We start from the raw sequence: 225065 nt of genomic DNA on the forward strand, positions 1-225065 counted from the left end.
ATAGTCGCGCGGACGGCAAGGCTTGAAAATAAAGAGGAAACAACCATGCGCCTGAAGTTACTTTCGCCTGGCGAAATGAGCGAGGACCAGAAGCAGACCTACGACGAGTCGATTGCCGGAAAACGCGGCAAGCCGCCGGCGCCGATGATGGCCTGGCTCAACAGCCCCGAGATGGCCCGCCACGCCACGCGCCTCGGAGAGGTGCTGCGTTTCAACACGATGTTTCCGGCGAAGCTGTCGGAGATCGCGATCCTGGTGACGGCGCGGCACTGGACCGCGCATTACGAATGGTACGCGCACAAGCGCCTGGCGTTGCAGGGCGGTATGAAGCCGGAGATCATCGACGCGATCCGCGATCGCCGCACGCCCGACTTCGACGATCCCAAGGGCAGGATGATCTACGACGTCGCAAAATCGCTGCACGAGGGGCATGGTCTTGCGAAGGGACTCTATGATCAGGCGATCGAGCTGCTCGGCGAGCGCGGGGTCGTCGAGATCATCGGCCTCTGCGGCTACTACACGATGGTGTCGATGACGCTAAACACGTTCGAGTTCGAGCTGCCTGATGGGGAAGTGTCGGAGCTGGTGTAGCGGGGATCGTCGTACGGCCTGATGGCGTTTCGTCATGGGGCCCATCGCGATCGGCGCTGGGGTCTATCGTTGAGAACGGTCAGGTTCTGCGCTTCACCTCCGACTTGCCAAACTACTTCCTCACGATCTCGAAGCCCTTCGCAGCCAACTCCGATACGATCGTCTTGGCGACGTGCATGCATTGTTCGTGCGCGATCCACTCGCATTCCATGTCATCTTCCTGCGGATAGGCTACCAGCGCTCCTTGAAGCGCTTGAATGATGATATCTTCGGGGGTCTTAGTTGGCATTTTCGTTCCTGCATGCTCGCTCGGCGAATCTCGAGCCTCTCTGCCGCTGATCAGACTGCCTGCTCAAGCGCGCTTCCCGTTGGAAGAGTCAGTTGAATCCACTGCGGTCATGCAAGGACCTTACTGATAGCGGTCAGCAGCTGGCCCTCCGTGAACGGCTTCGTTATCCGGGCGGCGGCCTTGGCGTCTCGCATCGTCGCTTTGTCAGTTTCCATCGTTAGAAGAATGACCGGCACGCCAGCGCTCGACGGATGCGCGCGAAATTTGCGGATCAATTCGATGCCGTTCATCCCTGGCATGTTGACCGCGGTCACCACGGCGCGAATGGGGTTGACAATGGCCGTCGCATAGCCGTCCGCACCGTCGATCGCAATGAGCGTATTGTAGCCCGCGCCCGTCAGCGCCAACGTCGCCATCCGACGGGTCAACAAGGAATCGTCGACCACCAGGATGCTTCCGCTCGCAAGACGATCCCGTTCGGGACAGGCTTGCCGACCCAAGACCCGTCCATTCTCGCGATCACATGTTCGGACTGCTCCATTCGAAGGGCGGACCGTCGGATAGTCGATTGTCTCTGTCACTGGTTCTCACTCGCTATCTGCACGGTGCATTCGAGTCCGAATTCTCGCGAATGGTTCATGACGCATGCTTGATCTGCAGCTTCGGGATAGTAGTTGGCCTTGCGCGACGCGCGAGCCGCTGATTGTGCCTCGTCGAGCGCGCTCTCAGACCATTTGTCGTGGACTGAAACGCAACCACTGGACTCAAGCGAAGTCGAAAATGGAAAAGCAAAAATGTCTTGTCATCTCGATGCAGTTTGGCGTCGGTCGCAATCGTCGCCGCGCGCCACGGCGTCTCTCCCCGTTATGTTCAAATGCTGTTCGCCGACCAGGGGCTCAGCTTCTCGCAGGCGCTGTTGAATGAACGACTGAATGGCGCCTATGCGGCACTCAGCACGCAATCTGCAGGACTGATTATCAGCACGATCGCCTTCAACGCCGGCTTCAACGACCTGTCCAGATTTCATCGCGCCTTTCGCCGCCGCTTCGGAGCAACTCCGGGCGAAATTCGCAAGGCAGCCAGGGTTGGCAACCCGTAATCTCCCGAACGGCAAAAGGAGCGGCCAATTCGGCGGCCTCAGCCCTTCGATGTGCGATTCTGGATCGGCTGGGGAAATGGCGCGCCCGGAACGATTCGAACGTCCGACCCTCAGATTCGTAGTCTGATGCTCTATCCAGCTGAGCTACGGGCGCGTGTTTCGCGAACGGCGGTGGCGGGGCTCGCCCGCACGCATCTTCCGGACGCGGCCGGAAGGGTTCTCGAAAGAGCGCTTTGACTAACCGCTCTCGCCCCGGTTGGCAAGGTCCGGGATGGGGGTTTTTGGGGCCATTTTGGCGTCCCCACCGCCCGTAGGGCCAGGCCCGGAATCCATAACCCCAGCCGGTGGTTATGGATTCCGGGCTCGCGACGCTGTCGCGCCCCGGAATGACGGTGGGATGAGCCTTACGCCCGCGCCCGCTCGTTGCGGATGGTCAAAAGTTCCACGGGGCGGTCGGGGATGACGATCCGGAAGGTGGCGCCGATGGTGCCTTCGACAAGGTGGATGTCGCCGCCATGGGCGCGGATCAGCTCGGCCGCAATGGCGAGGCCCAGCCCGCTGCCGCCGGGGCGGCCGGAGGTCTGGAACGCCTCGAACAGGTGCTGGCGGGTCTTTTCGGGCACGCCGGGCCCGGTGTCGGAAACCTCCAGGATGGCGACCGCGCCCTCGCGCTTGCCGGTGATGCGTATCTGCTGCGGGCCGACCGCACCCGACGCCTGGCTCTCCAGCGCCTGCGCGGCGTTGCGCACGAGGTTGAGCAGCACCCGGAAAAGCTGGTCCGGATCGGCGTCGACCGACAGCCCGCGCTCGATCGCGGCGACCCAGGCGATCGAAGCGTCGGAGGCGAGGCCCGCGGTCTCGCGCACCTCCAGCACCACCGGCTCGATCGGGATCAGGCGACGGTCGGGGGCCGCCTCCTGGGCGCGGCCGTAGGACAGGGTCGACTGGCAGAAGGCGATGGCGCGCTCCAGCGAACGCACCAGTTTTGGCGCAAAGCGTTGCACACGCGGATCGGGCACGGTCGCAAGCTGGTCCGACAGGAGCTGCGCCGACGCCAGCAGGTTGCGCAGATCATGGTTGATCTTGGAGACGGCAAGGCCGAGCGCCGCGAGCCGGCTCTTCTGATGCAGCATCGACATCAGATCACGCTGCATGTCGGACAGCTCGCGTTCGGCGACGCCAATCTCGTCGCCGCGCTGGCTCGGCACGATGATTCGCGCCGAGCTCTCGGGGTTTTCGTGGAAGCCGACCAGGCTTGCGGTGAGTCGCCGCATCGGCCGCACGAACAGATAATGCAGTGCGAGGTAGACGAGGCCCGCAGTGAGGACCGCGATGATCAGCGCGACGACCACGACGTTGCGCGAGAAGCGGTACATCGCCTGCCGCAGCGGCAATTCGTCGGTGACGACCTCGATGAACTGCGCAGAGCCGACCGACGGGCCGACGATGCGGATCGCCTGGTTGCCGGTTTCCAGCATCATCTGGAACGAGCCGGTGATGGCCTGCCACGCGGTCATGTCGCGGAGATCGATGTCGTGGTCGATCGCGGCCGGCAGGTCGGCACTGGCAAGCAGGCGGCGCTGCTGGCCGAGCTTGATGGCGACCGCCCGTGCATTGATGCTTTTCAGGATCTGCCGTGCCAGCGACTCCGGGACCATGCCGGAGGGCGCGGCGTCGAGCACGAGGGCGGCGGTGTTCGCCGCGGCGACGCGGTCGTTCAGCCGGTTGACCCAGAAATTGGCGATCGCGGGCACGTAGAGCAGGATCGCCGCGATCATCACCAGGGGAATGGTGAGCAGCAGAAGCTTGCCGGACAGGCCGAGCCGTTGCGGCACCCGGGCGCGCGGCACCTCGGGGGTCGGCAGGTCCTGCGGAGGCTGAAGGTCCGTCGCTGCCACGAAATTCGCCTTCCCTCACCCAAGTCAATCAAGATGCGGTCTGCCCCGGAATCGGTCAAATTACGGATCGCTAATGTGGGGTTTTACCGATGTAGGCCCGTCACGGCCGAGTCGCCATCCTCAGGAAGTAAAAACCCCACGGAAACAGCGATATTCGCCGCATCCGGGGCATCAGGCGACGTTGACGAAAAGGGACCGCTCGCTTATAAGCCGCGCCGAATAGTCCGCGATGACCCGGCAGGCGCCGGGAGCGGCTCTTTTGGGCCGGAACGGGCCCGTTTTGGGCCGCATCTTCCGGACGTATCCTTCAATTCTACAGGCATATTGCCCGGTCAGCGGAGAACAACCCGTGAAGCGGACTTATCAACCCAGCAAACTGGTGCGCAAGCGCCGTCACGGTTTCCGTGCCCGTCTCGCCACTGCCGGCGGCCGCAAGGTCTTGGCCGCCCGTCGCGCCCGCGGCCGCAAGCGTCTGAGCGCCTGAGCCGGACTGGCCCCCTTTTTGGGATTTCATCATGGATCGGCTGAGGCAGCGGGCGGATTTCCTCGCCGTTGCCAATGGCGCGCGGGCGAACAGCTCTGCCTTCGTCCTGCAGGGACGCGCCCGCCAGGATGAAGGCCCGATCCGGATCGGCTTTACCGTTACCAGGAAGAACGGTACCGCCACCGAGCGCAACCGCATCAAGCGCAGGCTTCGCGAATTGGTGAAGCGCCTCGATCCGGTGTCGATGCATCCCCATCATGATTATGTGCTAGTGGGCCGCAGGGACGCGCTCACACGCGACTTCGCGACCATGGTCGATGACCTCCGCACGGCGCTCGGCCGCCTCACGCGGCAGGCCGCGAAGGGGCGCGAGAAAAATCCTGCGACCAGCCGCAAACCGGATTGATGACGAGACCCCAGAGATGACCGACAATCGCAACACCATCCTCGCCGTCATTCTGTCCGGCCTCGTGCTGATCGCCTGGCAGTATTTCTACAACGTGCCGCAGATGGAGCGGCAGCGCGCGCAGAGCCAGGTCCAGGCCGAGTTGCAGAAGAACGCGCCGCAGCCCAACGCGACCGCGACGCCGGGAGCCGCCCCGCAGGCCGGCGGCACCACGCCGCAGGCCGCGCCCGGCGCCAACCAGCAGGCCCAGCCGGTCGTCAGCCGCAGCGCTGCAATCGCCGCCTCGCCACGCGTGAAGATCGACACGCCCCGCCTCACCGGCTCGATCTCCCTGAAGGGCGCGCGCATCGACGATCTCGCGCTGGTGCAGTACCGCGACACGGTCGACCCGAAGTCGCCGGCCATCATCCTCTATTCGCCCTCCGGCACCGCAGAACCTTACTATGCCGAGTTCGGCTGGGTGGCCGCGGCGGGCTCGACGGTGCGGATGCCCGACGCCACCACCGTGTGGCAGCAGGAGGGTTCGGGCGAGCTGACGCCGACCTCGCCGGTGACGCTGAAATACGACAATGGCGAGGGCCTCACCTTCCGTCGCAAGATCTCGGTCGACGAGCGCTATCTCTTCACCATCAAGGACGAGGTGACCAATGTCGGCAACGCGCCGGTCACGCTCTATCCGTTCGCGCTGATCTCGCGCCACGGCACGCCGCAGGTCTCCGGCTATTACATCCTGCATGAAGGCCTGATCGGCTATCTCGGCGATCACGGCCTGCAGGAATACGGCTACAAGAAGATGGACGAGACCGGGCGGGTGCCCTTCAAGGCCACCAATGGCTGGCTCGGCATCACCGACAAGTACTGGGCCTCGGCATTGCTGCCCGACACCAGCGCGCAGTTGCAGGCGAGCTTCTCGTCGAACCTCAGCAACAATCTGCGCAAATACCAGACCGACTATCTGCTCGACCCGCAGACGATCGCGATCGGCGGCACCGGCAGCGCCAATGCGCGGCTGTTCGCGGGCGCCAAGGAAGCCGGCGTCGTCGGCATCAACTTCCCGTTCACCGGGCTCGGCGGCTACAACAAGGAGCTCGGCCTCAACCATTTCGATCTTCTGATCGACTGGGGCTGGTTCTACTTCATCACAAAGCCGATGTTCCTCGGCCTCGATTTCTTCTATCGCCTGTTCGGCAATTTCGGCGTCTCGATCCTGCTCGTCACCGTGATCGTGAAGCTTCTGTTCTTCCCGCTCGCCAATAAGTCCTACGCCTCGATGGCGAAGATGAAGTCGGTGCAGCCGCAGCTCCAGGCGCTGAAGGAACGCTTCCCCGACGACAAGGTGAAGCAGCAGCAGGAGATGATGGAGATCTACCGCAAGGAGAAGATCAACCCGGTCGCAGGCTGTCTGCCCGTGCTGATCCAGATCCCGGTGTTCTTCTCGCTCTACAAGGTGCTGTTCGTCACCATCGAGATGCGGCACGCGCCGTTCATTGGCTGGATCAAGGACCTCTCGGCGCCGGATCCGACCAATCTGTTCAACCTGTTCGGCGTGATCCCGTTCGATCCGACCACGATCCCGCTGTTCGGCCATTATCTCTGGCTCGGCATCTGGCCGATCGTCATGGGCATCACGATGTGGTTCCAGATGAAGCTGAACCCGACGCCGCCGGATCCGACGCAGAAGATCATCTTCGACTGGATGCCGCTGATCTTCACCTTCATGCTGGCGGGCTTCCCGGCCGGACTCGTGATCTACTGGGCCTGGAACAACCTGCTCTCGGTGATCCAGCAGAGCTTTATCATGCGCCGCAACGGCGTGAAGGTGGAGCTGTTCGACAACATTCGCAGCTCGTTCAAAAAAAAAGTGACGACTGAGGCGACGTAGACTCACTCTCGTCATTCCGGGGCGATGCGAAGCATCGAGCCCGGAATCTCGAGATTCCGGGTTCGCTTCGCGCCCCGGAATGACGGCGAAAACAATGGGCTTCGCATGACCGACGACATCGATGCGAAGCTGATCGAAGCCGGGCGAAAGCTGTTCGCCGGCGACTGGCAGTTCATCTGGGCCGCACCCGCGATCGAGCAGCTGCCGCCGATGGCGGGGCTCGAGATCGCCTTTGCAGGCCGCTCCAATGTCGGCAAGTCCAGCCTCATCAATGCGCTCACCGGCCGCAACAGCCTCGCGCGCACCTCGCACACGCCGGGCCGCACGCAGGAACTGATCTTCTTCGACGGACCTCCCAACTCCGGCCTGCGCCTCGTCGACATGCCCGGCTATGGCTATGCCAAGGCCCCCAAGACGCAAGTGGCATCCTGGACCGAGCTGATCCACAAGTTCCTGCAGGGACGCGCCTCGCTCGCCCGCGTCTATGTGCTGATCGACGCGCGGCACGGGCTGAAGGACGTCGATCTGGAAATCCTCAAGACGCTCGACCGCACCGCCGTCAGCTACCAGATCGTGCTGACCAAGACCGACCAGGTGAAGGCGTCCGAACTCGCCGCAACGATCGCCGAGACCGAGGCGGCGCTGGCAAAACATCCGGCGGCGTTCCCGCATGTGCTTTCGACCTCCTCGCGCTCCGGCACCGGCATGGCGGAACTGCGCGCGGCGATCGTGCGCCTGCTCGAAGAGCGCGGCGCGTGATGCCGTTGTCGTTTCGCCTGCTGATCGCGCTTGCCGGTTTGATGGGCGCCTCCGGCGTCGCGCTGGCGGCAGCCTCGGCGCACGGCGCCGATGCCAGCCGGCTTGCCTCCGCAAGCGCCATGTTGCTGTTTCATGCAACGGCTATACTCGGCACAGTCGCACTGCTCTCGCGGGGGATTCTGCATGGCGGAATTGGCCTCGCCGCCGCCTTCGGCTTCGTGATCGCGGCCGCGCTGTTCGCGGGCGACCTCACCTTGCGGCAATATGCCGGCCACGGACTGTTTCCCATGGCCGCACCGACCGGCGGCACGCTGTTGATCGCGAGCTGGCTCGCGGTGAGCGTGGCGGCGCTGTGGCCGAAGGGCAAATAGAGGTCGCACTGTGCTTACCCTCCCCTGGAGGGGGAGGGTCGACTCGCATTGAGCGCAGCGAAATGTGAGACGGGGTGGGGTGATCTCTCCACTCGGGCACCATCTCAATGGATAGACTTTCACCCCACCCCGCTACGCATTCCGCTTCGCTCCATGCGTAGCGACCCTCCCCCTCCAGGGGAGGGTGAAGAACACGACTTTGCACCTCGGCCGCCAATCGGATAGAAGCGGCCCGACAGTCCCGCCAGCGAGATCCGCCTCATGACCGACATTTCACCGCTCGATCAGGCCCGCATCCTGTCCGAAGCGCTGCCGCACATGCAGCAGTACGACGAAGAAACCATCGTCATCAAATATGGCGGCCACGCCATGGGCGACGAGGAGACCGCGAAGAATTTTGCGCGCGACATCGTGCTGCTCGAGCAGACCGCGATCAATCCGGTGGTCGTGCACGGCGGCGGGCCGCAGATCGCAACCATGCTCAAGCGGCTCGGCATCCAGTCGGAGTTCGCAGCCGGCCTGCGTATCACCGATGCCGCGACCATCGAGATCGTCGAGATGGTGCTGGCCGGCTCGGTCAACAAGCAGATCGTCGGCTACATCAATGAGGCCGGCGGCAAGGCCGTGGGGCTATCAGGCAAGGACGGCAACATGGTGAAGGCGTCGAAGACGACGCGTACCATGATCGATCCGGATTCGAACATCGAGAAGGCGATCGACCTCGGCTTCGTCGGCGACCCCGAGAAGGTCGACCTCACGCTGCTCAATCAGCTGATCGGCTACGAGCTGATCCCGGTGCTGGCGCCGCTCGCGACCTCGAAGGACGGCCAGACGCTGAACGTCAATGCCGACACTTTTGCCGGTGCGGTTGCCGGTGCGCTGAAGGCAAAACGTCTGCTGCTGCTCACCGACGTGCCAGGCGTGCTCGACAAGTCGAAAAAGCTGATCCCGCAGCTTTCGATCAAGGATGCGCGAAAACTGATCGCCGACGGCACGATTTCCGGCGGCATGATCCCGAAGGTCGAGACCTGCATCTACGCGCTGGAACAGGGCGTGCAGGGCGTCGTCATCATCGACGGCAAGATGCAGCACGCCGTGCTGCTCGAGCTCTTCACCAACCAGGGCACAGGCACGCTGATCCACAAGTGATGGGCGAGCGGCCGAGAAAAGAGGGTGTCATGCCCGGGCTTGTCCCGGGCATCCACGACCTTTCTTCTCGCGGCCAAGGCGTGGATGGCCGGGACTTGTCCGTTGAGACGCGCTCCGCGCGTTTGCTCGGCCATGACGAACGGAGAGAGAGGCGCCACCGTCGCTCACCTCTCACACGATTCCTCATGACGCTGCCCGCAGCGGTTATTTCTTTCTTTGCTTCCGCTGCACCCGCCTTCGCCGACCTGAAAATCTGCAATCGCATGAGCTACGTCGTCGAGGCCGCGATCGGCATCGACGACAAGGCGGCGACCGCGACGCGCGGCTGGTTCCGCATCGATCCCGCGACCTGCCGCGTCGTCGTGCAGGGCACGCTCGCCGCCGACCGCATCCTGCTCAACGCCCGCGCGCTCGGCGTCTACGGCGCCTCGCCGATCCCGCAGAACGGCAGCGACATGCTCTGCGTGGCGCAGGAGAATTTTGTCATCGCGGCCGCGCGGCAGTGCCGCAGCGGACAGACGCAGGCGCCCTTCACCCAGATCACGCCGACGCAGACCGACGACGGCAATCTCGTCGCCTATCTCGCCGAGGACAGCGAATATGACGACGAGCAGGCCCGTCTCGCCGGCATCCAGCGCCTGCTGGCGATCGCCGGCTACGACGCCGGCGCGATCGACGGCGTCGACGGACCGAAGACGCAAGGCGCCCTCTCCGCTTTCCTGAAAAGCCGCGGGCTCGCCCCCGACATCGTGCAGTCGCCAAACTTCTTCAAGACCATGGTGGATGCAGTGCAGACGCCGTCGGCGAGCGGGCTGACCTGGTGCAACGACACGCCGCACAAGGTGATGGCGGCGGTCGCGACCGACGACGGCAAGTCGGTGACGAGCCGCGGCTGGTATCGCATCGATCCCGGCAAATGCCTGCACCCCGACGTGACGGGCACGCCAAGACAGGTCTACAGCTTTGCGGAAGCGGTCGATGCCGACAACCGCGCGATCAAGCTGAAGGACAAGCCACTCAACTGGGGCGGCGAGAAGCAGCTCTGCACGCGCGAGACGAAGTTCGAGACCAACGAGCAGAATGATTGCCCGGCGCGCGGATTTGCGGCAACGGGATTTGGCGCGGTCGATATGAGCAGCGGTGGCAAGACGCTGCGGTTTGCGATGCCGTGATGGCTGTGTTGCGAACGCGGTGCCACACATTCCGTCGTCGTCGTGGCGAAAGCCAGGACCCACTACCCCGAATGCCAGTTGCTGCGGCAGGCTCGGGCCACGAGCCTTCGCCAAACTCGATCCTGTGGTAATGGGTCCTGGATCTGCGCTCCGCTCTGCACAACGCTGCGCGTTGCCAGGGCTGCGCTTGTCCAGGACGACGAACTGAGAATGTTGTGATGAAACAACCCCGCACCTTCACCCACATCGACACCTGGGTGTTCGACCTCGACAACACGCTCTATCCCCATCACGTGAACCTGTGGCAGCAGGTCGATTTGCGGATCACCGAGTTCGTGTGCAACTGGCTCAACGTGACGCCGGAGGACGCGCGAAAGATCCAGAAGGATTATTACCAGCGTTTTGGTACCACCATGCGCGGGATGATGACCCTGCATGGCGTGCACGCCGACGACTACCTTGCCTATGTGCACAGGATCGACCATTCGCCGCTGGAGCCGAACCCGGAGCTCGGCGCGGCGATCACGAAACTGCCGGGGCGAAAACTGATCCTGACCAACGGCTCGGTCGACCATGTCGACGCGGTGCTGGCAAGGCTCGGGCTTGGCGACCATTTCGATGCGGTGTTCGACATCATCGCGGCGAATTTCGAGCCAAAGCCGGCGCGGCAGACCTACGAAAAATTTCTCAGCAATCACGCGGTCGATCCGGCCCACGCCGCGATGTTCGAGGACCTCGCCCGCAACCTCGTCGTCCCCCACGACCTCGGCATGACCACGGTGCTGGTCGTGCCCGACGGCACGCAAGAGGTGGTCCGCGAGGACTGGGAACTGGAGGGGCGCGACGCCGCCCATGTCGACCATGTCACGGATGATCTGGCGGGGTTTTTGGCGGGGTTGTCGGGCCCGAAATGACCGTCATACCCCGCGAAGGCGGGGTATCCAGTAATCACTGCCATCTCGATTCATCACAACCGCCGCGGCCTACTGGATCACCCGCTTTCGCGGGTGATGACTGCGAACCAAGCTTGACTCTCTCCCTCCAAATCCCGAAAAAGCGCTCCAAATCACGCAAATCCCGCCTTTCGAAGAGGAAATCCCGATGTCCCTTGCAGTCCTCGAAACCACCATCAACGGCGCATTCGACGCGCGTGACGGCATCTCGACCTCGACCAAGGGCGAGGTCCGCGAGGCCGTGGACCACGCGCTGGAGATTCTGGACAAGGGCGAGGCGCGGGTCGCCGAGCGCGAGGCCGGCGGCAAGTGGAAGGTCAATCAGTGGCTGAAGAAGGCAGTGCTCTTGTCCTTCCGCCTCAACGACATGGCCGCCATTCCCGGCGGCCCCGGCAAGGCCTCGTGGTGGGACAAGGTGCCCTCGAAGTTCGATGGCTGGGGCGAGAACCGCTTTCGCGACGCCGGTTTTCGCGCGGTGCCGGGTGCGATCGTCCGCCGCTCGGCCTTCATCGCGCGCAACGTCGTCTTGATGCCCTCCTTCGTCAATCTCGGCGCCTATGTCGATGAAGCGACCATGATCGACACCTGGTCGACCGTCGGCTCCTGCGCGCAGATCGGCAAGCGCGTGCACATCTCCGGCGGCGTCGGCATCGGCGGCGTGCTCGAGCCGCTGCAGGCCGAGCCCGTGATCGTCGAGGACGATTGCTTCATCGGCGCGCGCAGCGAGGTCGCCGAAGGCGTCATCGTGCGCAAGGGCGCGGTGCTCTCGATGGGCGTGTTCCTGGGCGCCTCGACCAAGATCGTCGACCGCGAGACCGGCGAGGTCTTCATCGGCGAAGTGCCGGAATATTCCGTCGTCGTTCCCGGCGCGCTGCCCGGCAAGCCGATGAAGAACGGCCAGATGGGCCCGAGCACCGCCTGCGCCGTGATCGTCAAGCGCGTCGACGAGCGTACCCGCTCGAAGACCAGCATCAATGAGCTGCTGCGGGACTAAATCCCGGTCTCTCACCGTCACCCTAAGGCGGCCGCGAAGCGGCCCTCAAAGGGCGACGGCCCGGCCGGATCTCGGCCATTCATCCTTCGAGGCTCGCTACGCTCTCACCTCAGGATGACGGGGCGGGCAGCGGATCGAACCCGCCCTCCCTCCATTGCGACTTATTTCCGGGTGGCCCCTGCCGCCCGGAGGTTTTGTCATGGACTGGACCTGGTACCTCTTCAGCTTCAACGGCCGCATCAACCGCGCCAAATTTTGGCTGGCCGGGCTGATCATCGTCTGCTGGATGGCCTTCATGGCCGCAATCGTCGCGGCGTTCGGCGCGCGCAAGTTCGGCTTCTCGGTCGACGACATCTTCAAGGTCGTTGACCCCGCCACCTATCACGCACTGTCGCGCGCCGACTTTCCGCTTGCTCTGGTCAAGCTGGTCGGTACGCCGTTGTTCACGTGGGTGTTTGCCGCAGCCGCCATCAAGCGTCTGCATGACCGCGACAAGAGCGCCTGGTGGGTTGTTCCCTTCTTCGTCCTGCCCGGCCTGATCAACCAGTTCTTGGATCGGATCAACAACGACTATATCGGCTTCACGCTCGGACTGATCTCGTTCGTCCTCGCGACCTGGGGCGGCATCGAGCTGCTGTTCTTCCGCGGCTCGCGCAAGACCAACCGCTTTGGCGCCAATCCGCTCTTCGTCTCACCCGCAAGCGAGCTCGGCTGGGACCGGAGCCACGAGCAGGAAATGGCCGCGCAGAAGGCTGGCCCGCCGCCGCAATGGCGTGTTAAGCCGGGCGCATGACCGATGCCCTTTCCATTGCCCGCGACCTCATCCGCTGCCCCTCCGTAACCCCGACCGATGCCGGTGCGCTGGGGGTGCTTGAAAAGCTCCTCACTGAAGCAGGCTTCACCTGCCACCGCGTGACCTTCAGCGAAGCAGGCACCGCCGATGTCGACAATCTCTATGCGCGGATCGGCACTGACGGCCCGCACATCACCTTTGCCGGCCACACCGACGTGGTGCCGCCCGGCGATGAGAGCGCCTGGAGCGTCGGTGCGTTTTCCGGCGAGGTGAAGGACGGTTTTCTGCACGGCCGCGGCGCTGTCGACATGAAGGGCGGCATCGCCTGTAGCGTCGCCGCGGTGCTGGAGCATCTCGCCGCCAATGGCGGCAAGCCGCGCACGGACGGCCAAGAATCAGGCTCGGGCTCGATCTCCTTCCTGATCACGGGCGATGAGGAAGACGTTTCCATCAACGGTACCATCAAGCTGCTGCAATGGGCTGCCGAGCGCGGCGAAAAGTTCGATCATTGCGTGCTCGGCGAGCCGTCGAATGTCGAGACGCTCGGCGACACCATCAAGGTCGGCCGCCGCGGCTCACAATCCGGCACGCTGTATGTCGACGGCGTGCAGGGTCATGTCGCCTACCCGCATCGCGCCGCCAATCCGGTGCCGGACATTTCGCGATTGATCGTGGCGATATCAGACGAGCCGCTCGACCATGGCAGCGCGCAGTTCCAGGCCTCGAATCTCGAATTCACCTCGGTCGACGTTGGAAACACTGCCAACAACGTCATCCCCGGCCAGGCGCGCGCAAAATTCAACATCCGCTACAATGACAACCACACGCAGGCGAGCCTGCGTGCGCTGGTCGAGGAGCGCATGACAAAAGCCTGCGGCAACCGCATCCGCGCCCGCATCGTCTGGGAGCCGTCGAACTCCAACGTGTTCGTCACCAAGCCGGGCCCGTTCACCGACCTTGCGGTGTCAGCGATCGAGGAGGTGACGGGCCGCAAGCCGGAGCTGTCGACATCAGGCGGCACCTCGGACGCGCGCTTCATTTCCAGCTATTGCCCGGTGATCGAGTTCGGCCTCGTCGGCCAGACCATGCACCAGATCGACGAACGCACACCGGTGGCGGATCTGGAGAAGCTGACGAAGGTGTATGCGGGGATACTGCAAAGGTATTTTGGGTAAGGCTCAGCTCACGCCAATTTCTCCGCCGTCATGCCCGGGCTTGTCCCGGGCATCCACGTCTTTGCGGCACCGAAGCAAGATCGTGGATGGCCGGGACAAGCCCGGCCATGACGCCTGAGGCGGCATGGCGCTCTAATAATCCACCCGCACCAGATACAGCCCGTCCGGCGGGGCGACGATGCCGCAGGCGGCGCGGTTGCGGGCGGCTAATGCTGCGGCGAGATCGTCGGCGGTCCAGCGTCCCTCGCCGACCCAGACCAGCGAGCCCACCATCGAGCGCACCTGGCTGTGCAGGAAGGAGCGCGCCGAGGTGAGGATGGTGACGTCGCGGCCGTCGCGGAGCACGTCGAGCTGATCCAGCGTCTTTTCCGGCGATTTGGCCTGGCACTCGGTGTCGCGAAACGTCGTAAAGTCGTGCTTGCCGAGCAGACGCTGGGCGGCCACGTGCATCGCGTCGGTATCGAGCTTGCGCGACACGCGCCAGGCGTGGCCGACGTCGAGCGCGAGATTGGCGCGGGTGTTGACGATACGGTAGCGATAGTGCCGCTTGATTGCGGAGAACCTCGCCTCGAATGTCTCCGGTACGATCTCCGCGCTCAACACCGCGACCGGATGCGGGCGCAGATGCGCGTTCAAGCCGTCGCGCAGGCGATCCGGTGGAAACGGCTTTTGGATATCGACATGCGCGACCTGGCCGAGCGCGTGGACACCGGCATCGGTGCGCCCCGCGCCGTGCACGCGCACGTCAGCGCCGCACATCGCCTTGACAGCCGTCTCCAGCGCGCCCTGCACGGAAGGCAGCGTCTCCTGCACCTGCCAGCCGCAGAACGGCGCGCCGTCATATTCGATGGTGAGCTTGTAGCGCGGCATCAAGCGAGCCGCATCGGCGGCTTCAGCGGCACGCCGCGCAGGAAGTCACCGGCCTGCATCCGCGCCTTGCCCTCGCGCTGGAGCTCGAGGATTTTGATCGCGCCGTCGCCGCAGGCGACCGTGAGCTGATCATCGAGGACGTCACCGGGCGCGCCATGCCCCTTCGCCAGCTCGCATCGCAAAATCTTGACGCGTGCGTTCTCGGTCACTCCGGCAAGCTCGGCCCGGGCGCCGGGAAACGGCGACAGGCCGTGGATGTGGCGCAGCACCGCGCGCGCCGGCTTGCTCCAGTCGATCCGCGCCTCCGACTTGTCGATCTTGGCGGCGTAGGTGACGCCGTCCTCGGGCTGCTTCCTCAATTGCAGCCCACCGCGTTCGAGCGCAGCCATCGCCCGCACCATCAGGTCGGCGCCGAGCCGCGACAGACGATCATGCAGATCGGCCGCGGTCATGGTGTCCGATATCGCGAGGCGCTCGGCCATGGCGACGTCGCCGGTGTCGAGCCCGACATCCATCTTCATCACCATGACGCCGCTCTCGGCATCGTCTGCCATGATCGCACGATTGATGGGAGCAGCACCGCGCCAGCGCGGCAGGAGCGAGGCGTGAAGATTGTAGCAGCCGAGCTTTGGCGCATCGAGGATGGCCTGCGGCAGGATCATGCCATAGGCAACAACGACGGCGGCATCGGCGTCAAAGGCGCGAAACTCCTCAAGCGCCTCGGGCGTCTTCAATGTCTTCGGCGTCAGCACGGGGACACCGAGCTTTCGCGCGGCCTCCTCGACCGGGGTCGGCTGCAATTGCAGGCCGCGCCGCCCACCCGGCTTCGGCGCGCGCGTATAGACGGCGACAATCTCGTGGCCGTGGGCTGTGAGCTCCAGCAACGTCGGCACCGAGAAATCAGGCGTGCCCATGAAGATGAGACGGAGGGGCATGTGGCGGCGTTCTGTCCTGTTTCTCCGTCATGCCCGGCTTGTCCCGGGCATCCACGTTCTTCCGTGAGGCAGCAAGGCGTGGATGGCCGGGACAAGCCGGGCATGACGACCGAGTGCGCTTCTACTCCCCCGCGCGCTTGGCGGCTTTCTCGAACTTCTTCATCACGCGGTCGCGCTTCAGCTTCGACAGATAGTCGACGAACAGCACGCCGTTGAGATGGTCGATCTCGTGCTGGATGCAGGTGGCGTAGAGCCCTTCGGCATCCTCCTCATGCACCTTGCCGTCGAGATCGGTGAAGCGCACGCGCACCTTCGCCGGGCGCTCGACCTCCTCGTAATATTCGGGGATCGACAGGCAGCCCTCTTCGTAGACCGACAGCTCTTCCGAGGAGGCGATGATCTCCGGATTGATGAAGACGCGCGGGATCGGCTTGGTCTCGCCGTTCTCGTCGCGCTTGGCGAGATCCATGGTGATGAGACGCAGGGGTTGCGCGACCTGAATCGCCGCGAGCCCGATGCCGGGCGCGTCGTACATGGTCTCGAACATGTCGTCCGCGAGCTTGCGGATCTCCGCCGTGACCTTCTCGATCGGCTTGGAGACCAGACGCAACTGCTTGTCGGGCAGGATGATGATTTCTCTGAGGGCCATGGCCGCGATTTAAGCCGCAGGGGGGATGCGGTCAATGCGGGCGGCAACGCGTTAACCGTCCGCTAACCATAAAAATTAGGCTTCCGTTAACCATAAAAATTAACCGCGCATTCACCATAAATGTTCGCTATTCGTTCGCGCCGGATACCGAATCGGATAGAAGTGCTGCCATGAACGAGATCATTTTCATGGCTGGCGACTGGCCGGTGCGCACGATCGACGTGGCGGTCGGCTTCGGCGCACTTGTCCTCATCCTGCTTCTGGTCATTGCCGTCGTGATCGCAAAATCCTCGCGGCGGGGGGCGGAACTCGCGATCGCCCAGACCATCCGCGCCGACGAGCTCGAGGAGCGGCTGAGCGAAATGCTGCGCGCCCAGAGCGAGAACAATGGCCGGGTCGATGCCATGGCGCAGACGCTCGCGGGACGCCAGGCCGAGATGGCGCGCGCGGTCAACGAGCGGCTGGATTCGGTGACCCATCGCGTCGGCCAGTCCATGGAACACACCACCCGTAACACCATGGAGAGCCTGCGCGCGCTGCACGAGCGGCTCGGCATCATCGACAATGCGCACAAGAACCTCACCGACCTGACGACGCAGGTGACGACCCTGCGCGACGTGCTCGCCAACAAGCAGTCGCGTGGCGCCTTCGGCCAGGCGCGAATGGAGGCGATCGTCCAGGACGGATTGCCCAAAGGCTCCTACGAGTTCCAGTTCACGCTCTCGACCGGCAAGCGGCCGGACTGCGTGGTGTTCTTGCCCGACCAGCGGCCGCTCTGCATCGACGCAAAATTTCCGCTCGAGGCGATGACCGCGCTGCACGACGCGCGCAGCGACGAGGAACGGCGCACCGCCTCGCAACGTTTGCGTGGCGACGTGATGAAGCATGTCAGCGATATCGCCGAAAAGTACCTGATCATCGGCGAGACCCAGGAGATGGCGCTGATGTTCGTGCCGTCGGAATCGGTCTACGCCGAGATCCATGACGGTTTCGACGATGTGATCCAAAAGGCCTATCGCGCCCGCGTCGTGCTGGTGTCGCCTTCGCTCCTGATGCTCGCGATCCAGGTCATGCAGCAGATCATGAAGGACGCGCGCATGCGCGACGCTGCCGACCAGATCCGCACCGAGGTGATCAAGCTCGGCGACGATCTGGGGCGCCTGCGCGACCGCGTGCTGAAATTGCAGAAGCATTTTGCCGATGTGAACGAGGACGTCCGCCAGGTCCTGATCTCCGCCGACAAGATCGAGAAGCGCGCGGGCCGAATCGAGGAACTCGACTTCAGCAAGACCGACGCGCCGGCCGAGGGACCGCGGCTGGTGGCGACGACGCCGGAGCTGTTTCCACGGAAGCTGCAGGCGGGGGAGTGATTTTGAGCCACACTGTCATGCCCCGCGAAGGCGGGGCATCCAGTACGCCGCGGCGGTCGTGATTAAACCGAGACGCCGGTGGCTACTGGATCGTCCGCCTTCGCGGACGATGACACTGAGAGGGGACGGCGGCAGATGGGCGGACGCTGCTACTACGTGTACATCCTCGCCAGCAAGATCGGCGGCACGCTCTATATCGGCGTGACCAATGACCTCATCCGCCGGGTTGCCGAGCACAAGCTGAAATTGGTCGAGAGCTTCACGAAGGACTACGATGTCGTCAGGCTCGTGTACTTTGAGCAGTTCGACGACCCCGAAAACGCGATCAAGCGCGAGAAGCGCCTGAAAAAGTGGAATAGAGCCTGGAAGGTTCGGTTGATTGAGCAGCACAATCCAAACTAGGACGACCTATATCCCGGGATAGCCGGGCGACCATAACGGTGTCATGCCCCGCGAAGGCGAGGCATCCAGTACGCCGCAGCGGTCGTGATTGAACCGAAAGCGCCGGGGAGTACTGGATCATCCGCCTTCGCGGACGATGACACTGAGAGGAATTGAGAGGCCTTCCGCCTCACTGACATCGGCGGAAGGCTTTTCTGCCAGAATCTGCTAACACCCCCTCATGACCGCACCTGACGCGACCGCATCTGCGACCGAAAAGCCCTCCCCGTCCTGGCGCGAGAGCCTGGCCGTGTACACCCAGCCGCGGGTGCTGATCGTGCTGTTCCTCGGCTTCTCGTCCGGCCTGCCGCTGGCGCTGTCGGGATCGACGCTGCTGGTGTGGATGCGGGAGTCCGGGGTCGATCTCGGGACCATCGGCCTGTTCGCGCTGGTCGGCACGCCCTACACGCTGAAATTCCTGTGGGCGCCGCTGGTGGATGCGCTGCATGTGCCGCTATTCACCCGCGCGTTCGGGCGCCGCCGCGGCTGGCTGCTGTTCTCGCAACTGCTCCTCATCATCTCCATCCTGTTGCTGGCCCTGACCGACCCGGCGCGCTCGCCGTTCTATTGCGCGCTCGGCGCGCTTCTGGTGGCGACGATGTCCTCGACGCAGGACATCGTGGTCGACGCCTTCCGCGTCGAGAGCCTGCCCGAGAGCGAGCAGGCTGCCGGCATGGCGTCCTATGTCGCGGCCTATCGCATCGGCATGCTGGTCTCGACCGCGGGCGCGCTGTTCATCGTCTCCGGTTTTGAGGGCACCGGCATTCCGCGGTCGTCGGCGTGGATGTGGGGCTATGTGGTGATGGCGGCGCTGGTGCTGATCGGCACCATCACCGCGCTTGCCGCCACCGAGCCCGAGCAATCCGCGCGCGCCGAAGCGGCCACACAGGCGGACACCGCCTTTGCACGCGTCGTGCATGCTGCGGTCGGCGCCTTCTCGGAATTCCTGTCGCGCAAGGATGCGCTCGCGGCGCTCGCCTTCGTCGTGCTGTTCAAGTTCACCGATGCGTTTTCGGGCACCATGACCGCGCCGTTCGTGATCGACCTCGGCTTCACCCGCAACGACTATGCGGCGATCGTCAAAGGAGTTGGCCTTGCCGCAACGCTGATCGGCGGCTTTGCCGGCGGCTTCGTCGCGCGGCGCTATCCGCTCGCAGCATCCTTGTGGATCGGCGGCGTGGTGCAGGCACTGGCCAATCTCACCTTCTCCTGGCTCGCGGTGGTCGGCACCAATCAATGGGCGCTGGCGCTCGCCATCTGCGCCGAGAATTTTACAAGCGCGATCGGCACCGTGATCTTCGTCGCCTATCTCTCGGCGCTGTGCCAGAACCCGCTGCACACGGCGACGCAATATGCGCTGCTCACCGCGCTCGCCGCGGTCGGGCGGACCTATCTGTCGTCAGGCGCGGGCTTTGTCGCGAAGAGTGTGGGCTGGCCGATGTTCTTCGTGATCTGCGTGCTAGTCGCGATTCCCAGCCTGATGCTGCTCACCTGGCTTCAGAAGCGCGGGCATTTTGAGCAGTTGGGGCCGGTGCGGGTTTAGCTACTTCCCCACTATCGCCCATTCGGGCACTGCAACATCGCCGATGTGCCAGGCGGTCTGCGAGCAGAACAGCGCGGTCGCCTGCACCGAGACGGTCTTCCCGAGTAGCGGCTTGAGCTGCTTGTGCGCCGCATCACTCATCGTGAAGAGGTGGAAGGTGGTGACGCCCTTGCCGGCCTCGCAAAAGTCGTCGTCCGCCGGCATCAGCCGCGGCGCACTGACGATCTGGTAGGCCTCGATCCTGGTGCCGTTGGGGTGGCGGGTGCGCACCATGCGCAAGGTGCCGGTCAGCGTGTCGCCGTTCTTGATCGGCGCCTGCGCCTCGGCCGCGCTACCCGGCGCAAGCAAGGCAAGCGCGATACAGGCGAGGCGCGACAGCGGCGACATGGAAAACTCCTATTGCTTCTTCACCAAGCTCCACTTGGTGATCACGGCTTCACTCATCTGGCCGGGATCGCTGGCGCAGGCGACCTCGTCGACCTTCACCGAAATCTCCTTGCCGACGAACGACTTCAGTTGCGCGGCCTGGGCGTCGCTGGAGGTGACGAGCTGGAACGTTTCGGGGCCGGTTTCCAGATTGCAGAGCCCGCTCGGCGCCGGCAGGCGGCGCGGCTCAGACGTGATCTGGTAGGTCGCGACGTGTTTGCCGTTCTTGCCGCCGCGGACCTTCATCGCGTTGAGCTCGCCGGAGAGCACGTCGCCGGTGTTGATCGGCTTGCCAGGTTTGGACGGCGGCACGTCGCCCTGCTGCGCGGATACGGCAGGCGTCACCAGCGTCATCATCGTGGCAACCACAGCGAGCCGCTTGCCGAATCGTCGTTTCGTCATGTCGTCCGTTTCCGTCGTTGGGATGGCTAGAACAGAGTCCGCTGCCGCATCGCAGCCGATAGCGTACCTTCGTCGAGATAATCAAGTTCGCCGCCGACAGGCACGCCGTGCGCGAGCCGGGTGACCTTCACATTGGCGTCCTGCAAGAGGTCGGTGATGTAATGCGCCGTGGTCTGACCGTCCACCGTCGCGTTCAGCGCCAGGATGATCTCGTGGACTTCGGCGTTATGTGCCCGGGCAACCAGCGCATCGATCGTGAGATCCTGCGGGCCGACGCCGTCGAGCGGCGACAATGTCGCGCCAAGCACATGGTAGCGGCCTTGCGTCGCGTTGGCCCGTTCCAGCGCCCAGAGATCGGCGACGTCGGCAACGACGACGATGATGGCTGGATCGCGCCGCGGATCGGTGCAGACCGTGCAGGGATTTTGGGTGTCGATGTTGCCGCAGGTCTTGCAGACCTGGACCTTGTCGAGCGCGACCTGAAGCGCTGCAGATAGCGGCATCATCAGCGCCTCGCGCTTCTTGATCAGATGCAGCGCGGCGCGCCGCGCCGAGCGCGGGCCCAAACCGGGCAAGCGCGCCAGAAGCTGGATCAGGCGCTCGATTTCGGGTCCGGCAACGGCGGGCATGATGTCAGCCGAGCAATCCCGGCGGCAGGCCGAGGCCGCCGGTGAGCGACTGCATCTTCTCCTGCATCGCAAGCTCCGCCTTGCGCCGCGCGTCGGCGAGCGCGGTGACCAGAAGATCCTCCAGCACCTCGCGCTCCTCCGCCTTCATCAGCGACGGATCGATCTTGATGCCCTTCACGTCCATCTTCGCGGTCATGCGCACCGCGACCAGGCCGCCGCCGGAGATGCCCTCGACCTCGAGATTGCCGAGCTCTTCCTGCATCGCCTGCATCTTGGATTGAAGCTGCTGGGCCTGCTTCATCATGCCGAGAAAATCAGCCATCGGTCCTGTCCTTAGCTTGTTGTTTGAGCATGATCTTGGCGGAAAACCGCTTCACACTTTGCGCTGACGCGGTCCTTCGGATCCGGATCATGCTCTAGATTCTTGTTTTGACGCGTTTTCTTTACGCGAACCGGTGTCCACTTCGCTTGAAAACGCTCTAGAGATCATCGCCGTCGGAACCGTCGGGCGGATCGTCACTGCCGTAGTCGGCGTTAATATTGGTTTCAGGCGCCTCGGGGGCAAGCCTGCGGACCTCGACGACCTTGGCGCCGGGGAAGCGCGACAGCACCTCCTGTACGCGCGGATCGGCCTCGGCGCTCCGGGCATGCTCCTGCTTGGCGGCCTGGTTCACCGAGCGCAGCGTCGGCTGGCCCTGCTCGTTGGACACCACGACGGTCCAGCGGCGGCCGGTCCAGAGCTCGAGCTTGCGCGGCAGTTCCGTGATCAGCGACTTCGGCGCATTGGGCTCGAGCGCAACTTCCAGCCGCCCATCCTCGAACCGCACCAGGCGCATGTCGCCTTCGAGCGCGGCCTTGGTCATGACGTCGCGCTTCTGGCCGGCGAGCGCGACGAGCTGCGTAAAGCTCGTGATGCGCAGCGCGGGTGCAGAAGCAGCCTGCGGCGCCGGCGGCGCAGCCATTTGCGGACGCGCACCGCCGCCGAACGATGGCGGCGACGAGGTCGGCGCGCGGACGGGTGCCGCCGAAGCGACAGGCGCGGTCGGCGCGCTGCGCGCTGCGTTGGCGCCGCTCACCACCGGCGAGGCGCCGCCATTCTGCTCCAGCATCTTGATCGCTTCGTCCGGCGTCGGCAGGTCCGCGACATAGGCGATGCGGACCAGAACCATCTCGGCCGCGGCCGCCGGCCGCGTTGCAGCCTGCACCTCGGTGATGCCCTTGAGCAGCATCTGCCACATCCGCGACAGCACGCGCATCGAGATCTTTGACGCAAAGTCGCGCGCGCGCAGCCGCTCGGTCTCGCCATAGGCGACGTTGTCGGCGGTCGCAGGCACGATCTTGACGCGGGTGACGAAGTTGACGAATTCGGCGAGGTCAGAGAGCACGACGATCGGATCGGCGCCGGTGTCGTACTGGTCGCGGAACTCCCTAAAGGCGGAGGCGATGTCGCCACGTACGAGCGAATCGAAGAGGTCGATGACGCGGGTGCGGTCGGCGAGGCCCAGCATCTGCCTGACGGCGTCGGCCTTTACGCTGCCCGCCGCATGCGCGATCGCCTGGTCGAGCAGCGACAGCGAGTCGCGCACAGAACCTTCCGCGGCGCGCGCGATGATCCCGAGCGCCTCCGGCTCGATCTCGACGCTTTCCCTGGTCGCGATATTGGCGAGGTGCTTCATCAGCACGTCGGCCTCGACGCGGCGCAGGTCGAAGCGCTGGCAGCGCGACAGCACCGTGACCGGAACCTTCCGGATCTCGGTCGTCGCGAACACGAATTTGGCGTGCTCCGGCGGTTCCTCCAGCGTCTTCAGGAAGGCGTTGAACGCCGCTGTCGACAGCATGTGGACTTCGTCGATGATGTAGACCTTGTAGCGGGCACTCGCCGGTGCGTAGCGCACGCTGTCATTGATCTGGCGGACGTCGTCGACGCCGGTGTGGGACGCCGCGTCCATCTCCAGCACGTCCATGTGCCGGCTTTCCATGATCGCCTGGCAATGCACGCCCAGCGTCGGCATGTGGATGGTCGGACCCTTCACCGAACCGTCCGGCATCTCGTAGTTGAGCGCGCGCGCCAGAATGCGCGCAGTGGTGGTCTTGCCGACGCCGCGGACGCCGGTGAGGATCCAGGCCTGCGGAATGCGGCCGGTTTCGAACGCGTTGGAGACGGTGCGGACCACGGCCTCCTGGCCGATCAGATCGTCGAAGGAGGACGGGCGGTACTTTCGCGCCAGCACCCGATACGGGGTGCCCGGCTGGGCGCCGCTGGGGTCATCAGGATTCGTGGGGCCGCCAGCGTCGGTCATCGATCGATCCGCAATGAAATGTCTCTCGGCCGGCTTTTGCGGAAAGGAGCGTGCGCTGGCGGTTGTCCCGCCGGCGCTATCCGCTCGAAAAACAGGTAGGAGACTGACGAGCGACCCGATCCGGACCTCGTTAGGGCTGCTTCCTTCCGGACCTGACCCGGTTGGCGAGTGGCTCGTCCACCGCCAATCTCCCGGTCCCTATTTGGGGCCAAAAGGGCCGGAAAGCAAGCGGGTATCGGCCCGGATATGCTTGCCCAGCATCCGGGCAAACCCCGGCGCAAGATCTAGTCCTTGGCGCCAAGAGGCTGTGCTTTCACTGATGGGGCCGCCTTGGTAATAACCCTCCTGGAACTCCACCCAACCAGAAAAGCGATCATTCAAATGGTTACACGTCGTGATGTTGCATCGATTGTCGGGCTGGGCGCACTCGGCGCCGCGGTCACGACAGGCGCGCTCGTTTCCCCGGCTGCGGCTCAGACGGCGGCCGATCCCAACGAAACGACCTTTGCCCGCATCCGCCGCACCAAGAAGATGCGGATCGGCGCGGTCGGCGGCGGCGCCCCCTACTACATGAAGGATCTTTCGACCGGGCAGTGGAAGGGCTTTTACATCGACATCGCCAAGGCGCTGGCCGACGACATGGAAGCCGAGCTCGAGATCACCGAGACCACCTGGGGCAATTCGGTGCTGGACCTGCAGTCCAACAAGATCGACATCTTCTTCGGCCTCAACCCGACCCCGAAGCGCGCGCTGGTGATCGATTTCTCGGTGCCGGTCTTCAACAACGCCTTCGGCATTCTCTGCAAGAAGGATTTCAAGCCGAAGAGCTGGGCGGAGCTGAACTCGCCCGACATCAAGATCGCCGTGGACCAGGGGTCCTCGCACGACCAGGTGGTCAGCCGCCTGACGCCGAAGGCCCAGATCACGCGGCTGAAGACCGCCGACGATGCCACCGCCGCGCTGCAGACCGGCCGCGTCGATGCGCAGTGTCTCATCACCATGCTGTCGCTGACCGTGCTGAAGAAGAATCCCTCGCTCGGCCAGTTCGTGCTGCCGACGCCGATCTTCGCAACCACCTCGAACGCCGGCTTCCGGCGCGAGACCGACAAGACCTGGCGCGACTACGTCAACACCTGGATCGACTTCAACAAAGGCCTCGGCTTCATCCGCAACGCAATCATCACGAACATGGAGCTGGTGGGCGTGACCGAGGCGGACATCCCGCCGGGCGTTTCGCTGTAGGCCTTCCACCGTCATTCCGGAGCGCCCGAAGGGCGAACCCGGAATCTCGCGCCACAACTTCTGGATTCCGGGTTCGCGACTTCGTCGCGCCCCGGAATGACGGTGTAAGCCGCCAGGACGCACGACGAGTAACGCACGCATGTATCAGTGGGACTTTGGCATCCTCTGGAGCTATCGCTGGCTCTTCCTGAACGGGCTCGGGGTCACCGTCGGCTTCACCGTGGTCATCGTGGTGTGCGGGCTCGTCTGCGGCCTCATTGCCGCCTTCGGCAGCCTCTCCCGCTTCACCGCGGTGCGCACGCTCGCGCTTGTCTTCATCGAGGCGTTCCGCTGCACGCCGATCCTGGTGCAGCTCATCTGGTTCTACTACGCACTGCCGATCCTGGCGGGCGTCGAGATGACGCCGATCACGGCCTCGGCTTTGGCGTTGTCGCTATATGGCGGCTCGTTCTATTCGGAAATCATCCGCGGCGGCATCGTCTCGATCGACAAGGGTCAGTCCGAGGCCGGCGCCGCGCTCGGCATGACGCCGGGCCAGAGCATGCGGCGCATCGTGCTGCCGCAGGCGATCAAGCGCATGATCCCGGCGCTGATGAACCAGTCGATCATCCAGTTCAAGAACACCTCGCTGGTCTCGGTGCTCGCGGTGCCTGATCTGGTCTATCAGAGCCAAGTCGCGGCCCATGACAGCTACCGTCCCCTGGAAACCTACACCGCCGTGGCGGTCGCCTATGCGGCGATCCTCATTCCCCTGACCATCCTCGTCCGCCGCGGCGAGAAGCGCATGGCGGTCAGCGAATGAGCGACACGCCGAAGATCGAGGTTTTGTCGCTGCGCAAGAGCTTTGGCAGCAACGAGGTTTTGAAGAACATCAGCCTCGACGTCGCCAAGGGCGGCGTGGTGGCGCTGATCGGGCCGTCGGGCTCGGGCAAATCGACGCTGCTCCGCTGCATCAACCTGCTCGTCGTTCCCGACGGCGGCAGCGTCCGCGTCGGCGACACCAAGTTCGAGTTCGGCACTGGGGCAAGACTGCCGGACGTGAAGACGCTCGCGCGCTTTCGCGCCACCACAGGCATGGTGTTCCAGCACTTCAACCTGTTTCCGCACATGACGACGCTCGGCAATGTGATGGAGGGGCCGGTCACGGTGCGCCGCATGCCGAAGGCTGATGCCGAAAAACTGGCGCGGGAGCAGCTTGCAAAAGTCGGGCTCGCCGAGAAGGCGGATCAATATCCGGCGACGCTCTCGGGCGGCCAGAAGCAGCGCGTCGCGATCGCGCGCGCGCTCGCCATGGAGCCCGACGTGATGCTGTTCGACGAGGCGACGTCGGCACTCGATCCCGAGCTTGTCGGCGAAGTCTTGAACGTGATCCAGCAGCTTGCCGCCGAAGGCATGACCATGGTGATCGTCACCCACGAGATCGCCTTTGCCCGCGAAGTCGCCGACCGCGTTGTCTTCATGCGCGACGGCGTCGTGGTCGAGGAAGGTCCGGCGCGTCAGGTGATCGACAATCCGCGCGAGGCGGCGACGCAAGCCTTCCTCAGCCATTTCCACCGCACCGGCGCCCTGCCGCCCGCCACCGCGACACCGTGATGCCCAAGATCGATCGCGCCTATCTCGTCACCGGTGCCGCCAGTGGCATCGGCTCCGCAACGGCAAGGTTGCTTGCCGCACCGGGCACGGCGCTGCTGCTGCACACGCGTGCGAATGCGGCCGGCCTCGCCAAGACCGCAAACGACGCCAGCGCAAAGGGGGCCGCGGTCGCCATGAGTCTGGGCGACCTCGCCGAAGCTTCGGTCGCAACGGAAGCCGTCGCGGCAGTACAGCGTGCGTTCGGCCGGCTCGATGCGCTGATCTCGATCGGGGGATCGGCACGGCGTGGCAGCACGATCGGCGTTCCCGCCGATCAATTCCGACGGGCGATGGACGAATCCGCGCTTGCCTTTACACGACTGGCTGACGCTGCACTTCCATTGCTGCGAGCCGCAAAAGATCCGCGGATCGTCGCCGTATCCTCCTTCGTCGCGCACATCTTCCGTCCCGATTTCGCACCGTTCGCCGCGACCGCGGCAAGCCGCGCGGCACTGGAAGCGATGGTGCGGTCGATGTCCGTCGAGCTCGCGAAGGACGGCATCACCGTCAATGCGGTGACGCCGGGGCTGATCGCAAAAGACAAGCCGGCCGAGAGCAAGCTCTCGCCGGAGCAGATTGCCGCGACCGAGGCGTCGATCCCGATGGGGCGCCGCGGACGGCCCGACGAGGTCGCCGCGGTCATCGCCTTCCTGGCATCGCCGGCCGCGTCCTACGTCACGGGCCAGATCTGGCACGTCAATGGAGGCCTGACATGACTGAAGCGACCGTCGAACGTATCAGGCTGTTCCTGATCGAAAGCCCGATCAAGATGGCCCGCCTGCAGGGCGTCGGCAACGTCAAGGGCACCGTCAAGCGCGTGCTGATCGAGCTCACCTCGAGCGACGGCGTGGTCGGCTGGGGCGAAGCAGCACCGTGGGAAGTCTTCACGGGCACGCCCGAGGCTGCGTTCTCGGCACTCGACATCTATCTGCGGCCGATCGTGCTGAAGAAACCGGTCAAGCGCGTGCGCGCGCTGATGGCCGAACTTGACCGCGCGCTGGTCGGGCACGCCGAGGCCAAGGTCGGAATCGAGATGGCGCTGCTCGACATCATCGGCAAATCCGCGAACCTGTCGATTGCCGATCTCCTCGGCGGCCGCGTGCGCGACACCATCCCGCTCTCCTTCTCGATTGCGGACCCCGATTTTGCCGCCGACCTCGAGCGCATGCGCAAGATGGTTCCGGACGGCAACGTCATCTACAAGGTCAAGACCGGCGTAAAACCGCATCGCGAGGATCTCGATCATCTCGCGGCGATCCGGAAAGAATTTGGCGACAAGGTCGATCTGCGCGTCGACTACAACCAGGCGCTGGCGCCGTTCGGCGCGATCAAGATTCTGCGCGATGTCGAAGAGTTTGCGCCGACCTTCATCGAGCAGCCGGTGCCGCGCAAATTTCTCGACGTGATGGCGCAGCTGACCGCTGCGCTTGAGACGCCGGTGCTTGCCGATGAGAGCTGTTTCGATCGCCGCGACATCATGGAGGTGGTGCGCCGCGAGGCGGCCGATGCCGTCTCGATCAAGCTGATGAAGGCAGGCGGCCTGTTCGAGGCGCAGGCCATCATGGCGATCGCCGATATCGCCGGCCTGCCCGGCTATGGCGGCACGCTGTGGGAGGGCGGCATTGGGCTCGCCGCCGGCACGCAGCTCATCGCCGCAACGCCGGGCATCTCGCTGGGCTGCGAATTCTACATGCCGCATCACGTGCTGACCGAGGACGTGCTGGAGGAACGCGTTGCCAACCGCGCCGGCCATGTCGTGGTGCCCGACGGCCCCGGCCTCGGCATTCGCGTCAGCGAAGCTTCCGTGCGCGCCAATGCGCGCGTGCTCGCCGAAGCCTGACCTGTCTCATGAGCCTGCATGTCGCCGTCATCGGAGCAGGTATCGTCGGCGCGGCGACCGCGCTCGAATTGCTGCGCGACGGCCATCGCGTCACCATCATCGAGCCGGGCGAGCCCGGCGGCGAGCAGGCGGCAAGTTTTGGCAATGGCGCCTGGCTCAGTCCCGCCTCCGTCGTGCCGATGTCGATGCCGGGCATGTGGAAGAAGGTGCCGGGATATCTCGCGGACCCGCTGGGGCCGCTGACCATACGCATCACGGCGCTACCGCGCCTCTTGCCCTGGCTGACGCGCTTCCTCCTGGCGGGCTCCACGGTGCCGCGCGTGGAAGCGACCGCGCGTGCATTGTCGCCGTTGCTCAACGACGCTCCCGTGCGCCATGCACGGCTTGCGGTTGAAGCAGGCGTGCCGGAGCTGATCCGCCAAAATGGTCTGCTCTACGCCTATCCCGACCGCCAGGCCTTTGAGGCCGAAGCACTGGCATGGCGGCTGCGGAGTGATAATGGCGTGCAATGGCGCGAGCTGTCCGGCGAGGAATTGCAGACGCGTGAGCCCACGCTCGATCCGCGCTATCGTTTTGGCGTGCTCGTCGAAGCGGGTGCGCATTGCGTCGATCCCGGCGCCTATGTCGCGGCGCTCGTCCGTCATGCCGTCGCGCAAGGCGCGACACTTGCGCGAGCGCGGGCCACCGGCTTCGACATTACCGACGGCAAGCTGCACGCGGTCCTGACCGCCACAGGCAGGATCGCGTGCGATCGCGCGGTGATCGCGGCAGGCGTCTGGTCGAAGCGGCTGGCGCTTGCGGCCGGCGACCGCGTCAGCCTTACGAGCGAGCGCGGCTATCACGTCGTCGTCGCCGATCCCGAAGCCGCGCCGCACACACCCGTGATGCCGAGCGACGGCAAGATGGGGAACACGGTAACGTCAAAAGGCCTGCGCGCATCGGGCCAGGTCGAGCTCGCCGCGATCGATGCGCCGCCGAACTGGAAGCGCGCGCAGGTGCTGCTCGATCATCTGCGCCGGACCTATCCGGCACTGCCCAAAGATATTTTGCCGACGCGACTGAGCCGCTGGATGGGCCACCGCCCGTCGACGCCGGATGGGCTGCCGGTGATCGGGCCGGCCTCCGCCTGTCACCACATCGTGCATGCGTTCGGCCACGGTCATGTCGGCCTCGCCGCTGGACCGGCCACGGCTGCGGTTGTCGCTGATGTGATCGCGGGGCGCTCGCCCTCGATTCCACTTCGGCCCTATTCTGCTGCGCGATTTCGGATGTGGTGATCTGAGCCTGCAATCCTTCCCCTCGGGGAATCGGTATCGTATGGTCTGATCCAAACAAGCAGAGGCCTGCCCCACCAAGCCCGAATCCATCGGGCGATCCGGAAACCTTCATGCCCGAACCCGCCTGGTCGCTGAATTCCCGATTGAAAGAGGACACGATCGACATCGGCGATCTGCCTTTGTCAAAAGTCCTCGTCATCAAGGACGCCCACTACCCCTGGCTCCTGCTGGTGCCGCGCCGCGCAAATGCGGTCGAGATCATCGATCTCGACGAGGTCGAGCAGGCGCAGTTGATGACGGAGATTTCGCGCGTCTCGCGCGCTCTGAAAGAGATCACCAAATGCGACAAGCTCAACGTCGCAGCGCTCGGCAATCTCGTGCCGCAGCTTCACGTGCACATCATCGCGCGGCGGACCAGCGATGCGGCCTGGCCGCGTCCGGTCTGGGGCGTGATGCCGCCGCTGGCGCATGACGCCACGGAAGTTCAAAATTTCATCAGCGCGCTTCGCCGCAAGATCTGGTTGGGTTGAAAGAGCAATAATGTCAGCATTCGACGCATTTCCCCTGGGACAGCCGGCCTTCGTCACCAGCATCCTCGACCGCGCCGCGCATCTGCGTCGCGATGACGAAAAGCTGTTCGCGCTGGAGCACAAATCCACCTCGCGCGCCTATGTCATCTACCGCGACTCGCTGCTGGTGAAGCGCGAGGGCGACAGCGTGCGTGCGCTGCTGTCGATCGACGAGGCGACCAAATGCGGCGCCAATCCCGGCACCATCTTCTTGGGGCTGCGCGACGGCGCGGCGGTGTTCGGCATGGGCATGCCGCAGGCCGCGGCCGAGAAGCTGATGGGCCGCGACGACTATGCCGTCACCGAATTGCGCGGCATGGCAATGCAGGGCGCGATCCCGCCCGATCAGCTTTCCGCGATCGCGATGGCAAAGTCGATGGTGAGCTGGCATCAGCGCCACGGCTATTGCGCCAACTGCGGTCAGCGCAGCGCGATGAAGGAAGGCGGCTGGAAGCGCGATTGCCCTGCCTGCAAGGCCGAGCACTTTCCGCGCACCGATCCTGTCGTCATCATGCTGGTGGCGTCCGGCGACAAATGCCTGCTCGGACGCCAGAAGCAGTTTCCGCCGGGCATGTATTCCTGCCTCGCCGGCTTCGTCGAAGCGGCCGAGACGATCGAGGACGCGGTGCGCCGCGAGATTTTTGAGGAGAGCGGTATCCGCTGCACTGATGTCGCCTATTACATGACGCAGCCCTGGCCCTATCCGTCGTCGCTGATGATCGGCTGTAGCGCGCGGGCGCTGAACGAGGACATCGTCGTCGACCGCACCGAACTGGAAGAGGCGCGCTGGTTCACCCGCGACGAGGCGGCCCTGATGCTGTCCCGGACCCATCCCGACGGGCTCGCCGGTCCGCATCCCTTTGCCATCGCCCATCACCTGCTCGGACGCTGGGTGCGCGGGAAAGACGGCGTCTAGCGGAGAACGAATTTGTCCGCATCAGGCACGGCGCCGCGCATCCTTTGCATCGGCATTCCCGTGCGCGACCTGACGTTTCGCGTCGAGAGCGTGCCCGCGCGCGGCAGCAAGGCCAACGCCACCCATCTCTCCGAGATTTGCGGCGGCAACGCGCTCAACGCCGCCATCGCAATCGCGCGACTGGGTGGCCGCGCATCGCTGGCAGGTCCCATGGGCGATGCCGGCGAGGCATCGAGCGGATTCATTCTGGACCAGATGGCCCGCGAGGGCATCGAGACCGGGCATGTCGTACGCATGGCGGGCGTAATGACGCCCGTGTCGGCCATCGCGATCGACGCGACCGGCGAGCGCACCCTCACCATCTACCGCGATCCCGGCCTGTGGCGCGTGACGCTGCCGGACGCCGACGAACTGCTTGCCGACTGCCAGGCGATCCTCGTCGAAAGCCGCTGTGCGGCGTTTTGCATCGAGCTCTGTGACGCGGCGCGCCGGCGCGGCATTCCCGTCATCGTCGGCGTTGATCGCGCGATGCTGTTGAACGACACCCTGCTCACGGCGGCCTCGCACATCCTGTTCGCGAGCGAACAGGTGCAGGAGACCGCGGGCATTGCCGATGACGGCGAAGCCCTGAAATACCTCGCCGGGGTGACACCGGCCTTCCTGGCCGCCACCCGAGGCCCGCATGGGACGATCTGGTTGAACGAGAGGGGCGAGTTGGAGGAAACGGCCGCCTTTCCGGTTCAGGCGGTGGACACGCTCGGAGCCGGCGATGTCTTCCATGGCGCCTTCGCGCTTCGGCTCGCCGAAGGCCGGGATGCGCGGGAAGCGCTGCGATTCGCCTCTGCGGCGGCAGCGCTGAAATGCACCCGCTTCGGTGGCGGCTCGTCCGCCCCACAACGTATTGAAGTTGAAGAGCTTTTGTGATCCGCCCCGGACGGGGGTGCGACAGTGGCGCCGAGATTATAGGCTTGCGATAGAAGAATTTTCTCTATATCAGGGAAACTAGCCCTCATAATGGAACAAAGTTCTCTGAAATGACCGACCTCGCCGTCCAACTCCCCGAGACCAACCGCCGCCTCGACGCCATCGATCGCAAGATCCTGATGGTGCTCCAGGACGATGCCTCATTGTCCGTCGCCGAGATCGGCGACCGGGTCGGCCTGTCCTCCACCCCCTGCTGGAAGCGCATCCAGCGCCTCGAGGCCGACGGCGTGATCCTGAAGCGGGTCGCCCTGGTCGACCAGAACAAGATCGGGCTCGGCATCTCGGTGTTCGTGTCGGTGGAGAGCTCAGACCATTCCGACGCCTGGCTGAAGAAGTTCGCCGAGGCCGTCAGCGCCATGCCCGAGGTGATGGAGTTCTACCGCATGGCCGGCGACGTCGATTACATGCTGCGCGTCGTGGTCGCGGACATGCAGAGCTATGACGTGTTCTACAAGAAGCTGATCAGCGCGGTGCCGCTGAAGAACGTCACCTCGCGCTTTGCGATGGAGAAGATCAAGTCGGTCACCGCGCTGCCGATCCCGGCGGTGGTGGCGGCGTAAGGCTGTTCAACGGAGGGCGACGCTCCTTCGGCAATCGTCATGGCCGGGCTCGTCCCGACCATCCACGTCTTTGCATTCGCGCATGAGGAGAGGCGTGGATGCCCGGGACAGGCCGGGCATGACGGCGGAGATAGGGGCGCCCAGCATCTTTGAAACTGCTCAGATCTTCTGATTGTACTCGCCGACCTCGGGATGGATGCCCAGCACGCTGTTCACCATCTCGAACATATCGTGCATGCGCTGCGCGGAGACGGGGCTCTCGACCACCACCACGAGCTCCGGCTTGTTGGAGGAGGCGCGCACCAGACCCCAGCTTCCGTCCTCCACCGTGACGCGGACGCCGTTGACGGTGACGAGGTCGCGGATCGACTGCCCGCCGATCTTCACGCCATTCTTGTGCAAGCCTTCGAAGTGCTTCACCACCGCGTCGATGACGCCGTATTTGACCTCGTCGGCGCAATGCGGCGACATGGTCGGCGACGACCAGGTTTTTGGCAACGCGTCCTTCAGATCGGCCATCGACTTGCCGGGCGCACGGTCGAGCATGTCGCAGATCGCGATCGCCGAAACCAGGCCATCGTCATAGCCGCGGCCAAACGGCTTGTTGAAGAAGAAGTGGCCGGATTTCTCGAAGCCGGCGAGCGCGCCCATCTCGTTGGTGCGGCGCTTCATGTAGGAATGGCCGGTCTTCCAATAGGCGGTCTTGGCGCCCTGCTTCTGCAGCACGGGATCGGTGACGAACAGACCGGTCGACTTCACGTCGACGACGAACTGCGCGTCCTTGTGGATCGCCGACATGTCGCGCGCCAGCATCACGCCGACCTTGTCGGCAAAGATCTCCTCGCCGGTGTTGTCGACCACGCCGCAACGATCGCCGTCGCCGTCAAAGCCGAGGCCAACATCGGCCTTGTGATGCAGCACCGCGTCGCGGATCGCGTGCAGCATCTCCATGTCTTCCGGATTCGGATTGTATTTCGGAAAGGTGTGGTCGAGCTCGGTGTCCAGCGGGATCACTTCGCAGCCGATCGCCTCCAGCACCTGCGGCGCGAACGCGCCGGCGGTGCCGTTGCCGCAGGCCGCGACCACCTTGAGCCTGCGCTTCAGCTTCGGGCGGCTGGTGAGGTCGGCGATGTAGCGCGCCGGATAATTCTCGTGGAACTGGTAGGAGCCGCCGGCCTTGTTCTTGAACTCGGCGTTGAGCACGATCTGCTTGAGCCGCGTCATCTCATCGGGGCCGAAGGTGAGCGGCCGGTCGGCGCCCATCTTCACGCCGGTCCAGCCATTGTCGTTATGCGAGGCCGTGACCATGGCGACGCAGGGCACGTCGAGATCGAACTGCGCGAAATAGGCCATCGGCGTCACCGCAAGCCCGATGTCGTGCACCTTGCAGCCGGCCGCCATCAGGCCGGAGATCAGCGCATATTTGATCGAGGCCGAATAGCCGCGGAAGTCGTGCCCTGTGACGATCTCTTGGCTGACGCCGAGCTCGGCGATCAGCGCGCCCAGCCCCATGCCGAGCGCCTGCACGCCCATCAGGTTGATTTCCTTCTGGAACAGCCAGCGGGCGTCGTATTCGCGAAAACCCGTGGCCTTCACCATCGGCTCGGATTCGAAGGCATAGGTGTTGGGCAGCAGCACGGATTTCGGCTTGGGGAACATTGAAGACCGGTCTCGTTAATGGACAGAGGAATGACCGCAGCCATAGCGAATGCCTTGGCGTAGCGGAAGGCGGGATTAGCGGCTTATGGCTGACAATTGCGGCAGATTGGTAACGGAGAAACCTTAACTGCCTTCGAGGCGGGCAAATAACTGCAATGTCGCGAAATATTCGGCGGAGCTTACTGCTCCAGAACCATCTGGCCGTTGGCGTATTCAAAGCGCTTGAGCCGGGAGAGGAAGGAGAGGCCGAGTAGATTCTCCGACAGCGCCTCGTCCGGCAGCACCATGGCATCGACGTCGCGCACGATGATCCCGCCAACCTCGAGCATGGCAAGACGGGTGCGCGCGGCCTTGATGGTGCCATTGGCGGTGGTGACGGTCGCGTTGTAGTCGCCGCGTGCGGGACGCAGGCCGAAGCGAGCCGCGGACGTCTCGTTTAGCGCCACGACCGATGCACCGGTGTCGACCATGAAGCCGATGCGCTGGCCGTCGATGCGGCCGTCGGTCTGGAAGTGGCCGCGGGAATCGCGGGGGATGCGCAGGCTGCGATAGCCGGTCTGCGTGGGCGTCGCGACGGCGATGGTCCGCTGCGGCGAGGTGGTCGCCGAGGCCGCGCTCATCTTGTCCGCCATCTGGGCCATGAAGACGCCAGCGCCGGCAATCGCAGCCGCGGCAAACAGGATGTTACGCATCACGCCACTCACGCGGATTCAAAGGACCGCCAATATCACCACGCCGTCAGCCAAACCACGACTAACCCGCGACGTCGAAGGCTGCCATTTTGACGAAAAGGATGAGAGAAGCGTTAACAGATTGTATTCAAGTGCCGCGCGGCTTGACCCGGCGCGTTGGCAACGCGGTGGCCGGATCTTCCGGCCAAGGGTGACGCGGATAGCGGCCGCGCAAATCGGAACGTACCGCGCTGTAGCTGCCGCGCCAGAAGCCGGGCAGATCGCGCGTCACCTGCACCGGACGTTGCGCCGGCGACAGCAATTCCAGCACCAGCGGCACCTTGCCGGCTGCAATCGAGGGATGCGTGTTGAGCCCGAACAATTCCTGAAGCCGCACCGCAATCGTCGGCCCCTGCTCGGCCTCATAGTCGATCGCGAGCATCGTGCCGGTCGGCGCCTCGAAATGCGTCGGCGCCTCGCGATCCAGCCGCGCGCGCAACTCCCATGGCAGCAGCGCCATCAGAGCATCCGACAGACCGCCGGCCGAGACGTCCTTCAGCGCGGTCTTGTCGTAGAGCGCGGGCACCAGCCAGTCCTCGCGCCGCGCAATCAAGGCCGCATCGGACAGATCGGGCCAGCTCTCGCCTTCGGCCTTGCGCAGGAACATCACGCGGTCGCGCCATTGAACGGCCTGCTTCGACCAGGGCAGCCGGTCGAGCCCTGCTGCGATCAAGCCGTCGGCGAGAACGCGTGCGGTCTCGGCGGACGGCGTGAGCGTGAGCGGTGCTTCGGCGAGCGTGATCGCATGCAGGATGCGTTTGCGCCGCGCACGCAACGCCATCGCACCGCGGTCGAAGAAAATCTCGTCTGAGGTTTCGATGTGCTCGCGAAAATGCTGCTCGATCTCGGCCTCGCGGATCGGCGCGGCGAGCAGGATGCGACCGCTCGCCGCCGTTCCCGTCATCTCGGCGACCGCGATGTAGGGAGCGCGCGCGAGCGACGAGGTCTGCTCGACCGCGGCGCCGCGGCCATTGGCGAGCACAAAACTGCCATTGCCGCGGTTGCGCGCGACGCGGTCGGGAAAGGCATAGGCAAGCATCACGCCGGTGCTCAGCTCGCCCTGCCCTGATGCAGGTTTCTCCATTGAGGCAACCTGCGCGGCCCAGCGCCGCGCCAGATCGCGAGCGCTCCCGGCGCGGGGCGAACGGTCGCGGCGGAACTGATCGAGCCTGTGGTCGAGATCGGCGCCGTCACCGCCAAGCCCGCGCTCGGTCAGGATTGCGGCGATTTCGGCGGCGGCTTCACCCTCGCCCGCGTGGTGCGAATCCACGATCATGCGCGCGAGCCGCGGCGGCAGCGCCAGCGCCCGCAAACTCTTGCCTTCCGCCGTGATGCGGCCATCGGCATCGATCGCGTTGAGCTCAGCGAGCAGGCTCTTGGCCTCCTTCCACGCAGGGCCTGGCGGCGGATCGAGGAACGACAGCGCTGCGGGATCGGCGACGCCCCATTGCGCGAGATCGAGCACCAGCGACGACAGATCCGCGCTGAGGATCTCCGGCTGCGTGTAGGGCGCGAGCGACGCCGTCTGCGGCTCATCCCACAGGCGATAGCAGATGCCGGACTCGGTTCGGCCGGCGCGGCCCCGACGCTGGTCGACCGCAGCGCGCGCGGCGCGCACGGTCTCGAGCCGCGTCAGGCCGATATCCGGCTCGTAGCGCGGCACGCGGGCGAGGCCGGAATCGACCACGATGCGCACGCCTTCGATGGTCAGCGAGGTCTCGGCGATCGAGGTCGCCAGCACGACCTTGCGAGTGCCCTTCGGCGCAGGCGCAATCGCGCGATCCTGCACGGCCGCATCGAGCGCGCCGAACAACGGCACGATCTCGGTGCTCGCATCCTGGATGCGCTCGGCGAGAAAGGTTTGCGTGCGGCGGATTTCGGCGGCACCCGGAAGGAACGCCAGCACCGAACCGGTATCCGTGCGCAGCGCAGACGCAATCGCATCCGCCATCTGCCGCTCCAACGGCACGTCCGGCTTGCGGCCGAGATGGCGGGTCTCGACCGGAAAGGCGCGGCCTTCGCTCTCGACCACGGGCGCTTCACCCAAGAGCTTTGCGACCCGCGCGCCATCAAGCGTTGCCGACATCACGAGGATGCGCAGGTCTTCGCGCAAGCCGGTTTGCGCATCGCGCGCCAGCGCCAGGCCGAGATCGGCGTCCAGCGAGCGCTCGTGGAATTCGTCGAACAGCACGGCGGCAATGCCTGACAGCTCGGGATCGTCGAGTATTTGGCGGGTAAAGATGCCCTCGGTCACCACCTCGATACGCGTCGCGCGCGATATCTTCGAGCCGAAACGAACGCGATAGCCGACCGTTTCGCCGGCGCGCTGGCCAAGCGATTTTGCCATGCGATCGGCGCTGGCGCGGGCCGCGATGCGGCGCGGCTCCAGCACGATGATCTTCTTGCCCTTCACCCAGGGCGCGTCCAGCAGCGCCAGCGGCACGCGCGTGGTCTTGCCGGCGCCCGGCGGCGCCACCAGTACGGCGGCGTTGTTTTGATCGAGCGTGCGCGTGAGCTCGTCGAGCACCGCGTCGATCGGAAGGGGTGTGTCGAAGCTACGGGGCAAAGTCTCGCATCCGTCATCACCCGCGCCTGCGGGTGATCCAGTAAACTTAGACCTCAGTCATCACGGAGATCGGGAGTACTGGATACCCCGCCTTCGCGGGGTATGACAACAATATGTGGGCTCAGCCCTGCGCCGGCGGTCGTCCGACGCTCTCATAGACGAATCCGGCGGCGGCCATGTCCTCGGGGCGATAGATGTTGCGGAGGTCGACGATGATGGGCTGCGCCATGGTCGCCTTCAGCCGATCGAGATCGAGTGCGCGGAATTGTACCCATTCGGTGACGATGACGAGCGCATCGGCGCCTTGCGCGCAGGCATAGGCGTCATCGCAATAGGTGATGTTCGGCAACTCGTGCTTGGCCTGCTCCATGCCGACGGGATCGAAAGCCTTCACCGTCGCGCCCATGTCAAGCAGACCGGTGACAAGCGGGATCGACGGCGCATCGCGCATGTCGTCGGTGTCGGGCTTGAAGGTAAGGCCGAGCACGGCGACGGTCTTGCCGCGCAGCGCGCCGCCGACCGCCTGGCTGACCTTGCGGGCCATCGCGCGCTTGCGGTTCTCGTTGACGGCGAGCACGGCCTCGACGATGCGCAGGCTGACGTCATAATCCTGCGCGATCTTGATCAGCGCGCGGGTGTCCTTCGGAAAGCACGAGCCGCCGAAGCCGGGACCTGCATGCAAGAATTTTGTGCCGATGCGGTTGTCGAGGCCAATGCCGCGCGCGACTTCCTGCACATTGGCGCCGACCTTTTCGGAAAGGTCGGCGATCTCGTTGATGAAGGTGATCTTGGTCGCGAGGAAGGCGTTCGCGGCATATTTGATCATCTCGGCGGTGCGGCGCGCGGTGAACATGACCGGCGCCTGGTTCAGCGACAGCGGACGATAGATATCGCCCATCACCTTGCGGCCGCGCTCGTCCTCGGTGCCGACCACGATACGGTCGGGGAACTTGAAATCGCGGATCGCCGCCCCCTCGCGCAGGAACTCGGGGTTGGAGGCGACCACGACGTCGGCCGCAGGGTTCGTCTCGCGGATGATGCGCTCGACCTCGTCGCCGGTACCGACTGGCACGGTCGACTTCGTCACCACCACGGTGAAGCCGGACAGCGACTGCGCGATCTCGCGCGCGGCGGCGTAGACATAGGTGAGATCGGCATGACCATCGCCGCGGCGCGACGGCGTGCCGACCGCGATGAACACGGCATCGGCGTCCGCCACCGGCTTCTTGAGGTCGGTGGTGAAGTCGAGCCGCTTGGCCTTCACATTGGTCGCAACCAGTGCATCCAGCCCCGGCTCGTAGATCGGGATCTCGCCGCGATGGAGCGCTGCGATCTTGCTTTCATCCTTGTCGACGCAGGTGACGTCGTGACCGAAATCCGCAAAACAGGCGCCGGACACCAGCCCCACATAACCCGTGCCGATCATGGCAATGCGCATCTGAAACCCTGTCAGTCGTGGTTAACAAAATCTAATTCGAATTCGACCCGGTCTTAGGCATTTTCCGCTCCTGAGGGAAGGCCCGGATTTCGAAAACCGGCATGCGATTTGAACGAGTAAAGATAGCGTAAACCGCGAGGCCTCACACTGCCCCACAATCGGGCGGCGCCCGCCTCGAAAAGGGACATCATGACACCAATCGGCACAATGCCCGCCCACGGAGGTTTCAGGACCTCGGCGGCCGCGCGCGTCGACTGGGTCGACTATGCCAAGGGCATCTGCATCGTCATGGTCGTGATGATGCATTCGGTGCTGGGGGTTGAGCTCGCCGCTGATAAGACCGGCTTCATGCATGGGCTGGTGGCGTTCGCAAAACCGTTCCGGATGCCGGACTTTTTCCTGATTTCGGGCCTGTTCCTGCCCCTGGTGATCGACCGCGAATGGCGAACCTATCTCGACCGCAAGGTCGTGCATTTCGCTTATTTCTATGTCGTTTGGGTGACAATCCAGTTCGGCTTCAAGGCGCACGGTCTTGCGGCGGAGACCGGCTGGCGCGAAGTCGGCTGGCTTTACCTCGAATCCTTCATCGAGCCGTTCGGCACGCTCTGGTTCATCTATCTGCTGCCTGTGTTCTTCGTCGTCACAAAACTGACACGCAGATTCCCGCCGCTCGCGATCTGGCTCATCGCAGCAGCGCTGGAGACCGCGCGCATCACGACGGGCTGGACCGCGATCGACGAGTTCTGTGCCCGCTTCGTCTATTTCTATTCGGGCTATCTGTTCGCCGATTATGTCTTCGCGCTGTCCGATCGTGCGCGCAGCCATCCTCGGCTGGCGCTCGCAGGGCTCGCGGCGTGGGCGATCGTCAACGGCAGCCTCATCGCGCTCGGGCTCAGCGAATGGAAGTTCGTCTCGCTGCTGCTCGGCTTTGCCGGCGCCTGCGCGATCATCACGACGGGCACGCTGCTGGCCCGCGCGCACTGGATGAATGTCCTGCGCTTCTGCGGCGAGCATTCCATCGTGATCTATCTCGCCTTCTTCCTGCCGATGGCCTCGACCCGCACCTTCCTGCTGCGCACCGAAATCGTTCCCGACATCGGCATGGTCTCGCTGATCGTCACCATCGCCGGCATCATCGGATCGCTGGTGATCTGGCAGGCCGCGCTGCGCCTGCGTGCCAATTTCCTGTTCGAACGTCCCAGCGCCTTCTGGATCGTGCCGAAGAAGGTGGTGGGCGCGTTGCAGGCGGCGGAGTAACGCTCCGTCGTCCCAGCGTAGGCCGGGACCCATACCCCCAGGGAGAGGTCGTGGCGGGAGCTGGCAACCACGAGCCTTCGTCAAACTAGGCTCAGTGGCTATGGGTCCCCTTCGCCGGGACGACGATTTGAGTGTGGGAATCGGCCGGAAATTTCCCCTCCCAAGGCTGTCAAACCCCGCAAAAATTCATACATTGCGGCCATGCCAAAAACCTCCCCGAAGACCCCCGCCAAAGCTGACATCAAGGCTGCCGCACCCAAGGCCGCCGCCGACAACAAACCTGCTGCCAAGACAACTGCCAAGACAACTGCCAACGCAGCGCCAGTCGCGGCCAAGGTGGCCGGCAAGGGCGACCACGTCTTCCTGGTCGATGGTTCCTCCTACATTTTCCGCGCCTATCACGCGCTGCCGCCGCTCAACCGCAAGTCCGACGGCTTGCAGGTCAATGCGGTGCTCGGCTTCTGCAACATGCTATGGAAGCTGCTCCGCGACATGCCCGCGGACAACCGGCCGACCCATCTCGCGATCATCTTCGACAAGTCGGAAGTCACCTTCCGCAACAAGATCTATCCCGAGTATAAGGCGCACCGGCCGCCGGCGCCGGATGATCTGATCCCGCAATTCGCGCTGATCCGCGAAGCCGTGCGCGCCTTCGACCTGCCCTGCCTGGAACAGGGCGGCTTCGAGGCCGACGATCTGATCGCGACTTATGCGCGGCAGGCCAGCGAGCGCGGCGCCGTCGCGACCATCGTGTCCTCCGACAAGGACCTGATGCAGCTCGTCAACGACAAGATCACGATGTACGACACCATGAAGGACCGCCGCATCGGCATACCAGAGGTGATCGAAAAGTTCGGCGTGCCGCCGGAGAAGGTGGTCGAGGTACAGGCGCTGGCCGGCGACTCCACCGACAACGTGCCGGGCGTGCCCGGCATCGGCATCAAGACCGCCGCGCAACTGATCGTCGAATATGGTGACCTCGAACAACTCCTGTTCCGCGCCGGCGAGATCAAGCAGCCGAAGCGGCGCGAGGCGCTGATCGAGAACGCGGAAAAGGCCCGCATCTCGCGACAGCTCGTGCTGCTCGATGACAAAGTGAATCTGGACGTGCCGCTGGACGACCTCGCGGTCCACGAGCCCGATGCGCGCAAGCTGATCGCCTTCCTGAAGGCGATGGAGTTCACGACGCTGACCCGCCGCGTCGCCGACTATTCGCAGATCGATCCCGCGAATGTGGATGCTGATCCCGGCTATGCGAGGGGCGCCAGCGTATTCTCGCCGCTGCCGCCCTCGGACGTCGTTCCCGCGCCAGGAACCGGCGCACCGGCGCAAGCTGCGCCGGGCGAGCGCAACAAGTCGGCCGGCAAGGAGGACAAGGCCGCAAGCCCAAAGGGCGCGCCAATCTCGCTCGCCGCCGCACGCGAGGAGTCACTGCGCACGCTTCCGGTCGACCGCAGCAAATACCAGACCATCAAGACGCTCAAAGAGCTCAACGCGTTCATCGCGCGCATCCATGATGCCGGCCATGTCGCGATCGAGATCAAAGCTGATACCATCGATCCGATGCAGGCCGATCTCTGCGGTATCGCGCTGGCGCTGGCGCCGAACGAGGCCTGTTACGTGCCGCTGGCGCACAAGCAGTCCGGCGGCGGCGCCGGCCTGTTCGATGCCGGCCTTGCGCTCGACCAGATCAAGCATGCCGATGCGATCGAGGCGCTGCGGCCGGTGCTTGAGTCGGCCGGCATTCTCAAGATCGGTTTCGACGTCAAATTCACCGCCGTGATGCTGGCACAGCACGGCATCACCTTGCGCAACACGGACGACGCGCAGTTGATCTCCTACGTGCTCGATGCCGGTCGCGGCTCGCATGCGATCGAATCGCTCGCGGAGCGCTGGTTTGGCCACGCCATGCTGAAGGAGAGTGAGCTGCTCGGCAGCGGCAAGGGCAAGATCACATTCGACCAGGTGCCGATCGACAAGGCCGCGCCGCTGTCGGCGGAAGGCGCCGACATGGCCTTGCGCGTCTGGCGGGTGCTGAAGCCGCGCCTCGTCGCCGAGCACATGACCACCGTCTACGAGACGCTGGAACGGCCGCTGGCGTCGGTGCTCGCGCGCATGGAGCGGCGCGGCATCTCGATCGACCGGCAGGTGCTGTCGCGGCTGTCGGGCGAATTTGCCCAGACCGCGGCGCGGGTCGAGGCCGAGATCCAGGAGATCGCGGGCGAGCCGGTCAATGTCGGCAGCCCAAAACAGATCGGCGACATCCTGTTCGGCAAGATGGGCCTATCAGGCGGCACCAAGACCAAGACCGGCGCATGGTCGACCACCGCGCAGGTGCTCGATGATCTCGCCGAGCAGGGCTACGACTTCCCGAAGAAGATTTTGGAGTGGCGCCAGGTCTCCAAGCTGAAGTCGACCTATACCGACGCCCTGCCGACCTACGTCAATCCGCAGACCCATCGCGTCCACACGACCTATGCGCTGGCCGCGACCACCACGGGCCGGCTGTCCTCGAACGAGCCGAATCTGCAGAACATCCCTGTTCGCACCGAGGACGGCCGAAAGATCCGCCGCGCCTTCATCGCGACGCCCGGCCACAAGCTGGTATCGGCCGACTATTCACAGATCGAGCTGCGGCTGCTCGCCGAGATCGCCGACATTCCCGTGCTGAAGCAGGCGTTCAAGGACGGGCTCGACATTCACGCCATGACGGCGTCGGAGATGTTCGGCGTGCCGATCAAGGGCATGCCGAGCGAAATCCGTCGCCGCGCCAAGGCGATCAACTTTGGCATCATCTACGGCATCTCGGCCTTCGGCCTTGCCAACCAGCTCGGCATCGCCCGGGAGGAAGCCTCGGCCTACATCAAGAAGTACTTTGAGCGCTTCCCAGGCATCCGCGCCTACATGGACGAGACGCGGGATTTCTGCCGGAGCCACGGCTACGTCACCACGCTGTTCGGCCGCAAGTGCCACTACCCCGACATCAAGGCGTCCAACGCCTCAGTGCGCGCCTTCAACGAACGAGCCGCGATCAATGCGCGATTGCAGGGCACCGCGGCCGACATCATCCGCCGCGCCATGACCCGCGTCGAGGGCGCACTCGCCGCGAAAAAACTCTCGGCGCAGATGTTGCTGCAGGTGCACGACGAATTGATCTTTGAGGTGCCCGACGCGGAGGTCGAGGCGACGTTGCCGGTCGTCCAGCACGTGATGCAGGACGCGCCCTTCCCGGCCGTGCTGCTCTCGGTGCCGCTACATGTCGACGCGCGCGCGGCGAAGAACTGGGACGAGGCGCACTGACAGCCAAGGGCTTCCCGATGAAGATCGCCGCGATCTCCGGCAGCTTGCGAGCCGGCTCGAGCAACACGGCTGCGCTCCGTGCGGCAGCTCATCTCGCGCCCGCCGGGGTCGAGGTCTTCTCGTTCGATGGAATTGCGGCTTTGCCCTTCTTCAATCCGGACCTCGACGGCGACGTCGTGCCAGAGCCGGTGGAGGCAATGCGCAAAACCATCGGAAACGCCGACGGGATTTTGATCTCAAGCCCCGAATATGCCCGCGGCGTCGCCGGCGTCCTGAAGAACGCGCTCGACTGGCTCGTCGGCAGCCATGAATTTCCGGGCAAGCCGATCGCCCTGATCAATACGTCGCCGCGCGCGACACATGCACTGGCGGCGCTGACGCTGACGCTGGAGACTATGTCGGCCCGGATCGCCAAGGACGGCTGCGCGACGCTGCCTCTGCTCGGCGGCGCCCATGACGAGCATAGCATCGTCGCCGATCCGGCCCTTGCCGAGCCCCTGCGTGCGGCGATGGAGAGATTTGCAGCATTCATCAGGAACGTGCAGGCCGAGGCCTCCTAGCGACCGCGCATGCGACTGAATTGTCCTCCGTGCAATTGCGCGATGGCGGCGCAACGCTGCGCATACTAGAACCGTGGGCATCTCCCGCACGGATCCACCGATGCCCCACGCGACCGCGCTTCTCGGCTTTGCTCTCGTCTGTCTCGGTCTGGTGCTGACGCCCGGGCCCAACATGATCTATTTGATCTCGCGCTCGATCACGCAAGGGCCGGCGGCCGGCATCGTCTCGCTCGGCGGTGTCGCGCTCGGCTTCGTGTTCTACATGCTGTGCGCAGCCTTCGGCATCACCGCGCTGCTGCTCGCCATTCCCTTTGCCTATGACGCGCTGCGTCTTGCCGGTGCCGGTTATCTGCTGTGGCTGGCATGGCAGGCGGTGAAGCCCGGCGGCCGCTCGCCGTTCGAGGTCAGGCCGCTCGCCATCGACAGCCCGCGAAAACTGTTTGCGATGGGTTTTGTCACCAACTTGCTCAATCCGAAGATCGCGATGCTGTATCTGGCGCTGCTGCCGCAGTTCATCGATCCCACCGCCGGCAGCGTGCTGACGCAGTCGCTGGTGCTGGGCGCGATCCAGATCGCGATCAGCGTCAGCGTCAACGCCGTGATCGCGCTGGCCGCCGGATCGATCGCGCTGGCTCTCGCGGCGCGGCCGAGCTGGATGCTGGTGCAGCGCTGGCTGATGGGCACCGTGCTGGCCGGGCTTGCGGTGCGGATGGCGGTCGAGGCGAAGAGGGTGTGAATGCTTCACCCTCCCCTGGAGGGGAAGGGTCGATCGCGCGTAGCGCGAGCGGGGTGGGGTGATCTCTCCACTCGGGCAGTGTTCGACGCGGAGGGACTGTCACCCCACCCCGTCTCACATTTCGCTACGCTCATGTGAGCCGACCCTCCCCGTCCAGGGGAGGGTAAGAAATCAATCCAGCTTCGCGTCCATGCCGCGCTTCACGGCCGGGCGGGCCATCAGGGCCTCGTACCAGCGCTTGACGTTGGGGAAGTCCGACAGCTCCACCTTGTGGCGCGGGTGGCGCCAGGCCCACCCCAGAATGGCGAAGTCGGCGACTGAGAGGTCGCCTGCGACAAAGTCACGCCCCTCGAGCCGCCGGTCGAGCACGCCATAGAGCCGGCGCGTCTCGGCCATGAAGCGTTTCAGGCCATAGGCGCGGTCCTGCTCGTTCTCCAGCGCAATGAAATGGTGCACCTGGCCGGGCATCGGGCCGAACCCGCCCATCTGCCACATCAGCCATTCATAGACGGGAATGCGCGCTTGAAGCGATTTCGGCAGAAATTTACCGGTCTTTTCGCCCAGATAGAGCAGGATCGCGCCGGATTCGAAGATGCTGACCGGCTTGCCGTCCGGTCCCTCGGGGTCGACGATGGCGGGGATCTTGTTGTTCGGGCTGAGCTTGAGGAACTCCGGCGCCATCTGCTCGCCCTTGCTGATGTTCACCGGCACGACCTTGTAGGGCAGCCCCATTTCCTCGAGCGCGACCGAGATTTTGCGGCCGTTCGGCGTGTTCCAGGTGTGGAGCGCGATGGTCATGTCTGTCTTCCTCCCCAATTGACGCACCCAACTACCCCAGGAAGTTGCGGCCTTACAACCGGCGGACCGGTATGGCCGATCGTCGTCCCCCGCGCGGCCGATGCCTTGTTGACGGGCATCCTCCCCTCTGGAATGTCGCCGCAACGACGGATAAATTCCGCCTCCTCCAGCAAAGCCCCCGAGGGACCACCGTGTCGAAATCTGCCTCTCGCGCCCGCCTCTTCGAAATCATCCGCCGCCGCTCCTTCGGCCGCGGCGAGGTGACGCTCGCGTCGGGCCGCAAGAGCGATTTCTACTTCAACCTCAAGCCGACCATGCTCGACCCCGAAGGGGCGACGCTGCTCGCCGAGCTCACCTATGAGGCGCTGAAGGACGACCAACTCGATTTCATCGGCGGCCTCGAGATGGGCGCGGTGCCGCTTGCCGGTGCGCTGGCACAGATCTCCTGGATCAAGGGGCACCCGATCGCAGCGTTCTTCGTGCGCAAGAAGCCGAAGGAGCACGGTGCGCGGCTCGCGATCGAGGGGCTCGCCAAGGGTGAGACGCTCGAAGGCAAGCGCGTCGTGATCGTCGAAGACGTCACCACCACCGGCGGCTCGGCGTTGAAGGCGGTGGAGTCCGTGCGCGAGGCCGGCGCCGAAGTGGTGCTGGTGCTGACCATGGTCGACCGTGAGGAAGGCGCCAACGACACATTTGGCGCGGCCGGCCTGCCGTTCCGCTCGCTCTACAAGGCGTCCGAGTTTTTGAAGGGGTAGAAACTCCTCTCCTCCTCCTCGCAAGCGGGGCGAGGCGAAAGCCTCTCTGGTGACCGCTCATTTACCATCGCGTCTTATTGTGACCTTGAAGCTGAGACATGCTGGTCTCGGCTGGGTGCGTTGCGTCGGGTGGAGTGAGCTTTGCGTACACAGTTTGTGCCTGCGCGCCGGCGGCGCCGCGCGATGTTCGTTGCCGCCTCCCTTCTTGTCGGCCCGCTCCTGCTCGTGCCGGCGCCTGTCTCGGCCGAGGGCCTGTTCGACTTCTTCTTCGGTGGCATGCAGCAGCAGCGCCCGCAACGCGAGGTGCCGCAGGCGAGCGCTTACACCGATCCCAATGCCTTCGTCGGCCAGCCGGTCGGATCATCCTACATTCCGCCGACGCGGACCGCCGGCGGCTCAGGACCGGCATTTTGCGTGCGCACCTGCGACGGAAAATATTTTCCGCTGACGCGCGGCATGGCGTCGCCGGCCCAGATGTGTCAGGCGTTCTGCCCTGCCAGCGCGACAAAGATCTATTTCGGCTCCAGCATCGACGGCGCCTACGCACAGAACGGCGAGCGCTATGCCGACAGCGAGAACGCCTTCGCATTCCGCAAAGCGCTGCGCGCGGACTGCACCTGCAACGGCCGCGAGCCCGTGGGCCTCGCCCCGGTCGACCTCGCGCTGGACAGTTCGCTGAAGGCCGGCGACGTAATCGCGACCACCGACGGCCTCGTCGCCTATACCGGCATCCGCGTCGGCAACGACCAGGCCGCTGATTTCACCCCGGTCGCCTCCTATCCCGGCCTCACGGCACAAGTGCGCGCCCGGCTCGGCGAGATGAAGGTCGCGCCGGTGCGTGCGGAGACGCTTGCGGCCGATGCGCCGACCGAGATCGTTCGCGAGCCGCTGCCCGATGTGACCGTGCCGAAGACGCCGGCGCCGAAATCGGCGAAGCGGGCGGGGTTGGATTGAGTTCGTCATTCCGGGACATCGCGCAGCGATGAACCCGGAATCTCGAGATTCCGGGTTCGATGCTGACGCATCGCCCCGGAATGACGATTCGCATCATCGCCCGATGATCACGCCGATCACGTTCGGCGCCGCCAGATATTTCTCCTCGATCGCCGCGCGCGCCGCGGCGCGGTTGTCCGGCGTCAGCAGCCCGCGCTTCTCGGCGAGGATCATCCAGCAAAAGCCCCACCAATCGGTGAGCATGCCCTGGTCGTCGACGAGGTCATAACCCTGCTCGGCCGCGAAGATGCGCGCCTGCGCTTCATCCAGCGTGTCCAGGAACAGATGGTCCTCCGCCGGGAACAGATCGTCGCTGACGTCGTCGATGGTGTAGCCCCAGATCGACTGGCACACCGCGTTGAACTCGCGGTCGAACTGGTCATCGTCGATCGCGTAGCGGCGCGCCGCCTGATGCAGCCGCGACAGCGACCGCGCAAAGTCGGCGATCCGGGTGAGCGCAAATTGATCAAAGGCGATGGTGGACATGTAGTCCTCGCAGAATCAGGCAGACGCTAGATATTGTGTCGACAACGCGCCGAATCACAATGATATATCAAAGACTTGCTAAAGTGTTCTTAATTTGTTCCGATGATGCTATCGATTGTTGAGAACGTCGTCCTGGCGAAAGCCTGGCGAAAGCCAGGACCCATTACCCCGGTCAGCGTCGTCCTTGCGAGCTTGAGCCATGAGCGCAGGCAGCTACGACGTCTACATCCTCGCAAGCCGTCACCACGGCACGATCTACATTGGCGTAACCAATGACATTCGTGCGCGGCTTGACCTACATCGTTCGGGCAGAGGTTCGAAGTTCGTGCAGAAGTACAAGGTTTTTCGCCTCGTCCACGTCGAGGCATTCACGACGCCTCGGGAAGCCATTGCGCGTGAGAAGCAACTCAAGTTCTGGAAGCGCGACTGGAAGATCGAGCTGATCGAGAAGGAAAATCCCGATTGGGAAGACCGGTCTTCCCTCATCTGACAGTTGGGGTAATGGGTCCTGGCTTTCGCCAGGACGACCGCGTGGTGAGAGGTTCGCCAAACCTCAATTCACCGCCGACAGCATCCGGTCGCCGCAATAGTTCGCGTAAAACTTCCCGCCGCACTGCCGCTTGATCGCAGCGCAACGTGCGGCCGGGCTGGCGTTTTGCGGGACGGAGAAGGAGCAGCTCAGGCCGTCGGCGCTGCGGCCAGCCTTGCCGGCGGCGAAGGCGGCGCTAGATGCGCTGATGCAGACGACGAGCAGGGTGGCGGCTGCGATTTCGATCATCAGTCTCATAAGGCCCGTCCTCCACGATGATGGTTGGAACAAGAGCCAATCTAGCATCAAATGGCATTTGTCCGGGGGACGCCCGGGTTCCCAATCGGCCCATTCCTTGCATAAAATTCCATCAACGCAGTGCACAGCCGCGCCTGCGATGGTTCCGCTCCCAGAGCAAGGCGCGTAAGAGTTGAGTATGACCTCCCAGGACCAGGATGTGACGGCTTTGCAAGATTCAACCTTCGAGCACACCTTTCCCGCGCCCGGCCAGCCGATCGACGAGCTGGCGCTGGCGGAGATCAAGGGCGCGATCCTGGCGAAGCTGCGCCTCACCATCGGCAAGGACGCCGGCATGGCGACCCGGCACGACTGGTACCAGGCGGCTGCACTCGCGCTGCGCGACCGCATCGTGCATCGCTGGCTCTCCGCGGAGAAACGCAGCTACGACGCCGGCCGCAAGCGGGTCTATTACCTCTCGCTCGAATTTCTGATCGGCCGCCTGTTCACGGACGCGCTGAACAATATGGGGCTGCTCAAGATTTTTGAGGTCGCGCTCGGCGATCTCGGCGTCTCGCTACCCGAGCTGCGCAAATGCGAGCCCGATGCCGCGCTCGGCAATGGCGGCCTGGGGCGCCTCGCCGCCTGCTTTATGGAAAGCATGGCAACGCTGTCGATTCCCGCGATCGGCTACGGCATCCGCTACGATTACGGCCTGTTCCGGCAGATCATCAATCAGGGCTGGCAGCAGGAATATCCGGACGAATGGCTCGGCTTCGGCAACCCCTGGGAATTGCAGCGGCCGGAAGTGGTCTATCACATCCATTTCGGTGGCGGCGTCGAACATGTCGACGACAAGGGCCGCGACCGCGCGATCTGGCACCCGGCGGAGACAGTGCAGGCGATTGCCTATGACACGCCGATCGTCGGCTGGCGCGGCCAGCACGTCAACGCGCTGCGGCTGTGGTCGGCGCGCTCACCCGATCCGCTCAAGCTCGACGCCTTCAACACCGGCGACTATGTCAGCGCCAGCGCCGAGCAGGCGCGCGCGGAGGCGATCTGCAAATTCCTCTATCCGAACGACGAGAGCCCCGCCGGCCGCGAGCTGCGGCTGCGCCAGGAATATTTCTTCGTCTCCGCCTCGCTCCAGGATCTGGTCAAGCGGCACCTCACCTCCGACGGGCAGCTCCGCAGCCTGTCGATGAAGGTCGCGGTGCAGCTCAACGACACCCATCCCTCGCTCGCCGTCACCGAGCTGATGCGGATCCTCGTCGATCTCCACAATTTCCGCTGGGACGAGGCCTGGAAGATCACGGTCGCCACCCTGTCCTACACCAACCACACGCTGCTGCCCGAGGCGCTGGAGACCTGGCCGGTCGAGCTGTTCGAGCGGCTGTTGCCGCGGCATCTCGAGATCATCTACCGCATCAACGTCCAGCATCTGGCGCTGGCCGAGGCGCGCTGCCCCGGCGACATCGATTTCCGCGCCTCGGTCTCGCTGATCGACGAGAAGAGCGGCCGGCGCGTGCGCATGGGCCAGCTCGCCTTCGTCGGCTCGCACCGCATCAACGGCGTCTCGGCAATGCATTCGGACCTGATGCGCGAGACCGTTTTCCACGATCTCAACCATCTCTATCCCGGCCGCATCACCAACAAGACCAACGGCATCACCTTCCGCCGCTGGCTGATGCTGGCGAATCCGAAGCTGACCGACCTGTTGCGCGAAACCTGCGGCGACGCCGTGCTCGACGACCCGACGCAGTTGACGCTGCTTGAAGCGCGCGCCAGCGACAACGCGTTCCAGCAGAAATTCCGCAGCGTCAAGCTGCACAACAAGGCCGCGCTGGCGCGCTTGATCGGCGAGCGGCTCGGCATCAAGGTCGATCCGAATGCGCTGTTCGACGTGCAGATCAAGCGCATCCACGAATACAAGCGGCAGCTCCTCAACATCATCGAGACCGTCGCGCTCTACCAGGCGATGAAGGACGAGCCTACCCGGGACTGGGTGCCGCGCGTCAAGATCTTCGCCGGCAAGGCGGCGGCGAGCTACAAATACGCCAAGCTGATCATCAAGCTGATCAACGACGTCGCAGAGGTCGTCAACAACGATCCGGCGATCGGCAGCAAGCTGAAGGTCGCGTTCATCCCCGACTACAATGTCAGCCTCGCCGAAGTGATCATTCCCGCGGCCGACCTTTCCGAGCAGATCTCGACCGCCGGCATGGAAGCCTCCGGCACCGGCAACATGAAGCTGGCGCTCAACGGCGCCATCACCATCGGCACGCTCGACGGCGCCAATATCGAGATCCGCGACCATGTCGGCGCGGAGAACATCGCGATCTTCGGCATGGAGGCCGGCGACGTGATGATCCGCCGCAAGCAGGGCCTCGATGCCGCCGATGTGATCCGCAGATCGCCGCACCTTTCGCGCGCCATCAACGCGATCGGCGGTGGCGAGTTCTCGCCCGGCGACCCCGGCCGCTTCGAATCGATCGCGCATGCGCTGCGCTATCTCGACCATTACATGGTCAGCGCCGACTTCGATTCCTATTACGAGGCGCAGCGCGGCATCGACGCGCGCTGGCAGGTGGTGCCGGCCTGGACGCGGGCCAGCATCCTCAACGTCGCGCGCATGGCGTGGTTCTCCTCCGACCGCACCATCCGCGAGTATGCCGAAGAGATCTGGAACGTGCCGGTGCACCCGATCACATCAGCACAACGCGACGTGCGCGGCGCGACCGGCTGATTTTCCACGGCGCGAAATCCGTACGTTACCTGCGAGGTCATTGCATAATTCGCCGGCGGCTGTGATATGACGATCGTCATTCCGGGGCGGCTCGCAGAGCCGAACCCGGAATGACGGCAACCCGGATGAAGCAATGCACGCAAAACTCCCCCACCCCTTTGACGAAGCCACCCGCGTCACCGCCGGTGATAGCCGCTGGCAGGGCCACACCAGCGACGACTACTGGGCGTTTGTCGGCCCGTTCGGCGGCGCCACTGCCGCGACGATTCTGCGCGCGCTGATCGATCATCCGCAGCGCGCCGGCGATCCCTTGTCGCTCACCGTCAACTACTGTGCGCCGATCGCAAAGGGCGCGTTCGATCTCGACGTGCGGCTGGTGAAGGCCAACCGCTCCAGCCAGCATTGGTGTGTCGAGTTGTCACAAGACGGCGGCGACGTCGCGACGCTGGCGACCGCCGTGTTTGCCGAGCGCCGCCCGTCCTGGTCGCACCAGGTGGCAAAATTTCCGGACGCAAAACCGTTCGAGCAGACACTGCCGTTTCCCAAGATCGCGGCGAGCTGGGCCAACCAGTATGAATTCCGCTTCGTCGAGGGCGAGATGCGCACCGGCGGCATGAAGGCCGAGCCCGACAGCGCCTACTCAAAAGTCTGGATCAGCGATCGCTCGCCGCGCACGCTCGACATGCTGTCGCTGATGTCGATGTCGGATGCGTTCTTCGGTCGCATCTTCCAGGCGCGGCGCGAGCTGGTGCCGTTTGGCACGGTATCGCTGACCACCTATTTCCACACCGATGCCGACGAGCTTGCGACTGAGGACATCACCCGCGTGCTCGCCACCGCCGACGCAAAAATCTTTCATCGGAGCTATGGCGATCAGACCGGCGAGCTGTGGTCGCCCAACGGCCGCCTGCTCGCGACCACGACGCAGATCGCCTATTTCAAGGCGTGACAGTTGTCGTCACCTCAACCACTGTCGTCACCTCAACCACAGTAAGCGACGAATCTAGCGAACTCTCCTCGACGTCGTCCCGGCGAAGGCCGGGACCCGTAACCACAGGGTCGAGTTTGGCGAAGATTCGTCGTCCGGTACTACTATCTACATTCAAGGATAAATCACGCGGTATGGGTCCCGGCCTTCGCCGGGACGACGTCGAGTGTGTGGCTCGCGCTCGTGCCCACGAACAAAAAGGGCGGCCTCTCGGCCGCCCTTTTGTAATTCAAACAAAGCGACGCCTACTCCGCCGCCAGCTTCACGTCCGGAGCCGCCGCACGCACCTCGGCGTCGACCTGGGCTTCGAACTTGGCAAAGTTCTTCTGGAACATGCCGACCAGGGCACGCGCGGTCTTGTCGAACTCGTCCTTGTCCTTCCAGGTGTTGACCGGATTGAGGATCTCGCTCGGCACGCCCGGCAGCGCGGTCGGCACCGCGAAGCCGAAATATTTGTCGGTGCGGAATTCGACGTTGCGCAAGCTGCCGTCGAGCGCGGCGGTGAGCAGCGCGCGCGTCACCTTGATCGGCATGCGGGTGCCGACGCCATACTTGCCGCCGGTCCAGCCGGTGTTGACCAGCCAGCAGTCGACATTGTGCTGGGCAATGAGGTCGCGCAGCATGTTGCCGTAGACGGATGGATCGAGCGGCAGGAAGGGCGAGCCGAAGCAGGTCGAGAACTCTGGCTGCGGCTCGTTGCCGAGACCGCGCTCGGTGCCGGCGACCTTTGCGGTGTAGCCGGACAGGAAGTGATACATCGCTTGCGCGGGCGAAAGCTTTGCGATCGGCGGCAGTACGCCAAAGGCGTCGGCGGCGAGCATCACCACGTTCTTGGGCTGCGGCGCGCGCCCGGTTCGCGAGGCATTCGGAATGAAATCGAGCGGATAGGCCGAGCGGGTGTTCTCGGTCTTGGAGCCGTCATCGAAGTCGACGACGCGGGTGTCCTCGCCGAGCACGCAGTTCTCGAGCACGGCACCGAAGCGCGTCGAGGCAGCGTAGATCTCGGGCTCGGCTTCCTGCGACAGCTTGATGCACTTGGCGTAGCAGCCGCCTTCGAAGTTGAACACGCCGTTCGGGCCCCAGCCGTGCTCGTCATCGCCGATCAGCGTGCGATTCGGATCGGCCGACAGCGTGGTCTTGCCGGTGCCGGAGAGGCCGAAGAAGATCGCGGTGTCGCCCTTGGCGCCGACATTGGCCGAGCAGTGCATCGGCATCACGCCGCGCTCGGGCAGATAGAAGTTGAGCGTGGTGAAGACCGACTTCTTCATCTCGCCCGCATAATAGGAGCCGCCGATCAGGACGATCTTGCGGGCGAAATCGATCGCGACGACGTTCTGCGACTTGCAGCCGTGACGTTTCGGATCGGCCCGGAAGCTCGGCATGTCGATGATGGTGAGCTCCGGCGCGAAGGTCGCCAGCTCGATCGCCTCGGGGCGGATCAGGAGCGTGCGGATGAACAGCGAGTGCCAGGCGAGTTCGGTAAAGACGCGCGTCTTGATCCGGTAGGCCGGATCGGCGCCGCCATAGAGATCCTGCGCGAATAGCGTCTTGCCTTCGGCGTGCTTGAGGAAATCCTGATAGAGCGCTTCGAACTGCTCCGACGTGATCGACTGGTTGCCGGCCCACCACATCTTCTTGTCAGTGGTGGCGTCGCGTACCGTGAACTTGTCCTTCGGACTGCGGCCGGTGAATTCACCGGTGTCAGCGCACAGCGCGCCGTCGGCCGAGAGCACCGCTTCGCCAGCGGTGAGCGAGTATTGATAGAGCTGTGGTGCGCCCAGGTTCCAGTGAACCTGCTTGAGATTCTTTAAGCCGAATTTGTCGGCGCCAAAGGCACCGTTGCGCACGCCCGTCTCTTGCACGAAAAATCCTCCTAGAACCCGCTTCCCTCGGCGCAGTTTGAGTATCACGCCTTCATCGCGGCGACCGTGAATATAGCCGTCCGGCCTCGGCTGGACGATCTATTACTTGATGAACGCCGACCTTGCCAAGCTGATCCAACAGGATTTGGTTTATTCTGGAACTGCGCCAATGGTCGCGGATTCGCCTTCGCAAAGATGCGCCGCAAATCGTCGATGATCGCGCAACCAAATCGACTAAAGCGACGTTATTGCGTCGCACAAGCGCATCATCCTACCGCACGGCGCCTTCGCCGATCAGCGCGAAGGGCGCCCAGATCGCAGGATAGGCATTGCGCGGCGACGAGGTGTCGTCGAGATAGGTTAACATCGCGCGCCGCAGAGCTTCGGCTCGACCGAGTTTTGCTTCGCTTTTGAGCAGGTCGAAAGTCGAGGTGGTCAAACGCGTGGCAGCTTCCGAATCAACAGCCCAATGCGAGACCAGCAGCGCGCGTGCGCCGGCATAAAAGAATGAGCGCGCGAGACCCGAGAGCGCCTCGGCGCCGGGCTTGTCGCCGGCAATCGTGTTGCAGGCCGACAGCACCACCCAATCGGCATTGAGCTTGAGCTGCGCGACTTCGCTCGCGGTGAGCAGACCGTCGTCGAACTCGGACGGCTGGTCGGGAATCGACAAGGCGAGCGACGGTTCGCCGACGCCTTTCACGTCACCCGCGACGAGACCATGGGTCGCGAAGTAGATGATGCTGTACTGCGCGAGCGGCGCACGCTTCAACACGGTTTCGTTGGCGTCGCGGCCGAGATGAATGTCGGCATCGGCGGCACCGACATCCTTCGCGACGGAGGTCAACTCGTCAGCGGTGTCGGGCAGTTGCGGCAGGGCCTGCGCGAGCCGCGCACGATCGACGCCCGCACCGCGCCAGAAATCGGTGTAGGCGATGGTCGCCACGCCGCGCGCCGCGACCTTGCCGGTGGCGCGCCGGTCGGCCGGTGCCTCCTGCGCGGGATTGAACAGAGGATCGCCAAAACCGGTCATCGGCTTGACGCTCTGATCCCTGCGCGCAAAGGCGCGCAGCGATTTCAGGCTGACGACCGAGGGCAGCACGGAGACCGCCTGACGCCGCAACAGCCATGCAGCCTTGCGATAGCCGTCGAGCGTATCAGGCACGGCCGCTTGCGGTTTCTCGGTGACCAGAAGGTGGAACGGCAACGCCGTCAGCGCACCGGAGGGCACGACGAGCAGGCTGCGCTTGTCCTTGGTCAGCGTCTCCACGGGGCCGAGCAGACTGACGTAGAGATCGTTGGCGACCGCGAGGTCGAACAGACCTGACTTGCCGGACGCATCGCGCGCCTTGCCGACGTCGAGACCTTTTCGGAAGGTCGCAACCTTCTGCGCGAGCGCGTCGGCACCGATCGGAATCTTCTTCCAATCGACGCCCTCACGCGTGATCGCGACGACATGGCTTTCCTTGTCGACAACAGAGTAGATCGCCATCGCCTCATCGGCCGACAGCAGCGCCTGGATCTCCTTGACTTGCAGCGGCAGCGGATTTGAGAGCAGCGCATAGTCCGGAAATTCGACCGCAAGGGCCTTTTGCAGGCCGGCGCGTTCGCCCGCGATGGCAGCGATGCGCTGCCGGCTGCGCTGCTCTTTGGCCGCGTCGCGCTGCGCCGACGGCTTTGAGACCGCTGCGATGATCGACTTGTCCAGCGCCTCAGCCTCAGCCGAAAGATCCTGGTCCTTGCGCACGAGTTCGGCGAGCCGGTCGCTGCCGGCGGCAAGACGCACGGCGAGCTTGTTCACGGCTGATGCGGCGGAGGATTGCGTGCCGCGCTGGATCGCGGCGAGCGCATCGTCCAGCGCCTTGTCCTCGGTCAGCAATTGCTGCTGCCGCGCTGCGAACAGCACCGGCAGGACGACGCGGAGTTGCGCGCGGTTATTGGCGAGCGTCCTCTGCACCAACGGCAGCGCATCCGACGTGCGCCCCGAGACCTGCAGGAAATTGGCAAGATTGCTGGTCGATGTCGCGACGTCCGGATGGTCGGGGCCGAGCGCGCGCTCGCGGATCGACAGCCCGCGGCGATAGAGCGGCTCGGCATCGGCATAGCGCTGCTCATGCTCGTAGAGGCCGGCAAGATTGTTCAGCGAGCGCGCGACGTCGGGATGATCTGTTCCCAGCACCTTCTCGCGGATCGCAAGCGAGCGCTTGATCGGCGCTTCGGCATCCGCATCGCGATTGAGGTCGCGATAGAGCTGGCCGAGATTGTTGAGAAGCGTCGCGACCGCCGGATGCTCGGGACCGCCGACCTTCTGGTAGATCGTGAGCGCCCGCTGGAACAAGGGCTCGGCCTCCGCATAGCGCTCCTGCTTCACGAAGTTCGTGGCCAGATTGTTGAGGGATTGGCCGACATCGGGATGCTCGCGCGACAGCCCTTTCTCGCGGACGGCGAGCGCGCGCTTGAACAGCGGCTCGGCGTCGGTCAGGCGACCCTGGCGCTGATAGAGCGCGGCGAGATTGGTCAGCTCGGCTCCCATCAGGGCATTGTCGGGGCCAAGGGCTTTTTCCATCAGCGCGATGGCGCGCTTCAAGAGCGGCTCGACCTGGTCTTCCTGGCCGAGATCGGCATAGACTTTGGCGAGATTGTTCAGTGCACCCGAGAGGTCGCGGGCATTGTTGGTCTTCTCGAGATTCGCGACCATCGCCTGCGCCAGCGGAAGCGCTTCCGAATATTTTCCGGCGCGGCTGAGCTCGTCGATCTTCGCGCTCTGCGCGGACAGGCCCTGAGTAAGGCCGGGCGCGGAAAAGGAGGCCGTGACGGCGAGCGCCAGACCTGCGACCAGCGCCAATCGATTACGTTGTGTCATGAAACCTCTCGGCTAGCGACCTCTGGGCATAGGTCGCAGCGATCGTCGCCGCCGTTCAACTTGTGGCGAGGCCATGGCGTCTTGATCGTCAGGCCTTGGTCATCAGGTCTTCGTCATCAGTTCTTGGCGCGGGCCTCGCCCGCCAGTCTGACCAGCATTTTGCGCAGCTCGGTTCCACTCGTGACCCGCTCCGGAAACTCCAATCGCAGCACGGTCTGGTCCCGCTGCATATCGATCCCCTCGGGGTCGCAGCCGGTGCAGCGCCAGTCGCCCTCGGCCGCGCCGAGCAGCTTTGTGGCGTAGAGGTTCATGGTGTCGCGGTGGTCGGCGTTCATGTGCTCGACCGCGCCCGCCTCGGCCTCGAGCAGGTCGCCGGCCCCCGCCAGATCGGTCAAAAACCGCTCCGGCTTGAGGTCGACGATCCGGCCAAAGCCGGCGACCAGATGGGTTCCCGTCGGGTTGATTCGGAAGAACGCGAAATCCTTAAATGAAACAAAGCCTTCGGCCGACGGATGGGCGGCGAGGTAGCGCCGGCGCACGATCTCCAGTTCCCCCTCCTCCGCCATTTCGGCGCGGCCGGACAGCATGATCCGCGCGCCCTCCAGCGGATCGCCCGGCGCCCGCTCGTCGAGCATCAGGGAGACCCGGCTATCGGCCAAAATATTCTTGGTGTGAATGGCGAGCCGCGAGATCAGGAGAATCGGCGAGCCGTCCGGGTGCCCCGCGAGATTGACCAGGGAACAATAGGGATCGCCGCTGCCGGCCATCAAGGTTGCCAGCGCGCCCTGCCGGGAGCGCCTGAGCAGCGATTTGGCGAGCTTTCCGGGGTCGAAATCGGGGGTCGGTTGCATCGGGTATTCCTAGGTATATGGTTGCGCTGCGGGCCTTTTGTCCGTAAACGGGGACCTTGATGTAGGTCGAAACGCGGCCGGTTTGTCGCGCTTCGTGGAACTTTGGTCACACTTCAGCCCAGCTTGCATTGCTCGGTGACACAAGTTCGAACCCTAGATGTATGCGGCGCACCACTGGATTGCTCGCCGTTTTAGCCACGCCACCAAACGGAAAGCAGGCTCATGCCCACAATCGCTTTGGTCGACGACGACCGCAATATTCTCACATCCGTATCGATCGCGCTGGAAGCCGAAGGCTACCGCATCATGACTTATACCGATGGCGCCTCGGCCCTCGACGGTTTTCGCACCACCCAGCCCGACCTTGCCATCCTCGACATCAAGATGCCGCGCATGGACGGCATGGAGACGCTGCGCCGGCTGCGGCAAAAATCCGACCTGCCGGTGATCTTCCTCACCTCCAAGGATGAAGAGATCGACGAGTTGTTCGGCCTCAAGATGGGCGCCGACGATTTCATCCGCAAACCGTTCTCGCAGCGCCTGCTGGTCGAGCGCGTCAAGGCGGTGCTGCGCCGCTCGGCGCCGAAGGATCCGACCGCCGCGCCGAAGGAGAACGACGCCAAGGCGCTCGACCGCGGCCTGCTGCGCATGGATCCGGAGCGTCACACCTGCACCTGGAAGAACGAGCCGGTCACGCTGACGGTGACCGAATTCCTGATCCTCCAGGCGCTCGCGACCCGACCCGGCGTGGTGAAGAGCCGCAACGCGCTGATGGACGCCGCCTATGACGACCAGGTCTATGTCGACGACCGCACCATCGACAGCCACATCAAGCGGCTGCGCAAGAAGTTCAAGGTCGTCGACAACGAGTTCGAGATGATCGAGACGCTGTACGGCGTCGGCTATCGCTTCAAGGAAGCCTGACGCGAGACGCCTCGGCCAAGGGGCCTTCCAAGGGACTTTGCGGACTGACGTCGCCGTCGGTCTCGGCTAATATGCCGGGGAATAACCGCACGACCAGTCCTAACGCGGGCATAAGCATTGCTTGACCGGACGCAGCCTGATGCAAACCTGAACGCCGCGGACACAGCGTCCGCGGGCGTTCTGGATCATTCAGCTGACGTAGCGCCGCAGGCAAAGGGCTGGCGTCCCCTGAGCTGGTTGAGCCGCGCCGGGCAATTCTTTTTTGCGCTCTCGTTTTCGAGCCTCACCCGCCGCATCGTCTCGCTCAATCTTGCCGGCCTCGTCGCGCTGGTCGCGAGCATCCTTTACCTTTCGCAGTTCCGCGCCGGCCTGATCGACGCACGGGCGCAGAGCCTCCTGGTGCAGGGCGAAATCATCGCCGGCGCGATCGCGGCCTCCGCGACCGTGCAGACCAACACCATCACCATCGACCCCGACCGGCTGCTCGATCTCAAGCCCGGCGAGAGCTATGGCGGCTCGGATGACTATTCGCCGCTGGATTTCCCGATCAATCCGGAGCGCGTCGCCCCGGTGCTGCGTACGCTGATCTCGCCGACCAAGACGCGCGCCCGCATCTACGATCCCAATGGCGGGCTCCTGCTCGACAGCCGCAACCTCGAGAATGTGCTGCGCTACGACCTGCCAGCGCCGGCCGCCGCGCCCGGCTTTCTCGAGCGCGGCACGATCGCGGTGCGCACCTGGCTCAACCGCGGCGACCTGCCGCTCTATCGCGAGCTCGGACCCGAGAACGGCAACGGCTATCAGGAGGTCGCCGACGCGCTCCAGGGCCAGAAGCGCAGCATGGTGCGCGTCAATGCGCGCGGCGAGGTGATCGTCTCGGTCGCCGTCCCCGTGCTGCGCTCGCGCGCGATCCACGGCGCGCTGATGCTGTCCACGCAAGGCGACGACATCGACCAGATGGTCACCGCCGAGCGCCTGGCGATCTTGAAGGTCGGCGGCGTCGCGGCCGCGGTCATGATCATGCTGTCGCTGCTGCTCGCGAGCACGATCGCGGGGCCGGTGCGCCGGCTCGCCGACAGCGCCGAGCGGGTCCGCCGCCGCATCAAGAGCCGCGTCGAGATTCCCGACTTCACCCGCCGCCGCGACGAGATCGGCCATCTGTCCGGCGCGCTGCGCGACATGACCAACGCGCTCTACAGCCGCATCGAGGCGATCGAGATGTTCGCCGCCGACGTCGCGCATGAGTTGAAGAACCCGCTGACCTCGTTGCGGTCGGCGGTCGAGACCCTGCCGCTGGCGCGCAACGAAACCAGCCGCGCGCGGCTGCTCGAAGTGATCGAGCACGACGTCAAGCGGCTCGACCGGCTGATCTCCGATATTTCCGATGCGAGCCGGCTGGATGCCGAATTGCAGCGCCAGGACGCGATTCCGGTCGATCTGCGCCGCTTGCTGACGACGCTGACCTCTGTCGCCAACGAGACAAAACTCGGCTACGACGTCGCGGTCGAAGCACGTTTCGAAGGCCGGGGCGCCACCGACGGCCTGTCCGTCACCGGCCATGATTCGCGCCTCGGACAGGTGATCTCCAACCTGCTCTCCAACGCGCAGTCGTTCTCCGAGCCCGGCAACAAGGTGCGCCTGACCTGCCGCCGCGTGCGCTCCGAGATCGAGATCGTGGTCGACGACGACGGCCCCGGCATCCGCGAGGACGCGCTCGAGCGCATCTTCGAGCGCTTCTACACCGACCGCCCGCATCAGGGCTTTGGCCAGAATTCCGGCCTCGGTCTCTCGATCTCCAAGCAGATCGTCGATGCGCATGGCGGGCGCATCTGGGCCGAGAACCGGCCGGGCCCGCTGGACGCCGATGGCGCGCCGACGGTTGCCGGCGCGCGCTTCGTGGTCAGGCTGCCGGCGCTATGAGCGGGGACGGCGCCAGCGTTCACGCCTCCGCAGTCAAGATCGGCAGTCGGGCAGTCCTGATCCGCGGGCCGTCCGGAGCCGGCAAGTCGCGACTCGCCTTCGACCTGATCGTGGCCGGGCGCACCGGGGCGATCGAAAGGGCCGTTCTGGTCGGTGATGACCGTGTCCATCTGGCGACAGTCGGCGGAGAAATTGTCGTCCGCCCGGCCCCCAATCTGGCCGGCCTGATCGAGGTCCGGGGCCTCGGAATCCGCCGCTGCGACTTTGTGGAGCATGCGACGGTCGACCTCGTGGTCGACCTGGCCGCTGACGACGCGGAACGGCTTCCCCCGCCCGAAGCCCTCCTTGTCAGCATTTTTGGTGTCAAAATACCGCGAATCCCGGTCGGAGCGGGTTACCAGCCCCTCCCGCTGGTTGTTGCGGCCTTGACCACTACCAAGAGTTCATCTTCCCTTAACCCTTCCGGCGATTGTTTGAAGGGAAATTGTAACCATATGAACCCCACACTCGCGACCGAATAGACCGGCGCGGAGCCCTCATCCATTCCGCCAGATTCCGGGAGATGCGCAACATCCCCTCTTGCGCGGGGGCTCCGGATGGTCAAAGTGGCGCGTTCGTGCGGCGCACCAAGAGCGCCCGCGAGGAGTTTTTCCGATGATTGGTCTAGTACTTGTGACCCACGGGCGCCTTGCCGACGAATTCAAGGCGGCGCTTGAACATGTCATGGGTCCGCAAAAGCAAATCGAAGCGATCACGATCGGTGCCGAAGATGATTCCGATCTTTGTCGAAGCGACATCCTCGAAGCGGTCAGCCGGGTCGATTCCGGCGACGGCGTTGCGATCCTCACCGACATGTTCGGCGGCACCCCGTCCAACCTTGCAATATCCTGCATGAGCCGGCCGAAGGTCGAAGTGCTCGCGGGTATCAACCTTCCCATGCTGGTGAAGCTCGCAAAGGTGCGCGAGGAGCGTTCGCTCCCCGACGCGATCGCGATGGCCCAGGAAGCGGGCCGCAAATACGTCACCATCGCCAGCCGCGTGCTCGCCGGCAAATGAGCGACGACGGCGCGCCACTCGCAAATCCGTCCGGGACGGGCGTGCCCAGCGGTGCCCTTTCAAAAGAGCTCCTGATCACCAACAAGCGCGGCCTGCATGCGCGCGCCTCGGCGAAATTCGTGCAGGCGGTCGAGCGCTTCAACGCGCAGGTGTGGGTGACGCGCGGCGGCGAGACTGTCGGCGGAACCTCGATCATGGGCCTGATGATGCTGGCCGCCGGCCCCGGCACCACCATCACCGTCGCCGCTGCCGGCGCGGACGCCGAAGCCGCGCTCGCGGCCATCACCGAGCTCGTCGAGAGCAAGTTCAACGAAGAAGGCGTTTAGCCGGTCACTTAGTCGGCGGCGCGATGTAGACGTTCCACGTCATCGACGGGCCGGCCTTGCCACCCGTGAAGCGGCGCGTGGTCATCACCATGCGCTCGGCATTGGGCGCGGTTTCCGAAACCCATTTCTCGAACGCAGGCAGGCGGCCGTCGGTCGGATCGAATACGCCGATGAAGCCGAGCCGTTTGACATCCTCGGGCGCGATCAGGCCGGAGTTCCAGGCTTCGTTCGGCGTGAAGGGTTTTGGATGATCCGGGCTGTAGAACGCCATCGGCTGGATCGTTTCCATCGTGCCGGCGACGACCGGCCAGGCTGAAGCAAAGCGCGTGCGCCAGGCCTGCGTCAGCTCGCGCGCCAGCTCCGAGCGCGCGCCATAGGTCGCCGTGTTCCCGGTGTTCGCCGCCATCTCGCGCGCCGCGATCCAGGGCGAAGCCGCGAGCGTCGCAAGCGACAGCACGAGCCAGATCGCAGCGATGTTGAACAGGCTCGCGCGCTGCACGCGCAGCGTCGGAATCGCGATCAGCGCCAAGGGCACCAGGAAGAACAGCGAGATGCCCCAGTCGGTCTTCATATAGATCGAGAAGACGAGCGCGCCGAGCGGCGGCCCGACCGCGACGATGATCTGGATGATCCAGACGTTCAGCGCCTGCGAGACATTGACGCCGGGATTTGCGCCGCGCGCCCAGGCCCGTGTGACGATGCTCAGGGGATTTTGCAACAGCAGCCGCCACCACGGCGGCACCAGCGCCATCGCGAGTGCCGCGAGCGCCACCGGCAATGCCAGCAGCGCAAAGTTGTGCAAGGCATAGCCGAGCACGAGCTGGATGACGAAATTGCGGTCGTCGAGGCTGTAGGTGTCGCCGGCATAGGTCAGCGGCACGAAATGCGCCTCGGCAAGCCAATAGAGATGCGGGGTCATCGCGACGGCGAGCGTTGCGATCGCAACCCACGGTGCCGGCGAGCGCAGGAACTTCAGCCGCTCTGGATGAATCAGGGCGGCAAGCCCAATGGCGCCGATCATGGTCAGCACCCAGTACTTTGTCATCAGCGCGAGCGCACCGGCGAGACCGAGCCAGATGCCCGACTGCCAGCTCCGTTTCTCGAACGCGTTGAGATAGGCCAGCACCACGAGCGGCAGCGTGACGAGCTGGAGCAGGTCCGGGTTGTACTTAAAGCCCTTGAAATTGAAGATCGGGTAGAGCGCGACCATCACCACGACGAGGAATGCGCGCTTGCGGTCGACGACGCGCAAGGCGACGAACCAGCAGATCACCATGCCGACGCCGACGGTCGCCATCGCGAGCGCATAGGTCGCCCAGTCCGTGGCCGGGAACAGCTTGAACCAGAGGCCCGCGACCCAGCCGGACAATGGCGGATGCTTGCCGTAGCCGAGCTGAAACTTCTGGCCCCAGGCGTAGGCTTCCGCGACGTCCATGTGGACGTCCTGTGCTGCCTTCAGATTGATCAGGACGAGGGTCCAGATCACCGCATGCAGCAGCGCGATCTGGATCACCAGCCACAGGCCGGTCTCTGGCCGCGTGGCACGGGCGACCAGCCAGGCCATCAGCCGGCCATAGCCGAGGGGGCTTTTGGCGCGCGTCGCGGTGGGCAGGATTTGGGTCGTCGACATCGGCCGTTGCTAGCGCGTTTTCGCACCCGGTGGAATCAGCTTGGCGTGAAGAAAGCCCCTGAAAATACAGTAATATGGTTGCCGCACGGGGATGTGAGTGGTATCCCGCGCCCCATGACGACCGCCCCCATTTCCAACATCCGCAATTTCTCCATCGTCGCCCATATCGACCATGGCAAATCGACGCTGGCCGACCGCCTGATCCAGATGACGGGTGGGCTCTCCGACCGCGAGATGGCCGGCAAGGAGCAGGTACTCGATTCCATGGATATCGAGCGCGAGCGCGGCATCACCATCAAGGCGCAGACGGTACGGCTGAAATACCGCGCCAAGGACAGCAAGGATTACATCTTCAACCTGATGGACACGCCCGGCCATGTCGACTTCGCCTATGAAGTCTCGCGGTCGCTGGCGGCCTGCGAAGGTTCCCTGCTGGTGGTCGACGCCAGCCAGGGCGTCGAGGCGCAGACCCTCGCCAATGTCTACCAGGCGCTCGACAACAATCACGAGATCGTGCCGGTCCTGAACAAGGTCGACCTGCCCGCCGCCGAGCCCGACAAGGTCAAGCAGCAGATCGAGGACGTGATCGGCATCGACGCCTCGGATGCGGTGATGATCTCGGCCAAGACCGGCGTCGGCGTCCCCGATGTGCTGGAAGCCATCGTCACCCGCCTGCCGCCGCCGAAGGGCGATCGCGATGCCACCTTGAAGGCGCTGCTGGTCGACAGCTGGTACGACGTCTATCTCGGCGTCGTCGTGCTCATTCGTGTCGTCGACGGCACCATGAAGAAGGGCAGCCGCATCCGCATGATGGGCACGGGCGCGGCCTACGACGTCGAGCGCGTCGGCTTCTTCACGCCGAAGATGGAGCAGGTCGACGAGCTCGGCCCCGGCGAGATCGGCTTCATCACCGCGGCGATCAAGGAAGTCGCCGACACCCGCGTCGGCGACACCATCACCGACGACAAGAAGCCGGTGTCCGAAATGCTGCCGGGCTTCAAGCCGGCAATCCCGGTGGTGTTCTGCGGCCTGTTCCCGGCCGATGCCAACGACTTCGAGACGCTGCGCGCCGCGATGGGCAAGCTCCGGCTCAACGACGCCAGCTTCTCCTACGAGATGGAAACCTCTGCCGCGCTCGGCTTCGGCTTCCGCTGCGGCTTCCTCGGATTGCTGCATCTGGAGATCATCCAGGAGCGGCTGTCGCGCGAGTTCGATCTCAACCTGATCGCGACCGCGCCGAGCGTGATCTACAAGATGCACCTGACCGACGGCACCGAGCTTTCGATCCACAATCCCGTCGACATGCCCGACGTCGTGAAGATCGCCGATATCGAGGAGCCCTGGATCGAGGCCACCATCCTCACGCCGGATGAATATCTCGGCAGTGTGCTGAAGCTGTGCCAGGACCGCCGCGGCGCGCAGAAGGAGCTCACTTACGTCGGCTCGCGCGCGATGGTGAAGTACGATCTGCCGCTCAACGAAGTCGTGTTCGACTTCTACGACCGCCTCAAGTCGGTCTCCAAGGGCTACGCCTCGTTCGACTATCATCTGACCGACTACAAGGTCGCCGATCTCGTCAAGATGCAGATCCTGGTCAACGCCGAGCCTGTGGACGCGCTGTCGATGCTGGTGCACCGGACCCGCGCCGAAGGCCGCGGCCGCGCCATGGTCGAGAAGATGAAGGAGCTGATCCCGCCGCACATGTTCCAGATCCCGATCCAGGCGGCGATCGGCGGCAAGGTGATCGCCCGCGAGACCGTGCGCGCGCTGCGCAAGGACGTCACCGCAAAGTGCTACGGCGGCGACATCACGCGTAAGCGCAAACTTCTGGAGAAGCAGAAGGAAGGCAAGAAGAAGATGCGGCAGTTCGGCAAGGTCGACATCCCGCAGGAAGCTTTCATTGCCGCGCTGAAGGTGGATAGCTGAGGCGGACTCAACCTCTCCCGCTTGCGGGCCCCTGGAGAGCTTGCGCGCAAAAGTCTCTACACCGTCATGGCCGGGCTTGTCCCGGCCATCCACGACCTTTCGTCTAGCACCAAGAACGTGGATGCCCGGGACATCTAGCGCGAAGACGCGCTTCTGCCCGGGCGTGACGAGTTTGTGGCGCGGACATGCCCCAACGTGATTCGCGTATTCGTCAGTAGGTTCACGGCCGCCAAACAAGAAGCATCGAAACAACCCCATGCACAGTAGCCGGTGACGGCAGGCGCGACGCATTGCTGATTTTACGAAATTCGCTTGACACGTCGGGCAAATCGGTGGCATAGTGCCATCATTGCAGCGCGTTGGCCGGTGGAGTCCTGCTGGAGGACGAAGATGCATCGCTCGATCAACGTGATCGCGGCCGTAGGCCTTGCACTTGGTGGCGCCCTGGGAATGGCCGGGGCCATGGTGACGCAACCAAACGTGCAGGGAATCCTGTGGGCGATCGACGGTTCGGGACTTGTGATGGCCGCAGCACTGCTCGCCACAAAATACTTTCGCGCAGGACATGACGTTGTCGCCGGCGGCTTTCTGGTGTTTGCGATCGGCGAGGGTGTCATCATGCTTTCGGGCCCGGCCGCAGGTGTTGCGGGCAGCATAGGGGCATTTGCCACCGGCAGTGCTCTTTGGGCGACGGCGCTTCTCCTCATCAGCGTTCCAAAGGTGTTCGCCATGCCAATCCGAATCCTTGGTATCGTGAGCGCGGCCTTGTTCATCGTCACCGCGGCGAGAATCTTCTGGGGCGATCCGCTGCAGCCAACAGCCACACCGTTGCCGACCCTCGCCTATCCGGTGCTGGTCGCGACCTTCGTCGGTTGGATCTGGACCCTCTGGCGGGAAGCCGACGGCAAATAGCGTTCGTGCGCGCTGCCTGTTCACACCCAGCGTCGCACCCGAGTGACATAGTCGTCATAGGCCGCGCCGAACTGCCGGCGCATCTTGGCTTCCTCGAAGGGAATGTGCACCCAGTTGGCCGTCGCGAAGACTGCGACGGGCGCGATCAGCATCGGCCATGCGCCGACCCACACCGCGATGCCCAGAGCGAGAAGCACGAGGCCCAGATACATCGGATTGCGGGTGAACCGGTAGGGACCGCTGGTGACCAGTTTGCGATTGGTCGGTGACGTCGGTTCGATCTCGGTGTCCTCACGCCGGAAAAGGATGAAAGCCCACACCGGCGAAACGAATGCAATGGCCACCAAGGCGATTCCGAGCGGCGGAAGCGGCAGGCCCGGGAGCTTCGGCCAGCCAAGCCACCAGCTCAGTGCGGCACTGAGCAGGATATAGATCAACGTCCAGATCGGTGGAGGGAGCTTGAGCATGGCCGAAGTCCAACCGGATGAAACGCTCATCGTCTCACTTGCTGTCGCTGCGTCTCGCTACCGCAAGAATTTGTTCGCTTTGGGTCTATTGTCCCGGCGCGGATTCGACGCGTCCTGAGGTAGCGAAGACAACCGCCGTCTGCGCTCTGCAACTCACAATCAACTGATCCGGGCATGAGAGGGATGCTGCCCGTCATATTGCCGCCGCGCGGCGGATAGGCCACCATCCCGTCGCGCACCATCAACACAACAAAAAGCGCGAGGAAACGCATGAGCAAGCCTGATAGCTTCGACTATGGCTGGGTGATCGTCGGCGCGGGTGCGCTGATGACTTGCGTCGGCTTCGGTACGATGCTGTCGCTTGCGGTGTTTTTGCAGCCGATCTCGGAAGCGATGGGCTGGTCGCGCGCTGGTGTGTCGGCCGCCGCCACGCTGGATTTCCTCTGCATGGGCGTTGCCGCGTTTCTCTGGGGCACGCTGTCGGACCGGTTTGGCACCCGCATCGTGGTGCTTGCAGGAAGCGTTCTGCTCGGGCTCGGCCTCGTCACCGCGAGCCAGGCCGCACATTTGTGGCAGTTCCAGCTTTTCTTCGGCGTGCTGATCGGCATCGCCGCCGGCAGTTTTTACGCGCCCATGATGGCGCTCGCGAGCGCGTGGATCGAGAAGAACCGCAGCTTGGCTGTGGCACTGGTCTCCGCCGGCATGGGCGTGTCGCCGGTGACGATCGCACCGACCGCAAGCTGGCTGATCTCGACCTATGACTGGCGCACCGCGATGCTCGTCATCGGTATCGCAGCATGGGTTCTGCTGATCCCCGCCTGCTTCCTGGTGCGCCCAGCCCCGCAAGCGGTCGATACGGCAACCGCCGACGCAGCACCCGAGACGGAGCTGACCGCGGCGCAGGCGCTGCGCACGCCGCAATTCATCGCGCTCGCCGCCGCCCATTTCGCCTGCTGCGCGGCGCATTCCGGACCGATCTTCCACATGGTGTCCTATGCGATGATCTGCGGCATCGCGCCGCTCACGGCGGTGACGGTCTACAGCGTCGCCGGCGTCTCCGGGCTCGGCGGGCGCCTGCTGCTCGGCGCGCTGGCCGACCGCATCGGCGCAAAGCCCGTGCTGGTCGGCGGCCTGTTCGTGCAGGCGATGTGCATCGCGACCTATCTCGCGGTGGCGAAGCTCGGCGAATTCTACGCGCTCTCGGTCGTGTTCGGCCTCGCCTATGGCGGGGTGATGCCGCTCTATGCGGTGCTGGTGCGCGAGTTTTTTGGCGCGCGCATCATGGGCACGGTGTTCGGCGCGGTGTCGGCGTTCGCAAGCCTCGGCATGGCGCTAGGTCCCTGGGCCGGCGGCCTCGTGTTCGACAATTTCCAGCGCTACACATGGCTGCACGCCGGCTCCTTCGCGATCGGGCTTGCCGCCGTCGCGGTGGCGCTGAGCTTTCCGTCCAAACGCGGGCAATCGCACGACCTCGGCCGCGCCGCGGCCTGACGATCACGACACAGCGGAGCCTGTAACCGCTGCGGCCGGTGCGGTTTCGCGTGGCGCGCGGCGGCCATTCAGCACCACGCCGACAATGGTGAAGCGCACCAACAGGTGATAGCTCGCCAGCATCAGCGGAAGCGCGACGACGAGAATGGTTGCGAACTTGATCGGCCCGGGCCAGTCGAGTTGCGACACCGCGACCTGGAGCGCCATCACGATCGGCAGATGGATCAGATAGAGCCAGTAGGACGCGTCGGCGAGATAGCGCCGCATCCGACTGAAGCCGGACATGAACCGCAGCGCGAGGCCGACGAATGCAAAAGTCGAAATCCAGATCCCCAATGCGTAGAGAACGATAGAGACCAGTCTGAGCGTGGCGAAGGAGACGGGCAGTTTGGGCGCACCCGGCGCTGAAATCATCACGCCTGACAGCACAAAACTGATCAGGATCAGGGCGAGTGCCGCCACGAGATTCCATAGCCAGCGTCGCTCGAAAAACCGCAGCAGATCGACCTGCCGGTGCAGCAGCCAGCCGACGCCAAATGCGGTGCCAAAGCCGATCCAGGCTTGCGCGTTGGTGACGAGGGATCGATCCGGCGTTCGCACACCCACACTGCTGGTCCATGTCGGGTCGAGGCTGAAGGCGATGCCGATCGGGATCGCCAGGAGCAGCGGCGCCAGCGGATTGCGCATGATCGCTGCGAACAGGCGGTCGAGGAATGCGCGCAGAGCGCCTGACGCATCGAGCCAGACGATGGCGCTGCGCAGCAGGAGCATGGCGACATAGATCTCCAGCAACACATAGAGAAACCAGAGATGCGTGAGGGGGAAGTTGGGCAACGCCGGCAGCCAGGCCGGGGCGCGCGAGATCGGAACGCCATTCGGAAGGTCAGACGCCCAGATCAAGACCAGGCCAATCAGCGTGAACAGGATGGGCCAGCCGATCACGAGCGGCAGCCCGATCCGCTGTAGCCGGTCCCTGACAAAGCCCCAGATGCCCCGGCGGTGAAAGCTCATGCGGGCGAAGAAGCCCGCGATCAGGAAGAAGGTCGTCATCCGGAAGACATGGATGGCGAAGGACAGCAGGCCCAGGGCCAGGCTCGGATGGGTGTCATGAATGGGCCAGAGTCCGGAAACCGGCACGAACGACATGATTGCGTGCAGGACGATGCCGAGCAGCAGGGCGTAGGCCCGGACCGCATCGAGGGCGTGCAGGCGTTCCGACGGGGAGATGGTCAGGCGGGTCATGAGCGGGCTCGCTGGCGCATTGCTTCTGCCAGGCAATCTGCCCGATCCTGGCGGGGCGCTCTTGCCCGATCCAAAAATCGGCTAGCCGATTTCTCGTCGCGGCTGGCCGATTTCCGGCGGCGCTTGCGAGGTCAGAGCCTCGCGCCGGAATTCGCTCGGCGTCATGCCAGTTTCGGCCTTGAAGGCCCGATTGAACGGTCCGATCGACTGAAAACCCGCATCCATGGCGATGGTCAGCACCGGGACCTCCCGTTGCGCCATGTCAGATAGCGCGACCCTGGCATCATCGATGCGGTAGCGGTTGAGGAAGGCGTTGAAATTGCGATAGCCGAGCCCCTCGTTGATTGCCTGGCGGAGCCGGTACTCGGGAACGTCGAGCCGTGCCGCGAGCATCCCGATCGCGAGGCCTTCCTGACGGTAGATTCGCTCCACCTTCATCAGATGGTCGAGGCGCCGCAGCAGGAGGGGATCGACCGTAATCCCTTCCGTGATGGCACGGTCGGTCACCCCCGTTTGCCGGCTGGTGTCGCCGGATGCGATCGCGGCGGTGGCGTCGTTGACAGCCACAGCCGCCTGGGTGCCGAAAACACCGACGCCGGCAAGCATCGCGGCCACGAACAGGCCAATGGCGGCCGGAAGGCTGTCGGACCCGCCGGGGATCGCGACGGGATGTTCTGCAAGGCTCGCTCCCGCGACGAGCGCGATGAACATGATGTTGATCGCAAAAATCGCCAGCCGCAGCCGGCGCCGCCGCTCGACCAGGTCGACCCGCCAGGTCTTGACCGTCTGCACCGCAGCCGCGAGCGCCAGCACCACGGCCACCAACGACAGCACCTTGCCTCCGGCCTTGGAGAAGGCGGGCCAGCGCGTCCAGGCCAGCGAGATCGTGAAACCGAAAGCGACGATGCCGCCGCACACCGCGCCGTGCCATCGCCTGAGTACGAAATCGTCGTCGAACGCCACGCGCGCCCACAGCCAGACGATGGCGGGCAGCGAGGACAGTAGCGGCATGGTCCACCACCAGGACGATTTTGGAAAGAACGGCGCGCTCGTGATCGCATAGAAGATGCCGCCGGCGGACATGGCCATGCCCAGCAAGGCATATTGATTGGTCGCGCGCCGCTGCAGCGTCACGAGGATGATCAGGAGGAAGACGCCGCTCGTCGCGCCGCGCAGCCCGAGATCGATGGCCGTGAGCCCCATCGCATTCACAATCCGCATTCCCCTGTTCGAGATCCAAGTCTCGCATCGACCCCGTGCGGGGACAACCCAAACTTGCAGGCCGGCCCGGCGCCAAAGCGCGATGAGTTCAGGTTGAAGCCGCCTTGATCGTGCCGGACGGATAGGCCAGCAGCGCCCTGGCGCCCGATCCGACAAGGAGGTGCGAGGGAACGCATGAACAAGCCGCAAGGGTTCGATGCAGCAGCTCGGCAAAGTCGACGTCCCGCGGGAAGCTTTTATTCCCGCGTGGAAGGTGGATAGCTGATCCCACAGTCGTTCCGGTACATCGCGAAGCGATGCCCCGGAGGACTTGTGAACCGCACAAGCTCTCTTGCTCCAACCCTCATCGACGCTGCACGGAGGCAGCCAAGACTTCGCTCCGCACACAAATGACCTTGACGCGCTCGTCGGGCTCGAGCTCCCGACCAATGGAGGTCCCAGCCAAGTAAGCCTGTCCATGCAGGAAGCATGTAGCCGGGCTTCCGAACTCGGCCGGGACGCGAAAGACAGCCGTCGCATTGTGCCGGGTGCAATCCTGAGGATCGGGTACCGCGGCAACCGAGCAAATGAGAACCAGCGCCGTCAGCACCCGGACGCTCCAATCTACCTGGCCGAAAGACCAACCGTCTTTGACGTTACCGCGGTCCCCTCCGCCACCCGTGGCCGCGGCGTCAAGACTGCCACTTGATGAGGAGAAGCGGGCATGCCGCGCCAAGTCAGAGCAGGACTGGCCGCCTGCTCCTCAACGTTCGCTGATCCAAGCACCGCCACCTGATGCCGGGAAACCGGAAAGCCCAACACTTCGAACGTCGGAAGCTCTCCTGCTGCTGCATTTGCTCCTTGTAAGGCGACCGCGAGTCCTGCGCTCAATAGCAACCTCTGCATGGCACTCTCCCTTAGCAAACAGAGATATTCGCACCACGACTTCCAACTTGACCCTGCTTCAATTCGCCGACGCTCCATGGGGCCGCGAGCCCAGCATCTGACACACCGTGATGCAGGGAAACAGCGAACTCCCTGCGAGGTCCTGGGAAATTTGCCTGACGTCGCACCAAGCCGTATCGAGCGGCGGCTGAATGTTGTAGTCTCAACAGGCCATCACGGGTCCCTCGCCATGCGGGAGACAAAGGTTCTTCGGCGCCTGCCGGTCTTCGATCTCAAATGGTCGCTGTTGAGACAAGTGGCGGCCGTCGCGCTACTCTGTTTTCTTGGTGGAGCGGCAATCTCCGTGTTCCAGGCAGAACAGGAAACGTCGAAGGCCAATCGGGCCGTCGGAGATGCTGTTGGCAGGTTTCTGGAAAGGCCGCTTCTGTTCGCTGTGGACGTGCCTCCCGGCGTCGCGCCGGGAGGCAGAAATCGCTTTGATCTCCGAGCGCGCTTTCGCGAGATGGATCCCTTTCTCGACCAGGTGATAAGCCCGGGTCAGTGTGTGCAGCTCGACGAAGCCGGGAAGGTTGTCGTCTCCAGCTGCCTGGGCTTCCGCAGTCCGCAGGGCGAGGCACCGGCATGGTTTTCGGCTTTCTATCGGTGGGCGGTCGGCAGTCGGATGACCTACGAGCGTCCCGTCACGCACCAGGGTCTCGTACTTGGCAAGGTCATCGTCAGCTCGAACCCATCAGCCGTGACGGCGCGCGCCTGGTCTGATATCTCGCGGATGCTCGGCCTCTCCGCTGCGACGATCGGCGCTCTTGGCGTCCTGGTGTATTTTGTCGTCGAGCGTGCGCTGCGGCCGACGAGAGATGTCGTGAGCGGCCTCAACCGGTTAGCTGCGGGCGATCTGAAGTGCCGCCTCCCGCCGTTCCGGCTTGCCGAGTTGCAACGCATAAGCAACGTCTTCAATGATCTGGCAACCACCCTGGAAGTCGCGACCTCCGAGCGTGCCGACATGGCCCGACGTCTGGTGGAAGCCCGGGAGCAGGAGAGGCGTCACCTCGCACGAGTGCTTCATGACGAGCTGGCCCAGAGTCTCAGTGCCATGAGTGCGACGGCAGCTTCGATCAAGGTCACCGCCTCGACTGATTGTCCATCCCTGGTTCCCGAAGCTCAGGCCATCACGGAAACTGCGGGCAATATCATGAAGGGGCTTCGCAGGACCGTGCAGGAGTTGAGACTGCAGGAGATCGACGATGTCGGTCTGCTCACGAGCCTTGAGGAACTCATCGCCGGTCATAATCGCCGCAGTTGCGGGAAGACCCGATTCTTTCTTGAGACGCACGGCGACCTGAACGCACTACCCCCGGCAATTACCGGTCACATCTTTCATATCGTCCAGGAGGGCCTGACAAACGCTGTGAAGCATGCGCAGGCCGCCAACGTGCATGCCATGGTGCGTATCGACCTTACTCAAGACGGTGCGCCAGGGTCTGCCGCCGGCCTGGTCGAGGTGACCGTTGAGGACGATGGTGCGGGACTGACGCAAGAGATCAGGAGGGAGGCTGGTTTTGGCCTCGGCCTGATCGGGATTCGCGAGAGAACGCTTGCGCTGGGTGGCCAGATGAACGTTGTGTCGAGGTCAGAGAAGGGCCTCATCCTCAGTGTCGCCATTCCTGTTTTGAATGCCCCGGGTTCAGCATCATGAGGTCGCGAAATATCAGCGTCATGCTTGTCGATGACCACGCGGTTGTGCGTGAGGGATACCGTCGGCTTCTTGAAAAACATGAAGGCATTACAGTCGTCGCAGAGGCCGCCGATGCGGCAGGTGCCTATCAGGCCTACAAGAGTCAAAGGCCCGATGTTGTCGTCATGGACGTCTCATTGCCAGGTCGCGGCGGCATTGATGCCATTCGCCAGATACGTCAGTGGGATCCAGCGGCGCGCCTGCTGGTTTTCACCATGCATTTGAGCGCGACATTCGCTCTCCAGGCCTTCAGGGCCGGTGCAAAGGGCTTCGTCACAAAAAGCAGCTCGCCCGAGTTTCTAGTCAGCGCGGTGTGTGACGTGGCTAGCGGCCGTGTCGCAATTTGCCCCGAGATTAGTGAAGCCCTTGCAAGGAGCCGCTTGCAGGAGGATGCAAGCGTCATTGATACTCTCTCTCCACGTGAATTCGAGATTTTGCGCATGGTACTTGATGGTCGGTCGGGCGAGGGAATAGCCGCCGCACTCAATCTCAGTCCGAAGACTGTCTCGAACTACCACTACGCCATCAAATCGAAGCTCGGCGTTTCGTCCGATGTTGAGCTTGTGCTCTTTGGGCTGCGAAGCGGGTTGATAACGCTAGCGGAGGAGCGCGAGCGCTAAAGCGCGATGGTGTTAGGCCGAATCACCATCGCGCTTTAGGTTTTTGTTTAAGCATGATCTTTCCGGAAAAACCGCTGCGCACTTTTCCGGATCATGCTTTAGACAATTTCGGATCTGACCAACACGAGTCCCTCACCATCTTGATCCTCTCCATCAAATAGACCACCATCGCATTTCACGGCTCACAACAGAATGGGCGAGGAAACGCGGGATGCGCGCAACTGTCGGATTGGATCTCGTCGAACGTGCCCGCGCGCTGGCGCCGCTGATCGCCGGCGAGGCCGATGCGATCGAGCGGCAGCGACGCCTGACCGAGCAGGTCGTGTCAGCGCTGATCGACAACGGGCTGTACCGCGCGCTGTTGCCGCAAAACCTTGGCGGCGCAGAAGCCGCCCCTGAAATCTTCATGCAGATGCTGGAGGAGATCGCGAAAGCGGATGCGTCGGTGGCATGGTGCCTCGGGCAAAACAGCGTCTGCGCGATGATTGCGGCGTGGCTCGACCCCGACACCGCGCACGAGATCTTCAACACATCACCGGGCATTCTCGCCTGGGGCGCGATCGCGCATGAGGCGCGGGCCGTGGACGGCGGCTATCGCGTCACCGCGCGCTGGGATTTTGCCTCGGGCTCGCGTCAGGCGAGCTGGCTCGGGGCCCATGTCCGCATCATCGAGGCCGACGGTACGCCGCGCAAGAGTGCCGACGGCTCGCCGGAGGTTCGCACCATCCTGTTTCCGGCCACGAGCGCCACGCTGCACGATGTCTGGGAGGCCATCGGGCTCGCCGGCACCGGCACCGATTCCTATTCGGTCGAAAACCTCTTCGTCCCCGAACGGTTTTCGGCCTTTCGCGACGTGACGTCGGCGCTGCGCGAAAAGGGCCCGCTGTACAAGCTCGGCACCAGCGCGAGCTACAGCCTCGGCTTTGCCGCCGTCTCGCTCGGCGTGGCACGGGCGACGCTGGACGCCGCGATCGCGCTCGCGCGCGGCAAACATCAATCGCTGCAGGTAAAGGCGATGCGCGACAACAATGCCGTGCAAGGTCTGATCGGTCGCACCGAAGGCAATTGGCGGGCGGCGCGTGTCTATCTCTATGCAACGGCTGATACGATGTGGCGCGACCTCACCGCAACGGGCGAGTTCAGTGACGCGCATCGGACTGCGGTGCGGCTTGCGTCAACCTGGACCATCCATCAATCCGCCGCCGTGGTCGACGCCGCCTATCACATGGCGGGCGCCACGGCCGTGTTCCGCAGCAATCCGTTCGAGCGGCGGTTTCGCGACATGCACGCCATCGCCCAGCAACTCCAGGCGCGCGATACGCATTTTGAGGACGTGGGAAGGACGATTCTGTTCTCCTAGAGGAGGGAAGGTCGCCGCCCCAACACTCCGCTGTCATGCCCCGGCTTGACCGGGGCATCTAGTACGCCGCAGCCGATCCGCTCAATCACAACCGCCTCTGGAATACTGGGTCGCCCGGTCAAGCCGGGCGACGACAGCGGTGGGTGGGAGAGAGCCGCCCTATCCATCCATCGTAACGCCATTCCCCTCCAGATCCTCCGCCACGACACGCAACAGCACCTCTTTCGACGCGCGACGCTCGCGCACCAGCTTGCCCTTGATCAGCGGCATGGTCATGCGGACCATCGCCTGTGCCAGCGGGTTGGCGCTCTCCGGCCGCGCGCAGCGGATCGACAGATGCGTGCCACCGCTCTCGAGCGGAGTGAACTCCGCCGTCTCGCGCACGACCGTGCCGAACGGCGTGTGGATGTGATAGGTCACGTAGTCGAAGGGACGCCAGTCGACGATGTCGTGCACGATCTGGTCCTTGCCGTGAGCGCAATGCTGAGTCGAACCGAGCGCGACGCGGCCGGCGGAAAGACCCGTCATGCGCATGGCGTCGATGCCCTGCTGCCAGCGCACCTTCTTGGCGACGTCGGTCACATAGGTCCAGGCCACGGCCGGCGGCACCGGCAGGTCGCATTCGATCGGTTCGAAGGCCTGCGGCTCGCTCTTCTCGACCACAATGCGGCGCGCCGCGCGCCAGCGCGCAAACACCGGCGCGAGATCGTAGACGAAGCAGGCGGTGTCGCCGAACTCCTCGCTCGGCTCGACATGGGGAATCGTCTTCGCAAAAAACTCCGGCAGCGCCATCGCGTCCGCGGCCTGCGCGGTGATCAGTGCATAGGCCTTGATGCCGGTCGCCTTGATCACCGAATTCTTCATCAGCCGGTGCAGGCGGATGACCTCGGGCCCCTGCAGCTCGTTGCGCCCAGCCAGCGTCTGCATGACATAGGCACCGTGATGCAGGAAGAATTTCAGGTCGAGCTTGTCCATGTTGCGGCAGGCGTTGCAGGTGCAGGTGGTGTTGAGCCGCATCGCCGCGAGCGTGTTGGCAAAGCTGCAATAGATGCGCTCGATGGCATCGAGCGGGAATTGCGGCTGCGGCAACCGGGCGTCGGGCAAGTAAGCCAGCGCCGCATCGCCCTGAAAGTTCGACAGCACGATCGGCGCCTGGATCTCGGCCAAGATGCTCTTGAACAGCGCATCCAGCACGCCCTGCGCGTGCTCCAGCTCCGAGCTGGTCAGGAACATGGTGTAGCCGGTGATGTCGGCTACCAGGAGAAAGCCCTTCTCTGCCATAGCCGTCGCCCTCCTGTCGTGACGACCCGAGATACGGGGAGACTAGCAGAAAGTTGCAAGCCTTGACGAGGGCAGATCGAGGCTAGGCCGCCGCCTCCGGCTGCACCCGGCGCGCGCCGAACAGCCGGCCGCGCCAGCCGAGGCCAATGACGACGGCGAGCATCACGAGAAGGACCACGGCCGCAGCGATGCTGATGACGCGTTCGGCGGGCGAGCAGAAATAATTGCGATCGAGGCAGTCGTTCGACAACACGCCGGCCTGCAAGCCGGCCTGCAAGACGGCATCGAGCGTCACGACATAGAGGATGATGCCAACAGCGAGCCAGGCCAGCGTCACCAGCGTGCGCCGCAGCCGCGACGGCATCGCCGCATCGTTGATCTCTTGCCGCTCGGCGATAAACTGCCCCGCCCTGGCCTTGGCCGCGTCGCGCATCTGCACGGTGGAGCGCGTCAGGAGATCGTGGACGGTCTGGTTGCGCCGCGTCGCGGCCATGATCACGAAGGAATACCAGCCGAGCAGGCTCTTGATGACGAAGCGGGCGAGCGCCTTGGCAAAGCTGACATTGCCGCCGCGGTCGTCGACCACGCGCAGATTGGTCCAGATATGCCCGAGCGTACCGCCAAAGCGCGAGACCAGGAGCGGCTCGTAGAGCAGGAGGAGCGCAACCGCTGCGACGCCCAGGGCGCGCGCCGCGGTGTCGCTCCTGATGTTGCTGGCCAGCGCCACGGCGCCGAACAGCACGGCCATCGCGATCATCCAGTCGAGCAGCATCCCGCGCAGACGCCGCGAGAAGCGCGCATAGCGCGGCGCGGCTGAGGCCGCCGGATCAAGAGGGTTCATGGGGGCACCTGTCGCGTTCATCCCATGATCAGACGCGGCAAGCCGGCTTCAGGTTCGATGTTCAGGCGGGAGATATCACAGTCAGGCGACCATCGCGTCGGTTTCGCCGCCGTCCACACCGCGCTGCGCCCTGAGCAAGCTGACGATCTCGGTATTCGGGCGCGCCTTGCTGAACAGAAAGCCCTGGCCTTCGTCGCAGCCCTCGGCGCGAAGGCAGCTCAGCTCGGCCTCGGTCTCGACGCCTTCGGCGGTGATGGTGACGCCGAGACCCTTGCCGAGGCTGATGATGGAGCGGATGATCGCCTGCGCCTCGCGGTTGGCGCCGAGATCGCGCACGAAGGACTGGTCGACCTTGATCTTGTCGAAGGGGAAGCTGCGCAGATAGCTCAGGGACGAATAGCCGGTGCCAAAATCATCCATCGAGATCCGGACGCCGAGGGCGCGCAGCGCATGCAGCGTCGCCAGCACCTGCGCGCTCTTCTCCAGCAGCAGCGTCTCGGTGATCTCGAGCTCGAGCCGGCGCGGCGGCAGGCCGGACTGTTTGAGCGTATCGGTCACGACCGACAGCAGATTGCCGCTGTGCACTTGCAGCGGCGACAGGTTCACGGCAACGCGAACGTCGTCCGGCCATTGCGCGGCATCGCGGCAGGCGCTGCGCAGCATCAGTCCGCCGATCGCGTTGATCAGCCCGGTCTCTTCGGCCACGGGTATGAACTCGCCCGGCGAGATCATGCCGCGTTCGGGGTGCGGCCAGCGCACCAGGGCCTCGAAACCGGTGATGCGTCCGCTCGAAAGGTCGATCAGCGGCTGGTAATACGGGCGCAGCAAATCGTTCTGGATCGCATCGCGCAGCTCGACCTCGATCTTGCGCCGGGTCTGCGCACGGGCGTCAAGCGCGGCCTCGAAGAACGAGAAGGTGCCGCGCGAATCGATTTTTGCGCGTGACAGCGCCATGTCGGCGCTCTTCAGGAGTTTTTCCGAATCGTCGCCGTCGGAGGGCGCCATCGCGATGCCGATGGAGGCGCCGATCACGACGGAATGACCGTCGAGCAGATAGGGATCGGCGATCGCCTCCAGGATCCGTTTGGCCAGGCCCACGGCGTCTTCCGGCCGCGTCAACCCGCTCTGGACGATCGCAAACTCGTCGGAGTTGAGCCGCGCCAGCGCATCTTCCTCGCGCAAGGTCGAGCGCAGGCGCTTGGCGACGCCGCGGAGCAGCTTGTCGCCGATCGTGTGACCGAGCGTGTCGTTGACCGCCTTGAAATTGTCCAGCCCGAGCATCAGCACCGCGACCTTCTCGGCGCTGCGCCGCGTGTGCAGCAGCATCTCCTCCATGGTCTGGCGCAAGAGATTGCGGTTCGGCAGCCCGGTGAGGCCGTCATGCTGGGCCATGAAGGCGAGCCGCGCGTCGGCGCGCTTGCGTTCGGTGATGTCCATCAGCGCGACCAGCATGGCCGGCCGCTCCGCATAGACGAGCTCGCGGGAATAGATCGCGAGGTCGATCAGCGCGCCGTCGGCCTTGACATGCTTCCAGGTGCGCGCGGCCTGCTCCTCGACGGTCGGATCGGTGGTCCAGGGCGGCTCGCTCTCGAAAGCCTGCAAGGACCGGATGGTGAGCTTTTCGAAATCGGCGCGGCTGTAGCCGTAATGCACGACCGCGGCGTCGTTGACGGCGAGGATGCGCTCGTCGTCCAGCGCGCAGACGATCATGGGCACGGGATTGCCGTCGAACAGCAGGCGGAACGACGCCTCGCGCTGCTTCAGTTCGGTGATGTCGACGCGCAGTCCGACGACGCCGCCGTCATCGGTCAGCCGCTCCTCGATCAAGATGACGCGACCGTCGGACAGTTTTTGCTCGTGCCGCTCGCCGGGCTGATAGAGTTTTTGCAGCCGCTCGGCGATCCATTCGGCTTCGTGGCCGGCGGCCTCGGGGTAGTCGCCGCGCGCAACGCCGATGCGCAGCGTGTCTTCCAGGCGCGCGCCGTGTGCGAACAGATCGGCGGTCTTGCTGTAGATCTCGGCATACTTCTTGTTCCAGAGAACGTAGCGGCCCTCGGGATCGAGAAACACGATGCCCTGCGGCAAGAGATCGATCGCCTGGCGTATCCGCTCATGCGACTTGCGCGCCTCCGCGATTGCGGCTTCCGCTTCGGCGCGGCTCTGGAGAAGCGCATCGATCTCGACCGGCGCACCGTTGGGGCTTGCGGCCGTCTGCGCAGTCTTGCGCAGCCGTCCGGCTGCCCAGGCCAGCGACCTGCGCTTTCCTTTCTTTGTTTTTCTCGCACCCAAACTCAACTTCAGCCGCCTCACTCGCGCCCAGCGGCGCAAGTTGTCCGACAAGTCTCTGAAAAAACAGTAATCTCGGGCACGCCGAGGCTTGCGTCATTGCGGAATACGGACACCGAGTGCGCTTTCGTGCCTGTTTGCCGGGCGCGGCGGACGGAGCTGGCGTTTCAGGCCCATTCGACGCGTCGCTTTACGAGAGGACGTGCCGTAAAATTGCGCGCGGCCATGACTGATTTCCGGCGCCGCGGTTCATTGCATGCAGATACGGATATTCCCGGCCCGAACGCACGAATTTTAGTCAGTGCGAGGACAGGGTTATCGCAGCGTTAAGAACAGTCGCGCAGGAGATCGCGCGCCTACGACCTTCGACTCAGTTCGTGATCTGAATAGTCGTGTTGCGCGGCCCTTCGCGGCTGACCAGTGCGAACAGGGTCGCGGCGTGCGCGGGGTGCAACCGGACGCAACCATGCGAGGCCGGACCGCCGAGGCGCGAAATATCTGATGTGCCGTGGATGGCAAAGCCGTAATAGAAGAAGATCGCGTGCGGCATCGGCGAATTGTAGTACTTGCGCGAGAAGTAGCGCCGCATCATCGACTGCGGATGAAAGGTGCCGTTCGGCGTGCCGTAGCCGCTGCGTCCCGTGGACACCGGCCAGTTGTAACGCGGCGAGCCATCGACGCTGACCGCCATGCGTTGTGACGATTTGTCGATCTGCACCCTGACGTCGGCCCTGACGGGCGTCGCCGCTGGCACGGCCAGGACGCATGCGCCCAAGATCGCGCGCAAGGCGACCCGGCTCCCGAGCCGTGTTGAAAGCCCTGCCATTCCAAAAGCCCCGCAGCTCTTCCTCAGCCCCATGATTCGCTGCGACGCGGGCGCTGTAAAGACGCTGTGAGGTCCTGCGCGTTCGAAAGCCTAATTCTTAACCCTGAGGGCGGGTTGGGTTATAAGGTGATCAGCATGAGTCCCCGCCGCATCACCCCTCTCCTGCTTCTGTTCGCGCTCCTCAATGCCGGCGTCGCGCTGGCGCAGGACAAGGGCAGCGTGCATCCAAAGCCGTTGCCGCCGCTCGCCCACCCCAACGACCCCAAACTCGGCGCCAAGGAACTGTTCGCGCGAAAGCTGCTGCCCTCGACGGGAGGAGCGCATGTGATCGGCTCCTACGTCAAGGGCTGCCTCGGCGGTGCGGAGCAGATGCCGCTCAACGGCGACAACTGGCAGGTGATGCGTCTGTCGCGCAATCGCAACTGGGGCCACCCGGACATGATCGCGCTGATCAAGCGGCTCGCGGCCAAGGCGAAAAAGGATGCCGGCTGGCCCGGCATTCTGGTCGGCGACATCGCCCAGCCGCGCGGCGGGCCGGCGCTGTCAGGCCATGCCAGCCATCAGATCGGGTTAGACGCCGACATCTGGCTGACGCCGATGCCGGACCGGCGGCTGTCGCGCGAGGAGCGCGAGGAGACCTCGGCCGTGATGATGGTGCGTGAGGACCGGCTCGACATCGATCCAAAAGTGTTCACGGCCGGCCATGTGCTGGTGCTGCGTGATGCCGCGCAGGAGCCCGCGGTGCAGCGCATCTTCGTCAATGCCGCGATCAAGAAGGCGCTGTGCCGCGAGGCCAAGGGCGACCGGAGCTGGCTGTCGAAGATACGGCCGTGGTGGGGGCACGACTATCATTTTCACATCCGCATGCGCTGTCCGGCCGGGGCTGCCGAATGCGAGGGCCAGCCGTCGCAGGCCGAGGATGAGGGCTGCAAGCCGGCCGACCTCGACTATTGGTTCAAGGACTCGGTGCTGCACCCAAAACCCCCGCCGACGCCGCCAAAACCCAAGCCGCCGATGACGCTGGCGCAGATGCCGGCCGCCTGCAAAGCCGTCCTGCACGCAGCGGACGCCAAGCCTTAAGACGACAAGCCGTGAGGCGGATCAGGGCTTTGACCTGATTGTCCGGCCTGTTATTGTCGGTTCCGCGATACCCCGCTCGACCGTAAGTCGTTCGGGCACACCGGAACAGCGCTTCCGCCGGTCGCATCCTGTCTTCAACCAACGCCGTCTCGCGCGCGTCATAGATCGCGCCTGCACGCGCGCATGGAGCGCTCCGATGTCCCGCCTGTCTGCATGTTTTGCTGCTTTCGTCGTTCTGCTCGCCGCCTGGTCGCCGGCGTCCGCAGAGGACAAGACGATCACCGTCTTCGCCGCCGCCTCGATGAAGAACGCGCTCGACGATATCAACGCCGCCTACACCGCGAAGACCGGCGTCAAGTTCACCGTCAGCTATGCAGCGAGCTCGGCACTCGCCAAGCAGATCGAGCAGGGCGCGCCGGCCGACATGTTCATCTCCGCCGACACCGACTGGATGGATTACGCCATCGGCAAAAAGACCATCAACGAGCCGAGCCGCGTCAACCTGCTCGGCAACAGCATCGTGCTGATCGCGCCGAAGGACTCCAAGATTGACAACGTCGCTATCGGCCCCGGCTTCGATCTCGCAAAGCTCGCCGGCGACGGCAAGATCGCGACCGGCGACGTGAAGTCGGTGCCGGTCGGCAAATACGCCAAGGCCGCGCTGGAGAAGCTCGGCGCATGGCAGGCCGCGGAGCCAAAATTCGCCATGGCCGAGAGCGTGCGCGCGGCGCTGACGCTAGTGGCGCGCGGCGAAGCCCCGCTTGGCATCGTCTATGCGACCGATGCCAAGGTCGAGCCAGGCGTCAAGATCGTCGGCACCTTTCCGGCGGAGTCGCATCCCGCGATCATCTATCCGGTCGCCGCGACCACGACGGCGAAGGCGGAGACGAATGGTTATCTCGCCTTCCTGCGCTCGACCGCGGCCAAGACCATTTTGGAAAAATACGGCTTTAAGTTCCTGGTCAGTCCGACGACCTGATGTTTGCGACGTGATGTTTGCGACTTGATGCCTGCGATTTGATGTCCGAGATCACACCTGCCGAATGGACGGCGATCCTGCTCTCGCTCAGGGTCGCCGTGATCGCAACGCTGGTGGCGACGCCGTTCGGCATCGCGCTCGCGTGGCTGCTCGCGCGGCGTGACTTTTGGGGCAAGTCGGTGGTCGACGCGCTGGTGCACCTGCCCTTGGTGCTGCCGCCGGTCGTCACCGGCTATCTGCTGCTGCTCACCTTCGGCCGCCGCGGGCTGGTCGGCGGGTTTTTGGCCGATTATCTCGGTATCGTGTTCGCGTTCCGCTGGACCGGTGCGGCGCTCGCCTGCGGCATCATGTCGTTTCCGCTGCTGGTGCGCCCGATGCGCCTGTCGATCGAGGCGATCGATCGCCGGCTGGAGCAGGCCGCCGAGACGCTCGGAGCCGCGCCCTGGAAAGTGTTCGCCACCGTGACGCTTCCTCTTGCCCTACCAGGTGTCCTTGCCGGCATGGTGCTCGGCTTCGCCAAGGCGATCGGCGAGTTCGGCGCGACCATCACCTTCGTCTCCAACATTCCCGGCGAGACCCAGACGATTTCCTCCGCCATCTATTCGCTGATCCAGACGCCGGACGGCGATGCGGCCGCGGGTCGTCTCGTGATCATCTCGATCGTGCTGGCGCTCGGCGCGCTGATCGCTGCCGAGTGGTTTGCCCGCCGCGCCACCGCGCGATTGCACGGGAATTGACCATGCTGCGCGTCGACGTCGAAAAACAGCTTGGCGAATTCTCGCTTGAGGCAACCTTCACCAGCGAGGGACGCGTCACCGGCCTGTTCGGCGCCTCCGGTGCGGGCAAGACGTCGCTGGTCAACATGATCGCAGGCCTGCTGCGGCCCGATCGCGGCACCATCGCGATCGACGGCGAAATCGTCGACGACACCGTGGCGGGCATCCACGTGCCGACCTTTCGTCGCCGCATCGGCTATGTGTTCCAGGACGCGCGGCTGTTTCCGCATCTCAACGTCGCGCAGAACCTCGACTATGGCAGGCGGATGAACGGCCTTGCCGCCGATCCCGCACAACAGACGCGCATCGTCGACCTCCTCGACATCGGCGCGCTGCTCGATCGCCGGCCCGGAAAACTCTCCGGCGGCGAGCGCCAGCGCGTCGCGCTCGGCCGCGCGCTCCTGGCAAAGCCGCGCCTGCTATTGCTCGACGAGCCGCTCGGCGCGCTCGACGAGGCGCGCAAGCTCGAGATCCTGCCCTATCTGGTGCGGCTGCGGGACGAGGCCAACGTGCCGATGGTCTATGTCAGCCACGACGTCGCCGAATTGCGCCAGCTCGCGACGCAGATCGTGATGCTGAAGCAGGGCAAGGTGACGTCGTTCGGTGGCGTGAAGGTGCTGACGTAAAGCACGCCTGCGCAGAAACCACCGCCGTCGTCCTGGCGAAGCCAGGACCCATACCGCGTGATTTATCGGTGGTCGGCAGTCTGAGTACCGGTGAACGAAGGACAACCGCGAGTCTTCGTCAAACTACTCCCTGGGGTAATGGGTCCTGGCTTTCGCCAGGACGACGTTGGGGAGAGAGCGCGCCTCACAACTTCCGTCGTTGCGCGGCGGAATCAGACCCCCGCGACCGATGTCCACAAATCCGCGAGCTTGCGCCGCAGGGCCTGGGTGCGCGTTACCGGCGCCGGCGTTTCCTCGTCCTCGGGCAGGCGTAGGCCGACGACGTTGACGCGGCCGCCGGAAATGCTGCGCGCCACCAACACGATTGAGTCGAGTACAAGCTCCGCGCCTTCCTTCGGGGCGCGGTCGAGATGGATGTCAAAGTAGTCGGCGAGCGTCAGCTTGGCGGCGTCCTCACTGACATTCACGCCGTAGATTCCGGCGAGCTCGGCCAGCGTATGCTCGCCCGAGACCATGAAGTCGCCGAGCAGATGCGGGTCCGGCGCCGTGCTCGGCTGCATGTCGACGAAGAAACGGTCGAGCGACTCGGCCTTCTCCGGCGGCGCCAGCAGATAGATGTAGTCGCCGGGCGCAATCGGATCGGCCTCCGCCGGGGTCAAGATGCTCTGGTTGCGGATGACGAGCGTCGGCTTGGACCAGGACGGGATCAGGCCGCGGCGGAAATACAGGCTCTTTGGCCGCACCGAATAGCCGACGAGCTGCTGCTCGAGCTGACCGGGCAGATCGAGCTCGACGCGGCGCGGACCGCGCTCGGTGCGCGGCAGCGCGACATGCAGCTTGCGTGCGGCCGGCGCCAGCGTCCAGCCCTGCAGCAGCAGCGAGATGATGACGACGACGAAGGCGACGTCGAAATAAAGATAGGCCTTCGACAGCCCAACCAGCATCGGGATCGATGCAAGAAAGATCGCGACCGCCCCGCGCAGACCGGTCCAGGCGATGAAGATCTTTTCGCGCCAGTTGAAGCGGAAAGGGGCGAGGCACACGAACACGGCCAGCGGCCTTGCGATCAGCATCAGCACAAAGGCGACCTCGATGGCGGGCAAGGCACTGGCGCCAAGCCGCTGCGGTGAGACCAGCAGGCCAAGGAGCACGAACATCACGATCTGCGCGAGCCAGGTCGCAGCGTCAAGGAAGGTCACCACCGAATTATGTGCGCGCGTCGGACGATTGCCGATGATGATGCCGGCGAGATAGACCGCGAGGAAGCCGGAGGCATGCATGATCTGCGAGCCGCCGAAGATCACGAGCGCGGCCGTGGTGACGAACGGCGCATGCAGGCCCTGCGGCAGCGCCACCTTGTTGAGCGCCACGACGACCAGACGTCCGCCGATCACGCCGACGACCGCGCCCAGCACGGCCTCCTGGATGAATTCGAACAGCACGCGGCTGGCCGTACCCGACCCCAGCGAGATGTATTCGACCAGCATGAGCGTGAGGAAGATCGCGAACGGATCGTTGGTGCCGGACTCCGCTTCCAGCGTCGCACCGACGCGCGGGCGCAGGCGCAGGCCCTGGGTGTGCACCAGCAGGAACACCGCGGCAGCGTCGGTCGAGGCGACCACCGCGCCGACCAGCAGCGACTCGGACCAGTTCAGATCGAGCGCATATCTGGCGAAGGGGGCGGTGACCAGCGCGGTCAGCAGCACCCCGACGGTCGCGAGCACCACGGATGGCGCGAGCACCGTGCGGATGCTCTGGAAGCGGGTGCGCAGGCCGCCGTCGAACAGGATCAGCGCCAGCGCCACCGAGCCGACCAGATAGGTCGTGCGCACGTCGTCGAACTGCAGCTGGCCGGGGCCGGAATCGCCCGCCAGCATGCCGATGGCCAGGAAGACGAGCAGCAAAGGCGCGCCGAAGCGCAGTGCGAGCAGGCTCGACAGGATACCGGCCATCACCAGGACGGCGCCGAGCAGGATAGCGATGCTGACCGAGTCGAGAGAGGCCATCCACCTTCACGTACAAATCATTGGTAGGGCATCCATATCGTCGCCACACTTCCGCGCCAACCCATTTCTGACCCGCGCGGCAATGTGGCTTGTTTTACGGCCTTACCGCGCATCACGAGCCGGTGTAACGGTGGTCCGCCCGCGCCGTTTGTGGGATTCTGCCGCAGGCCCTCGAATCAGATCCGCGTCCTCCAAGCCCCGCCCGACGAGAACCTTCCCATGGATACGACCACGCATGACGTCATGGAGTTTCTGCAGACGACCGCGCGGAGCGTCGGGGCGGAGATCGCCTCGCCCTGGTTCTATCTTCAGTTTGGTCTGATCCTGGCCGCAGCCGGGATCGCCTCGGCCACGCAGGCTGCGGTGCGGTCCAGGGTGGACCTGACCTCGCTCGGCATGGGCTGGCCGGCGCCGCTGCGGCACTTCATCCGCGTCATGGTCGGCAGCGCGCAGACCGCTGTCTTCACGCTGCTGGTGATCGTTTCGCGCGTGGTGATGTCCCATTCGACCTGGCCGAGCCGCAGCTACCTGTTGATGGTCGCGGCAAAGCTCGGCCTCGCCTGGCTCGTGATCCGGCTCGTGACGTCGGTGCTGCGCAACGCCTTCATCGTCAGGCTGGTGTCGATCACCGCGTGGTTCGTCGCCGCGCTCTCGATCATCGGTCAGCTCGACGGCACGCTTGAGGCGCTCGACTCGGTCGCGATCGTGCTCGGCGGCCTGCGGCTGACACCGCTCCTGGTGATCAAGGCCGCCCTGCTGCTGCTGATCGCGCTCTGGCTCACCAACATCGCCAGCAATTTCGCCGAGAGCCGGATCAACGCGACGACCGACCTGACGCCGTCGGTGCAGGTGCTGCTGGTCAAGATCATCCGCATCGGGCTGCTGTTCGTCGCGATCGTGATCGCGCTCGGCGCCGTCGGCATCGACCTGTCGGCGCTCGCGGTGTTCTCCGGCGCGGTCGGCGTCGGTATCGGTATCGGCCTGCAGAAGATCGTCGCCAATTTCATCTCGGGCATCATCCTGCTCGCCGACAAATCGGTGAAGCCCGGCGATCTCGTCACCATCGGCGACAACACCGGGCGGATCAGCGCGATGAAGACGCGCTACATCTCGGTCGCCGCAGGCGACGGCCGCGAATTCCTGGTGCCGAACGAGGATCTGGTGACGCAGAAGGTCGTCAACTGGACCTATACCGACAAGAACACGCTGGTGAAGATCGCCTTCGGCACCAATTACGACGCCGATCCGCGGCTGGTCTGCAAGCTCGCCGCCGCCACCGCCGCGGCACATCCGCGCGCCCAGAAGGGCAAGCCGCCGAACTGCATTTTGACCGAGTTCGCCGAGGCCGGCATGAAGTTCTCGCTGACCCTCTGGCTCGCGGACCCCGACGGCATGGACAACGTCAAGAGCGACGTGATGCTGGCGCTGTGGGAGGCCTTCAAGCAGGAGGGCATCCGGGTTCCCTACCCCGTCCGCGAAATCCGCATCCGCGGCGGCGCACTGCCGGTCGAAACTACCGTAGAAGTCCCGAGTTGAGGCGGTTTTTTGCCGCAAGGCCGCCACGCTCAGCTTGCATGAAGGCCCGCGATCATTAAATTAGGGCTGGAAATCAAGCGCTTGCGCCGCCAGAAGACCGAGACCTCATGAGCTACGTCGAAGCCACCGATACCTCCCTACGCAAGACCGGGCAGATCAAGCTGCACGGGCCGGGCGCCTTTGTCGGCATGCGCAAGGCGGGCGCCTTGGTCGCAAAGTGCCTCGACGCGCTCACCGACATCGTCAAGCCGGGCGTGCCGACCTCTGACATCGACGAGTTCGTGCGCGAGTTCGCCTTCAGCCACGGCGCCTATCCGGCGACGCTGATGTATCGCGGCTATCGCTATTCGACCTGCACCTCGCTCAACCATGTGGTCTGCCACGGCATGCCCGGCGACCGGCCGCTGAAGGAAGGCGACATCGTCAACATCGACGTCACTTTCATCGTCGAGGGCTGGTACGGCGATTCCAGCCGGATGTATGCGGTGGGCCCGATCGCCCGCAAGGCGGAGCGCCTGATCGAAGTCACCTATGAAGCGATGATGCGCGGCATTGCGGCGGTCAAACCCGGCGCCACCACCGGCGACATCGGCCACGCCATCCAGAGCTTTGTCGAACCGCAGGGCATGAGCGTGGTGCGCGATTTCTGTGGCCATGGCCTGGGGCGCATGTTCCACGACGAGCCGAACATCATCCATATCGGCCGGCCCGGCGAAGGCGTCCCGCTCAAGCCCGGCATGTTCTTCACCATCGAGCCGATGATCAATCTCGGCAAGCCGCATGTGAAGATCCTGTCCGACGGGTGGACCGCCGTGACGCGCGACCGCTCGCTGTCGGCGCAGTTCGAGCATTCGGTCGGTGTCACCGCGACCGGTGTGGAAATCTTCACGTTGTCGGAACGACACGGCGAGAAACAGATCGGGTGATCTCGCTACCGCTTCCGTCGCAGCGCCTATCGCCGGCGGCGGAATGACGATGGTGGTCGCTTGTAGGTCGCCGCAAAGGCGTCGTTGAATCGCCGAACGCTCCCGAACCCCGCGGCGAAGGCAATCTCCGCCAGCGTCATTCCCGTCTGATCGATCAAGCGCTTTGCTTCCTGCACGCGCCGCGTCGCCGCGATCTCGCTCGGGCTTGCGCCGGCATGGCGCATGAACAGGCGCAGGAGATGGCGCGGCCCAACGCCGAGGGCTTCTGCAAGCTCTGCCATCGACGCCCGATCCAGAAAGCCGTCATTGATTAGGCGCATCCCCCGCGCAACGGTGGTGGCCGTGCCCATCCAGGCCGGCGAGCCCGGGGCAGTTTCCGGCCGGCAGCGCAGGCAAGGGCGAAAGCCCGCACGCTCGGCGGCGGCAGCGGTCGCATAGAAGGTGACGTTCTCTGAGCGCGCCGGGCGAACCGGACAGACCGGCCGACAGTAGATGCGCGTCGAGCGAACGCCGGAGAAAAACATGCCATCGAATGCGCGGGCGCGCGCCAGCCGTGCCCGATCGCAAGTCTCCCGATCGAGATGCGGTGGCAGCGCTTGCCGGTACGTCAAAGCCTTCGCCATGACGAAATCATAGTTTCAAGGCGACCCACCGAGTAGCTGAAATCCGACTCGATCGGACGATGAGGTCCGAATTCAGCCAGCGTGCATCGCCGCGCCGGATCATGGTGCCGACAGATCCCGGAGCAAATCATGAGCACACAGGCGCAACAGCCAACGTCAGGGCAAACCTCTCTCGCATTCGAGATCGGGCTCTTGCTGCTTCTCTCACTGATTTGGGGCAGCGCGTTCACGCTGATCAAGGTCGCGATCCCAACGATTCCACCATTCACGATGGTGGCCGCGCGCGTGACGATTGCAGCAATCCTCCTGATCCTGGCCGCACGCGCACAGGGACACGCCCTTCCGCGCCAGGGACGGATTTGGGCTGCTTTCCTGGTGCAAGGGCTGCTGCAAAGCGCAGTGCCCTTCACCCTGATCAGTTGGGGCGAGATGCATATCGCAAGTGGCCTTGCCGGCGTGCTCAATGCGACCCCGCCGATGTTCGTGCTCATAATCGCGTTCATGACCGGGCGCGGACGATGGGCGATCAGCGGCCGGAAAATCATCGGCGTCGGTCTCGGCCTTGCGGGCGTCACCGTGACGATGGGCATCGATACACTGTCCGGGATCGGCGCGGCGACGCCGTTGGCGCAGATGGCGGTGCTCGGCGCGAGCCTCTGCTACGCACTCGCGCCACTATGGGGCCAGCGGTTCTCGAGCCTCCCCGCGATCGTTACCGCAGCCGGGGCCATGAGCTGCGCCGCGATCCTGATGCTTCCCATCGCCGCCGCCCTTGAACGACCCTGGGCGCTGGCACCACCGCCGGCGCAGGCGGTCGCGGCGGTGATCGCGCTCGCAGTGGTCTGCACGGCCTTCGCGATGGTAATCTATTTCCGGCTGATCCACACAATCGGCCCGCTCGGCACGACCAGCGGGAGCTATCTGCGCGCGGGCTTCGCGGTGGCGCTCGGCATAGCACTGCTCGGCGAGCGCTTTACCTGGTCAATCGTTGCCGGAATGGCGCTCATTCTCGCCGGCGTGATTGCGGTCACGGTGTCACTGCCGGCGCGAAATACCGGGAAACAGCCGGGCTGATTGTCGCCATCTTCAAAGCCTGATCTTGCCATTCCGTCTGGCGATGACGATTTGTGGTCAAGGAGACGGGAGAATTGAAGTGAGCACGTCAACACGCCGTGGCTTTCTCGGATTTGTATCCGCCAGCGCGGCCGGCCTGCTCGGCACCCGCGCGCAGGCCGCGCCTGCGGCTGCCGATGACGAACCCGCCTGCATCCTGACACCGCAGGCCGAGGAAGGGCCGTTCTACGTCGACCCAAAACTGGTTCGCCAGGACATCACCGAAGGCAGGCCGGGCGTGCCGCTGACGCTGCGGCTGCGCGTGATCGAGGCCGGGCCCTGCACGGCGATCAAGGGCGCGCGGATCGACATCTGGCATTGCGATGCCAAGGGACTCTATTCGGCCTTTCCCGGCCAGGGCGACCGGCACACGATCGATGCATCCGGCAAGACTTTTTTGCGCGGCACGCAAGTTACCGACGATGCAGGCTGGGCCAGTTTCAACACCATCTATCCCGGCTGGTATGACGGCCGCACGGCGCACATCCATTTCAAGGTCTTTCTCGACGACAAGAGCGTGCTGACGGGACAGACCTACTTTCCGGATGCGCTGAACGAGTTCATCTACACCAACGTGCCCGATTACGGCGACCGCGCCCGGCAGCGCGCGATCCTCAACGCCAATGACGGCGTCATCGCGCGTTCCGATCCCGAGCATCGCGCGTTCTGCGCGGTGAAGGAGGAGCGCGACCGCTACGTCGCGACCCTGACGATCGGTGTCGACCGCCGCGCCGACGGCACGGTGGGGCGTGCGGGGCCGCCGCCCGGTCCACCGCCTGCAGGCCAGCAGCCGCCGAGGTTCGGCCGCGTCATCAAGGACAGGCTCGCCGCGCTGGTGCCGGGGCTCAAGTCCGGTCGCTGATCAGCACGGCTAAGCGCCTCAGCGCTTGATCGAGATGAACGAGGCCGTGACGCCGGCGGCGCCGCCGTCGTGCGGCTTGGCCCTGATCACGGTGCCGACCAGCGTTGGAATCTGGTTGACGCCGTTTTGCCATTTCGGCGCGGTCGTGGCTCTGTAGTCGTATTCCCAGTTCGCGGTTGGCGTGTTGTCGCGGCCGTTGCCGACGAGATCCACGGAGATGTCGCCCGAGGCCTGTGTCTGCATCGTGCCCTTGAGATCGAGCACGAGGCCGCCTCCCATGTCGAGTGTGCCGGTGACATTGTTTCCCGACGGCGGGTCGAACGTCATGACGCCCTCGCCGAAGACGAGGCTCAGCGCCTTCGCAGCATTGGGGGCCGTCGATCCCTGCCCGAACAGCGCGGCGAGATTTCGCACCGCCGGATCGGTGGGATCGTCCCACACGATGACGTCGGCGCGATTGACGTAGCTGCGATAGGTCCATTTGCCCGGCAACGACGGATCCCAGGCCGGGGACGCCGTAGCCGCGGACGCCATCGGCGCAACGGTCGACGGTGATCTGGTTTGCGCCAGTGCGACATCAGGGAAAGCGACCAGGCACGCGACCAGGAGTTCGAGAGCCCTTCGTGTCAAAGCCCTTGTCATCGGCATCTCCCACCTTGCGGTCAATTTCCTTCACCAGCTATCGAAGGGTGTATAATATCAAAAATGTATACTTATGATAGTGAGCCGCTTCACGTGTGAAATGTCGTTATCGCGATCCGCAGACACCGATCTCCCATCCTCGCCGCTCGCGGCGTGAGGACGGCCGCGCGGCCGATTCCAGCGGCAATTGGCGGTTGCAAAAGGCAATCGCCGCGGCGATGCTGGCCGCGATGCCCGCCAGATCCAGCGCCCCGCCCGACAAGCCCGAGCCGTCTGAGCCGCACTATCACGGCCATCGCGAGCGGCTGCGCGAGCGCTTTTACACGGCAGGTCCCGACGCGCTCAGCGACTACGAGCTTTTGGAGATGGCGCTGTTTCCCGCGCTGCCGCGGCGCGACACAAAACCGCTCGCCAAAACCCTGATCAAGATTTTTGGCTCGTTTGCCGAAGTCGTTCATGCGCCCGTCGCGCGGCTGCGCGAGATCGACGGCATTGGCGACGCCGTGATCAACCAGCTCAAGCTAATCGCGGCGGCCACACACCGCGTCGCCAAGGGCGAGGTGAAGAGCCGCAACGCGCTGTCGTCCTGGACCGAGGTGATCGACTATTGCCGCTCCAGCATGGCGTTCGCCGACAAGGAGCAGTTTCGCCTGCTGTTCCTCGACAAGCGCAACCAGCTCATCGCCGACGAGGTGCAGCAGACCGGCACGGTCGACCATACGCCGGTCTATCCGCGCGAGGTCATCAAGCGCGCGCTGGAATTGTCCGCGACCGCGCTGATCCTGGTGCACAACCACCCCTCCGGCGATCCGACGCCGTCACAGGCCGACATCCAGATGACCAAGGCGATCATCGACATCGCAAAGCCGCTCGGCATTGCCGTGCACGACCACATCATCGTCGGCAAGAGCGGGCACGCGAGCCTGCGCGGGATGCGGCTGATCTAAGCGAGCGATGTCTCCGCTTCCGGGCGGCCGCGTTCGGTGGTGGCACCGACCGTATCAGAACTTGTACGAGAATCCGCCACCGACCTCGACGACCGTCAGGTGGTCGCTTGTGAGCGTGCGCCCGCGGGAGCGCCGTTTGACAATGGACAGTGCTTCGATTTGACCCGCGGTTTCGGTTGTTGTCCGGCCGCGCCATGTGTTAAAATTCTAAAACTTGGGTGTGCCAACGGGCGGCCCGGGAGCAGTTTCCGATAGCCGCCTCGGTTCGGATCGCGCCCTCACCAAAGGAGCGCGGCATGACATGCTGGCCCAGAGGGATTGCAGCCGCTGCGATTCTGGGGTTAGGCGCGATCTCGCTCATAGACGTCGCGGCTCGCGCCGAGCCAGGCGTGTACGACGACCGGATCTTGTTCGGACAATCGGCGGCCTTTGAGGGGCCCGCGGCGGCGTTGGGTCTTGGCATGCGGGAAGGTATTCTCGCATCCTTCAACGAAGCCAATGCCACCGGCGGAGTTAACGGTCGGAGGCTTGAGCTTGTCTCCTATGACGACGGCTACGAACCGGAAAAGGCAATTGCCAACACCAAGCGCCTGATCGATGAGAACGGGGTGTTCGCGCTCGTCGGCGAAGTGGGCACGCCGACCTCGAACGCGGCGCAGCCGATCACCACGGAAGCGGGGGTGCCGTTTATCGGACCGTTTACGGGCGCCGCTTTCTTGCGCAACCCGTCGCTCCGCAACGTGATCAACATTCGCGGCTCCTATGATCAGGAGACTGAGGCCTGGATCGAGCATCTCACCGCTGACCTCGGCGTTTCGCGGATCGCCATCCTGTACCAGGACGACACCTTCGGTCGCGCCGGGCTCTCGGGCGTCTCGAAGGCGATGGAAAAGCGTGGCATGAAGCTGGTGGCCGAAGGCACGTTCGAACGCAACACGATCGCGGTGAAGACGGCGCTGCTGGCAATTCGCAAGGCGGGCCCCGAGGCCGTCGTGATGGTCGGTCCCTACAAACCGTGCGCGGAGTTCATCAAGCTGGCGCATCGGCTCAAGCTGGACGCCGTCTTCGTCAACATCTCATTCGTCGGAGCCAACGCCCTCGCCAAGGAACTCGGCGAGGACGGCAAGGGAGTGGTGGTGACTCAGGTCGTACCATTCCCCGGGGATACCAGCATCCCGCTTGTGGCCCGGTACCAAAAGGCGCTCAAGATAGCCAATCCTGACGCCCAGATCGGCTTCGTCTCGCTCGAGGGATACATGGTCGGCCGATTGGTCATCGAAGCCTTGGGAAAGGTGAAAGGTCCAGTTACGCGGGCGGAGCTGCTTTCGACCATCAAAGAAGTCGGCACGTTCGATCTGGGCGGCATCACGCTGTCCTATGGCCCAGACGACAATCAGGGAATGGACCAGGTCTTCCTCACCGTGATCCGGGCGGATGGCAGCTTCAAGCCAGTCGACCGCCTGGAACGTTGAAGCGGCGGGCAGGCGCGTCATCGCCGGGCAACGCGGACCCGCTTCAGTCGATGGCATGCCGTCATGGATCAAGCGAATCGAGAATATCTTGGACCGACCTCCGTCGAAGCCGACACTTCGAAGTCAGCCGGCGCGGGTCGCAAGCATGACGGCAAGGCGGCCCTAGGCATCAAGGCCAAACTGTTCCTGGCGTTCGGCGGGATGGCCATGTTGACCGTCGGCGCCAGCATGGTCGCGTGGTATGCATTCACCGACATTGACAGATCGGTGACGCGGATCACCGCTGAGAGCATCGGCGGCATGGCGGCCTCGCTCCGGCTGGCCGAAAAGAGCGCGGAGATCACGGCGACGGCTCCCGCTCTCATTGCGAGCCGCAGCGAAGAGGAGCGATCCAAGGAACAGGAGAAACTCGTTCGTAGGTTGAATGAAATCTCCGCCGTGACCGAGAGTCTGAGGGTCACGGGCACGGCCGAAGCAAGATTCGCCAATCTGACCGAGATCGAAGGCAAGATCGCAACCGAGCTAAAAGCGCTGGACGGCGCTGTCGCGCAGCGCCTGCGACTGAGCGCGCAAAGGCAGGCCGCGGTCGCGGATCTTGCCGTCGTCGAGACCAAGTTCCAGAACGCCTTGGAGCCTTTGGTGGACGACGCCGGCTTCAACCTCGTCACCACCAGCGAGGAGGTGACGGCCAAGAGCAAGGAGGCGATCATAGGCCTGATCGAGGGCGGGGTGAATGCCTTGCAGGCGCTGCTGACGCTGCGCGCCGATGGCAATCTGGCGGCGAGCCTGTTGCGCGAAGCGGCGCACGTCGACGATCCGGCCTTGATTCAGCCCATCCGCGAGCGGTTCTCGGCTGCAGCGGCCGCGATCGAGAAGGGTCTCGCGGCGCTACCTCAGTCGAACGAGAACAAGCGGCTGCACGAGGTGAGCAAGTCATTGATTGCGCTCGGCCGCGGCGTGGACAACGTTTTCCAAGTCCGGTCGCAGGAACTCCGAGCCCCCGTCGAGACGCGGCACTCGTTCCAGATCAAGCGCGAAGACATGACGGCGGCGGTGGAGTTGGCGTACCGCAAACTGTCCGAGACGCTTACGCCGATGGTGGACGACGCCGGCTTCGACCTCGTCACCACCAGCGAGGAGGTGACGGCCAAGAGCACGAAGTCGATCACCGGCTTGGTCGAGGGTGGGGCGAACACCTTGCAGGTGCTACTGACGCTGCGCGCCGAGGGCAACCTGGCAGCGGGCCTGCTGAATGCGGCCGCCGGCGTCCCTGATCCCACTTCACTCAAGCCGCTCCAGGAACGCTTCGTCGCGGCCGCGAGCCGCGCAGAGAAGCTGCTCGCACGGCTTCCGGCCGCGGCTTACGGCGATACGCTCAAGGGCCTCACGGAAAAGCTGATCGCGTTTGGCACCTCCACAGAAAATATCTTCAACTTGCGACGCGAGGAGTTGCGCCAGATCGCGGTTGCTCAGGCGTCGTTGCAGACCAGCAACGCGCTCGTCCTGCGTCTCGGCAAGGAGGTGGCGGAACTCGTCCTGACTGCCCAGAACAGCAGCGATGCCGCAGCGGTCCGCACCGCCCAGGCCATCCGCGATGGCCGGCTCCTGCTTCTCCTCATCACTGCTCTGAGCGTGTTGGGCGCAATCGTGATCGCGGTGTTGTATGTGGTGCCCCGAGTCGTGAGCCCTATTGAGAACATTACAGCGGCGATGAGCGGCCTTGCTGCGGGCGACACGTCGATCGATGTGCCGGAGCGCGACCGCAGCGACGAGATCGGCCGAATGGCAGACGCGCTCGGCGTCTTCCGGGACACGGCTATCGAGGTGCAGCGATCGAACCTAAGGGAGATTCGGGAAGGCCGCCGGCGGTTGTCAGTCGCGATCGAGAGCATCTCCGAGGCCTTCTCGCTCTACGATGGCGAGGATCGCCTTGTCATTAGCAACAACAAGTATCGAACGCTCCTCTACCCAGGCGACGGCTCCGTAGAGATATCGCCCGGCATGACGTTCGAAAGCATCATTCGACGCGCCGCTGAGCGCGGCTACATCAGGGACGCCGACGGCCGGGTCGATGAGTGGGTTCGCGAACGCATGGCGCTTCACCAGGAACCGAGTGGCCCGCAGGTCCAGCACCGAGGCGACGGCCGCTGGATCCTGGTCAGCGAGCGCAAGACCGACGACGGTAGCACGGTGGCCGTATACTCGGACGTCACAGAGTTGAAACAGCGCGAGACTCAGTTGGCAGACAAATCTCGGGCGCTAGAGCAGCTCTCAAACCAGCTCGCGAAATACCTATCGCCCCAAGTATACGAGTCTATCTTCACCGGAAAACAGGAAGTCAAAATCGCGAGTCGCCGGAAAGAGCTGACCGTCTTCTTTTCGGACATCGCGGGCTTCACCGAGACGACGGATCGGCTGGAGTCCGAGGACCTGACCCGGCTGCTGAACCACTATCTGACCGAGATGTCGCAGATCGCCCTTTCCTATGGAGCGACTATCGACAAATACGTCGGCGACGCCATCGTCATCTTCTTCGGCGATCCGGAGACACGCGGCGTCAAAGAGGACGCCCTCGCCTGCGTCGAGATGGCCATCGCCATGCGGAAGAGGATGCTCGAGCTGCAGGACGTATGGCGGACGTCTGGAATCGAAAAGCCCCTCCGATGCCGGATTGGAATCAACACGGGGTACTGCACCGTCGGAAACTTCGGCAGTGAGGATCGGATGGACTACACCATCATCGGCGGCGGCGTAAATCTCGCCTCTCGGCTTGAGGCTGCCGCCACCCCAGGCGAGATCCTCATATCCTTTGAAACCTACGCGAATGTTCGCGACCAGATCCATTGTGAGGAGCGTGGGCACATTTCTGTCAAGGGCATCGCCTACCCCGTCGCGACCTATCAGGTCGTCGACGCCTATGAGAACCTCGGCACCGAGCGCCTGTTCATGCACGAGGAACGCCCCAACCTGAGACTCGACCTCAATCTCGACGCGATGTCTGCCAGTGATCGAGACCATGCGGCCATCGTGTTACGCGAGGCCTTGAATCGATTGTCTGCGCTCGACCAAGCTTCCACGCCGGGACCACAGGAGACGAAGCAAGTCGCGTCCGCTCAGAACGACCCGCCAAAGGTGGAATAACGGCGCGCTTAGCGCAGAGCACGAACCGACACCACTTGCCGCCCCCGATCAGAACACTTAGTTCTTGCTGGTTTTCAGGTGTTCTTCCGCTGCGGCGAAACCGCTCTTGGCCTTGAGTGTCAAAGCCGTCGGGTGCGGCTTCCATTCGGAAACCAGTTTTTCTGCATTCTCGAGCTCCGGCTTGGACAGCATTGAGCCAAACTCGTCCACATTCTTCTTGGGAGCAATTTTCGAGAGTTTGAAATAGGCATACGACAAGGACCGATCTTTTGGCACGCCTTTTCCAGCGGAATACACGCGGGACAGACTAAAGAGGGCGTTGGGATATCCCTGATCGCCCGCCATCTTCCACCATTTCAGCGCCTCTTCTGAATTTCCCTGTTTGTCATACAGATTGGCGACATCGTGCTGGGCCAGCGCATAACCGGCTTTGGCGGACACAAGCTTGTATTTCAAGGCTTGACCCGAATCCAATGCGACAATGCCCGCGCCTTGCCCGTCATAGTAACAACCCAGCTTATAGGCTCCGAGCGGGTCGCCGGCCGCAGTCGATTTTTGAAACCACTCGAATGCCTGCCTGGGATCCTGTTCCGTGCCGATGCCATTATTGTACATCATGCCCACATGGTATTGCGCCTCGGCATCTCCTTTATTGGCCAACGCCACCATCGCCTTAAGGGTGTCCGCGTCATTCGCATGGGCGGGCATTGAGAAGAGCAAGAGGCACGAAAAAGCCAGGGCAACAAGCTTCATGTCAAATTCCCAATGGGGTTTGAACCGTTGTATCTTGGTCATTCAGAACGGAAATAGGTTCGCTGCGGGAGGGGAAATGGGGCTGCGGCATTTTCGCGAATACGCGCTTGCGACCGCGACTGATCTCGTGATGTCGAACCGGATACTCCCGCAATGAGCGATTGGCTGCACAATCTGCCGGTGCCGTGGATGGCGCTGGTGATTTTTGGCTTCACTTATCTGCTGGCCGCTTCGATCTACGCCGTGGTTGCGAGGCTTGCGACGGAGAAGCGCGCGGCATCGTTCAAGGCGATTTCGCCGGGCATGCTGCCGGTGCTCGGCATCATCTTCGGCCTGTTCGTCGCGTTCACGGCCGCGCAGGTCTGGGGCGACAGCGACCGCGCCAGCGCGGCCGTAAGCCGCGAGGCCAGCGCTCTGCGCAGCGCCGTGCTGCTCGGCGCCGGACTGCCGGCAGAGACGGAGGCCAGGCTGCAAGGCTACGTGCGCGCCTATGTCGAACAGGCCGCAACCGTGGAATGGCCGATGATGGCCCGGCATGCGGCATCGCTCAAGGCGGCGCCGCCCGCGCTCGCCGACGCCTTGCAGCTCGTCATCACCATGACGCCGCGGGGCGCGGGCCAGCAGACCGCGCAACGCGAGATCGTCACCGCCCTCGAACAGGCGCTCGATGCGCGCCGGCAGCGGATCATCATCAGCATGGCCGCTGTCAATCCGGTGAAGTGGTGGTGCCTATATCTGCAGGCCGCGTGCGCCTTGCTGGTGATCGGCCTCGTCCATTGCGACAATCGCCTCGCGGCGTCGATTGCGATGGGCCTGTTCGCAACCGGTGTCGCCGCCTCAGTACTGCTGATCGCCGCACATGACCGTCCCTTCACGGGCGAGATCTCGATCACCCCGGAGCCGCTGCTTCAGATCATGCCGGATGCGCCGCCGAAGCGGGGCTGATCGCGCAGTCGAGCATCCATTGCACGCCAAAACGGTCGGTCAGCTTGCCGTAGTAATCGCCCCAGGGCTGGATGCCGAGCGGCGTGGTGATCGTACCGCCTTCGGCTAGCCTCTGGAACAGCTCCGTCGTCGCTTGCGCGTCGTCCATCATGAGGATGTGGGCGGAGCCGCGCATCGGCTCGGCATCGTCATTGTCGGATGCGTAGAAGCAGATGCCGGGGCCTTCGAATTTGGCGTGCATGATCTTGCCGCGCATCGCGGGGTTTTTGAGCGGCATTCCCCCCTCGCCATGACGCATCATGTGCGTCACTTGGCCGAGGCCGCAGGCGGTGTAGAAGGCGAGCGCCGGCTCGCATTGGGTGGTGAAGAAGAGATAGTTCGACAGTTGCATGTACCGCGCTCCCGTTTGTGTTGATCAGGCCTCAGCACAGGCGTTCAGCGCCGCCACGCGGCAGGCCGACGCAATCGCCGCGCTGACCTCCTTGTCGGCAACCGCGCGCGCCATGGTGACGCCGCCGGACAGAATCGAGAGCAGCGCCCAGGCGCGGGCGCGTTTCTCTTTGCGCGAGCGGCCCAAGAGTCCGTCGGCGACCGCGTTCACGACGCCCTCAATCGCGGCCTCGAACACCGTCTTGATCTCTGCATCGGCACGCTGCACCTCGGAAGTCAGGCTCTGAAGTGCGCAGCTCGAACCGAGCTCGCAGACCCGCTTTTGTCCGAGATAGAAGTCGACGAACACCTCGACCCATTTGGCGCCGTGCTCATCGCGCAAATTCTCCACCGCAACGCGCAGCTCCTCGAGGCCGGCGACGAGCGCCGCCTTGAAGGCCTCGCCCTTGGACGAAAAGTGCCCGTAGAACGCGCCGGATGTCACCTCGGCCTCCTTGGCGAGGCCATCGACGCCGATGCCGCCATAGCCCTGGCGGCGGAAGCCGCGGCCGGCAGCAGCAAGCATTCGCGCACGGGCCTCTTCCTTGTGCCCAGCCTTGTAGCGCATGATCGGGTCCCTTTACATAACGATCGTGATTTTATGCTTGACAGCATGCGCCCCACGTGCGATTGCCATCACGATCGTTATATAACGATCGCAATCTTATCGCAAGCGATCGCGCAAGCGTTCGCGTGCTGACATCAAGGGAGCATCAGTCATGCCGATCAACGTCCTTGCCACCGATGGCATTCTCAGCGCGGCCGCACAGCAACAGGTGTTTGCTGAATTGACGGACTCGTTTCTCAGGCATCATGACCTCACGGGAAATCCGTTCATCACGCCGAATGTGATTGGCGAGATCAACACCATCCCGAAGGGCCGGTCGTTCGCCGGCGGCGCAGCAAACGACATCGTCGTGGTGGAGCTGAAGGTGCCGTCCTTCGCGCTGGCAACGCCGGCGCAGAAGGCGGGCTTCATCGCTGATGCCACCGAGATCGTATTCAAGGCGGCCGGCGGCAAACATCCGCGTGAGCGCATCTTCGTCAACATGGTCTATGCGGTGGACGGCCTCTGGGGCATCGGCGGCAAAGCCTACACCAATGCCGAGCTCGGCGAAGCGGTGAGCCTGGCGAGCGTCGCGTAGAGATCGGCCAACATGGAAATGCCGGCGTCGTCCGCGCGGCGCCGGCGCCGATTTGCGCTCAGCCTGACAAGGCTGCTCACGGCACCGATTGCCAGCCCTTGGGGGTCCAGCGCAGCAACCGGTCGGAGAGCGGTTTAGGCGAGCGGGACATGACGTTCCTGGTCAACGCGCGCAGGGCATCGACCGCGGCACTGGAGTCCTCGCTGGAATAGAGCAGGACGTCGGCCGCCGGCACCGCGACAAGCAACACGCCGCCCTGGGCCTTTGCCAGCGGCGCCCAGGAATCGACCAGCGCCAGCCGGCTGGTTTGATAATAGTCGCCGGTCAGGCTGCCGAACTGACCGTGCGGGATCGCCTTCGCAACCTCTGTCAGAGGCCTCACACCGCGGCGGACATTGGCAATCCCGATGTCGAACGACTGGGTCAGGGTGAGGCCCAACGCGTCGCGATCCCTATCGTTGAGCAGTCGCACCGTGCGCGGCGAATCGAGCACCGGCACCAAGACCAGCCCTTCGACAAGAGGCCTCGACGGAACCACGGCTTTCAGCCCAAGCTGTTCCTGGCTTTGCCGGATGTATTCGGCTGATCGAACGACGACGCGAAGGGCCTCTTTGGTCGGCCGATCGCCCTGATTGCGCGTCGCCTCGACGACACCCCGAATAAAAATGCGAAGCTCCGTAGCGCAGCCGTTCGCATTGGCTTTGCAGAACGCATAGATGCGATCGAGATTGGCTTGAGCGGACCCGATCGACAGCGTCAGAGGCGCCTTGATGACGACCTGAACGTCGCGCATCTCCTTGCGCAGCTGTTCGGCGACGAAGGCCGTAAAGCCAGGTTCGTCCGTGGGCATTTGTGCACTTGCGGGCGCGGCAGCAAACAGGTGAATGGCGGCACACGCAACAGCCAGCCACCGCCACATCCTGTTCATGTGAGGAAAACCCTGCGGCCACACAGCTGGCGTGACGGGCGTCCATCGCCGGTCATGAGCGCTCATCCAGCGCCGACGTCATTGCTGTGACACCGGCGAACACTCGCCGATCGCTCAGTAGCAATAGCGCGGATCGACCTGGACGTAGTAGCCGTCGGGACGCTGCATATAGCAACCACGCTGATAGGCGTAATAGCCGGAGCGGCGGCGCTCGCCTTCAGAGGCAATCGCCGCACCCGTGCCCGCGCCGACGACGGCGCCGATCGCAGCGCCGCGGCCGCCGCCCATGGCACCGCCGAGGATTGCGCCGCCGACGCCGCCGATGATCGCGCCGCCAATGGCGTCCTGTGCCGTGGCTTCATGCACCGGCATCGCCATCGCCATCGCAACCGTCAGACACGCCGCAATTCCAAGACCTCGAAGCATCTGCCATCCTCCATTGTGAAGCGGCCAGTCATAGCCTCCGCCGCGATTCCAGGCCAGCATATTTGCTCGGCTCGCAGGGACGACCGGCTCATGGCGCGCCGGCCCCTCCCGCTGTCGTCCCCCGCATTTTACTTCCCGAGCCTGAACGACAGCAGCATGGCATCAGGCGCCTGCTTGAATTCCCTGGTCACGGCGTCGCGCACGATTGCGGAAAGCTCGGCCAGCGGCTTGGCGTCGTAGACCCGGGGAAATTGCACCGTCACCGAGGTCAGCCGGCCATTGTGCCAGTTGAATCCGACCTGCGGCTTGGTGCCGGTCGACTGCTCGAGATCGCTCTCCACCGCCTTGGCCTCCGCAAAGCCTTCCCTGATCGTGCTCACGACATCGCAGGCGGACAGTGTCAGAGCACAGACGAGAAGCAAGGCGGTTCTAAACATCAGGCCTCCATGGCGATGCCGGCAGTCAACTACTGCGTGCATGATGGGCCAACTGCTGCTGAGTTGACAAGGCCGTGCGATCGGCGCCTACGGCTTGAGCCAGCGCTGCACGGCCTCGGCCGTGTCAGCCGGCGTCGTGTTGAAGCAGATGGCGGCGTCCGGGGCCAGGCGGTGGATGAGGTTGAGCACCTTCTCGAACAGCAGCAGGCGCGTCTTCGGCTCGCGCAATCCGGCGCCGATCAGGATGCAATCGAAGCGCTCGTCGCGCAGCACCGCCGTGACTACGACTTCCGCAGTTTCGTCGAGGTCGATCAGGCAGCTCGTCACCTCATAGCCGAGATCGCGCAGGCGCAGGAGCTGCGCCTCGATGTAGGAGCGAACGAGCTCGGGCGTGAGCTGCGGAAAGGTGCTGTAATCCGCACTTCCAGGCTCAATGCCGATCGCAAGCACGCGCTTGGCCATGCAGCGCTCCAGGTGACATTGTGCGACCGCTGCGCGTGCAGCAGCCTGACTGCCAACGGCGATACGGGCTCCCGGGTTCCCTGTTCCCTGCGCGCGGTCTCACGCCGCCGTCGAGCGAATGGCCGCCGCGATCGTCCTCAGCGACTGCCGCGCCGCAGGATCGGCAAGGCTCGCATAGAGCACGAGATCGCGCGATGGCAGCGCCGGCAGGCCGAGCTCGGGGCCGACATCGACCGAGCCTGGCGGCGCGACGCGGCGACCGAGCACGGCAATCGCAAGCCCGGCGGACACCGCAGCGGCGATGGTGCCAACCCCACCACCGACAAAAACTTCGGTCCACGGAATTTTGGCCGCGTCGAGCGCCGCGATGCCCATGCCGCGCATGGCGCAGGATTGCGAATGCGCGGCGAGCGGCAGCGGATCGCCGGGACGATGCGCGAAATCGCGCGCGGCCATCCAGCCGAACGCTTCGGAGAGCAACACCTCGCCGCCGCGACGTCCGCCGTCATGTCCGATCACGACGACTGCGTCGAGCGCGCCAGCGTCAAAGGATTCGAGCAGGTCGCGCGAGCTGCCGACATGCATCTCGAGCAGGAGACTGGGTTCGGCGCGCTTCACACGCTGAAGCAGCAGCGGCAGCTCGGCGCCGACGGCGTGGTCGCTGATTCCGACCACGAGCCGCCGCCGTTCGCTCGCAAACGCATCGAGCGCGTTGCCATGGGCTGCGATCAGCATGCGCGCGCGGTCGAGGAAGAGCTGGCCTGCGGCGGTGAGGCGAACCCGCCGCGGCGTCCGCTCGAACAGGCGCCGGCCGAGCCCGTCCTCGAGCCGCTTGATCTTCAGGCTCACCGCCGACTGCGTCGACTCCATCGCCTCGGCGGCGCGGGTGAAGCTGGCGAGATCGGCGACCAGGACGAAAGCCTGGACGGATTCGACATCGAGCGCCTTCATGGCCATTCATGACAAACTCAAATCATTGAAATATGTTTCCATACGATTTTCGAATGGTCAAGACAGCCCTATCCTCCTGACCGTCAATGCTCGATCAGGAGACCGCCCCATGCCGCTCACCCGTGTTTCCCTGCGCCGCGGAAAGCCCGCCGCCTACCGGCAGGCCATTCTCGATGGCCTCTACGAGGCGATGCGCGAAACCTTTGACGTGCCCGCCGACGACTTCTTCATGCTGGTCACGGAGCACGAGACGGCCGACTTCCACTGCAGCCCGAACTATCTCGGCGTGGCGCGGAGCGACGACCTCGTCGTCATTCAGTTGACCGTCAGCAACACGCGCAACGTGGCGCAGAAGAAGGCGCTCTATCGCCGGATCGTCGAAAAGCTCACCGCCAATCCCGGCCTGCGCGCGGAGGACGTCCTGATCAGCCTGGTCGAGACGCTGCCCGAGAACTGGTCGCTCGGCTACGGCCTGGCCCAATACGCCAAGGACGCGGCGGCCTGAGAGGCGCTGAAGTATGCACCGCCATCGCGAGAATCGGCTTGGCGAGAATCAGCTTGTGTTGCCAGGCACCGCAACGGCGGTGCCGGGCAACGCGACGGCGCTCGCGCGGCGCTTCATCAGCGCGCGTTCCCGCTCATTGGTCGCGAGCTGTGCGGCGGCTTCGAACGCGAGATGCGCCTCCGCGTAGTGGCCGAGCTTCTCCAACAAATCGCCGCGAACCGCAGGCAGATGGTGATAGGCCCTCAGCGCCCGCTCGTCAGCGATGGCGTTCACGACGTCGAGCCCTGCTTGCGGGCCTTCGGCCATGCCGACGGCAACCGCACGGTTGAGCTCGATGACCGGCGAGCGCACCAGCCGCGCCAGCTCGGTGTAGAGCGCGGCGATGCGCCGCCAATCGGTGGCGGCGGCGTTATCAGCGGTGGCGTGACAGGCGACGATGGCGGCCTGTAGCGCGTAAAACCCGCCTGAGCCGCCGAGTTCACAGGCACGGTCAAGCGAGCGCAGGCCGCGACGGATCTGCAACTGGTCCCAGAGCGAACGATCCTGGTCCATCAGCAGAATGGGATCTCCGTTCGCATCGGTTCGTGAACTCATTCGCGAGGCGTTCAGCTCCATCAGGGAGATGAGGCCATGAACCTCCGGTTCCTGCGGCGCCAGGCCGACGAGTACGCGGCCCATGCGCAGCGCCTCCTCGCAGAGTTGAGGCCGTAGCCATTCCTCGCCGCGTGCGGCCAGGTAGCCTTCGTTGAAGATGAGATAGACAACTTCCAGCACCGAGGCGAGACGCTCGGACAGCGCCTCGCCGCTCGGCGTCTCATAGGCGAGACCGGACTCGGACAGCGTCCGCTTGGCGCGCAGGACGCGCTGGGCGATGGTTGCTTCCGGCACGAGACAGGCACGTGCAATCTCAGGGGTGGTCAGGCCGCAGATCATGCGCAACGCCAACGCAGCGCGCGCCTCGCGCGACAGGATCGGATGACAGGCCGTGAAGATGAGCCGCAGCAGCTCATCTCCGATGTCGTCGTCGAGCGCGGCATCGTAATCCGGCACGGCGTCCTGCTCCTGCAACATGTCCCGCGCCAGCATGTCGTGCTTGTGTGCGAGCATCTTGCCGCGACGCAGATGATCCAGCGCGCGGCGCTTGGCCGTGGTCACGAGCCAGGCGCCGGGGTTGTCGGGCACGCCGCTGATCGGCCAGGCCTCGAGCGCCGCAACCAGCGCGTCCTGGGTCAGCTCCTCCGCCAGCGGCACGTCACGCAGCATCCGCGACAGCGTCGCGATCAGCCGCGGCTGCACGATGCGCCAGGTCGCGTGGATCGTGGCGCGGATGACGCGATCGGTGTCGGCGGCGGTCATCGCCGCCGACCGTGGCGAGCATTGGTAACCATCAGGCGTGTGCAGCTATCTTTGATCGCGCATCGACCTCGCAGGCCCCGTCCACGCCCGGTGTCGCGAACGCGCGCAATTCGCAGGTGCCTTCCCAGCCCGGCATGTGGTCGAGGTGCAGCTGCATGAATTCCTTGGCCATGGCCAGGGCCTCCTCCTTGTCGCGCAGCTCGAAGATGGCGTAGCCGCCGATCACCTCCTTGGCCTCGACGAAGGGGCCATCGATGACGCTGAGCTGGCCGTCGGTGATGCTCACCCGGGCGCCGGTCGCAAGCGGCATCAAGCCGCCATTGTCGATCATCCGGCCAGCCTTGATCTCCCGCTCGGAAATCTTCAGCATTGCCTCCATCAAGGCCGGGGACGGCCCTGCGGAAGGCTTTGGCGAGGTGACGATGTACATGAAGCGCATGCGAAACTCCTCTTGAGGCGAGAAGCGGCCAAATCGGCCGCCAAATCCGCTCGCTTAAGGAGTTGACGATCCAGCCGGCCCCGGATCGACATGGGCGGTGAAAAAATTTCGCAGCCGGCCGGCGTCTACTGCCGCAGCATGATCAGGGGGTCGGCCGTATCGGGAACACGCCGCCATTGCGCGTTGTCGTCGGCCTCGAACTGCCAGGTTGCGCCCGCCTTCGACATCAGGATGATCTGGCCGCGCTCGAGCCGCCATTGCGTCGGGTTGAACTGCGCAATCGCCGGATCGCATTTCGGCTTGACGAAGACCTGGAAGTTATCCGGGCCGGATTCGGTATTGGTAAGCACGAGCGAACAGATCGGCTGGCCGTTGCCGCGCACCATCGCCCAGTCGCCGATCATCTGATCCATCGACTTCGCCATTGAGCGGGCGGCCGCAAGGTTTTGCAGAATGTAGACCCCCTCGCCCTGCCGCAGGCCTTCAAAAATGCCCGCTTCGACCTCGGTGAAGTCGATCACGGCCTCGCCGGTCGCGTCCTGCAGGCGCACGATGTCGAGGCCTTTCACGCTCCAGGCCGCGATGTCCTTGGTGAAGGGCAGCGCGGTCTTGCAGGCAGGCTCGAGCTCGAGCTTCGAGCCCTGCCCGGCAGCGTCTCCTTTGAGCGTGACGACGCAGGTCTTGCTGCGCTCGGTGGTCGAGAGCTCCCACTGCCCGATCATGTCCTTCTTCAGGGCATCCTGCGCATGCGCAAGACCTGTCGCGGCGACAAGCGCCACGACGGATAGCGCTGCAACCCTGAAAAACGACATCAGCGGGCCTTCACCGGGGTTTCCGGAACCGGCGTCAGCGGCGGCTTGCCGGAGAACCAGGTCTTGAGATTGTCGACCACGAGCTGGTCCATCGCGTTGCGGGTGACCACTGAGGCCGAACCGATATGCGGCAGCAGGAGGACGTTCTGCATCGCCTTCAACTCGTCGGGCACGTTCGGCTCGGCGGCGAACACGTCGAGGCCGGCTGCGAGAATGGTGCCTGACTTCAGCGCCTGGATCAGCGCGGGCTCGTCGACGACAGAACCGCGCGCGACGTTGATCAGCACGCCACGGGGCCCGAGCGCCTTCAACACCTCGGCATTGATCATCTTGTTGGTGCCGGCACCGCCGGGCACGATGACGACGAGCGTATCGACTTCCTTCGCCATCTGGATCAGGTCGGGATAGTGCTTGTAGGAGACGTCCTTCGACGGATTGCGCGAGTGATAGACGACGGGCACGTTCGACGCCTCGATCCGGCGCGCGATGGCCTGGCCGATGCGGCCCATGCCGACGATGCCGACCTTGCGGTCGCGCAGCGAGCCCACGCTCAGCGGATAGTTCTGGGTCTGCCACAGGCCGGACCGCACATAACGGTCGGCCTTGATGAACTCGCGCAAGGTCGCCAGCAGGAGCCCCATCGCAACGTCGGCGACCTCTTCGGTCAGCACGTCGGGGGTATTGGTGACGATGATGTTGTGCTCGCGCGCATAGGCCGTATCGACGTGATCGTAGCCGACGCCGAAATTCGAGACGATCTCGAGCTTCGGAAGCTGCGACAGCGAATTCTTGTCGGCGCGCACGGTGTGATAGGTCACCGCCACGCCGCGAATCTTTTCGCGGACCGCCGGCGTCAGCCGCTCGAGGTCGCCGTGGGTCTCGGCCTTATGCACGACGAAATGATCGGAAAACCCGTTCTCCAGGATCGGCCGCACCGGCCCATAGATCAGAAGGTCGATCTTTTCGGACGAAATCGGACCGGTAGACATCAGGTATCCTTTCCAAGCGCGCTTTCATGCCAGCGCCGCAAAACGAGGTGGGAAATTAGCGCCAGCAGCCCATAGATGACAATCCCGGCAAGCGACAACAACAGCAGCGCTGCGAACATGCGGGGTATGTTGAGACGATAGCCTGACTCGGCGATCCGATAGGCGAGCCCCGAGCCGGCGCCGGCCGTACCGGCCGCGATCTCGGCCACGACGGCGCCGATCAGCGACAATCCGCCGGCAATGCGCAGGCCGCCCAGGATGTAAGGCAGGGCCGATGGCAATTTCAGGAAACGCAGGGTTTGCTGGCTTGACGCGCCATAAAGCTGGAACAGGCCGGCGAGATTGCGGTCGACCGAGCTCAACCCGAGCGTGGTGTTCGACAGCACCGGAAAGAATGCGACGATGAAGGCGCAGACGACGACGGCGGTCTGCTGGTCCAGATAGATCAGCAGCAGCGGCGCGATCGCGATGACAGGCGTCACCTGGAGGATGACGGCATAGGGGAACAGCGAATACTCCACCCATTTCGACTGGTTGAAGAGCAGCGCCAGCGCGATGCCGCCGACGGCGGCCGCGATGAACCCTTCGAGCGTGGTGAGAAGCGTGGTCGCGAGGGATTGCGACAGCACCCCCCAGTCGTTGATCAGCGTAAGAATGATGGCCGAGGGCGCCGGCAGCACGTAAGGCGGGATCTGCTTGATACGGACCACGAGTTCCCAGGCGAGAAGGCCGGCCGCGAACACGACGACGGGCAGGACGAAGCGCACCGCCTGCAACGCGCCATTGCCGGACGGTTTGGCTGGCTGCGCGCTCATAGCACCGCCTGCCCGGAATAGGATGGCGCGAGGGCGGCTGACACGCGGCGGCAATAATCGGCATAGGCCGCGGAGGTACGAAACGCCTCGCCGCGCGGCTCGACCGTCTCGACGCGGATGTCGGCCTGGATTCGCCCCGGCCGCGCCGTCATCACCACGACGCGCTGCGACAGATAGACTGACTCGAACACCGAATGGGTGACGAAGATGACGGTCTTGCGCAGGCCGCGCCACAGCGTCAGCAGATCATTGTTGAGGCGAAAGCGCGTGATCTCGTCGAGCGCGGCGAACGGCTCGTCCATCAGGAGAATGTCGGGATCGGTGACCAATGCGCGCGCCAACGAAACCCGCATCTTCATGCCGCCCGAGAGCTCGCGCGGGAACGCCTCGGCGAAGTCGGTGAGCCCAACGCTGGCGAGCGCATCGTCGACCCGGGCGTTCGCATCGTGCTTCATCACGCCCGCAAGCTTCAGCGGCAGTCGCACGTTTTCGCGCACGCTGGTCCAAGGCATCAAGGTCGGCTCCTGGAACACGAAACCGATACCGTGCCCGGGCTGCGGGACGCCTTCGTGGCGCGCGACCCGCACCGTGCCGGAACTGGGCGCGGCGAGGCCCGCGATCAGGCGCAGCGCGGTGGACTTGCCGCAGCCGGACGGCCCAAGCAGCGAGATGAACTCGCCCTTGGGCACCGCGAGATCGAGCGGCCCCAGCGCCATGACGCCATTGTCATAGGCCTTGGTCACGGCGCGCAAGCTCACGCTGAGCGCCGTCAGGCCGCCATTGGCCCCGGACGATGCCGTGACATCGGACATCGGCGGCTTACTTGCCGGGACGCAGCTCGACGCCGACACCCTTGTTGACGAAGCGCAGCGTGTAGGATTTGCGGTAGTCGAGGTCGCGCTTGATGACGCCGGCCTTCACCATCTTGTCGAAGAAGGAGGTGTAGCGTTCGTCGCTCATCGCGCCGATGCCGTCCTTCATCGAGTCGCCGGAATCGACGATGCCGAATTCCTTCATCTTGGCAACGGAATAGGCCAGCAGCTCGTCCGTCATCTCCGGATTGAGCTTCTTGATCATGGCGTTGCCGGCCGAATTGTCGCGATAGAGATAATTGTACCAGCCGACCACGGAGGCATCGACGAAGCGCTGCACGAGGTCCGGCTTCTTGTCGACGATCTCCTTGCGGGTCTCGATCAGCGTCGAATAGGTGTTGAAGCCGGAATTGGCGAGCAGGATCACGTTCGGCTTGAAGCCCGCAGCCTTCTCCACCGCAAACGGCTCGGAGGTCACGTAGCCCTGCATCGCGCTCTTGGGGTTGGCGATGAACGGCTGCGGATTGAAATTATAGGGCCGGACGTTCTTCTCGTTAAAACCGTATTCGGACTTCAGCCACTGGAAGTAGCTGGTCATGCCTTCCTTGGAGACGAATAGCGTCAGCGGCTTCAGATCGTCGATCTTGCCGAGTTTCACGTCCGGATGGGTCAGCATCACCTGCGGATCCTTCTGGAACATCGCGGCGACCGTGATCACGGGCACGTTGTTGGCGACTGCATCGAACGACATCAGCGTGTTCGCGGCCATGAAGAAGTCGATCTTGCCGGCGATCAGCAGCATCCGGTTGTTGTCGTTGGGACCGCCGGGAACGATGGTGACGTCGAGGCCGTACTTCTTGTAGGTGCCGTCGGCGGCCGCCTGGAAGAAGCCGCCATGCTCGGCCTCGGCGACCCAGTTGGTGCCGAAGGACACCTTGTCCAGGGTTTCGGCCCGCGCGGGCAGCATCGCGAGCAGAGCCGCAGCGAGCGCACCCGTTAACGCTCGGCCGAGATGAATGGGGCGCATGATTGGACTCCGTCGATCGTTCTGGCCCATGATAGGGACAACCTTATAGGGACAACTTTGGAGATTTTGGGGGACGCGGCGCTAGCGAGCGGCGCCCCCTTGGGAAGAGACCGACAAACTACCGTGCAAATTCGCGCAAAGAAACCTCGATGACACCGCCCCGCGACTGGACCGAGATCCGCTGGCCCGACACGGCGCCTGGCGACCGGGCGCGATGGATCGCGGTGCTGCCGCTGGCGGCGACCGAGCAGCATGGCCCGCATCTGCCGCTCGAGACCGACGTGATGATCGCGGATGCCTATCTCGCGCGCGTCGGCGAGTTACTGCCGGACACTGTCCCGGCCACGTTCCTGCCCGTTCAACCCGTCGGGATTTCCACCGAACATATCGACTATCCGGGCACGCTGACGCTGCCGACCGAGGCTGCGCTGAAGAGCTGGACCGCGATCGGCGAGGACGTCGCCCAGGCCGGCCTGCGCAAGCTCGTCATCGTCACCAGCCATGGCGGCAATAGTGCTGCGATGATGCTGGTCGCCCAGGATCTGCGCGCCCACCACAAGCTTTTCGTGGTGACGACGTCATGGTCGCGACTCTGCGGCGCGGACAAGCTGTTCACCGCCGATGAGGTGCGCCACGGCATTCATGGCGGCGCGGTCGAGACGTCGATCATGCTCGCAAAATATCCGGCGCATGTGCGCATGGAGGCGATCGCCGATTTCCAGCCGAGCAGCGTTGCGATGGAAAAGCAGTATCGCTGGCTGTCGACGCAACGACCCGCGCCCTTCGCCTGGCAGGCGCAGGATCTGCACGAAAGCGGTGCCGTCGGCAACGCGACGCTGGCCTCGCCCGAGAAGGGCGAAGCGCTCATCGATCACGGCGCGCGCGCCTTCTGCGAGCTGCTCGCCGAGGTCGATAACTTCGACGTGAACAGGCTCAAAGCCGGACCCCTCGCCTAGCTCCCATCCTGCTGAGATTCCTCGGAAATCGGCCTGCGTTGCAGGCCGACTTTTCGCACTTCGAACCGGAATTGGGGAGCCTCCGTCCAATTGGCACGCGGGCCACAACGGGCCGCCTCAACCGGATGGAGTTTGAAAATGTCGATCAAGACCAAGATTGCCGCCGCTGCCCTTGCAGCCCTGACCATCACCGCCAGCGTTGCGACCACCACCTCGACCGCCCAGGCCAAGCCGCTCGGCTGGGGCTGGGGCGTCGGAGCCGGCATCGCCACCGCCGCCATCGTCGGCACCGCGGTCGCCGCCAGCAACCCTTATCCCTATGGCTACGGCTACACCCGCTGCGGCTGGGTCGCCCAGTATGACGCCTTCGGCCGTTACATGGGCCGCGTCCGCACCTGCTACTGATTTCCTGCTGAGGCCGATTCCTTAGTGGATCCTGCGTCCGACACGGGCGCCTCATCCACCCCGTGTCGTGCCCCCGACCCGCCCGGTTGTCCCCCCGGGCGGGTCATCATTTTGGGGCGCTGGAAGACGCTTTGGGTTGTTGCACCCCCGTCACACTCGGATGCGAACCCATCTCTGCGGTGAATCGCGCTAGTTGCTATTGCGAATTACTCGCAATAAGGTTCTGAGACATTACCGGGACTTGGGAAGAAACCGCGTCGGTCGGCGATCATCTGGTCGAACTGGCGACATCCAACCCCGCTGATGACAGGATCGCCCCGAATCTGCAGGGATACCGGGGCCGGTGGGGACAATTCGCGCTTGGGGGCGGCGGGGTGAGAGTAAAGCGTCTACGATTATTGCGAGCTTCCGCCGCGAGCGCCTTCGTGACCACCTTGGGCATGCTGGCCGTCAATGAGGCGGCGCCGGCGGCCGATCTGCCGCTGAAGACGCCGGCGTGGAAGGCCGTCTACGACTGGACCGGATTTTATATCGGCGCGCATGCAGGCTATGGCCGCGGCTCCTCGAATTTCGTCCTGAGTGACCCCGCGGCGATCACCGGCAACGGCGTCTTCAGCGGCATGATCGGGGGCGTGCAGGCCGGCTACAACTATCGGCTCAACTCTGGCCTGCTCGTCGGCGTCGAAGGCGATTTCTCGTTTCCCAACTACATCATCTCGAACTCGATCGTCTCGGCGCTGGCGTCGGGCGCCAACGACGTCACCCAGCAATGGGACTACACCGCAAGCCTGCGCGGCCGCGTCGGCTACACCAGCGGTCCGTGGCTGCTCTACGCAACCGGCGGCTTCGCATGGATGGGCGAGCGCTATTTCAACACGCCTGCCGTCGGCGTCGATCCAAAAATCCTGAACACGAGGCCGGGCTGGATCGCGGGCGGCGGCGTCGAATACGCCTTCGCGCCGCATTGGAGCGCGCGGCTCGAATATCTCTACAGCCGCTTCGATGCGGCCAACGTCACCTTCGCATCGGGCGCGCAGTACACCTCCTCGGCGCTCGACTTCCAGTCGATCAGGCTCGGCCTCAACCGCAAGGTCGATTGGCCGGGCATGCCGAGCTACAATCCAAAATCGTCGCTGATCGACACCGAGTCGGATCGCTGGGAGATCCACGGCCAGAGCACCTATCTGCCGCAGGGCTACGGATCCTTCCGCGCGCTCTACACTGGACCGAACTCGCTCTCTCCGTCGGCGCAGGCCAAGGCGACCTGGAGCAACAGCCTGTTCCTGAACGCGCGGCTGTGGGAGGGCGGCGAGGTCTATTACAACCCCGAACTGCTCCAGGGTTTTGGGTTGAACGACACGGTCGGCGCCGCGGGCTTCCCGAATGGCGAGGCGCAGAAATCGAACTTCCCCTACCCGCACTACAACACCTCGCGCCTGTTCCTGCGCCAGACCTTTGGTTTTGGTGGCGAGCAGGAGGAGCTCGCGAGCGGCCAGTTGCAGCTCGGGCAAAAGGTCGACGTCTCGCGCCTGACCATTCAGGCCGGCAAATTCCCCGTGATCGACGTGTTCGACGGCAACGCCTACGCCAAGGACACCCGCAAGGATTTCATGAACTGGTCGCTATGGGCGCCGGGCGCCTTCGACTATTCGGCCGACAAGGTCGGCCTCACCTATGGCGTCACCGCCGAGCTCAACCAGAAGAACTGGGCGCTGCGCGGCGGCTATTTCCTGATGGTGGCGGAGTCCAACTCGAACCATTTCGACACCAGGGTCCCCGAGCGCGGCCAGTATCTGATCGAGCTGGAGACGCGTTTCTCATTGTTCTCGCAGCCCGGCAAGCTCAGGACCATCGGCTGGGTCGACAGCGCCAACATGGGCAGTTTTCGCGAGACGCTGGACAATCCCGCGCTCAATCTCGACATCTCGCAGACGCGCCGCGGCCGGCTGAAATACGGCTATGTGCTCAATCTCGAACAGGCGATCACAGACGATGTCGGCCTGTTCAGCCGCTGGAGCTGGAACGATGGCCACACCGAAACGCTGGCCTTCACCGACATCCATCGCAGCCTGTCGGCCGGATTGTCGATCAAGGGAACCAAATGGGGCCGGCCCGACGACGTAATCGGCATCGGCGGCGCCGTCAACGCCATCTCGCAGGACTATCGCGATTTCCTCGCCGCCGGTGGGCTCGGCGTGCTCGTCGGCGACGGCGCGCTCAACTACCGCAAGGAGCGCATCCTCGAGGCGTACTATGCCTATGCGCTGAACAAGAGCTTCACCTTCACAGCCGACTACCAGCTCATCACCAACCCCGCCTATAACGCCGATCGCGGCCCGGTCTCGATCTTCTCGGGGCGGCTGCACGGGGAGTTCTGAGGGATAGAGCGTTTTTCGAGCGAAGTGGACACCGGTTCGCGTCAAGAAAACGCGTCAAAACGAGAATCGAGAGCCCCGATCCGATTCCATCGGAACGGAAAAGGCTCTATTTCCGCCTGCGGCAATTTGGGCGGAACCCGGCAATGTCAGCGTCGAATGCCTATATAGTGGGTTTGGTCCGGCGACCGCCTGACCAGGTGCCTCCAATCATTCGCGTGCAATGCTCTCCCTCGAACTCGCTATCGTCGTCGTCCTGATTGTCGTCAACGGCCTGCTCTCCATGTCGGAGCTCGCCGTCGTCTCGTCGCGCCCGGCGCGCCTGGCCATCCTCGCCAACAGGGGCGTACGCGGCGCCCAGCGCGCACTGGCCCTGGCGTCGGATCCCGGACGGTTCCTGTCGACGGTTCAGATCGGCATCACGCTGGTGGGCGTACTCTCCGGCGCGTTCTCCGGCGCGACGCTCGGACAACGGCTGGCGCAATGGCTGGTCGAGCTCGGGCTGTCGTCGGGGGCGGCCGACATCGTCGGCGTCGGCATCGTCGTCACCGTGATCACCTATGCGACCCTGATCGTCGGCGAGCTCGTGCCGAAACAGGTGGCGCTGCGCGATCCCGAAAGCATCGCCGTGAAGGTCGCACCGGCGATGGAGCTGCTTGCAAAAATCTCGCTGCCGCTGGTGCTGCTGCTCGACCTCTCCGGCAAGGTCATCCTCACGCTGCTCGGCCGCGGCGGCAAGGCGGAGGAGACGGTTTCCGAGGACGAGATCCATCACATCGTCCACGAAGCCGAGAGCGCCGGCGTGCTGGAGCCCGGCGAGAAGGAGATGATCGCGGGCGTGATGCGGCTCGGCGACCGGCCGGTCGGCGCCGTCATGACGCCGCGCACCGAGGTCGACGAGATCGATCTCAGCGACGATCCGGCTGATATCCGCGAGATCATCGCAAAAAGCCCGCATTCGCGCTTTCCCGCCTCCGACGGCGACCGCGAAAGGCCGATCGGCGTGCTCCAGGCCAAGGATCTGCTGGTCGCCTACATGAACGAACGCTCGCCGGATCTGCGCGCGCTGGTGCGCGAGGCTCCGGGCATTCCGGCCTCGGCGGACGCGCGCGACGTGCTCGCGATCCTAAGGGCGGCACCGGTTCATGTCGGTCTCGTCTATGACGAATATGGCGGCTTCGAAGGCGTGGTCACCGCGGCCGACATATTGGAATCGATCGTCGGCGCCTTCCACTCCGAGGAAGGACCGCCGGAGCCGGCCTACGTCAAGCGATCAGATGATTCGCTGCTGATCGAGGGCTGGATGCCGGTCGACGAATTCGGCGAGTTGCTCGGCATCGAGCTGCCGCGGCATCACCGCTTCCATACCGTGGCGGGGCTCGTGCTGCAGCAGTTCAACGTGCTGCCCAACGTCGGCGACGCCTTCGATCTCGGCGGCTGGCATATCGAGGTGATCGACCTCGACGGCCGACGAATCGACAAGATTTTGGCGACACGCAGGGAGCAGGCGGCGGCGTAGCACGACGGCGCCGCCTTGTCCGGGGCGCGCATGCGGACGCGCTGCCTCACATCACCGGCTGGAACGTGTCCGCCCGCGCCATCTGCCAGGCGTCGCGGAAGCGCTGGTCCTCGGTGCCGTCGAGCAATTCACCCGGACGCAGCGCGGGATAGAGTTTTGCAAAGGAGCGGACCTCGGTGGTCGAGGTGCGCTGGCTGAAGTGGATCGGACGCAGCTCCTGCGGATGTTCGAGGCCGGCGGCCGCGATCAGCTCGGACAGCGAGTGCAGCGTGGCGTGGTGGTAATTGTAGACGCGGTCGATCTTCAGCGGCACGTAGAGCGCGCGCGCACGCGTCGGGTCCTGCGTGGCCACGCCGGTCGGGCAACGGTCGGTGTGGCAGCTCAGGGACTGGATGCAGCCGAGCGAGAACATGAAGCCGCGCGCCGAATTGCACCAGTCCGCGCCGATCGACATCGCGCGCGCCATGTCGAAGGCGGTCGCGATCTTGCCGGACGCGCCGATCCTGATGCGGTCGCGCGCGTTGATGCCGACCAGCGCATTGTGGACGAAGCTGACGCCCTCGCGCATCGGCATGCCGAGATGGTCCATGAACTCGAGCGGCGCCGCACCCGTGCCGCCTTCATTGCCGTCGACGACGATGAAGTCCGGATAGATGCCGGTCTCAAGCATCGCCTTGCAGATCGCGAGAAACTCCCAGGGATGACCGATGCACAGCTTGAAGCCGGCCGGCTTGCCGCCGGAAAGACGCCGCATCTCGGCGATGAACTCCATCATCCCAACCGGCGTCGAGAAGGCGCGATGCGAGGCCGGCGAGATGCAGTCCTCGCCCATCGACACGCCGCGAATCTTCGAAATCTCCTCCGAGACTTTTGCCGCCGGCAATACGCCGCCATGGCCGGGCTTGGCGCCCTGGCTGATCTTCAGCTCGACCATCCTGATCTGCTCTTCGCCGGCAATGCGCGCGAACTCGTCCGGATTGAAGCTGCCGTCCTTGTTGCGGCAGCCGAAATAGCCGGAGCCGATTTCCCAGATGATGTCGCCGCCCATCTCGCGATGATAGGGGCTGACGCCGCCCTCGCCGGTGTCATGCGCGAAGGCGCCCTTCTTCGCACCCGCATTGAGCGCGCGCACCGCGTTGGGGCTGAGCGCGCCAAAGCTCATCGCGGAAATATTGAACACCGAGGCCGAATACGGCTTTTTGCAATCCGGCCCGCCGATGGTGACGCGAAACTTCTCCTCGACGCGAGTCTTCGGCGACACCGAGTGGTGCATCCACTCGTAACCCTCGCGGTAGACGTCCTCCTGGGTGCCGAACGGCCGCTTGTCGAGTTGCATCTTGGCGCGCTGATAGACGACCGCGCGGATGTCGCGCGAGAACGGCATGCCGTCCTTCTCGCTCTCGAAGAAATACTGCCGCATCTCCGGGCGTATCTCTTCGAGAAGGAAGCGGATATGCGCCGAGATGGGGTAGTTGCGCAGGACCGCGTGGCCCTTCTGGAGGAGATCGCGCACGCCGAGCAGGGTCAGGGCGCCGAAAATCAGGATCGGGACCAGCAGGATGTCGAAGATCTTGCGATCGACGATGCCGATGCCGATGAGAAGCGCGGTGATGACGGCGCAGATCGTCAGGATGATGAAGCGTGGCGAGAAGGGAAGCAGGAGGGTCTCCATGATCCCCTCCTCGAGAGGTCCCCTGGGCTGGTTGTGCGATTTGTTGACGTTGGACACGATCCATCCCTCTCGTCGAGATACGCCGGCGCCTCGTCTACGGATATGACGGGGGCTCGAGTTTCAAGCTACCGAATTTGCAACGCTCAAATCAATCCATCCCGATGGGCAGGCGATGAGTAAGACTATTGCACCGCAATAGATCGCACCGAAATGACACGTCAGTGACCATGCGGGCGCGCCTCGTGCGGAATCCGCCCCTGTTGCGCAAGGCCGTCCTGCGCCAGCCAGGCGTCGGCGCTCTTCACCGCGCGTTCGATATGGTCGTCGGTCCGCGAAAAGTCATAGGGCGAGCCGACCAGCGGACAGAGCGGCGGCACCACAAAGTACTCGATCTCCGGATCGAGCTCTTCGAGTTCCTCGACCAATTGCCGCGCGATCAGCAGCGTCAGCGCGTGCAACGCATTGGCCACCGCGCCGACCGGCGGATCGGTCGTGGAGCAGGCATGTCCGGTCGGCAGCACGATCAGGCGCTTTGCGCCCTTGCTCACGGCGACCCGCACCGGCGTGTTGGAGGAGATCGCGCCGTCGGCGAGATAGCGGTCCTGGTAGGGAACCGGCGAAAAGGCGCCGGGGATTGCGGTGGAGGCAACGACGGCGTCCGCGACCGAGCCTTCCGAGATCACGACGCTATCGCCCGAGATGATGTCGGTCGTGACGATATGCACCGGCAGTTTTGCATCCTCGAGATTGCGATAGGGCAGATGATCGTCGATCAGCTTGCGGATGCCGTCATGCGGGATTAGGAAGTCGCGCCGCCACAAAAAGCCGAGCATCGTGCGCCAGGTGACGGGGAAGACGTCGTGACGCCTGAGGCCGCGCCAGATCGCTTCAAGCCCGAGCACGCCCCTCAGCGTGGGATCGCCGGCATAGTAGGCGCCGTTGATCGCGCCGACGCTGGAGCCGACCACGAGGTCGGCGACGATGCCGTGCTTGGCCAGCGAATGCATCATGCCGACCTGGATAGCACCAAAGCTGCCGCCGCCCGCCAGCACGAAGGCCGTCGGCTTTGGCGAGCGAACATGATCGATCACGGACAAGACGTACGCCGCCCCCCCCTGCTCTCGCGTTGCAATAGAGCCGCGAGGTTTTGGGAGGAGGTTATAGCAGCGCGCGTGGAAGACGAGCCAATAACAAAATGGAGTGGGGCGAGATGCCGGCCATGCTCTCAACTGTCGTCCTGGCGAAAGCCAGGACCCATAACCCCAAGGAGGAGTCGTTGCGCGAGCGGGCAACCCCGAGTCTTCGCCAAACCACGTCCTGTGGTTATGGGTCCTGGATCAGCGCTCGCTCCGCTCGCTTGTCCAGGACGACGATTGTGCGTGAGGCTAGGGCATCCCTCAAAGCCCGGGACGACAGAACCTTACCGCTCCACAAACGCCTTTTCGATCACGAAGTGGCCGGGCGTGTTGCCGCTGCCTTCGGCAAAGCCCTTGCCCTCGAACATCACCTTGAGCTCTTCGAGCATCGCGGGGCTGCCGCACATCATGATGCGGTCGGTTTCGATATCGAGCGGGCCCTGGCCGATGTCCTCGAACAACTGGTTGGAGTTGATGAGGTCGGTGATGCGGCCGCGATTGCGGAACGGCTCGCGGGTCACGGTCGGATAGTAGACCAGCTTCTCCGACAGCAGCGGTCCGAACAGTTCGTCGTTCTGCATGTTGGCGACGAGCTGCTCGCCATAGGCGAGCTCGGAGACCTGGCGGCAGCCATGCACGAGCACGATGCTCTCGAACCGGTCATAGACGTCGGGGTCCTTGATCAGGCTCGCGAACGGCGCAAGGCCGGTGCCGGTGGACAGCAGCAACAGCCGCTTGCCGGCGATGAGGTTGTCGGTGATCAGCGTGCCGGTCGCCTTGCGGCCGACCAGAATGGTGTCGCCTTCCTTGATCTTCTGGAGGCGCGAGGTGAGCGGGCCGTCCTGAACCTTGATCGAGAAGAACTCCAGCTCTTCCTCGTGATTGGCGCTGGCCATGCTGTAGGCCCGCAGCAGCGGTCGGCCGTCGACCTCGAGGCCGATCATCGCGAACTGGCCGTTCTGGAAACGGAAACCGGAGTCGCGGGTGGCACGGAAGCTGAACAGGGTGTCGGTCCAGTGCTGGACGGAAAGAACCTTCTCTCGATAGAACGCGCTCATGTGTCTCGATATTCCGAATTGATGCGGGTCTTGAACAAAAGGGTGGCTCTTGAACAAAGGTGCCCTGGCCCCGAAACGAGGTCGTACACCACTGCCATGGCGGATGATTTCGCGTGTGTGATCTACGCCATTGAGACAGATAATCAACCTCGTCCCGGGCGCATTGACGCCGGTCAAACCGGCATTTCGGGCCTGATTTGCAGCATGTTTAACGAATTTTCTGCAAGCACCGCGCGGCGGGCAATTTCTTTTCCCTGCGGGGCTCGCCCACAGCACTTAATTTCCATCCCGCTCGCGCAAAATTCATTAAGAATAGCTCTGATTTCTGCCATGGCAGGTCGCTGATTTCCGCATGACGGCGGTTTTCGCGGATGGGACGGTTCAAAACATGTCCGAGCGGATCTTCGCAGAGGCCATCAGGCACTATTGCGCGCGCCACGCTGTCGATATCGACGTGCGGGCCGACGGCTGGCTGATCGCGATGCGTCGCGGCGAACGGCGCCATTTCGCCTTCGGCTACGACATCGGCCTCAACAGCGCGATCGCGCACCGGCTTGCCAACGACAAGTCGGCGGCCGCGGAGGTGCTGGCCTTGTCGGGTGTGCCCTGCATTCCCCATCGTCTCTTCATTGATCCAAAGCTCGTCCCCGCGCCCGGGGCGGAGGCGGCGATGGGCGCGCTGCTCGCCGACAACCCGCAAGGCCTCGTGCTGAAGCCCAATGAAGGAACGGCCGGCCGGCTGGTGACCAGGGTGACGAACGCGCAGGAGCTCCGGCTCGCCGTCGAAAAAATCTTCACGGCCAGCCAGGCGCTGGTGATCTCACCTTTCGTCGACATTGAGGAGGAGGTCCGCGTCATCCTGCTCGATGAGACGCCGATGGTCGTCTACCGCAAGGAGCGTCCGTCGGTCACAGGCGACGGCGCGCACACCTTGCGCGAGCTGGCACGCGCCGCCGCGCTCGAAGCACGGCTCGGCGATATCGCGACCGATGCGCTCGACGCCGTGGTGCCGACCGGGGAACGCCGCATCCTGAACTGGCGCCACAATCTCGACGCCGGCGCAAAACCCGTGCTGATCGAGGATGGGGACGTCCGCACCGCCTGCGTCGCGATCGCCGCCGCTGCCGCCCGCGCCATCGGCATCCGCTTCGCCTCGATCGACATCGTCCGCACCGGCGGCGCCTGGAAGGTGCTGGAGATCAACTCCGGCGTGATGATGGAGGCGCTCGGACGACTCTATCCGGAGCTCGCGCATGCGACGTACGCCGCGGCGCTGGATAGGGTGTTTGAGCGGTGAAGCGTCGCGGTGACCTTACCCTCCCCTGGAGGGGGAGGGTCGATCGCGCGCAGCGCGAGCGGGGTGGGGTGACGGTCGCTCCACACCGAACACTGCCCGAGTGGAGAGATCACCCCACCCCGGCTCACATTTCGCTGCGCTCAAAGTGAGCCGACCCTCCCCCTCCAGAGGAGGGTAAGAGCCGGCCACTCAGCGCATCAACGATGCAGCGTCACTAATTATTCGCGCTCGCTGAATCGTCCATTGCCTTGAAGGCCTCCTCGAGTTGCAGCGAGATCGGCACGTTCAGGCGTTCGCCGGTGGGGAGGCGCGCGGTGAACCATTTGTTGTAGAGCGGGACGAGGTCGCGGTTGGAGCCGAGCTTGCGGAAGGTGCGCTCGACCACGGCGGACAATTGCGGCTCGCCCTTTCTGAACATGATGCCGTAGGGATCGTAGGACAGATAGTCGCCGACGACGCGGAACTTGTCCTGCGCCTTGTGGCGCGCGATCAGGCCGAACAGCAGGATGTCGTCGGTCGCAAAGGCATCCGCCTTGCCGTCGGCGAGCATCTGAAACGACTGCTCGTGGTCCGGCGAGGTCACGATGTTCAGGCCGAGCGAGAACTTCTTGTCGACCGCGTGCATCGCCTGCTCGTTGGTGGTGCCCTTGGTCACCACGACCGTCTTGCCCTTGAGATCCTTGACATCTGCGACGGTGGCGCCCTTCGGCACCATCAGCTTGGTGCCGGCGACGAACATCAGCGGCGAGAACGCGACGCGCTTGCCGCGCTCGGCATTCGCCGTGGTCGAGCCGCATTCGAGGTCGATCTTGTTCTGCAGGACCGCATCGATGCGGTCGTCCGAGGTGACCTTGACGTATTCGATCCTCAGATTGGGATCGTCGACCTCGACGCCGATCTCCTCCACGATGGCCTCGCAGAGTTCGAGGCTGTAGCCGATCGGGCGGCCCGCCTGATCGAGGAAGGAGAACGGCGGCGAGCTCTCGCGATAGCCGAGCCGCACGACGTGCGCGCTCTTGATGGCTGACAGCGTCGGGCTCAGCCCTTCGCTGGCGGTTTGCGCCGAAGCTGCGCTCGCGAGCAAGCATGCCGCGAGCCACAGGCTGCCGGAGGTCAGAGACCTCGCCAGTGTCTGGCCCATGTTGCGCTCCTAACCATGGCCGGCCATGGCGGGCACCTCGCCAGGAACCATGTCCGGCGTCACCGTTTCGCCCGGTCCGAGCTCATGCTCGGGCCCGAGCTCGCCTTCCCATTTCGCGACCACGGCGGTCGCGAGCGAGTTGCCGATCACATTGGTGGCGCTGCGTCCCATGTCGAGGAAGGTGTCGATGCCCATGATCATCAACAGGCCGGCCTCGGGGATGCCGAACTGCGCCAGCGTCGAGGCGATCACCACCAGCGAGGCGCGCGGCACGCCGGCAACGCCCTTGGAGGTGATCATCAAGGTCGCGAGCATCGCGAGCTGCGTCGCGAGCGACATCTCGATGTGATAGGTCTGCGCGATGAAGATGCTCGCGAAGGTGCAGTACATCATCGTGCCGTCGAGGTTGAAGGAGTAACCGAGCGGCAGCACGAAGCTCGAGATGCGCGAGGAGGCGCCGAACTTGGTCAACCCCTCCAGCGTCTTCGGATAGGCAGCCTCCGAGCTCGCGGTGGAGAACGCGATCATCAGCGGCTCGCGGATCAGCTTCAGGAGATGGCTGTATCGCGGCCCGATCACGACGAAGCCGACGACCACCAGGATGACCCACAGGATCGCAAGCGCGAGATAGAAACCGCCCATGAAGACGACGAGCTTCCAGAGCACCCCTAAGCCGTTCTTGGCGACAGTTGCCGTGATGGCGGCCCAGACCGCGAGCGGCGCGAACAGCATCACATAGCTCGTCACCTTGAGCATGATGTGGGCGACGTCGTCGATCATCGCCAAAATCGGCTTCGAGCGCTCGGGCATCGAGCCCATCGCCACCGAGAAGAACACGGCGAAGATCACGATCTGCAGGATCTCGTTCTGCGCCATCGCGTCCGCGATCGAGGTCGGGATCAGATGGGTCAGGAACTTTTCGATCGAGAAGGCCGAGACCGGCAATCCGGTCGATTGCCCCGCCTGGGGCAGCGTGCCGGGGAAGTTGGCGCCCGGCTGCAGCAGGTTGACCATGATGAGGCCGAGCAGCAGCGAAATGAAGGAGGCGCTGATGAACCAGCCCATCGTCTTGGCGAAGATGCGCCCGAGCCGCGCGCCGCTTCCCATATGCGCGATGCCGCCGACCAGGGTCGCGAACACCAGCGGCGCGATGATCATCTTGATCAGGCGCAGGAACATCATGGCGATCAGGTTGATGGACGAGGCCCATTCGGCGCGCGTATCGGGCAGGAAGTTGAAGATCGCTGCGCCCATGACGATGCCCAGCACCATCGCGGCAAGGATGTATTGCGTGAACCTGTTCGACATTGCGTACCCCCACAGACACCGACGCTTCATAGTGTCGCAGTTTTTCGCGGTCGGCAACACGCTTGGCGTGCCGCGCGACCAACGGGATGTTTCCGTTGCGAAACGGGAACAAGCGATCTAGCCTTCATGCAGCGCACAACAAGTGCGGCTTGCTCGTTTTCTGCGCGCGAGCTGCACCAATAATCGCCAGAACAATCACCAAGCAATCAGAGAGGAAAGCCATGAGCGGGACCGTCAATCGCCAGATTCTTCTGGTGGAAAAGCCGAGCGGCAAGCTCGGACCCGAGCACTTCAAGATGGTGGAAGGCGCGATGCCGGAACCGAAGGATGGCGAGGCTTTGCTGCGCGTGCGTTACATCTCGCTCGATGCCGCCAACCGCGCCTGGATGCACGGCGCGACCTATCGATCTGCCGTGGAAGCCAACAGCGTGATGGCGGGAGGTGGCATCGCTGAAGTCGTCTCCTCGAAGGCGCCGGGGTTAGCTGCCGGCGACATCGTGTTCGGCGACACCGGCTGGCAGGACTATGCCGCCGTACCCGCAAAACATCTGAACAAGATGCCAAAGCTCGAACCGCTCACGCATCTGCTCAGCGTGTTCGGCATCGCCGGCCTCACCGCCTATTTCGGCCTCCTGGAGATCGGCAAGCCCAAGGAGGGCGAGACCGTCGTCGTCTCCGCGGCCGCGGGCTCGGTCGGCTCGATCGTCGGCCAGATCGCCAAGATCAAGGGGTGCCGCGTAGTCGGCATCGCCGGTGGTGCCGACAAGTGCAACTGGCTGATGTCGGAACTCGGCTTCGATGCCGCCGTCGACTACAAGGACGGTGCCACGTTCAAGGCGCTGCGCGCGGCTGCGCCAAAGGGCATCGACGTCTATTTCGACAATGTCGGCGGTGACATCCTGGAAGCCTGCATTCCGCAAATGAACAATTTTGGCCGCATCGCCTGCTGCGGCGCTGTCTCGCAATATGACGGCGCACCGTCCCCGCACGGCCCGCGCGGCGTGCCCGGCCTCATCGTGGTGAAGCGGCTGATCATGCAGGGCTTCATCGTGATGGATTTCGCCAAGCAATACGATCGCGCGCTCGCCGATCTGCAAGGCTGGGTCAAGTCGGGCAAGCTGAAGGTGCAGGAGGACGTGATCGACGGACTTGCGAACACGCCCAAGGCGCTGATCGGATTGCTCGCCGGCGAGAACCGCGGCAAGCGCATGGTCAAGCTCTGACGACATCGTCACGACATCTGCGTGAAACACTAATCTACTTGCGGTAGCGGCCAAAGCGGCAAATGATGCGCGTCGCGAAACTTCACTCGCGACGATTGCGTACGCATCATTTTTCGGAAGCCTGCAGGAATCGCAGGCGTCACCGATAGGGCAGGAATTCACCCAGATGTTCAATACGTTGAAATGTGTCGCAACGCGCAAGGCGTTGCTGGCGGCAACATTCTTCGCAGTTGCAGCACCCGCTTTGGCGCAGGCGCCGACCGACGCGCAGAAGAGCGCGATCCGCTCCGCCTGCCGGTCCGACTACCAGTCGCATTGCGCGAGCGTCCCGCCGGGCGGCGCGGAAGCGTTGCAGTGCCTGCAGAAGAACATGTCGAGCCTGTCGTCGTCGTGCCAGAGCGCGGTACGCGCGATCGAGCCTGCGGCAGCGCCGAAGACCGAAGCCGCACCGGCTGCGCCAAAGACCGAGACGACGGCGCCGGCCGCCGAGCCCGCGGCCAAACCTGCTGCCACCACCGCCGCGCCCAAATCGTCTGCCGAAAAACCCGCAGCCGCCAAGCAGCCGACGAGCGCGGAGATCTCGGCGGTGAAGAGCGCATGCCGCTCCGATTATCCCAAGGTCTGCGCCGGCGTGCCGCCGGGCGGCGCGCCGGCCTTGCAGTGTCTGGAGAAGAACAAGGCAAAACTGTCGCCGGCCTGCGAAAAAGCCGTGACCGCTGCGGCCGGAGGCGGCGGTGCAGCAGCGACGGCAGCGCCCGCGGGTGCAGCGCCGGCTGCGGCGCCTGCCGCAGCTCCGGCGGCGGCGCCGACCGTGATCGTGCTGCGTCCCTTGCTGCCGCGCGAAGAGCTGTTCATCGTTCGCTCGGCCTGCAGCGCCGACATACGCACGCTGTGCGCCGGGGTCGCGCCCGGCGGCGGCCGGATCGTGCAATGCGTTGCAAACCAGGCCGCGAAGCTGTCGCCCGCGTGCAAGGACGTGCTGGCGCCCTTCGCCGCACGATAAGACCAACGCCGCGCCGGCAGGGCCGGCGCGCGTCGACTTCCTGGCGGGCGCGTGAAATGATCGCATGCGCACGCTTTGTCCGATCCACAGCATGTTCCAGAAGCTCGATTTCGAGCACGACAAGACCGGGAGGAAACCATGCGTTCGTTCCTGCTTATCGCGTCAGCAATCCTTGCCTTCGGTGCTACCATGCTCGTCGAAGCAACCGATGCCAATGCTGTGGTGTGCGCCCGCGGGGTCTATCGCGCCGGCTGTGCCGGACCGAACGCTGCCGTCGTCGTGCGCAAGCCGGTGCCCGCGGTCAGGTGCGCGAGGGTGCTGGTGAACGGCGTCTACGTCAAACGCTGCGTTTGAGTTTGGCGGATTTGCCAATATTTCCTCTGGCGCCCGGCGCCGGAGCAGACTAGTCTAGCCCAGATAGTAAGTATACTGTCAATTAGGGAGGCAGACGTTGCGGATCGCCGTGATTGGCGGAGGGCCTGGCGGGCTCTACTTCGCCTATCTCTGGAAGAGGCGCCACCCCGAGGATCAGGTCGACCTGTTCGAACAGAACCCGGCCGACGCGACCTGGGGTTTTGGCGTCGTGTTCTCCGACCAGGCGCTGGAATTCCTGCGCGCCGACGACCCCGAGACGGTCGACGCGATCGCGCCGCATATGGAGAGCTGGGAGAACATCACGCTGAACCTCGGCGGCGACAGCGTCGCCATCGACGGCGTTGGCTTCTCCTCGATCGGGCGCCTCGAGCTACTCAGATTCCTGCAACGACGCGCGCTCGGTACCGGCGTCACGCCGCGCTTCGACACCCAGATCCAATCGGTTGACGAACTGAACGGCTACGACCTGATCGTCGCCGCCGACGGATTGAATTCGCCGGTCAGGCGCGCGTTCGAAGGCGATTTCGGCACCTCGCTGTCCTACTCCTCGAACAAATTCGTCTGGTACGGCACCTCAAAGCGTTTCGACACGCTGTCGCAGACTTTTGTGAAGACCGATCGCGGCACCTTCAACGCCCACCACTACCGCTACTCGCCGAGCATGAGCACGTTCCTGGTCGAATGCGACCACGCCACCTGGCAGGCCTATGGTTTTGCCTACAAGGACGTCGAGCAGTCCAAGGGCGTGTGCGAGGAGGTCTTTGCCGACACCCTCGGTGGCCACTGCCTGGTCTCCAACAAATCGGTCTGGCGCAATTTTCCGTGGGTGTGGAACGAGCACTGGTCGTTCAAGAACATGGTGCTGATCGGCGACGCCCTGCACTCGGCGCATTTCTCGATCGGCTCGGGCACGCGGCTCGCGATCGAGGATGCGATCGCGCTGGTGAAGGCGCTGGAATCGGACGCGCATCTGGCGACCGCGCTGCAGCGCTACCAGGCCGAGCGTAAGCCGATCGTGCAAAAGCTGGTCAATGCCGCGCGCACCTCGGCCTCCTGGTACGAACACTTTGCCGACCACATGAAGCTCGACCTGATGGATTTTGCCTACAGCTACATCACTCGCTCCGGGCGGATCGACGATGCGCGCCTGCGCGCAATGTCGCCCGCCTTCATGGCGCGCTACGAGGGCGTGAAGAACGGCGGGAGCGCAGCATGAGCGCCGAGATTCGCGACCAGGTGCCCGCGGACAGCCCGGGCGCGCGCGAGATCGGCTTTGCCGTTCCGCAAATCTACAATGCCAGCCGCGTGCTGTTCGACAACCTCACCAGCGGCCGCGGCGACAAGCTTGCGCTGATCGGCCCGGCCGGCACACGCACCTACGCCGAGCTCTGCGCCGACGCCTGCCGCTGGGGCAACGGTCTTGCGTCGCTGGGCCTGCAACGCGGCGAGCGCGTGCTGCTGTTCCTCGACGACACGCCGGCCTATCCGGCCGCGTTCTTCGGCGCGGTGCGCGCCGGTTTTGTGCCACTGCTCATCAATACGCTGACGCCGCCGGATCTCTTGCAATTCTATCTCGCCGATTCCGGCGCGGCCGTGGCGGTCACTGATGCCGAGTTCTGCGCGCGCTTCAACGCGGAGGCCTGCAAGGACACGGCCCTGCGCACGCTGATCGTAGTCAATGGCGAGGCAGGCGGCCACGCCGTGCCGCAGGCTCTTGCCGCGGCAAGCTGGCTGGAAAAATTTCCGGCCGAGCTCACTGAGGCCGACACCCATCGCAACGAGATGGCGTTCTGGATGTACTCGTCCGGTTCGACCGGCCGGCCCAAGGGCATCGTGCATCTCCAGCACGACATGGCCTATAGCGAGATGGCCTTCGCACAGAACGTTTTGAAGCTCGGGCCGGACGACATCTGCTTCTCGGTGCCAAAAATCTTCTTCGCCTATGGCTTTGGCAATTCGGTCACCTTCCCGTTCTCGGCCGGCGCTGCGACGCTGCTCCTGCCGGGCCAGCCCAGGCCAGCGACGATTTTCGAGGCGATCGAACGCTTCAAGCCCACCGTCTTCTTCGGCCTGCCGACGCTCTATACGTCGCTGACCAAGGCTGATGGTGCCGACAAGACCGATTTCTCCTCGCTCCGCATGGCGCTCTCCGCCGCCGAAGTGCTCTCGGCCGAAGTCTTCAACGGCTGGAAGAAGCTCACCGGCCTCGAGATCGTCGAAGGCCTCGGTTCGACCGAGGTCCTGCACATCTATCTCAGCAACAGCCCGGACAAGAAGAAGCTCGGCGCCGCGGGCCTGCGCGTCCCCGGCTACGAGGTCGCGCTGCGTGACAAGGAGGGCCGCGAGGTCGGCGACAACGAAGAGGGCATTTTGTGGGTGCGCGGCGATTCCAACACGCCGCTGTACTGGAATCGCCCGGACAAATCGGCCGAGACGATCCGCGAGGGCGGCTGGATTTACACCGGCGACCGCTTCGTCCGCGACTCCGACGGCTTTCACTTCTTCCGCGGCCGGGCCGATGATCTCGTCAAAATCTCGGGCCAGTGGGTCTACCCGCTCGAGGTCGAGCTGTGCCTCGCCGATCACCCCGAGATCCGCGAATGCGCCGTGTTCGCCGCCGAGCTGCCCGACCGCCGCATGACGCTGAAGGCGGTGGTCGTCATGAACGACCGCAGCGTCGATCAGGGCACGACGACGCGGAGATTGCAGGACTACGTCAAGGGCAAGCTGCTGCCCTACAAATATCCGCGCGAGGTGATCTTTATCGACGAGCTGCCGAAGACAGGAACGGGGAAGATCGACCGGCAGGCGTTGTTGAGGATGTGAGGGACGTGCAGCGCTCTCGGTGTCATCGCCCGCGAAGGCGGGCGATCCAGTATTCCAGAGGCAGTGACGAATACGGAAAAGCCGCGGCGTACTGGATTCCCCGCTTTCGCGGGGAATGACATCGTTATTGTTGTAACAGCGCAGCCACATCTTCGCGGTCGTGCCGGCGAATGCCGGGACGACGGCGGAGAACAAGGCGACGGGCGCCGCCTCCCTCACACCGCCCTCACCCCGCCTTCCCCAGATGCTCCAGCGCGTCCTCGGCGCGCAGCGGCACGCGGGAGGCTTCGTTGTTGAGGTCGACGAGCTGGACGAGCAGCGCCATCAGTGTCTTGCGATCGGCGGGTTTTAGCGGCTCCAGCATGCGCGCCTGGGCGCGCTCGACGGCGGGGATGATCTCCTTGAGCAGCGCGGCCCCCGACTTCGTCAAATAGAGCAGCTTGATCCGCTTGTCCTCCGGCGAGGGTTTTCGCTCGATATATTGCTTGGCCTGCAGCCGCTCGATGACGCTGCCGAGCGTCGAGCGGTCGAAGGCGATCACGGCCGACAGTCGCGTCGCGTCGATGCCGGGATGGGTGTGGATCGCAACCAGGGCTGCGTATTGCACCGGCGTCAGGTCAAAATCCCGGCACTCCTCCATGAAGATCGACACCGCGATCTGCTGCATGCGCCGGAACAGATAGCCCGGCGCGGCGTAGACCGCGTCCATCGTGATCGGAGGCGGCGGCTTACTCGGCATCGGGCTGCCGCTCCGGTGCAGCGTTGACGAAGGCGGGCAGCGCCTTGGCCGCCGCCTCGGCCTCGAGCAGGCGCGGATAGGCTGACACGTCGACGCCGAAGCGACGCGCATTGCCGAGCTGCGGGACGAGGCAGAGATCGGCCAAGGTCGGCGCGTCGCCGAAGCAGAACGGGCCGGCTTCGTCCTTGATCAGGGTCTCGCAGGCCGACAGCCCCTCGCGATTGACCCAGGCGGCCCACTCCGTGACCTTCTCCTCCGCCAGGCCTAGCTCGCGCAGGCGCGACAGCACTTTCAAATTCTGCACCGGATGGGTGTCGCAGGCGATCGCCTGCGCAAAGGCCCGCACCTTTGCGCGGCGCAGCGGATCTTTCGGCAGCAGCGCGGGCGCGGGATGGGTCTCGTCCAGCCATTCGATGATGGCGAGCGACTGGGTCAGGATCGCGCCGGCATCGTTCTCCAGCGCCGGCACCAGCCCTTGCGGATTGATGGCGAGATAGGCGGGCGCACTCTGCTCGCCCTTGCGAAGATGATGCGGCAGATGCTCCGCACTCAGCCCCTTCAGGTTCAGGGCGATCCGCACCCGGTAGGCCGCGCTGGAGCGGAAATAGCCGTGCAGCTTCATCGGAACCCTCCCTCGGATATTGCTGTTTCGCTCCCGTCATTCCGGGGCGATGCGTCAGCATCGAACCCGGAATCTCGAGATTCCGGGTTCGCGCTCCGGAATGACGCCAACTAACGGCAATCGTCAAGTTGACGCTACCTAGATTGTCAGTATACTGTCAATCTCGAAGCTACGGGAGGCTCGCCATGGAAGCCGTGACCAAGACGCCGGAACGCGAGGCGTTCTACAAGAAGATCGACGGCGAAAACCTCACCGCGCTGTGGACGGTCATGAGCGACCTGATCACGCCGGAGCCGAAGAGCGCCTGCCGGCCTCACCTTTGGAAGTTCGAAATCATCCGCGACTACATGACCGAGGCAGGCAAGCTGATCACCGCCAAGGAAGCCGAGCGGCGCGTTCTGGTGCTTGAGAACCCCGGCCTGCGCGGACAGTCAAAAATCACGACCTCGCTCTATGCCGGCGTCCAGATGGTCGTCCCCGGCGATGTCGCCCCGGCACACCGGCACAGCCAGTCGGCGCTGCGCTTCGTGCTGGAGGGCAAGGGCGCGCACACCGCCGTCGACGGCGAGCGTACCGCGATGGAGCCCGGCGATTTCATCATCACGCCGTCGATGACCTGGCACGATCATTCCAACGAAACCGACGAGCCGATGTTCTGGCTCGACGGGCTCGACATTCCCCTGGTGCAGTTCTTCGACTGCTCGTTTGCGGAAGGCTCCAAGGAAGACCAACAGAAGATCACAAAACCCGCCGGCGACAGCTTTGCGCGCTACGGTCACAATCTGCTGCCGGTCGATACGAAGCGATCGTCGAAGACGTCGCCGATCTTCAGCTATCCCTACGCCCACACCCGCGAGGCGCTGGAGCGGGCAAAACTGCGCGAGGAATGGGACGCCTGTCACGGACTGAAGCTCAAATTCAGCAACCCCGAGACCGGCGATTATGCGATGCCGACGATCGGCACCTTCATCCAGCTTTTGCCGAAGGGCTTCAAGACCGCGCGCTACCGCTCGACCGACGCCACCGTGTTCTGCGCCATCGAAGGCAAGGGCCGCAGCCGCATCGGCGACCAGACATTTGAATGGGGCCCGCGCGATCTCTTCGTCGCCCCGAGCTGGCATTGGGTGACGCACGAGGCCGATGCCGACGCCGTGCTGTTCAGCTTCTCCGATCGCCCGGTGCAGCAGAAGCTGGATCTGTTCCGGGAAGATCGCGGGAATGCGTGAGGCGCGGGTCTCGTAGGTGGATTGGCCGAAGGCGTAATCCACCATCCATTCCTCCGCGTCGAAAATATAAGGTGGTGGGTTACGCTTCGCTAACCCACCCTACGGCAGCGCGGATTGCGGCTACCGCCAGTGCAACAACCGCGTCTCCAGCCAGTTGATCACCTTGCCAACCGCGAGCCCGAACACCGACAAAATCACCACGCCCGCCAAAAGCTGATCCGTCTGCATGAGATTGCCGGCCTGCAGCACGAAGGCGCCGATGCCGTATTGCGCGCCGATCATCTCGGCGCTGACGACGAGCAGCAGCGCGACTGACGCCGTGATGCGGAAGCCGGCGAGGATCGAGGGCAGCGCGCCGGGCCAGATCACCTTCCGCACGATGGTCGCAAACGGCACGTTGAAACTCTGCGCCATGCGGATGAGATTGCGCGGCACCGCATCGACACCGCTATAGACCGAGATCGCGGTAGAGAAGAACACGCCGAGCGCGATGGTCGCGACCTTCGGCTCTTCGCCGATGCCGAGCCAGAGAATGAGCAGCGGCAGCAGCGCGATTTTCGGAATCGGGAACAGCGCCGAGATGAAGGTGATGCCGACGCTGCGCGCGACGCGCGACAAGCCAATGGCAAATCCGACCGCGACCCCGGCCGCGGTCCCGAGCAGCCAGCCGGCGCCGATGCGCAGCAGCGATACCGACACGTGCTGCCAGAGCGCGCCGGAGATCGCGAGCTCGTAGATCGCCTTCGCAATCGCCGAGGGCGCCGGCAGGAACAGCGGATTGACCCAGCGCAGGCTGCCCGCGAGCTGCCAGACCGCGATGACAAGCGCGAGCCCGATCCAGCCGCCAAAGCGGCTCGACGCCGGCACGAAACCCGCGCCGCGGAAACGGACGCGCCGTGTCGCAGCGTCTTTCGGCGTCCCGGTCTGTGCCGCGCGGTCAAGCATGCTGGACCTCGCGCTCGGCATCGATCGCCTCGGTGCGGATCAACGACCACAGCTGGTTCTGCAGGTCGAGCATTTTGCCGCGTGCGGCAGCCTCGCCGCGCTCGGCCCGCGTCATGGAGATCGAGACCACTTCGCGAATGCGACCGGGCCGGCGCGACAGCACGACGATGCGGTCGGCAAGCCGCACGGCTTCTTCCAGATTATGCGTGACATAGGCCGCGCCCATCGCGCCATCGGCGAGCAGGCGGACGAAGTCTTCCATCAGCAGTTCGCGGGTCTGCGAGTCCAGCGCCGACAGCGGTTCGTCCATCAGGAGGATCGCAGGCTTGACCGCGAGCGCCCGCGAAATCCCGACGCGTTGTCGCATGCCGCCGGAGAGCTGTTTTGGATGCGCTTTGCGAAAATCGGTGAGCCCGGTGCGGCGCAGGGCATCATCGACCTGCGCGCGGCGCGCCGCGGCCGAGAGCTGCGTATGCAGCAGCGGGAATTCGACGTTCTCTTCCACGTTCGCCCAAGGCAGCAGCGCAAAATCCTGGAACACAAAAGTAAGCGGATTGAGGCTGTCGGCCGGCGGCGCGCCGCGCAGCTCGGCCGCGCCCGACGTCGGCTGCAACAGCCCGCCGAGGATCGACAGCAGCGTGCTCTTGCCGCAGCCCGACGGCCCGACGATCGCCACCACCTCGCCGCTGCCCACCGTGAACGACACGTCGTCGAGCACGGCGAGTTCGCCGAAGCGATGGCTGATATGGTCGGCGATCAGGTCCATTGGTACGTCGTCTTGCTCCGAACTTCGTTTGGTCGTCATGCCCGGGCTTGTCCCGGGCATCCACGTCTTTCCTCGCTTGTGGCGGCGCGTGGATGGCCGGGACAAGCCCGGCTATGACGAGCAGCATCAATCCGCCTTCACATATTCCTTCGCGATGATCGCATCCGCGTCAAAGCCCTTGTCGGCAAAGCCCTGCTCCTGCAGCCATTTGATCTGGTTGTCGACGTTCTTCACGTCCAGCTTGCCGTCGGGGTCGATATAGGCGCAATTGCCGACCACCTGCTCGACCGGCAGGTTGGTGTATTTTGCGATGATCTCGAGCAGCGGTTTTGTCTTGTCGTTGATCGAGGCGACACCGTCCTTCATCGACGCAAGGATGACGTCGTGATATTCGCGATCCGCCTTGGCGAGCGCGCCGAGCAGCTTTGTCACCAGCGCCTTGTTGGTGAGCGTCTTTGGCGAGGCGAACACCGCGCCGAGCTGCCAGGGCGTCTCGTCACCGACCCAGCCCAAAAACTTCGCGCCGCCCTCGCCCATCAGCTTTCGCGCGGTGGAGATCGGCAGAAGCGCGGCATCGACCGTCTCGCCCTTGAGCGCGGCTGATGCGTTCGACAGTGATTGCAGCGGCACGATCTTCACGTCGGCGAGCTTGAAACCGTATTTGTCGGCGAGCAGTCCCAGCGAATAATGGAAGCTGGAGCCGACCTGCGTCATCGCCACCCGCTTTCCGGCAAGATCTTTTGGCGTCTTCAAGCCTGCGGCATAGGCGTTGTTGCTGGCAAAATAGCCGATCAGGGGATAGCCGGCCTTCTCGCGGCTCATGCCGCCGATCACTTTTAGCGTGCCCTTGCCGGCAAGATTATAAAGGCCGGCAGTGAAGGCGGTGATGCCGAAATCGACGTCGCCGGAGGTGACGGCGACCGCGATCGGCTGCGCCGCGTCGAAGAACTTCAGCTCGATGTCGAGGCCGGCGTCGCGAAAATACCCCTTGTCCTGTGCGATGAAGACCGGCGCCGACGATGATAGCCGCAGCACGCCGATCTTGGCCTTTAGTGCGTCCTCGGCTTTCGCTGCACCAATCGTGAGCGCCATCAGGCCCGCAAGCGCGAACCGCGCAACCCAACCCATCCGCTATCCTCCGTCTGTCGTCTCTTACAGCCTGTCGTCTTTTAGAGCCCCTGGGGCACGGCCTGGCCCCGCCCGATGAAGGCACCCTGTTGTCTCAATGCTTCCTGCAACTTTTCGACCGCGATGTCACGCGGCATCCGGTTGCCGGCCAGCGCCAATGAAGCGGCGGAACCGGCCGCCTCCCCCATCACGAAGCAGGCGCCCGACACCCGCGCCGCCGACTGGCCCTCATGGGTCATGGAGGCGCAGCGTCCGGCGACCAGGAGATTGTCTATGCCCTCCGGCACCAGCATGCGATACGGCAATTCGTTGTAGCCGCGCGATTCCGGGATCGGCGGGAAGGTGAAGACGACGTCGCCCGGTACGTGGGCCTCGATCGGCCAGCCGTTGACGCCGATGGAATCGTCGAACGAGGCGCAGCCGAGCACGTCCTCGCCGCTGAGCTGGTAGCCGCCCTTGATGCGCCGCGTTTCGCGAATGCCAAGCTGCGGCGGCAGATCGACGATGTACGACTTTTCAAAGCCAGGCACGGTACGCAAAAATTCGAAGGCGGCGAGCGCCTGCTTGCGGCCCTCGATCTCGCCGCGGGTGAGATCATCGGGCTCGATGCCGTTGATGGCGTGGCCGTCCTCGCGCGCGACTTGCGTGAAATTCACCCGCCACTCGATGCCCGAGCGCTGCGGCCGCACGATCGCGCTCTTGCGAGGAAAGCGATGCGTCCCGGCAGCGGTCGCCTGCTCCATCAATTGCGGAATGGTCCGCCAGGCGTCGCCCGCCCTCACGGGGTCGATGCCGTTGAGGCGCAGCATCATCGAGGGGTACAGCGGATGACCGTCTTCATCGCCGACCTCGAAGGGCACGCCGGCCCAGGCGGCGAGATCGCCGTCGCCGGAGCAATCGATGAAAATTCCGGCGCTCACGGCGCGGCGGCCCGCCTTGGTCTCGACCATGAGCGCGTCGATCCGGCGTTCGTCGGTCATGACGACGCCGGCGCCGAGCGCATGGAAGAGGATGTCGACCTTGTGGGTCGCGAGCAGATCGTCGGCCGCGATCTTGTAGGCCGCGGTGTCATAGGCCTGCGCAAAGACCTTGCCGAGGATGAGATGCGGCTTGTTCAAGCCGTCGAGCCGGTCGATCCGGGCCAGAAGCTCGGAGGCGATACCCTGCACCAGCCGGTGATGTTCGCCGTGGACGTTGCCATGCAGCCCGCAAAAGTTGGTGACGCCGGCGGCCGTGCCCATGCCGCCGAGGAAACCGTAACGCTCGATCAGCAGCGTGCGCTTGCCTGCCCGCGCCGCGGTCGCCGCGGCCGCGATACCGGCCGGCCCGCCGCCGAGCACGGCCACTTCATATTCGCCGTAGAGCGGCACCTCGCGGGCGGGTTCCTGGATTGATTTTTGCGGCACGACGACATCCCCGGCGATTGGGTTTTCGCTATCTCGTCAAAGGCATCGGCAATGTAAAGCCCCTGGCGGGCGCATCTGCTCCATAACATGGCTGTTGCTCGGGATATGCGGACCTGCGAGAACGGGGGCCGGATCAGGCGACACGGATTGACGCTCTTGAAATACGCTCTGCACACATTCGTTGCCCTGATGATCTCCGTCGCCCCCGCCGCGGCGATCGAGCAGAATTGCCGCTTCATCCAGGCCAAGGGCGATCGCGAAGCCTGCTACAAGCGGCAGGAGGACGAGCTCGCGGCCAAGCGCAAGCCGCAGCCGACCCGCGAGAGCAAGACGATCGAACAGCTGCAGCAGATGCGCCGCGACGACGAGATTGTCTATCGCAGCATCAACGGCATCTGCCGCGGCTGCTGAACCTACGAGAATGCGCGAGCGAGGACGCGGGCAGGCGCTCCATCGCAACCTTCAATCGACAGTGGGCAAAACAGAAATTCCACGCGTCGCCCCGCTAATTTCTGAAGATTGGCGATCTGCTCCGAGATCAGGACGCCGTCCCTGAGGAGCATACAGTGGACCGGAAATTGAAAATCCTCTGGGCGCAGATCATGCGGAAGATCCGGCGTGGCGGTGTCGACCGCAACCAGCTTGACCTTCTGATCGACCAGCCATTGGGCGGCGTCGAGTGAAAGATATGGATGCCTGTTCCACTCGGGCGTTCCCCAGCGTCCACTCCAGCCTGTGTCGATGGCGACGATATCGCCGGGTTCGATTCCCGGTTTCGCAGCCGCAAGATCGTCGACATCGATCGCTTCGTTGACTGCTTTTTCGAGGCGAATGACGACCCCTTCGCCCGTCATGCGCTCAAGTGGAATTTCGTCCATTCCTGGACCATCGACATAGAAGTGCCTTGGGGCATCAACGTGAGTACCCATGTGGACGATGGTTTCCATATGGGTGACATTGAGAGGTCGTTCCGGCATTTGCGCAAAATATGAAAATTTCGGCGGGGGAAACATTGCGGAACGCGGCACCGACGTTGAAAACGGATGGGTGAGATCGATCCATTTCTGATCAGTCTTTTGAATTGTCCTCGACGGGACCTCCAACCAGCCGCGCCAACCAGTGCGACCTTTAGCAGTTGGGCTTTCGCACATCTTCGTTCCCCCCATCAGTGGACTTCCGGCCACGGGCCAACACTGCGGCAATTGGAATTGCAAGATGACCGTTACGACGGAAGCGTTCGGCCTGACCAGCGATGTGGTTTATGATCGCCGGCAGCGCTGCTGGCTCTTGCGCCGCTATCAGCGCCGCCATCCGCACCGTACCGGCCGAAAGCGCTGCAACGAGCCCTTTGGCGCTCGGCAGGAGCCATTCAGCCCGAACCAGCTCGGCGGAGCAGTCCGTAAATTCGGCTGCCTCGAGGACGCGCAGGCAAAGCTCGGGCCGGTTAAGTGCTCCCGACGGTGGCGCATCCGTGGCCGAGCGATTGCCGTGCCGTGCTACCGCGTCGAACACGAGCGACCAGGCAATGTTCTCATCGGGTGTAGCCCATACCGTGAAAGCGACCCGCGCACCGGGCTTCAGCACGCGTCTGCATTCGGCAAGCGCGACTTGCGGCCGAGGTACGTGGTGGATACCAAAACCTGATATGGCAGCATGAAACATATTGTCGGGATACGGCAGATCTTCTGCGTCACCTTCAGTCACGACGATTTCAGGATGCGTGTTTCGTGCGACGTCGACCATCGCTGCGGAAAAGTCCAATCCATGCGCGATCGCACCCCGTGCTGCAGCGGCCGCCGCGAGCTGGCCCGGGCCACACGCGACATCAAGCACTTGCTCGCCAAGGAAGAATTCAGCAGCGTCGAGCAACGGCCGGATGAAAGGCGCCGTCGCATGCGCGAAGCTATCGCCATAGCCCGCAGCAGAACGTTGCCAGCCGGCATGCTCGAAGGCACGGATTGCTTCGGGTTCAAAGCTCATCAGAAGCTCTTTCCTGGGAGCAGCGGCCACTGCGGCATTCAAGCATGTCTGCCGGTTCGCTTCCAGACGAGGACAGAGGCTGCAACAAGACAGCCCTCAGGCCTTGCCGCCACCCCATTTCGCCGCGCGTTTCTCGGCGAAGGACGCCAGCCCCTCCGCCGCTTCCGCGCTCTGGCGTTTCAGCGAATGCAGGCGGACGAGCCGCGCGTAGGCGGCATCATCGACGCCCATGCCGCCGAACGAACTTTCCCGCGCAAGGCGCTTGGTTTCGGCCAGCGCCTCCGGCCCGTTGGCCAGCAACAGCTCGACGGTTCTCGCACCGGCTGCCTCGAGCTCGGCCAGCGGCACGACGTCATGCACGAGGCCGATGCGGCGCGCATCCTCGGCGCCAAAGCGCTCGCCGGTCAGCGCGTAGCGGCGGACCTGGCGGATGCCGATGGCATCGACGAGCTGCGGGATGATGATCGCGGCCGTCAGGCCCCAGCGCACCTCGGTAATCGAGAACAGCGCGTTGTCGGCCGCGATCACGATGTCGCAGGCCGAGATCACGCCGGTGCCGCCGCCAAAGCAGCCGCCCTGCACCAGCGCCACGGTCGGGAGGGGCAGCGTGTTGAGCCGCTGCACGGCCTCAAAGGTGGCGCGCGAGGCCGCCTCGTTCTCCTCCGCCGATTGCGGCCGCACCGAATTGATCCATTTGAGATCGGCGCCAGCCTGAAAATGCTTGCCGTTGCCCCGGAGCACGACGACCCGCAAGTTCGGCTTGGTCCCCAATTCGTCCATCGCCGCGAGCACACCGGCAACCAACGCACCGTCATAGGCGTTGTTGACCTCCGGGCGGTTCAACGTGACGGTCGCGACCCCGCGCTCGTCAAGGCTCCACAGGACGGGGTTTTCCGACATGGCGTTCCTCTCGATGGCTCGTTCGTTGTGGGCCGCACTATGACCGAGACCGCGGAGCCTTGATCCATATCTTTCCGGTGGGGACGGTCGCGCCCATCGCATGGCGGCTTGTGCCATGCTGGCGCCGGGCGAAGGCAGGGATTTTTCCTCGGACGGGACGTCACACCATGCGCATTTGCATTTTCGGCGCGGGCGCCGTCGGCAGCCATCTTGCGGTGCGGCTGGCGCGCGCCGGCCATGACGTATCCTGCGTGATGCGCGGGGCGCATCTGGAGGCGGTCCAGGCCAACGGGCTCAAGCTGCGCGTCGGCGACGCCGAGTGCTCCGCCAAGGTGCGCGCATCCGGGGATCCCGCCAAGCTCGGCCCTCAGGACGTCGTGATCTCTACGCTGAAGGCAACCGGTCTTCAGGGTCTCGTCAGCGGCATCGCGCCGCTGCTGGGTGAGAACACCGGCATCGTGTTCGCACAGAACGGCATTCCCTGGTGGTACAATATCGGCCTGCCGCAGCGGCATCCGGCGCCGCCCGACCTTGCCTTCCTCGATCCAGGCGGACGCCTGCGCGCCGCGATCCCGCGCGGGCGGATCATCGGCGGGGTGATCTTCTCCTCCAACGAGATCGTCGAACCCGGTGTGGTGCAGAACCTGACGCCGGATCGCAACCGGCTGGTGATCGGCGAATGCGACGACCGCGCCAGCGAGCGCATTGCCGAGCTGCGCGCCGCGCTCAGCGACGCCAGGCTCGAATCCCCGCCGATCTCCGATATTCGCGAGGCGATCTGGTCAAAGCTGCTGACCAACATGTCGCTGTCGGTGCTGTGCCTGCTGACCGGACTGACCGCGCGCGCCGTGCGCGACGATGCCACCTTCGGCAACGTCATCCCGCGTTTGCTGGATGAAGCGAACGAGATCGCGCAGCACTACATCCCCGAGGTCAAGCGCGTCACGCGCAGCGGTCCCGCACCGAACCACAAGCCGTCGCTGCTCCAGGACTTTGAGCTTGGCCGCGCCATGGAGATCGACGTGCTGGTGAAGGCGCCGGCCGCCTTTGCCCGCGCCGCGCGCCTGTCGACACCGACGCTCGATTTGATGGCCGCGCTTGCGATCCAGAAGGCACGCGACAAGGGGCTTTACGCGGGCTGAGCGGCTCAGGCGAGCTTGTCGATCCATGCCGCGAGAGTATCCAGCACCTCTGTCAGCGCCTCGTCATTGCTGCGCCCTGATTTCCGCAAAACCGCGAAGGAGTGATCGCCGCCGGCGATCACATGTAGCCTTGCTTTCGCTGCGAGACCAGCGATCACCGGCTTGAGGTGGTCGAGATCGGCGAGCTTGTCGCGATCGCCCTGGATGAACAGCATGGGGATGCCGACCTCAGCCAAATGATCGGCGCGCTCGATCGACGGCTTGTCAGCCGCATGCAGGGGGAAGCCGAGGAAGGCGAGCCCCTTCACGCCGGCTAGCTGCGCCTTGGCCTGTGCCTGCGAGGTCATGCGTCCACCAAAGGATTTTCCGCCGGCGATGAGCTTCAGCCCCGCGCATTGCCGCGCCGCCTCCGCCACCGCCGCGCGGACGGCGGCGTGGGCGACGGCCGGCGTATCCGGCCGCCCCCGCTTCTTCTCCATGTAGGGAAAGTTGTAGCGCAGCGTCGCGATGCCGCGCGCCGCGAGGCCGGCCGCCGCCTTCTCCACGAAGGAATGCCTCATGTTGGCGCCGGCGCCATGCGCGAGCACGTAGCAGGCGCGCGCATTGGCCGGCTCCATCAGGATGGCGGAGACCGTGCCGATGCGCTCGATGTCGATCTTGAGCTCTGTCGTCATGGCGGTCAAAATCACTCACCCTGAGCCTTGCAAATCCGGTTGCTTTGGTAGCCTTACCGGCGCAGCCTGAAAACACAATAATTGCCGGCTTAAGCTGGCTTACCAACGCAAATTGCAGCAACGACCGGGGTTTCCATGTCCTACCGCTCCTCCTGGATGACCGAAGAGCTCGACGTCTTCCGCGACCAGTTCCGAAAGTATCTCGCCAAGGACCTGGCGCCCCATGCGGAGAAATGGCGCGAGCAGAAGATGGTCGATCGCTTCGCCTGGCGCGGGCTCGGCGAGATGGGCGCGCTGCTGGCGAGCGTGCCGGAGGAATATGGCGGCCTGGGCGCAACCTTCGCCTACGACGCCGCGGTGCTGGAAGACCTCGAAAGCACGGTGCCGGAGCTCACCACCGGCGTCTCCGTGCACAGCGCCATCGTCGCCCACTACATCCTCAACTACGGCTCGGAGGAACAGAAGAAGCGCTGGCTGCCAAAAATGGTGTCGGGCGAGATGGTCGGCGCCATCGCCATGACCGAGCCCGGCACCGGCTCGGACCTGCAAAGCGTCAAGACCACAGCCAGGAAGCAGGGCAATTCCTACGTCATCAACGGCCAGAAGACGTTTATCACCAACGGCCAGGCCGCGGACCTCGTCATCGTCGTCGCCCGCACTGGCGATGCCGGCGCAAAAGGCATCTCGCTGATCGTGGTCGAGACTGCAGGCGCCGATGGTTACAAGCGCGGGCGCAACCTCGACAAGATCGGCCTGCACGCCTCAGACACGTCGGAATTGTTTTTCGACAATGTCACCGTGCCGCCGGAAAACCTGCTCGGCACGGAAGAGGGCCAGGGCTTTGTGCAGTTGATGCAGCAACTGCCGCAGGAGCGCCTGGCGCTTGCGGTCGGCGCCGTCGCCTCGATGGAGCGCGCGGTCAAGCTCACGGCCGACTACACCAAGGAGCGCAAAGCCTTCGGCAAGCCGCTGATGGATTTTCAGAACACCGCCTTCAAGCTCGCCGAGCGCAAGACCGAAGCGACGATCGCACGCGTCTTCGTCGACTGGTGCATCGAACGCCTGATCGAAAAGGACCTCGACACCGTCACCGCGTCGATGGCGAAATACTGGTGCTCGGAAAAGCAGGTCGAGACCGCCGACGAATGCCTCCAGCTCTTCGGCGGCTACGGCTACATGCAGGAATACCCGATCTCGCGCATGTTCATCGATTCCCGTATCCAGAAGATCTATGGCGGGACGAACGAGATCATGAAGCTGCTGATCGCAAGGTCGCTGTGAGCCGCTATCTCATCCGCTTGTCGGCGACGATGAAGTCGATGAACGTCCTGACCTTGGCGGAGAGATATTTGCGGCTGGGATAGACCGCAAACAAGCGTCCTTCGAAGACGACTTGATCAGACAGAACGTGGACGAGCCGGCCAGCAGCGATGTCGTCGGCGATCAGCCATTTCGGCAGAAAGGCGAGGCCCATGCCTTCCAGCGCCGCCATGTGAAGCAGCGTTTCATTGGCGCTGCGCAACACTGGATTCAACTTGATGGTCTCGACACCGCGCTCGCCCGCGAAGGAGAAGCTCTCGCCCGGATACAGCGCATAGTGCAGCAAGGCGTGGTTGGAGAGATCGGCAAGTTTCGCCGGCCGACCGGCGTGATCGAGATAAGCGGGCGCGGCGACCATGTGGAACGCGACCGTGGTGATGGGACGCGCGATCAACGATTCATCGGGCGAACCCGTCGCGCGCAGGGCGAGGTCAAATCCTTCCTCGACCAGATTGACCAGCCGCCCGCTGAGATCGATGTCCAGTGTCACCTCCGGATATCGAGCCTGATAGTCCGCCAGGATCCGCGCGAACATCGGATTCGCCATCCACACCGGCGCGGTGAGGCGCAACATGCCGCGCGGAACGACGGTCGCCCTGCTGACGGCGGCTTCGACTTCATCGAGCGACTCGAGCATCTGGCGCGCCTGCTCGAAATAGAGGGTACCGCTTTCGCTGAGGCTGACGCGCCGGCTGGTCCGGTTCAGCAGCCGCGTGCCCAGCCGCTTCTCGAGCTGCATCACGTGCTTGCTCGCCATGGCGGGCGAGATGCGCAGGCGCTCCGCCGCGGCCGCAAAGCTTCTGAGCTCGGCGACCAGACAAAACACCCTCATGCTGACCAGCGAGTCCATCAGATCATCAACATCCAAGAAAGGAACCCATCCCGAAACGCATAATGATCAAATATGATGAAACTATCAAATGGCGGTAACCCTCAATGTTTGGAGAACCGCCATGTCGATCGCCGCCATCGAAAACCCCACCCCGGGCCGCGCCCTCCGCATCGGCCTGTGGATCGCGCAGGCCCTGATCTTTTTCGTCTTCACCTCGGCCGGGCTGGTCAAGCTGACCACGCCGATTCCGCAGCTTGCCGCCATGATGCCGTGGGCGGGGCAGTATTCCGAAGCCTTCGTGCGAGTCATCGGGCTGATCGATCTCGCCGGCGGGATCGGCATTCTGCTGCCGGCGCTGACGCGGATCCTGCCGCGGCTGACGGTGCTGGCTGCGCTCGGCTGCGCGACGTTGCAGGTCATCGCGCTCGTCTTCCATCTCTCGCGCGGCGAGGCCCCGGTCACGCCGCTCAACCTCGTCCTGCTCGTCCTCGCCGTCTTCGTGTTTTGGGGACGCAGCCGGAAGGCGCCGATTGCTGCGCGGCAGTTCTGACGTGAATCGGCGCCAGCGACGATGATCCCCTCCAACAGATTGTCCCGCCGAGGATTGGTCGCGGGCGCCTCGATTTTCACCGCAGCCGCCTCCGGCGCCGCGGCGAAGGAAGATCGTCTCGTCGATGGTGTCGTGATCCTCATCGACAGCAACGAGCCCTACGTCATGGGACATGCGATCAGCTATTCGGCCAATCTCGCAAAGCACTTTGCCGAGAAGGGCGCGAAGCTCCAGATCGAGGTCGTCGCCAACGGTAAGGGCATCGAAGTGTTCCGGGCGGACAAGACTCCGCTCGCAGAACCGCTCGCGACGTTGCGGCAAGCCGTGCCGAACCTCGCCTACAGCATGTGCGCATCGTCGAAGACGATTGCGGAAGCCAAGGAGCACATCTCAATTCCGCTGATATCAGGCGCCAACCTCGTCCCCTTCGGCATCGGACGTGTGGTCGATCTCCAACTCAAGGGCTGGGCCTATATCCATGCGTGAGGAGTCCCGCCACGATGGGCGAACGCCTTCCAGGCGGTCGATCCTGCTGGCAGCGCCCGCACTTCTTGTGTCGTTCCGCGCAAGCCGTGCGCAGGGCGGCGATCCGTCCTGGCCACCGGTATTCGAGACCGGCCGCAGCCAGTTCACGATCGTGCGGCCGCGCACACCGATGCCACCGCTTCGGCTACAGGACCTGCATGGCAAAGACGTTATGCTGACGGCGAAGCCGGGACGCGTGACCGTCATCAATTTCTGGGCGACATGGTGCGCGGCCTGCCGGCTGGATTTGCCGGTCATCGCAAGCCTCGCGCGATCGCAGCCCGAGGGGCTCGACGTTCTTGCGATCTGCACGGACATAAAGGACGTCCGAAAAATCCGCGCGTATCTCGGCGGCGTGACCGCGCCCAACTTGAGCTGTTACATCGACGCTTACGGAATTGCGGCCGATCCGAACAGATCGCCCGAGGCGGTCTTCAAGCTGACCGGCATGCCCATCACTTATCTCATCGGAACGAGCAGTCGCATCGAGGGCTACATCACCGGCGCGGCCGACTGGCTATCGCCCTCAGGGGCACGGTTGCTGCAATTCTATCGCGAGCAGGCCGGGTGACTGCGAGGCCCCGTAAGAAACGGGGCGAGGGAGCGCGGCCAGTTCGCCTCACCGCCCTCGCCAGTCCCTGGGCCGGCAGCCAAAACGCTGCTTGAAGCGCCGGGTGAAATGCGAGAGGTCGGAAAAGCCCCAATCGAAGGCGATGGCGCCGATGGCGCGGTCGGTCTTGGCGGGGTCGTTGAGGTCGCGTGCCGCACCGTCAAGGCGACGACCCATGACATAGTCGGAGAACGTCGTGCCGGCGCGCTCGAACAGCTTGTGGACGTAGCGCTCGCTGATGCCGACCGCGGCTGCGACGGCCGAGACCGTCAGCCCCTGTTCGGAGAGCCGCTCATGCACGGCGCGGCGCAGCGCCAGCGCAGTGGCATCGGCAAAACCGGCGGCCTCCGCCGTTTGCGCGCGGCTGCGGCGGGACAGGCTGAGCGCGACGAGGTCGAGCAGCACGCCGAACAGGCCGACGGCCTCCTCCTCCGTCATTCGCAGCGCGCCGGCGTTGAGCGCGCGTGCCGTCTCGACGATGAGGTGGCCGACAAAGGGATCGTCGGAGACGCGCTCGACCCCGAAATCAAATGACGGCGGCAGCCGGTCGCGCAGCGCGCGTGACGGCACCCAGAACGAGGCGACCTCCAGCGTCGGCCCGCGATCGTGCAGCAGCGTCACCTCGCGATCGCTATCGCAGATGCCGACCTGGCCGCGCGACAGGCTGACGTCGCGGCCGCCCTGCACCATGCGGCAGCGCCCCGCGAGCTTGAAGTTGAGATAGAAGCAGCTCTCGGTCGAGGCCGAGATATCGGCACGCGAGCGGTTGACCGTATGCTCGGGAAACACCACGCGGTTGATCGCGCCCGCGCCCAGCCTGATGGTTTCGACCTTGGCCGGGAAGCGCGAGGTCGTCGCCGATTCCGGCGTCAGGTTCATGAACGCCTGGCAGATCGCCTCGCGATAATAGGAGAACTGCTCGGCAGGCTTCGTTTCCCCGGTATCCCAGATGAAGTGGCGCGGCCGGCTTCCAACATTGACCTGCTCCATCAGTTCGCTCCGAGACCAATCCGGTTCAGCGCCAGACAAGCGCCCGGACCGCCGATGGGTTCAATATGGCTGCAACAAAGACAATGACCGACGTCCAGTCGGCAAGCCCGGCAAGGCCCTTGCGGGCCTTATCTAACCATGCCGATCTAAGCATTCCTCGGAGGGAGCCACAATATGTCGACCTACGTCCTCGTCCACGGCGCCTGGCATACGGGTGCGGAGCTCGAGCCCGTCGCCGCGCCGATTCGCGCCGCCGGCCATCAGGTTTACCTGCCGACCATCAGGGGCAACCGGCCCGGTGATGCCAAGACGACCGGCCTGAAGGAGGCGATCCAGTCGATCGCCGACTATCTCGCCGAGAACGATCTGAAGGACGTAATCCTGCTCGGCCATTCCTATGGCGGCATGGTGATCACGGGCGTCGCCGATCTCGTGCCCGAGCGCATCCGGCGTCTGGTCTACTGGAACGCCTTCGTGCCCAACAATGGCGAGTGCCTCAACGACATGGTGCCGCCGCAATATGTCGGGCTGTTCGACATGATCGCCGCCGAGCGCGGCGACGGCTCGGTGGTGCTGCCCTTCCCGATCTGGCGCGAGGCCTTCATCAACGACGCCGATCTCGAACTGGCGCAAAAGGCCTACGACATCCTCAACCCGCATCCGCTCAAGACCTTCAGCGACAAGATTGCGCTGAAGACCAATCCGGCCGAGATGCAGATCGCAAAATCCTACATCAACTGCACCGAGGATACCGCACTGCCGCACGGCTATCCCTGGCATCCCCGGCTGTCGGAGAAGCTCGGCCTGTTCCGCCTGGTGCAGGTGAGCGGCAGCCACGAGCTGTGCTTCTCGGATCCCGTACGGCTCGCCAAGGCGATCATGGAGGCGGGGCGCGACTGAGGGACTTAAGGACGACGGCCCGAAGAGTGTTGAGGGGCGCTCGCTGGATTTGAAAAAAAGCGACGCAACCTGACGCAACAAGACGCATGTTTGATCCGATGCGCGACGCGGCACAGCGCTTGCTTGCGACAACGAAATCGGCCTGGCGGAGCAACGCTTGTATTGCAGCTTGTTGCACCGGGCCGTACGCTGTGGCCGATCATCGGTCACCGTCTGGTCCCGTTCGCGTCAAGTCAGGAGCCTTGCGAATGCATCACGTTTCACGCCGGAAACTTCTCAAGCTTGCTGCCGTTGCGCCGTCGGCCGTCGCTCTCTCCCGGATGGGGCCCGCGTTCGCCGCAAGCGGTGGCAAGACCCTCAATGTCGTGATGCAGTCGGACCTTCGCATCACCGATCCCGGCTTCACGACGGCGATCATCACCCGCCATCATGCCTATATGGTCTACGATACGCTGCTCGGCATCGATTCCAACTTCAAGGTGCGGCCGCAGATGGCCGACTGGAAGATCTCCGACGACAAGCTGACCTACAGCTTCATCCTGCGCGACGGCTTGAAGTGGCATGACGGCGCGCCGGTGACGGCAGAGGATTGCGTTGCCTCGCTCAAGCGCTGGGGCTCGAGCGTCGACGGCATGGCCCGCAAGCTGATGGATTTCACAGCGAGCATCGAAGCCCCTGACGCCAAAACGATCGTGCTCAAGCTGAAGGAGCCCTATGGACTGGTGCTGGAGACGATCGCAAAGCCGTCGTCGATCTGCGCCTTCATGATGCCCAAGCGCATCGCCGAGACCCCGATCAACAAGCAGATTCCGGAGCAGATCGGCTCCGGCCCGTTCAAGTTCATGCAGGCGGAATTCCAGCCCGGCGTCAAGGCCGTCTACGTCAAGAACACCGACTATGTGCCGCGCAAGGAGCCCGCCGAGTGGACATCCGGCGGCAAGGTGGTCAAGGTCGACCGTGTCGAGTGGATTACGATGCCGGACGCGCAGACCGCGCTCAACGCGCTGCAGTCCGGCGACGTCGATTTCGTCGAGACGCCGCCGTTCGACCTGCTGCCAATGCTGGAGTCCAATCCCGAGATCAACGTCGCCATCCTGAACAAGTTCGGCTTCCAATCGTTCGGCCGGATGAACTTTTTGCATCCGCCGTTCGACAACGTGAAGATTCGCCGCGCCGCGCTGCTCGCCATCAACCAGAAGGACGTGCTCGACGCGCAGATCGGCAATCCCAAATATTACAAGCTCTGCGGCGCATTCTTCATCTGCGACACGCCGCTCGCCAGCGACGAGGGCGGCGAGACCCTGGTCAAGGGCAATGGCATGGCGCAGGCCAAGAAGGCACTGGCCGAGTCCGGCTATGACGGCACGCCCGTCGTGATCCTGGCACCGAGCGACCAGATTTTGCTCAAAGCGCAGCCAGTCGTGGTCGCGCAGCTCCTGCGAGAGGCCGGCTTCAAGGTCGATCTTCAGGCCATGGACTGGCAGACCGTGGTCAGCCGCAGGGCGATTCAGAAGCCGCCAAAGGAAGGCGGCTGGAACATGTTCTTCACCTACCAGGGCGCCGCCGATTCGATGAACCCGCTGGTCAACGGCGCGATGGTCGGCAAGGGCACGAATGGCGGCTGGTTCGGCTGGTCCGAGGACCCCAAGCTCGAGGAGCTGCGCGACGCCTTTGCCCGCGCCACCTCACCGGAAGAGCAGAAGAAGATCGCCCTCGAGGTGCAGAAGGAAGCCTACGACCAGGTCATCTACGTCCCGCTCGGCCAGTTCCAGGCACCGAGCGCATGGCGCAAGTCGATCACCGCCGTGATCGACGGCCCCGCGGCGCCGATGTTCTGGAATGTGGAGAAGAAGGATTGAGCCTGCATTCCCTCTCCCCGCTTGCGGGGAGCGGTTAACCACACATTCGGTGTCATCCCGGACAAGCGAGCGCAGTGAGCGCCGATCCGGGACCCATATCCCCAGGGAGGAGTCGTGGCGCGGGATTGGAGTTGCCAATCTTCGTCAAACACAATCCTGTGGTTATGGGTCCCGGATCTGCGCTCCGCTGCGCTCGCTTGTCCGGGACGACGGTGAACTTTTCGAGCGGGGCGAGGTGATCCTACTTCGGATGCCACCAGCGCCCAGCGATCACCACGCCTTCGGAGGCGATCTTTTGATTGCCGATCAGGTGCTCGCCAACGACGTCGACATAATCGAACCGGCCCTCCCTGATCGAGATCAGAGTGGCGTCGCCGACGCTGCCCGGCTTGAGGCTACCGAGCTCCGGCCGCCGCAGCGCCATCGCCGCATTGACGGTCGAGGCCGCGATCACGTCGGACAGCGGCATGCCCATGCAGAGGAATTTCGACATGGTGGTCACCTGGTCGAAGGCGGGGCCGTCGATGCAGAGCAGATGGATGTCGGACGAGATGGTGTCGGGATAAAAACCGTTGGCCAGCATCGCGCGCGCGGTCTTGAACGCGAACGAGCCCTTGCCGTGCCCGATGTCGAAGATAACACCGCGTTCGCGCGCCTCCAGCACCACCTTCTTCACCGTGCCTTGCGCTGTCGCGGGCGTGTTGGGGAACGGCCGGAACGCGTGCGTCAGCACGTCGCCCGGGCGCAGGCGCTCGAGCACCTCCTCATAGCTCGGCGGCGGATGATCGATATGCGCCATCAGCGGCATGCCGACCTGTTCGGCGACCTCGAGCGCGATATCGAGCGGCACGATGCCCGACGTGCCCGAGGCGTGCAGACCGACCCGCACCTTGATGCCGACGATGAGGTCGCGGTTGGCGTCCGCCACCTCAGCGGCATCGACCGGATTCATCAGCCGCAATTCTTCGCTCTCGCCGACCATGATGCGGTTCGAGAAGCCAAAAATGCCGGCATGCGAGACGTGCAGATAGGCGAGGATGCGCACCTGGCTCGGCTCGATCACATGCTTGCGAAAGCCTGCGAAATTGCCGGGGCCGGCGCTGCCGGTGTCCACCGCCGTAGTGACGCCGGATTTGCGGCAAAACTCCTCGGCATCGATGCCGAGCGAGGTGCCGCCCCAATAGACATGGGTGTGCAGGTCGATCAGCCCGGGCGTCACGATGAATTGCGAAACATCGCGCACCTCCGTGCCCGGATCCGCCTTGAGCCCGCTGCCGACCGCGGCCACCTTGCCGGCGGCAAAGGCGACGTCCGTCACCGCGTCGAGCTTTTGCGAGGGGTCCACGACGCGTCCCCCGCGCAGGATCAAATCGAAAGGCATAGGGATCTCCGGGTGTGACGATGGGCCAGGACGACGGCGGGCGAACGGCCGTCAGGCGAGGATGAGCCTTGGCTTTAGCAAGTTTTAAGCCGGGAGCAAGTTTTGCGCCAGCAAACCGCAGGCACTGCCTGTCGGAGTCGAACCATCGACGACATGGCGACGGAGCGCATCACACGATCTAGAATTGTGCGGACCGCGGGCTCCTGCGCGTTCGGTATTCCTGTGGCGTCAAAGCGGTCAGTTTTCGGAACGCCTTTCGAAAGCTGCTCTCGTCTTCATAGCCTACCGAATGCGCGATCGTCTTGATGGATTGCGCGGTCGTCGTGAGAAGCGTGCGGGCGCGTTCGACACGACGACGCAGAATGAAGTCTTGAGGCGGCGCCCCCGTGAGTTCCACGAAACGCCTGAGCAACGTGCGCTCGCTCAGCCTCAATTCGACGGCGAGACGACTGACCGTCATCGGTCGTTTGCGTGCGCGACGAACCAACACGTCGGCCTTCACCAGCAGCGGATCTCTACTCTGGAGATAGGCCAGCGGGATGTAAGCGGCCTGCGTCCTGTCCGCCGTGTCGATGACGGCATAGTCGGCACATATGCGCGCGACTTCCGGTCCCTCGACCATTTCGATCAGCCTCAGCAGGAGATCGACCCACGACATCGGTCCGGCAGAGCAGATGATACGTTCGTCGGTCGTCAACACCGCATCCGGAGCAAGGTCGATGTCGGGGAAATCGTGCCGAAGGCTATCCTGCAGCCACCAGGTCGTGGTGGCTCGACGTCTGCCGAGCAAGCCCGCCTGAGCGAGCAGGAAGACGCCGCTACAGAAGGCGCCGATCAACGCACCGCGGACGTGCTGCTTCTTCAGCCAGGCCGAGGCCGCCGCCAGTTCCTGCTCTTTGAATCTCGTAGGCATCGCCTGAGAGAGATGGCCGGGCACCACGATGGCATCGAAGGTCGACGCGCCCTCCAGTCCGCCATCGACGGCGAAGCGAGTGCCTCTGCTCGTGCGCACCGCCTTCCCATCGATTGACAGTTTTTTGAGGTGAAAGCGCGTTTCTCGTCCCAGCCTCCTCATGACGAAATTGGCGAGCCCGAGGAGATCTTCGACCCCGGTCACGGCCGATTCCATGCATCCTTCCAGCAGGAGCACCGCAAGCTTCATGTGATGGCTCTCCAAATACGTGGCGGAAATTACCCGCACTTTGTCGTATACGCCACTGCGAAGATGTTCGCCGCCGTGTGACCTTGCATGGGATGGTTCGCCAGTTCGGCGCACCGACGATCATCTGATATCTGAGGAGCGATCATGCCCTACGTTTCGATCTCGACTATCAAAGGCATTCTGAATCCCGAGCAGAAGCTGGCCCTTCACCAGCGAATTGCCGACCTGATGGTCGAGATCGAAGGACGCGGCAATCCCGAATTCCGCAGGGTGGTCTGGGTCAAGATCGATGAACAGGAGCCGGCCCAGTGGTCCATGGGAGGCCATGTCTATTCGGCGGAACAGATTGCCAGGCTGCGCGGCCCGGACGGTGCCGATGGATGGCGGCCGGCGCAAGGCGAGAGCTGACCGCGCGCAATCGCGACCGTCCCACCCATCGCGGCGATCGATTCCGGCACGACAGACATGAGCGATATGATCAAGGCATTCGTCATCGATAGCATCGATGGCAAGGTGGAAAGTCGTCTGAAGGAGATCAGTCGGGCCGACTTGCCCGATGAGCCCATCCTGGTGCAGGTCGCGTATTCGACCGTCAACTTCAAGGATGGGCTCGCGCTCACCGGTGTCGCGCCGATTGCCCAGAAGACGCCGATGGTCGGCGGCATCGATCTCGCCGGAACGATCGTCGAATCGGCGTCGCCGGAGTGGAAGCCGGGAGAGCGGGTCGTCATCAACGGCTGGGGCCTGTCTCAACAACATTGGGGCGGCTACGCGCAATTCCAGCGCGTCCGGCCGGAATGGCTGGTGCGCTTGCCGGATACCTTCTCGTTGACGCAGGCGATGGCCATCGGCACGGCCGGATACACCGCGATGCTTTGCGTTCTCGCGCTGGAGCGGATGGGGGTGAAGCCGGGTCGCGACGTGCTGGTCACCGGGGCTGCGGGCGGCGTCGGTTCGGTTGCGGTCGCGCTTCTCGCCAAGCTCGGATACAAGGTGGCCGCTTCCACCGGACGTCCCGAGACGCACGATTACCTCCGGGGGCTCGGAGCGTCGGCCGTTATCGATCGTTCCTCTCTCAGCTCTCCCGGAGCGCCCGTTCAGGATGAACGTTGGGCCGGCGCGATCGATACCATCGGTGGGCATGCGCTCGCCAACGTCCTCGCACAGACGGCCTATGGCGGTGCCATCGCCGCTTGCGGCCTGGCATCGAGTCGCGATCTTCCTGCCTCTATCTTGCCGTTCGTGCTTCGCGGAATAGCCCTGCAGGGGATTGATTCCGTGATGGCGCCGAAGGCAGCGAGAGAGGAGGCCTGGTTGCGCCTTGCCGCCGATCTCGATCCCAGGAAACTTGATGCAATGACCAGTATCGCGCCGATGTCAGAACTGACCGAGCTGGCCACAAGAATTCTTGCCGGCGACATTCGGGGCCGAACCGTCATCGATGTAAATGCTTGAGGCATGGACGATTGGGACCCGAGCGGCGAACTCTGCGCGGGCAGCTCCCGGGATGGCGGGGCAAAGGCGCGAGCAAGATTGGCGATCCCGGGAAGACTCGAACTTCCGACCTACGGTTTAGGAAACCGTCGCTCTATCCGGCTGAGCTACGGGACCGCGGAACCCGCGAAACAGGTTCGGCTCCCTCATAGCAGAGCGGAATTGGGATCGCCAGTCGCAAGACCGGCCGCGATCTGCCGGCCGGCTGATCGTCAAACCGCGCTTGACGATCGTACAATGGGCTCGGTCCCGAACTCAGCTCAGGAGCCGCCATCATGATCGAGGGCATCAGCGCCATCACATTCGCTACCCATGACATGCGCCGTGCCGTGCACTTCTACCGCTCGCTGGGATTCGAGATTCTGCATGGCGGCGAAGCCTCGCCCTTCACGAGCTTTCGCGCCGGCACGGGCTATCTCAATCTGACGGTGCAGCCGGACAAGCGCTGGTCCTGGTGGGGGCGCGTCATCTTCTATGTCGCCGACGTCGATGCGCTCTACGAGCGCGCGCTGGCGGCCGGATGGCAGCCGGGCACGACGCCGCGCGACGCCGAATGGGGCGAGCGCTACTTCCACCTCACCGATCTCGATGGCCACGAGCTCAGCTTCGCGCGACCGTTGCGGCCTTGAAGCGATCGGCTTTTGCCACGCGTCCTCCTGATCGTTGCTGCACGGCAGGATAAGTCACGCCCGCTGACCTTCGTCGCGATTCCGTGGCTCGGCCGCAGCAATTGTGGCAAGCTCGCCACGATTTCCTCTTGCCGGTTTGCAAGGTCCAACCAAGGGAGGATGACCATGGTAGCGTATGTCGTACTGGCGAACTTCACCGACCAGGGAGTCCGCAACGTCAAGGACTCGCCGAAGCGCGCCGATGCCTTCAGGGAAATGGCAAAGACATTTGGCGCAACGGTAAAAGAGATCGTCTGGACACAGGGGCGATATGACGTTGTCACCTTCATCGAGGCTCCGGATGAGGCATCCATCATGTCGCTCAGCCTCAGTCTCGGCGCGCTCGGCAATGTTCGCACCGAAACGCTGCGCGCCTTTTCGGCGCCGGAGATGACGAAGATCGTCGGCCAGATGCTCTGAACGACACGTCGACGCGGCCGATCCCGTTGCCGGTCAGCGGCCGTGTGACGACGCCTGAGCACGAAACATGGAGTCGAGCTGGCGGCTTGCGTCGGCTACGCCCTGATATTGTTCTCGCGCACGACCTGGCCCCAATAGGCGACCTGCTTGTCGAAGAAGGTCTTGAACGGGGCTGCGTCCTCGAGCAGCAGCGTCATCTGCTGGGTCTCCTTGAGCTGGGCGGCGATGGCGGGTTCACTCAAAATCTCCTTCACCGATTTCGCCATGGCCGAGGTGATGTCGGCCGGCGTGCCGGCGGGCGCAAAAATACCCCACCACGCCAGCGTCTCGAAATCGGGGAAGCCGGCTTCGATCGCGGTCTGCGTGTCCGGCAGGTTCGGCAGCCGCTCGCGGCCCAATTGCAGGATCGGGCGCAGCATGCCGGTGCCGAGCTGGGCTGCGACCAGCGCCGCCGAGCCGGCGATGAGATCGACGTGGCCGCCGAGCACGTCGTTCATGGCCGGGCCGCCGCCGCGATAGGGCACGTGCTGGATCTCGACGCCGGCCTTCTTGCCGAGCACGGTCATCGCGAGATGGCCGAGCGTGCCGATGCCGACGGAGGCATATTTCACCGCGCCCGGGCTCTGCTTGCAGGCCGCGACCACGTCGGCAAAAGTCTTGTAGGGTCGGCCGGCATTCGCAGCGATCACGTAAGGCGCGGTGCCGACGAGGAAGACCGGCATCAGCTCGCGCTCGACGTCGACCGGCGGCTTGTCGAGAATGGTCGGGATCACCGCATGGGAATCGAAGGTCACGAGGAATGACGTGCCGTCCGCCGGACTCTTGGCGACCTGCGCCGCGCCGAGCGCGCCGGCGGCCCCGGCCTTGTTCTCGACGATCACGACACGGCCGAGCTTGTTCTGCAGATTGGTCTGCAACAGCCGCGCCAGCGCGTCGGTCGAGCCGCCCGGCGGGAACGGCACCACCAGCGTGATTTTTGGCGCTTGCGCTAAAGCCGGCCCCATCGCCAGCACGGCCGGCGCGGCCAGCAGCGTTCGTCGCGTGATCTTCATGTCGTCCTTCCCCTAGCGTTGCTGCCTTTTGTTTGCAGCGTTACGTCGTACCAAAGCCTGAGCCCGCTTTCTTGTACTCCGGCCTTGGCGGACTGAAAATGTCAAGCACGCGCGCGCCGTCGGGGCCCGCGCGCATCGTGTGCGGCACGTTGCCGGGCGTGCGCCAGAAGTCGCCCTTCTTCACCGGAATCTCCTCATTGCCCTGGACGCGGATCGCCGAGCCCTCGAGCAGCACGCCCCATTGCTCCTCGGGATGATGATGCAGCGTGCCTGCCGCATGCGGCGCCAGCGTCACCACCGAGAGCATCGCCTGCTCGCCGGAGAAGATGCGCGTCGTGAGGCCCGGCGCGAGGTCGCGGAACAGGCCGTCCGAGGGGTTATCGAGATTGTGGAATTCGTCCTTCTGGCTCAACGTGTCCTCCCCTCCTGATCAGGATTTTCCATAAGAGCCCTGGTAGCGGCCCTCGCGGATCGCCTTCAGGGTCTCCTCCTCGCGCGCGACCTGCGCGCGGACCGACTCCAACAGGCTTGCGGCGATGCTTTGCGGAAACGATACCACGCCGTCCTCGTCGCCGACGATGATATCGCCGGGCGCGATCACGCAGCCACCGACCGAGACCGGCACGTTGATCTCGCCGGGGCCGCTCTTGTAGGGCCCGCGATGGATCGCCGCGCGCGCATAGACGGGGAAGTCGGACGCCGCGAGCGCGCCAGCGTCGCGGATCGCGCCGTCGATGACATAGCCCGCCGCGCCCCGATGGAGAGCGATGTTGGTCATGATCTCGCCGACCAGCGCGCGGGATTCGTCGCCGCCGCCATCGACGACGATGACGTCGTCGGGCCCGACCATCTCCAGCGCCTTATGGATCGCGAGATTATCGCCGGGGCGCGTGCGGACGGTGAAGGCAACCCCGAGCAGCGGCCCGCCGCGATGGAACGGGCGCAGCCCGACACAGCCGGGCAGCCGCGCCAGATTGTCCGAGATGACCGAAGTCGGCGCGTTCCTGAACGCCTCGAGCAGATCTTTCGGCGGTTTTGCGACGCTCGTGGCGGCAATGGTGATGGTCATGCAGGCTATTTCCTCGGGTTCAACAATTCAGTCCGCGTGCGCAGGTATCTTCGACGGCAGGATGCGATCTACTCTCACCGATCCGCGGTGCAGCCCGGCAGATCGAACAGGGCGGCGAGCCCGCACTTCGAGGTCAGCATCTTGTCGCCGTCATGCCCGACGCCGGCGACGTCCCAGACTTTATGGTTGGGCGTACCCTTGTCGCGCTTGGCCATCGCTTCCGCATAGGCGTGGCCGCGCGCATAGCGAAACGGGCCCTGCGCCTTCGCCATGCAGCTCTTGTCGAGCGCGGAATGCTCCGGGTTGGTGTCGAGCGTGCCGAGCAGATAGATCACCTCCCGCTCGACATAGCGCGCTTCGAGCGCGGCCGGCGTTGCGTCCGCAAGATAAGGCGGCCGCTCGTCCATGCCGTATTTCCAGTTGTTGTAGCCGGGACAGGATGCGGCGATCGCGCGCTCCGGCCGCTCCTTGCTGAAATAGGCGTAAGACGACGGGTTGGCGACGACATAGCGGATCTCGATATGCTGGCGCGACAGCGTCGCCTCGCCCTTGCCCGCGATCGCGTAGCGCTGCGCGACCTGACCGCCGCCGGAATGGCCGGCGACCACGACCTGCTTGAGGTTTGGGAAGATGCGCCGGTCGGATAGTCTTGCCAGGATCGCGTCGAGCGCCTCGAACGACGACACTGGGCTAGGCGCGAGCGCGGCATCGCCGCCTTCCCAACCCTCCAGCGACCAGCGCAAGGTGTCGGCCGGCAGCTTGTGCGCCTCGATATCGATCTCCGCCAGAAACTGCGGCACGATCATGAGCGTGGACTTGCCTTCATCGCCCGCGGCGAATTGCGCGGTCGTGGCCGACTGGTAGTAGACGTCGGCGTTGCGCAAGCGCCCGTGCAAGACGATCACCGCGCGCGAGATCGCAGGCAGCGGCAGCGCCCAGTCGCTGGAGAGATAGAGCGGCAGAATGCCCTGATTGCCGACGGCGAGCCGGGCATCAGCGATCGCCTTCACGGGCTGGCGATTGGGTGCATCCTCATCGGCGCCCTGAGCATGACTGGCAAACAGCACCAGCGCGATCGATGCGAGATATGTCGGCCACCTCATTCCCAAGAATCCCCGCCGCTTTGAGCTATTCCAAACTCTATGCGCATGACCACGGTTGCGGCTGTGACTTGGCGGCCACGTCAAGCAAAAAATGTCAGCACTACAGTCCTGAAAAAGACCGGTTCCATGGGTGACAAATCGCCGGGAAACAGGCAAAAATTTGCCCAATTCAGTTCGGGTTGAGTTCCATATCATTTGCATCTGGTGAATGGCGTCCGTGATCGCATCGCGTAGCACCGCGTTAGCTGTTGGCCTGGTTGCGGGATTCGTCCTGCTGCCTGTGCATGCCCATGCCCAATGGTGGAAGCGCGCGCCGGTTGATTTCGAGGACTGCGCCGATCGCGCCGAAAAATCTCCGACCAAGGCCGAGAAGACGGCGGCGCTCGCCGAATGCAATGCGAAATATGCCGGCCGCCGCAAGGTGGGTGGCGGTTACACCTACTACGACTTCCTCCAGGATCGCACGTTTGACATCGCCGGCCCCAACCCGACGCCGGAAGAGCAGAAGAAGATCGACGAATCCTACACCAGCTATCTCGGCAATCAGCGCCGCAGCAATCTGGCAGCGGAAGCCGCCGCGAAGCAGCAGCAACAGCAGGAGCAGATCCAGCAGGTTGCGCTGCGCAGCGTCGAGACCGAGCGCGTGCCGGTCCCGGTCCAGCGTCCGAAGCAGCTGCAACAGCCCGCAAGCAGCGATGCGCGCCCGCGGCCGAAGAATTGCACCAAGGATTCGTTCAGCTGCGAATGGCCGCGGCTGTCCGAGGGGTTGAACGAACTGAAGAAACTGTTCACCACGCCTTCAGGCAACACGCCGTCAGGCAAGAAGAAGGGCTGATCCAACAGGGCCACAAGCTCTTGTCATCCCGGACAAGCGAAGCGCAGATCCAGGACGACAGTCGGGATTCAGTTCGCGGGCTTCTTCTTCGTGGACTTGCGGTGCGTAACCGACGGATTCACCGTCGCGGGCGTGCTGGTCGTTGCCGAGCGGCTCTCCTGTAATCGCCTGTCGTAACCGGGCGACGGCGTGACCGTGGGCGGCGCGGCCAGCGCGGGCGTGCTCGCCAGCGTCATGACCAGTATCGACGCGATCAGATAGGGCTTCATCGCACGTCTCCTCGTGACCTAACCGCCCCGGATCTGTTGTGGCGTCAGCCTCGGCGGGCCCTGGCCCGCCTCCTCCGCCTGCCTGATCAGCGCAACAATACGGCGTGACAGCGGCACGTCGACGCCGTGCCGCTCGGCGAGCGCAATGATCGCGCCCTGGAGATAGTCGATCTCGGTCTTGCGGCCATGTTTCAGGTCCTGCCACATCGAGGAGCGCGCCTCGGGGTCGATCTTCATCGTGCGTCCCAGGATCGCGTTGAAGATGGGATCGGGCAGCTTGAGCAGGAACGGCGTCCAGCCCGGCGGGATCGGCGTCGACGACACCGGCTTGATGCCGGCCGCTGTCAACACGGCCAGGCCTTCCGCCATCTGGTCGGCGAACAATCTTCGCCATTCGCGGCTCGCGAGCTGCGCCCGGAGCGGCATGTCGGACAGCGCGGTCATCGCGTTGTTCAGGTTGATGAGCAGCTTGCCATACTGCACGCCGACCATGTCTTGGCTCGCGCGCATCGCGAGGCCCGGCACAGAGAGCTGCGCCGCCGTCCCTGCCTTATCCGCCTCGATATGGATGTCGCCGGAGGTCGAGCGGTGGAAGCGGCCCTCGCCCATCGCGATGACGTTGAACGGCACCATGCCGGCCAGCACGGTCCGGCCCGGCAGGTGCTCGCGCAGCACGCCGACATTACCGATGCCGTTTTGCAAGGAGACGGTGACGGCATCCTGCGGCGCGTGCTTCGCGATCAGGTCGGCGACCTCTGCCGTGTCGGCACTCTTCACGGTGACCAGCACCGCGCCAACGCTGTGAAAAATTGAAGCATCTTCCGACAGCGCGAGCTGGCCGGCGGAAAGTCGCTGCTCGGATCCGTCGAAATCGGTCAGCCTGAGCCCGAACCGCTCGATCTCGGTCTTCACCCGCGGCCGCACCAGGAGCGACACGCGATGCCCGCGCGCGGCCAGCATGCCGCCGACAAAACAGCCGATGGCGCCCGCGCCGGCCACCGCGATCGGTCGATCCGTAACCACCTGTCCTGCTCCTCATGGCTCCTGCTGCCTTCGATAGCAAAGGGCGTGCCCACTGCCCATCGTTCGGTTGCGCCGCGCCCGCCTTGTAACCGTCATGAGGGCCCCATATGTTTTCGCCCCAGGGGCATGTTCAGCGGCAGGAGAGCACCATGGGTCTACTCGACGTCCTCAACGGCATGCAGAACGGCCCGCGCGGGCCGAGCACACCGAGCCCGCAGGGCTCAACCGAATCCTCCGGCGGCATGTCACCGATGACCATGGCGCTGCTCGGCCTGCTCGCCTGGAAAGCGTTCAAGCATCTGACAGCAGGCCAGCCCGATGCCGCGCCGCAGCCGCGCTCCCCGCTGCCACCACCGACGCAGGCGAATGCCGGCGGCGGCATTGACACCGCTGGTAATACTAGTGGTGGTCTTAGCGATATCCTCAAGGGCGGCCTCGGCGGCCTGCTCGCGGGCGGCGCGGCCGGCAGCGTGCTCTCCGGCGGTCTCGGCGATCTCCTCAACCAGTTGCAGCAGAGCGGCCATGGCGACACGGCCAGCACCTGGGTCGGTAAGGGTGAGAACAAGGCAATCGCGCCGGGAGATCTCGCCAATGCGCTCGGCGCCGATCAGATTCAGAGCCTGTCCGCGCAGAGCGGCTTGTCGCGCGACGAGCTGCTCTCCGGTCTCAGCCAATATCTGCCGCAGGTGGTCGATCACCTGACGCCGGACGGACGGCTGCCGACCGAGAACGAGCTGTCGGGCAGACTCTGATTGAGATCCGATCTGATCAGAGCAAGGGGAGCACGGACATGGGCGGGATTATCTGGATCATCGTTGTCGGCTTCATCGCCGGCCTCATCGCACGCTGGCTGGCGCCGGGACCGAACAACCCGTCGGGCTTCATCCTCACCACCATCCTCGGCATCGCCGGCGCATTTCTCGCGACCTGGGTCGGCCAGGCCATCGGCCATTACAGCGTGGACCAGGGCGCCGGCTTCATCACCGCCACCATCGGCGCGGTGGTGGTGCTGTTCATCTGGCACCGGCTGGTGGCGAGCGGGGTGATCAAGGGGTAGCCGCGCAATTACAGGGAAGCGGCAAGCTGCTTCCCCAACGTCATGCCCGGGCAGAAGCGCGAAGCGCGTCTTCGCGCTAGATGTCCCGGGCATCCACGTTCTTCGTCCCGCGCGGAAGCGCGTGGATGGCCGGGTCAAGCCCGGCCATGACGACGGTGAGAGTTCAATCACGTCACCAGATGCAGTCCCGCATCCATGCGCACGATCTCGCCTGTCATGTTGCCGGACGCTGGCGTCGCCAGGAAGCAGACGAGCTGTGCGATGTCGTCAGCGCTTGACGCAACCCTGAGCGGCACCTTCGCAATCACCCTGTCGCGCACCTGTCTTGCCTCTTCCTCGCCGCGGCCCTTGGTGAACCAGGGCGTGTCGATATAGCCGGGGCACACCGTGTTGACGCGGATCAGCGGCGCGAGCGCGCGCGCCAGCGATAGCGTGATGGTGTTGAGCGCGCCCTTGCTCGCCGCATAAGCGATCGACGAGCCGACGCCGCTGATGCCGGCAACCGACGACACGTTCACGACCGCCGACGGACGCCCCGAGGCATTTGCGCCCGCTTCCAAAAGGCTGCGCGCGGCGCGCACCATCTGGAACGGGCCGATGGTGTTGACGCCGTACAGCCGCTGGAAGTCCTCCGACGAGAGGCCGTCGAGATTGGCATGCGCCACATGCTTGGTGGTGCCGGCATTGTTGACGAGGACGTCGAGCCGGCCCCACGCTTCCGCAGCCGCCACGATGCTGCGGCAGTCCTCGTCGCGCGAGACGTCGCCCTGCGCGATCAGAACCTCTGCCGCGCCCGCGTTGCGACAGGCTTCCGCGGTCGCCTCGGCTTCCTTCTGGCTCGACGAATAGTTGATGACCAGCCGCGCTCCGCCCCGCGCGAGAATCTCCGCGGTGGCTGCCCCAAGACCGGATGCGGACCCCGTCACGATTGCGCACAAGCCGTCCTTAGCCATCCGGATATCCCTTCTTGTTCTGTTGGCGGCGCCTTGTTTAGCGAGTTTGGCGTGCCCTGCAAATCGACCATACTCCGCTAAGCGGAATTCTTCCCATGCCGCCTCCGCAGATGGGCTTGCGAACAGCGCTTGTCAGAACCATGGCTTTTTCCGATCATCGGGCGCAAGAAGAGACCGCGCCTCTGTCCGCAAGACGGACGCGCCAATGGTAAAACACGGGGAACGCTGTGGCGGAGAGTGACAACATCATCGTCGAGACCGCGGAGAAAATCTTCGCCGATCTCGCCGATCCGCAAACCATCAATCACGACAAGAAGGACGCCTGGAAGGCGCCGCTCTGGCAGGCGCTGAGCGATGCCGGCCTGCCCCTGTCGTGGGTGCCGGAGGACTGCGGCGGCTCGGGCGCGGACCTTGCCGACGGTTTTGCGCTGCTCAACGCCGCCGGCCGTTTTGCGGTCGCGGTTCCCCTCGCCGAGACCATGCTCGCGGGCTGGCTGCTCGCGCAAGCCAAGATTTCCTCGCCCGGCGGCGAGATGACGGTGCTGCCGGCAAGCCCCAGGGACAAGATCACGCTGAACGCGGACGGCTCGCTGTCCGGCCGCGCGCGTGGCGTACCCTTCGGCAAGGCCGCAAAACATTTTGCGGTGCTGGCGAACGGCAATGGCGGCGTGTCGATCGCGCTGGTCGATGCCGGCCAAGCGCGCATCGAGGCCGGCCTCAATGTCGGTTACGACAACAGCGATATCGTCACGCTGGACAAGGCGCAGCCGATCACGATCAAGCCGGCGCCAAAGGGCTTTGACCAGACAAGGCTGATGCTGATGGGCGGTGTCGCCCGCAGCCTCCAGATTGCAGGTGCGCTGGAATCGATGCTCGACATCTCCGTGCGCTACTCCAACGAGCGCGTCGCCTTCGAGAAGAAGATCTCAAAATTCCAGGCGGTGCAGCACAATCTCGCGCGCCTCGCCGGCGAATCCGCCGCGGCGCTTGCTGCCGCGACATCGGCAGCCGACGCGATCGCGAACACCGCCGCCTTCAACGACGAGGTGTTCCTTGAAGCGACCGCGGCAAAAATCCGCTGCGCCGAGGCCGCCGAAAAGGGAGGCGCCATCGCGCATCAGGTGCACGGCGCGATCGGCTTCACCAACGAGCACATTTTGCATCGCTATTCGCTGCGCGCACTCGCCTGGCGCGACGATTTTGGCTCCGAGAGCCATTGGGCGGTCGAGCTCGGCAAGCTGGTCGCAAACCGCGGCGCCGATGAGTTGTGGCCGCTGGTGGCTTCGCGCTGATTGGGGGATGAGACAACAATGACCGCGGCCCTCCGTTTCGATCCGATCCGCCTGCCGGAAAAATGCGAGCAACTGCGCAAGGAAGTGCGCGCCTTCCTCGCGGAAGAAATCGCCGCCGGCACTTTCGATCCGCACAAGCCCAACCGTGAAGACACCGACGTACCGGAATTTTCCCGCAAGGTCGGCGCCAAGGGCTGGCTCGGGATGACCTGGCCGAAGAAATATGGCGGCCAGGAGCGCTCCTTCCTCGAACGTTACGTGGTCACCGAGGAGATGCGGGTTGCGAATGCGCCGACGCGGCGCTTCTTCGTCGCCGACCGCCAGAGCGGCCCGGTGCTTTTGAAATACGCGCCCGAGCACATCAAGATGGACATCCTGCCGCGCATCTGCCGCGGCGAGATCTGCTTTGCCATCGGCATGAGCGAGCCGAACTCCGGCTCCGACCTGTTCGCAGCCAAGACCCGCGCGACCAAGACCGACGGCGGCTATCTCATCAACGGCACAAAGATCTGGACCTCGTCGGCGCACATTGCCGACTATATGATCGCGATCTTCCGGACCTCGCCGCCGACCAAGGAAAACCGCCGCCACGGCCTGACGCAATTTCTGGTCAAGATGAAGCAGCCGGGCATAAAGGTGAATCCGATCGGCCAGATCACCGGCCAGTACGAGTTCAACGAGGTCGTGTTCACCGACTTCTTCGTGCCCGACGATCACGTGCTCGGCGAGGTCGACGGCGCCTGGAAGCAGGCGACATCGGAGCTCGCCTATGAGCGAAGCGGCCCGGAGCGCTTCCTCGAGACCTATTACGTGCTGACCGAGCTCGTGCGCGCGGTCGGCAAGAATCCGGATACGCGTAGTGCCGAGGGCATCGGCCGCCTCGTCGCGCAAGTCCACACCATGCGGCGCATGTCGGTCTCGGTGGCCGGCATGCTGCAAGCCGGCAAGGAGCCGGTGGTCGAGGCCTCCATCGTCAAGGACATCGGCACGGTGTGGGAGCAGCAGCTGCCGCATCGCGTGCGCGATCTCGCCGCCTTTGTCGAGGAGACCGCAACCAATCGCGAGACGCTGGAGCGGCAGCTCGATTTCGCCATCAAGACCGCGCCGAAACTCACCATCCAGGGCGGCACCACCGAAGTTCTCCGCGGCATCATCGCCCGCGGATTGGGCCTGCGCTAATCAGTTAGGGATCATCATGAGCACGTATAAAGATATCGGCGTCGAGAAGGTCGGGCATGTCGGCACCATCGAAATCCGCAGGCCCCCGCTCAACTTCTTCGACATTTCCCTGATCAACCAGATCGCGGATGCGCTCGACGAGTTCGACCGCGACATCGAGATCCGCGCATCGGTGCTGTCGGCGCAAGGCAAGGCGTTCTGCGCCGGCGCCAATTTTGGCGATCCGGCGCGTCAGGCGCAGGAAGCGCGCGAGGCTGAAAGGACTGCGAAGGGCGATCCGGCCGACAGCCTCGGCCCGATCAACCATCTCTACATCCAGGCCGTGCGCATTTTTCGCGCCAAGAAGCCGATCGTTGCGGCCGTGCAGGGTGCCGCTATCGGCGGCGGGCTCGGGCTTGCGGTGTCGGCCGACTTCCGCGTCACCTGCCCCGAGGCACGCTTCTCCGCCAACTTCACAAAACTCGGCTTTCATCCGGGCTTTGGTTTGACGACCACCCTGCCCGAGCTGATCGGCAAGAACAATGCGGAGCTGATGTTCTACACCAGCCGCCGCGTCACCGGCGAAGAGGCCTATAAATGGGGCCTCGCCAACGAGCTGGTGCCACAGGACCAGGTGAAGGCAGCCGCGATGAAGCTCGCCGGCGAGATCGCCGAATGCTCCCCGCTCGGCCTGCTCTCCACCCGCGCCACGATGCGCGCCGGCCTCGCCGACCGCGTGATGGCCGCGACCAATCACGAGCTCGCCGAACAGACCCGCCTGCGCGCCACGGAAGATTTCAAGGAAGGCGTGAAGGCGACCGAAGAGCGCCGGGTGGCGAATTTTAGGGGGCGGTGACGTAGCGCCGCGGCGCGGCCTCACACTCAATGGTCGTCCTGGCGAAAGCCAGGACCCATTACCCCAGGGAAAGGTTGTGGCGCGAAGCTCGTTACCACGAGTCTTCGCCAAACTACTCCCTGGGGTAATGGGTCCTGGATCAGCGCTCGCTACGCTCGCTTGTCCAGGATGACGGTAGTGATTGCGGCGCGCTACTTCCGCCCCACCACCAGAGCATCCACGATCGTCACGCCCTGCCCCTCACCGTGCACCAGCACCGGGTTGAGCTCGATCTCCGCGATCTCCTTTGCGTGCCGTGCTGCAAGCACGGAAAGATCTGCGATCAACTGCGCCAACGCCGCAACGTCCGCCTTTGCCGCCCCGCGAAAACCATTGAGCAGCGGCGCGGCCTTCAGTCCCGCCAGCATCGCGCCGGCTTCGTCCGCGCTCACCGGCGCCGGGCGGTAGACGACGTCGCGGAACAGTTCTGTGGTGATGCCGCCGAGCCCAACCATCACCATCGGACCGAATGTCTGATCCGTCATCGTGCCGACGATGATTTCGACACCCTTCTTCGCCATCGGCGCGAGCAGCACGCCCTGCAGAGCGGCATCCGGCCGATGCTTGCGCGCATTGTTGAGGAGCGCCTCGAACGCAAGAAACACTTCGCCCTTGGTCGTGACGTTGACGCGCACGCCGCCGACCTCACTCTTGTGTGCGATGTCCGGCGACTGGATCTTCATCGCCAGCGGGAAGCCGACACGGCCGATCGCTGCATCGAGGCCGCTCTTCTCCGCCACCAACACCTCGTCCGGCAACACAACGCCGGCGGTGCGGAGCAATGCCTTGCTGTCGGCCTCGGAGAGAATCGGCGATCTCAGATGTGCCGAGAGATCGCGCGCCGGCAGCCGCGTATCATCGACCGCCCTCGGCAGCTCGAACTTCGCGTAGTCGACGAGCTGACGCATGGCGACGCCGACATGAGTGAGGCCGGAGAGCACGACGACGCCCGACCTGGCGAGCTCGCGGCGCGCAAAGTCCGATGGCAGCGTGTAGGAATAGAACACCACGGGCTTGCGCCGTGCTGACAGCACCGGCTTCAGCTCAGCCTCCTTGAAGGGCATCCGCACCTCGCTCGACAGCGACAGCACGACCAGGACCGCGTCGACCTCGTCCGAGGCCGTGAGCAGATCGACGCTCTTCTGAAGCCCACCCGAGGTCACGCCTTGCGCGGTGACGTCGATCGGGTTGCGCGCGGAACCATAGGATGGCATCAACGTCTTGATCCCGGCCTGGATCGGCTCGGACAGTTCAGGCACTTGCAGGCCGCGCAACGCCACCGCATCCGCGCCCCAGATGCCGGCACCGCCGGACACCGTGACGACGGCGACGCGGTCACCCCTCGGCAGCGGATTGCTCGCAAGCACTGCGGTGATCGTCAACGCCTCATCGAGATCGTTGGAGACGATAAAACCGTATTTTGCGAACACCGCATCATAGGCCGCCGACCAGCCGGCCATGCTCGCGGTGTGTGAGGCGGCCGCACGCTCGCCCGCATCGGAGCGGCCGACTTTTGTGACGATGACGGGCTTCTTCAGCTCGGCGGCACGGCGCGCGGCGGCGAGAAATTTTTCGACGTCGCGGATGCCCTCGATGAATAGCATGATCACGTCGGTCGAGGCGTCCTGCACCATGTAGTCCAGGAACTCACCGGCGCCGAGATCGGATTCATTGCCGGCACTGACGACGTAGCTCACGGCGACGCCGAGCGCCTTGGCGCGGTGATAATAGGCAAAGCCGATGCCGCCGCTCTGCGCGACGATGCCGATCCGCCGCGCGGTCGCGACCAGCGGCACAACGCCCGGCTTGACGTCGACCGCCGGACTGAATGTTGCCGCCACCCGCTGCACCTGGCTGAAAAAACCTTCGGCGTTGGGGCCGGAGATCCGCATCCCCGTACGCTCGGCGAGATCGGCAATCGCATCCTGCATCGCCGCGCTGTCGCCGCCCTCTTCGGCAAAGCCCGAGGAGATGATGACGGCGTTCCTGACGCCGGCCGCGGCGCATTGCTCGAGCGCGCTGAGCACCGCGCGCGCCGGGATGATGATGACGGCGAGATCGATCGGCGCGCCGATCTCTGCGACCGACTTGTAGCAACTGAGACCGTCGATATCGGGATAGTTCGGGTTCACCGGATAGATGTGCCCGGGATACTCGTTCTTCCGCAGCATCGACAGCAACCGCCCCGGAATCTTCTCGTGATCGCGCGAAGCGCCGATCAGCGCGATGCTTGCGGGCGCGAAGAAGCTGTCGAGCGGATGCGGCATGCCGGACGTTTCCTACTTATCTTTCTTCAGCCGTTCCGCGCCTAGTCTGTCTACCCCGTCATCCTGAGGTGCGAGGCCAGCGGTGCATAGCACCGCTGGAAGAGCCTCGAAGGATGAAAGGGCCAAGATGCCGCAGCCCGGCCGTCGCCCTTCGAGGCCTCCGCTACACTGCGGCACCTCAGGGTGACGGATTACGGTTGAGGGATCAACTGATTCGGAACGTCACCCCACCCAGTAGAAACTCATTCCCCGCCACCGCATGCCCCTTCGCCTTCGCGGCGTGGAGCACGCGTGCCGCATCGGCCACGCGAAACTCCAGCCCGCTCATGATCTCGCTTGTGCCTTTGACGAAGCGGAAGGTGGCGTTCGGCAGCGTCAGCTCCGCGCCGTCGCCTGCCTTCGTTGCGGCAATGCCGACGATCTTGCCCCAGTGCTCGGCCAGCCCTTGCGGATCCGGGCTCCGCATCTCGACCGCCGTCAGCGCCTGCGTCGTGTCCTTGGTGATGAACTTTTGCCAGTCCGGCCCCGCGGGCGGATAGGTCCCCAAAATGTCGTCGCTGCCGTCGGTGTGGTTGAATTCGATGAAGGCGGCGCGGCAGTCGCGCGGATGAAGCTGCACGCCGTGATAGGGCGCGTGATCGATCACATTCGCGGTGCGCACGCCCAGCGCATTGGCGTTGCGGCCGCGCTCGTCGGGATCGTCGCAGCAGAAGATCGCCATGTAGCCGCCGCGGCCGCCGGTCTTCTCGATGAAACGGCCGGCCGTGGTGCCGCCCTTGAAGGGCGCGACCACCTCCAGCAGGATCGTGTCGACCGGCAGCAGCGCATTCTCCAGGCCGTATTTTGCGACATTACCGTCGCGGTAACAGACGGCGAGCCCCATGATCTCGGCGATATCAGAGATCACGGGCTCGAGATGGGGCGCAACCAGGCAGATCTGCCGCAAGCGCATATAGGGAGTCATCGTCATTCGCCCTTGAAGGCGGGCTTGCGCTTCTCGACAAACGCCTTCGCGGCTTCCTTGTGGTCCGCGGTGTCGCCGCAGCGGGTGTGATGGATCGCCTCGCCGTCAAAACAATCTTCGAGCGCGAGATGCTCGGCATTGTTGATGTTGCGCTTGATGAAGCCGAGCGCGATCGACGGGCCCTGCGCCAGCGACATCGCAACCTCGTGCGCGGCGGCATCGATCTCTGCGTCGGGCACGACTTTGGTCACCATGCCGATGGCGTGCGCTTCCTTCGCCGTCAGCACCGGCGACATCAGATAGAGCTCGCGCGCCCGCGCGCTGCCGAGAAGCTGGGTGAGGAAATAAGTGCCGCCATAATCGCCGGAGAAGCCGACCTTGGCGAAGGCCGTGGTGATCTTGCAGGACTCGCTGGCAATGCGGAGATCGCAGGACAGCGCCATCGAGAGGCCGGCACCGGCCGCCGCGCCGTCGAGCTGCGCCACCACGGGTTTTGGCATCTGGTGCAGGATGCGCGACACCTCCATGCCGCGGCGCAAATTCGCGAGCTTTTGCTCGAACGGCAGCGGCGCGCGGCCCTCAGCCATCGACTTGACGTCGCCGCCGACGCAGAAGGAGCCGCCCGCGCCCTTGAACAGCACCGCGCGGACGTCGGCGTCGTCAGCCGCGCGCCGCGCCGCCTCGACCAGCCCGCGCACCATGTCCGGGTTCAGCGCATTTTTGCGCTCGGGCCGATTCATGGTGATGGTGAGCAGCCCGCCTTCGAGCTTTTGCAGGACCATTTCGTTGTTCATGGAACGCCTTCCTTGTTGTTGCTTTACTCTGTCATTCCGGGGCGCGCCTCTTGGCGCGAACCCGGAATCCAGAGGTTGTGGATCGAGATCCCACAATGCGCAATTGCGCATTGGGGTTCTCGCTACGCGAGCCCCGGGATGACGCTTCGCTTCGCGTCATTTCTTCACAAGCGGGCAACGCGACTGCTCCAGCGACTGGAACGCCTCGTTGCCGGACACGGTCGCCAGCAGCTTGTAGTCGTCCCAGCGGCCCTTGGACTCCGACGGCTTCTTCACCTCGAACAGATACATGTCGTGCACCATGCGGCCATCCTCGCGGATCCTGCCGCCCTTGGCGAAGAAGTCGTTGATCGGCGTCTCCTTCATCACCTTCATCACGGCGGCGGAATCGGTCGTGCCGGCCGCCTTCACAGCCTTCAGATAGTGCGTGACGGAGGAGTAGACGCCGGCCTGCGCCGAGGTCGGCGGCCGCTTCACACGCTCCTGGAAGCGCTTTGCGAAGGCGCGCGTATCGTCGTTGAGGTCCCAGTAGAAGGCCTCCGCGAGCAGCAACCCTTGCGCGGTCTCGAGCCCGATCGAATCGATGTCGGTGACGAAGGCGAGCAGCGGCGAGATTTTCTGGCCGCCCTTCATGATGCCGAACTCGGCCGACTGCTTGATGGCGTTGACGGTGTCGCCGCCGGCATTCGCGAGCCCGATCACCTTAGCCTTGGAGGCCTGGGCCTGGAGCAGGAAGGAGGAGAAGTCCGACGAGTTGAGGGGATGGCGGACGTTGCCGAGCACCTTGCCGCCGGTCTTGGTCACAACATTGCTGGTGTCCTTCTCCAGATCCTGGCCGAAGGCGTAGTCGGCGGTGAGGAAGAACCAGGTGTCGAGGCCGGATTTCACGGCCGCAAGCCCCGTCACATTGGCCTGCGCAAACGTGTCGAACACATAGTGCACGGTGTAAGGGCCGCAGGCCTCGTTGGTGAGGCGGATCGAGCCGGGGCCGTTCAAGATGACGATCTTGTTGCGCGCCTTGGCGATCTCGCCGGCGGCAAGTGCGGTCGCGGAAGCGGCGACGTCGAACAGCATCTCGACGCCCTGATTGTCGAGCATGTCGCGGGCGATGTTGGCGGCGAGGTCCGCCTTGTTGAGATGGTCGGCCGCGATGATCTGGATCTTGCGTCCCAGCACCTCGCCGCCGAAATCTTCCGCCGCCATTTTTGCTGCGGTCTCGCTGCCCGGGCCGGTGATGTCGGCGTAGAGGCTCGACATGTCCAAGATGCCGCCGAGCTTCAGCGGCGGCTTGTCCTGCGCCTGCGCGGCGCTCGCACCGAGCGCAAATACTGCGGCGACCATGCCGGACAAAATTCTCTTCATGGAAGACCTCCCTTATCGTGCCGTGCTCTGGTGGCGGCTTGGTTATTGCTCTTGGTAATTAGCCTGCGATCATGCCGCATGCGCGAGAGCGCAGCAAGCGCGAGCGCGGGAAACGATCGTGGGATCGGCGTGCGATTTCCGCAAAGCGGAATGATGCGACGCGCCGAACTATCTCCACGCCGTCATTGCGAGCGCAGCGAAGCAATCCAGAATCTTTCCGCAGAGACAGTCTGGATTGCTTCGCTGCGCTCGCAATGACGGTGTGTGGGGCCGCAGCTACGCCAGCAGCCCCTTGCCCGGCACGTGATTGAGCTCGAGCCGGATGCCGTCGGGGTCTTCGAACAGCAGCGAGTAATAGCCCGGCGCCCATTTGTCCTCGCGCGGCGCGCGAATGACCTTGGCGCCGAGCGTTGTCACGAAGCGATGCAGTTCGTCGACATCGGCGCGCTCGCGTGCGCGGAAGCAGAGGTGATGCAACCCGACGCGCTTTTGCTCGAACGCAGCACCCGCATGCTCCGGCGCCGGCGCCGAGATGCCGACCGCAGTACGGCCGCCGACACAGTAATACGTCGTCTCGGTGTCGATGACCGGCGTCAGCCCGAGGAAGGGCAGCAGCTTGCGGTAGAAGTCGCGCGAGCGCTCGAAATTGGACGCGGTCAGGAAAATATGCGCGATGCCGTTGATCTCCATCCCCATCTCGATCCCCTTGCCCGATCCCCTTGCCCTTTGCTCGTGAACCCGGTTTCTTCTTGGGGTTGACCATAGCGCAACTTTTGCCGGGAACGTGAAACAGCCGATTACCCTCCTCGTCGCAGCATCGCTCCACCTCGCTTGTCACGGCGCGGCGCGCGCGGCTGCGTGCCAGTTCGAGCCGCAGGGCGAAGGCCGCGTCGCTGCCGTCGTCGATGCGCGAACCCTGCGTCTCGACGACGGGCGCGAGGTCCGGTTGACGGGAATCGAGCCGGTGACGAGCACGAAGCAGGCGCTCGCCACAGCGCTGGTCGGCCGCGACGTAATCTTGCGCGCCGCCGACGACACGCCGGACCGCTACGGCCGGCAGCCGGCGCTCGTCTTCGCCGCCGGCAGCGACGCGCCGGTGCAAAGCCTGCTGCTTGCCCAGGGCGATGCGCTGGTCTCGGCCGAAATTGCCGACAAGGACTGCGCCGCCGCACTGTTCGCCGCCGAGGCCGAGGCCCGGCGCATAAAAAAGGGAAATTGGGCTGACCCATCGGCCATAAAAAACGCGGAAAGTCAGGACGATATTTTGGCCGGGATCGGGCGCTTTGTGGTGGTTGAGGGAAAAGTCCTGTCCGTCCGGCAGGCCGGGGCAACGACCTATCTCAACTTCTCCCGAAACTGGACACGGGGCTTCGCTGTGACTATTTCAAGGCGCATGGTTGCGGCGTTCGAGGGCGCCGGGATCAGCCTTAAGTCACTGGAGAATCGACGGATTCGAGTGCGAGGTTGGGTCGAAGGGAATACCGGATCGCGGATCGACGTGCTCCGGGTGGGACAAGTTGAGTTACTGGGCGCGAATTAGCCGGCAGAAGAGCCAAGGCTAGACACGACGAGTAAGCGACGTGAATGGGGAACTAGGACGGCAGACGGGTCAGGCCCGCAGCCTTCGGGCTGCGCCGGCCGTGCTTTGCCTGTTGCTGGGCACCACGCTCGCCGGCTGCGGCGACATGGGCCGGTTCCAGACCTCGGCGCCCGCGGTCATCATGCCGAAGCCGAAGCCGGCGGTGGCGCAGACGCCGGCCACCGAACGCGAGCACGAGCGGATTCTCGCCAATTATGGCGGCGCCTATGACGACCCCCGCCTCGAGGCGCTGGTCTCGAAGACCGTCGAGCGGCTGGTCGCGGCGTCAGATCGTCCGGACCAGGGCTACAAGGTCACCATCCTCAATTCCGGCGCGGTGAACGCCTTCGCATTGCCGAACGGCCAGCTCTACGTGACGCGTGGACTGCTGGCGCTTGCCAGCGACACCTCCGAATTGTCCTCCGTGCTCAGCCACGAGATGGCGCATGTGCTCTCCAAGCACGCCGCCGAGCGCGAGGGGCAGGCGAAGCAAACGGCCATCGCCACCCGCGTTCTCACCGACATGGGCGGCAACGATCCCGAACTCACCGCGCTTGCGCTCGCCAAGACCAAACTGACCATGGCGAGCTTCTCGCGCAAGCAGGAGTTCGAGGCCGACGGCATCGGCGTCGGCATTGCCGCGCGCGCGCATTTCGACCCCTACGGCGCGGCGCGTTTCCTCTCGGCGATGGAACGCAACGCTGCGCTCAAGGCCGGCAAGAGCTCGCTCGATCCCCGCGCACAGGACTTCACCTCCTCGCACCCGGCGACACCCGAGCGCGTGCAGAACGCGCAGTCGATCGCGCGGCAATATGCGGCGCCCGAAGGCGCCGAGCGCGACCGCGAGAGCTATCTCTCGGCGGTCGACAACATCGTCTATGGCGAGGACCCCAGCGAAGGCTTTGTCCGCGGCCGCAGATTCCTGCATCCAAAACTCGGCTTCACCTTCCAGGCCCCGGACAACTTCACGCTCGACAACACCGCGCAGGCGGTGATCGGCGTGCGCGAGGGCGGCTCGCAGGCGATGCGCTTCGACGTGGTGCGCGTGCCGGCGGAGCAGTCGCTCGGCGACTACCTCAATTCCGGCTGGATGGAAGGCGTCGACAAGGCCTCGACCGAGGACATCACCATCAACGGTTTTCCGACGGCCTCGGTCACGGCCAAGGGCGACCAGTGGCAGTTCAAGGTCTACGCGCTGCGCTTCGGCAGCGACGTCTACCGCTTCATCTTCGCGAGCCGCCAGAAATCAACCGAGAGCGAGCGCAACGCCCGCGAGACGGTCGCCTCATTCCGCCGCCTGACGCTCGAAGAGATCCAGGCCGCACGCCCGTTGCGCATCAAGGTGATCACCGTGCAACCTGGCGACACCGTCGAATCGCTCGCCCACCGCATGGCCGGCGTCGATCATCCGGCCGAACGCTTTCGTGTGCTGAACGGCCTCGATGCCAAGGGCCAGGTAAAGGTCCGCGACCGCGTGAAGATCGTGGTCGACTGACGCTCTCGTAGGGTGGGCAAAGCGAAGCGTGCCCACCACTTTACTTCACAACCCGGACAGATGGTGGGCACGGCGCAAGTGCGCCTTTGCCCACCCGACCAGAGCGGAGTGCGTTGCTATTCCACACTCTCCCGCAATCCGCTCAGCCACAGCGCAAAGATCGTCCACATCGCGCCCGAGAGCAGATACGCGCCCGAGGCGATGACGCCGAGATTGGTGGCGAGCAGGAGGGCTGCGAGCGGAGCGAAACCGGCACCGAACAGCCAGGCCATGTCAGAGGTCAGCGCCGAGGCGGTGTAGCGGTAGACCTGTTTGAAGTTGGAGGCGATCGCGCCGGACGACTGGCCGAACGACAGGCCGAGCAGGATGAAGCCGATCACCATGTAGATGGTTTCGCCGAACTCGCCGGCGTCGAGCAGTTGCGGCGCAAAGCCGCTGTAGATCGCGATCGCAATCGCCGAACCCATCAGTAGCGATTTTCGCCCGACGCGGTCGGCGATCATGCCGGACGCGACGATCGCAGCGACACCGAAGACGGCACCGACCATCTCGATGATCAGAAACTTCACCGGGCTCTCGCGGGTGAACAGGAACACCCAGGACAAGGGGAACACCGTGACCATGTGGAACAGCGCAAAGCTCGCCAGCGGCGCAAATGCGCCGATCATGATGTTGTGGCCTTCATGCGCAACGGTGTCGGAGATGCGCGCCGGCTGCAGATCGCGGCTTTCGAACAGCGATGCATATTCCGGCGTCGCCACCATGCGCAGCCGCGCGAACAGCGCCACGACGTTGATGGCGAAGGCGACGAAGAACGGATAGCGCCAGCCCCAGTCGAAGAAGTCTTCCGCGGACAGATTGCCGGCAAAGTAGGCGAACAGTGCGCTCGCCACGATCAGCCCGAGCGGCGCGCCGAGTTGCGGCACCATCGCGTACCAGCCGCGCTTCTCCGGCGGCGCGTTGAGCGCGAGCAGCGAGGCAAGGCCGTCCCAGGCACCGCCCCACGCCAGACCCTGCGCTGCGCGCGCTAGCGCCAGCAGCCAGATCGCCGCCGCGCCGATCTCGGCGTAACCGGGCAGGAAGGCGAGCGCGACGGTCGCGGTGCCCAGCAGGAACAGCGCCAAAATCAGTTTAGCACTCTTGCCGTAGCGGCGGTCGATGGTCATGAACAGGACGGTGCCGACGGGACGCGCGATGAAGGCGAGCGCGAAGATCGCAAAGGAATAGAGCGTGCCGGTCAGTTCGCTCGCGAACGGGAAGACCAAACGCGGGAAGACGATCACGGACGCGATTGCGTAGACGAAGAAATCGAAGAATTCCGACGTGCGCCCGATGATGACGCCGATGGCGATGTCGCCCGGATTGGCCTGCTCGTGACCAAGCTGGCCTGAATTCATGCCCACTGTCGGGGTCTGTGCCATCGCCATTTTGCGCTCTTCAAGTCCCTGAAATTCCATCACGACTGCCCGGACGGTGCCCCGGCAGCCTGCCTTCTCTGACCCACGATGCCGCACTGCAACATTGGACAAATTGTCCAATGTCCGGATTGTTGCGCCGCAGCTAGGCCTTGGTCCTGCAATAGAAACTCAGATGCAAAGAGCCTGCCCTTGTCCCGTCTCAAGATCCTGGCGCTGCTACCTTTGGCCGTTTCCTTAAGCGGCTGCAACTTCGTGGTGCTGGCGCCGGCCGGCGATATCGCGGCCCAACAACGCGACCTCGTCATCATCTCGACCGTCCTGATGCTGCTGATCGTGGTGCCGGTCATGGTGCTCACGGCCGTGTTCGCCTGGCGCTACCGCCAGTCCAACACGTCGGCGCGTTACGAGCCGGAATGGGATCACTCGACCAAGCTCGAACTGGTGATCTGGTCGGCCCCGCTGCTGATCATCGTGTGCCTGGGCGCGCTGACCTGGATGGGCACGCATCTGCTCGATCCCTACCGCTCGCTCGGCCGCATCGCCGCCGAACGTCCCGTGGACAAGGGGCGCGCCCCGCTCGAGGTCGACGTCGTCGCGCTCGATTGGAAGTGGCTCTTCATCTATCCCGACTACGGCATCGCCACCGTCAACGAGCTCGCAGCTCCCGTCGATCGCCCGATCAACTTCCGCATCACGGCCTCCACCGTGATGAACTCGTTCTACATCCCTGCGCTCGCCGGCCAGATCTATGCGATGCCGGGCATGGAGACCAAGCTGCACGCCGTGGTCAACCACGCCGGCACCTACAAGGGTTTTTCGGCGAATTACAGCGGCGCCGGCTTCTCCGGCATGCACTTCGCCTTCCACGGTTTTGACGACAAGAATTTTGACGATTGGATCGCGCGCGCCAAGTCCGCCGGTGGCTCGCTCGGTCGCAGCGAATATCTCCAGCTCGAAAAGCCGAGCCAGAACGAGCCGGTGCGCCGCTACGGTAACGTCGACGGCGATCTCTACCGCGCCATCCTCAACATGTGCGTCGAAGCCGGCAAGATGTGCATGAGCGAGATGATGGCGATCGACGCCAAGGGCGGCCTCGGCCACGAAGGCCTCAACAACACCCTGCCGCTCGCCTACGACAAGTACGCCCGCCGCGGCACCGCGCTCGGCCCCGAGCCCGCTTTCGTCGCCGGCACCTGCACCCCCGACGCGCCGCAGGGCCAGACGTCAGCCGCCATCAAGGCACCGACCGACACTGCGCCGCTCGCCGGCGCCGGGCTGAAGCGGCCGGCTTTTGCGCCGCTTCGCTCCTCCGATTCCCTCTTCCTCGGACAGCGTCCGAAGTCAGACTCCTAAAGAGAGCTCGCAAGAGAACACACATGTCCAGTCCTGATCTCATCAAGCTCATCTTCGGCCGGCTCACGCTGGAATCGCTGCCGCTGCACGAGCCGATCGTCGTCGGCACCTTTGCCGTGGTCGCAACCGGCGGCCTCGCGCTGTTCGGCGCGCTGACCTATTTCCGCCTCTGGGGCTATCTGTGGCGCGAGTGGTTCACCACCGTCGACCACAAGCGCATCGGCATCATGTACATGATCCTCGGCATCGTCATGCTGCTGCGCGGCTTTGCCGACGCCATCATGATGCGGCTGCAGCAGGCGATCGCCTTCGGTGGCTCGGAGGGCTATCTCAACGCCCATCACTACGACCAGATCTTCACCGCCCACGGCGTGATCATGATCTTCTTCGTGGCGATGCCGCTGGTCACCGGCCTGATGAACTACGTCGTGCCGCTGCAGATCGGCGCCCGCGACGTGTCGTTCCCCTTCCTCAACAATTTCAGCTTCTGGATGACGGTCGGCGGCGCGGTGCTGGTGATGGCCTCGCTGTTCATCGGCGAGTTCGCCCGCACCGGCTGGCTCGCTTATCCGCCGCTCTCCAACATCGGCTACAGCCCCGATGTCGGCGTCGACTATTACATCTGGGGCCTGCAGGTCGCTGGCGTCGGCACCACGCTGTCCGGCATCAACCTGATCTGCACCATCGTCAAGCTGCGTGCGCCCGGCATGACCATGATGCGGATGCCGGTGTTCACCTGGACCTCGCTCTGCACGAACGTGCTGATCGTCGCCTCGTTCCCGGTGCTGACGGTCGTGCTCGCGCTGCTGTCGCTCGACCGTTACGTCGGCACCAACTTCTTCACGAACGATTTTGGCGGCAGCCCGATGATGTACGTGAACCTGATCTGGATCTGGGGCCATCCCGAGGTCTACATCCTGGTGCTGCCGGCCTTCGGCATCTTCTCGGAGGTGACCTCGACCTTCTCCGGCAAGCGCCTGTTCGGCTACACCTCGATGGTCTACGCCACGGTCGTCATCACCATCCTGTCGTACCTGGTCTGGCTGCATCACTTCTTCACGATGGGCTCGGGCGCCAGCGTCAATTCCTTCTTCGGCATCACGACGATGATCATCTCGATCCCGACGGGCGCGAAGATGTTCAACTGGTTGTTCACGATGTATCGCGGCCGCATCCGCTTCGAATTGCCGATGATGTGGACGATCGCCTTCATGCTGACCTTCGTGGTCGGCGGTATGACCGGCGTGCTGCTCGCAGTGCCGCCGGCCGACTTCGTGCTGCATAACAGCCTGTTCCTGGTCGCCCACTTCCACAACGTCATCATCGGCGGCGTACTGTTCGGGCTGTTCGCCGGCATGGGCTACTGGTTCCCCAAGGCGTTCGGCTTCAGGCTCGAGCCGTTCTGGGGCAAGGTGTCGTTCTGGTGCTGGGTCTCCGGCTTCTTCTTCGCCTTCATGCCGCTCTATGTGCTGGGCCTGATGGGTGTCACCCGCCGCCTGCGCGTGTTCGACGATGCGTCGCTGCAGATCTGGTTCGTCATTGCCGGTTTTGGCGCCTTCCTGATCCTGCTCGGCATCGGCGCCTTCCTGGTGCAGATCGCGGTCAGCATCCTCCGCCGCGAGCAACTCCGCGACGTCACCGGCGATCCCTGGAACGCCCGGACGCTGGAATGGGCAACATCCTCGCCGCCGCCGGACTACAACTTCGCCTTCACCCCCGTCGTGCATGACAACGACGCCTGGTGGGACATGAAGCGCCGCGGCTATCAGCGTCCCCTGGCCGGCTTCAAGCCGATCCACATGCCAGCGAATACCGGCACCGGCATCATCCTCGCCGGGCTCTCGACCGCAATGGCGTTCGGCCTGATCTGGTACATGTGGTTGCTGGCCGCTGTCTCCTTCATCGCCCTGCTGGTCGTCGCGATCGGCCACACCTTCAACTACCACCGCGACTTCGACATCCCGGCCGACCATGTGGTCCGGACCGAGGACGCGCGCACAAACCTGCTCGCCGGAGCCAAGTGATGACCATCTCAGTCAAACCCCAACAGACCGGCGAGCCGCTGTTCTACCTCGCTGACGAGCATCCGCATCCCGAGGGCTGGAGCACATCGCTCGGCTTCTGGATCTATCTGATGAGCGACTGCCTCATCTTCGCGATCCTGTTTGCGACCTATGGCGTGCTCGGCGCCAACTACGCCGCCGGCCCCGCGCCAAAGGATCTGTTCGACCTCAACCTGGTCGCGATCAACACCTCGATGCTGCTGCTGTCGTCGATCACCTACGGCTTTGCGATGCTGACCATGCAGCAGGGCCGCATCAAGGCGACGCAAGCCTGGCTCGCGATCACCGGCCTGTTCGGGCTTGCCTTCATCGGCATCGAGCTCACCGAGTTCGCCCACATGATCCATGAGGGCGCCACGCCCCAGCGCAGCGCCTTCCTGTCGTCGTTCTTCACCCTCGTCGGCACCCACGGCCTGCACGTCTCCTTCGGCCTGATCTGGCTGGTGACGCTCATGATTCAGGTCTGGCGTTTCGGACTGATCGAGGCCAACCAGCGCCGCCTGATGTGCCTGTCGATGTTCTGGCACTTCCTCGACGTGGTCTGGATCGGCGTCTTCACCTTTGTCTATCTGATGGGAATGCTGCGATGAAATCAGACACCCACGCCGCCGCCGCGGCTCATCATCACCCCGACCAGCACGCCCACGGTTCGCTGTCGACCTATCTGCTCGGCTTCGTCCTGTCGGTCGTGCTCACGGCCGTGCCATTCTGGCTCGTGATGAGCGGCGAGCTCGGCAACAAGCAGGTCACGGCGCTGGTCATCATGGGCTTTGCGGTCGTGCAGATCGTCGTCCACATGATCTACTTCCTGCACATGAACACGTCCTCCGAGAACGGCTGGACCATGATGGCGCTGATCTTCACCATCGTCATGGTGGTGATCGCGCTGTCCGGTTCGCTGTGGGTCATGCATCACCTCACGGCCAACATGATGCCCGTCCACGAGATGAGCGGAATGAAGTGAGCGATAGTCTTGCGATATCTGGGGACAGCGGAACGCGCGGCCGGATAGCGGCTGCGCGATCGCCCTCTCCTTGGCTCATCGCCGTTGCGCTAACCGCCATCGCCGTCCTGATCGCGCTCGGCATCTGGCAGGTCGAGCGCCGGGCCTGGAAGCTCGCGCTGATCGATCGCGTCGAGCAGCGTGTCCATGCGAAAGCTATCCCATTGCCCGCGGCTTCGTTTTGGCCCGCGATATCGGCGGCCGGCGAAGAATACAGGCACGTCGCAATGCGCGGCCGATTCCTGCATGACCGGGAGACGCTGGTCAAAGCCGTCACGGAGGAAGGCGGCGGCTACTGGGTTCTCACGCCGCTGCTGCGCGACGACGGCACCACGGTCCTGGTCAATCGCGGCTTCGTGCCGCCTGAGCGGCGCGACGCTTCCACGCGGCAGGACGGCAATCCCGATGGCGAAGTCGCGGTCACCGGCTTGCTGCGCATCACCGAACCGAAGGGCGGCTTCCTGAGGACCAACGAGCCAGCGCATGAGCGCTGGTACTCGCGCGACGTCGCCGCAATCGCGGCAGCGCGCGGCTTGCACGATGTCGCCCCCTTCTTCATCGACGCGGACGCTGCGGCGAACGCGCGCAATGCTCCGGTCGGCGGCCTGACCGTGATCCGCTTTCCCAACAACCACCTGATTTATGCGCTGACATGGTTTGCCCTGGCCTTTATGCTGGCGGGGAAACTTTTGGTCACATTTGGCGGCGGGCTGTTCCGTCGCCCACGCTTCGCCCGCGCGGCTCGCGCCGCCCCCGGGACGGGATCAGATGCTGGAACGATCGTCAAGCCGACCTGACGACGCGGGACGCCCGTCCCACGACGAGGAGATGACCGCAGCCCCGGGCGTGCGAACGGAGCTCGCCGGCTTCCCGCCGCAATCGTCGAGCGACGACGACACCAACCGCAAGAACATGGCGCTGCTGATCCAGTTGCGCTGGATCGCCGTGGTCGGCCAGATCGCGACCATCGGCGCCGTGTATCTGTGGCTCGGCATCGCGCTGCCGCTGGTTCCGATGGGCGCGGTGATCGCAGCGCTGGTCGCGCTCAACATCGCAAGCCTGGCCTGGATGTGGCGGCACGCCGAGATCACCAATCACGAGTTGCTGGTCGCGCTGATGCTGGATGTGGCCGCGCTGACCGTGCAGCTCTATCTCAGCGGCGGCGCTACCAATCCCTTCACCTCGCTGTTCCTGCTCCAGGTGACGCTCGGTGCCGTGCTGCTCGACGCGCGCTCGACCTGGTCGCTGGTCGCGTTGACCTGCGCGAGCTTTGTCTGGCTGACGCTTGCTTATCGGCCGCTGGACCTCCCGCAAAATCCGCTGAGCGACACCTACAGCCTCACGGTCGTCGGCATGCTCGTCGGCTTCGCACTCAATGCCGTGCTGCTGGTGGTGTTCGTAACCCGCATCAATCGCAACCTCAGGGAACGCGACGCGCATCTGGCCGCCCTGCGCCAGCATGCGGCCGAGCAGGACCACATCGTCCGCATGGGCCTGCTCGCCTCGGGCGCGGCGCATGAGCTCGGCACGCCGCTCGCCTCTCTCTCGGTCATTTTGAGCGACTGGCGACGCATGCCCGATCTCGCAGCGGATCATGAACTCGCCGAGGACCTCTCCGAGATGGAAACCTCGCTGCAACGCTGCAAATCGATCGTGACGGGCATTCTGGTCTCCGCCGGCGAAGCGCGCGGCGAAGGCTCCTCGCCGACCACGGTCACGGCCTTCCTCACCGCGCTGGTCGAGGAATGGCGCAACGCCCGCTCGGCGCGCACGCTCTACTTCACCAACGCGTTTGGCGAAGACGTCGCGATCGTCTCTGATATCGCGCTGAAGCAGGTCATCTTCAACGTGCTCGACAATGGCTATGAAGTCTCGCGCGAATGGGTGGAGCTCATAGCCGAGCGCGAAGGCGACAATCTCGTGCTGTCGATCAGCGACCGCGGCCCCGGCTTTGCGCCGGAGATGCTGGCGCAGTTAGGCAAGCCCTACCAGTCGAGCAAGGGGCGTGCCGGCGGTGGGCTCGGCCTGTTCCTGGTGGTCAACGTCGTGCGCAAACTGGGCGGCACCGTCACGGCGGAGAACCACCGCAAGCGCGGCGCCACGGTGCGGCTGGTGCTGCCGCTGTCGACGCTCGCGATCGGAGGCGGCTTTGACGCCTGACCGTTCGCTGATCGTCGTCGAGGACGATGCGGGCTTCGCCCGCACGCTGAAACGCTCCTTCGAGCGCCGCGGCTACGAGGTCGTGCTCGCCGCCTCGATCGAAGAGGTGAAGACGATTTTGGAGGAGAAATCCTTCGGCTATGCCGTCGTCGACCTCAAGCTCGGCGGCGCCTCCGGCCTTGCCTGCGTCGAGCTGCTGCACGCTCACGATCCGGAAACCCTGATCGTGGTGCTCACCGGCTTTGCCAGCATCGCCACCGCCGTCGAAGCGATCAAGCTGGGGGCCTGCCACTATCTCGCAAAGCCGTCCAACACCGACGACATCGAAGCCGCGTTCCAGAAGGCGGAAGGCAACGCCGACGTTGCGCTCGACGCCCGCCCGACCTCGATCAAGACGCTGGAATGGGAACGCATCCACCAGACCCTGATCGAGACGGATTTCAACATCTCGGAAGCGGCAAGACGGCTCGGTATGCACCGGCGCACTCTGGCGAGGAAGCTGGAGAAGCGGCCGGTGAAGTAACGATCTCTCCCAGAGCCCAGACTCCTGGGGTGGTTTGGCCCCGCGGCTGCGCGAAGCGCAGTCCGCTCGGCGTAACCCACCATGCCACGGGTGAGAGAAGCGGTGGGTTACGCCGAGCGGTTTGCGCTTCGCGCAATCCGCGGGGCTAGCTGTGGAATCTCAACAGGTCGTCCTTCGGAAGGCCGAGGCGGCTGATCGGTGGTTTGGCTTGCAGACTACCGTGCGGGCGATGCCAGTTGTAGTGATGAAGCCAGATTGGCAGGTTGTTGGCGCGCTGGTCTGAGGTGTCGTAGGCGCGAGCGTAAGCCCACTCACGCAGCACGGTCTGGATGAAGCGTTCGGCCTTGCCGTTTGTTTGCGGTCTGTAGGGTCTGGTGAAGATGTGCTTGAGACCGAGCTTGCTGCATGCTCTGGCGAAGGCCTTGGCGCGGTAGCAGGAGCCGTTGTCGGTCATGATGCCGGTGACCTTGATGCCGAGGCTGCGGTAGTAAGTGACGGCACCCTTGAGGAAGGCGATGGCGCTCTCCTTTTTCTGATCACGCCGGATCTGGGAGAAGGCCAGGCGCGATGCATCGTCGATGGCCACGTGGACGAACTCGTGGCCGGCGCCGCGGCTTTCGCCCTTCTGGCGATCGTGCGTGATGCGGTGGCCTGGTCTGATGAATCTGCCGAGTTTCTTGATGTCGATATGGATGAGCTCGCCGGGCTGCTCGCGCTCGTACCGGCGCACCGGCTCGGCGGGCTCCAGATCGCGTATCCGGCTTAATCCCAAGCGGCGAAGGATGCGGCTGACGGTGGCCCGTGACACCCTGACCTCGGCTGCGATCTGCTTGCCGGTGTGGCGCTGCCGGCGCAACGTCTCGACGGCGGCGCACGTGGCGACAGGGGTTTGGCTTGGCGATGAATGAGGTCGCGACGAGCGGTCGCGCAAACCATCAACACCCTCTGCGCGGAACCGCTTGACCCATTTGGCCACCGTTTTCGGTGTCGTGTTGAACCGATCTGCCACGGCGGCCTGGCTCAGCCCGCCATCGATCACGCCTCGCACCATCGCCTCTCGACCTTTGGGCGTCAAAGGCGCATTCTTGTGGACGTTCATCTGGTCTCTCCTTGGAACACTGAAGCTTCGCAACCTCAGCTTCCTCGGTTCAGACCAGATGGACAACCTCCTGAGAGACCAAAGCTAACCCACCCAAACGAAGCCTGCTACATTCCGAGGCCGACCGTAGAGCGAACACACGCAGATGGGGCGAAATCGGCGCGAATGATCCGTTGCCGTCATTCCCCGGAGTGCGTGGTCATGCGCCCGAGCCATGCGGTGAGCCTTGATCTTTCTCGGACCAAGCCATCCTGATCGAAGTGGTGAACACAAAAATGCGCCCATGAATCTTCGAACGCCATCTCCATATCTCCAGTGACGGAGGTCGTACCTAGTCCGATCTCTGCGTAGGTAAACTCGAAACTGCCACTGGGACGCGCCAGCGCAATGTGGAATGGCTGACCGGTAAACTCATTGATCATCGGCCTGCCGCTGCTCCGCATGAGACCGGGTATCTCTACCCTGGCATTCCTGAGTTCCAGGTCCGCTTCGAGATGAATCGGCAGGAACAATGTCTCGCAAGAGACTGAACATGTAGACGCGAATACGGAGAAGAGATTGCTCAATGGTTCGCATGCCTTGTCCGAAATGATCGTCTCAAGCGCAATCCGTTGAGTTTCATCCGCACGCTCGTCGATGACGATCTGGCGCCGGCCGTTTCCGTCCTTGATTTCGCCGGGCCACTTGTAGAGTCCCGCCCAGTTCAGGCCTGCGATCGGCGTGTCGTCGAAATGGCCTTCAACGATGGTGCCGACGAAGGCCGACTGACAATAGCCGTGGGTGCTCGGCAAGTTGAACTGGCAACCACAATTCATCGCGCAATTGCAGTTATCGTAAGTCTCGCTCTTGAATAGCCATTGATGAGCCATCCCTACGATCCTTCCCTAACTCGTGACGCTACTCTCAGAGAGCGCAGCTCCTCACGATGGGCACTTCCATGTCGCCATTGCGGTTGCTTCATCCGCACGCATGAGCCGGCTCCAACCGGCCACGTCTGCGACCGAAATGGCGGCAGATCAATGCTTCACGCCCGCTTCGCTCACGGGGCGCACTCACTTCGTATGTGCAAGGATTGAAGCCTAGCAGCGTAGACATGTGACTTCAATCGGGACGCTCCGACGTCCGGTCATCGTCCTTTCCCGACCTGAAGCTACTGCTGTGACAACGCTCTGCGGACCGCCACTGCGAGCTTTTGGAACGTTGTCAGACAATCCGCTAGCCACTACCTTCAGGTCGTCAGCAGCCGCATCGAAACGGCGAATGGCAACTCAATCGATCGCGCGTTATTGCCCGCCTTTTCGAAGGACAGGAGCAATGGCAGAAGTCCCCTCGACCCGCTATGTCAAAAGCGATGACGTATATATCGCCTATCAGGTCGTGGGCGAGGGGCCGCTCGATCTGATGTTCGTGCCGGGCTTTGTGTCGAACGTCGAGGCCATCTGGCAATCGCCTTATCGAAGCCGATTTTTTCACCGTCTTGCATCCTTCTGCCGGGTCATCCTGTTCGACAAGCGCGGCACCGGAATGTCGGATCGTGGCTCGCAGATCTTTACCCTCGAACAGCGCATGCACGATGTGCAGGCGGTGTTGAACGAGGTCGGCTCCGAGCGCGCAGCCTTGTTCGGCGTTTCTGAGGGCGGGCCGATGTCCTTGCTGTACGCCGCCACCTACCCCGAACGAACCTCGGCACTGGTTCTGTACGGCTGCTACGCCAAGCGCTCCTGGTCACCCGATTATCCGTTCGGCTGGACGGACGAGCGGTGGACGCGCGTTCTGGACAACTTCAAGCACCATTGGGGGACTCCGCAAGGAGTGAGCGCCACGATGTGGGCACCCAGCATCGCCGGTGACCCCCGTGCCGCGGAGGACCTCGCTGCATATTTCAGGGCATCGGCAAGTCCGGGCGCCGCCGTCTCCATCATGAGCATGAATCGCGAGATCGACGTGCGCCACATCCTGCCCGCGACCCGCGTACCGACGCTCATCCTGCACCGTACCGCCGAGCACGTTATCGACGTCGAGCATGCACGCTACATGGCCCGGCACATCCCCGGCGCCAGACTCGTCGAGCTTGCAGGCGAGGACCATATGGCCTGGTTCGGCGACCAAGATTCGATTCTTGACGAGGTCGAGCAATTTCTGACCGGAGGGCGCCACGCCCACGAGCCGGAGCGGGTGCTCGCGACCGTGTTGTTTGCGGATATCGCAGGTTCGACCGCACGGGCGGCGACGCTTGGGGACCAATCCTGGCGGGAGTTGCTGGAGACGTTTTATGCCAGGGTGCGTGAGATCCTGCGTCAATACCGCGGCCGTGAAATCAGCACGACGGGTGACGGCTTCCTCGCGACGTTCGACGGGCCGGCGCGGGCGGTGCGCTGCGCCCGCGCCATCAGCGACAGCGTACGGACGCTCGACATTGAGGTCCGGTGCGGTCTTCATACCGGCGAATGTGAGCTCGTCGGCAACGACATTGCCGGAATCGCCGTGCATACCGGCGCGCGCGTCGCGGCCATCGCCGCGCCGGGTGAAGTGCTGGTCTCGCAGACGGTACGCGATCTCGTGGCCGGCTCCGGCCTCGTCCTGGAAGAATACGGCACCTACACGCTCAAGGGAGTGCCAAATGAGTGGCGCCTGTTCCGGGCAGCGACCTGAATAGCTACGTCACAACACGCGATGGTGGAAAGCCTAAACCGACCACGCCGCATGCGAGAGACGTAGAGGTTTTTTTGACCGCGAGCGGAACTGACCGAGTGATCGGCGCTTTCGCCGCAGCAATGCGAAGCTGTTCACATTCAACGCGGCTCGTCTCATGCTATGATCGACCCTGCAGGCAAAAGGGGCAAGCAGGTGCTGCACCGCGAGCCAAAGCTGCATCTCGCCCCGCATCATTGCCGGAGGTAGATCATGCGTGCCGCTTCAGCTGGTTGGCAGCCCGCCTCGACAGCTCCGTCTGACGGGGATCTCGAAATCTGTACATTGGACTTCGATGGCATCGTCCATGCGGTTCCGTTTCCTTGCCACAAGGATGGGGCCAGTTGGGTCGACAGTCGCGGTGAGGCGCACGCCGACATTCAGCCGACGCATTGGCGCAAATGGACCGACGCGCGCTGAGTCCAGCGGCAGAGATCGCAGGGTGGGTTAGCCCCGCGGCTGCGCAAAGTGCAGTCCGCTCGGCGTAACTCACCCTACGAAATCCCTCAACCGTGCTGATGACCTCGCAGCCATGCATCACTAGACTGATTGTCGGTTGCGGCGGCTGACAGCCGCCGCTGTGCTGCAACGGCCCAAGCGAGGAGACCGCCCCCCGTGACAATGCTCGTCGAGCGCCTCGACTTGCCTGCCGCGCCTTCGCGCGCGCGCAGCCAGCGCGAGACCGAAACCGTAGAGTTCGCGCAGGCTGCGCTCGCGACCGCCAAGCAGGAGGGCCTGCAACTGGCCGTACGGGCGCGCTATGTCGCGCTTGCCGTCATCGCCTGCCTGCTGCCGGCCATCAACCCGGCATGGGAGCAGCTCTACTACGTGGTGCTGCTCGGCCTGTTCGCGCTGATCGGCTGGGCCCAGGTCAGGGTTGGACGCGTCGGCGTGTCGCGGCCGGAACTTGCGCTTTTGTTCTGCGACCTGGCGCTGCTCACATTCGTCCTCGTCGTCCCGAATCCCTTCGGCACCGCGCACTGGCCGGTGGCGATGCAGTACCATTTCGGCAACTTCATCTACTTCTTCGTGCTGCTCTCGGGCGCCACACTGGCCTATTCCTGGCGCACCGTGGTTGCGATGGGAATATGGACCGCCGCGCTCTGGGCGATCGGCCTGGCCTGGGTGTGGTGGCAACCCGATCGCGATCCCGCGCTGACCGCCCGTATCGCAGAAGCGGTGGGCAGCGATCACAGGCTGCTCGCGCTGATCTCGCCCAGTGCGATCGGATTCGGCCTCCGCATCCAGGAAATCGTCGTCTTCATGATCGTGGCCGTGACGTTGGCGCTCGCGGTCCGCCGCAGCAACGATCTCTTGATCCGACATGCCGCGGTGGAGCGCGAACGCGGCAATCTTGCGCGCTATTTCTCACCCAACGTCGTGACGGAATTGTCGAAGCACGACGAGCCGCTGAAGCAGGTGCGTACGCAAGACGTCGCGGTGCTGTTCGTGGACATCGTCGGCTTCACGGCCTTTGCCGATGCGCGCACGCCGGAGGAGGTGGTGCGGACGTTGCGCGAATTCCACGGATTGATGGAGCAGGAGGTTTTCCGTCACGACGGGACGCTGGACAAGTATCTCGGCGACGGATTGATGGCGACGTTCGGCACGCCCTTCGCCGGCGCGCGCGATGCCAGCAATGCGCTGCGCTGTGCCCAGGCCATGATCGCGGCGGCGGACGGATGGAACCAGCAGCGAAGCGCGTCCGGTGAGCCACCGATGCGCGTCAGCTTTGGCTTGCATTACGGACCGGTGGTGCTCGGCGACATCGGGCACACCTGTCTGGAATTTGCCGTGATCGGCGCGACCGTCAATGCCGCAAGCCGTCTCGAGGCGTTGACGCGCACGCTCGACTGCGCGCTGGTGGCAAGCAACGATCTCGTCAGCCGCGCCAAGGCCGAGCTTGGCAGCACCGCCGAAACATTTCATCCGCTGATCGCCCTGGATCCGCAGGCCATCCGTGGGCTCGAGCGGCCGATCGCGATCTGGACCCAGGCGCGCGGGGCGTAGATGTCGGGCTGCGTAGGGTAGGTTAGCGTAGCGAACCCACCTCTTTTCTTTCAACGTCAACGGAAGTGGTGGGTTACGCCTAGCGGACTGCGCTTTGCGCAATCCGCGGGGCTAACCCACCCTACAATGCCGAGCAAGATCAGCAGCCGCTCCAAAACAAAAAGCCCGGCCGATCGGCCGGGCTTTTGATCTGTTGCTTGGACGAGGCGCTTACGCGGCTTCGTCCGCGACCGTGGTGTCGTCGCCATCCGTATCGTCGGCATCACCCTCGGCGTCCGCATCGGCTTCACCTTCGGCGGCTTCGGCCTTGGCGTTGCGGCGCGGGCTCTTGGCGAGCTGGGCTTCGATCTCCTTGACCGCTTCGGTCTCGGTCGAGTGCTGCACGACCGCGATCTCGCGGGACAGGCGATCGAGCGCCGCTTCGTAGAGCTGGCGTTCAGAATAGGACTGCTCGGGCTGCGATTCGGAGCGATAGAGGTCGCGCACGACTTCCGCGATCGCGACGATGTCGCCCGAGTTGATCTTTGCTTCGTACTCCTGGGCGCGGCGCGACCACATTGTGCGCTTGACGCGGGCGCGGCCCTTCAGGGTCTCCAGCGCCTTCTTGACCAGGGCCGGCTCGGACAGCTTGCGCATGCCGACATTGGCGACCTTGGCGGTCGGAACGCGCAGCGTCATCTTGTCCTTGATGAAGTTGATGACGAAGAGTTCCAGCTTGGCGCCGGCGATCTCCTGCTCCTCGATGGCCAGGATCTGGCCGACGCCGTGAGCGGGATAGACCACGAATTCATTGGCCTTGAACCCCTGACGCTGGGTCACGACCTTCTTCTCTTCCACCTTCGGCGCGGCGGCGGCCGGCTTCACGGCGGGCTTGGCAGCGGCAACGGGCGCCTTGGCGGCCGGAGCCTTGGCCACCGGGGCCTTGGCGGCGGGCGCAGCAACGGGGGCTTTCGGGGCAGGCTTCACAGCAGCCTTCGCAGCAGCAGGCTTAGAAACGGTCGCCTTCGCGGCCGGTTTGGCAGTCTTGTTAGGCATTGCGCTTCTTTTGTTCTTTGAGGACTTTGCGGCCGCAGCCTTCGTGGCGGCACGGCCCTTGGATGCGCTACGGCTCACCGCGGCGGCTTTTTTGGCTTCCTTATGGGAAGCCTTAGCAGAAGTACTCTTTTTACGCGTTTTCTGTGACACAGCCTGCGCGCGGAAACTGCCACGCCCCTGTTCGACATTTGGTTTCACGGGAACCCAGAGGGGCCAACGGGGCTGACGGGGTTCGACTTAATGTGCCCAATATAGCACATTTCCCGCAAAAATCAATGATTTAGGGGTCTTCTGGCCTGGTTTTCGGCGCTTTCGGCGCTATTAGGGTTAAGTTTGGACGCGGATCAGTCGCCAGAGCCGGGGTTCGGAGAAAAATATTTCTCGAACTTGCCCTCCATTCCGTCGAATTCCTTCGCGTCGGCGGGTGATTCTTTCTTCTGGGTGATGTTCGGCCAGCTCTTGGCGTATTCGGAGTTCACTTCCAGCCATTTTTCGAGCCCCGGCTCGGTGTCCGGCTTGATGGCGTCCGCCGGGCATTCCGGTTCGCACACGCCGCAGTCGATGCATTCGTCAGGATGGATGACCAGCATGTTGTCACCCTCGTAGAAGCAGTCGACCGGGCAGACCTCGACGCAGTCGGTGTACTTGCACTTGATGCAGTTTTCAGTGACGACGTAAGTCATCCAACGCTCCGAAAAGCTCTTTTAGAAGTCGCGGCTTGCGTAGCGCGGATAGACCAGCGCCGCAAGCTCGGGAACGCACCATCATGGCTGGTTTCCGCGTTTGAGCAGCCAAGAAATGAATGCAAGGCGCAATTAATTACGAATTGCGCGCCTGCAACTCCTCATACAGCACACGCGCCGCGCTTGCGTCGCCGCGCCGCTCGGAAAACGCGATCACCTTCATCACGCGCACGGCGCGGTCGAGCGCGATGGTCAGGACATCACCGATCTTGATCGCATGTCCCGGCGAGGTCTCGCGCACGCCGTTGACGCGCACATGGCCTTTCTCGACCAGCTCGGCAGCCGACGTGCGCGCCTTCACCACCCGCGCATGCCACAGCCATTTATCGAGACGCTGGCGCTCGGTCGTCGTCGTGGGAGGTTACTCCTTCCGACCCGCGAGCTGTTCCTTCAGCGCGGCGAGCTTTGCGAAGGGCGAGTTCGGATCGATCGGACGATCGCGCTCGCGTGGCGACGCGCTCGAGGCGTAGGGACGATGCGCGGGCCCCTGCTCGCGGTCGCGCCGGTCGCGGCCCTTGTCGCGGTCGCGGCCACGATTGTCGCGGCCCTTGTCGCGCTCGCCACCGCCACCGAACTTGCCCTTGTTGCGATCGCGATCCTGGTTGCGATCCTTGCCCTCGAAGCGGCGGCTCTTGTCGTCGCGCTGCTCGCGACGCTCGCCGCCGCCTTCGCCCTGCTGACGGTCCTTGCGGAAATCCTTGCCAGAATCCCTGCGATGCCCGCCATGGCGGTGGCGCTCACCGCGCTTCTCGCCATCGGCGGCCTGCGCAGCTTCGCCTTCCGCAGGCGCGGCAGTAGCCTCAGTACCCGCCTGCGGACGCGGCTGATGGCGATTGCGCTGGTGGCGCTGCCGTTCGTGGCGCGGCTTGCGATCCTCGTGACGGCCGCCGGGACGCCAGACTTCGACGAGCTCAGGCTCGGCGGGCGCTGCTTCCGCGGTGGCCTCAACGGGCGCAGCCGCCTCCGGCGACGCGGCGGCTTCCGTGGCCGCGGTGACCGCGGGCGCATCTTCAGTGGAGGCTTCAGCGGGCGCGGCCTCCTCAGTCGGCGGCGCAATGCCGGGGGCATCCTCGGGCGTGACGGGGGCCTCTGGCGAGGCCTCGAGCGCGGGCTCCTCGTGAGGCTCCGCGTCCTGCTCCATGCCCGGCGCGTCCTCGACGGTCACAGGCTCGACTGCGGCCTCAACGGCGGAAACCGTCTCCTCCGAAACCGGCAATCCAGCCACGGCTTCGGCGGCGGCCTTGGTCGAGGTCTCAGTCGAGGTCTCCGCGCTGCCTTCGACCGGCGGCGTCTCGACAGAGACGGTCTCCGTCACCACAGGCTTCGGCGGCAGCGGCGCGCGCTTCTCCATGCGATAGCCGAGCGCGCGCAGCACCGAGGCAAAATCTTCGCCGGCGGAACCCGTGAGCGAGGTCATCGCCTGCGTCACCACAAAACCGCGGCCGTCGAACGCGCCTAGCGGCTTTTCGCCGGGCGAGGTCTCGCGCCAGGCGAGCGCCGGACGGATCAGGTCAGCAAGGCGCTCCAAAATGTCGACGCGCACCGCGCGCTCGCCGGCCTGCTTGTAGCCGAGCACGCGATAGGCATCGCGCGGCAGCGTCTTGTCGACCGGGAACGAGGTGCGGCCCGAGCTTGCAAGATGCTGCGCGCCGGACAGCGACGAGAGATCGACATTGTCCTGCTTCAGCGCCCAGAGCAGTGCTGCGAGCGCACGCGCGGCGGGCTTCAAGAGCTGCGGGAAATAGAGGTGATAGGCGCCGAAGCGCACGCCGTATTTGCGCAGCGTCGCGCGCGAGGCCTGATCCAGATCCTTCAGCTCGCTCGCGATCTTCTGCCGCTCCAAAACGCCGAGCGCCTCGACGAGCTGATAGGCGATGCCGCGCGCAATGCCGGTGACGTCTTCGGCCTTGCTGAGCTCGAACATCGGCCCGAGCAGCTTTTCGATATGCGTCTTGAGCCAGAGATCCAGCCGCGCCTGCACTTTCTCGCGCGGGGCGCCGGTGAGGCGCTCGTCGGAGATGATGCGGATGCGCGGATGCAGCGCCTCCTCTGCGGCAGTCAGCCGCGCCACGGCATCGCCGGTCCAGCGGATGGTGCCCTCGGAGGTGAGCACGAACTGCTCGTCGGGAGCTGCGCCCAGTTTTTCGGCACGCGTATTGATCTCGCCGGCGAGCACCGCCTGCGCGGCGGCCTGCAGCGCTTTCGCATCCGAGCCGGCTTCGGCGGCATCAGGCGCAAAGGTAAATCCATCAAGACGGCCGATGACGTGGCCTTCGACGATGACTTCGCCGGTCTTGCCGATTTCAGTATTCAAGCTCGTGTTCTCCCGCAGGCGGCGCATCAATACACTGGTACGACGATCAACGAAACGCTCTGTAAGCCGTTCATGGAGCGCATCCGATAATTTATTTTCCAGCTCCCGCGTAATCCCCTGCCAGTGTTCGGGGTCGGCGAGCCAGTCCGGCCGGTTGGCCACGAAGGTCCAGGTGCGGATCTGCGCGATCCGGCCCGACAGCGTGTCGATGTCGCCATCGGTGCGGTCGGCCTGGTCGACCTGGGCGGCGAACCAGGCATCGGGAATGCGGCCCTTTTGCATCAAAAAGCCGTACAGCGTGGTGACGAGCTCGGCATGGGCCGCTGGCGACAGCTTTCGGTAATCGGGGACCTGGCAGGCCTCCCAGAGACGTTCCACCGCAACCTTGCCATGCGCCATATCGCGCACCTCGCCGTCGCGGGCGGCGTGATCGAGCACGCGCATGTCCTCGGCGATCGGCGCGCGCGTCAGCGCCTCGTGCCCCGGCGCCAGATTCAGCGACACCTGGAGCGCGCCGAGCGAGGCGAAATCGAGCTTTGAATTGCGCCACTGCAGCACCTTCACGGTATCGAAGGTGTGGTTCTGGAGCGCGTTGACGAGCTCGGGCTCGAACGGCGCGCAGCGGCCCGTGGTGCCGAACGTTCCATTCCGCGTCGCGCGCCCTGCGCGTCCCGCGATCTGCGCGAACTCGGCCGGCGTGAGCCTACGGAACTGATAGCCGTCGAACTTGCGGTCGGAGGCGAAGGCAACATGGTCGACGTCGAGATTGAGGCCCATGCCGACGGCATCGGTGGCGACGAGGTAATCGACGTCGCCGTTCTGGAACATCGCCACTTGCGCATTGCGTGTGCGCGGCGAGAGCGAGCCCAGCACCACGGCCGCGCCGCCATGCTGGCGGCGGATCAATTCGGCAATGGCATAGACTTCATCGGCCGAGAACGCGACGATCGCAGTGCGCCGCGGCTGCCGCGTGATTTTCCGGTCGCCGGCAAATTCAAGGCTCGACAGCCGCGGCCGCGTGATGATGGAGGCGCCCGGCAACAGCCGCTCGACGATCGGACGCATCGTGGCCGCGCCAAGCAGCAGCGTCTCGTCGCGGCCACGGCGATTGAGGATACGATCGGTGAAGACGTGCCCGCGCTCGAGGTCGGCTGCGATCTGCACCTCGTCCACCGCAAGGAATGACAAATCGAGATCGCGCGGCATGGCCTCCACGGTCGAGACCCAGTAGCGCGGGTTTTTCGGCTTGATCTTCTCTTCGCCGGTGACGAGCGCAACGGCCTCGCTGCCGACGCGATCGACGATCTTGTTGTAGACCTCGCGCGCGAGCAGGCGCAGCGGCAGGCCGATCATGCCCGACGAATGCGCCAGCATGCGCTCGATCGCGAGATGAGTCTTGCCGGTGTTGGTCGGCCCGAGCACCGCAGTGACGCCGGCGCCAGCCACTCGATCGGAAAGCGCGCGCTCGGAAGCGAAGGGAGAGGAAGAAAAGGGCATTTGACTGGGTAGCTAATTCTTCTTGGGGCGGTTTGTCAGTGCTGTTTTTTGCGGGTGGCGACCCGTCATCCTGAGGTGCGAGCCTTGCGGCGCTACTGCGCCGCTGGGCGAGCCTCGAAGGATGCACGGCCGAGCGGCCAAAGCGGGGCCCGTCGCCCTTCGAGGCCTCCGCTACGCTCCGGCACCTCAGGGTGACGGGGATGACCACCCCAACTCCCGCGCAACTGTCTCAATTTGCGACGCTTTCTTCGCTGACCTTAAACTTCGGAACGACTCTAGAACGAATCGCGGCCGAATCGCTGACTCCCCTCCGCTTCCTGTTACGTTCACGCAACATGTCGCGGGACTCGTATTTGGTGCGCACTAGATGGAGTTTTGCCCCAACGCACAAGCGGTGATTTCAGGGCGAAAACCTTAAAGTTGGGGAGGGCGCGGAGTCGAATCAGAATCGGGGCGGAGTCAAATGGATTCCATCTTCGAAGGGGCACTTGGTTCGATGCATCGAAACAACCCCATGCACAGTAGAAGGGGTGTTGAATCGATTGGGGTTTTTGTAACCGGGCGAACCTGATCCGTCATCCTGAGGCGCGAGCCATGCGGCGCAGCGCGCGGCATGGGGAGCCTCGAAGGATGAAACGGCCCGGACATGCCGGCGCGAGCGGGGCCGTCGCCCTTCGAGGCTCGCCGAAGAGGCGAGCACCTCAGGGTGACGGTGATGGAGTGGGACTGCGACAGCTACTGCGTCTTCGCCACCCGTGGCGGCTGCGGTGCCGTGATGAAGCTTGTCGCTTCCAGCATGGCCGGGCCGAGGGGGGTCGGGATCTTCACCCAGAACGGCACCAACACCCGCGTGCCCGCGACCGGCGCAAAGGCGATCTCGATGTTGCGCTGGGTGGCGAGGTATTTGATCACGGGGCGATCGGGGATGTAGCCGGCGATCGGCGAGAAATAGAGCGCGCAGACCACGACCGGGCCGTGATAGCCCTTTTCGGCCTTCACGGCTTCCATGCGCTTGAAATCGAGCTTGAGGTCGTAGCGCATGCGGCCGTCGAACACGGCAGCGCCGGTGCGGCAGGCCTCCGGGCTAAGCACCTCGCCGGTGCCGGGCACGCGCAGCAGCGAGGCCGTCATCGGATCCCAGACGCCGCGGCGATGGGCGTCCGTCACCGGAATGCGGTCGGCATCGACCGGCGGCTCCGGCACGATGCCAAACTCCTTCACATTGCCCTTGTCCAGGGTGATGTGGATCTCTTCGGTCTTCTTCGAGGTGGTGGTGGAGGCCTGGTAGCCGGTCGCGACCAGCGCGCCGTTGACGACGCGCCCCTGCGAAGCGCCGCTGCCGGACCCGCCGGCAAAGGATTTTAGCAGCCCGGTCGTCCCGCCGGAGGCCGCGGCCGAAAACACGTCGTCGCTGATATCGATATTCCAGGCGCCGCGGCCGACCGGGATGCCCGACAGCGTCGCCTCATACTGCGCCTCGAGCTTGCCCTGGGCCGACGCCGGCGCAATCCCGCAAGCGAGCCCAAAGCCAGCTCCAAGCCCGCACAGGGCCAAAAGGGCCAGCCGGCGCAAAGAGCGCCGCCGGGGCAATTGGGGTTGAGGCAGGGTCACGTTCAGTCGCAATCCAAAGGTAGCGCTAGCTGATTGGTACTTAAGCCAAAAATTGCGGCAAACAATGTGCCGGAACGCTATTGCACAAGGCAAAAGGGAACCGGCGATGTCTTCCCTCCGGAATACGCCGTTTATGTGATGGAAGGGGCCCTGCCGGCCCCCTCCGCCGTCATCACCCGGCCTGCCCTCTTCTCCGCTGTCATGCCCCGGCTTGACCGGGGCATCCAGTACGCCGCGGCCCCTCCATTGAAGCCGAGACGCCTCTGGGATACTGGATCGCCCGGTCAAGCCGGGCGATGACACCGAGGGTGGGGCGATGGCACACCGCCAACCCCCCCGAATTTGCGGCACAAGATTCCGGGTTCGGGCTGTCGCCCGCCCCGGAACTACGGGCCGAAACCGGCCCTTCGCCTTGACTACCCGCCCCTTCCCCCCTATACGTCCGCCGCTCCCACAAGGACACAGATTTAGCACCCCCGTGGCGCCCCGATGGCCGCCGCAATGAGTTTGGGGGAAGGACAAGGATTTTCGAGATGTCTCGCCGCTGCGAACTGACGGCCAAGGGCCCCCAGGTCGGCCACAAGGTCAGCCACTCCAACATCAAGACCAAGCGCCGCTTCCTGCCGAACCTCGTCAACGTGACGTTCATCAGCGAAGCGCTGGGCCGCAACGTGCGCCTGCGCGTCTCCACCAACGCGGTGAAGAGCGTCGATCACAATGGCGGCCTCGACGCCTTCCTGCTCAAGGCCAAGGCCGACGCGCTGTCGCCGCGCGTGCTGGAATTGAAGCGCGCGATCCAGAAGAAGGTCGGCGAGACCGCGCCGGCTGCGAAGGCGAGCTAAGCGAATTTCCGAGCTGGGGCTAGGGGCCAGTAAGCGTCTAGTCGCGTAAGCTTAGAGTATTGAGTCTGAGTAACGGCCGGGTCGAAAGACCTGGCCGTTTTTGTTTGTGCGGCGCGGCGCAACGCGACGTGTGCTTCAAAGGTCTCAAGGCCCTCTACTGGACGTTGCAGATACTTATTCGCCATCTTGAGCGGATGCTGGTTGATATCAACCAAGCGACCCTTACGTACGAACAACTAGGTGGAATTCACTTCAAGTATTGCCCAGCGTGCTTCCCTCCTACGGCCGAGGACGCTGACCATTCGATTGAGTGCCACCTTTGCAAGACACCTCTTCAAGGCACCGATCGAGCGACTCGAAGCTTGGCCGTGAAGATCGACCTTCAAATGCAACTTCGAGAATCTATACAATTGCAGGAGCAACGAGAAGAAGCACTTGCTTCAAACGAAAAGCAGCTTCGCTCGCTTCGTCGAGAATACTCCACAAAGGCAACCACGTATGATGCCTTATCTAAGGCCCCTATAAGCTCTCGCGACAATGCCATCGCGAACATCAACCGTCGCATCGGCTTCATTGATTCCAAGATTGAAACCATTGGTCAGCGACTGGAGCTTGTCTCACGCGTGACAGAGATGTCCAATGAGAAGCAACGCTTGAACGAACGTATCACAAAACTCAAAGACGAAATAAGAGCGATTCTCGCCAGTCAGGACAAGCGCAGGAGAACTGCCTATACGCTAATTGCAACAAGCGTTGTCAACCTTCTGCACAGCGATACCGGAGATCAGGATGCCTTTGTTGATGCGACCAGCTTCAATTTTTCCTTCGGCAACGACGCGATGTCGGTGGATGGAAAGTCAAATTTTGCGGCTAGTAGCCTGGTCATCCTGAAGAACAGCTTTCATCTCGGATTACTCATTGCATCGCTTCGAGATAACAAATTTCTACTTCCAAGATTCATGATGTTTGACAACATTGAGGATAAAGGGATGGTTCCGCAAAGAAGCTGGAACTTTCAGCGAATGATTTGTGCCGCGAGTAATTCTTCGGCGATTGACCATCAAATCATACTGACCACATCGATGCTCGATCCGCAGTTGGAGAATTCACCTTTCCTCGTCGGACCAGCCTACTCGCAGCAAAACCGAACTCTTCAGATACAATCGCCGTCTAACTAACATGAGCGGCCGCGCCAAATTCGGCCTACAAGTAGGGGGAGCGTCTCTAAGTCCGGCGACCTTGGCGTCCGCCGCCGTGACAGCCCCGACGACGACACGCCCCCGCACCCCGCGCGGTCTGCCCCTACCCCCGGAAATCATCGCTCCGCAGCACGATGCCCGGCGGGGTGCCTTCGAAATCGTTCGCGCGGTATTTGCTGGCGGCTCTGGCCTCGATGCGGTCGCGCAGGCGGATGAACTGGGCTTCGCGCTGCTCGGGGCGGACCTGCGGGCCGCGCTCCAGTTCGTCCATCGCCGACATCTCGACCGCGCAGGGAATCTCCCTTTCGTCGTCCTGCATCGAGAACAGGACGATCATCCGGTCGTATTCGAGGCCGATGTAGCGGCTGCTCGTGAGCGCCATGGCCTGCTCCTTTGCGCGATGCTTCACGACCCCCCGCGGCCCGGCCGCCTCAGCCCTCCCCCGCCAGGCGGGCGAAATCGTCGAGCACGGCCGACACCAGCGCGCGGTGGCGGGTGTCCTCGACGGGCAGGCTCGCGGCATAGAGGTTGAGCACGTAGCGCGCTTTGGTCGCCGCCTCCGCCCACGATTCGGCGGGCACCGTGAGAAGGTGGGCTTCGAGATCGGCCTCGCGCTCGCGCAATTCGCGCACGTTGTTTTCGACCTCCGCCAGCACGCGGCGCAGATCGGTGGCCTTCTGCGCGGCAAGGCCACGATGGCTGTCGAGATCGATCGGGCCATCGTTCATCGCGCGGCGCTCGCATCGGAAGCCTGCGCATCCGCCAGGTCGACCGAGCCGATCGACACCATTTCCATCGTGCCGCGCGGGCCCTCTGATGGCACCATGATCATGGTGGCGACGCGGCGCCAGGCGGCGAAGGACAATCCGTCGATCATCTCCTCGTCGGTGACGACCTCGTAGGCGCCGGCGGGCAGCTCGCGCGCGATGCCCCTGATGTGGAACGGATGCCTGAAGGTGACGGATTCCCGGCGCGATCGGATGGTCATTGAGCCTTGCCTTTCGCGAATAGAGAATCGCGGCCAATGCCGATCCCGTGACCATGCGCCCGTTCGGCCGCAATAGCCATCGCATTCTCGGTTTCCGCGACGCGCGCCACGCGGCGCGACGCCGCGGAGACGCGCGCGTGGCGAGATTGTATTGCCGCGCTGAACGCTTCCCACCTCTCCCATAGGGAGAGGTGAAACCGCGTTCGTGGCGCGGCACGCCAAGGCCGCTTCCCGCCCCTGCGGACGCGTGGGTCGCGCTCGTCGGCATGCCGGTGATCCCGGGTGGAGCGGAACAACCGGACTGCAGCCGAAAACGCGACTGAGCCAAAACGTTAGCGCCGCGCTCGCGCGTTAACCGTCCGTTAACCAACGCAGCCTAGCCTGCGTTCATTGCCCAGCCATCATTAGCCCCAGATGCCTCCCCGGTTCGCTCCAGGAGAAGCGCCGATGTGCGTTGAGTTGCTGACCTACGCCGATCTCAGTGCCCGCCTCAAGATCTCGCGCGAGGCCGCTCGTGCGCTGGCGAGACGTCGCCGGTTGCCGCGCTCGCGCAGGGATGACGGCAAAGCCCTGGTGAGCGTCGATTTCTCCGAACTGCGGTATACGCCCCGGCCACGGTGTGGCGGTGGGGCAGACCACATCGCCGCCTCCATGGCAAAGACCGAGGCATCAGAGCCATTGCCGCTCCGATGGAACGGGGTTCTAGATCATTATTTCGACGCGTTTTCCGTGCGCGAACCGGTATCCACTTCGCTCGAAAACGCATCAGAGATCGAGGCATTCAAGGCGGAGATCGCGCGGCTCGAAGCCATGGCTGCCGACGCGAGAGCGGATTTCGAGCGCGAGCGGGAGCGCGCCGATCGCCTCGACGTTGAGCTCAAGCAGGCGGCTGCCGAGACGACGGCAGCCAATGCGTGGGTGGCACGACTGGAAGAGGAGGTTGCGGCGCTGCGGACCGGTCGCTCGACCGCGGGACAGGCCGCGCTTCGATTGGGACATCTGGCCGCGGCCATCGTGGGCGCAGACCGCGCGGCGCGCAGGTAGCACTCTTTCTCCATCCCCGGCTTGCCGGAGCAACCGCGAGGGAAGCATGACTGGCATCACCGATATTCACGAAATGAAGGCGCGCATCGTCGTATTCGGGGTCGGCGGCGCCGGCGGCAATGCCGTCAACAACATGATCACGGCCGGACTGGAAGGGGTCGACTTCGTCGTCGCCAATACCGACGCGCAGGCGCTCGCCATGTCGAAGGCCAAGCGCCTCATCCAGCTCGGCACACAGGTGACCGCAGGCCTCGGCGCCGGCTCGCAGCCGGAACTCGGACGCGCCGCGGCCGAAGAGGCCATCGATACGATCCGCAATCATCTGAACGGCGCACACATGGTGTTCGTGACCGCCGGCATGGGCGGCGGGACCGGCACCGGGGCTGCCCCCGTCGTCGCCAGGGCTGCGCGCGAGCTCGGCATTCTCACGATCGGCGTGGTCACCAAGCCATTCTACTTCGAGGGGACGCGCCGCATGCGCTCCGCCGAACTCGGCATCGAGGAGCTGCTGAAGTCAGTCGACACCCTCCTGATCATCCCGAACCAGAATCTGTTCCGGGTCGCCAGCGAGAAGACCACATTCGCCGATGCCTTCGCCCTTGCCGACCAGGTGCTCTATTCGGGCGTGGCCTGCATCAGCGACCTCATCGTCAAGGAAGGCCTGATCAATCTGGATTTTGCCGACGTTCTCTCCGTCATGAAGGAGAAGGGCAAGGCCATGATGGGACGGGGCGAGGCTTCCGGCGAGAAGCGCGTGCTCGCCGCCGCCGTCGCCGCAATTTCCAACCCATTGATCGAAAACCCCTCGATCAAGCGCGCCAGTGGCCTCATCATATCGATCACCGGCGGCAGGGATCTCATGCTGTTCGAGGTCGACGAAGCCGCGACCCGGATTCGCGACGAGGCCGATCCGGACGCCAACATCATCGTCGGCGCGTCCTTCGATGAAAGCCTCGAAGGCATCGTCCGCGTCTCGGTGGTGGCGACCGGCATCGATAATGTCGACCCGGCGCAGCAGGCGCATACGGTGGAAAGCGCACTGACGCAGCTCGCCGGCCGGCTGCGCAACGACGGCCGCCGCATCGCCGATCGCATCGAGCGCGGCGCACCGCCTCCGCAAGTGGAAAGCCCGCCGCTCCAGGCCCGCCAGCCCGCGAGCCAACCGGCAAGGCCGCATCAGGACTATGCGCGCCAGGCGGCTCCGCAGCCGCTCGATCCCTACGGCCGCACCGCTGCGCGCAATACGATCGACGAAGACCTCATCGATATCCCGGCCTTTTTGCGCCGCACGGCGAGCTGAGGGGGTCGGACCGGAGCGGAGCTGCTTGCGATCGGCGCACCGCGCGCCTCAGAAGCTCGTCTGCAGATCTGACGTTCGGAATTCGCCCATGAGATTGCGCGCGGTACTATTCGTCCCAATCTCATCGTGCCCTGGACTCGCCTAGCAGCGGTCCATTTCCGGCATTGGAGAGTTGTTGTTTTACTCCGTCATTCCGGGGCGCGCCGCTTGGCGCGAGCCCGGAATCCATTGCTCAACAGTCACGGCGGCCCGATGGATCCCGGGCTCGCGACTTCGTCGCGCCCCGGGATGACGACCTGTTGTTGGGCTCGCTGGTAGCCAAGCGTTCACGCTGCCGTGCTGCGCGGGTTCTCCGCCGGCTGCTTCTTTTCCGGCTCCTTGTCGCGGGACAGCCATGCCGGAAAACGAAGCAGGCGATCGTTGCTGTCTTTCGGCAGCTCGACGGGCGGCGCTTCATTGATGACCGAAATCGGGAGGTCCAGCGCAGCGTGGCCGGCCCGCACCGCATCCGCGCGCTGATCCAGCTCGCGCAACAGCGGATCAAGGACGCTGTCGACTTCGCTCGCCACCGACAACAGAAACGTATTGAGCTCGCGAGCCTCGGGCACGACGGCCGCAGCCGGCTCGATCGCCTTGCACAGACCATCGACGACGGGTGCAAACGCGCCGGCGGCTTGCCTGATTCGCGTCTTCATCGCTTCGAGTTCGCTCAAGATGCGATCCCGCTCCCGCCGCTTTTTCTCCTCCGAAAGGCGGGCTTCGATTTCGGCGATCTGAGCCGTCAGGGTCGTGGCTTCGGATGCGAGGGCATCGCGCCTTCCGCGCGCGCGATCCAGATCCCGGGCGAGATTATCCACTAAGTCGTCCTTTCCGAACATGGCATTGCTCCGTAGGACAGCCGTAACGCGAACCGCCAGCCTGGCAGCCGAACGAATGGCCGGATCGGCCAAAACAGGCATCAGCTTCGGTCGCGTCACATGGGCCGACATGGTGATCCCCCATTCGTCCACATTAGGCGACCGTATGGTTAACAAGGGGTTAACTTCCACAGCGATGCGGCAATGGGGCCGCGCTTCCGCTATACTCGCCCCGGTAGCATCACTCCGGGAGGCATACCGTGGAGCACGAGCGCAAGAGCGAGTCGAAGTCTGAGCCGAAAAACCTCGTCATCTGCTGTGACGGCACCGGCAACGAGATCAGCGAGAACATCTCGAACGTGCTGAAGCTCTATCGCTGCCTGCGCAAGACGGACAAGACGCAGCCGCGGCAGATGGTGTTCTACGATCCCGGGGTCGGCACGGTGACGGAGCCTTCGACGTGGCACCGCCTCAAGGCCAACGTCAATTTGGTGCTGGGACTCGCCACCGGCTACGGGCTCGACGACAATGTGCTGTCGGCCTATTGCTTCCTGGTCGAGCATTATGAGCCCGGCGACCAGATCTATCTGTTCGGTTTTTCGCGCGGCGCCTATACGGTGCGGGTGCTGGCGGGGCTGATCCACAAGGTGGGGCTGATCTCGCCGGAGCAGGTGAACCTCGCAGGTTCCGGGCTGATCTCCTACAAGCAATATTCAGGCAGCGGGCGCGGCAACGACATCGCCGACCTCACCGATGCCGGCAGCGACGAGGACGGGCCGTTCGCGGTCGACCGCTTCGATCTCGCCGCGCAGTTCGCGCGCATCACCTCCTCGCGCTGGCCGACGATCCGCTTCGTCGGCGTCTGGGACACCGTGGCGAGCGTGATCGTGCCGCGCGCCGACCGCTTCTATCTGCCGAGTTTTGAGGAGCTCGCCTTCACGCTGCGCAATCCGAGCGTCAAAATCTTCCGGCAGGCGATCTCGATCGACGAGCGGCGCTGCATGTTCCGCCTCAAGGCGTGGAAGGAGCCGCAGGAGTTTTGGAGCAACCGCTTCGTGCCCGACGACAAGAAGGTGCCGCAGGACATCTTGCAGGTGTGGTTCGCGGGCGTGCATTGCGACGTCGGCGGCGGCTACAGGGAGAGCGAGAGCGGCGCGTCAAAGTATCCGCTGCTGTGGATGATCGACGAGGCCGCGAAGGCGGGCCTCAACTTCAACCCGCGCACCGTGAACCAGCTCGCCTGGGGCATCCAGCGCAAGAACTCACCGTTCTCCTATGTCGCGCCGAGTTTTGTCGGCAAGCCGGGAACGCCCGGCGGCCTGCACGATTCCATGAATGCGGCCTGGCGCCTGCTGGAGTTCGTGCCGAAGAAGGCGAAGTACAAGGAATGGCCGAAGCGGCAGGTGCACTTCGGCTTCTACATCCCCGATTGCGAACCGCGCCTCATCCCCGACGGCGCCCATGTGCATGAGAGCGTGGTGAGGCGGATGGACGAGATGGCCGACTATCGGCCGGTGAATCTGCCGGCGCGGTACGAGGTGGTGCCGATGCCGGTGGAGCCGGCGCATGCGGGGGGCGGCGAAGCGGAATGACGCTGCCACCCTCCCCTGGAGGGTAAGAGCGGGCCCGCCTCCCGCACGGTTAATGCAACCTGAATCGCGCCGAAGAATCCCTAAAATGCGCATGCTGCGGTTAGGGGCGCTGGAATGACCTCCGTTCCATTATTTCCCGATCGTGCCTTAAGCGAAGCGGAGGAGACGCGACAATGTTTCAGCGCAGGTTTGCCCGGGTGAAGCCGGCCGGACTGGTGTCGCGCCAGGCCAAGATCATCACGGATGCGAAGAAGCCGGCGATTCCCTGCACGCTGATCGACTATTCGCCGGGCGGCGCCTGCGTCGATCTCGGCGGCCAGGTCGCGCTGCCCGACCGGTTCGATCTGCTGCATGTCAACACGCGCAAGCGGTGCCGGATCGCGTGGAAGCGCGGGTCACGGATCGGGGTGGTGTTTTAGAGGCGTGCTGTCACCCTCCCCTGGAGGGGGAGGGTCGGCTCACATTGAGCGCAGCGAAAATGTGAGACGGGGTGGGGTGATGGTCTCTCCGCGTTCAACACTGCCCGAGTGGAGAGATCACCCCACCCCGCTCGCGCTGCGCGCGATCGACCCTCCCCCTCCAGGGGAGGGTAAGAGGACCCTACTTCCTCCGCCACCGCGCCTTCGTGCCGGCGGTGATCTGCATGGCGACACCGGCGATCCAGCCGGCGAGCACGAGCCAGGTCCACACCGCGTGCGGATCGAGCCGCAGCACGATGACGGCGACGGAGGCAAATGCCGTGAGCGTGGCGCAGAAGGTGCCGACGGCGCTCAGGAACTCGGCGGCATCGACGTCGTCATCGCCGGGAACGAAATGCAGTTGCGGCGCGTCGATGCCGAGATAGAAGCCGACCGCCCCTAACATCATCATCAGCAGCAGAAATCCCTGCGTGGTGAGATGCGCGATCGACGAGCCGACATAGGCGCCGACGAACAGACCGCACGCGGCACCCGCGAGCGCAAGCCCGACACGCTCCAGAACGTGGGCCGCCTTCCTGACGCGGAACCGCATGGCAAGCCTCCGGCATTGACGAGGGCGAGGTTAGGCTTTTTCCGAATGGCGTGAAAGGTAAGTAGTGTCACGGAGAGGTGAGTGCGGTGCGGTGGCGCCGCAAATTCCACTGTCGTCCCGGCGCAGGCCGGGACCCATAACCACAGGGAGTAGTTTGGCGAAGACTCGCAGTTGGCGTGCTTCGTTGGGACTAGCACCGTGCGCCATCGATAGATCACGCGGTATGGGTCCCGGCCTTCGCCGGGACGACCACTGTGATTGTGGCGCTGTCCCCGCATCTCACGAACAGCGCGCAGCGCCTACCTCGCCCCGAACGTCGTCTGCCCGAACAGCGCCTTCTGCGTCGACGGCTGCGAGCGCCAGTATTGCGGAGGAGCGTCGACCGTGCCGCCGAGCTCGGCGGCGGCGTGCCAGCCCCAGCGGGGGTCGTAGAGCATGCCGCGCGCGAGCGCGACCATGTCGGCCTTGCCGCTGGCGACGATCTCCTCGGCGTGCTTTGCCTCGGTGATGAGGCCAACCGCCACCGTCGTCACGCCGACCTCGCGCCTGATGGCCTCCGCGAACTGCACCTGGTAGCCGGGGCCGAGCGGAATTTTTTGCTTCGGTGATACGCCGCCGGAGGACGCGTCGATCCAGTCGACGCCGCGCGCCTTCAGCGCCTTGCAAAATTCAATGGTCTGCACCAGATCCCAGCCGCCCTCGATCCAGTCGGTGGAGGAGACGCGGATGCCCACCGGCTTGTCGTGCGGGAACGCGGCGCGCACCGCGTCGAAGATTTCGAGCGGATAGCGCATGCGGTTCTGCAAGCTGCCGCCATATTCGTCGGTCCGCTGGTTCGAGATCGGCGACAAGAACTGGTGCATGAGATAGCCGTGGGCGCCGTGCAGCTCGATGGCGTCGATGCCGAGCCGCGCGGCGCGCTTCGTGCAGTCGACGAAGGCATCGCGGATGCGCTTCAGGCCCGCGGCATCGAGCGCGATGGGCGCCGCCTCCTCTTCTTTGTGCGGCACGGCGCTCGGGGCCACCGGGCGCCAGCCGCCCTTGTCCGCCGGGATGAGCTGCCCGCCGTCCCAGGGACGCGCGCTGGAAGCTTTGCGGCCCGCATGGGCGATCTGCATCGCGACCGCCGCGGTGGAACGCTTTCGCACCGAGGCGAGGATGGGCACGAGCGCGGCCTCGCAGGCGTCGTCGTAGAGGCCGAGGCAGCCCGGCGTGATGCGGCCGATCGCCTCCACATGGGTGGCCTCGATGCAAAACATCGAAGCCCCTGACAGCGCCAGCGAGTTGATGTGGGTAAAGTGCCAATCATTGGCGACGCCGTCCTCGGCCGAATATTGGCACATCGGCGACACGATGATGCGGTTCTTGAGGCTCAATCCGCGCAGCTCGATCGGGGCAAACAGGGCGCTCATGCGGGAGTTCCGGAATGGGGGCGATGGGGCTGGAGTTTAGCGAGCGCGCAGCGATTGACCAGCGGCGCCACCGGCATGGCTGCTCACGGCCTGCGCATTCCGACCCCGGGACGACCGGCTATTGCCAGAAATCGCCCTGCCGCAGCTTGCCGATGCGGTAGCGATCCCCGCGCCCCAGCGTGACGTTGGCCTTGGCGGCGAACTCGATCTGGAAGCGGCCGTCCTTCATCTCGGTCAGGCTGCCGAGATCGCCCAGCTTTTCAGCCAGCGCCTTGTCGTTCTTGACGAACACGCGGGAGTCGTTGAGGCGGAAACGGCGCGGCGATCGCCACTCCACGGTGGGGAAGTAGTTGCGCATGTCGCCGTCGGTCTTGCGATCGACGGCGCGGCCGGTCGCCTCGCGAAACAGGTCCGGCGCCTCGATGCGCCGCGCGCGGCCGTTCTCGATGACATAGAGGTTGAGCGTCATGATGTGCCGGTCGCTGCGGAAGGAAACCGCGACGTAATGCGAATCGGGCGACCAGGCGGCGTAGTAGGCGTCGGGCGCGGTATCGAGATTGTTCTCCTGGCTGATATCGTCGAGCGTGGCCAGCCGGCGATGGCCGGGCTCGGCCATCAGGTAGACGTGGAATTTGTCGTGACCACCCTCGCCCTCGCCATGGGCCGCGACCGACAGCCGCTTGTTCGGCGCCCACCCGCCCGTGATGATGGCGTACTCGTCCTTCGCATAGGTCTTCTCGGCCGTGGCGTGGGCCGGCGACAGCGCGCACACGGCCAGGAACGGCACCATGACGAGGGCGATGATGGCAGAACGAAGCTGCATGCCACTTTGTCGCGGGCGCGGGCGGCCGCGTTCAACGCGTCACTCCACCAGCGTGAACTGCAGCAGGATCGTGCGCTGGAGCATGGAAAAATTATCGTCGGAGACCAGCGTCAGCACGGTCTCGCCCTCGGGCGTGACGTGGGCGTCAATGCCCTCCATGTTGTCGATCTCGTGGCCGAGATCGGCCGAGAACAGTGTGAGGCCATCGACCAGCGCGTTCGGCGCGATCGACTTGAGCTGTAGCGACCGGATCCGGATATTGACGCCGGTGAACCAGGAGAATTTTCGTTCCAGCACCAACAGCTCGCCCGAGGGCAGCAGCACGGCGTCGCTGATGTCAAAATTCTCGGTGCGGCGGATCGAGAACTGGCCGGGCGTCGGGCCGCCGACCAGGAACGCGATGAGATTGCCGCTTCCGTCGAGCCCGCGCTCGGACAGTGCGATCAGCGTGCCCGCGAGCGGCTGTCCCTTCGGCACCACGACGAGGGCTTCGAGGCCTTTGTTGTAGGGCAATCGTTTCGCGGCTGATGGCAGCGGCATCACTTCGCCGCGTGACCGCGTAAACCCCTTTGAGAAATCGTAGCGCAAGAGCTGGTTGACGCGCTCGAGCCCGACATAGACGTAGGAGCCGTCGAGCGCGAGCGATTCCGAATCGTACCAGTAGCGCTTTTCGGTGATGGGACGGCCGTCCGCATTGAGCATCGGCGAGGCCTCGACGTTTTCGAGCCCGACCATTTCGCGGCCCGCATAGCGGATACGACCGGTGAACCAGGTGGCCTGGTCCGAGATCGCGATGAAGCGCTCGCCTTTGCTGTCGAGGCGAATGCCGGAGAGGCCGCCAAAGCCGCGATGCGGCGAGGTCAGCACAAGACCGCTGCGATAGTCGAGCGAGCCGAAGCGCGTGCGCGTGCGATCGCGCGGCTCGAAGGCGAGAATCGCCCGCGCGTTGACCTCGATGGCGACCGGCTCGGTGACGGCGTGCTCGGCGATGCCGGTCGCCGATTTCGGCGGCGACTCGGTCGCGAGCTGGGCCTGCGCAAGGCCCGGTACTGCAAGAATGGAAACCCCCGCCGCCGCGCGGCTGAGAAACTGGCGGCGGGAGGCGCGTGTGCTCACGAATGCAATTTGCGGCGCGGGCGGCTCGTCGTGGTCGGCTGCGGCGCGACGTTGGTCTCGCTGAACAGCTCGGCGAGCTTGTCGGTGATGGCGCCGCCGAGTTCTTCCGCGTCCACGATCGTCACCGCGCGGCGATAATAGCGCGTGACGTCATGGCCGATGCCGATCGCGATCAGCTCCACCGGCGAGCGCGTCTCGATCTCCTCGATGATGTGGCGCAGATGCCGCTCGAGATAGTTGCCGGGATTGACCGACAGCGTGGAATCGTCGACCGGCGCACCGTCCGAGATCATCATCAGGATCTTGCGCTGTTCGGTGCGGCCGAGCAGACGCTTGTGCGCCCAGTCCAGCGCCTCGCCGTCGATGTTTTCCTTGAGCAGCCCCTCGCGCATCATCAGGCCGAGATTCTTTCGCGCACGGCGCCAGGGGGCATCCGCCGATTTGTAGATGATGTGGCGGAGGTCGTTGAGACGGCCGGGATTGGCCGGCTTGCCGGCAGCAAGCCACGCCTCTCGCGACTGCCCACCCTTCCAGGCGCGCGTGGTGAAGCCGAGAATCTCGACCTTGACGCCGCAACGCTCCAGCGTGCGCGCCAGAATATCGGCGCAGGTCGCCGCGACCGTGATCGGGCGTCCACGCATCGAGCCGGAATTATCGAGCAGCAACGTCACCACGGTGTCGCGGAACGTCGCCTCCTTCTCGCGCATGAAGGATAGCGGATGGTAGGGATCGGTCACCACGCGCGACAGGCGCGCGGGATCCAGAATGCCTTCTTCGAGGTCGAACTCCCAGGCGCGGTTCTGCTGCGCCATCAGCCGGCGTTGCAGCCGGTTGGCGAGCCGCGCGACGATGCCTTGCAGATGCGCGAGCTGCTTGTCGAGATAGGAGCGCAGGCGCTCGAGCTCGTCATGGTCGCAGAGGTCTTCGGCCGCGATCACCTCGTCGAATTTTGGCGCAAAGGCATGGTACTCGGGGCCACGCGGCTCGTTGGCGCCGCGCGAATTCGGCCGCGTCGCCTCGCCCGGCGTCTCGTCGTCGCCGAGCTCGCCGTCATCAAACGTGTCTGAGGTCGAGGCCTGCGCGCTTTCCATCGCGCTGTCGCTCATCTCCTCGGTCGTCGCCTGCGCCTGGTCGGCGCTCATCTCTTGCGCGGCGTCGGAATCGGGCGAGCCTTCGGCACCGGACTGGTCGTTCTCGCCGTCGCTGTTTTCGTCCTGATCCTGGTCATCGTCGGAATCGGCGTTGCGTTCGTCGCCGATGTCGAGCGCGGTGAGCAGGTCGTGCACGGCGTCGCCGAACCTGCCCTGGTCCTCGACCAGGCGATCCAGACGATCGAGCCGCGCGCCGATCTTGTCTTCGAGAATCGGACGCCAGAGATCGACCATCTTCTTGGCGGCCGTCGGCGGCGCCATTCCGGTGAGGCGTTCGCGCACCAGCATCGCCAGCGCATCCGAAAGCGGCGCATCGGCGCGGTCGGTGATCTCGTCGAACTTGCCGCGATGAAAATGGTCGTCGAGCATCGCAGTGAGGTTTTTCGCAACGCCCGCCATGCGGCGCGCGCCGATCGCCTCCACCCTCGCCTGCTCGACGGCCTCGAACACGCCGCGCGCCTGCGGGTTGCCCGGCATCAGCTTGCGGTGAACTTTTGGATCGTGACACGCGAGTTTGAGCGCGATGGAATCGGCGTGGCCGCGCACGATCGCAGCATCGCGCTTGGTCATTTTTCGCGCGGGTTCGGGCAGGCGCGCCTTGCCGGGCGCAAGGCCCGGACGCTCGGCGGCAAAGCTGACGTCGAGCTCGGGCGCCTTCGCGATCGCCTTCAGGCAGGAGGTCACCGCCCGCTTGAACGGCTCGGTGGGCGCTTCCTTGGCTCCACTGCGGAATTTGGAATTGGATGTGCTCATAGCGACTTCGTAAACCAATGGCGCGTCACGCCGCCCGGATAGCCGTCAATGGCGCCGAACTCCTCGTAGCCGCAACCGCGGTAGAAGCCCGGCGCCTGGAAACTCATCGTGTCGAGATAGGAACGGGTCGCCCCGATCCGTCTCGCTTCGTCCTCGATCGCCGCGATCAGCTTCGTGCCGTGATCCTTGCCGCGGTATTTCTGCTCGATCCAGAACAGCTGGATGAACAGCACCGTGGTCCAGACTTCACCGACGATTCCGCCGACGATCTTGCCGCGCTCTTTCAGGGAAATCGCGAGGCGCTTGTACTTCTGCCTCCCCAGCTTCTCGGTGTTGTAACCGATGAGCCCGCCGAGCACGGCTTTCTTGGTTGTCCCAATGCTGCGCTCGACGGTGATGGAGGCCATTTCTTCAATTACTTGGTTCTAGCTGAGCGCCACGTTGACCGCCGATTCCGGCAGCTCTGCATTGAAGCAGCGCTGATAGAACTCGGCGACCAGGGGACGCTCGAGCTCGTCGCACTTGTTGAGGAAGGTGACGCGGAAGGCAAAACCGATATCGCCAAAAATGTCGGAGTTTTCCGCCCAGGTGATCACCGTGCGCGGGCTCATCACCGTCGACAGATCGCCATTGGCGAAGGCGTTGCGGGTGAGATCGGCAAGGCGCACCATCTTGTTGACGATGTCGCGGCCTTCCTGGGTGCGATAGTGCTTGGCCTTCGCCAGCACGATCTCCACTTCCTCGTCATGGCCGAGATAGTTGAGCGTGGTGACGATCGACCAGCGGTCCATCTGGCCCTGGTTGATCTGCTGGGTGCCGTGATAGAGGCCCGAGGTGTCGCCGAGGCCGACCGTGTTGGCGGTCGAAAACAGGCGGAAGGCCGGATGCGGCTTGATCACCTTGTTCTGGTCGAGCAGCGTCAGGCGGCCCGACACTTCCAGCACGCGCTGGATCACGAACATCACGTCCGGGCGGCCGGCGTCATATTCGTCGAACACCAGCGCGACGTTGTGCTGAAGCGCCCAGGGCAAGATACCGTCGCGGAATTCGGTGACCTGCTTGCCGTCCTTGACCACGATCGAGTCCTTGCCGACGAGGTCGATACGGCTGATGTGGCTGTCGAGGTTGACGCGCACGCAGGGCCAGTTCAGCCGTGCGGCGACCTGCTCGATATGGGTCGATTTGCCGGTGCCGTGATAGCCGGTGACCATGACGCGGCGGTTCTTGGCAAAGCCTGCGAGAATGGCGAGCGTGGTGGCGCGGTCGAAGCGGTAATCGGCATCGACTTCGGGCACGTGAGGATCGACCTCGGAATAGGCCGGCACTTCGAGGTCGCTGTCGATCCCAAAGACCTGGCGCACCGACACCTTCATGTCGGGCATTCCGTTGACTTCCTCAACTTTGGACAGGGCGGCGGTCGTCATTCATCCTCCGAGGTCCCGGGCGGTCCCGAAACCGGTTATTCGCACGTTGGCTGCGGCTGGGTGCTGTAGCGAACGTATCAGAGACCATGGACGGGCAGAAGCCCGCGCGCAAATCAAAGTTCCATTGTCTTATCATTGAGATAGGCAAGGAACGCGATTTTGGGAAGGCTGCCCTGCGAATCACGCCCAAATTTTGCGTTTCTAGAGGCGCACTGCCGCCGGTCCGGGGCACTTTCGCCCCCTTGCCCGACTTATGTAAGGTCCGGCTGCCGTCATTCCGGGGCGGCTCGAAGAGCCGAACCCGGAATCTCGAGATTCCGGGTTCACGCTCCAGGCCGCGCTTTGCGCGGCCCCCGTCGCGCGCCCCGGAATGACAGTGCATGTGGAGACAACGTGACGTCATTCCTCGATCCCTTCATCGCGTTCGTCTCGGCCCATGCCTGGCTGGCCTACCTGACCCTGTTCCTGGCGGCACTGCTGGAAGCCGTTCCGGTGGTCGGGTCCGTCGTGCCCGGCTCGACCATCATTTTGGCGCTGAGTGCGCTGATTCCGGGCGGGGAGTTGAAGCTGCAGTGGGTGCTGCTTGCGGCTGCATTCGGCGCGGTGGTCGGTGACGGCTCGGCCTATTGGGTCGGGCACCGCCGGCAGCGCGAGATCCTCAACACCTGGCCACTGACCAACTATCCGCGCGTCGTCGAGGAGAGCGAGACGTTCTTCCAGCGTTTTGGCACCTGGGCAGTGTTCTTCGCCCGCTTCGTGCCGCCGATCCGCGCCTTCGTGCCGGTTACGGCCGGTGCGCTCGGGATGCAGCCCGCACGATTCTACGCGGTCAACATTCCCGCGATTTTGCTCTGGGCGCCCGCGCATGTGCTGCCGGGCGTGCTGGCGGTGTCGGCCCTGCACGAATATGCCGGCCTGCCGCACCATGAGCATGTGGGAAAGCATCTCTGGATGTTCGCGGTGGCCGGGATCGCGATCATTTTGGGGCTCGCGATCTGGACCGTTCGGCGGAGGCACGGCAGCAAGACGCCGGCGAAGACGGCGGCTTAGGCCAAGCCGACAATCGTAGCGATCTTTCTTACCCTCCCCCTCCAGGGGAGGGTGGCAGCTCGTTTGCGTTTAGGTCTTCGACTCCGGCACAACCACCCTGCGTCCCGGCGCCGGCCCGACATAACGCGCGCGCGGGCGGATCAGCTTGCCGAAGGCCAACTGCTCGCTGGCATGCGCGATCCAGCCGACGCTGCGCGACATCGCAAACAAAGCGAGCTCGCTGCCGGGCGGAAACCGCAGCGCGTGCACGAGGACGGCGAGCGCGTAGTCGATATTGACGAGCTCGCCGGTCGCCTCCGCGATTCTAGCGGGCACTTCCGTGGTGAATTTGCGCGGCGCCCCGGCGCGGGCGAGCGCACGCAGCAGCGACTGCGCGCGGGGATCGCCGCGCTTGTAGACGCCGTGTCCAAAACCGGCAAAGCGCTCGCCGAGCGCGACGCGCTCGCGCACCATCGGCTCGACGTCGCGATCGACAAGCGTTTTGACGAGCTGTGAAGCCAGCACGCCGGCGCCGCCATGTTTTGGGCCCTTCAGCGCGGCGAGGCCGGCGATGACGGCGTCATACAGATTGAGACCGGTCGAGGCGGCGCAGCGCGCGGTGAAGGTGGAAGCATTGAGTTCGTGATCGGCGAGCAGCACCAGCGCACGGCGAACGAGATCCGGAGCATGCTTGTTGTCGGGTGCCCAGGCCCTTGCGATCTGCTGATGCAGCGGCTCGGCCGACGGCTCGGCATTGAGCATGGTGGCGACCAGCAGCCGGACGATGCGGGCGCCAACCAGCGCCCGGCCATCGGGCGCGCGGGTGAAGGCGCGGGGATCGGCGCTGGACGCGAGCGCGAGAACGGCGATGGCGCGATCGATCGGCGCAGCACGCCGCGCGGCTTGCGCGATCGCGCGCATCTCGTCGGAAACGTGCGGGCAGTTGTCCGGCGCAAAGGGATCGACGCCGGAGACGTCCCACAGCAGCGTCGCCGTGTGCTCCAGCGTGTCGCTTTCGGAGAGGTCGACGCAGTTCACGCCGCGATAGATCGGCCCGTCCTCGGTGATGGTCGCGATCTCCGTATCCATCACCGGCAGGTCGGCATCGAAACTGCGCAATCCTCGCGGCTCCGGTGTCGGGGCGCGGCGATCCTTCAGGTTGCGGACGTCCTCGGCGCGGTAGCGATTCTTGCGCGAATCCGCCGTCGGCTCGGAGCGGATCAGGCCGCGACTGACATAGGCGTAGAGGGTCGCCGGTGAGATCGCGAGTTCCGCGGCAGCTTCACGGGCCGAGAGGTAGAGCTCCGGAGAATTTTTCATATTGATTTATGTAATCAAGATTGATCAATCTGTCGAGAGGCCCGACCTTTCCCGCATTGCGAAAGGAGAACGGGCCATGAATATCCAACTCACCAAAAGCCAGATCGGGCTGGACGGCGTTCCCGCGGCCGAAACCGTGCTGAGCCATGTCGATGGCGAGCGCGGCGAACTGATCATCGCCGGCGAGCATGTCGGCCGTCTCGTTGCCGAATCGAGTTTCGAGGGAGTGACCGCGCGTCTGTGGAACGGCGCGATGGGGAGCAAGCTGACTGAGGCCAATGTGCGGGCGAGCCTCGGCGAAGCCCGCGCACGCGCTTTTGCCCGGCTGCCCGATCTCTTGCCGGCGACGCGTGGCATGGGGATCGTCGACGGGTTTCGCGCGGCGGTCGCAGGCCTTCGCGCCGAGCACGGGCTCGACCACGAGGCGACCATTGTGGGCGCCTTTCCAGTGATCGCGGGCGCGCTGGTGCGCCGGGCCAAGGGCGAGCATCCGGTCACGCCCGACCCGAGCGTGAGCCATGCCGCCGACACGCTGCGTATGCTGCATGGCCGCGAGCCCGCCGCGCGCGAGGTCACCGCGTTAGATGCCTATCTCGTCACCGTCTGCGACCACGGCATGAACGCTTCGACTTTTGCCACACGCGTGGTGGCGTCCACTCACGCAGACCTCTTCGCCGCCGTCACCGCCGGCTATTGCGCGCTGACGGGGCCGCTGCATGGCGGCGCGCCGGAGCCGGTGCTGGAAATGCTCGATGCGATCGGGTCGCGCGAGCGCATCAAGCCCTGGGTGGATGCAGCGCTGGCCCGTGGCGAGCGGATGATGGGATTTGGTCACCGCGTCTATCGCGTGCGCGACCCGCGCGCCGACGTGCTGAAGACCGCGATCGAGGCACTCGCCTCCAACGGCGCCGACCTGCCCTTCGCCGGCGAGGTCGAGGCCTATATCCGCGAGGCCCTACGGAAGAAGAATCCGGACCGGCCGCTGGAGACCAATGTCGAGTTCTTCACCGCGATCCTGCTCGACGCACTCGCAATTCCGCGGCAGGCTTTTACGCCGATCTTCGCCGTCGCGCGCGTCGCGGGGTGGACCGCGCACGCGCTCGAGCATCGGCGCACGGGACGGCTGATCCGGCCGAGCTCGTCGTATGTCGGGGCGATGCCGAAGGGGTGAGGGTAGGATTTCGTAGGGTGGGTTAGCCGAAGGCGTAACCCACCACTTCTGTCACCGCGGAGACTAAAGAGGTGGGTTACGCCTCGCGGACCGCGCTTCGCGCATCCGCAAGGCTAACCCACCCTACGCACCTGCCGTGACGCGAGAGGCTCACGCCTCCCGCACCACTGTCTTCAAATAGTTATACGCCTTGATGATCTCGATCAGGCGGTCTTCGGTCGAGCGGTCGCCGCCATTGGCGTCGGGGTGGTGCTGCTTGACCAGCGCCTTGTACTTGGTCTTGACGTCGGCAAGCGTGACGTCGGGGCCGAGGCCCATGACCTGAAGCGCCTTGCGCTCGGCGTTCATCACCTTGCGCGTCTCGGCCTTGGGCTGGGCGTCCGGGCCCTTCCGCCAGCTCGCGCGGCCGTTGATCTCCGAGAACATGCTGAAGGGATCGAAGGCGCCGTCGATCTCGGCCTCCGTTCCCTTCTTGACGCCGCCATTGGCGCCCATCTTCCAGGTCGGACGATGGCCGGTGAGCGCGTCCTTCTGGTAGCGCGCCACGGCCTCCGCGTTCATCCCGGAGAAGAAATTGTAGGACTGATTGTACTCGCGCACGTGGTCGAGACAGAAGTGCCAGTACTCGCGCGAATTCTCGCGCCCCTTCGGCGCGCGGTGCGCGCCCTTGTTCTGACAACCGGCCCACTCGCAATTGGCCACGGTCTCGCGCGGCTTCGCTTCCGGCTTCGCCTTGGTCGGCTTCACGCGGATGGAGTCGAAGAATTTGTTGGTGTCGATCGGCATGACAGACTTTGACTACGCAATGCAAAAACCTTCAAGTCTTGACATTGCAATTAGGACGAAACCCATAGCCGAAACTTCGGCGCCTTATGGCATTGACGGAACGCGCACGCACACTTTAATGGCAAACATGGCCATGACCGACACTATCAGCAACAAGTTGCGCGAAGCTTTCACGCCGGAAAGCCTGCGGGTGATCGACGAGTCACATTTGCATGAAGGCCACGCCGGGCACCGGCCGAGCGGCGAGACGCATTTCCGGGTTTATATTGTGTCTGACGCCTTCAAAGGGAAGGGCCGGGTCGAGCGCCACCGCATGATAAATGCGCTACTTTCCGCGGAACTCCAGGGCAGCGTGCACGCGCTGGCAATCCACGCGCAGGCGCCGGGAGAAGGGTAGCTCCGTCATTCCGGGGCGATGCAAAGCATCGAACCCGGAATCTCGAGATTCCGGGTTCGCCCTACGGGCGCCCCGGAATGACGATGCGAGTGCTTGAAGATCAAAACGACGTCCCGGCCCGTCGCGGCTTGGCTTCCTCGACCTCGGCTTCGCGCGGCACCGGTGAAATACGGAGCGCGGTGATGCGGTTGCGCTCGCGGCGGAGCACGCGGAATCGGAAGCCGTGGAAGGTAAAGCTCTGGCCGCGGTCGGGGATCGAGCGCGCCTCGTGAATGACGAGGCCCGCGACCGTCGTTGCCTCTTCGTCGGGCAGATTCCAGTCCATGGCGCGGTTGAGGTCGCGGATCGGCACCGAGCCATCGACCACCACGGAGCCGTCGGGCTGGGCGCGGACGCCCGCGACCACCACGTCATGCTCGTCGGAGATGTCGCCGACGATCTCCTCCAAAATGTCTTCCAGCGTCACAAGACCTTCAACCTCGCCATACTCGTCGACGACGAGCGCAAAATGGGTCTTCCGGCGGCGGAACGCCTTGAGCTGCTCGGAGACGGGCCGCATCTCCGGCACGAACCAAGGCGGCAGCGCGATGGTCGAGACGTCGATGCGCGAGGTATCACCGTCGGAGGCCCGGATCGCGCGCAAAAGGTCTTTTGCGTGCAGCACGCCGATGATGTTCTCCGGCTTCTCGCGCCAGAGCGGAATGCGGGTGTATTCGGTGGCAAGCACCTCGCGCACCAGATCTTCCGCGGGCAGATCGGCATTGATCATGACCATCTCGGTGCGATGGATCATCACGTCGGAGACCTGGAGCTCGCGCAGGTCGAGCAGGCCGCCGAGCATGTCGCGGTCGTGCTTCTCGACCTTGCCCTCGTGGTGCAACAGATCGACTGCACCGCGCAGGCGCTCGGTCGGCGACAGGATCGCCTGGTGCTCGCCGATCGCGATGCCGAACAGCCGCATCAGCACGCGCACGATGTTCTCGACGATCGACAGCAGCGGGCCGAGGATGAACACGGTGAGCCGCATCGGCCGCGCCACGGCGAGCGCAATGCGATCCGGCGCATTGATCGCGATGGTTTTTGGCAGCACCTCCGCAAAAATCACGACCAGCGCGGTCATCACGCCGGTGGCGTAGAGCACGCCGACTTCGCCGAACCAGGTGGTGAAAATCCCGGTCGCGATCGCGGACGCACCGATATTGGCGATGTTGTTGCCGAGCAGCAGCGCGCCGATCAGCCGCTCGCGGTTCTCGATCAGGATGGAGACGACGATAGCCTCGCGGTTACCCTGCTTGGACAGCCGCAGCATGCTGGCGCGCGAGGCGCCGGTCAGCGCGGTCTCGCTCGCGGCGAAGAATCCCGAGACCAGGAGGCAGAAGACGACGATGGAGAGTCCGAGCCAGTCCATGCACCCAACCGCCGGTTCAGCCGCACATCACGCTTTGCGGGCAAGCTTTTCTTGCAGGAAGTCACGCACGAGCGTGGGCTCGACGTCCTTGGCGATGACGGCGCGGCCGACCGCCTCGAGCAGGATGAAGGTGAGCTTGCCGCGCGTGACCTTCTTGTCCTGGGCCATCAGCGCCATCAGGCCGTCGGCATCGCTGAGCCCCTCCTGCGCAAATCCGGCAATGTCCTGCAGGCGCGTCGGCAGGCCGACCTCGGCCAGATGCCGCTCGACACGCGCGGCATCATCAGCGCCGATCATGCCGAGTTTTGCCGAAAACTCCGCCGCCAGCACCATGCCGATCGACACGCCCTCGCCGTGGAACAGGCGGTCGGAGAAGCCGGTGGCGGCCTCCAGCGCGTGACCGAAGGTGTGACCGAGATTGAGCAGCGCGCGCTCGCCGGTCTCGCGTTCGTCGCGCGAGACCACGCCCGCCTTGGCGCGGCAGGAGGTCGCGATCGCGTGCTCGCGCGCCGAACCACCTTTGAAAATGTCGGCCTGATTCTTCTCGAGCCAGGCGAAGAACGCCTCATCGCCGAGCACGCCGTATTTCGCGACCTCGGCATAGCCGGCGCGAAATTGCCGCGGCGACAGCGTGTCGAGCACGGCGGTGTCGGCGATGACCAGCACCGGTTGGTGGAAAGCGCCGAGCAGGTTCTTGCCCTGCGGCGAGTTGATGCCGGTCTTGCCGCCGACGCTGGAATCGACCTGCGCCAGCAGCGAGGTCGGCACCTGCACGAAATCGACGCCGCGGCGCAGGATCGCGGCCGCAAAGCCGGCGAGATCGCCGACCACGCCGCCGCCGAGCGCGACCACGAGATCGTTGCGCTCGATCTTTGCGGCGACGAGCGCCTCGCTGACCTTTTCGAGGCCGGCATAGGTTTTGGAGATCTCGCCTTCCTCGACGATGACGCGCGAGGTCGGGATGCCGGCGTCGCTGAGCGATGCCTCGGTCGGCTCCAGCCAGTGTTTTGCTACCGTGCGATCGGTCACGATCGCCGTCCGCACGCCGGGACGCAGTGCGGATATCCGCGCGCCCAGCGAGGCCAGCACGTCGCGGCCGATGACGATGTCGTAGGCGCGCTCGCCGAGCGCGACGTCGACGACGATGGGATCAGAATGTTTCAACGGCGCAGTCATCTCACTCGTTCAATCAGTTGGCAGCCTGGATCGGGCGCGGGCCACAGAGATAGGCGTGCAGCGTCTCGATGCATTCCTCGACGATGCGATCATGCGGCACGTCGCGCGAGGCGATCGTGAGGTCGGCACTGCCATAGACCGGCTCGCGCTCGCTGAGCAGGCGGGTAACGGTCGCCTCGGGATCGGCGGTCTGCAGCAGCGGGCGATCGGCCCGGCGCCGCACCCGCCGCATGATCACGTCAGGATCGGCCTTGAGCCAGATCGAGACCGCCTTGGCCGCGATCCGCCGCCGCGTCTCCTCGCGCATGAAGGCACCGCCGCCGGTGGCGAGCACGATCGGTCCACCGTCCAGGAGCCGCGCGATCACCCGCGCCTCGCCGTCCCGGAAGTGCGGCTCGCCATGGCGCTCAAAGATCTCGGGTATGGTCATGCCGGCGGCCGCCTCGATCTCGGTATCGGCGTCCACAAAGGGCAGCCGCAGCCGCGCCGCCATGCGGCGGCCGATGGTGGATTTGCCGACCCCCATCATGCCGACCAGCACGATCGAGCGCGGCCCGAGTGCCGACGCGATGTCGGCCTCGGACGGGGCAGGCGCTGGTGAGACGGCGTCGGACATATTCCTCGCTCAAATTTGCCGCGAAGTGCGGCATTCCCTGCCACCTATACTACCCCCCAAGAGGGCCTCGCCAGAGGACTCTTGCCACGAAACGGCGAACATGTTGGATGATTTCATTGGTTAATTTGCGCGCCCGAGACCCAGATCCATGCCGAGCCTGTTCCGCTTCCTGACGGTCGTCGCCGTGCTCGCCGGCATCGTCTATGGCGTGATCTTTTCGCTGGCAAACTTCGTCAATCCAAAGCCGCGGGAAATGACGGTGACGATCCCGCCTGACAAATTTCTCAAGAAATAGCGGTTAGGTTCGGAGGCGATGCCGACAAAACCCTCCGATACCAGACTGATCGGCCTGTTCCTCGACATGCTCGCGGCGGAACAAGGCGCAGGCCCCAACACGCTCGACGCCTACCGGCGCGACCTCACCGATTTCTCCGACTTCCTCAGCCACAAGTGCCAGGATTTCATCGGCGCGGACACGCAAACCCTGCGCGACTATCTCGGCGATCTCGACACGCGCGGCTTCAAATCCACCAGCGTCGCCCGAAAGCTGTCGGCGATGCGGCACGTGTACCGCTTCCTCCTCAACGAGAAACTGCGCGACGACGATCCGGCCGCGATTCTATCAGGGCCGAAGCGCGGCCGCAGCCTGCCAAAGGTGCTGTCGATCGCGGATGTCGACAAAATGCTCCGGCGCGCAAAGGAGCTCAGCGAGGCCGCCGACGCGTCGGCCTCGCAACGGTTGCGGAATTTGCGACTCTATTGCCTGCTGGAAGTGCTGTACGCGACGGGCCTGCGCGTCTCCGAACTGGTCGCGCTGCCGCGCTCGGCGGCAAAACGCGATGCCCGCATGATCGTGGTGCGCGGCAAGGGCAACAAGGAGCGGCTGGTGCCGCTCAACGAGGCCTCGCGGCAGGCGATGGCGGATTATCTCGCCGCGACCGATGCGACGACCAAGGGTGACGACAAGCCGAACAAAAAGGGCAGCCTCGCCGCCTCGAAATGGCTGTTTCCCTCGTTCGGCGAGAGCGGACATCTGACGCGGCAGCATTTTGCCCGCGACCTGAAGGAGCTCGCGGTCGCCTCGGGCCTGCAGGCCCGCCTGGTGTCGCCGCACGTGCTGCGCCACGCCTTCGCCAGTCACCTCCTGCACAACGGCGCCGACTTGCGCATCGTGCAGACCCTGCTCGGCCACACCGACATCTCGACCACCCAGATCTACACCCACGTCGTGGAGGAGCGGTTGAAGAGCCTGGTGCGCGACCTGCACCCGCTGGCGGAGAAGTAGGGCTCGCGCCCCGGACGCAGCGCAGCGTGAAACGGTGCGCTGCTGAGCCGGGGCCCATGCCGCTTGCTGGGTCCCGGCTCAGCGCAGCAGCGCCATAGCGCGTCGAGACGCGCGTGAACGCGCTCAAGGGGCGCTGCAGCGCGTCCGGGACGCGAGACCCACCGGGACGACGGATAGAACCGCCTTGACTTCGGCCCTTTCTCCGCAGAAAGAGCCGTCTTCCTTCCTGTGATTTGGCGCGCGCCTCGGTACGCACAAGCCAAACCATTGAAGAAGCTACACTTCTTATCCCTGAGCCAAATCCCGTTTCACCTCCCCGCCCCGTCCTCCCTATATTGAGTTGATGCCGGATCACATGCGCAGCTATCTCGATTTCGAAAAGCCCGTCGCCGAACTCGACTCCAAGGTCGATGAATTGCGCGCCCTGGCAGCCTCCGGGACCGACATCACTGATGAGATCGGCCGCATCGAGGACAAGGCGGCGCAGGCGCTCGCCGACCTCTACACCAACCTCTCGCCCTGGCAGAAAACGCTGGTCGCGCGCCATCCGCAGCGGCCGCATTTCTCCGACTTCATCAAGGGGCTGGTCACCGAATTCACCCCGCTCGCCGGCGATCGCAAGTTCGGCGAGGACGAGGCGCTGGTCGGCGGCTTCGGCCGTTTCCGCGGCGAAAGCATCTGCGTGATGGGCCAGGAAAAGGGCGATTCCACCGAGAGCCGCATCAAGCACAATTTTGGCATGGCGCGCCCCGAAGGCTATCGCAAGGCGGTGCGGCTGATGGAAATGGCCGAACGTTTCGGCATTCCCGTGCTGTCGATCGTCGATTCCGCGGGCGCCTATCCCGGCATCGGCGCCGAGGAGCGCGGCCAGGCCGAAGCCATCGCGCGCTCGACCGATGCCTGCCTGTCGCTGGGCGTGCCGAACGTCGCGATCGTCACCGGCGAAGGCATGTCGGGCGGCGCGATCGCGATCACCACCGCCAACAAGGTGTTGATGCTGGAGCACGCGATCTACAGCGTGATCTCGCCCGAAGCCGCCTCCTCCATTCTCTGGCGCGACGGTACCAAGGCCCAGGAAGCCGCCAACAGCATGAAGATCACGGCCCAGGACATGCTGCGCTTCGGCGTCATCGACACCATCCTGAAAGAGCCGGTCGGCGGCGCCCACAGAGACCCCGCCGTCATGATCGCCACCACGGGCGAGGCCATCGAGCAGGCCTTCATCGAGCTGCGCAACCTGGACGCGGACGGCATTCGCCGGCAGCGGCGGCAGAAATTCCTCGAAATCGGCCGGAAACTGGCCTGATTCCAGTCATTAGCTTCGTCATTCCGGGGCGCGCCAAGCGCGAACCCGGAATCTCGAGATTCCGGGTCTGGTCCTTCGGACCATCCCGGAATGACAGGATAACGCCGCGTTAACCCTTTTTTCGCCCAAATCAGCGAAGACGGCCCCAATTAGGCCCCAGGCCACGGTTTAGTCTCTGTTGACCATGCCTATGGGCCGACGGTCTCGTGATCCCGGTTCGGGTTGCGAGCCCGGGACCCAAAGGGTAAGATTTTAATCAATGACTTCAGGGCAAAACGCTGGAGTTTGGTCTCTCAAGTCCCGCAGCTCGCGGGGACCGGATCGCCGGTCGGGCCAGACTCCAAATTTGGGGTTTTGCGAACTTGCCCGGTGAGTGTGGGGTCTGTCTTGATTTCTAGCTCGCTCGCACGCGCGCTTTTGACGTCCGTCGCGCTGACCGCCAGCGTGCTGCTGGCTGGCTGCGACTCCGACCAGGTCTCGCTCGCGACCAACGCCAAGGCCAACCAGCCGGTCCCGCCGAAGCTCATTGCCGCCATGACCGAAAAGGACATGGATCTGCAATCGCCGATCCTGGTCCGCCTGTTCAAGCAGGAAGCCGAGCTCGAGGTCTGGAAGCAGACCCGAAGCGGCCAGTTCGCGCTGCTCAAGACCTACCCGATCTGCCGCTGGTCGGGCGATCTCGGCCCCAAGGTGCGCGAGGGCGACCGCCAGGCGCCCGAGGGGTTCTATTCGATCAATCCCGGCCAGATGAACCCGCAATCGGCCTACTACCTGTCCTTCAACACCGGCTATCCCAACGCGTTCGACCGCGCGCTGGGGCGCACCGGCTCGCAGCTGATGGTGCATGGCGACTGTTCGTCGCGCGGCTGCTACGCGATGACCGACGAGCAGATCGCGGAGATCTACTCGCTGGGACGCGAGTCCTTCTTCGGCGGCCAGAAGGCGTTCCAGCTCCAGGCGTATCCGTTCAAGATGACGCCGGTGAACATGGCCAAGCACCGCAACAACCCGAACATGGCCTTCTGGAAGATGATCAAGGAAGGCTATGATCATTTCGAGGTGACGCGGCAGGAGCCGAAGGTCGATTTCTGCGAACGGAAATACGTCTTCGACGCCGCCAAGACACCCGACGCCAAGCGCGATCCGGTGTTCGATGCGAATGCAAAATGCCCGGCCTATGTGATCCCCGAGGACATCCAGCAGGCCGTGCGCGAGAAGCAGCAGCGCGACGAGACCGAATATGCCAAGCTGGTTGCGCGCGGCACGCCGGTCGCGCGCATGAACACCGGCATCGACGGCGGCATGAACAAGGTGTTTGCCGTGCGCGTGCCCGAGGGCAATACCGGCCTGTCGGAAGCGCCCGACACCAACAGCCTGTCGCTGCTCGCGATGTCGAAGGCGCCGGGCACGATCCCCTCGACAGTCAATCCACCGAAGCCGAACCTGGCCGTCGCGGACGCCGCGCCGCAGAACGAGTCTGTTGTCGCCGCCCCGGCGCAGACCAATACCCGCGTCGCCTCTGCTGCGCCGGCCGAACAGCAATCCTCATCGTCCTCGGGCGGCGGCTGGTTCTCGGGGCTGGCGCGCAAGATGGGCATGGGCAGCTCCGACACGACCGCGACCACCACGCCGTCGACGACGCCGGCAGCTTCCGCACCACCTGCCACGGCAGCGTCCAGGCTGAAGGCCGCGGTGGGCCGGATCGTCCCTAGCCGCGACACGTCCAAGGATACGGCGAAGGACACGCTCAAGGACACACCCAAGTCGGTCGTTGCCGTGAAGCCGCAGGAAGCGGCAAAACCGGCCGAGACAAAACTCGCCCAGTCGCGTCCGCCGCTCAAGCCGTCCGTGGTCGAGGCCGCGCCGGCCGCAACGAGCAAGGACTCGCAGCTCGCGGGTGCTGCGCCGGTGGTGTCGTCGAACTCGTTCGACAGCCGGTTTGGGGCGATGAAGTAGGGCGTCGCTTTCGAGGCGACGGTGCAATCCATCGAACCGTCACCCTGAGGCGGCCGCTACTTCAGCGGCCCTCGAAGGGCGACGGCCCGACTGTCAGCTCGGCCGTTCATCCTTCGAGGCTCGCTGTGCGGTGCGCTTGCACCGCACGGCTCACACCTCAGGATGACGGGTCTGCCTAAGCGCCGCGAGAAACAGGCTCGAAGTCAGCAACGCCGTACCCTACGGCGCCAGATACCGAAGCAGTTCCGGATTGCCCCGCACGTCGCCCGCCGCGCCTTGCAGGGCGACGCGGCCGCGGTCCAGCACATAGGCGTAGTCGGCGACCCGCAGTGCGAGATCGAGGTGCTGCTCGACGATGATGACGGCGATCTGGCTGGCGAGCTCGATCAGGCGTTCGGTGATCTCCTCGATCACGCCGATCCAGACGCCTTCGGTCGGTTCATCCAGCAACAGCAGCTTTGGGTCGCCCAGCATCGCGCGGCCGATCGCGAGCATCTTGCGCTCGCCGCCTGACAACGTGCCGGCCGGCTGGTCGAGCCGCTGGCCGAGCTTTGGAAAGATCGTCAGCACGCGCTCGACTGCGGCGCCTGCGTCCTTGTTGGACAGCGAGCCGACCGCGAGATTGTCGCGCACCGACAGGCGGGCGAACACCGAATGCTCCTGCGGCACGTAGCCGATGCCGGCGCGCACGCGCTCCTCGGTCCGCCGGCGGCTGATGTCGCGGCCGTCGAAGGCGACCTCCCCTTTCCACGCCGGCAGCTCGCCGACGATGGTCTTCATCAGCGTGGTCTTGCCGGCGCCGTTGCGGCCGAGCACGGCGACGCCGCCGCGCCAGGGGATGCCGAGGGTGACGTCAAACAGCACCTGGCTGCGGCCATAGCCGGCATCGAGATGCCGTATGTCGAGAAATTCGTTTTCAGGCACGGCGCAGATAAATCTCCTGGACGTTTTTGTTGGCCTGGATCTCGGCAACCGTTCCCGACGCGAGCACGCGGCCCTGGTCGAGCACGGTGAGGCGGTCGCAGATGTCGCGGATGAAATCCAGGTCGTGCTCGACGATGACGAGCGAGCAATGCTGCTTGATCGGCTGCAGCAGTTCGCCGGTGACGCGGCGCTCTTCGAGGCTCATGCCGCCGGTCGGCTCATCCAGCAGTAGAAGTTTTGGTTTGCCCGCGAGCGCCATCGCGATCTCCAGCCATTGCTGCTGGCCATGCGACAGCGTGGCTGCGGCGTCATGCGCGCGGTCGGCGAGGCGGAACTGCGTCAGCATCGTCATGACCTGGTCGTGCAGCACACCACGGGTGCGCGAGAACACGAGGTCGAACAAGGAGCATTGCGCCTGCAGCGCCAGCAGGATGTTGTCGTAGAGCGTGAGCGTCGGCAGCACCGAGGTGATCTGGAATTTCAGGCTCATGCCGGCGCGGGCGCGTTCGGTCGGCGTGAACGCCGTGATATCCGCGTTGACGAAGCTGACCTTGCCGGCCGTCGGCACCTCGGCGCCCGCGATGCACTTCATCAGGGTGCTCTTGCCCGAGCCGTTCGGTCCGATCAGGCCGTGAAACTCGCTCTCGCCGACGGTGAGGGCCGCGCCATCGAGCGCGGTGAGCTTGCCGAAGACCTTTGAGATCCCCGCGGCTTCAAGGAGTGGCATTGCGCTTCTCCTTGAGCATATCCTTGAACTTGGCACCAAAGCTGCCGACCCGCTCGCGCTCTCCGAGCACGAAACTGATCAAGCCGAGCGGCCGGAACAGGATCACGAGCAACAGCAGCACGCCGAGGATGATCGGCCAGATCTCGCGATAATTGTCCGACAGCCAGAAGCTGACGCCTTCGACAATGACGGTGCCGATGACCGCGCCGATCAGCGTGCCGGATCCGCCGAACAGCACGTAGAGCACGACCTGGGTCGAGACCACCACGCCGACCATGTTGGGCCAGACGAAACCTTCATGGAAGGCGTAGAGGCTGCCGGCGAGCCCCGCAATGGCACCTCCGATCGCGAACACGATCGCCTTCAGATGCTGCGCCTTGTAGCCGAAGAAGGCGATGCGCTGCTCGTTCTCGCGCAAGCCCGCGAGCGCCAGGCCGAACTGCGAACGCACCAGGAAGCGGCACAAGAGGTAGACGACCACGAGAATGCCGAGCACGAGGTAGTAGTAGACGGGTCCCTCCGTGAATTCGTAGGAGCCGAGCGACATCGGTGCGATCGACGGGATGCCGTTCTGTCCGCCGAGATAATACCAGCCGCGCGCGAGGCGATCGGCCGCGTAGGAGCCGGTCAACGTGCCCAGCGACACGAAGATCACGCTCGACGGATGGCGGCCGAGCAGCAGGAAGCCGCCGAGCAGAAGCGCAAATGCCAGTCCGATCAGCGTTCCCGCCGGCAGCACGAGGAGGATTGCGGTGACGTTGAGGTCGCGCGCGAGCAACGCCACGCCATAGCCGGCCGAACCGAAGAACAGGGCCTGGCCAAAGCTCATGATGCCCGCATAACCCCACACCAGATCGAACGAGAGCGCGAACAAAGCGAGGATGATGACGCGGGTCGCGAACACCGTGAGATAGTCCTGCAGCACCAGCGGCAGGATCAGCGCCGCTAGCAGCACCAGTCCCTCGACGATGGGCAGGACTTTTCGTCCTGCCCTGGCCTTGGCACGCTTTGCCGGTCCACGCTCAGCCATCGCAATGTCCGCCTCGTCGCCGATGTCGGCGTCGATGGCCTGCTTTACCACACTCATGGACTTCGGCATTCCGGATCAGCACTCTTTCGGATCGACGAGACCGTTGCTGCGGCCGACGATCTCGTAGTTTCCGCCCTTGGCGACCGCGGTGTACATCTTCATCTTGCAGTGACGCTTGCCCGGTACCATCTCGGCCGGCCCGCCCGGGCCTTCCGCGATCTTGGCGTGATCGAGGCTTGCCGCGACCGACTCACGGTCGATCTTGCCGGCCTCCTTGACGGCGGCCTCCCACAGCTTCAGGCCGCGATAGGTGCCGGTCGCGGCACTTCCGGCCGCGAACAGGA

At 64.3% G+C, this 225065-nt stretch carries 220 protein-coding genes, 2 tRNA genes and 1 other RNA gene (1 of these 223 cut by a window edge); 113 read left to right on the forward strand and 110 right to left on the reverse strand.

Annotated features, from left to right (window positions below; genetic code table 11):
- The first annotated feature begins 45 nt into the window (after positions 1-45).
- Positions 46-591, forward strand: a complete 546-nt coding sequence (locus tag KUF59_RS42100; protein ID WP_212457929.1) for a carboxymuconolactone decarboxylase family protein — start codon at positions 46-48, stop codon at positions 589-591.
- Positions 592-703: 112 nt separating this feature from the next.
- Here the strand turns inward: KUF59_RS42100 and KUF59_RS42105 are convergent, their stop codons facing one another.
- Positions 704-880, reverse strand: coding sequence for a hypothetical protein (locus KUF59_RS42105; RefSeq protein WP_212457930.1), 177 nt, complete (start codon positions 878-880; stop codon positions 704-706).
- Between the two features lie 107 nt (positions 881-987).
- On the reverse strand, positions 988-1326 hold the full coding sequence (locus KUF59_RS42110) for a response regulator (RefSeq protein ID WP_258768031.1): 339 nt from the start codon (positions 1324-1326) through the stop codon (positions 988-990).
- A 371-nt stretch (positions 1327-1697) separates the two neighbouring features.
- On the opposite strand from KUF59_RS42110, the gene KUF59_RS42115 reads away from it, so the two are divergent.
- Positions 1698-1979 carry a helix-turn-helix domain-containing protein gene (locus KUF59_RS42115; protein WP_212457931.1) on the forward strand — a complete coding sequence of 94 codons (282 nt, stop codon included), beginning with the start codon at positions 1698-1700 and terminating at the stop codon, positions 1977-1979.
- Positions 1980-2056: 77 nt separating this feature from the next.
- Here KUF59_RS42115 and KUF59_RS42120 read toward each other — a convergent pair.
- Both KUF59_RS42120 and KUF59_RS42125 read right to left on the reverse strand, forming a co-directional pair.
- A tRNA-Arg gene (locus tag KUF59_RS42120) sits at positions 2057-2133 on the reverse strand.
- Between the two features lie 250 nt (positions 2134-2383).
- Positions 2384-3877 carry a sensor histidine kinase gene (locus tag KUF59_RS42125; RefSeq protein WP_212457932.1) on the reverse strand — a complete coding sequence of 498 codons (1494 nt, stop codon included), beginning with the start codon at positions 3875-3877 and terminating at the stop codon, positions 2384-2386.
- Positions 3878-4226: 349 nt separating this feature from the next.
- Here KUF59_RS42125 and rpmH point away from each other — a divergent pair, with 349 nt between their 5' ends.
- The 11 genes from rpmH (at position 4227) to dapE (ending at position 14015) form a co-directional block, all read left to right on the forward strand.
- The gene (gene rpmH, locus KUF59_RS42130) at positions 4227-4361 is read left to right on the forward strand and encodes a 50S ribosomal protein L34 (RefSeq protein WP_008542748.1); all 135 of its coding nucleotides are present in this window, start codon (positions 4227-4229) and stop codon (positions 4359-4361) included.
- Between the two features lie 31 nt (positions 4362-4392).
- Complete coding sequence (rnpA, locus tag KUF59_RS42135) at positions 4393-4767, forward strand: ribonuclease P protein component (RefSeq protein WP_212457933.1); 375 nt, start codon at positions 4393-4395, stop codon at positions 4765-4767.
- A gap of 16 nt (positions 4768-4783) precedes the next feature.
- Positions 4784-6649 (forward strand): membrane protein insertase YidC, encoded by a 1866-nt coding sequence (gene yidC, locus KUF59_RS42140; protein ID WP_212457934.1) that lies wholly within the window; start codon positions 4784-4786, stop codon positions 6647-6649.
- A 105-nt stretch (positions 6650-6754) separates the two neighbouring features.
- Positions 6755-7408: a ribosome biogenesis GTP-binding protein YihA/YsxC gene (yihA, locus tag KUF59_RS42145; protein ID WP_212457935.1), complete on the forward strand. Its 654-nt coding sequence runs from the start codon at positions 6755-6757 to the stop codon at positions 7406-7408.
- Positions 7408-7779, forward strand: coding sequence for a DUF423 domain-containing protein (locus KUF59_RS42150; RefSeq protein WP_212458170.1), 372 nt, complete (start codon positions 7408-7410; stop codon positions 7777-7779). Before yihA ends, KUF59_RS42150 begins: the two co-directional genes overlap by 1 nt.
- Before the next feature lie 261 nt (positions 7780-8040).
- Positions 8041-8928, forward strand: a complete 888-nt coding sequence (argB, locus tag KUF59_RS42155; RefSeq protein WP_212457936.1) for an acetylglutamate kinase — start codon at positions 8041-8043, stop codon at positions 8926-8928.
- 185 nt (positions 8929-9113) lie between these two features.
- Positions 9114-10100, forward strand: coding sequence for a DUF1036 domain-containing protein (locus tag KUF59_RS42160; protein ID WP_212457937.1), 987 nt, complete (start codon positions 9114-9116; stop codon positions 10098-10100).
- A 218-nt stretch (positions 10101-10318) separates the two neighbouring features.
- Positions 10319-11014 (forward strand): pyrimidine 5'-nucleotidase, encoded by a 696-nt coding sequence (locus tag KUF59_RS42165; protein WP_212457938.1) that lies wholly within the window; start codon positions 10319-10321, stop codon positions 11012-11014.
- A gap of 187 nt (positions 11015-11201) precedes the next feature.
- A complete protein-coding gene (gene dapD, locus KUF59_RS42170; protein WP_212457939.1) occupies positions 11202-12047 on the forward strand; it encodes a 2,3,4,5-tetrahydropyridine-2,6-dicarboxylate N-succinyltransferase in 846 nt (281 codons plus the stop codon).
- A gap of 199 nt (positions 12048-12246) precedes the next feature.
- Complete coding sequence (locus KUF59_RS42175) at positions 12247-12840, forward strand: DUF805 domain-containing protein (protein WP_212457940.1); 594 nt, start codon at positions 12247-12249, stop codon at positions 12838-12840.
- Entirely contained in the window at positions 12837-14015 is a 1179-nt protein-coding gene (dapE, locus tag KUF59_RS42180; protein WP_212457941.1) for a succinyl-diaminopimelate desuccinylase, read from the forward strand. Before KUF59_RS42175 ends, dapE begins: the two co-directional genes overlap by 4 nt.
- A 132-nt stretch (positions 14016-14147) precedes the next feature.
- Here dapE and truA read toward each other — a convergent pair whose 3' ends face one another.
- The 3 genes from truA to def all read right to left on the reverse strand — a co-directional run bounded on the left by truA (position 14148) and on the right by def (position 16469).
- A complete protein-coding gene (gene truA, locus KUF59_RS42185; RefSeq protein ID WP_212457942.1) occupies positions 14148-14885 on the reverse strand; it encodes a tRNA pseudouridine(38-40) synthase TruA in 738 nt (245 codons plus the stop codon).
- Positions 14885-15820: a methionyl-tRNA formyltransferase gene (gene fmt, locus KUF59_RS42190; protein WP_258768032.1), complete on the reverse strand. Its 936-nt coding sequence runs from the start codon at positions 15818-15820 to the stop codon at positions 14885-14887. The genes truA and fmt overlap by 1 nt, the downstream gene beginning before the upstream one ends.
- A 121-nt stretch (positions 15821-15941) precedes the next feature.
- On the reverse strand, positions 15942-16469 hold the full coding sequence (gene def, locus KUF59_RS42195; protein WP_212457944.1) for a peptide deformylase: 528 nt from the start codon (positions 16467-16469) through the stop codon (positions 15942-15944).
- A gap of 170 nt (positions 16470-16639) precedes the next feature.
- Between def and KUF59_RS42200 the strand changes: the two genes are divergently transcribed.
- From KUF59_RS42200 to KUF59_RS42210, 3 genes are all read left to right on the forward strand, one after another.
- A complete protein-coding gene (locus tag KUF59_RS42200; protein ID WP_212457945.1) occupies positions 16640-17839 on the forward strand; it encodes a DNA recombination protein RmuC in 1200 nt (399 codons plus the stop codon).
- Between the two features lie 135 nt (positions 17840-17974).
- Positions 17975-18241 (forward strand): GIY-YIG nuclease family protein, encoded by a 267-nt coding sequence (locus tag KUF59_RS42205; RefSeq protein WP_212458171.1) that lies wholly within the window; start codon positions 17975-17977, stop codon positions 18239-18241.
- 220 nt (positions 18242-18461) lie between these two features.
- Positions 18462-19823, forward strand: coding sequence for an AmpG family muropeptide MFS transporter (locus tag KUF59_RS42210; RefSeq protein WP_212457946.1), 1362 nt, complete (start codon positions 18462-18464; stop codon positions 19821-19823).
- Here KUF59_RS42210 and KUF59_RS42215 read toward each other — a convergent pair whose 3' ends face one another.
- From KUF59_RS42215 to ffs, 6 genes are all read right to left on the reverse strand, one after another.
- A complete protein-coding gene (locus KUF59_RS42215; protein WP_212457947.1) occupies positions 19824-20210 on the reverse strand; it encodes a hypothetical protein in 387 nt (128 codons plus the stop codon).
- 9 nt (positions 20211-20219) lie between these two features.
- Positions 20220-20651: a hypothetical protein gene (locus KUF59_RS42220; RefSeq protein WP_212457948.1), complete on the reverse strand. Its 432-nt coding sequence runs from the start codon at positions 20649-20651 to the stop codon at positions 20220-20222.
- Between the two features lie 26 nt (positions 20652-20677).
- Positions 20678-21280 (reverse strand): recombination mediator RecR, encoded by a 603-nt coding sequence (gene recR / locus KUF59_RS42225; RefSeq protein ID WP_212457949.1) that lies wholly within the window; start codon positions 21278-21280, stop codon positions 20678-20680.
- Positions 21281-21284: 4 nt separating this feature from the next.
- A complete protein-coding gene (locus KUF59_RS42230; RefSeq protein WP_212457950.1) occupies positions 21285-21602 on the reverse strand; it encodes a YbaB/EbfC family nucleoid-associated protein in 318 nt (105 codons plus the stop codon).
- A 157-nt stretch (positions 21603-21759) separates the two neighbouring features.
- Positions 21760-23580 carry a DNA polymerase III subunit gamma/tau gene (locus tag KUF59_RS42235; protein WP_212457951.1) on the reverse strand — a complete coding sequence of 607 codons (1821 nt, stop codon included), beginning with the start codon at positions 23578-23580 and terminating at the stop codon, positions 21760-21762.
- Positions 23581-23675: 95 nt separating this feature from the next.
- An RNA gene (gene ffs / locus KUF59_RS42240) (signal recognition particle sRNA small type) lies at positions 23676-23772 on the reverse strand.
- 189 nt (positions 23773-23961) lie between these two features.
- Between ffs and KUF59_RS42245 the strand changes: the two genes are divergently transcribed.
- The 10 genes from KUF59_RS42245 (at position 23962) to KUF59_RS42290 (ending at position 32600) form a co-directional block, all read left to right on the forward strand.
- Positions 23962-24822 carry a transporter substrate-binding domain-containing protein gene (locus KUF59_RS42245; RefSeq protein WP_212457952.1) on the forward strand — a complete coding sequence of 287 codons (861 nt, stop codon included), beginning with the start codon at positions 23962-23964 and terminating at the stop codon, positions 24820-24822.
- A gap of 139 nt (positions 24823-24961) precedes the next feature.
- Positions 24962-25624 (forward strand): amino acid ABC transporter permease, encoded by a 663-nt coding sequence (locus tag KUF59_RS42250; RefSeq protein ID WP_212457953.1) that lies wholly within the window; start codon positions 24962-24964, stop codon positions 25622-25624.
- A complete protein-coding gene (locus KUF59_RS42255; protein WP_212457954.1) occupies positions 25621-26415 on the forward strand; it encodes an amino acid ABC transporter ATP-binding protein in 795 nt (264 codons plus the stop codon). Before KUF59_RS42250 ends, KUF59_RS42255 begins: the two co-directional genes overlap by 4 nt.
- On the forward strand, positions 26415-27170 hold the full coding sequence (locus KUF59_RS42260; RefSeq protein WP_212457955.1) for an SDR family NAD(P)-dependent oxidoreductase: 756 nt from the start codon (positions 26415-26417) through the stop codon (positions 27168-27170). Before KUF59_RS42255 ends, KUF59_RS42260 begins: the two co-directional genes overlap by 1 nt.
- Positions 27167-28294: a muconate cycloisomerase family protein gene (locus KUF59_RS42265; protein ID WP_212457956.1), complete on the forward strand. Its 1128-nt coding sequence runs from the start codon at positions 27167-27169 to the stop codon at positions 28292-28294. Before KUF59_RS42260 ends, KUF59_RS42265 begins: the two co-directional genes overlap by 4 nt.
- Before the next feature lie 8 nt (positions 28295-28302).
- The gene (locus tag KUF59_RS42270; protein ID WP_258768034.1) at positions 28303-29571 is read left to right on the forward strand and encodes an NAD(P)/FAD-dependent oxidoreductase; all 1269 of its coding nucleotides are present in this window, start codon (positions 28303-28305) and stop codon (positions 29569-29571) included.
- Positions 29572-29681: 110 nt separating this feature from the next.
- Positions 29682-30101 carry an HIT domain-containing protein gene (locus KUF59_RS42275; RefSeq protein ID WP_212457958.1) on the forward strand — a complete coding sequence of 140 codons (420 nt, stop codon included), beginning with the start codon at positions 29682-29684 and terminating at the stop codon, positions 30099-30101.
- A 10-nt stretch (positions 30102-30111) separates the two neighbouring features.
- A complete protein-coding gene (gene nudC, locus KUF59_RS42280) occupies positions 30112-31056 on the forward strand; it encodes an NAD(+) diphosphatase (protein ID WP_212457959.1) in 945 nt (314 codons plus the stop codon).
- 12 nt (positions 31057-31068) lie between these two features.
- Complete coding sequence (locus KUF59_RS42285) at positions 31069-31980, forward strand: sugar kinase (RefSeq protein WP_212457960.1); 912 nt, start codon at positions 31069-31071, stop codon at positions 31978-31980.
- Positions 31981-32090: 110 nt separating this feature from the next.
- Positions 32091-32600, forward strand: a complete 510-nt coding sequence (locus KUF59_RS42290) for an Lrp/AsnC family transcriptional regulator (RefSeq protein ID WP_212457961.1) — start codon at positions 32091-32093, stop codon at positions 32598-32600.
- Between the two features lie 159 nt (positions 32601-32759).
- On the opposite strand, the gene KUF59_RS42295 is transcribed toward KUF59_RS42290, so the two are convergent.
- The 4 genes from KUF59_RS42295 to KUF59_RS42310 all read right to left on the reverse strand — a co-directional run bounded on the left by KUF59_RS42295 (position 32760) and on the right by KUF59_RS42310 (position 38994).
- A complete protein-coding gene (locus KUF59_RS42295; protein ID WP_212457962.1) occupies positions 32760-34259 on the reverse strand; it encodes a phosphomannomutase/phosphoglucomutase in 1500 nt (499 codons plus the stop codon).
- 179 nt (positions 34260-34438) lie between these two features.
- Positions 34439-34951, reverse strand: a complete 513-nt coding sequence (locus KUF59_RS42300; protein ID WP_212457963.1) for a TIGR02281 family clan AA aspartic protease — start codon at positions 34949-34951, stop codon at positions 34439-34441.
- A gap of 127 nt (positions 34952-35078) precedes the next feature.
- A complete protein-coding gene (gene hrpB / locus KUF59_RS42305; protein WP_212457964.1) occupies positions 35079-37556 on the reverse strand; it encodes an ATP-dependent helicase HrpB in 2478 nt (825 codons plus the stop codon).
- 121 nt (positions 37557-37677) lie between these two features.
- Positions 37678-38994, reverse strand: coding sequence for a UDP-glucose dehydrogenase family protein (locus tag KUF59_RS42310; RefSeq protein WP_212457965.1), 1317 nt, complete (start codon positions 38992-38994; stop codon positions 37678-37680).
- Positions 38995-39201: 207 nt separating this feature from the next.
- Here KUF59_RS42310 and KUF59_RS42315 point away from each other — a divergent pair, with 207 nt between their 5' ends.
- The 4 genes from KUF59_RS42315 (at position 39202) to KUF59_RS42330 (ending at position 44847) form a co-directional block, all read left to right on the forward strand.
- Entirely contained in the window at positions 39202-40251 is a 1050-nt protein-coding gene (locus KUF59_RS42315) for an acyltransferase family protein (protein WP_408918137.1), read from the forward strand.
- A gap of 201 nt (positions 40252-40452) precedes the next feature.
- A complete protein-coding gene (polA, locus tag KUF59_RS42320) occupies positions 40453-43551 on the forward strand; it encodes a DNA polymerase I (protein ID WP_212457967.1) in 3099 nt (1032 codons plus the stop codon).
- A gap of 17 nt (positions 43552-43568) precedes the next feature.
- Positions 43569-44111, forward strand: coding sequence for an NADPH-dependent FMN reductase (locus KUF59_RS42325; protein WP_212457968.1), 543 nt, complete (start codon positions 43569-43571; stop codon positions 44109-44111).
- A gap of 100 nt (positions 44112-44211) precedes the next feature.
- A complete protein-coding gene (locus KUF59_RS42330) occupies positions 44212-44847 on the forward strand; it encodes a LysE family translocator (protein WP_212457969.1) in 636 nt (211 codons plus the stop codon).
- Positions 44848-45018: 171 nt separating this feature from the next.
- Here KUF59_RS42330 and KUF59_RS42335 read toward each other — a convergent pair whose 3' ends face one another.
- Positions 45019-45645 carry a glutathione S-transferase family protein gene (locus tag KUF59_RS42335; protein ID WP_212457970.1) on the reverse strand — a complete coding sequence of 209 codons (627 nt, stop codon included), beginning with the start codon at positions 45643-45645 and terminating at the stop codon, positions 45019-45021.
- Positions 45646-45836: 191 nt separating this feature from the next.
- Here KUF59_RS42335 and pyrE point away from each other — a divergent pair, with 191 nt between their 5' ends.
- Together pyrE and KUF59_RS42345 are read left to right on the forward strand one after the other, a co-directional pair.
- Positions 45837-46400 carry an orotate phosphoribosyltransferase gene (gene pyrE / locus KUF59_RS42340; RefSeq protein WP_212401902.1) on the forward strand — a complete coding sequence of 188 codons (564 nt, stop codon included), beginning with the start codon at positions 45837-45839 and terminating at the stop codon, positions 46398-46400.
- Between the two features lie 183 nt (positions 46401-46583).
- A complete protein-coding gene (locus tag KUF59_RS42345; RefSeq protein WP_212458172.1) occupies positions 46584-47354 on the forward strand; it encodes a DUF2865 domain-containing protein in 771 nt (256 codons plus the stop codon).
- 93 nt (positions 47355-47447) lie between these two features.
- Here KUF59_RS42345 and KUF59_RS42350 read toward each other — a convergent pair whose 3' ends face one another.
- Positions 47448-47879, reverse strand: a complete 432-nt coding sequence (locus KUF59_RS42350) for a hypothetical protein (protein ID WP_212457971.1) — start codon at positions 47877-47879, stop codon at positions 47448-47450.
- Positions 47880-48078: 199 nt separating this feature from the next.
- Between KUF59_RS42350 and KUF59_RS42355 the strand changes: the two genes are divergently transcribed.
- Complete coding sequence (locus KUF59_RS42355) at positions 48079-48369, forward strand: GIY-YIG nuclease family protein (protein ID WP_258768035.1); 291 nt, start codon at positions 48079-48081, stop codon at positions 48367-48369.
- 63 nt (positions 48370-48432) lie between these two features.
- On the opposite strand, the gene KUF59_RS42360 is transcribed toward KUF59_RS42355, so the two are convergent.
- A complete protein-coding gene (locus tag KUF59_RS42360) occupies positions 48433-48666 on the reverse strand; it encodes a hypothetical protein (RefSeq protein WP_212457973.1) in 234 nt (77 codons plus the stop codon).
- Between the two features lie 178 nt (positions 48667-48844).
- Here KUF59_RS42360 and KUF59_RS42365 point away from each other — a divergent pair, with 178 nt between their 5' ends.
- Complete coding sequence (locus KUF59_RS42365) at positions 48845-51391, forward strand: glycogen/starch/alpha-glucan phosphorylase (protein WP_212457974.1); 2547 nt, start codon at positions 48845-48847, stop codon at positions 51389-51391.
- A gap of 133 nt (positions 51392-51524) precedes the next feature.
- Positions 51525-52340 carry an acyl-CoA thioesterase gene (locus tag KUF59_RS42370; protein ID WP_212457975.1) on the forward strand — a complete coding sequence of 272 codons (816 nt, stop codon included), beginning with the start codon at positions 51525-51527 and terminating at the stop codon, positions 52338-52340.
- Positions 52341-52624: 284 nt separating this feature from the next.
- Here KUF59_RS42370 and KUF59_RS42375 read toward each other — a convergent pair whose 3' ends face one another.
- The 3 genes from KUF59_RS42375 to KUF59_RS42385 all read right to left on the reverse strand — a co-directional run bounded on the left by KUF59_RS42375 (position 52625) and on the right by KUF59_RS42385 (position 57952).
- Positions 52625-54241: a phosphoenolpyruvate carboxykinase gene (locus KUF59_RS42375; RefSeq protein ID WP_212457976.1), complete on the reverse strand. Its 1617-nt coding sequence runs from the start codon at positions 54239-54241 to the stop codon at positions 52625-52627.
- Between the two features lie 271 nt (positions 54242-54512).
- A complete protein-coding gene (locus KUF59_RS42380; RefSeq protein ID WP_212457977.1) occupies positions 54513-57101 on the reverse strand; it encodes a CHAT domain-containing protein in 2589 nt (862 codons plus the stop codon).
- A gap of 116 nt (positions 57102-57217) precedes the next feature.
- Complete coding sequence (locus tag KUF59_RS42385; RefSeq protein WP_212457978.1) at positions 57218-57952, reverse strand: HugZ family pyridoxamine 5'-phosphate oxidase; 735 nt, start codon at positions 57950-57952, stop codon at positions 57218-57220.
- A 222-nt stretch (positions 57953-58174) separates the two neighbouring features.
- On the opposite strand from KUF59_RS42385, the gene KUF59_RS42390 reads away from it, so the two are divergent.
- From KUF59_RS42390 to KUF59_RS42410, 5 genes are all read left to right on the forward strand, one after another.
- On the forward strand, positions 58175-58876 hold the full coding sequence (locus KUF59_RS42390; protein WP_027520846.1) for a response regulator transcription factor: 702 nt from the start codon (positions 58175-58177) through the stop codon (positions 58874-58876).
- A 117-nt stretch (positions 58877-58993) separates the two neighbouring features.
- A complete protein-coding gene (locus KUF59_RS42395) occupies positions 58994-60796 on the forward strand; it encodes a sensor histidine kinase (RefSeq protein ID WP_212457979.1) in 1803 nt (600 codons plus the stop codon).
- On the forward strand, positions 60793-61317 hold the full coding sequence (locus KUF59_RS42400; protein ID WP_212457980.1) for an HPr kinase/phosphorylase: 525 nt from the start codon (positions 60793-60795) through the stop codon (positions 61315-61317). Before KUF59_RS42395 ends, KUF59_RS42400 begins: the two co-directional genes overlap by 4 nt.
- Before the next feature lie 133 nt (positions 61318-61450).
- Positions 61451-61852, forward strand: a complete 402-nt coding sequence (locus KUF59_RS42405) for a PTS sugar transporter subunit IIA (RefSeq protein WP_212457981.1) — start codon at positions 61451-61453, stop codon at positions 61850-61852.
- Complete coding sequence (locus tag KUF59_RS42410) at positions 61849-62178, forward strand: HPr family phosphocarrier protein (RefSeq protein WP_212457982.1); 330 nt, start codon at positions 61849-61851, stop codon at positions 62176-62178. The genes KUF59_RS42405 and KUF59_RS42410 overlap by 4 nt, the downstream gene beginning before the upstream one ends.
- A 4-nt stretch (positions 62179-62182) precedes the next feature.
- On the opposite strand, the gene KUF59_RS42415 is transcribed toward KUF59_RS42410, so the two are convergent.
- The gene (locus tag KUF59_RS42415; RefSeq protein WP_212457983.1) at positions 62183-63808 is read right to left on the reverse strand and encodes a glycosyltransferase family 39 protein; all 1626 of its coding nucleotides are present in this window, start codon (positions 63806-63808) and stop codon (positions 62183-62185) included.
- Positions 63809-63922: 114 nt separating this feature from the next.
- On the opposite strand from KUF59_RS42415, the gene lepA reads away from it, so the two are divergent.
- Positions 63923-65734, forward strand: a complete 1812-nt coding sequence (lepA, locus tag KUF59_RS42420; RefSeq protein ID WP_212457984.1) for a translation elongation factor 4 — start codon at positions 63923-63925, stop codon at positions 65732-65734.
- 390 nt (positions 65735-66124) lie between these two features.
- On the forward strand, positions 66125-66646 hold the full coding sequence (locus KUF59_RS42425) for a hypothetical protein (RefSeq protein ID WP_212457985.1): 522 nt from the start codon (positions 66125-66127) through the stop codon (positions 66644-66646).
- A gap of 20 nt (positions 66647-66666) precedes the next feature.
- Here the strand turns inward: KUF59_RS42425 and KUF59_RS42430 are convergent, their stop codons facing one another.
- Positions 66667-67113: a methyltransferase family protein gene (locus KUF59_RS42430; protein ID WP_258768036.1), complete on the reverse strand. Its 447-nt coding sequence runs from the start codon at positions 67111-67113 to the stop codon at positions 66667-66669.
- A 270-nt stretch (positions 67114-67383) separates the two neighbouring features.
- Here KUF59_RS42430 and KUF59_RS42435 point away from each other — a divergent pair, with 270 nt between their 5' ends.
- Positions 67384-68604 carry an MFS transporter gene (locus KUF59_RS42435; RefSeq protein WP_212457987.1) on the forward strand — a complete coding sequence of 407 codons (1221 nt, stop codon included), beginning with the start codon at positions 67384-67386 and terminating at the stop codon, positions 68602-68604.
- A 3-nt stretch (positions 68605-68607) separates the two neighbouring features.
- On the opposite strand, the gene KUF59_RS42440 is transcribed toward KUF59_RS42435, so the two are convergent.
- Positions 68608-69846 carry an acyltransferase family protein gene (locus KUF59_RS42440; RefSeq protein ID WP_212457988.1) on the reverse strand — a complete coding sequence of 413 codons (1239 nt, stop codon included), beginning with the start codon at positions 69844-69846 and terminating at the stop codon, positions 68608-68610.
- An 81-nt stretch (positions 69847-69927) separates the two neighbouring features.
- Positions 69928-71067, reverse strand: a complete 1140-nt coding sequence (locus tag KUF59_RS42445; protein ID WP_249140268.1) for an AraC family transcriptional regulator — start codon at positions 71065-71067, stop codon at positions 69928-69930.
- A gap of 1114 nt (positions 71068-72181) precedes the next feature.
- Between KUF59_RS42445 and KUF59_RS42450 the strand changes: the two genes are divergently transcribed.
- The 3 genes from KUF59_RS42450 to KUF59_RS42460 all read left to right on the forward strand — a co-directional run bounded on the left by KUF59_RS42450 (position 72182) and on the right by KUF59_RS42460 (position 75664).
- Positions 72182-73645 (forward strand): histidine kinase, encoded by a 1464-nt coding sequence (locus KUF59_RS42450; RefSeq protein WP_212457989.1) that lies wholly within the window; start codon positions 72182-72184, stop codon positions 73643-73645.
- Positions 73642-74304, forward strand: coding sequence for a response regulator (locus KUF59_RS42455; protein ID WP_212457990.1), 663 nt, complete (start codon positions 73642-73644; stop codon positions 74302-74304). Before KUF59_RS42450 ends, KUF59_RS42455 begins: the two co-directional genes overlap by 4 nt.
- A gap of 211 nt (positions 74305-74515) precedes the next feature.
- The gene (locus KUF59_RS42460) at positions 74516-75664 is read left to right on the forward strand and encodes an acyl-CoA dehydrogenase family protein (RefSeq protein ID WP_212457991.1); all 1149 of its coding nucleotides are present in this window, start codon (positions 74516-74518) and stop codon (positions 75662-75664) included.
- A gap of 159 nt (positions 75665-75823) precedes the next feature.
- On the opposite strand, the gene KUF59_RS42465 is transcribed toward KUF59_RS42460, so the two are convergent.
- The 4 genes from KUF59_RS42465 to KUF59_RS42480 all read right to left on the reverse strand — a co-directional run bounded on the left by KUF59_RS42465 (position 75824) and on the right by KUF59_RS42480 (position 80898).
- Entirely contained in the window at positions 75824-76945 is a 1122-nt protein-coding gene (locus tag KUF59_RS42465; RefSeq protein ID WP_212457992.1) for a DUF2652 domain-containing protein, read from the reverse strand.
- Positions 76946-77027: 82 nt separating this feature from the next.
- Positions 77028-77786 carry an RDD family protein gene (locus KUF59_RS42470; RefSeq protein ID WP_212457993.1) on the reverse strand — a complete coding sequence of 253 codons (759 nt, stop codon included), beginning with the start codon at positions 77784-77786 and terminating at the stop codon, positions 77028-77030.
- An 81-nt stretch (positions 77787-77867) separates the two neighbouring features.
- Positions 77868-79964: an EAL domain-containing protein gene (locus KUF59_RS42475; RefSeq protein WP_258770084.1), complete on the reverse strand. Its 2097-nt coding sequence runs from the start codon at positions 79962-79964 to the stop codon at positions 77868-77870.
- A 478-nt stretch (positions 79965-80442) separates the two neighbouring features.
- Positions 80443-80898: a L,D-transpeptidase gene (locus tag KUF59_RS42480; RefSeq protein WP_212457994.1), complete on the reverse strand. Its 456-nt coding sequence runs from the start codon at positions 80896-80898 to the stop codon at positions 80443-80445.
- A 135-nt stretch (positions 80899-81033) separates the two neighbouring features.
- Here KUF59_RS42480 and mepA point away from each other — a divergent pair, with 135 nt between their 5' ends.
- From mepA to modC, 4 genes are all read left to right on the forward strand, one after another.
- Entirely contained in the window at positions 81034-81978 is a 945-nt protein-coding gene (gene mepA, locus KUF59_RS42485; protein WP_212457995.1) for a penicillin-insensitive murein endopeptidase, read from the forward strand.
- A 196-nt stretch (positions 81979-82174) separates the two neighbouring features.
- The gene (gene modA / locus KUF59_RS42490) at positions 82175-82957 is read left to right on the forward strand and encodes a molybdate ABC transporter substrate-binding protein (RefSeq protein WP_212457996.1); all 783 of its coding nucleotides are present in this window, start codon (positions 82175-82177) and stop codon (positions 82955-82957) included.
- A gap of 41 nt (positions 82958-82998) precedes the next feature.
- The gene (modB, locus tag KUF59_RS42495) at positions 82999-83694 is read left to right on the forward strand and encodes a molybdate ABC transporter permease subunit (protein ID WP_212457997.1); all 696 of its coding nucleotides are present in this window, start codon (positions 82999-83001) and stop codon (positions 83692-83694) included.
- Between the two features lie 2 nt (positions 83695-83696).
- Positions 83697-84359 (forward strand): molybdenum ABC transporter ATP-binding protein, encoded by a 663-nt coding sequence (modC, locus tag KUF59_RS42500; RefSeq protein WP_212457998.1) that lies wholly within the window; start codon positions 83697-83699, stop codon positions 84357-84359.
- A gap of 212 nt (positions 84360-84571) precedes the next feature.
- Here the strand turns inward: modC and KUF59_RS42505 are convergent, their stop codons facing one another.
- Positions 84572-86365, reverse strand: a complete 1794-nt coding sequence (locus tag KUF59_RS42505; protein ID WP_212457999.1) for a potassium/proton antiporter — start codon at positions 86363-86365, stop codon at positions 84572-84574.
- A 219-nt stretch (positions 86366-86584) separates the two neighbouring features.
- Here KUF59_RS42505 and KUF59_RS42510 point away from each other — a divergent pair, with 219 nt between their 5' ends.
- Together KUF59_RS42510 and map are read left to right on the forward strand one after the other, a co-directional pair.
- The gene (locus KUF59_RS42510) at positions 86585-87901 is read left to right on the forward strand and encodes a mechanosensitive ion channel family protein (protein ID WP_212458000.1); all 1317 of its coding nucleotides are present in this window, start codon (positions 86585-86587) and stop codon (positions 87899-87901) included.
- 107 nt (positions 87902-88008) lie between these two features.
- Positions 88009-88827, forward strand: a complete 819-nt coding sequence (map, locus tag KUF59_RS42515; RefSeq protein ID WP_212458001.1) for a type I methionyl aminopeptidase — start codon at positions 88009-88011, stop codon at positions 88825-88827.
- 26 nt (positions 88828-88853) lie between these two features.
- On the opposite strand, the gene KUF59_RS42520 is transcribed toward map, so the two are convergent.
- Positions 88854-89450 (reverse strand): bifunctional transcriptional activator/DNA repair enzyme AdaA, encoded by a 597-nt coding sequence (locus KUF59_RS42520; RefSeq protein ID WP_212458002.1) that lies wholly within the window; start codon positions 89448-89450, stop codon positions 88854-88856.
- A gap of 129 nt (positions 89451-89579) precedes the next feature.
- On the opposite strand from KUF59_RS42520, the gene KUF59_RS42525 reads away from it, so the two are divergent.
- Together KUF59_RS42525 and KUF59_RS42530 are read left to right on the forward strand one after the other, a co-directional pair.
- The gene (locus tag KUF59_RS42525) at positions 89580-90524 is read left to right on the forward strand and encodes a DMT family transporter (RefSeq protein ID WP_212458003.1); all 945 of its coding nucleotides are present in this window, start codon (positions 89580-89582) and stop codon (positions 90522-90524) included.
- A gap of 79 nt (positions 90525-90603) precedes the next feature.
- Positions 90604-91425, forward strand: coding sequence for an intradiol ring-cleavage dioxygenase (locus KUF59_RS42530; protein ID WP_212458004.1), 822 nt, complete (start codon positions 90604-90606; stop codon positions 91423-91425).
- An 18-nt stretch (positions 91426-91443) separates the two neighbouring features.
- Here KUF59_RS42530 and KUF59_RS42535 read toward each other — a convergent pair whose 3' ends face one another.
- Entirely contained in the window at positions 91444-92067 is a 624-nt protein-coding gene (locus KUF59_RS42535) for a hypothetical protein (RefSeq protein ID WP_212458005.1), read from the reverse strand.
- 230 nt (positions 92068-92297) lie between these two features.
- Between KUF59_RS42535 and radC the strand changes: the two genes are divergently transcribed.
- The 3 genes from radC (at position 92298) to KUF59_RS42550 (ending at position 97627) form a co-directional block, all read left to right on the forward strand.
- Positions 92298-93014 (forward strand): RadC family protein, encoded by a 717-nt coding sequence (gene radC / locus KUF59_RS42540; protein ID WP_212458175.1) that lies wholly within the window; start codon positions 92298-92300, stop codon positions 93012-93014.
- 296 nt (positions 93015-93310) lie between these two features.
- Positions 93311-94486, forward strand: a complete 1176-nt coding sequence (locus KUF59_RS42545; RefSeq protein ID WP_212458006.1) for an ABC transporter substrate-binding protein — start codon at positions 93311-93313, stop codon at positions 94484-94486.
- A gap of 63 nt (positions 94487-94549) precedes the next feature.
- Positions 94550-97627, forward strand: coding sequence for an adenylate/guanylate cyclase domain-containing protein (locus KUF59_RS42550; RefSeq protein ID WP_249140269.1), 3078 nt, complete (start codon positions 94550-94552; stop codon positions 97625-97627).
- 57 nt (positions 97628-97684) lie between these two features.
- Here KUF59_RS42550 and KUF59_RS42555 read toward each other — a convergent pair whose 3' ends face one another.
- On the reverse strand, positions 97685-98380 hold the full coding sequence (locus KUF59_RS42555) for a tetratricopeptide repeat protein (RefSeq protein WP_212458007.1): 696 nt from the start codon (positions 98378-98380) through the stop codon (positions 97685-97687).
- A 153-nt stretch (positions 98381-98533) separates the two neighbouring features.
- Between KUF59_RS42555 and KUF59_RS42560 the strand changes: the two genes are divergently transcribed.
- Positions 98534-99325 carry a bestrophin-like domain gene (locus tag KUF59_RS42560; protein ID WP_212458008.1) on the forward strand — a complete coding sequence of 264 codons (792 nt, stop codon included), beginning with the start codon at positions 98534-98536 and terminating at the stop codon, positions 99323-99325.
- On the opposite strand, the gene KUF59_RS42565 is transcribed toward KUF59_RS42560, so the two are convergent.
- Both KUF59_RS42565 and KUF59_RS42570 read right to left on the reverse strand, forming a co-directional pair.
- Positions 99294-99716, reverse strand: a complete 423-nt coding sequence (locus tag KUF59_RS42565; RefSeq protein WP_212458009.1) for a VOC family protein — start codon at positions 99714-99716, stop codon at positions 99294-99296. The genes KUF59_RS42560 and KUF59_RS42565 overlap by 32 nt on opposite strands.
- 24 nt (positions 99717-99740) lie before the next feature.
- The gene (locus KUF59_RS42570) at positions 99741-100322 is read right to left on the reverse strand and encodes a TetR/AcrR family transcriptional regulator (protein WP_212458010.1); all 582 of its coding nucleotides are present in this window, start codon (positions 100320-100322) and stop codon (positions 99741-99743) included.
- A gap of 151 nt (positions 100323-100473) precedes the next feature.
- On the opposite strand from KUF59_RS42570, the gene KUF59_RS42575 reads away from it, so the two are divergent.
- The gene (locus KUF59_RS42575; RefSeq protein WP_212458011.1) at positions 100474-100899 is read left to right on the forward strand and encodes a Tautomerase enzyme; all 426 of its coding nucleotides are present in this window, start codon (positions 100474-100476) and stop codon (positions 100897-100899) included.
- 76 nt (positions 100900-100975) lie between these two features.
- On the opposite strand, the gene KUF59_RS42580 is transcribed toward KUF59_RS42575, so the two are convergent.
- From KUF59_RS42580 to KUF59_RS42600, 5 genes are all read right to left on the reverse strand, one after another.
- Positions 100976-101851, reverse strand: a complete 876-nt coding sequence (locus KUF59_RS42580; protein ID WP_258768037.1) for a DUF1444 domain-containing protein — start codon at positions 101849-101851, stop codon at positions 100976-100978.
- Between the two features lie 90 nt (positions 101852-101941).
- Positions 101942-102253, reverse strand: a complete 312-nt coding sequence (locus tag KUF59_RS42585) for a hypothetical protein (RefSeq protein WP_212458012.1) — start codon at positions 102251-102253, stop codon at positions 101942-101944.
- 128 nt (positions 102254-102381) lie between these two features.
- Positions 102382-102690, reverse strand: coding sequence for a hypothetical protein (locus KUF59_RS42590; protein WP_212458013.1), 309 nt, complete (start codon positions 102688-102690; stop codon positions 102382-102384).
- Positions 102691-102777: 87 nt separating this feature from the next.
- Positions 102778-103152, reverse strand: a complete 375-nt coding sequence (locus KUF59_RS42595; protein ID WP_212458014.1) for a hypothetical protein — start codon at positions 103150-103152, stop codon at positions 102778-102780.
- Between the two features lie 99 nt (positions 103153-103251).
- The gene (locus KUF59_RS42600; RefSeq protein WP_212458015.1) at positions 103252-104103 is read right to left on the reverse strand and encodes a LysR family transcriptional regulator; all 852 of its coding nucleotides are present in this window, start codon (positions 104101-104103) and stop codon (positions 103252-103254) included.
- A gap of 109 nt (positions 104104-104212) precedes the next feature.
- Between KUF59_RS42600 and KUF59_RS42605 the strand changes: the two genes are divergently transcribed.
- A complete protein-coding gene (locus KUF59_RS42605; RefSeq protein WP_212458016.1) occupies positions 104213-104608 on the forward strand; it encodes a tautomerase family protein in 396 nt (131 codons plus the stop codon).
- A gap of 48 nt (positions 104609-104656) precedes the next feature.
- On the opposite strand, the gene KUF59_RS42610 is transcribed toward KUF59_RS42605, so the two are convergent.
- From KUF59_RS42610 to KUF59_RS42640, 7 genes are all read right to left on the reverse strand, one after another.
- Entirely contained in the window at positions 104657-105964 is a 1308-nt protein-coding gene (locus tag KUF59_RS42610; RefSeq protein ID WP_258768038.1) for an RNA polymerase sigma factor, read from the reverse strand.
- Positions 105965-105995: 31 nt separating this feature from the next.
- Positions 105996-106403 (reverse strand): YciI family protein, encoded by a 408-nt coding sequence (locus KUF59_RS42615; RefSeq protein ID WP_212458018.1) that lies wholly within the window; start codon positions 106401-106403, stop codon positions 105996-105998.
- 125 nt (positions 106404-106528) lie between these two features.
- A complete protein-coding gene (locus KUF59_RS42620; protein WP_212458019.1) occupies positions 106529-107215 on the reverse strand; it encodes an AprI/Inh family metalloprotease inhibitor in 687 nt (228 codons plus the stop codon).
- The gene (locus tag KUF59_RS42625) at positions 107215-108204 is read right to left on the reverse strand and encodes a 2-hydroxyacid dehydrogenase (RefSeq protein WP_212458020.1); all 990 of its coding nucleotides are present in this window, start codon (positions 108202-108204) and stop codon (positions 107215-107217) included. Before KUF59_RS42625 ends, KUF59_RS42620 begins: the two co-directional genes overlap by 1 nt.
- Complete coding sequence (locus KUF59_RS42630) at positions 108204-109019, reverse strand: ABC transporter permease (RefSeq protein WP_212458021.1); 816 nt, start codon at positions 109017-109019, stop codon at positions 108204-108206. Before KUF59_RS42630 ends, KUF59_RS42625 begins: the two co-directional genes overlap by 1 nt.
- Positions 109016-109831 carry an ABC transporter ATP-binding protein gene (locus tag KUF59_RS42635; protein WP_212458022.1) on the reverse strand — a complete coding sequence of 272 codons (816 nt, stop codon included), beginning with the start codon at positions 109829-109831 and terminating at the stop codon, positions 109016-109018. Before KUF59_RS42635 ends, KUF59_RS42630 begins: the two co-directional genes overlap by 4 nt.
- A gap of 7 nt (positions 109832-109838) precedes the next feature.
- Positions 109839-110858, reverse strand: a complete 1020-nt coding sequence (locus KUF59_RS42640; RefSeq protein WP_212458023.1) for an ABC transporter substrate-binding protein — start codon at positions 110856-110858, stop codon at positions 109839-109841.
- Positions 110859-111007: 149 nt separating this feature from the next.
- On the opposite strand from KUF59_RS42640, the gene KUF59_RS42645 reads away from it, so the two are divergent.
- From KUF59_RS42645 to KUF59_RS42660, 4 genes are all read left to right on the forward strand, one after another.
- Positions 111008-111814, forward strand: a complete 807-nt coding sequence (locus KUF59_RS42645; RefSeq protein WP_212458024.1) for a creatininase family protein — start codon at positions 111008-111010, stop codon at positions 111812-111814.
- Between the two features lie 138 nt (positions 111815-111952).
- Positions 111953-112219, forward strand: a complete 267-nt coding sequence (locus KUF59_RS42650; protein WP_212458025.1) for a hypothetical protein — start codon at positions 111953-111955, stop codon at positions 112217-112219.
- Positions 112220-112659: 440 nt separating this feature from the next.
- A complete protein-coding gene (locus KUF59_RS42655; RefSeq protein WP_212458178.1) occupies positions 112660-114597 on the forward strand; it encodes a carbohydrate porin in 1938 nt (645 codons plus the stop codon).
- Between the two features lie 220 nt (positions 114598-114817).
- Complete coding sequence (locus KUF59_RS42660) at positions 114818-116113, forward strand: hemolysin family protein (RefSeq protein ID WP_212458026.1); 1296 nt, start codon at positions 114818-114820, stop codon at positions 116111-116113.
- A 46-nt stretch (positions 116114-116159) separates the two neighbouring features.
- On the opposite strand, the gene KUF59_RS42665 is transcribed toward KUF59_RS42660, so the two are convergent.
- From KUF59_RS42665 to KUF59_RS42680, 4 genes are all read right to left on the reverse strand, one after another.
- Complete coding sequence (locus tag KUF59_RS42665) at positions 116160-117785, reverse strand: FMN-binding glutamate synthase family protein (RefSeq protein WP_212458027.1); 1626 nt, start codon at positions 117783-117785, stop codon at positions 116160-116162.
- Positions 117786-118003: 218 nt separating this feature from the next.
- Entirely contained in the window at positions 118004-118882 is an 879-nt protein-coding gene (locus KUF59_RS42670) for a patatin-like phospholipase family protein (RefSeq protein ID WP_212458028.1), read from the reverse strand.
- 323 nt (positions 118883-119205) lie between these two features.
- Positions 119206-119979, reverse strand: a complete 774-nt coding sequence (locus tag KUF59_RS42675) for a ferredoxin--NADP reductase (protein WP_212458029.1) — start codon at positions 119977-119979, stop codon at positions 119206-119208.
- Between the two features lie 173 nt (positions 119980-120152).
- Positions 120153-120311, reverse strand: a complete 159-nt coding sequence (locus KUF59_RS42680) for a hypothetical protein (RefSeq protein ID WP_212458030.1) — start codon at positions 120309-120311, stop codon at positions 120153-120155.
- A gap of 56 nt (positions 120312-120367) precedes the next feature.
- Between KUF59_RS42680 and KUF59_RS42685 the strand changes: the two genes are divergently transcribed.
- Positions 120368-121276: an ATP-grasp domain-containing protein gene (locus KUF59_RS42685; protein ID WP_212458031.1), complete on the forward strand. Its 909-nt coding sequence runs from the start codon at positions 120368-120370 to the stop codon at positions 121274-121276.
- A gap of 214 nt (positions 121277-121490) precedes the next feature.
- Here KUF59_RS42685 and KUF59_RS42690 read toward each other — a convergent pair whose 3' ends face one another.
- Both KUF59_RS42690 and KUF59_RS42695 read right to left on the reverse strand, forming a co-directional pair.
- A complete protein-coding gene (locus KUF59_RS42690) occupies positions 121491-122417 on the reverse strand; it encodes an amino acid ABC transporter substrate-binding protein (protein ID WP_212458032.1) in 927 nt (308 codons plus the stop codon).
- Between the two features lie 9 nt (positions 122418-122426).
- On the reverse strand, positions 122427-123725 hold the full coding sequence (locus KUF59_RS42695; RefSeq protein WP_212458033.1) for a dicarboxylate/amino acid:cation symporter: 1299 nt from the start codon (positions 123723-123725) through the stop codon (positions 122427-122429).
- 221 nt (positions 123726-123946) lie between these two features.
- On the opposite strand from KUF59_RS42695, the gene KUF59_RS42700 reads away from it, so the two are divergent.
- From KUF59_RS42700 to KUF59_RS42720, 5 genes are all read left to right on the forward strand, one after another.
- Positions 123947-124948: an NADP-dependent oxidoreductase gene (locus KUF59_RS42700; protein WP_212458034.1), complete on the forward strand. Its 1002-nt coding sequence runs from the start codon at positions 123947-123949 to the stop codon at positions 124946-124948.
- A gap of 166 nt (positions 124949-125114) precedes the next feature.
- Positions 125115-125951 (forward strand): cysteine rich repeat-containing protein, encoded by an 837-nt coding sequence (locus tag KUF59_RS42705; protein ID WP_212458035.1) that lies wholly within the window; start codon positions 125115-125117, stop codon positions 125949-125951.
- 138 nt (positions 125952-126089) lie between these two features.
- On the forward strand, positions 126090-126305 hold the full coding sequence (locus KUF59_RS42710; protein ID WP_212458036.1) for a hypothetical protein: 216 nt from the start codon (positions 126090-126092) through the stop codon (positions 126303-126305).
- 97 nt (positions 126306-126402) lie between these two features.
- Positions 126403-127542 (forward strand): FAD-dependent monooxygenase, encoded by a 1140-nt coding sequence (locus tag KUF59_RS42715; RefSeq protein ID WP_212458037.1) that lies wholly within the window; start codon positions 126403-126405, stop codon positions 127540-127542.
- The gene (locus tag KUF59_RS42720) at positions 127539-129152 is read left to right on the forward strand and encodes a benzoate-CoA ligase family protein (protein WP_212458038.1); all 1614 of its coding nucleotides are present in this window, start codon (positions 127539-127541) and stop codon (positions 129150-129152) included. The genes KUF59_RS42715 and KUF59_RS42720 overlap by 4 nt, the downstream gene beginning before the upstream one ends.
- Before the next feature lie 226 nt (positions 129153-129378).
- On the opposite strand, the gene KUF59_RS42725 is transcribed toward KUF59_RS42720, so the two are convergent.
- Together KUF59_RS42725 and maiA are read right to left on the reverse strand one after the other, a co-directional pair.
- Complete coding sequence (locus KUF59_RS42725; protein ID WP_212458039.1) at positions 129379-129891, reverse strand: MarR family winged helix-turn-helix transcriptional regulator; 513 nt, start codon at positions 129889-129891, stop codon at positions 129379-129381.
- A complete protein-coding gene (gene maiA / locus KUF59_RS42730) occupies positions 129881-130513 on the reverse strand; it encodes a maleylacetoacetate isomerase (RefSeq protein WP_212458040.1) in 633 nt (210 codons plus the stop codon). The genes KUF59_RS42725 and maiA overlap by 11 nt, the downstream gene beginning before the upstream one ends.
- A gap of 185 nt (positions 130514-130698) precedes the next feature.
- Between maiA and gtdA the strand changes: the two genes are divergently transcribed.
- Positions 130699-131739, forward strand: coding sequence for a gentisate 1,2-dioxygenase (gene gtdA / locus KUF59_RS42735; protein ID WP_212458041.1), 1041 nt, complete (start codon positions 130699-130701; stop codon positions 131737-131739).
- A 120-nt stretch (positions 131740-131859) separates the two neighbouring features.
- Here gtdA and KUF59_RS42740 read toward each other — a convergent pair whose 3' ends face one another.
- The 4 genes from KUF59_RS42740 to KUF59_RS42755 all read right to left on the reverse strand — a co-directional run bounded on the left by KUF59_RS42740 (position 131860) and on the right by KUF59_RS42755 (position 135984).
- A complete protein-coding gene (locus tag KUF59_RS42740) occupies positions 131860-132684 on the reverse strand; it encodes an ABC transporter permease (protein ID WP_212458042.1) in 825 nt (274 codons plus the stop codon).
- Positions 132677-133450, reverse strand: coding sequence for an ABC transporter ATP-binding protein (locus KUF59_RS42745; protein ID WP_212458043.1), 774 nt, complete (start codon positions 133448-133450; stop codon positions 132677-132679). Before KUF59_RS42745 ends, KUF59_RS42740 begins: the two co-directional genes overlap by 8 nt.
- A gap of 126 nt (positions 133451-133576) precedes the next feature.
- Complete coding sequence (locus KUF59_RS42750; RefSeq protein WP_212458044.1) at positions 133577-134578, reverse strand: ABC transporter substrate-binding protein; 1002 nt, start codon at positions 134576-134578, stop codon at positions 133577-133579.
- A gap of 41 nt (positions 134579-134619) precedes the next feature.
- On the reverse strand, positions 134620-135984 hold the full coding sequence (locus KUF59_RS42755) for an FAD-dependent oxidoreductase (RefSeq protein WP_212458045.1): 1365 nt from the start codon (positions 135982-135984) through the stop codon (positions 134620-134622).
- Between the two features lie 156 nt (positions 135985-136140).
- On the opposite strand from KUF59_RS42755, the gene KUF59_RS42760 reads away from it, so the two are divergent.
- Positions 136141-136395 (forward strand): hypothetical protein, encoded by a 255-nt coding sequence (locus KUF59_RS42760; RefSeq protein WP_249140271.1) that lies wholly within the window; start codon positions 136141-136143, stop codon positions 136393-136395.
- A gap of 2 nt (positions 136396-136397) precedes the next feature.
- Here KUF59_RS42760 and KUF59_RS42765 read toward each other — a convergent pair whose 3' ends face one another.
- The 3 genes from KUF59_RS42765 to KUF59_RS42775 all read right to left on the reverse strand — a co-directional run bounded on the left by KUF59_RS42765 (position 136398) and on the right by KUF59_RS42775 (position 138864).
- The gene (locus KUF59_RS42765) at positions 136398-137150 is read right to left on the reverse strand and encodes a cyclase family protein (RefSeq protein ID WP_212458046.1); all 753 of its coding nucleotides are present in this window, start codon (positions 137148-137150) and stop codon (positions 136398-136400) included.
- Positions 137113-137964, reverse strand: coding sequence for a class I SAM-dependent methyltransferase (locus KUF59_RS42770; RefSeq protein WP_212458047.1), 852 nt, complete (start codon positions 137962-137964; stop codon positions 137113-137115). The genes KUF59_RS42765 and KUF59_RS42770 overlap by 38 nt, the downstream gene beginning before the upstream one ends.
- Before the next feature lie 96 nt (positions 137965-138060).
- Positions 138061-138864, reverse strand: coding sequence for an enoyl-CoA hydratase-related protein (locus KUF59_RS42775; protein ID WP_212458048.1), 804 nt, complete (start codon positions 138862-138864; stop codon positions 138061-138063).
- 167 nt (positions 138865-139031) lie between these two features.
- Here KUF59_RS42775 and KUF59_RS42780 point away from each other — a divergent pair, with 167 nt between their 5' ends.
- Positions 139032-140006, forward strand: coding sequence for a ketopantoate reductase family protein (locus KUF59_RS42780; protein WP_212458049.1), 975 nt, complete (start codon positions 139032-139034; stop codon positions 140004-140006).
- A gap of 5 nt (positions 140007-140011) precedes the next feature.
- Here KUF59_RS42780 and KUF59_RS42785 read toward each other — a convergent pair whose 3' ends face one another.
- Positions 140012-140680 (reverse strand): alpha/beta hydrolase family protein, encoded by a 669-nt coding sequence (locus KUF59_RS42785; protein WP_212458050.1) that lies wholly within the window; start codon positions 140678-140680, stop codon positions 140012-140014.
- Positions 140681-140815: 135 nt separating this feature from the next.
- On the opposite strand from KUF59_RS42785, the gene KUF59_RS42790 reads away from it, so the two are divergent.
- Positions 140816-141961 (forward strand): acyl-CoA dehydrogenase family protein, encoded by a 1146-nt coding sequence (locus KUF59_RS42790; RefSeq protein ID WP_212458051.1) that lies wholly within the window; start codon positions 140816-140818, stop codon positions 141959-141961.
- 4 nt (positions 141962-141965) lie between these two features.
- Here KUF59_RS42790 and KUF59_RS42795 read toward each other — a convergent pair whose 3' ends face one another.
- Entirely contained in the window at positions 141966-142850 is an 885-nt protein-coding gene (locus tag KUF59_RS42795; protein ID WP_212458052.1) for a LysR family transcriptional regulator, read from the reverse strand.
- A gap of 103 nt (positions 142851-142953) precedes the next feature.
- Between KUF59_RS42795 and KUF59_RS42800 the strand changes: the two genes are divergently transcribed.
- Genes KUF59_RS42800 through KUF59_RS42810 form a run of 3 tightly spaced genes read left to right on the forward strand, consistent with a single transcriptional unit; the run spans position 142954 to position 144478 of the window.
- Positions 142954-143382 carry a DoxX family protein gene (locus KUF59_RS42800; protein ID WP_212458053.1) on the forward strand — a complete coding sequence of 143 codons (429 nt, stop codon included), beginning with the start codon at positions 142954-142956 and terminating at the stop codon, positions 143380-143382.
- Between the two features lie 21 nt (positions 143383-143403).
- On the forward strand, positions 143404-143868 hold the full coding sequence (locus KUF59_RS42805; RefSeq protein ID WP_212458054.1) for a DsrE family protein: 465 nt from the start codon (positions 143404-143406) through the stop codon (positions 143866-143868).
- A complete protein-coding gene (locus KUF59_RS42810) occupies positions 143861-144478 on the forward strand; it encodes a TlpA family protein disulfide reductase (protein ID WP_212458055.1) in 618 nt (205 codons plus the stop codon). The genes KUF59_RS42805 and KUF59_RS42810 overlap by 8 nt, the downstream gene beginning before the upstream one ends.
- 48 nt (positions 144479-144526) lie before the next feature.
- Here the strand turns inward: KUF59_RS42810 and KUF59_RS42815 are convergent, their stop codons facing one another.
- The gene (locus KUF59_RS42815; RefSeq protein WP_212458056.1) at positions 144527-145507 is read right to left on the reverse strand and encodes a helix-turn-helix domain-containing protein; all 981 of its coding nucleotides are present in this window, start codon (positions 145505-145507) and stop codon (positions 144527-144529) included.
- Between the two features lie 174 nt (positions 145508-145681).
- On the opposite strand from KUF59_RS42815, the gene KUF59_RS42820 reads away from it, so the two are divergent.
- On the forward strand, positions 145682-146407 hold the full coding sequence (locus KUF59_RS42820; protein ID WP_212458057.1) for an alpha/beta hydrolase: 726 nt from the start codon (positions 145682-145684) through the stop codon (positions 146405-146407).
- A gap of 248 nt (positions 146408-146655) precedes the next feature.
- Complete coding sequence (locus tag KUF59_RS42825; protein ID WP_212458058.1) at positions 146656-148266, forward strand: ABC transporter substrate-binding protein; 1611 nt, start codon at positions 146656-146658, stop codon at positions 148264-148266.
- A 241-nt stretch (positions 148267-148507) separates the two neighbouring features.
- On the opposite strand, the gene KUF59_RS42830 is transcribed toward KUF59_RS42825, so the two are convergent.
- Together KUF59_RS42830 and KUF59_RS42835 are read right to left on the reverse strand one after the other, a co-directional pair.
- Complete coding sequence (locus KUF59_RS42830) at positions 148508-149647, reverse strand: amidohydrolase/deacetylase family metallohydrolase (protein ID WP_212458059.1); 1140 nt, start codon at positions 149645-149647, stop codon at positions 148508-148510.
- 178 nt (positions 149648-149825) lie between these two features.
- Positions 149826-150809 (reverse strand): GlxA family transcriptional regulator, encoded by a 984-nt coding sequence (locus KUF59_RS42835; RefSeq protein ID WP_212458060.1) that lies wholly within the window; start codon positions 150807-150809, stop codon positions 149826-149828.
- Positions 150810-150953: 144 nt separating this feature from the next.
- On the opposite strand from KUF59_RS42835, the gene KUF59_RS42840 reads away from it, so the two are divergent.
- Positions 150954-151217, forward strand: coding sequence for a tautomerase family protein (locus KUF59_RS42840; RefSeq protein WP_212458061.1), 264 nt, complete (start codon positions 150954-150956; stop codon positions 151215-151217).
- A gap of 57 nt (positions 151218-151274) precedes the next feature.
- Entirely contained in the window at positions 151275-152264 is a 990-nt protein-coding gene (gene acuI, locus KUF59_RS42845; protein WP_212458062.1) for an acrylyl-CoA reductase (NADPH), read from the forward strand.
- A gap of 79 nt (positions 152265-152343) precedes the next feature.
- On the opposite strand, the gene KUF59_RS42850 is transcribed toward acuI, so the two are convergent.
- A tRNA-Arg gene (locus KUF59_RS42850) sits at positions 152344-152420 on the reverse strand.
- 158 nt (positions 152421-152578) lie between these two features.
- Here KUF59_RS42850 and KUF59_RS42855 point away from each other — a divergent pair.
- The gene (locus KUF59_RS42855) at positions 152579-152932 is read left to right on the forward strand and encodes a VOC family protein (RefSeq protein WP_212458063.1); all 354 of its coding nucleotides are present in this window, start codon (positions 152579-152581) and stop codon (positions 152930-152932) included.
- Positions 152933-153097: 165 nt separating this feature from the next.
- Complete coding sequence (locus KUF59_RS42860; protein ID WP_212458064.1) at positions 153098-153391, forward strand: GYD domain-containing protein; 294 nt, start codon at positions 153098-153100, stop codon at positions 153389-153391.
- Positions 153392-153486: 95 nt separating this feature from the next.
- Here the strand turns inward: KUF59_RS42860 and KUF59_RS42865 are convergent, their stop codons facing one another.
- The 4 genes from KUF59_RS42865 to KUF59_RS42880 form a co-directional block, all read right to left on the reverse strand.
- A complete protein-coding gene (locus tag KUF59_RS42865; RefSeq protein WP_212458065.1) occupies positions 153487-154443 on the reverse strand; it encodes a tripartite tricarboxylate transporter substrate-binding protein in 957 nt (318 codons plus the stop codon).
- Between the two features lie 40 nt (positions 154444-154483).
- Positions 154484-154855 (reverse strand): cupin domain-containing protein, encoded by a 372-nt coding sequence (locus KUF59_RS42870; RefSeq protein WP_212458066.1) that lies wholly within the window; start codon positions 154853-154855, stop codon positions 154484-154486.
- Positions 154856-154873: 18 nt separating this feature from the next.
- Positions 154874-155512 carry an RraA family protein gene (locus KUF59_RS42875; protein ID WP_212458067.1) on the reverse strand — a complete coding sequence of 213 codons (639 nt, stop codon included), beginning with the start codon at positions 155510-155512 and terminating at the stop codon, positions 154874-154876.
- 74 nt (positions 155513-155586) lie between these two features.
- A complete protein-coding gene (locus tag KUF59_RS42880) occupies positions 155587-156615 on the reverse strand; it encodes an alpha/beta hydrolase (protein ID WP_212458068.1) in 1029 nt (342 codons plus the stop codon).
- Positions 156616-156823: 208 nt separating this feature from the next.
- On the opposite strand from KUF59_RS42880, the gene KUF59_RS42885 reads away from it, so the two are divergent.
- Positions 156824-157450 (forward strand): hypothetical protein, encoded by a 627-nt coding sequence (locus KUF59_RS42885; protein WP_212458069.1) that lies wholly within the window; start codon positions 156824-156826, stop codon positions 157448-157450.
- 68 nt (positions 157451-157518) lie between these two features.
- On the opposite strand, the gene KUF59_RS42890 is transcribed toward KUF59_RS42885, so the two are convergent.
- Together KUF59_RS42890 and KUF59_RS42895 are read right to left on the reverse strand one after the other, a co-directional pair.
- The gene (locus KUF59_RS42890; protein ID WP_212458070.1) at positions 157519-157719 is read right to left on the reverse strand and encodes a hypothetical protein; all 201 of its coding nucleotides are present in this window, start codon (positions 157717-157719) and stop codon (positions 157519-157521) included.
- Between the two features lie 18 nt (positions 157720-157737).
- On the reverse strand, positions 157738-158742 hold the full coding sequence (locus KUF59_RS42895) for a 2-dehydropantoate 2-reductase (RefSeq protein ID WP_212458071.1): 1005 nt from the start codon (positions 158740-158742) through the stop codon (positions 157738-157740).
- 149 nt (positions 158743-158891) lie between these two features.
- Here KUF59_RS42895 and KUF59_RS42900 point away from each other — a divergent pair, with 149 nt between their 5' ends.
- Entirely contained in the window at positions 158892-159494 is a 603-nt protein-coding gene (locus KUF59_RS42900; RefSeq protein WP_212458072.1) for a YidB family protein, read from the forward strand.
- A 38-nt stretch (positions 159495-159532) separates the two neighbouring features.
- A complete protein-coding gene (locus KUF59_RS42905) occupies positions 159533-159799 on the forward strand; it encodes a GlsB/YeaQ/YmgE family stress response membrane protein (protein WP_212458073.1) in 267 nt (88 codons plus the stop codon).
- Positions 159800-159966: 167 nt separating this feature from the next.
- Here KUF59_RS42905 and KUF59_RS42910 read toward each other — a convergent pair whose 3' ends face one another.
- A complete protein-coding gene (locus tag KUF59_RS42910; RefSeq protein WP_212458074.1) occupies positions 159967-160752 on the reverse strand; it encodes an SDR family NAD(P)-dependent oxidoreductase in 786 nt (261 codons plus the stop codon).
- 227 nt (positions 160753-160979) lie between these two features.
- Between KUF59_RS42910 and KUF59_RS42915 the strand changes: the two genes are divergently transcribed.
- Genes KUF59_RS42915 through KUF59_RS42925 form a run of 3 tightly spaced genes read left to right on the forward strand, consistent with a single transcriptional unit; the run spans position 160980 to position 164058 of the window.
- Positions 160980-162044, forward strand: coding sequence for an acyl-CoA dehydrogenase family protein (locus tag KUF59_RS42915; protein WP_212458075.1), 1065 nt, complete (start codon positions 160980-160982; stop codon positions 162042-162044).
- Positions 162045-162062: 18 nt separating this feature from the next.
- A complete protein-coding gene (locus KUF59_RS42920) occupies positions 162063-163223 on the forward strand; it encodes an acyl-CoA dehydrogenase family protein (protein WP_212458076.1) in 1161 nt (386 codons plus the stop codon).
- 16 nt (positions 163224-163239) lie between these two features.
- Positions 163240-164058: an enoyl-CoA hydratase/isomerase family protein gene (locus tag KUF59_RS42925; protein WP_212458077.1), complete on the forward strand. Its 819-nt coding sequence runs from the start codon at positions 163240-163242 to the stop codon at positions 164056-164058.
- A gap of 191 nt (positions 164059-164249) precedes the next feature.
- Here KUF59_RS42925 and KUF59_RS42930 read toward each other — a convergent pair whose 3' ends face one another.
- From KUF59_RS42930 to KUF59_RS42950, 5 genes are all read right to left on the reverse strand, one after another.
- On the reverse strand, positions 164250-166364 hold the full coding sequence (locus KUF59_RS42930) for an acetate--CoA ligase family protein (protein ID WP_212458078.1): 2115 nt from the start codon (positions 166362-166364) through the stop codon (positions 164250-164252).
- A 205-nt stretch (positions 166365-166569) separates the two neighbouring features.
- Positions 166570-167328: a VOC family protein gene (locus KUF59_RS42935; RefSeq protein WP_212458079.1), complete on the reverse strand. Its 759-nt coding sequence runs from the start codon at positions 167326-167328 to the stop codon at positions 166570-166572.
- Positions 167329-167330: 2 nt separating this feature from the next.
- Positions 167331-168122, reverse strand: a complete 792-nt coding sequence (locus KUF59_RS42940; protein ID WP_212458080.1) for an enoyl-CoA hydratase — start codon at positions 168120-168122, stop codon at positions 167331-167333.
- A gap of 156 nt (positions 168123-168278) precedes the next feature.
- Positions 168279-169484, reverse strand: a complete 1206-nt coding sequence (locus KUF59_RS42945) for an ABC transporter substrate-binding protein (protein WP_212458081.1) — start codon at positions 169482-169484, stop codon at positions 168279-168281.
- A 276-nt stretch (positions 169485-169760) separates the two neighbouring features.
- Entirely contained in the window at positions 169761-170180 is a 420-nt protein-coding gene (locus KUF59_RS42950) for a VOC family protein (protein ID WP_212458082.1), read from the reverse strand.
- 88 nt (positions 170181-170268) lie between these two features.
- Here KUF59_RS42950 and KUF59_RS42955 point away from each other — a divergent pair, with 88 nt between their 5' ends.
- Both KUF59_RS42955 and KUF59_RS42960 read left to right on the forward strand, forming a co-directional pair.
- Positions 170269-171024: a thermonuclease family protein gene (locus tag KUF59_RS42955; RefSeq protein WP_212458083.1), complete on the forward strand. Its 756-nt coding sequence runs from the start codon at positions 170269-170271 to the stop codon at positions 171022-171024.
- Positions 171025-171064: 40 nt separating this feature from the next.
- Positions 171065-172558: a M48 family metalloprotease gene (locus KUF59_RS42960; protein WP_212458084.1), complete on the forward strand. Its 1494-nt coding sequence runs from the start codon at positions 171065-171067 to the stop codon at positions 172556-172558.
- Between the two features lie 116 nt (positions 172559-172674).
- Here KUF59_RS42960 and KUF59_RS42965 read toward each other — a convergent pair whose 3' ends face one another.
- On the reverse strand, positions 172675-173985 hold the full coding sequence (locus KUF59_RS42965) for an MFS transporter (RefSeq protein ID WP_212458085.1): 1311 nt from the start codon (positions 173983-173985) through the stop codon (positions 172675-172677).
- Positions 173986-174165: 180 nt separating this feature from the next.
- Here KUF59_RS42965 and cyoA point away from each other — a divergent pair, with 180 nt between their 5' ends.
- Genes cyoA through KUF59_RS43000 form a run of 7 tightly spaced genes read left to right on the forward strand, consistent with a single transcriptional unit; the run spans position 174166 to position 181078 of the window.
- Positions 174166-175329, forward strand: a complete 1164-nt coding sequence (gene cyoA, locus KUF59_RS42970; RefSeq protein WP_258768040.1) for a ubiquinol oxidase subunit II — start codon at positions 174166-174168, stop codon at positions 175327-175329.
- A 23-nt stretch (positions 175330-175352) separates the two neighbouring features.
- Entirely contained in the window at positions 175353-177353 is a 2001-nt protein-coding gene (gene cyoB / locus KUF59_RS42975; RefSeq protein WP_258768041.1) for a cytochrome o ubiquinol oxidase subunit I, read from the forward strand.
- Entirely contained in the window at positions 177353-177982 is a 630-nt protein-coding gene (cyoC, locus tag KUF59_RS42980; protein WP_258768042.1) for a cytochrome o ubiquinol oxidase subunit III, read from the forward strand. The genes cyoB and cyoC overlap by 1 nt, the downstream gene beginning before the upstream one ends.
- On the forward strand, positions 177979-178356 hold the full coding sequence (cyoD, locus tag KUF59_RS42985; RefSeq protein WP_212458089.1) for a cytochrome o ubiquinol oxidase subunit IV: 378 nt from the start codon (positions 177979-177981) through the stop codon (positions 178354-178356). The genes cyoC and cyoD overlap by 4 nt, the downstream gene beginning before the upstream one ends.
- Positions 178353-179192 carry an SURF1 family protein gene (locus KUF59_RS42990; protein ID WP_408918058.1) on the forward strand — a complete coding sequence of 280 codons (840 nt, stop codon included), beginning with the start codon at positions 178353-178355 and terminating at the stop codon, positions 179190-179192. Before cyoD ends, KUF59_RS42990 begins: the two co-directional genes overlap by 4 nt.
- A complete protein-coding gene (locus tag KUF59_RS42995) occupies positions 179164-180555 on the forward strand; it encodes an ATP-binding protein (protein WP_212458091.1) in 1392 nt (463 codons plus the stop codon). Before KUF59_RS42990 ends, KUF59_RS42995 begins: the two co-directional genes overlap by 29 nt.
- A complete protein-coding gene (locus KUF59_RS43000) occupies positions 180545-181078 on the forward strand; it encodes a response regulator transcription factor (protein ID WP_212458092.1) in 534 nt (177 codons plus the stop codon). Before KUF59_RS42995 ends, KUF59_RS43000 begins: the two co-directional genes overlap by 11 nt.
- A gap of 145 nt (positions 181079-181223) precedes the next feature.
- Here KUF59_RS43000 and KUF59_RS43005 read toward each other — a convergent pair whose 3' ends face one another.
- Both KUF59_RS43005 and KUF59_RS43010 read right to left on the reverse strand, forming a co-directional pair.
- Positions 181224-182177, reverse strand: coding sequence for an IS481 family transposase (locus KUF59_RS43005; RefSeq protein WP_258768043.1), 954 nt, complete (start codon positions 182175-182177; stop codon positions 181224-181226).
- Between the two features lie 179 nt (positions 182178-182356).
- On the reverse strand, positions 182357-183046 hold the full coding sequence (locus tag KUF59_RS43010) for a DUF1326 domain-containing protein (RefSeq protein ID WP_258768044.1): 690 nt from the start codon (positions 183044-183046) through the stop codon (positions 182357-182359).
- A 445-nt stretch (positions 183047-183491) separates the two neighbouring features.
- Here KUF59_RS43010 and KUF59_RS43015 point away from each other — a divergent pair, with 445 nt between their 5' ends.
- Together KUF59_RS43015 and KUF59_RS43020 are read left to right on the forward strand one after the other, a co-directional pair.
- Positions 183492-184829 carry an adenylate/guanylate cyclase domain-containing protein gene (locus KUF59_RS43015; RefSeq protein WP_258768045.1) on the forward strand — a complete coding sequence of 446 codons (1338 nt, stop codon included), beginning with the start codon at positions 183492-183494 and terminating at the stop codon, positions 184827-184829.
- Positions 184830-185489: 660 nt separating this feature from the next.
- Positions 185490-186878 carry an adenylate/guanylate cyclase domain-containing protein gene (locus tag KUF59_RS43020; protein ID WP_258770087.1) on the forward strand — a complete coding sequence of 463 codons (1389 nt, stop codon included), beginning with the start codon at positions 185490-185492 and terminating at the stop codon, positions 186876-186878.
- Between the two features lie 210 nt (positions 186879-187088).
- Here KUF59_RS43020 and KUF59_RS43025 read toward each other — a convergent pair whose 3' ends face one another.
- From KUF59_RS43025 to KUF59_RS43045, 5 genes are all read right to left on the reverse strand, one after another.
- The gene (locus KUF59_RS43025) at positions 187089-187913 is read right to left on the reverse strand and encodes a CarD family transcriptional regulator (protein WP_258768046.1); all 825 of its coding nucleotides are present in this window, start codon (positions 187911-187913) and stop codon (positions 187089-187091) included.
- Between the two features lie 344 nt (positions 187914-188257).
- Positions 188258-188596: a ferredoxin FdxA gene (fdxA, locus tag KUF59_RS43030; protein ID WP_097666908.1), complete on the reverse strand. Its 339-nt coding sequence runs from the start codon at positions 188594-188596 to the stop codon at positions 188258-188260.
- Positions 188597-188732: 136 nt separating this feature from the next.
- Positions 188733-188960 carry a S4 domain-containing protein gene (locus KUF59_RS43035; protein ID WP_309500902.1) on the reverse strand — a complete coding sequence of 76 codons (228 nt, stop codon included), beginning with the start codon at positions 188958-188960 and terminating at the stop codon, positions 188733-188735.
- 57 nt (positions 188961-189017) lie between these two features.
- The gene (locus KUF59_RS43040) at positions 189018-192467 is read right to left on the reverse strand and encodes a helicase-related protein (protein WP_258768048.1); all 3450 of its coding nucleotides are present in this window, start codon (positions 192465-192467) and stop codon (positions 189018-189020) included.
- Positions 192468-193202: 735 nt separating this feature from the next.
- Positions 193203-194015 carry a DUF3108 domain-containing protein gene (locus KUF59_RS43045; protein ID WP_408918138.1) on the reverse strand — a complete coding sequence of 271 codons (813 nt, stop codon included), beginning with the start codon at positions 194013-194015 and terminating at the stop codon, positions 193203-193205.
- 596 nt (positions 194016-194611) lie between these two features.
- On the opposite strand from KUF59_RS43045, the gene rpmB reads away from it, so the two are divergent.
- Both rpmB and KUF59_RS43055 read left to right on the forward strand, forming a co-directional pair.
- Positions 194612-194920 (forward strand): 50S ribosomal protein L28, encoded by a 309-nt coding sequence (gene rpmB, locus KUF59_RS43050; RefSeq protein WP_212458098.1) that lies wholly within the window; start codon positions 194612-194614, stop codon positions 194918-194920.
- Positions 194921-195288: 368 nt separating this feature from the next.
- Entirely contained in the window at positions 195289-196098 is an 810-nt protein-coding gene (locus KUF59_RS43055) for a hypothetical protein (RefSeq protein WP_212458099.1), read from the forward strand.
- 124 nt (positions 196099-196222) lie between these two features.
- Here KUF59_RS43055 and KUF59_RS43060 read toward each other — a convergent pair whose 3' ends face one another.
- From KUF59_RS43060 to KUF59_RS43070, 3 genes are read right to left on the reverse strand one after another with little or no spacing between them, the layout of a single operon-like run.
- Positions 196223-196501, reverse strand: coding sequence for a DUF1488 family protein (locus KUF59_RS43060; RefSeq protein WP_212458100.1), 279 nt, complete (start codon positions 196499-196501; stop codon positions 196223-196225).
- A gap of 49 nt (positions 196502-196550) precedes the next feature.
- Positions 196551-196847 (reverse strand): hypothetical protein, encoded by a 297-nt coding sequence (locus tag KUF59_RS43065; RefSeq protein WP_212458101.1) that lies wholly within the window; start codon positions 196845-196847, stop codon positions 196551-196553.
- Positions 196844-197107, reverse strand: a complete 264-nt coding sequence (locus tag KUF59_RS43070; protein ID WP_212458102.1) for a hypothetical protein — start codon at positions 197105-197107, stop codon at positions 196844-196846. Before KUF59_RS43070 ends, KUF59_RS43065 begins: the two co-directional genes overlap by 4 nt.
- A 459-nt stretch (positions 197108-197566) precedes the next feature.
- Between KUF59_RS43070 and KUF59_RS43075 the strand changes: the two genes are divergently transcribed.
- Together KUF59_RS43075 and ftsZ are read left to right on the forward strand one after the other, a co-directional pair.
- Entirely contained in the window at positions 197567-198151 is a 585-nt protein-coding gene (locus KUF59_RS43075; RefSeq protein ID WP_258768049.1) for a hypothetical protein, read from the forward strand.
- Positions 198152-198197: 46 nt separating this feature from the next.
- The gene (gene ftsZ / locus KUF59_RS43080) at positions 198198-199451 is read left to right on the forward strand and encodes a cell division protein FtsZ (RefSeq protein WP_212458104.1); all 1254 of its coding nucleotides are present in this window, start codon (positions 198198-198200) and stop codon (positions 199449-199451) included.
- A 326-nt stretch (positions 199452-199777) separates the two neighbouring features.
- Here ftsZ and KUF59_RS43085 read toward each other — a convergent pair whose 3' ends face one another.
- Positions 199778-200440 carry a hypothetical protein gene (locus KUF59_RS43085; protein ID WP_212458105.1) on the reverse strand — a complete coding sequence of 221 codons (663 nt, stop codon included), beginning with the start codon at positions 200438-200440 and terminating at the stop codon, positions 199778-199780.
- Positions 200441-200568: 128 nt separating this feature from the next.
- Here KUF59_RS43085 and KUF59_RS43090 point away from each other — a divergent pair, with 128 nt between their 5' ends.
- Together KUF59_RS43090 and KUF59_RS43095 are read left to right on the forward strand one after the other, a co-directional pair.
- Positions 200569-201900 (forward strand): DUF2235 domain-containing protein, encoded by a 1332-nt coding sequence (locus KUF59_RS43090; protein ID WP_212458106.1) that lies wholly within the window; start codon positions 200569-200571, stop codon positions 201898-201900.
- A gap of 173 nt (positions 201901-202073) precedes the next feature.
- On the forward strand, positions 202074-202319 hold the full coding sequence (locus KUF59_RS43095) for a PilZ domain-containing protein (protein WP_212458107.1): 246 nt from the start codon (positions 202074-202076) through the stop codon (positions 202317-202319).
- 181 nt (positions 202320-202500) lie between these two features.
- Here KUF59_RS43095 and KUF59_RS43100 read toward each other — a convergent pair whose 3' ends face one another.
- The 7 genes from KUF59_RS43100 to cobS form a co-directional block, all read right to left on the reverse strand.
- Positions 202501-202911 carry a hypothetical protein gene (locus KUF59_RS43100; RefSeq protein WP_212458108.1) on the reverse strand — a complete coding sequence of 137 codons (411 nt, stop codon included), beginning with the start codon at positions 202909-202911 and terminating at the stop codon, positions 202501-202503.
- A 299-nt stretch (positions 202912-203210) separates the two neighbouring features.
- Positions 203211-204323, reverse strand: coding sequence for an NADH:flavin oxidoreductase/NADH oxidase (locus KUF59_RS43105; protein WP_212458109.1), 1113 nt, complete (start codon positions 204321-204323; stop codon positions 203211-203213).
- 118 nt (positions 204324-204441) lie between these two features.
- A complete protein-coding gene (locus tag KUF59_RS43110) occupies positions 204442-205146 on the reverse strand; it encodes a hypothetical protein (RefSeq protein WP_212458110.1) in 705 nt (234 codons plus the stop codon).
- A 39-nt stretch (positions 205147-205185) separates the two neighbouring features.
- On the reverse strand, positions 205186-206262 hold the full coding sequence (locus KUF59_RS43115) for an esterase-like activity of phytase family protein (protein WP_212458111.1): 1077 nt from the start codon (positions 206260-206262) through the stop codon (positions 205186-205188).
- Entirely contained in the window at positions 206259-208166 is a 1908-nt protein-coding gene (gene cobT / locus KUF59_RS43120) for a cobaltochelatase subunit CobT (RefSeq protein WP_212458112.1), read from the reverse strand. The genes KUF59_RS43115 and cobT overlap by 4 nt, the downstream gene beginning before the upstream one ends.
- Entirely contained in the window at positions 208163-208573 is a 411-nt protein-coding gene (locus KUF59_RS43125) for a GNAT family N-acetyltransferase (protein ID WP_212458113.1), read from the reverse strand. The genes cobT and KUF59_RS43125 overlap by 4 nt, the downstream gene beginning before the upstream one ends.
- Before the next feature lie 18 nt (positions 208574-208591).
- Positions 208592-209548 (reverse strand): cobaltochelatase subunit CobS, encoded by a 957-nt coding sequence (cobS, locus tag KUF59_RS43130; RefSeq protein WP_408918139.1) that lies wholly within the window; start codon positions 209546-209548, stop codon positions 208592-208594.
- A 435-nt stretch (positions 209549-209983) separates the two neighbouring features.
- On the opposite strand from cobS, the gene KUF59_RS43135 reads away from it, so the two are divergent.
- Positions 209984-210640, forward strand: coding sequence for a DedA family protein (locus tag KUF59_RS43135; RefSeq protein WP_212458115.1), 657 nt, complete (start codon positions 209984-209986; stop codon positions 210638-210640).
- 69 nt (positions 210641-210709) lie between these two features.
- Here the strand turns inward: KUF59_RS43135 and KUF59_RS43140 are convergent, their stop codons facing one another.
- On the reverse strand, positions 210710-211939 hold the full coding sequence (locus tag KUF59_RS43140) for a citrate synthase family protein (protein ID WP_212458116.1): 1230 nt from the start codon (positions 211937-211939) through the stop codon (positions 210710-210712).
- A gap of 76 nt (positions 211940-212015) precedes the next feature.
- On the opposite strand from KUF59_RS43140, the gene KUF59_RS43145 reads away from it, so the two are divergent.
- On the forward strand, positions 212016-213110 hold the full coding sequence (locus tag KUF59_RS43145) for a citrate synthase/methylcitrate synthase (RefSeq protein WP_212458117.1): 1095 nt from the start codon (positions 212016-212018) through the stop codon (positions 213108-213110).
- A 150-nt stretch (positions 213111-213260) separates the two neighbouring features.
- On the opposite strand, the gene KUF59_RS43150 is transcribed toward KUF59_RS43145, so the two are convergent.
- Entirely contained in the window at positions 213261-213896 is a 636-nt protein-coding gene (locus KUF59_RS43150; protein ID WP_212458118.1) for a J domain-containing protein, read from the reverse strand.
- A gap of 118 nt (positions 213897-214014) precedes the next feature.
- On the opposite strand from KUF59_RS43150, the gene KUF59_RS43155 reads away from it, so the two are divergent.
- Positions 214015-214293 carry a BolA family protein gene (locus tag KUF59_RS43155; protein ID WP_212458182.1) on the forward strand — a complete coding sequence of 93 codons (279 nt, stop codon included), beginning with the start codon at positions 214015-214017 and terminating at the stop codon, positions 214291-214293.
- Between the two features lie 100 nt (positions 214294-214393).
- Here the strand turns inward: KUF59_RS43155 and KUF59_RS43160 are convergent, their stop codons facing one another.
- From KUF59_RS43160 to KUF59_RS43170, 3 genes are read right to left on the reverse strand one after another with little or no spacing between them, the layout of a single operon-like run.
- On the reverse strand, positions 214394-215701 hold the full coding sequence (locus KUF59_RS43160; RefSeq protein WP_212458119.1) for an HlyC/CorC family transporter: 1308 nt from the start codon (positions 215699-215701) through the stop codon (positions 214394-214396).
- 27 nt (positions 215702-215728) lie between these two features.
- Positions 215729-216877 (reverse strand): 3-dehydroquinate synthase, encoded by a 1149-nt coding sequence (gene aroB, locus KUF59_RS43165; RefSeq protein WP_212458120.1) that lies wholly within the window; start codon positions 216875-216877, stop codon positions 215729-215731.
- Between the two features lie 13 nt (positions 216878-216890).
- Positions 216891-217493, reverse strand: coding sequence for a shikimate kinase (locus tag KUF59_RS43170; protein WP_212458121.1), 603 nt, complete (start codon positions 217491-217493; stop codon positions 216891-216893).
- 148 nt (positions 217494-217641) lie between these two features.
- On the opposite strand from KUF59_RS43170, the gene KUF59_RS43175 reads away from it, so the two are divergent.
- The 4 genes from KUF59_RS43175 to KUF59_RS43190 all read left to right on the forward strand — a co-directional run bounded on the left by KUF59_RS43175 (position 217642) and on the right by KUF59_RS43190 (position 222040).
- Positions 217642-217788: a histidine kinase gene (locus KUF59_RS43175; protein ID WP_212458122.1), complete on the forward strand. Its 147-nt coding sequence runs from the start codon at positions 217642-217644 to the stop codon at positions 217786-217788.
- A gap of 18 nt (positions 217789-217806) precedes the next feature.
- A complete protein-coding gene (xerD, locus tag KUF59_RS43180) occupies positions 217807-218778 on the forward strand; it encodes a site-specific tyrosine recombinase XerD (protein ID WP_258768050.1) in 972 nt (323 codons plus the stop codon).
- Between the two features lie 343 nt (positions 218779-219121).
- Entirely contained in the window at positions 219122-220084 is a 963-nt protein-coding gene (locus KUF59_RS43185) for an acetyl-CoA carboxylase carboxyltransferase subunit alpha (RefSeq protein ID WP_212458124.1), read from the forward strand.
- Positions 220085-220471: 387 nt separating this feature from the next.
- Entirely contained in the window at positions 220472-222040 is a 1569-nt protein-coding gene (locus KUF59_RS43190) for a L,D-transpeptidase family protein (RefSeq protein WP_249140273.1), read from the forward strand.
- A 219-nt stretch (positions 222041-222259) separates the two neighbouring features.
- On the opposite strand, the gene KUF59_RS43195 is transcribed toward KUF59_RS43190, so the two are convergent.
- The 4 genes in view from KUF59_RS43195 to KUF59_RS43210 are tightly spaced (at most 6 nt apart) and all read right to left on the reverse strand, a layout consistent with a single transcriptional unit that may run on beyond the window.
- The gene (locus tag KUF59_RS43195) at positions 222260-222964 is read right to left on the reverse strand and encodes an ABC transporter ATP-binding protein (protein WP_212458125.1); all 705 of its coding nucleotides are present in this window, start codon (positions 222962-222964) and stop codon (positions 222260-222262) included.
- Positions 222957-223691 (reverse strand): ABC transporter ATP-binding protein, encoded by a 735-nt coding sequence (locus KUF59_RS43200; protein ID WP_212458126.1) that lies wholly within the window; start codon positions 223689-223691, stop codon positions 222957-222959. The genes KUF59_RS43195 and KUF59_RS43200 overlap by 8 nt, the downstream gene beginning before the upstream one ends.
- Complete coding sequence (locus tag KUF59_RS43205; protein ID WP_212458127.1) at positions 223678-224790, reverse strand: branched-chain amino acid ABC transporter permease; 1113 nt, start codon at positions 224788-224790, stop codon at positions 223678-223680. The genes KUF59_RS43200 and KUF59_RS43205 overlap by 14 nt, the downstream gene beginning before the upstream one ends.
- Before the next feature lie 6 nt (positions 224791-224796).
- On the reverse strand, positions 224797-225065 hold the 3' end of the coding sequence (locus KUF59_RS43210; protein ID WP_212458128.1) for a substrate-binding protein. Its footprint extends 949 nt past the window's final position; the window shows 269 of its 1218 coding nt (coding positions 950-1218); its start codon lies beyond the right edge, outside the window — the gene reads right to left on this strand; its stop codon occupies positions 224797-224799.

The sequence above is a fragment of the Bradyrhizobium arachidis genome, assembly GCF_024758505.1.
Lineage (GTDB): Bacteria > Pseudomonadota > Alphaproteobacteria > Rhizobiales > Xanthobacteraceae > Bradyrhizobium > Bradyrhizobium manausense_C.

Bases quoted from the DNA above. Each gene is read 5' to 3' on its own strand.
- KUF59_RS42100 (WP_212457929.1), top strand. From the start codon at position 46: ATGCGCCTGAAGTTACTTTCGCCTGGCGAAATGAGCGAGGACCAGAAG.
- KUF59_RS42105 (WP_212457930.1), bottom strand. From the start codon at position 880: ATGCCAACTAAGACCCCCGAAGATATCATCATTCAAGCGCTTCAAGGA.
- rnpA (WP_212457933.1), top strand. From the start codon at position 4,393: ATGGATCGGCTGAGGCAGCGGGCGGATTTCCTCGCCGTTGCCAATGGC.
- yidC (WP_212457934.1), top strand. From the start codon at position 4,784: ATGACCGACAATCGCAACACCATCCTCGCCGTCATTCTGTCCGGCCTC.
- yihA (WP_212457935.1), top strand. From the start codon at position 6,755: ATGACCGACGACATCGATGCGAAGCTGATCGAAGCCGGGCGAAAGCTG.
- KUF59_RS42150 (WP_212458170.1), top strand. From the start codon at position 7,408: ATGCCGTTGTCGTTTCGCCTGCTGATCGCGCTTGCCGGTTTGATGGGC.
- argB (WP_212457936.1), top strand. From the start codon at position 8,041: ATGACCGACATTTCACCGCTCGATCAGGCCCGCATCCTGTCCGAAGCG.
- KUF59_RS42160 (WP_212457937.1), top strand. From the start codon at position 9,114: ATGACGCTGCCCGCAGCGGTTATTTCTTTCTTTGCTTCCGCTGCACCC.
- KUF59_RS42165 (WP_212457938.1), top strand. From the start codon at position 10,319: ATGAAACAACCCCGCACCTTCACCCACATCGACACCTGGGTGTTCGAC.
- dapD (WP_212457939.1), top strand. From the start codon at position 11,202: ATGTCCCTTGCAGTCCTCGAAACCACCATCAACGGCGCATTCGACGCG.
- KUF59_RS42175 (WP_212457940.1), top strand. From the start codon at position 12,247: ATGGACTGGACCTGGTACCTCTTCAGCTTCAACGGCCGCATCAACCGC.
- dapE (WP_212457941.1), top strand. From the start codon at position 12,837: ATGACCGATGCCCTTTCCATTGCCCGCGACCTCATCCGCTGCCCCTCC.
- truA (WP_212457942.1), bottom strand. From the start codon at position 14,885: ATGCCGCGCTACAAGCTCACCATCGAATATGACGGCGCGCCGTTCTGC.
- fmt (WP_258768032.1), bottom strand. From the start codon at position 15,820: ATGCCCCTCCGTCTCATCTTCATGGGCACGCCTGATTTCTCGGTGCCG.
- def (WP_212457944.1), bottom strand. From the start codon at position 16,469: ATGGCCCTCAGAGAAATCATCATCCTGCCCGACAAGCAGTTGCGTCTG.
- KUF59_RS42200 (WP_212457945.1), top strand. From the start codon at position 16,640: ATGAACGAGATCATTTTCATGGCTGGCGACTGGCCGGTGCGCACGATC.
- KUF59_RS42205 (WP_212458171.1), top strand. From the start codon at position 17,975: ATGGGCGGACGCTGCTACTACGTGTACATCCTCGCCAGCAAGATCGGC.
- KUF59_RS42210 (WP_212457946.1), top strand. From the start codon at position 18,462: ATGACCGCACCTGACGCGACCGCATCTGCGACCGAAAAGCCCTCCCCG.
- KUF59_RS42215 (WP_212457947.1), bottom strand. From the start codon at position 20,210: ATGTCGCCGCTGTCGCGCCTCGCCTGTATCGCGCTTGCCTTGCTTGCG.
- KUF59_RS42220 (WP_212457948.1), bottom strand. From the start codon at position 20,651: ATGACGAAACGACGATTCGGCAAGCGGCTCGCTGTGGTTGCCACGATG.
- recR (WP_212457949.1), bottom strand. From the start codon at position 21,280: ATGCCCGCCGTTGCCGGACCCGAAATCGAGCGCCTGATCCAGCTTCTG.
- KUF59_RS42230 (WP_212457950.1), bottom strand. From the start codon at position 21,602: ATGGCTGATTTTCTCGGCATGATGAAGCAGGCCCAGCAGCTTCAATCC.
- KUF59_RS42235 (WP_212457951.1), bottom strand. From the start codon at position 23,580: ATGACCGACGCTGGCGGCCCCACGAATCCTGATGACCCCAGCGGCGCC.
- KUF59_RS42245 (WP_212457952.1), top strand. From the start codon at position 23,962: ATGGTTACACGTCGTGATGTTGCATCGATTGTCGGGCTGGGCGCACTC.
- KUF59_RS42250 (WP_212457953.1), top strand. From the start codon at position 24,962: ATGTATCAGTGGGACTTTGGCATCCTCTGGAGCTATCGCTGGCTCTTC.
- KUF59_RS42255 (WP_212457954.1), top strand. From the start codon at position 25,621: ATGAGCGACACGCCGAAGATCGAGGTTTTGTCGCTGCGCAAGAGCTTT.
- KUF59_RS42260 (WP_212457955.1), top strand. From the start codon at position 26,415: ATGCCCAAGATCGATCGCGCCTATCTCGTCACCGGTGCCGCCAGTGGC.
- KUF59_RS42265 (WP_212457956.1), top strand. From the start codon at position 27,167: ATGACTGAAGCGACCGTCGAACGTATCAGGCTGTTCCTGATCGAAAGC.
- KUF59_RS42270 (WP_258768034.1), top strand. From the start codon at position 28,303: ATGAGCCTGCATGTCGCCGTCATCGGAGCAGGTATCGTCGGCGCGGCG.
- KUF59_RS42275 (WP_212457958.1), top strand. From the start codon at position 29,682: ATGCCCGAACCCGCCTGGTCGCTGAATTCCCGATTGAAAGAGGACACG.
- nudC (WP_212457959.1), top strand. From the start codon at position 30,112: ATGTCAGCATTCGACGCATTTCCCCTGGGACAGCCGGCCTTCGTCACC.
- KUF59_RS42290 (WP_212457961.1), top strand. From the start codon at position 32,091: ATGACCGACCTCGCCGTCCAACTCCCCGAGACCAACCGCCGCCTCGAC.
- KUF59_RS42295 (WP_212457962.1), bottom strand. From the start codon at position 34,259: ATGTTCCCCAAGCCGAAATCCGTGCTGCTGCCCAACACCTATGCCTTC.
- KUF59_RS42300 (WP_212457963.1), bottom strand. From the start codon at position 34,951: ATGCGTAACATCCTGTTTGCCGCGGCTGCGATTGCCGGCGCTGGCGTC.
- KUF59_RS42310 (WP_212457965.1), bottom strand. From the start codon at position 38,994: ATGCGCATTGCCATGATCGGCACGGGTTATGTGGGGCTGGTGTCCGGC.
- KUF59_RS42315 (WP_408918137.1), top strand. From the start codon at position 39,202: ATGCCCGCCCACGGAGGTTTCAGGACCTCGGCGGCCGCGCGCGTCGAC.
- polA (WP_212457967.1), top strand. From the start codon at position 40,453: ATGCCAAAAACCTCCCCGAAGACCCCCGCCAAAGCTGACATCAAGGCT.
- KUF59_RS42325 (WP_212457968.1), top strand. From the start codon at position 43,569: ATGAAGATCGCCGCGATCTCCGGCAGCTTGCGAGCCGGCTCGAGCAAC.
- KUF59_RS42330 (WP_212457969.1), top strand. From the start codon at position 44,212: ATGCCCCACGCGACCGCGCTTCTCGGCTTTGCTCTCGTCTGTCTCGGT.
- KUF59_RS42335 (WP_212457970.1), bottom strand. From the start codon at position 45,645: ATGACCATCGCGCTCCACACCTGGAACACGCCGAACGGCCGCAAAATC.
- KUF59_RS42345 (WP_212458172.1), top strand. From the start codon at position 46,584: ATGTTCGTTGCCGCCTCCCTTCTTGTCGGCCCGCTCCTGCTCGTGCCG.
- KUF59_RS42350 (WP_212457971.1), bottom strand. From the start codon at position 47,879: ATGTCCACCATCGCCTTTGATCAATTTGCGCTCACCCGGATCGCCGAC.
- KUF59_RS42355 (WP_258768035.1), top strand. From the start codon at position 48,079: ATGAGCGCAGGCAGCTACGACGTCTACATCCTCGCAAGCCGTCACCAC.
- KUF59_RS42360 (WP_212457973.1), bottom strand. From the start codon at position 48,666: ATGAGACTGATGATCGAAATCGCAGCCGCCACCCTGCTCGTCGTCTGC.
- KUF59_RS42365 (WP_212457974.1), top strand. From the start codon at position 48,845: ATGACCTCCCAGGACCAGGATGTGACGGCTTTGCAAGATTCAACCTTC.
- KUF59_RS42370 (WP_212457975.1), top strand. From the start codon at position 51,525: ATGCACGCAAAACTCCCCCACCCCTTTGACGAAGCCACCCGCGTCACC.
- KUF59_RS42380 (WP_212457977.1), bottom strand. From the start codon at position 57,101: ATGACACAACGTAATCGATTGGCGCTGGTCGCAGGTCTGGCGCTCGCC.
- KUF59_RS42385 (WP_212457978.1), bottom strand. From the start codon at position 57,952: ATGCAACCGACCCCCGATTTCGACCCCGGAAAGCTCGCCAAATCGCTG.
- KUF59_RS42390 (WP_027520846.1), top strand. From the start codon at position 58,175: ATGCCCACAATCGCTTTGGTCGACGACGACCGCAATATTCTCACATCC.
- KUF59_RS42400 (WP_212457980.1), top strand. From the start codon at position 60,793: ATGAGCGGGGACGGCGCCAGCGTTCACGCCTCCGCAGTCAAGATCGGC.
- KUF59_RS42405 (WP_212457981.1), top strand. From the start codon at position 61,451: ATGATTGGTCTAGTACTTGTGACCCACGGGCGCCTTGCCGACGAATTC.
- KUF59_RS42410 (WP_212457982.1), top strand. From the start codon at position 61,849: ATGAGCGACGACGGCGCGCCACTCGCAAATCCGTCCGGGACGGGCGTG.
- KUF59_RS42415 (WP_212457983.1), bottom strand. From the start codon at position 63,808: ATGTCGACGACCCAAATCCTGCCCACCGCGACGCGCGCCAAAAGCCCC.
- lepA (WP_212457984.1), top strand. From the start codon at position 63,923: ATGACGACCGCCCCCATTTCCAACATCCGCAATTTCTCCATCGTCGCC.
- KUF59_RS42425 (WP_212457985.1), top strand. From the start codon at position 66,125: ATGCATCGCTCGATCAACGTGATCGCGGCCGTAGGCCTTGCACTTGGT.
- KUF59_RS42430 (WP_258768036.1), bottom strand. From the start codon at position 67,113: ATGCTCAAGCTCCCTCCACCGATCTGGACGTTGATCTATATCCTGCTC.
- KUF59_RS42435 (WP_212457987.1), top strand. From the start codon at position 67,384: ATGAGCAAGCCTGATAGCTTCGACTATGGCTGGGTGATCGTCGGCGCG.
- KUF59_RS42440 (WP_212457988.1), bottom strand. From the start codon at position 69,846: ATGACCCGCCTGACCATCTCCCCGTCGGAACGCCTGCACGCCCTCGAT.
- KUF59_RS42445 (WP_249140268.1), bottom strand. From the start codon at position 71,067: ATGCGGATTGTGAATGCGATGGGGCTCACGGCCATCGATCTCGGGCTG.
- KUF59_RS42450 (WP_212457989.1), top strand. From the start codon at position 72,182: ATGCGGGAGACAAAGGTTCTTCGGCGCCTGCCGGTCTTCGATCTCAAA.
- KUF59_RS42455 (WP_212457990.1), top strand. From the start codon at position 73,642: ATGAGGTCGCGAAATATCAGCGTCATGCTTGTCGATGACCACGCGGTT.
- KUF59_RS42460 (WP_212457991.1), top strand. From the start codon at position 74,516: ATGCGCGCAACTGTCGGATTGGATCTCGTCGAACGTGCCCGCGCGCTG.
- KUF59_RS42465 (WP_212457992.1), bottom strand. From the start codon at position 76,945: ATGGCAGAGAAGGGCTTTCTCCTGGTAGCCGACATCACCGGCTACACC.
- KUF59_RS42470 (WP_212457993.1), bottom strand. From the start codon at position 77,786: ATGAACCCTCTTGATCCGGCGGCCTCAGCCGCGCCGCGCTATGCGCGC.
- KUF59_RS42480 (WP_212457994.1), bottom strand. From the start codon at position 80,898: ATGGCAGGGCTTTCAACACGGCTCGGGAGCCGGGTCGCCTTGCGCGCG.
- mepA (WP_212457995.1), top strand. From the start codon at position 81,034: ATGAGTCCCCGCCGCATCACCCCTCTCCTGCTTCTGTTCGCGCTCCTC.
- modA (WP_212457996.1), top strand. From the start codon at position 82,175: ATGTCCCGCCTGTCTGCATGTTTTGCTGCTTTCGTCGTTCTGCTCGCC.
- modB (WP_212457997.1), top strand. From the start codon at position 82,999: ATGTCCGAGATCACACCTGCCGAATGGACGGCGATCCTGCTCTCGCTC.
- modC (WP_212457998.1), top strand. From the start codon at position 83,697: ATGCTGCGCGTCGACGTCGAAAAACAGCTTGGCGAATTCTCGCTTGAG.
- KUF59_RS42505 (WP_212457999.1), bottom strand. From the start codon at position 86,365: ATGGCCTCTCTCGACTCGGTCAGCATCGCTATCCTGCTCGGCGCCGTC.
- KUF59_RS42510 (WP_212458000.1), top strand. From the start codon at position 86,585: ATGGATACGACCACGCATGACGTCATGGAGTTTCTGCAGACGACCGCG.
- map (WP_212458001.1), top strand. From the start codon at position 88,009: ATGAGCTACGTCGAAGCCACCGATACCTCCCTACGCAAGACCGGGCAG.
- KUF59_RS42520 (WP_212458002.1), bottom strand. From the start codon at position 89,450: ATGGCGAAGGCTTTGACGTACCGGCAAGCGCTGCCACCGCATCTCGAT.
- KUF59_RS42525 (WP_212458003.1), top strand. From the start codon at position 89,580: ATGAGCACACAGGCGCAACAGCCAACGTCAGGGCAAACCTCTCTCGCA.
- KUF59_RS42535 (WP_212458005.1), bottom strand. From the start codon at position 92,067: ATGACAAGGGCTTTGACACGAAGGGCTCTCGAACTCCTGGTCGCGTGC.
- radC (WP_212458175.1), top strand. From the start codon at position 92,298: ATGCCCGCCAGATCCAGCGCCCCGCCCGACAAGCCCGAGCCGTCTGAG.
- KUF59_RS42545 (WP_212458006.1), top strand. From the start codon at position 93,311: ATGACATGCTGGCCCAGAGGGATTGCAGCCGCTGCGATTCTGGGGTTA.
- KUF59_RS42550 (WP_249140269.1), top strand. From the start codon at position 94,550: ATGGATCAAGCGAATCGAGAATATCTTGGACCGACCTCCGTCGAAGCC.
- KUF59_RS42555 (WP_212458007.1), bottom strand. From the start codon at position 98,380: ATGAAGCTTGTTGCCCTGGCTTTTTCGTGCCTCTTGCTCTTCTCAATG.
- KUF59_RS42560 (WP_212458008.1), top strand. From the start codon at position 98,534: ATGAGCGATTGGCTGCACAATCTGCCGGTGCCGTGGATGGCGCTGGTG.
- KUF59_RS42565 (WP_212458009.1), bottom strand. From the start codon at position 99,716: ATGCAACTGTCGAACTATCTCTTCTTCACCACCCAATGCGAGCCGGCG.
- KUF59_RS42570 (WP_212458010.1), bottom strand. From the start codon at position 100,322: ATGCGCTACAAGGCTGGGCACAAGGAAGAGGCCCGTGCGCGAATGCTT.
- KUF59_RS42575 (WP_212458011.1), top strand. From the start codon at position 100,474: ATGCCGATCAACGTCCTTGCCACCGATGGCATTCTCAGCGCGGCCGCA.
- KUF59_RS42585 (WP_212458012.1), bottom strand. From the start codon at position 102,253: ATGCTTCGAGGTCTTGGAATTGCGGCGTGTCTGACGGTTGCGATGGCG.
- KUF59_RS42590 (WP_212458013.1), bottom strand. From the start codon at position 102,690: ATGTTTAGAACCGCCTTGCTTCTCGTCTGTGCTCTGACACTGTCCGCC.
- KUF59_RS42595 (WP_212458014.1), bottom strand. From the start codon at position 103,152: ATGGCCAAGCGCGTGCTTGCGATCGGCATTGAGCCTGGAAGTGCGGAT.
- KUF59_RS42600 (WP_212458015.1), bottom strand. From the start codon at position 104,103: ATGAAGGCGCTCGATGTCGAATCCGTCCAGGCTTTCGTCCTGGTCGCC.
- KUF59_RS42605 (WP_212458016.1), top strand. From the start codon at position 104,213: ATGCCGCTCACCCGTGTTTCCCTGCGCCGCGGAAAGCCCGCCGCCTAC.
- KUF59_RS42610 (WP_258768038.1), bottom strand. From the start codon at position 105,964: ATGACCGCCGCCGACACCGATCGCGTCATCCGCGCCACGATCCACGCG.
- KUF59_RS42615 (WP_212458018.1), bottom strand. From the start codon at position 106,403: ATGCGCTTCATGTACATCGTCACCTCGCCAAAGCCTTCCGCAGGGCCG.
- KUF59_RS42620 (WP_212458019.1), bottom strand. From the start codon at position 107,215: ATGTCGTTTTTCAGGGTTGCAGCGCTATCCGTCGTGGCGCTTGTCGCC.
- KUF59_RS42625 (WP_212458020.1), bottom strand. From the start codon at position 108,204: ATGTCTACCGGTCCGATTTCGTCCGAAAAGATCGACCTTCTGATCTAT.
- KUF59_RS42630 (WP_212458021.1), bottom strand. From the start codon at position 109,019: ATGAGCGCGCAGCCAGCCAAACCGTCCGGCAATGGCGCGTTGCAGGCG.
- KUF59_RS42635 (WP_212458022.1), bottom strand. From the start codon at position 109,831: ATGTCCGATGTCACGGCATCGTCCGGGGCCAATGGCGGCCTGACGGCG.
- KUF59_RS42640 (WP_212458023.1), bottom strand. From the start codon at position 110,858: ATGCGCCCCATTCATCTCGGCCGAGCGTTAACGGGTGCGCTCGCTGCG.
- KUF59_RS42645 (WP_212458024.1), top strand. From the start codon at position 111,008: ATGACACCGCCCCGCGACTGGACCGAGATCCGCTGGCCCGACACGGCG.
- KUF59_RS42650 (WP_212458025.1), top strand. From the start codon at position 111,953: ATGTCGATCAAGACCAAGATTGCCGCCGCTGCCCTTGCAGCCCTGACC.
- KUF59_RS42655 (WP_212458178.1), top strand. From the start codon at position 112,660: ATGCTGGCCGTCAATGAGGCGGCGCCGGCGGCCGATCTGCCGCTGAAG.
- KUF59_RS42660 (WP_212458026.1), top strand. From the start codon at position 114,818: ATGCTCTCCCTCGAACTCGCTATCGTCGTCGTCCTGATTGTCGTCAAC.
- KUF59_RS42665 (WP_212458027.1), bottom strand. From the start codon at position 117,785: ATGGAGACCCTCCTGCTTCCCTTCTCGCCACGCTTCATCATCCTGACG.
- KUF59_RS42675 (WP_212458029.1), bottom strand. From the start codon at position 119,979: ATGAGCGCGTTCTATCGAGAGAAGGTTCTTTCCGTCCAGCACTGGACC.
- KUF59_RS42680 (WP_212458030.1), bottom strand. From the start codon at position 120,311: ATGGCAGAAATCAGAGCTATTCTTAATGAATTTTGCGCGAGCGGGATG.
- KUF59_RS42685 (WP_212458031.1), top strand. From the start codon at position 120,368: ATGTCCGAGCGGATCTTCGCAGAGGCCATCAGGCACTATTGCGCGCGC.
- KUF59_RS42690 (WP_212458032.1), bottom strand. From the start codon at position 122,417: ATGGGCCAGACACTGGCGAGGTCTCTGACCTCCGGCAGCCTGTGGCTC.
- KUF59_RS42695 (WP_212458033.1), bottom strand. From the start codon at position 123,725: ATGTCGAACAGGTTCACGCAATACATCCTTGCCGCGATGGTGCTGGGC.
- KUF59_RS42700 (WP_212458034.1), top strand. From the start codon at position 123,947: ATGAGCGGGACCGTCAATCGCCAGATTCTTCTGGTGGAAAAGCCGAGC.
- KUF59_RS42705 (WP_212458035.1), top strand. From the start codon at position 125,115: ATGTTCAATACGTTGAAATGTGTCGCAACGCGCAAGGCGTTGCTGGCG.
- KUF59_RS42710 (WP_212458036.1), top strand. From the start codon at position 126,090: ATGCGTTCGTTCCTGCTTATCGCGTCAGCAATCCTTGCCTTCGGTGCT.
- KUF59_RS42720 (WP_212458038.1), top strand. From the start codon at position 127,539: ATGAGCGCCGAGATTCGCGACCAGGTGCCCGCGGACAGCCCGGGCGCG.
- KUF59_RS42725 (WP_212458039.1), bottom strand. From the start codon at position 129,891: ATGCCGAGTAAGCCGCCGCCTCCGATCACGATGGACGCGGTCTACGCC.
- maiA (WP_212458040.1), bottom strand. From the start codon at position 130,513: ATGAAGCTGCACGGCTATTTCCGCTCCAGCGCGGCCTACCGGGTGCGG.
- gtdA (WP_212458041.1), top strand. From the start codon at position 130,699: ATGGAAGCCGTGACCAAGACGCCGGAACGCGAGGCGTTCTACAAGAAG.
- KUF59_RS42740 (WP_212458042.1), bottom strand. From the start codon at position 132,684: ATGCTTGACCGCGCGGCACAGACCGGGACGCCGAAAGACGCTGCGACA.
- KUF59_RS42745 (WP_212458043.1), bottom strand. From the start codon at position 133,450: ATGGACCTGATCGCCGACCATATCAGCCATCGCTTCGGCGAACTCGCC.
- KUF59_RS42750 (WP_212458044.1), bottom strand. From the start codon at position 134,578: ATGGGTTGGGTTGCGCGGTTCGCGCTTGCGGGCCTGATGGCGCTCACG.
- KUF59_RS42765 (WP_212458046.1), bottom strand. From the start codon at position 137,150: ATGGGGGGAACGAAGATGTGCGAAAGCCCAACTGCTAAAGGTCGCACT.
- KUF59_RS42770 (WP_212458047.1), bottom strand. From the start codon at position 137,964: ATGAGCTTTGAACCCGAAGCAATCCGTGCCTTCGAGCATGCCGGCTGG.
- KUF59_RS42775 (WP_212458048.1), bottom strand. From the start codon at position 138,864: ATGTCGGAAAACCCCGTCCTGTGGAGCCTTGACGAGCGCGGGGTCGCG.
- KUF59_RS42780 (WP_212458049.1), top strand. From the start codon at position 139,032: ATGCGCATTTGCATTTTCGGCGCGGGCGCCGTCGGCAGCCATCTTGCG.
- KUF59_RS42785 (WP_212458050.1), bottom strand. From the start codon at position 140,680: ATGACGACAGAGCTCAAGATCGACATCGAGCGCATCGGCACGGTCTCC.
- KUF59_RS42790 (WP_212458051.1), top strand. From the start codon at position 140,816: ATGTCCTACCGCTCCTCCTGGATGACCGAAGAGCTCGACGTCTTCCGC.
- KUF59_RS42795 (WP_212458052.1), bottom strand. From the start codon at position 142,850: ATGGACTCGCTGGTCAGCATGAGGGTGTTTTGTCTGGTCGCCGAGCTC.
- KUF59_RS42800 (WP_212458053.1), top strand. From the start codon at position 142,954: ATGTCGATCGCCGCCATCGAAAACCCCACCCCGGGCCGCGCCCTCCGC.
- KUF59_RS42805 (WP_212458054.1), top strand. From the start codon at position 143,404: ATGATCCCCTCCAACAGATTGTCCCGCCGAGGATTGGTCGCGGGCGCC.
- KUF59_RS42810 (WP_212458055.1), top strand. From the start codon at position 143,861: ATGCGTGAGGAGTCCCGCCACGATGGGCGAACGCCTTCCAGGCGGTCG.
- KUF59_RS42815 (WP_212458056.1), bottom strand. From the start codon at position 145,507: ATGGAGCAGGTCAATGTTGGAAGCCGGCCGCGCCACTTCATCTGGGAT.
- KUF59_RS42820 (WP_212458057.1), top strand. From the start codon at position 145,682: ATGTCGACCTACGTCCTCGTCCACGGCGCCTGGCATACGGGTGCGGAG.
- KUF59_RS42825 (WP_212458058.1), top strand. From the start codon at position 146,656: ATGCATCACGTTTCACGCCGGAAACTTCTCAAGCTTGCTGCCGTTGCG.
- KUF59_RS42830 (WP_212458059.1), bottom strand. From the start codon at position 149,647: ATGCCTTTCGATTTGATCCTGCGCGGGGGACGCGTCGTGGACCCCTCG.
- KUF59_RS42835 (WP_212458060.1), bottom strand. From the start codon at position 150,809: ATGAAGCTTGCGGTGCTCCTGCTGGAAGGATGCATGGAATCGGCCGTG.
- KUF59_RS42840 (WP_212458061.1), top strand. From the start codon at position 150,954: ATGCCCTACGTTTCGATCTCGACTATCAAAGGCATTCTGAATCCCGAG.
- acuI (WP_212458062.1), top strand. From the start codon at position 151,275: ATGAGCGATATGATCAAGGCATTCGTCATCGATAGCATCGATGGCAAG.
- KUF59_RS42855 (WP_212458063.1), top strand. From the start codon at position 152,579: ATGATCGAGGGCATCAGCGCCATCACATTCGCTACCCATGACATGCGC.
- KUF59_RS42860 (WP_212458064.1), top strand. From the start codon at position 153,098: ATGGTAGCGTATGTCGTACTGGCGAACTTCACCGACCAGGGAGTCCGC.
- KUF59_RS42865 (WP_212458065.1), bottom strand. From the start codon at position 154,443: ATGAAGATCACGCGACGAACGCTGCTGGCCGCGCCGGCCGTGCTGGCG.
- KUF59_RS42875 (WP_212458067.1), bottom strand. From the start codon at position 155,512: ATGACCATCACCATTGCCGCCACGAGCGTCGCAAAACCGCCGAAAGAT.
- KUF59_RS42880 (WP_212458068.1), bottom strand. From the start codon at position 156,615: ATGAGGTGGCCGACATATCTCGCATCGATCGCGCTGGTGCTGTTTGCC.
- KUF59_RS42885 (WP_212458069.1), top strand. From the start codon at position 156,824: ATGGCGTCCGTGATCGCATCGCGTAGCACCGCGTTAGCTGTTGGCCTG.
- KUF59_RS42890 (WP_212458070.1), bottom strand. From the start codon at position 157,719: ATGAAGCCCTATCTGATCGCGTCGATACTGGTCATGACGCTGGCGAGC.
- KUF59_RS42900 (WP_212458072.1), top strand. From the start codon at position 158,892: ATGGGTCTACTCGACGTCCTCAACGGCATGCAGAACGGCCCGCGCGGG.
- KUF59_RS42905 (WP_212458073.1), top strand. From the start codon at position 159,533: ATGGGCGGGATTATCTGGATCATCGTTGTCGGCTTCATCGCCGGCCTC.
- KUF59_RS42910 (WP_212458074.1), bottom strand. From the start codon at position 160,752: ATGGCTAAGGACGGCTTGTGCGCAATCGTGACGGGGTCCGCATCCGGT.
- KUF59_RS42920 (WP_212458076.1), top strand. From the start codon at position 162,063: ATGACCGCGGCCCTCCGTTTCGATCCGATCCGCCTGCCGGAAAAATGC.
- KUF59_RS42925 (WP_212458077.1), top strand. From the start codon at position 163,240: ATGAGCACGTATAAAGATATCGGCGTCGAGAAGGTCGGGCATGTCGGC.
- KUF59_RS42930 (WP_212458078.1), bottom strand. From the start codon at position 166,364: ATGCCGCATCCGCTCGACAGCTTCTTCGCGCCCGCAAGCATCGCGCTG.
- KUF59_RS42935 (WP_212458079.1), bottom strand. From the start codon at position 167,328: ATGACTCCCTATATGCGCTTGCGGCAGATCTGCCTGGTTGCGCCCCAT.
- KUF59_RS42940 (WP_212458080.1), bottom strand. From the start codon at position 168,122: ATGAACAACGAAATGGTCCTGCAAAAGCTCGAAGGCGGGCTGCTCACC.
- KUF59_RS42945 (WP_212458081.1), bottom strand. From the start codon at position 169,484: ATGAAGAGAATTTTGTCCGGCATGGTCGCCGCAGTATTTGCGCTCGGT.
- KUF59_RS42950 (WP_212458082.1), bottom strand. From the start codon at position 170,180: ATGGGGATGGAGATCAACGGCATCGCGCATATTTTCCTGACCGCGTCC.
- KUF59_RS42965 (WP_212458085.1), bottom strand. From the start codon at position 173,985: ATGGCGATGGCACAGACCCCGACAGTGGGCATGAATTCAGGCCAGCTT.
- cyoB (WP_258768041.1), top strand. From the start codon at position 175,353: ATGTCCAGTCCTGATCTCATCAAGCTCATCTTCGGCCGGCTCACGCTG.
- cyoC (WP_258768042.1), top strand. From the start codon at position 177,353: ATGACCATCTCAGTCAAACCCCAACAGACCGGCGAGCCGCTGTTCTAC.
- cyoD (WP_212458089.1), top strand. From the start codon at position 177,979: ATGAAATCAGACACCCACGCCGCCGCCGCGGCTCATCATCACCCCGAC.
- KUF59_RS42995 (WP_212458091.1), top strand. From the start codon at position 179,164: ATGCTGGAACGATCGTCAAGCCGACCTGACGACGCGGGACGCCCGTCC.
- KUF59_RS43005 (WP_258768043.1), bottom strand. From the start codon at position 182,177: ATGAACGTCCACAAGAATGCGCCTTTGACGCCCAAAGGTCGAGAGGCG.
- KUF59_RS43010 (WP_258768044.1), bottom strand. From the start codon at position 183,046: ATGGCTCATCAATGGCTATTCAAGAGCGAGACTTACGATAACTGCAAT.
- KUF59_RS43015 (WP_258768045.1), top strand. From the start codon at position 183,492: ATGGCAGAAGTCCCCTCGACCCGCTATGTCAAAAGCGATGACGTATAT.
- KUF59_RS43020 (WP_258770087.1), top strand. From the start codon at position 185,490: ATGCTCGTCGAGCGCCTCGACTTGCCTGCCGCGCCTTCGCGCGCGCGC.
- KUF59_RS43025 (WP_258768046.1), bottom strand. From the start codon at position 187,913: ATGCCTAACAAGACTGCCAAACCGGCCGCGAAGGCGACCGTTTCTAAG.
- fdxA (WP_097666908.1), bottom strand. From the start codon at position 188,596: ATGACTTACGTCGTCACTGAAAACTGCATCAAGTGCAAGTACACCGAC.
- KUF59_RS43040 (WP_258768048.1), bottom strand. From the start codon at position 192,467: ATGCCCTTTTCTTCCTCTCCCTTCGCTTCCGAGCGCGCGCTTTCCGAT.
- rpmB (WP_212458098.1), top strand. From the start codon at position 194,612: ATGTCTCGCCGCTGCGAACTGACGGCCAAGGGCCCCCAGGTCGGCCAC.
- KUF59_RS43060 (WP_212458100.1), bottom strand. From the start codon at position 196,501: ATGGCGCTCACGAGCAGCCGCTACATCGGCCTCGAATACGACCGGATG.
- KUF59_RS43065 (WP_212458101.1), bottom strand. From the start codon at position 196,847: ATGAACGATGGCCCGATCGATCTCGACAGCCATCGTGGCCTTGCCGCG.
- KUF59_RS43070 (WP_212458102.1), bottom strand. From the start codon at position 197,107: ATGACCATCCGATCGCGCCGGGAATCCGTCACCTTCAGGCATCCGTTC.
- ftsZ (WP_212458104.1), top strand. From the start codon at position 198,198: ATGACTGGCATCACCGATATTCACGAAATGAAGGCGCGCATCGTCGTA.
- KUF59_RS43085 (WP_212458105.1), bottom strand. From the start codon at position 200,440: ATGTCGGCCCATGTGACGCGACCGAAGCTGATGCCTGTTTTGGCCGAT.
- KUF59_RS43095 (WP_212458107.1), top strand. From the start codon at position 202,074: ATGTTTCAGCGCAGGTTTGCCCGGGTGAAGCCGGCCGGACTGGTGTCG.
- KUF59_RS43100 (WP_212458108.1), bottom strand. From the start codon at position 202,911: ATGCGGTTCCGCGTCAGGAAGGCGGCCCACGTTCTGGAGCGTGTCGGG.
- KUF59_RS43105 (WP_212458109.1), bottom strand. From the start codon at position 204,323: ATGAGCGCCCTGTTTGCCCCGATCGAGCTGCGCGGATTGAGCCTCAAG.
- KUF59_RS43110 (WP_212458110.1), bottom strand. From the start codon at position 205,146: ATGCAGCTTCGTTCTGCCATCATCGCCCTCGTCATGGTGCCGTTCCTG.
- cobT (WP_212458112.1), bottom strand. From the start codon at position 208,166: ATGAGCACATCCAATTCCAAATTCCGCAGTGGAGCCAAGGAAGCGCCC.
- KUF59_RS43125 (WP_212458113.1), bottom strand. From the start codon at position 208,573: ATGGCCTCCATCACCGTCGAGCGCAGCATTGGGACAACCAAGAAAGCC.
- cobS (WP_408918139.1), bottom strand. From the start codon at position 209,548: ATGCCCGACATGAAGGTGTCGGTGCGCCAGGTCTTTGGGATCGACAGC.
- KUF59_RS43140 (WP_212458116.1), bottom strand. From the start codon at position 211,939: ATGAAAAATTCTCCGGAGCTCTACCTCTCGGCCCGTGAAGCTGCCGCG.
- KUF59_RS43145 (WP_212458117.1), top strand. From the start codon at position 212,016: ATGAATATCCAACTCACCAAAAGCCAGATCGGGCTGGACGGCGTTCCC.
- KUF59_RS43150 (WP_212458118.1), bottom strand. From the start codon at position 213,896: ATGCCGATCGACACCAACAAATTCTTCGACTCCATCCGCGTGAAGCCG.
- KUF59_RS43155 (WP_212458182.1), top strand. From the start codon at position 214,015: ATGGCAAACATGGCCATGACCGACACTATCAGCAACAAGTTGCGCGAA.
- KUF59_RS43160 (WP_212458119.1), bottom strand. From the start codon at position 215,701: ATGGACTGGCTCGGACTCTCCATCGTCGTCTTCTGCCTCCTGGTCTCG.
- aroB (WP_212458120.1), bottom strand. From the start codon at position 216,877: ATGACTGCGCCGTTGAAACATTCTGATCCCATCGTCGTCGACGTCGCG.
- KUF59_RS43170 (WP_212458121.1), bottom strand. From the start codon at position 217,493: ATGTCCGACGCCGTCTCACCAGCGCCTGCCCCGTCCGAGGCCGACATC.
- KUF59_RS43175 (WP_212458122.1), top strand. From the start codon at position 217,642: ATGCCGAGCCTGTTCCGCTTCCTGACGGTCGTCGCCGTGCTCGCCGGC.
- xerD (WP_258768050.1), top strand. From the start codon at position 217,807: ATGCCGACAAAACCCTCCGATACCAGACTGATCGGCCTGTTCCTCGAC.
- KUF59_RS43185 (WP_212458124.1), top strand. From the start codon at position 219,122: ATGCCGGATCACATGCGCAGCTATCTCGATTTCGAAAAGCCCGTCGCC.
- KUF59_RS43200 (WP_212458126.1), bottom strand. From the start codon at position 223,691: ATGCCACTCCTTGAAGCCGCGGGGATCTCAAAGGTCTTCGGCAAGCTC.
- KUF59_RS43205 (WP_212458127.1), bottom strand. From the start codon at position 224,790: ATGCCGAAGTCCATGAGTGTGGTAAAGCAGGCCATCGACGCCGACATC.